The organism is Bradyrhizobium sp. USDA 4011 (assembly GCF_054063415.1).
The window spans coordinates 783175-1013860 of record NZ_JBSSGG010000001.1 but is presented as its reverse complement, the minus strand read 5'-3'; the positions used below and the strand labels follow the sequence as shown (position 1 = coordinate 1013860).

General features: G+C 62.4%; 197 protein-coding genes, 1 tRNA gene and 7 pseudogenes (2 of these 205 running past the window's edge). 123 read left to right on the top strand and 82 right to left on the bottom strand.

Features of this window, described 5'->3' with window-relative positions:
* Positions 1–926, bottom strand: a pseudogene (locus ACVW1C_RS04965) (ERF family protein); it reaches 227 nt to the left of the window's first position.
* On the bottom strand, positions 913–1746 hold the full coding sequence (locus tag ACVW1C_RS04960) for a YqaJ viral recombinase family protein (RefSeq protein WP_456757435.1): 834 nt from the start codon (positions 1744–1746) through the stop codon (positions 913–915). The pseudogene ACVW1C_RS04965 and the gene ACVW1C_RS04960 overlap by 14 nt, the downstream one beginning before the upstream one ends.
* A gap of 74 nt (positions 1747–1820) precedes the next feature.
* On the opposite strand from ACVW1C_RS04960, the gene ACVW1C_RS04955 reads away from it, so the two are divergent.
* From ACVW1C_RS04955 to ACVW1C_RS04945, 3 genes are all read left to right on the top strand, one after another.
* Entirely contained in the window at positions 1821–2075 is a 255-nt protein-coding gene (locus ACVW1C_RS04955) for a helix-turn-helix domain-containing protein (protein ID WP_456757434.1), read from the top strand.
* 349 nt (positions 2076–2424) lie between these two features.
* The gene (locus ACVW1C_RS04950) at positions 2425–3204 is read left to right on the top strand and encodes a hypothetical protein (protein ID WP_456757433.1); all 780 of its coding nucleotides are present in this window, start codon (positions 2425–2427) and stop codon (positions 3202–3204) included.
* A gap of 579 nt (positions 3205–3783) precedes the next feature.
* The gene (locus ACVW1C_RS04945) at positions 3784–3930 is read left to right on the top strand and encodes a hypothetical protein (RefSeq protein ID WP_456757432.1); all 147 of its coding nucleotides are present in this window, start codon (positions 3784–3786) and stop codon (positions 3928–3930) included.
* Between the two features lie 831 nt (positions 3931–4761).
* Here the strand turns inward: ACVW1C_RS04945 and ACVW1C_RS04940 are convergent.
* Both ACVW1C_RS04940 and ACVW1C_RS04935 read right to left on the bottom strand, forming a co-directional pair.
* Positions 4762–5946, bottom strand: a complete 1185-nt coding sequence (locus ACVW1C_RS04940) for a tyrosine-type recombinase/integrase (RefSeq protein ID WP_456757431.1) — start codon at positions 5944–5946, stop codon at positions 4762–4764.
* 152 nt (positions 5947–6098) lie between these two features.
* Positions 6099–6296 carry a hypothetical protein gene (locus ACVW1C_RS04935; protein ID WP_456757430.1) on the bottom strand — a complete coding sequence of 66 codons (198 nt, stop codon included), beginning with the start codon at positions 6294–6296 and terminating at the stop codon, positions 6099–6101.
* 287 nt (positions 6297–6583) lie between these two features.
* Between ACVW1C_RS04935 and ACVW1C_RS04930 the strand changes: the two genes are divergently transcribed.
* Complete coding sequence (locus ACVW1C_RS04930) at positions 6584–6766, top strand: helix-turn-helix domain-containing protein (RefSeq protein WP_210189232.1); 183 nt, start codon at positions 6584–6586, stop codon at positions 6764–6766.
* Positions 6767–7150: 384 nt separating this feature from the next.
* Entirely contained in the window at positions 7151–7513 is a 363-nt protein-coding gene (locus ACVW1C_RS04925) for a hypothetical protein (RefSeq protein WP_456757429.1), read from the top strand.
* Between the two features lie 43 nt (positions 7514–7556).
* Here ACVW1C_RS04925 and ACVW1C_RS04920 read toward each other — a convergent pair whose 3' ends face one another.
* Both ACVW1C_RS04920 and ACVW1C_RS04915 read right to left on the bottom strand, forming a co-directional pair.
* Positions 7557–8723, bottom strand: a complete 1167-nt coding sequence (locus tag ACVW1C_RS04920) for a hypothetical protein (protein WP_456757428.1) — start codon at positions 8721–8723, stop codon at positions 7557–7559.
* Positions 8724–8902: 179 nt separating this feature from the next.
* Positions 8903–9352, bottom strand: a complete 450-nt coding sequence (locus ACVW1C_RS04915; protein WP_456757427.1) for a hypothetical protein — start codon at positions 9350–9352, stop codon at positions 8903–8905.
* Between the two features lie 102 nt (positions 9353–9454).
* Between ACVW1C_RS04915 and dinB the strand changes: the two genes are divergently transcribed.
* Together dinB and ACVW1C_RS04905 are read left to right on the top strand one after the other, a co-directional pair.
* The gene (gene dinB, locus ACVW1C_RS04910; protein ID WP_456757426.1) at positions 9455–10702 is read left to right on the top strand and encodes a DNA polymerase IV; all 1248 of its coding nucleotides are present in this window, start codon (positions 9455–9457) and stop codon (positions 10700–10702) included.
* 215 nt (positions 10703–10917) lie between these two features.
* Positions 10918–11127: a hypothetical protein gene (locus ACVW1C_RS04905; RefSeq protein WP_173642052.1), complete on the top strand. Its 210-nt coding sequence runs from the start codon at positions 10918–10920 to the stop codon at positions 11125–11127.
* 168 nt (positions 11128–11295) lie between these two features.
* Here ACVW1C_RS04905 and ACVW1C_RS04900 read toward each other — a convergent pair whose 3' ends face one another.
* Positions 11296–12057, bottom strand: a complete 762-nt coding sequence (locus tag ACVW1C_RS04900) for a GDSL-type esterase/lipase family protein (protein WP_456757425.1) — start codon at positions 12055–12057, stop codon at positions 11296–11298.
* Between the two features lie 30 nt (positions 12058–12087).
* Here ACVW1C_RS04900 and ACVW1C_RS04895 point away from each other — a divergent pair, with 30 nt between their 5' ends.
* From ACVW1C_RS04895 to ACVW1C_RS04880, 4 genes are all read left to right on the top strand, one after another.
* The gene (locus ACVW1C_RS04895) at positions 12088–13152 is read left to right on the top strand and encodes a hypothetical protein (protein WP_456757424.1); all 1065 of its coding nucleotides are present in this window, start codon (positions 12088–12090) and stop codon (positions 13150–13152) included.
* Positions 13153–13503: 351 nt separating this feature from the next.
* Positions 13504–13719, top strand: coding sequence for a hypothetical protein (locus ACVW1C_RS04890; protein WP_456757423.1), 216 nt, complete (start codon positions 13504–13506; stop codon positions 13717–13719).
* Between the two features lie 506 nt (positions 13720–14225).
* Complete coding sequence (locus ACVW1C_RS04885; RefSeq protein WP_456757422.1) at positions 14226–15011, top strand: hypothetical protein; 786 nt, start codon at positions 14226–14228, stop codon at positions 15009–15011.
* A gap of 596 nt (positions 15012–15607) precedes the next feature.
* Entirely contained in the window at positions 15608–15865 is a 258-nt protein-coding gene (locus tag ACVW1C_RS04880) for a hypothetical protein (protein ID WP_456757421.1), read from the top strand.
* 262 nt (positions 15866–16127) lie between these two features.
* On the opposite strand, the gene ACVW1C_RS04875 is transcribed toward ACVW1C_RS04880, so the two are convergent.
* Positions 16128–16316 (bottom strand): hypothetical protein, encoded by a 189-nt coding sequence (locus tag ACVW1C_RS04875; protein ID WP_456757420.1) that lies wholly within the window; start codon positions 16314–16316, stop codon positions 16128–16130.
* Between the two features lie 1113 nt (positions 16317–17429).
* Here ACVW1C_RS04875 and ACVW1C_RS04870 point away from each other — a divergent pair.
* Positions 17430–20162 (top strand): hypothetical protein, encoded by a 2733-nt coding sequence (locus ACVW1C_RS04870; RefSeq protein WP_456757419.1) that lies wholly within the window; start codon positions 17430–17432, stop codon positions 20160–20162.
* 61 nt (positions 20163–20223) lie between these two features.
* Here the strand turns inward: ACVW1C_RS04870 and ACVW1C_RS04865 are convergent, their stop codons facing one another.
* Positions 20224–21606 (bottom strand): polysaccharide biosynthesis/export family protein, encoded by a 1383-nt coding sequence (locus tag ACVW1C_RS04865; RefSeq protein WP_456757418.1) that lies wholly within the window; start codon positions 21604–21606, stop codon positions 20224–20226.
* A gap of 372 nt (positions 21607–21978) precedes the next feature.
* Between ACVW1C_RS04865 and ACVW1C_RS04860 the strand changes: the two genes are divergently transcribed.
* The 6 genes from ACVW1C_RS04860 to ACVW1C_RS04835 all read left to right on the top strand — a co-directional run bounded on the left by ACVW1C_RS04860 (position 21979) and on the right by ACVW1C_RS04835 (position 29588).
* Entirely contained in the window at positions 21979–22218 is a 240-nt protein-coding gene (locus tag ACVW1C_RS04860) for a hypothetical protein (RefSeq protein ID WP_456757417.1), read from the top strand.
* Positions 22219–22368: 150 nt separating this feature from the next.
* Positions 22369–23445: a Wzz/FepE/Etk N-terminal domain-containing protein gene (locus ACVW1C_RS04855; protein WP_456757416.1), complete on the top strand. Its 1077-nt coding sequence runs from the start codon at positions 22369–22371 to the stop codon at positions 23443–23445.
* A 381-nt stretch (positions 23446–23826) separates the two neighbouring features.
* Positions 23827–25227, top strand: a complete 1401-nt coding sequence (locus ACVW1C_RS04850) for a hypothetical protein (RefSeq protein ID WP_456757415.1) — start codon at positions 23827–23829, stop codon at positions 25225–25227.
* 350 nt (positions 25228–25577) lie between these two features.
* Positions 25578–26342 (top strand): FkbM family methyltransferase, encoded by a 765-nt coding sequence (locus ACVW1C_RS04845; RefSeq protein ID WP_456757414.1) that lies wholly within the window; start codon positions 25578–25580, stop codon positions 26340–26342.
* A 291-nt stretch (positions 26343–26633) separates the two neighbouring features.
* Positions 26634–27857, top strand: coding sequence for a glycosyltransferase family 4 protein (locus tag ACVW1C_RS04840; RefSeq protein ID WP_456757413.1), 1224 nt, complete (start codon positions 26634–26636; stop codon positions 27855–27857).
* A 276-nt stretch (positions 27858–28133) separates the two neighbouring features.
* Positions 28134–29588, top strand: a complete 1455-nt coding sequence (locus tag ACVW1C_RS04835; RefSeq protein ID WP_456757412.1) for an oligosaccharide flippase family protein — start codon at positions 28134–28136, stop codon at positions 29586–29588.
* Between the two features lie 108 nt (positions 29589–29696).
* Here the strand turns inward: ACVW1C_RS04835 and ACVW1C_RS04830 are convergent, their stop codons facing one another.
* On the bottom strand, positions 29697–30956 hold the full coding sequence (locus ACVW1C_RS04830; RefSeq protein ID WP_456757411.1) for a serine hydrolase domain-containing protein: 1260 nt from the start codon (positions 30954–30956) through the stop codon (positions 29697–29699).
* A 380-nt stretch (positions 30957–31336) separates the two neighbouring features.
* Between ACVW1C_RS04830 and ACVW1C_RS04825 the strand changes: the two genes are divergently transcribed.
* From ACVW1C_RS04825 to ACVW1C_RS04815, 3 genes are all read left to right on the top strand, one after another.
* The gene (locus tag ACVW1C_RS04825; RefSeq protein ID WP_456757410.1) at positions 31337–32224 is read left to right on the top strand and encodes a hypothetical protein; all 888 of its coding nucleotides are present in this window, start codon (positions 31337–31339) and stop codon (positions 32222–32224) included.
* Positions 32225–32362: 138 nt separating this feature from the next.
* Entirely contained in the window at positions 32363–33520 is a 1158-nt protein-coding gene (locus ACVW1C_RS04820; protein WP_456757409.1) for a glycosyltransferase family 4 protein, read from the top strand.
* Between the two features lie 400 nt (positions 33521–33920).
* On the top strand, positions 33921–34787 hold the full coding sequence (locus ACVW1C_RS04815; RefSeq protein ID WP_456757408.1) for a heparin lyase I family protein: 867 nt from the start codon (positions 33921–33923) through the stop codon (positions 34785–34787).
* A 294-nt stretch (positions 34788–35081) separates the two neighbouring features.
* On the opposite strand, the gene ACVW1C_RS04810 is transcribed toward ACVW1C_RS04815, so the two are convergent.
* From ACVW1C_RS04810 to ACVW1C_RS04800, 3 genes are all read right to left on the bottom strand, one after another.
* Positions 35082–36341 (bottom strand): glycosyltransferase family 4 protein, encoded by a 1260-nt coding sequence (locus tag ACVW1C_RS04810; protein ID WP_456757407.1) that lies wholly within the window; start codon positions 36339–36341, stop codon positions 35082–35084.
* Entirely contained in the window at positions 36322–37584 is a 1263-nt protein-coding gene (locus ACVW1C_RS04805; RefSeq protein WP_456757406.1) for a nucleotide sugar dehydrogenase, read from the bottom strand. Before ACVW1C_RS04805 ends, ACVW1C_RS04810 begins: the two co-directional genes overlap by 20 nt.
* 441 nt (positions 37585–38025) lie before the next feature.
* On the bottom strand, positions 38026–39768 hold the full coding sequence (locus ACVW1C_RS04800) for a hypothetical protein (protein ID WP_456757405.1): 1743 nt from the start codon (positions 39766–39768) through the stop codon (positions 38026–38028).
* Between the two features lie 701 nt (positions 39769–40469).
* On the opposite strand from ACVW1C_RS04800, the gene ACVW1C_RS04795 reads away from it, so the two are divergent.
* The 7 genes from ACVW1C_RS04795 to ACVW1C_RS04765 all read left to right on the top strand — a co-directional run bounded on the left by ACVW1C_RS04795 (position 40470) and on the right by ACVW1C_RS04765 (position 47548).
* Positions 40470–41630 carry a Gfo/Idh/MocA family protein gene (locus tag ACVW1C_RS04795; RefSeq protein ID WP_456757404.1) on the top strand — a complete coding sequence of 387 codons (1161 nt, stop codon included), beginning with the start codon at positions 40470–40472 and terminating at the stop codon, positions 41628–41630.
* The gene (locus ACVW1C_RS04790) at positions 41554–42276 is read left to right on the top strand and encodes a sugar transferase (protein WP_456757403.1); all 723 of its coding nucleotides are present in this window, start codon (positions 41554–41556) and stop codon (positions 42274–42276) included. Before ACVW1C_RS04795 ends, ACVW1C_RS04790 begins: the two co-directional genes overlap by 77 nt.
* A 42-nt stretch (positions 42277–42318) precedes the next feature.
* On the top strand, positions 42319–43482 hold the full coding sequence (locus ACVW1C_RS04785) for a DegT/DnrJ/EryC1/StrS family aminotransferase (RefSeq protein ID WP_456757402.1): 1164 nt from the start codon (positions 42319–42321) through the stop codon (positions 43480–43482).
* Positions 43483–43508: 26 nt separating this feature from the next.
* Positions 43509–44246 carry an acyltransferase gene (locus ACVW1C_RS04780; RefSeq protein ID WP_456757401.1) on the top strand — a complete coding sequence of 246 codons (738 nt, stop codon included), beginning with the start codon at positions 43509–43511 and terminating at the stop codon, positions 44244–44246.
* 2 nt (positions 44247–44248) lie between these two features.
* Positions 44249–45229, top strand: a complete 981-nt coding sequence (locus tag ACVW1C_RS04775) for a glycosyltransferase (RefSeq protein ID WP_456757400.1) — start codon at positions 44249–44251, stop codon at positions 45227–45229.
* Between the two features lie 88 nt (positions 45230–45317).
* Positions 45318–46334 (top strand): polysaccharide deacetylase family protein, encoded by a 1017-nt coding sequence (locus ACVW1C_RS04770; RefSeq protein ID WP_456757399.1) that lies wholly within the window; start codon positions 45318–45320, stop codon positions 46332–46334.
* A 62-nt stretch (positions 46335–46396) separates the two neighbouring features.
* The gene (locus ACVW1C_RS04765) at positions 46397–47548 is read left to right on the top strand and encodes a glycosyltransferase (protein WP_456757398.1); all 1152 of its coding nucleotides are present in this window, start codon (positions 46397–46399) and stop codon (positions 47546–47548) included.
* 93 nt (positions 47549–47641) lie between these two features.
* Here ACVW1C_RS04765 and asnB (ACVW1C_RS04760) read toward each other — a convergent pair whose 3' ends face one another.
* Together asnB (ACVW1C_RS04760) and ACVW1C_RS04755 are read right to left on the bottom strand one after the other, a co-directional pair.
* Complete coding sequence (gene asnB / locus ACVW1C_RS04760; protein WP_456757397.1) at positions 47642–49597, bottom strand: asparagine synthase (glutamine-hydrolyzing); 1956 nt, start codon at positions 49595–49597, stop codon at positions 47642–47644.
* 190 nt (positions 49598–49787) lie between these two features.
* Complete coding sequence (locus tag ACVW1C_RS04755) at positions 49788–49982, bottom strand: hypothetical protein (RefSeq protein WP_456757396.1); 195 nt, start codon at positions 49980–49982, stop codon at positions 49788–49790.
* Positions 49983–50461: 479 nt separating this feature from the next.
* Here ACVW1C_RS04755 and ACVW1C_RS04750 point away from each other — a divergent pair, with 479 nt between their 5' ends.
* The 5 genes and pseudogenes from ACVW1C_RS04750 (at position 50462) to asnB (ACVW1C_RS04730) (ending at position 59161) form a co-directional block, all read left to right on the top strand.
* Positions 50462–52279, top strand: a complete 1818-nt coding sequence (locus tag ACVW1C_RS04750; RefSeq protein ID WP_456757395.1) for a heparin lyase I family protein — start codon at positions 50462–50464, stop codon at positions 52277–52279.
* A 497-nt stretch (positions 52280–52776) separates the two neighbouring features.
* Positions 52777–53091: pseudogene (locus ACVW1C_RS04745) on the top strand (cysteine peptidase family C39 domain-containing protein); the annotation flags it as partial.
* Positions 53092–53325: 234 nt separating this feature from the next.
* Positions 53326–55527 carry a type I secretion system permease/ATPase gene (locus ACVW1C_RS04740; RefSeq protein WP_456762997.1) on the top strand — a complete coding sequence of 734 codons (2202 nt, stop codon included), beginning with the start codon at positions 53326–53328 and terminating at the stop codon, positions 55525–55527.
* Positions 55514–56938: an HlyD family type I secretion periplasmic adaptor subunit gene (locus tag ACVW1C_RS04735; protein WP_456757394.1), complete on the top strand. Its 1425-nt coding sequence runs from the start codon at positions 55514–55516 to the stop codon at positions 56936–56938. Before ACVW1C_RS04740 ends, ACVW1C_RS04735 begins: the two co-directional genes overlap by 14 nt.
* A 555-nt stretch (positions 56939–57493) precedes the next feature.
* On the top strand, positions 57494–59161 hold the full coding sequence (asnB, locus tag ACVW1C_RS04730) for an asparagine synthase B (protein ID WP_456757393.1): 1668 nt from the start codon (positions 57494–57496) through the stop codon (positions 59159–59161).
* A gap of 77 nt (positions 59162–59238) precedes the next feature.
* Here the strand turns inward: asnB (ACVW1C_RS04730) and ACVW1C_RS04725 are convergent, their stop codons facing one another.
* Together ACVW1C_RS04725 and ACVW1C_RS04720 are read right to left on the bottom strand one after the other, a co-directional pair.
* Positions 59239–60399 carry a GNAT family N-acetyltransferase gene (locus ACVW1C_RS04725; protein ID WP_456757392.1) on the bottom strand — a complete coding sequence of 387 codons (1161 nt, stop codon included), beginning with the start codon at positions 60397–60399 and terminating at the stop codon, positions 59239–59241.
* Between the two features lie 526 nt (positions 60400–60925).
* Positions 60926–61363, bottom strand: a complete 438-nt coding sequence (locus tag ACVW1C_RS04720) for a hypothetical protein (RefSeq protein ID WP_456757391.1) — start codon at positions 61361–61363, stop codon at positions 60926–60928.
* A 1145-nt stretch (positions 61364–62508) separates the two neighbouring features.
* Here ACVW1C_RS04720 and ACVW1C_RS04715 point away from each other — a divergent pair.
* Both ACVW1C_RS04715 and ACVW1C_RS04710 read left to right on the top strand, forming a co-directional pair.
* Entirely contained in the window at positions 62509–62763 is a 255-nt protein-coding gene (locus tag ACVW1C_RS04715) for a PilZ domain-containing protein (protein WP_456757390.1), read from the top strand.
* A gap of 1514 nt (positions 62764–64277) precedes the next feature.
* The gene (locus ACVW1C_RS04710) at positions 64278–65528 is read left to right on the top strand and encodes a heparin lyase I family protein (RefSeq protein ID WP_456757389.1); all 1251 of its coding nucleotides are present in this window, start codon (positions 64278–64280) and stop codon (positions 65526–65528) included.
* Positions 65529–66918: 1390 nt separating this feature from the next.
* Here the strand turns inward: ACVW1C_RS04710 and galE are convergent.
* Together galE and ACVW1C_RS04700 are read right to left on the bottom strand one after the other, a co-directional pair.
* Positions 66919–67929: a UDP-glucose 4-epimerase GalE gene (gene galE, locus ACVW1C_RS04705; protein WP_456757388.1), complete on the bottom strand. Its 1011-nt coding sequence runs from the start codon at positions 67927–67929 to the stop codon at positions 66919–66921.
* A 285-nt stretch (positions 67930–68214) separates the two neighbouring features.
* On the bottom strand, positions 68215–69135 hold the full coding sequence (locus ACVW1C_RS04700) for a LuxR C-terminal-related transcriptional regulator (protein WP_456757387.1): 921 nt from the start codon (positions 69133–69135) through the stop codon (positions 68215–68217).
* On the opposite strand from ACVW1C_RS04700, the gene ACVW1C_RS04695 reads away from it, so the two are divergent.
* From ACVW1C_RS04695 to ACVW1C_RS04670, 6 genes are all read left to right on the top strand, one after another.
* Positions 69134–69403, top strand: coding sequence for a hypothetical protein (locus ACVW1C_RS04695; protein ID WP_456757386.1), 270 nt, complete (start codon positions 69134–69136; stop codon positions 69401–69403). The two genes, ACVW1C_RS04700 and ACVW1C_RS04695, sit on opposite strands and share 2 nt — an antisense overlap.
* A 202-nt stretch (positions 69404–69605) precedes the next feature.
* Positions 69606–70259 carry a LuxR C-terminal-related transcriptional regulator gene (locus ACVW1C_RS04690; protein WP_456757385.1) on the top strand — a complete coding sequence of 218 codons (654 nt, stop codon included), beginning with the start codon at positions 69606–69608 and terminating at the stop codon, positions 70257–70259.
* Positions 70260–70760: 501 nt separating this feature from the next.
* Positions 70761–71600, top strand: a complete 840-nt coding sequence (locus ACVW1C_RS04685; protein ID WP_456757384.1) for a 4'-phosphopantetheinyl transferase family protein — start codon at positions 70761–70763, stop codon at positions 71598–71600.
* 151 nt (positions 71601–71751) lie between these two features.
* Complete coding sequence (locus ACVW1C_RS04680) at positions 71752–72753, top strand: thioesterase domain-containing protein (protein ID WP_456757383.1); 1002 nt, start codon at positions 71752–71754, stop codon at positions 72751–72753.
* 41 nt (positions 72754–72794) lie between these two features.
* The gene (locus ACVW1C_RS04675; RefSeq protein WP_456757382.1) at positions 72795–74771 is read left to right on the top strand and encodes a non-ribosomal peptide synthetase; all 1977 of its coding nucleotides are present in this window, start codon (positions 72795–72797) and stop codon (positions 74769–74771) included.
* 84 nt (positions 74772–74855) lie between these two features.
* Positions 74856–76025, top strand: a complete 1170-nt coding sequence (locus tag ACVW1C_RS04670) for an acyl-CoA dehydrogenase family protein (RefSeq protein ID WP_456757381.1) — start codon at positions 74856–74858, stop codon at positions 76023–76025.
* A 157-nt stretch (positions 76026–76182) separates the two neighbouring features.
* Here the strand turns inward: ACVW1C_RS04670 and ACVW1C_RS04665 are convergent, their stop codons facing one another.
* The gene (locus ACVW1C_RS04665; protein WP_456757380.1) at positions 76183–76416 is read right to left on the bottom strand and encodes a hypothetical protein; all 234 of its coding nucleotides are present in this window, start codon (positions 76414–76416) and stop codon (positions 76183–76185) included.
* An 878-nt stretch (positions 76417–77294) separates the two neighbouring features.
* On the opposite strand from ACVW1C_RS04665, the pseudogene ACVW1C_RS04660 reads away from it, so the two are divergent.
* Both ACVW1C_RS04660 and ACVW1C_RS04655 read left to right on the top strand, forming a co-directional pair.
* Positions 77295–77408 (top strand): annotated as a pseudogene (locus ACVW1C_RS04660) (GMC oxidoreductase); the annotation flags it as partial.
* 691 nt (positions 77409–78099) lie between these two features.
* Positions 78100–78273, top strand: a complete 174-nt coding sequence (locus ACVW1C_RS04655; RefSeq protein ID WP_456757379.1) for a hypothetical protein — start codon at positions 78100–78102, stop codon at positions 78271–78273.
* Between the two features lie 275 nt (positions 78274–78548).
* On the opposite strand, the gene ACVW1C_RS04650 is transcribed toward ACVW1C_RS04655, so the two are convergent.
* The 3 genes from ACVW1C_RS04650 to ACVW1C_RS04640 are packed head-to-tail and all read right to left on the bottom strand — an operon-like array spanning position 78549 to position 84941.
* The gene (locus ACVW1C_RS04650; RefSeq protein WP_456757378.1) at positions 78549–81437 is read right to left on the bottom strand and encodes an NHLP bacteriocin export ABC transporter permease/ATPase subunit; all 2889 of its coding nucleotides are present in this window, start codon (positions 81435–81437) and stop codon (positions 78549–78551) included.
* Positions 81434–83638 (bottom strand): NHLP family bacteriocin export ABC transporter peptidase/permease/ATPase subunit, encoded by a 2205-nt coding sequence (locus ACVW1C_RS04645; RefSeq protein WP_456757377.1) that lies wholly within the window; start codon positions 83636–83638, stop codon positions 81434–81436. Before ACVW1C_RS04645 ends, ACVW1C_RS04650 begins: the two co-directional genes overlap by 4 nt.
* Positions 83631–84941, bottom strand: coding sequence for an NHLP bacteriocin system secretion protein (locus ACVW1C_RS04640; RefSeq protein ID WP_456757376.1), 1311 nt, complete (start codon positions 84939–84941; stop codon positions 83631–83633). Before ACVW1C_RS04640 ends, ACVW1C_RS04645 begins: the two co-directional genes overlap by 8 nt.
* A gap of 107 nt (positions 84942–85048) precedes the next feature.
* Between ACVW1C_RS04640 and ACVW1C_RS04635 the strand changes: the two genes are divergently transcribed.
* Both ACVW1C_RS04635 and ACVW1C_RS04630 read left to right on the top strand, forming a co-directional pair.
* Complete coding sequence (locus ACVW1C_RS04635) at positions 85049–85576, top strand: hypothetical protein (protein WP_456757375.1); 528 nt, start codon at positions 85049–85051, stop codon at positions 85574–85576.
* Between the two features lie 377 nt (positions 85577–85953).
* On the top strand, positions 85954–86184 hold the full coding sequence (locus tag ACVW1C_RS04630) for a hypothetical protein (RefSeq protein WP_456757374.1): 231 nt from the start codon (positions 85954–85956) through the stop codon (positions 86182–86184).
* Here the strand turns inward: ACVW1C_RS04630 and ACVW1C_RS04625 are convergent.
* The gene (locus ACVW1C_RS04625) at positions 86168–86419 is read right to left on the bottom strand and encodes a hypothetical protein (protein WP_456757373.1); all 252 of its coding nucleotides are present in this window, start codon (positions 86417–86419) and stop codon (positions 86168–86170) included. The genes ACVW1C_RS04630 and ACVW1C_RS04625 overlap by 17 nt on opposite strands.
* A gap of 728 nt (positions 86420–87147) precedes the next feature.
* Here ACVW1C_RS04625 and ACVW1C_RS04620 point away from each other — a divergent pair.
* The 3 genes from ACVW1C_RS04620 to ACVW1C_RS04610 all read left to right on the top strand — a co-directional run bounded on the left by ACVW1C_RS04620 (position 87148) and on the right by ACVW1C_RS04610 (position 90240).
* Positions 87148–87627 carry a Crp/Fnr family transcriptional regulator gene (locus ACVW1C_RS04620; protein ID WP_456757372.1) on the top strand — a complete coding sequence of 160 codons (480 nt, stop codon included), beginning with the start codon at positions 87148–87150 and terminating at the stop codon, positions 87625–87627.
* A 564-nt stretch (positions 87628–88191) separates the two neighbouring features.
* Positions 88192–88404 carry a hypothetical protein gene (locus ACVW1C_RS04615; protein WP_456757371.1) on the top strand — a complete coding sequence of 71 codons (213 nt, stop codon included), beginning with the start codon at positions 88192–88194 and terminating at the stop codon, positions 88402–88404.
* A 543-nt stretch (positions 88405–88947) separates the two neighbouring features.
* Positions 88948–90240, top strand: coding sequence for a c-type cytochrome (locus ACVW1C_RS04610; protein WP_456762996.1), 1293 nt, complete (start codon positions 88948–88950; stop codon positions 90238–90240).
* A gap of 25 nt (positions 90241–90265) precedes the next feature.
* On the opposite strand, the gene ACVW1C_RS04605 is transcribed toward ACVW1C_RS04610, so the two are convergent.
* Both ACVW1C_RS04605 and ACVW1C_RS04600 read right to left on the bottom strand, forming a co-directional pair.
* A complete protein-coding gene (locus tag ACVW1C_RS04605; protein ID WP_456757370.1) occupies positions 90266–90589 on the bottom strand; it encodes a hypothetical protein in 324 nt (107 codons plus the stop codon).
* 21 nt (positions 90590–90610) lie between these two features.
* Entirely contained in the window at positions 90611–92329 is a 1719-nt protein-coding gene (locus ACVW1C_RS04600; RefSeq protein WP_456757369.1) for a 4Fe-4S binding protein, read from the bottom strand.
* 49 nt (positions 92330–92378) lie between these two features.
* Between ACVW1C_RS04600 and ACVW1C_RS04595 the strand changes: the two genes are divergently transcribed.
* From ACVW1C_RS04595 to ACVW1C_RS04550, 10 genes are all read left to right on the top strand, one after another.
* Entirely contained in the window at positions 92379–93497 is a 1119-nt protein-coding gene (locus ACVW1C_RS04595; protein WP_456757368.1) for a biotin/lipoate--protein ligase family protein, read from the top strand.
* Positions 93494–94030 carry a DUF6505 family protein gene (locus tag ACVW1C_RS04590; protein WP_207830509.1) on the top strand — a complete coding sequence of 179 codons (537 nt, stop codon included), beginning with the start codon at positions 93494–93496 and terminating at the stop codon, positions 94028–94030. Before ACVW1C_RS04595 ends, ACVW1C_RS04590 begins: the two co-directional genes overlap by 4 nt.
* On the top strand, positions 94027–95034 hold the full coding sequence (locus ACVW1C_RS04585; RefSeq protein ID WP_456757367.1) for a DUF6352 family protein: 1008 nt from the start codon (positions 94027–94029) through the stop codon (positions 95032–95034). The genes ACVW1C_RS04590 and ACVW1C_RS04585 overlap by 4 nt, the downstream gene beginning before the upstream one ends.
* Positions 95031–95546: a DUF3305 domain-containing protein gene (locus tag ACVW1C_RS04580; protein WP_456757366.1), complete on the top strand. Its 516-nt coding sequence runs from the start codon at positions 95031–95033 to the stop codon at positions 95544–95546. Before ACVW1C_RS04585 ends, ACVW1C_RS04580 begins: the two co-directional genes overlap by 4 nt.
* Positions 95543–96202: a DUF3306 domain-containing protein gene (locus ACVW1C_RS04575; RefSeq protein WP_456757365.1), complete on the top strand. Its 660-nt coding sequence runs from the start codon at positions 95543–95545 to the stop codon at positions 96200–96202. The genes ACVW1C_RS04580 and ACVW1C_RS04575 overlap by 4 nt, the downstream gene beginning before the upstream one ends.
* Positions 96203–96321: 119 nt before the next feature.
* The gene (locus ACVW1C_RS04570) at positions 96322–97098 is read left to right on the top strand and encodes a Cro/CI family transcriptional regulator (RefSeq protein ID WP_456757364.1); all 777 of its coding nucleotides are present in this window, start codon (positions 96322–96324) and stop codon (positions 97096–97098) included.
* A 26-nt stretch (positions 97099–97124) separates the two neighbouring features.
* Positions 97125–97334, top strand: a complete 210-nt coding sequence (locus ACVW1C_RS04565) for a twin-arginine translocation signal domain-containing protein (RefSeq protein WP_456757363.1) — start codon at positions 97125–97127, stop codon at positions 97332–97334.
* An 11-nt stretch (positions 97335–97345) separates the two neighbouring features.
* Positions 97346–100291 (top strand): formate dehydrogenase subunit alpha, encoded by a 2946-nt coding sequence (locus ACVW1C_RS04560; RefSeq protein WP_456757362.1) that lies wholly within the window; start codon positions 97346–97348, stop codon positions 100289–100291.
* Positions 100292–100304: 13 nt separating this feature from the next.
* Positions 100305–100901, top strand: coding sequence for a formate dehydrogenase FDH3 subunit beta (fdh3B, locus tag ACVW1C_RS04555; protein ID WP_207830490.1), 597 nt, complete (start codon positions 100305–100307; stop codon positions 100899–100901).
* A 34-nt stretch (positions 100902–100935) separates the two neighbouring features.
* The gene (locus tag ACVW1C_RS04550) at positions 100936–101934 is read left to right on the top strand and encodes a formate dehydrogenase subunit gamma (RefSeq protein WP_456757361.1); all 999 of its coding nucleotides are present in this window, start codon (positions 100936–100938) and stop codon (positions 101932–101934) included.
* Positions 101935–101966: 32 nt separating this feature from the next.
* On the opposite strand, the gene ACVW1C_RS04545 is transcribed toward ACVW1C_RS04550, so the two are convergent.
* On the bottom strand, positions 101967–102089 hold the full coding sequence (locus ACVW1C_RS04545; protein ID WP_456655184.1) for a hypothetical protein: 123 nt from the start codon (positions 102087–102089) through the stop codon (positions 101967–101969).
* Between the two features lie 729 nt (positions 102090–102818).
* Between ACVW1C_RS04545 and dusA the strand changes: the two genes are divergently transcribed.
* Positions 102819–103814: a tRNA dihydrouridine(20/20a) synthase DusA gene (gene dusA, locus ACVW1C_RS04540; RefSeq protein WP_456757360.1), complete on the top strand. Its 996-nt coding sequence runs from the start codon at positions 102819–102821 to the stop codon at positions 103812–103814.
* A gap of 9 nt (positions 103815–103823) precedes the next feature.
* On the opposite strand, the gene ACVW1C_RS04535 is transcribed toward dusA, so the two are convergent.
* The 5 genes from ACVW1C_RS04535 to ACVW1C_RS04515 all read right to left on the bottom strand — a co-directional run bounded on the left by ACVW1C_RS04535 (position 103824) and on the right by ACVW1C_RS04515 (position 108440).
* Complete coding sequence (locus ACVW1C_RS04535; RefSeq protein ID WP_456757359.1) at positions 103824–104741, bottom strand: LysR family transcriptional regulator; 918 nt, start codon at positions 104739–104741, stop codon at positions 103824–103826.
* 164 nt (positions 104742–104905) lie between these two features.
* A complete protein-coding gene (locus tag ACVW1C_RS04530; protein WP_456757358.1) occupies positions 104906–106084 on the bottom strand; it encodes a muconate/chloromuconate family cycloisomerase in 1179 nt (392 codons plus the stop codon).
* A 66-nt stretch (positions 106085–106150) separates the two neighbouring features.
* The gene (locus tag ACVW1C_RS04525; RefSeq protein WP_456762995.1) at positions 106151–107020 is read right to left on the bottom strand and encodes an intradiol ring-cleavage dioxygenase; all 870 of its coding nucleotides are present in this window, start codon (positions 107018–107020) and stop codon (positions 106151–106153) included.
* Positions 107021–107091: 71 nt separating this feature from the next.
* Positions 107092–107616, bottom strand: coding sequence for a flavin reductase family protein (locus tag ACVW1C_RS04520; protein ID WP_456757357.1), 525 nt, complete (start codon positions 107614–107616; stop codon positions 107092–107094).
* Positions 107613–108440, bottom strand: a complete 828-nt coding sequence (locus tag ACVW1C_RS04515; RefSeq protein ID WP_456757356.1) for a hypothetical protein — start codon at positions 108438–108440, stop codon at positions 107613–107615. Before ACVW1C_RS04515 ends, ACVW1C_RS04520 begins: the two co-directional genes overlap by 4 nt.
* A gap of 89 nt (positions 108441–108529) precedes the next feature.
* On the opposite strand from ACVW1C_RS04515, the gene ACVW1C_RS04510 reads away from it, so the two are divergent.
* Both ACVW1C_RS04510 and catC read left to right on the top strand, forming a co-directional pair.
* Entirely contained in the window at positions 108530–110107 is a 1578-nt protein-coding gene (locus tag ACVW1C_RS04510) for a 4-hydroxyphenylacetate 3-hydroxylase N-terminal domain-containing protein (protein ID WP_456757355.1), read from the top strand.
* 111 nt (positions 110108–110218) lie between these two features.
* A complete protein-coding gene (gene catC, locus ACVW1C_RS04505) occupies positions 110219–110509 on the top strand; it encodes a muconolactone Delta-isomerase (protein WP_456757354.1) in 291 nt (96 codons plus the stop codon).
* A gap of 2 nt (positions 110510–110511) precedes the next feature.
* Here catC and ACVW1C_RS04500 read toward each other — a convergent pair whose 3' ends face one another.
* From ACVW1C_RS04500 to ACVW1C_RS04485, 4 genes are all read right to left on the bottom strand, one after another.
* On the bottom strand, positions 110512–111096 hold the full coding sequence (locus ACVW1C_RS04500; RefSeq protein WP_456757353.1) for a TIGR02281 family clan AA aspartic protease: 585 nt from the start codon (positions 111094–111096) through the stop codon (positions 110512–110514).
* Positions 111097–111121: 25 nt separating this feature from the next.
* A complete protein-coding gene (locus ACVW1C_RS04495) occupies positions 111122–111325 on the bottom strand; it encodes a DUF1289 domain-containing protein (protein ID WP_456757352.1) in 204 nt (67 codons plus the stop codon).
* 154 nt (positions 111326–111479) lie between these two features.
* Complete coding sequence (locus ACVW1C_RS04490; RefSeq protein WP_456757351.1) at positions 111480–113084, bottom strand: sensor histidine kinase; 1605 nt, start codon at positions 113082–113084, stop codon at positions 111480–111482.
* 496 nt (positions 113085–113580) lie between these two features.
* On the bottom strand, positions 113581–114453 hold the full coding sequence (locus ACVW1C_RS04485; protein WP_456757350.1) for an NAD(P)-dependent oxidoreductase: 873 nt from the start codon (positions 114451–114453) through the stop codon (positions 113581–113583).
* Between the two features lie 201 nt (positions 114454–114654).
* Between ACVW1C_RS04485 and ACVW1C_RS04480 the strand changes: the two genes are divergently transcribed.
* From ACVW1C_RS04480 to ACVW1C_RS04455, 6 genes and pseudogenes are all read left to right on the top strand, one after another.
* Positions 114655–115092 (top strand): VOC family protein, encoded by a 438-nt coding sequence (locus ACVW1C_RS04480; RefSeq protein ID WP_456757349.1) that lies wholly within the window; start codon positions 114655–114657, stop codon positions 115090–115092.
* Positions 115093–115148: 56 nt separating this feature from the next.
* Positions 115149–116279: an Mrp/NBP35 family ATP-binding protein gene (locus ACVW1C_RS04475; protein WP_456757348.1), complete on the top strand. Its 1131-nt coding sequence runs from the start codon at positions 115149–115151 to the stop codon at positions 116277–116279.
* Between the two features lie 210 nt (positions 116280–116489).
* Positions 116490–116726 carry a hypothetical protein gene (locus tag ACVW1C_RS04470; RefSeq protein WP_456757347.1) on the top strand — a complete coding sequence of 79 codons (237 nt, stop codon included), beginning with the start codon at positions 116490–116492 and terminating at the stop codon, positions 116724–116726.
* Between the two features lie 307 nt (positions 116727–117033).
* Positions 117034–118123, top strand: a pseudogene (locus ACVW1C_RS04465) (TRAP transporter substrate-binding protein).
* A 245-nt stretch (positions 118124–118368) separates the two neighbouring features.
* The gene (locus ACVW1C_RS04460; RefSeq protein ID WP_456757346.1) at positions 118369–119457 is read left to right on the top strand and encodes a TRAP transporter substrate-binding protein; all 1089 of its coding nucleotides are present in this window, start codon (positions 118369–118371) and stop codon (positions 119455–119457) included.
* Between the two features lie 187 nt (positions 119458–119644).
* The gene (locus ACVW1C_RS04455) at positions 119645–119869 is read left to right on the top strand and encodes a hypothetical protein (RefSeq protein ID WP_456757345.1); all 225 of its coding nucleotides are present in this window, start codon (positions 119645–119647) and stop codon (positions 119867–119869) included.
* A 51-nt stretch (positions 119870–119920) separates the two neighbouring features.
* Here ACVW1C_RS04455 and ACVW1C_RS04450 read toward each other — a convergent pair whose 3' ends face one another.
* The 4 genes from ACVW1C_RS04450 to ACVW1C_RS04435 form a co-directional block, all read right to left on the bottom strand.
* Positions 119921–120253, bottom strand: a complete 333-nt coding sequence (locus tag ACVW1C_RS04450; protein WP_456757344.1) for a hypothetical protein — start codon at positions 120251–120253, stop codon at positions 119921–119923.
* 302 nt (positions 120254–120555) lie between these two features.
* Positions 120556–122151, bottom strand: a complete 1596-nt coding sequence (locus ACVW1C_RS04445) for an efflux transporter outer membrane subunit (RefSeq protein ID WP_456757343.1) — start codon at positions 122149–122151, stop codon at positions 120556–120558.
* Positions 122151–125408, bottom strand: a complete 3258-nt coding sequence (locus tag ACVW1C_RS04440; protein ID WP_456757342.1) for an efflux RND transporter permease subunit — start codon at positions 125406–125408, stop codon at positions 122151–122153. Before ACVW1C_RS04440 ends, ACVW1C_RS04445 begins: the two co-directional genes overlap by 1 nt.
* A 46-nt stretch (positions 125409–125454) precedes the next feature.
* Entirely contained in the window at positions 125455–126675 is a 1221-nt protein-coding gene (locus ACVW1C_RS04435) for an efflux RND transporter periplasmic adaptor subunit (RefSeq protein ID WP_456757341.1), read from the bottom strand.
* Positions 126676–127045: 370 nt separating this feature from the next.
* On the opposite strand from ACVW1C_RS04435, the gene ACVW1C_RS04430 reads away from it, so the two are divergent.
* Together ACVW1C_RS04430 and ACVW1C_RS04425 are read left to right on the top strand one after the other, a co-directional pair.
* Positions 127046–127720 (top strand): response regulator, encoded by a 675-nt coding sequence (locus ACVW1C_RS04430; protein WP_456757340.1) that lies wholly within the window; start codon positions 127046–127048, stop codon positions 127718–127720.
* A 2-nt stretch (positions 127721–127722) separates the two neighbouring features.
* Positions 127723–129057 (top strand): sensor histidine kinase, encoded by a 1335-nt coding sequence (locus ACVW1C_RS04425; RefSeq protein ID WP_456757339.1) that lies wholly within the window; start codon positions 127723–127725, stop codon positions 129055–129057.
* Between the two features lie 48 nt (positions 129058–129105).
* Here the strand turns inward: ACVW1C_RS04425 and ACVW1C_RS04420 are convergent, their stop codons facing one another.
* The 6 genes from ACVW1C_RS04420 to ACVW1C_RS04395 all read right to left on the bottom strand — a co-directional run bounded on the left by ACVW1C_RS04420 (position 129106) and on the right by ACVW1C_RS04395 (position 135695).
* Positions 129106–130410 carry a M20/M25/M40 family metallo-hydrolase gene (locus ACVW1C_RS04420; protein ID WP_456757338.1) on the bottom strand — a complete coding sequence of 435 codons (1305 nt, stop codon included), beginning with the start codon at positions 130408–130410 and terminating at the stop codon, positions 129106–129108.
* Between the two features lie 121 nt (positions 130411–130531).
* Positions 130532–132136, bottom strand: coding sequence for a TRAP transporter large permease (locus ACVW1C_RS04415; protein ID WP_456757337.1), 1605 nt, complete (start codon positions 132134–132136; stop codon positions 130532–130534).
* On the bottom strand, positions 132133–132672 hold the full coding sequence (locus ACVW1C_RS04410) for a TRAP transporter small permease subunit (protein WP_456757336.1): 540 nt from the start codon (positions 132670–132672) through the stop codon (positions 132133–132135). The genes ACVW1C_RS04415 and ACVW1C_RS04410 overlap by 4 nt, the downstream gene beginning before the upstream one ends.
* Positions 132673–133020: 348 nt before the next feature.
* On the bottom strand, positions 133021–134055 hold the full coding sequence (gene moaA, locus ACVW1C_RS04405) for a GTP 3',8-cyclase MoaA (protein ID WP_456757335.1): 1035 nt from the start codon (positions 134053–134055) through the stop codon (positions 133021–133023).
* A gap of 313 nt (positions 134056–134368) precedes the next feature.
* Entirely contained in the window at positions 134369–134854 is a 486-nt protein-coding gene (locus ACVW1C_RS04400; protein ID WP_456757334.1) for a hypothetical protein, read from the bottom strand.
* 160 nt (positions 134855–135014) lie between these two features.
* A complete protein-coding gene (locus tag ACVW1C_RS04395; RefSeq protein ID WP_456757333.1) occupies positions 135015–135695 on the bottom strand; it encodes an HAD hydrolase-like protein in 681 nt (226 codons plus the stop codon).
* 76 nt (positions 135696–135771) lie between these two features.
* On the opposite strand from ACVW1C_RS04395, the gene ACVW1C_RS04390 reads away from it, so the two are divergent.
* The 6 genes from ACVW1C_RS04390 to ACVW1C_RS04365 all read left to right on the top strand — a co-directional run bounded on the left by ACVW1C_RS04390 (position 135772) and on the right by ACVW1C_RS04365 (position 140679).
* Positions 135772–136638, top strand: a complete 867-nt coding sequence (locus ACVW1C_RS04390) for an SDR family NAD(P)-dependent oxidoreductase (RefSeq protein WP_456757332.1) — start codon at positions 135772–135774, stop codon at positions 136636–136638.
* Between the two features lie 73 nt (positions 136639–136711).
* Positions 136712–137410: a ribose-5-phosphate isomerase RpiA gene (gene rpiA, locus ACVW1C_RS04385; RefSeq protein WP_456757331.1), complete on the top strand. Its 699-nt coding sequence runs from the start codon at positions 136712–136714 to the stop codon at positions 137408–137410.
* 23 nt (positions 137411–137433) lie between these two features.
* Entirely contained in the window at positions 137434–137967 is a 534-nt protein-coding gene (locus tag ACVW1C_RS04380; protein ID WP_456757330.1) for a DUF2059 domain-containing protein, read from the top strand.
* A 178-nt stretch (positions 137968–138145) separates the two neighbouring features.
* Complete coding sequence (gor, locus tag ACVW1C_RS04375; protein WP_456757329.1) at positions 138146–139531, top strand: glutathione-disulfide reductase; 1386 nt, start codon at positions 138146–138148, stop codon at positions 139529–139531.
* 527 nt (positions 139532–140058) lie between these two features.
* A complete protein-coding gene (locus tag ACVW1C_RS04370; RefSeq protein WP_456723644.1) occupies positions 140059–140268 on the top strand; it encodes a DUF2934 domain-containing protein in 210 nt (69 codons plus the stop codon).
* A gap of 57 nt (positions 140269–140325) precedes the next feature.
* Positions 140326–140679: a cupin domain-containing protein gene (locus ACVW1C_RS04365; protein WP_456757328.1), complete on the top strand. Its 354-nt coding sequence runs from the start codon at positions 140326–140328 to the stop codon at positions 140677–140679.
* 718 nt (positions 140680–141397) lie between these two features.
* On the opposite strand, the gene ACVW1C_RS04360 is transcribed toward ACVW1C_RS04365, so the two are convergent.
* Positions 141398–142324 carry an alpha/beta hydrolase family protein gene (locus tag ACVW1C_RS04360; protein WP_456757327.1) on the bottom strand — a complete coding sequence of 309 codons (927 nt, stop codon included), beginning with the start codon at positions 142322–142324 and terminating at the stop codon, positions 141398–141400.
* Positions 142325–142470: 146 nt separating this feature from the next.
* Here ACVW1C_RS04360 and ACVW1C_RS04355 point away from each other — a divergent pair, with 146 nt between their 5' ends.
* The 3 genes from ACVW1C_RS04355 to ACVW1C_RS04345 all read left to right on the top strand — a co-directional run bounded on the left by ACVW1C_RS04355 (position 142471) and on the right by ACVW1C_RS04345 (position 146141).
* The gene (locus ACVW1C_RS04355; RefSeq protein ID WP_173642176.1) at positions 142471–143859 is read left to right on the top strand and encodes a class II 3-deoxy-7-phosphoheptulonate synthase; all 1389 of its coding nucleotides are present in this window, start codon (positions 142471–142473) and stop codon (positions 143857–143859) included.
* A gap of 29 nt (positions 143860–143888) precedes the next feature.
* Positions 143889–144242 (top strand): diacylglycerol kinase, encoded by a 354-nt coding sequence (locus ACVW1C_RS04350; protein ID WP_092127200.1) that lies wholly within the window; start codon positions 143889–143891, stop codon positions 144240–144242.
* Between the two features lie 147 nt (positions 144243–144389).
* Complete coding sequence (locus tag ACVW1C_RS04345) at positions 144390–146141, top strand: NAD+ synthase (protein ID WP_456757326.1); 1752 nt, start codon at positions 144390–144392, stop codon at positions 146139–146141.
* Positions 146142–146144: 3 nt separating this feature from the next.
* Here the strand turns inward: ACVW1C_RS04345 and ACVW1C_RS04340 are convergent, their stop codons facing one another.
* Together ACVW1C_RS04340 and ACVW1C_RS04335 are read right to left on the bottom strand one after the other, a co-directional pair.
* On the bottom strand, positions 146145–147299 hold the full coding sequence (locus tag ACVW1C_RS04340; RefSeq protein WP_456757325.1) for a DUF2865 domain-containing protein: 1155 nt from the start codon (positions 147297–147299) through the stop codon (positions 146145–146147).
* A gap of 170 nt (positions 147300–147469) precedes the next feature.
* Entirely contained in the window at positions 147470–147793 is a 324-nt protein-coding gene (locus tag ACVW1C_RS04335; protein ID WP_456762994.1) for a hypothetical protein, read from the bottom strand.
* 296 nt (positions 147794–148089) lie between these two features.
* Between ACVW1C_RS04335 and cysS the strand changes: the two genes are divergently transcribed.
* From cysS to ACVW1C_RS04315, 4 genes are all read left to right on the top strand, one after another.
* The gene (cysS, locus tag ACVW1C_RS04330; RefSeq protein WP_456757324.1) at positions 148090–149505 is read left to right on the top strand and encodes a cysteine--tRNA ligase; all 1416 of its coding nucleotides are present in this window, start codon (positions 148090–148092) and stop codon (positions 149503–149505) included.
* Complete coding sequence (locus ACVW1C_RS04325) at positions 149502–150008, top strand: GNAT family N-acetyltransferase (RefSeq protein ID WP_456757323.1); 507 nt, start codon at positions 149502–149504, stop codon at positions 150006–150008. Before cysS ends, ACVW1C_RS04325 begins: the two co-directional genes overlap by 4 nt.
* Positions 150005–151603: a citramalate synthase gene (gene cimA / locus ACVW1C_RS04320; RefSeq protein ID WP_456757322.1), complete on the top strand. Its 1599-nt coding sequence runs from the start codon at positions 150005–150007 to the stop codon at positions 151601–151603. The genes ACVW1C_RS04325 and cimA overlap by 4 nt, the downstream gene beginning before the upstream one ends.
* Positions 151604–151727: 124 nt before the next feature.
* Positions 151728–152105, top strand: a complete 378-nt coding sequence (locus ACVW1C_RS04315; protein WP_456757321.1) for a VOC family protein — start codon at positions 151728–151730, stop codon at positions 152103–152105.
* 208 nt (positions 152106–152313) lie between these two features.
* Here ACVW1C_RS04315 and ACVW1C_RS04310 read toward each other — a convergent pair whose 3' ends face one another.
* Positions 152314–152919 (bottom strand): LOG family protein, encoded by a 606-nt coding sequence (locus ACVW1C_RS04310; RefSeq protein ID WP_456757320.1) that lies wholly within the window; start codon positions 152917–152919, stop codon positions 152314–152316.
* Between the two features lie 213 nt (positions 152920–153132).
* Between ACVW1C_RS04310 and ACVW1C_RS04305 the strand changes: the two genes are divergently transcribed.
* From ACVW1C_RS04305 to ACVW1C_RS04290, 4 genes are all read left to right on the top strand, one after another.
* Positions 153133–155118 (top strand): ABCB family ABC transporter ATP-binding protein/permease, encoded by a 1986-nt coding sequence (locus tag ACVW1C_RS04305; protein WP_456757319.1) that lies wholly within the window; start codon positions 153133–153135, stop codon positions 155116–155118.
* Between the two features lie 53 nt (positions 155119–155171).
* Positions 155172–155870 (top strand): phosphatidylserine decarboxylase, encoded by a 699-nt coding sequence (locus ACVW1C_RS04300; RefSeq protein ID WP_092127222.1) that lies wholly within the window; start codon positions 155172–155174, stop codon positions 155868–155870.
* Positions 155871–156049: 179 nt separating this feature from the next.
* Positions 156050–156925, top strand: a complete 876-nt coding sequence (pssA, locus tag ACVW1C_RS04295) for a CDP-diacylglycerol--serine O-phosphatidyltransferase (protein ID WP_456757318.1) — start codon at positions 156050–156052, stop codon at positions 156923–156925.
* A 262-nt stretch (positions 156926–157187) separates the two neighbouring features.
* A complete protein-coding gene (locus tag ACVW1C_RS04290; RefSeq protein ID WP_456757317.1) occupies positions 157188–157907 on the top strand; it encodes an RraA family protein in 720 nt (239 codons plus the stop codon).
* A gap of 88 nt (positions 157908–157995) precedes the next feature.
* Here ACVW1C_RS04290 and ACVW1C_RS04285 read toward each other — a convergent pair whose 3' ends face one another.
* Complete coding sequence (locus ACVW1C_RS04285; protein WP_456757316.1) at positions 157996–158616, bottom strand: TerC family protein; 621 nt, start codon at positions 158614–158616, stop codon at positions 157996–157998.
* 278 nt (positions 158617–158894) lie between these two features.
* On the bottom strand, positions 158895–159179 hold the full coding sequence (locus tag ACVW1C_RS04280) for a hypothetical protein (RefSeq protein ID WP_456757315.1): 285 nt from the start codon (positions 159177–159179) through the stop codon (positions 158895–158897).
* Positions 159180–159497: 318 nt separating this feature from the next.
* Between ACVW1C_RS04280 and ACVW1C_RS04275 the strand changes: the two genes are divergently transcribed.
* On the top strand, positions 159498–160325 hold the full coding sequence (locus ACVW1C_RS04275) for an SDR family NAD(P)-dependent oxidoreductase (RefSeq protein WP_456757314.1): 828 nt from the start codon (positions 159498–159500) through the stop codon (positions 160323–160325).
* A gap of 61 nt (positions 160326–160386) precedes the next feature.
* Here the strand turns inward: ACVW1C_RS04275 and ACVW1C_RS04270 are convergent, their stop codons facing one another.
* The 5 genes from ACVW1C_RS04270 to ACVW1C_RS04250 form a co-directional block, all read right to left on the bottom strand.
* Positions 160387–161304, bottom strand: coding sequence for a DMT family transporter (locus tag ACVW1C_RS04270; protein WP_456757313.1), 918 nt, complete (start codon positions 161302–161304; stop codon positions 160387–160389).
* Between the two features lie 126 nt (positions 161305–161430).
* Positions 161431–161988, bottom strand: coding sequence for a GrpB family protein (locus ACVW1C_RS04265; protein WP_456757312.1), 558 nt, complete (start codon positions 161986–161988; stop codon positions 161431–161433).
* Between the two features lie 115 nt (positions 161989–162103).
* Positions 162104–162700: a DUF2889 domain-containing protein gene (locus ACVW1C_RS04260; RefSeq protein WP_456757311.1), complete on the bottom strand. Its 597-nt coding sequence runs from the start codon at positions 162698–162700 to the stop codon at positions 162104–162106.
* 236 nt (positions 162701–162936) lie between these two features.
* A complete protein-coding gene (locus ACVW1C_RS04255; RefSeq protein ID WP_456757310.1) occupies positions 162937–164493 on the bottom strand; it encodes an acyl-CoA synthetase in 1557 nt (518 codons plus the stop codon).
* Complete coding sequence (locus ACVW1C_RS04250; RefSeq protein ID WP_456757309.1) at positions 164423–165355, bottom strand: TetR/AcrR family transcriptional regulator; 933 nt, start codon at positions 165353–165355, stop codon at positions 164423–164425. Before ACVW1C_RS04250 ends, ACVW1C_RS04255 begins: the two co-directional genes overlap by 71 nt.
* Between ACVW1C_RS04250 and ACVW1C_RS04245 the strand changes: the two genes are divergently transcribed.
* The 6 genes from ACVW1C_RS04245 (at position 165342) to ACVW1C_RS04220 (ending at position 171386) form a co-directional block, all read left to right on the top strand.
* Complete coding sequence (locus ACVW1C_RS04245) at positions 165342–166526, top strand: lipid-transfer protein (RefSeq protein ID WP_456757308.1); 1185 nt, start codon at positions 165342–165344, stop codon at positions 166524–166526. The two genes, ACVW1C_RS04250 and ACVW1C_RS04245, sit on opposite strands and share 14 nt — an antisense overlap.
* Before the next feature lie 7 nt (positions 166527–166533).
* On the top strand, positions 166534–166965 hold the full coding sequence (locus ACVW1C_RS04240; RefSeq protein WP_456757307.1) for a MaoC family dehydratase N-terminal domain-containing protein: 432 nt from the start codon (positions 166534–166536) through the stop codon (positions 166963–166965).
* The gene (locus ACVW1C_RS04235; RefSeq protein WP_456757306.1) at positions 166962–167369 is read left to right on the top strand and encodes a MaoC family dehydratase; all 408 of its coding nucleotides are present in this window, start codon (positions 166962–166964) and stop codon (positions 167367–167369) included. Before ACVW1C_RS04240 ends, ACVW1C_RS04235 begins: the two co-directional genes overlap by 4 nt.
* Positions 167370–167377: 8 nt before the next feature.
* Positions 167378–168205 (top strand): SDR family NAD(P)-dependent oxidoreductase, encoded by an 828-nt coding sequence (locus ACVW1C_RS04230; protein WP_456757305.1) that lies wholly within the window; start codon positions 167378–167380, stop codon positions 168203–168205.
* A gap of 12 nt (positions 168206–168217) precedes the next feature.
* Entirely contained in the window at positions 168218–169363 is a 1146-nt protein-coding gene (locus tag ACVW1C_RS04225; protein WP_456757304.1) for an acyl-CoA dehydrogenase family protein, read from the top strand.
* 481 nt (positions 169364–169844) lie between these two features.
* Positions 169845–171386, top strand: a complete 1542-nt coding sequence (locus ACVW1C_RS04220) for an ABC transporter substrate-binding protein (protein WP_456757303.1) — start codon at positions 169845–169847, stop codon at positions 171384–171386.
* Between the two features lie 81 nt (positions 171387–171467).
* On the opposite strand, the gene ACVW1C_RS04215 is transcribed toward ACVW1C_RS04220, so the two are convergent.
* Positions 171468–172958 (bottom strand): methyl-accepting chemotaxis protein, encoded by a 1491-nt coding sequence (locus tag ACVW1C_RS04215; RefSeq protein ID WP_456757302.1) that lies wholly within the window; start codon positions 172956–172958, stop codon positions 171468–171470.
* 210 nt (positions 172959–173168) lie between these two features.
* On the opposite strand from ACVW1C_RS04215, the gene ACVW1C_RS04210 reads away from it, so the two are divergent.
* From ACVW1C_RS04210 to ACVW1C_RS04200, 3 genes are all read left to right on the top strand, one after another.
* Entirely contained in the window at positions 173169–173504 is a 336-nt protein-coding gene (locus tag ACVW1C_RS04210) for a hypothetical protein (RefSeq protein ID WP_456757301.1), read from the top strand.
* Between the two features lie 337 nt (positions 173505–173841).
* Positions 173842–175497 carry a thiamine pyrophosphate-binding protein gene (locus tag ACVW1C_RS04205; RefSeq protein ID WP_456757300.1) on the top strand — a complete coding sequence of 552 codons (1656 nt, stop codon included), beginning with the start codon at positions 173842–173844 and terminating at the stop codon, positions 175495–175497.
* Between the two features lie 85 nt (positions 175498–175582).
* Positions 175583–176854, top strand: coding sequence for an NAD(P)/FAD-dependent oxidoreductase (locus ACVW1C_RS04200; protein ID WP_456757299.1), 1272 nt, complete (start codon positions 175583–175585; stop codon positions 176852–176854).
* Positions 176855–176862: 8 nt separating this feature from the next.
* Here the strand turns inward: ACVW1C_RS04200 and ACVW1C_RS04195 are convergent, their stop codons facing one another.
* From ACVW1C_RS04195 to ACVW1C_RS04175, 5 genes are all read right to left on the bottom strand, one after another.
* Positions 176863–177096 (bottom strand): hypothetical protein, encoded by a 234-nt coding sequence (locus tag ACVW1C_RS04195; RefSeq protein WP_456757298.1) that lies wholly within the window; start codon positions 177094–177096, stop codon positions 176863–176865.
* Between the two features lie 315 nt (positions 177097–177411).
* Entirely contained in the window at positions 177412–178266 is an 855-nt protein-coding gene (locus ACVW1C_RS04190; RefSeq protein WP_456757297.1) for an SDR family NAD(P)-dependent oxidoreductase, read from the bottom strand.
* 145 nt (positions 178267–178411) lie between these two features.
* A complete protein-coding gene (locus tag ACVW1C_RS04185; RefSeq protein WP_176531979.1) occupies positions 178412–178837 on the bottom strand; it encodes a GFA family protein in 426 nt (141 codons plus the stop codon).
* 196 nt (positions 178838–179033) lie between these two features.
* Positions 179034–179225, bottom strand: coding sequence for a hypothetical protein (locus ACVW1C_RS04180; RefSeq protein WP_456757296.1), 192 nt, complete (start codon positions 179223–179225; stop codon positions 179034–179036).
* Between the two features lie 832 nt (positions 179226–180057).
* Positions 180058–181038, bottom strand: a complete 981-nt coding sequence (locus ACVW1C_RS04175) for an NADPH:quinone oxidoreductase family protein (protein WP_456757295.1) — start codon at positions 181036–181038, stop codon at positions 180058–180060.
* A gap of 374 nt (positions 181039–181412) precedes the next feature.
* On the opposite strand from ACVW1C_RS04175, the gene ACVW1C_RS04170 reads away from it, so the two are divergent.
* The 7 genes from ACVW1C_RS04170 to ACVW1C_RS04140 all read left to right on the top strand — a co-directional run bounded on the left by ACVW1C_RS04170 (position 181413) and on the right by ACVW1C_RS04140 (position 189926).
* Positions 181413–182186, top strand: coding sequence for a motility protein A (locus tag ACVW1C_RS04170; RefSeq protein ID WP_029078588.1), 774 nt, complete (start codon positions 181413–181415; stop codon positions 182184–182186).
* 32 nt (positions 182187–182218) lie between these two features.
* On the top strand, positions 182219–183049 hold the full coding sequence (locus ACVW1C_RS04165; protein ID WP_097672457.1) for an OmpA/MotB family protein: 831 nt from the start codon (positions 182219–182221) through the stop codon (positions 183047–183049).
* Positions 183050–183218: 169 nt separating this feature from the next.
* The gene (locus tag ACVW1C_RS04160) at positions 183219–185084 is read left to right on the top strand and encodes a potassium transporter Kup (RefSeq protein ID WP_456757294.1); all 1866 of its coding nucleotides are present in this window, start codon (positions 183219–183221) and stop codon (positions 185082–185084) included.
* Between the two features lie 155 nt (positions 185085–185239).
* Positions 185240–187165 (top strand): potassium transporter Kup, encoded by a 1926-nt coding sequence (locus ACVW1C_RS04155; RefSeq protein WP_456757293.1) that lies wholly within the window; start codon positions 185240–185242, stop codon positions 187163–187165.
* Between the two features lie 137 nt (positions 187166–187302).
* Positions 187303–187632 (top strand): rhodanese-like domain-containing protein, encoded by a 330-nt coding sequence (locus ACVW1C_RS04150; protein WP_176531973.1) that lies wholly within the window; start codon positions 187303–187305, stop codon positions 187630–187632.
* Between the two features lie 8 nt (positions 187633–187640).
* Positions 187641–188810: an aminotransferase gene (locus ACVW1C_RS04145; protein WP_456757292.1), complete on the top strand. Its 1170-nt coding sequence runs from the start codon at positions 187641–187643 to the stop codon at positions 188808–188810.
* 6 nt (positions 188811–188816) lie between these two features.
* Positions 188817–189926, top strand: a complete 1110-nt coding sequence (locus tag ACVW1C_RS04140; RefSeq protein ID WP_456757291.1) for a polyamine ABC transporter substrate-binding protein — start codon at positions 188817–188819, stop codon at positions 189924–189926.
* Between the two features lie 115 nt (positions 189927–190041).
* Here ACVW1C_RS04140 and ACVW1C_RS04135 read toward each other — a convergent pair whose 3' ends face one another.
* The 7 genes from ACVW1C_RS04135 to ACVW1C_RS04105 form a co-directional block, all read right to left on the bottom strand.
* Positions 190042–190977: a lipid A biosynthesis lauroyl acyltransferase gene (locus ACVW1C_RS04135; protein ID WP_456757290.1), complete on the bottom strand. Its 936-nt coding sequence runs from the start codon at positions 190975–190977 to the stop codon at positions 190042–190044.
* A 17-nt stretch (positions 190978–190994) separates the two neighbouring features.
* Entirely contained in the window at positions 190995–192272 is a 1278-nt protein-coding gene (locus ACVW1C_RS04130; protein ID WP_456757289.1) for a beta-ketoacyl-ACP synthase, read from the bottom strand.
* 28 nt (positions 192273–192300) lie between these two features.
* The gene (locus ACVW1C_RS04125) at positions 192301–193485 is read right to left on the bottom strand and encodes a beta-ketoacyl-ACP synthase (protein ID WP_456757288.1); all 1185 of its coding nucleotides are present in this window, start codon (positions 193483–193485) and stop codon (positions 192301–192303) included.
* Positions 193478–193954 (bottom strand): 3-hydroxyacyl-ACP dehydratase FabZ family protein, encoded by a 477-nt coding sequence (locus ACVW1C_RS04120; RefSeq protein ID WP_456757287.1) that lies wholly within the window; start codon positions 193952–193954, stop codon positions 193478–193480. Before ACVW1C_RS04120 ends, ACVW1C_RS04125 begins: the two co-directional genes overlap by 8 nt.
* Positions 193955–193963: 9 nt before the next feature.
* Complete coding sequence (locus ACVW1C_RS04115; RefSeq protein WP_021081038.1) at positions 193964–194263, bottom strand: acyl carrier protein; 300 nt, start codon at positions 194261–194263, stop codon at positions 193964–193966.
* A gap of 181 nt (positions 194264–194444) precedes the next feature.
* Complete coding sequence (locus tag ACVW1C_RS04110; protein WP_456762993.1) at positions 194445–194786, bottom strand: hypothetical protein; 342 nt, start codon at positions 194784–194786, stop codon at positions 194445–194447.
* A gap of 87 nt (positions 194787–194873) precedes the next feature.
* A complete protein-coding gene (locus ACVW1C_RS04105) occupies positions 194874–195197 on the bottom strand; it encodes a hypothetical protein (protein WP_456757286.1) in 324 nt (107 codons plus the stop codon).
* Positions 195198–195427: 230 nt separating this feature from the next.
* Between ACVW1C_RS04105 and ACVW1C_RS04100 the strand changes: the two genes are divergently transcribed.
* On the top strand, positions 195428–196054 hold the full coding sequence (locus ACVW1C_RS04100) for a ParB-like protein (protein WP_456757285.1): 627 nt from the start codon (positions 195428–195430) through the stop codon (positions 196052–196054).
* Here ACVW1C_RS04100 and ACVW1C_RS04095 read toward each other — a convergent pair.
* The 3 genes from ACVW1C_RS04095 to ACVW1C_RS04085 all read right to left on the bottom strand — a co-directional run bounded on the left by ACVW1C_RS04095 (position 196015) and on the right by ACVW1C_RS04085 (position 198958).
* The gene (locus ACVW1C_RS04095; protein ID WP_456757284.1) at positions 196015–196527 is read right to left on the bottom strand and encodes an MgtC/SapB family protein; all 513 of its coding nucleotides are present in this window, start codon (positions 196525–196527) and stop codon (positions 196015–196017) included. The two genes, ACVW1C_RS04100 and ACVW1C_RS04095, sit on opposite strands and share 40 nt — an antisense overlap.
* Positions 196528–196535: 8 nt before the next feature.
* Positions 196536–197114 (bottom strand): peroxidase-related enzyme, encoded by a 579-nt coding sequence (locus ACVW1C_RS04090; protein WP_173642221.1) that lies wholly within the window; start codon positions 197112–197114, stop codon positions 196536–196538.
* Between the two features lie 98 nt (positions 197115–197212).
* The gene (locus tag ACVW1C_RS04085) at positions 197213–198958 is read right to left on the bottom strand and encodes an ATP-binding protein (protein WP_456757283.1); all 1746 of its coding nucleotides are present in this window, start codon (positions 198956–198958) and stop codon (positions 197213–197215) included.
* A gap of 514 nt (positions 198959–199472) precedes the next feature.
* On the opposite strand from ACVW1C_RS04085, the pseudogene ACVW1C_RS04080 reads away from it, so the two are divergent.
* From ACVW1C_RS04080 to ACVW1C_RS04050, 7 genes and pseudogenes are all read left to right on the top strand, one after another.
* Positions 199473–201248, top strand: a pseudogene (locus tag ACVW1C_RS04080) (putative bifunctional diguanylate cyclase/phosphodiesterase); the annotation flags it as partial.
* Positions 201249–201492: 244 nt separating this feature from the next.
* A pseudogene (locus ACVW1C_RS04075) lies at positions 201493–201774 on the top strand (VOC family protein); the annotation flags it as partial.
* A gap of 164 nt (positions 201775–201938) precedes the next feature.
* Positions 201939–202409 (top strand): DUF1801 domain-containing protein, encoded by a 471-nt coding sequence (locus tag ACVW1C_RS04070; RefSeq protein ID WP_456757282.1) that lies wholly within the window; start codon positions 201939–201941, stop codon positions 202407–202409.
* A gap of 220 nt (positions 202410–202629) precedes the next feature.
* The gene (gene soxC, locus ACVW1C_RS04065; RefSeq protein ID WP_456757281.1) at positions 202630–203907 is read left to right on the top strand and encodes a sulfite dehydrogenase; all 1278 of its coding nucleotides are present in this window, start codon (positions 202630–202632) and stop codon (positions 203905–203907) included.
* A gap of 34 nt (positions 203908–203941) precedes the next feature.
* A complete protein-coding gene (locus ACVW1C_RS04060; RefSeq protein WP_456762992.1) occupies positions 203942–204439 on the top strand; it encodes a c-type cytochrome in 498 nt (165 codons plus the stop codon).
* A gap of 191 nt (positions 204440–204630) precedes the next feature.
* Positions 204631–204936 (top strand): BA14K family protein, encoded by a 306-nt coding sequence (locus tag ACVW1C_RS04055; protein ID WP_456757280.1) that lies wholly within the window; start codon positions 204631–204633, stop codon positions 204934–204936.
* 159 nt (positions 204937–205095) lie between these two features.
* Positions 205096–206583 carry an amino acid permease gene (locus ACVW1C_RS04050; protein ID WP_456762991.1) on the top strand — a complete coding sequence of 496 codons (1488 nt, stop codon included), beginning with the start codon at positions 205096–205098 and terminating at the stop codon, positions 206581–206583.
* Positions 206584–206782: 199 nt separating this feature from the next.
* Here ACVW1C_RS04050 and ACVW1C_RS04045 read toward each other — a convergent pair whose 3' ends face one another.
* The gene (locus ACVW1C_RS04045; RefSeq protein ID WP_456757279.1) at positions 206783–206995 is read right to left on the bottom strand and encodes a hypothetical protein; all 213 of its coding nucleotides are present in this window, start codon (positions 206993–206995) and stop codon (positions 206783–206785) included.
* A gap of 173 nt (positions 206996–207168) precedes the next feature.
* On the opposite strand from ACVW1C_RS04045, the gene ggt reads away from it, so the two are divergent.
* On the top strand, positions 207169–208875 hold the full coding sequence (gene ggt, locus ACVW1C_RS04040) for a gamma-glutamyltransferase (RefSeq protein WP_456757278.1): 1707 nt from the start codon (positions 207169–207171) through the stop codon (positions 208873–208875).
* Positions 208876–208940: 65 nt separating this feature from the next.
* On the opposite strand, the gene ACVW1C_RS04035 is transcribed toward ggt, so the two are convergent.
* A complete protein-coding gene (locus tag ACVW1C_RS04035) occupies positions 208941–209369 on the bottom strand; it encodes a hypothetical protein (protein WP_456757277.1) in 429 nt (142 codons plus the stop codon).
* A 472-nt stretch (positions 209370–209841) separates the two neighbouring features.
* Here ACVW1C_RS04035 and ACVW1C_RS04030 point away from each other — a divergent pair, with 472 nt between their 5' ends.
* The 3 genes from ACVW1C_RS04030 (at position 209842) to ACVW1C_RS04020 (ending at position 213483) form a co-directional block, all read left to right on the top strand.
* Positions 209842–212337, top strand: a complete 2496-nt coding sequence (locus ACVW1C_RS04030; RefSeq protein ID WP_456757276.1) for a penicillin-binding protein 1A — start codon at positions 209842–209844, stop codon at positions 212335–212337.
* Positions 212338–212819: 482 nt separating this feature from the next.
* Positions 212820–212893: transfer RNA gene (locus ACVW1C_RS04025), tRNA-Gln, on the top strand.
* 182 nt (positions 212894–213075) lie between these two features.
* Positions 213076–213483 carry a GNAT family N-acetyltransferase gene (locus ACVW1C_RS04020; protein WP_456757275.1) on the top strand — a complete coding sequence of 136 codons (408 nt, stop codon included), beginning with the start codon at positions 213076–213078 and terminating at the stop codon, positions 213481–213483.
* A gap of 24 nt (positions 213484–213507) precedes the next feature.
* Here the strand turns inward: ACVW1C_RS04020 and ACVW1C_RS04015 are convergent, their stop codons facing one another.
* On the bottom strand, positions 213508–214152 hold the full coding sequence (locus tag ACVW1C_RS04015) for a TetR/AcrR family transcriptional regulator (protein ID WP_456757274.1): 645 nt from the start codon (positions 214150–214152) through the stop codon (positions 213508–213510).
* A 117-nt stretch (positions 214153–214269) separates the two neighbouring features.
* On the opposite strand from ACVW1C_RS04015, the gene ACVW1C_RS04010 reads away from it, so the two are divergent.
* On the top strand, positions 214270–216555 hold the full coding sequence (locus tag ACVW1C_RS04010) for an arylsulfatase (protein WP_456757273.1): 2286 nt from the start codon (positions 214270–214272) through the stop codon (positions 216553–216555).
* Positions 216556–216682: 127 nt separating this feature from the next.
* Here ACVW1C_RS04010 and ACVW1C_RS04005 read toward each other — a convergent pair whose 3' ends face one another.
* The 3 genes from ACVW1C_RS04005 to ACVW1C_RS03995 are packed head-to-tail and all read right to left on the bottom strand — an operon-like array spanning position 216683 to position 221617.
* Positions 216683–217246 (bottom strand): invasion associated locus B family protein, encoded by a 564-nt coding sequence (locus tag ACVW1C_RS04005; RefSeq protein WP_456757272.1) that lies wholly within the window; start codon positions 217244–217246, stop codon positions 216683–216685.
* Between the two features lie 58 nt (positions 217247–217304).
* The gene (locus ACVW1C_RS04000) at positions 217305–220451 is read right to left on the bottom strand and encodes a multidrug efflux RND transporter permease subunit (RefSeq protein ID WP_456757271.1); all 3147 of its coding nucleotides are present in this window, start codon (positions 220449–220451) and stop codon (positions 217305–217307) included.
* Positions 220448–221617 carry an efflux RND transporter periplasmic adaptor subunit gene (locus ACVW1C_RS03995; RefSeq protein WP_456757270.1) on the bottom strand — a complete coding sequence of 390 codons (1170 nt, stop codon included), beginning with the start codon at positions 221615–221617 and terminating at the stop codon, positions 220448–220450. Before ACVW1C_RS03995 ends, ACVW1C_RS04000 begins: the two co-directional genes overlap by 4 nt.
* Positions 221618–221798: 181 nt before the next feature.
* On the opposite strand from ACVW1C_RS03995, the gene ACVW1C_RS03990 reads away from it, so the two are divergent.
* From ACVW1C_RS03990 to ACVW1C_RS03960, 7 genes and pseudogenes are all read left to right on the top strand, one after another.
* Positions 221799–222260, top strand: a complete 462-nt coding sequence (locus ACVW1C_RS03990) for a MarR family winged helix-turn-helix transcriptional regulator (protein WP_456757269.1) — start codon at positions 221799–221801, stop codon at positions 222258–222260.
* Between the two features lie 122 nt (positions 222261–222382).
* Positions 222383–222622 carry a hypothetical protein gene (locus ACVW1C_RS03985; RefSeq protein ID WP_028344615.1) on the top strand — a complete coding sequence of 80 codons (240 nt, stop codon included), beginning with the start codon at positions 222383–222385 and terminating at the stop codon, positions 222620–222622.
* Between the two features lie 225 nt (positions 222623–222847).
* Positions 222848–225407: pseudogene (locus ACVW1C_RS03980) on the top strand (TonB-dependent receptor).
* 20 nt (positions 225408–225427) lie between these two features.
* Positions 225428–226117, top strand: a complete 690-nt coding sequence (locus ACVW1C_RS03975) for a Fe2+-dependent dioxygenase (protein ID WP_456757268.1) — start codon at positions 225428–225430, stop codon at positions 226115–226117.
* Between the two features lie 3 nt (positions 226118–226120).
* Entirely contained in the window at positions 226121–227158 is a 1038-nt protein-coding gene (gene exbB / locus ACVW1C_RS03970; protein ID WP_456757267.1) for a tonB-system energizer ExbB, read from the top strand.
* Positions 227159–227161: 3 nt separating this feature from the next.
* Positions 227162–227626, top strand: a complete 465-nt coding sequence (gene exbD / locus ACVW1C_RS03965) for a TonB system transport protein ExbD (RefSeq protein WP_456757266.1) — start codon at positions 227162–227164, stop codon at positions 227624–227626.
* A 12-nt stretch (positions 227627–227638) separates the two neighbouring features.
* Complete coding sequence (locus tag ACVW1C_RS03960; RefSeq protein WP_456757265.1) at positions 227639–228433, top strand: energy transducer TonB family protein; 795 nt, start codon at positions 227639–227641, stop codon at positions 228431–228433.
* Positions 228434–228555: 122 nt separating this feature from the next.
* Here ACVW1C_RS03960 and ACVW1C_RS03955 read toward each other — a convergent pair whose 3' ends face one another.
* The 3 genes from ACVW1C_RS03955 to ACVW1C_RS03945 form a co-directional block, all read right to left on the bottom strand.
* The gene (locus ACVW1C_RS03955) at positions 228556–229791 is read right to left on the bottom strand and encodes an ABC transporter substrate-binding protein (protein WP_456757264.1); all 1236 of its coding nucleotides are present in this window, start codon (positions 229789–229791) and stop codon (positions 228556–228558) included.
* Between the two features lie 196 nt (positions 229792–229987).
* Positions 229988–230398, bottom strand: a complete 411-nt coding sequence (locus ACVW1C_RS03950) for a hypothetical protein (RefSeq protein WP_456762990.1) — start codon at positions 230396–230398, stop codon at positions 229988–229990.
* 101 nt (positions 230399–230499) lie between these two features.
* Positions 230500–230686, bottom strand: the 3' portion of a protein-coding gene (locus ACVW1C_RS03945; RefSeq protein WP_456757263.1) for a site-2 protease family protein. It continues 494 nt past the right edge of the window; the window shows 187 of its 681 coding nt (coding positions 495–681); its start codon lies off the right edge, out of view; the stop codon is at positions 230500–230502.

Below are 230686 nucleotides of genomic sequence, written 5' to 3'. Positions count from 1 at the left end.
CGTCGCTGACCTTGCGGCCGAGGGCCTTGGGTTGAGCAAACTTCAAATGGTGAGCATCGCACGGGCTTTGTTGGCACACGAGGCAAGGCTGTTCCCGGACAAACAGCAAGTGGGCCTTGCTCCGCTTGCGCAAGGGCTCTTTGGGAAAAGCAAGCTTGGCCGTCGCATCGATTGGGAGGGCCTCAACGGATACATCCGTTTGTGAGCTGTCGTTTGTGGCTGTAGGGACCTGCGGCGCGCCTGCGAGCTTCTCTAGGTAGGCAGACTCAATTGCACGGGCATCTGCCTCTAGCAGGGTGTTCTTCCTAGGTAGTCCGACTTGGGCCCAGGCGAGAAGATCGTTCTCGCTCGTTAAGCAGTTGAGCTCCGCCAACATTTGCTCCCGCAGTTGGGCTGATTGATCCAGGCTAAGTAGCGGAGGGCGCTGCGCAGCGCCTTTGTTTCCCTTGACGTCAGGCCGATTGCCGGCCCGAAACTCCGGGGGCGGCGGGGCCGCTGTAGCGTCGGGCGCATCCAAGTCGTCCTCGCCCGCGATACCCACAAGAGCAAAGAGAGCGTACCGCCGCGCATAAGTGAGGGCAGCTCCCATCCGGTGTGGAGCATTGATTTCACTGACGGCACACACCGGCCATTCCGAAGACATCCATTCTCCCGGACGAATGCGCAAGGACCGTTGTCAAACGAACAAGGCCTGTTGCTTGGTCAATACCCGTCGTTTGAATTGTCGCGATCTCATGGCTCCCTAGGCACTTGCGGACCAAATCCAATCCACTTGCCAATGAAGCGTACCTGAAGCTGCGAGCCTCCTCGCGCGGAAAGACTGCAGGGATGGTCGCAGTGAGCGCCTTTTCCGGATTGGAAAGTTCGAGCTGGGCCTTGGCCAGTGCTCCGGCGATCGCACCGATCGTTTCGCTAGACTGCTGCATGACCGGCCTCCTGAACTAGAATATGAAAGCTGATCGAACCGGATTTCGAGCGTGTCGCCCTAAGCCCGTGGCCTGTTGCTTCTTTTGCGTCTTCCGGCATCAACTTCTTCAGCTCAGTTTTTGCCGTATCGTGCTCGAGATAAGCCGAGCGCGTCCGATGAAAGACCCCGGCAAACTCCGCCCAGGCATTGGAGGCGCTCATATCGACCGTTCGGACCGCTTCAACCCGGGGGCGTGGGGGTTCTATTCCGAACAGCTGAGGGGGCTCGCCGGTCTCGACGCAGCGCCAGAATTTCTTTTCCGCCGTTAGCAGCAAGTGTTGATACAGGGGATCGGCCGGAATGGTCATTTCCACCCATTTGCCGCCGCCGGTGATGATCGAGAGAACCGCGGTCCTCGATGCCGTGACCCACATGTTGTGCTGCAGTTGGGCCATGTGTTTTTCAGCGGCCGTTTCTTCCGAGAACGACCATGGCAGCATGAACTTGGCCTCGAATACCGCGCCGGTACCCTCCACCATGCCATCCAGGGTTGCCGCCATCCAGCGCTTGACCGGATGAAAGGCCCGCCGTTGTACCTGAGTTACGACTTGGCCGGTGTTCTTCTCGTACCAGTGCCGGTTAAGCTGCTCGGTCGCTGTGCCCAACTGTACGATCAAGTTGCTTGATAAATCCTCGGGCTCGATTTCGCCCCGCTTCTCTCGCCAGAGACGAAGGAGAGCGGCTTCATCATCGCCCATGATAATGCGGGCATCGGATCCGCCTACGAAACGACGACGATCCGTCTTAAAAGCAATGTGAGATTTTTGATTGGGAATCATTGCATTCTCCACCTGTATACAAGTCATCAACATAAAATGTTGATATGCGAATGCGTCAGGATAGTCAACATAAAATGTTGAAATTCATTTCCCCTGCTCAATGCCGCGCGGGAAGGGCGCTGCTCGATATGACCCAGCCTCAGCTGGCGTCGATCGCCGGCCTCGGCCTCTCAACGGTCGTTGATTTTGAACGGCAGCGGCGAATTGTGTCGGACGAAGCGGTTCGGAAAATGCACGAGGCGCTCGAAAAAGCCGGAGTGCAATTCATCCCTGAAAACGGCGGCGGACCGGGCGTGCGCCTTCGAAAGCCAAAGCTCGAGGAACGGTAAGGCTAGAATTTTGGGGGTGCGGCATCGGCGCGGGGGGCCGTGAGGGCCGCAGCTCGGGACTAGTATTCTGACGTCTCGCAGTAGATCGAGAAGCCGGACTCGAGCGCGCCAGGATTGGGTACCTGCACGCAAATCGCGGAGCCTAAATATCCCGGGACGGCAATCTTCGAATGGCAAATTGCTGTGGATAGGCCTCTGCTTGCCGCCAGGCGATCTGATCTGGAGTATCCTACGAATTCGATTGGGGTTCGTCTTCTCGCGTTCTATTGTCGCCCCGCGTCACATCGCTCCCGAGAATTGAATCGCAACGGACACCCGATGTTCTCAAGTCGACCGAGGATACCGAGCGATGCTGCCCGAAAAGAAGAACAATGTGAGAGTGCCGGCGAAGCGACTGCGCAAGCCAAACGCACTCAAGCATGGGGCTTACTCTTCCATTGAACTATTGCCGTGGGAGGATCCCGACGCGTTCGAGGAGCTTCGGCGCGCGATTTGGGAGGAGTGGCGTCCCGAGGGCCCATCCGAACATGACTGCGTGGAAACTATCTTCCTTTGCTTATGGCGCAAGCATCGCGTCCGCGCAAAGCGGAAGCTGGATACGGCAGCGGCTCTCGACAAAGTGGAGAATCGGGTGTTCCAGGAAAGGCCGCCGCAAGCTCTTCCGGACAATGAGCTCGAGCTTATAAAGCATTCTCTCATGCAGAAGCACGACGCTCCGCGCGACGACTATGAGCGTCTTCTGCGCTTCAGCGCGGACCTGCACCGCCAAAACGACGCAAAACATTTGAGATTGGGCATTTCATTCTTACCAAGCGAATTTAGTGACCACCTCAACTCAAAAGTGCGTGAAGACAGCTATGAGACAACAGAACAATGGATCATAGCCTTGAAAAAAGAAATCGACTACGTGCTGTTGCCGCGCCTCCGCGAGCGCCGCCCGGATCCCAACGGATATCTTCCGGCGGCTGCCGAAATCCTCGCCGCCGAGAAGACCATGGAAGACCTTGCGGTCGAGGAGCGCTTGGATGCCGCGCTGGATCGTGCAATGCGTCGACTGTATTTCCTGAAAGCGCAAAAACAGCTTGAGCGCGAAGCGAAGGCGAAGGTCGTCAACGGTAAGGCCAAGTAGGTCGCAAACCGAAGCGCTACCTTAGATAGAATATCTCATTTAAGGGAAATGCGCGTCCCGGTTCGCAATGGCCTTACATCGTGCGGAAACCTCCACTAAGCCGGCAGGGATTGGTAACGACGGCGGTGATGAGGAGGCGTTCGATCTGACTTTTGCCACCCACAATCCAAGCGATGTCCGCACTGACACCATCTGCAGGTTCGCTCGCCAGGCCCTTTCATTACCGTGCCATGCTCGTCTTCGTGATCGCCGCGGCGGAGCGGTCTGGTTTGGGCGTACTTCCAATGGTGGACATCGGAGGGAATTTGCCAAGGACAAACATGAGGCTCGCCTTCGCTGGGCTCGCGTAGCGGTGTTCCTTGAATAGGCGAGCCCGCAGTACACGTGGACCGCCGCCAGCTCTAGCCCCCTGGGGTCGTGCTAAATCCTGAGAGATGGGTACTTATGACGCGCGCGATAGTTTTTAGCCCTGATGGGGTAGCCTGCCTGCGCATGCAGTCCACTGAGGTCTCGTCGGAGTAGACTGGTTCGTCGCCCTTCAGAACCCTGTCGGTCGCTCAAACGTTGGCGAGCAAACCAGTGAAGGCATTGATCGCGGATTCGGAAAATGTCGGCCCGCTTATCATGATCGTTGCTGGTCTCGTGCTGGTGCTTCTTGGCTTGATCGCGAAGAGGCGTCACAGGCGCTTAGTTGAAAGCCACGAGAATGAAAATTTGGCCGAGTAGTTCGGCCTTGCCCCTCTTGGTCTCGGCTCTCCAGCGCTCCATCATGCCCTTGATCTGGATCGACGTTGTCTGAACGAACAGAATCAATCTTCCCCTATATTGGCGGGCGGTACGATTGGATCACTGTGGTCAGATGCGCCTGCGTCGTTTCTCACCTCCCTGGCGCTGCGCTCACGGCGTAAAGGCATCGCGCGGGAGATCCCAGGGTGACGTACCAGTTGGGAATACGAACAGGACGTAATGCACGCCGATGAAAAGCGCGACGCCCGCTGCACTGCAGCGCCAGAGGCCAGACCTCGTAAGTTCAAAGACCTGGAAAGCTGCCGCGAAGGCGCTCTTGCTCTCGTCGGGCTTCAACAGCGCCGCGCGCTAAGCGCTCGGGTTAGTATCAGGTCATGTGGTGCTCTTGAGGCTAGGAGCGTCCTTCCTGCCAAGCGAATTCTGCGACCATCTCGACGCGAACGTGAGTGAAGGCAGCTTCGATAAAACAGAACACTGGGTTCTCGTCTTGGAAACAGGAGATCGATAACGTTCTGCTGCCTCCAACCCGCGATGCCGCCCCGATCCCAATGGATACCTTTTGGCCGCCGCGGAGTTTCTTACCGCCGAGAAGACTATGGAAGATCCTGCGGTCGAGGAACGCTTGGGCGTTTCCATATATCGCAACTTGCGTCGCCTGTTTGGTTGAAGGCGCAGAAACAGCTCGATGGCGATGTGAAGGCGAAGCTCGTTAACGTCAAAGCCAGTCTGACTGGATCTATTCCCAAATGAGCGAGCGCGTAAGCGCGCTACTACCTTCTTGGTACCCCGGCGTTTTTCGTAGCAGTTCTGTTATTTGCCCCCACAAATGTATCGGGCCCAATCGTTCATAAGTAGTCGCCGCTTTTCCAGTTTTTCGCCCCGCTGGTAGGCTGCCGTAGTTTCTCCCTTGTATTGGTGAGCAAGTGCAGCTTCGCGCACACCGTCCGCATAACCGGTGCAATCTTCAGCCCATGTCGCAAACGTTGCCCTAAAGCCATGAACGGTAACGTGACCATAGTTCATTCGTTTCAAGACGGCGAGCATCGCCATACCAGAGAACGGGTTGCCATCATCGTTCAAAAAAATCAGATCGGATTGGCTTCGGTATCGAATGCGATTGAGAACGGTTAAGGCCGAACTTGAAAGCGGCACGCTGTGACCCTCGCCCATTTTCATTCGCCCACCGGGTATTCGCCAAACGGCCTCTGTGACATTGATTTCTGACCAACGAGCTCCGAGCACTTCGTTGGTGCGTCCGGCGGTAAGGATCACAAGTTGGAGCGCCACAGCTGCAGTTCCGGGCGCGCCAATCAGTTCTTGCCAGAACGACGGAGCTTCCGAATAGCTTAAGGAGGGATGGTGCCGCTGAACCCGCCTAGGACGCCTTGGGAGTTTTTCCCGCAGTTGTTTGGTCAATGCTGCGGGATTGCGAAAGTCAGTGTCGTCGAGATCAACGTTCCTTGCGATTACGGTTTCGATTCGACCGCGAACCCTATTTGCGGTTACTGCCTTTTCGACCCAAATAGGTTCGAGCAGTTCAAATATATGGCTAGGCTTGATTTCGCCGATCGTGAGATGGCCTATCTTTGGATACGCGTAATGTTTCAGAGAGGAGGGCCACTGGGCGCGGTAATTTCGGCTCCAATTTGTCCAGTTTTCGTCGATAAAGCGGTCTGCACATTCTTCGAACGTGATCTGCGCCGCTACTGCGGTCGAGGGCGTGACCTCTCCCTGGCGTGACCGTCTCGCATGAACGACGTCGATCCCAGCGCGCACCTGTTGGCGGGCGACGTCGCGCTTGACGCGAGCCTCTCTCAGCGACACGTCGTCGTAGGACCCAAGCCCTTGCCAGCGTTCCTTGCGATGGATCCAGTAACGATAGGACCAGCTCTTCGATTTGGGTCCAGCAATGATGAGATAGAGGCCGTCTCCGTCCGGATATTTTCCCGGTGTAATGAGGCGGGCAAGATCGAGGGATTTGAGCTTTCCAGCCAATCGTCTCTCCTAAAAATTATCCGTCCAACTAAAGATAACTACGAACATCATTGCGGTTTTTGAAGAGCGCCAGTTCACAGATAAATATACCGCCGCGGTGATGCGCTTTACGTGGCGTATGGCGACATAGGGACGCAAGCATGGCGCGTTCGTTAAGACCGTGCGGTCGCAGCCGGAAAGAGGTTTTTGATATGTTTTGTGACGTTAAAGGCCATACCCTCGACCAAATCAAAGTCCGAGAGGTTGCTAACAAGTCGTTTGTGCCGCTCCCGCGTCTGTGGGAACACCAACTGCGAGAGATCGAGGAGCTTGCGCCGCGCTCGTTCCTCTTCGTCCAGCTCTTTGGCCATAGTTCCTCTGTCGGGCAATGTCCTCGATTGTCCATTGCAGCAATTAGTCAACTGTATCTGCTGCGCGCGGGCAGGGAACGACATCGCAAGAGCGATCAGGCAACAGCAGCAAAGCTGAATGCATGGTCATCAAGATCCCACATGCACGACCGTCTGATTGCATCGATCGCGCGGTCACGCATCCGATTGTAACTTAAAAGCGGTAGTCTTAAAAGCGGCAAGTTGTTCGAAGTTCTTGTGTGAAAAGAACTCACAAAGGGCCGCTTCGGGACGTTTTGGCGAGAAACATGCGCCGGCTTCGGGCTGCTCAGGGTCTCAGTCAGGAGACGTTGGCGCACGAGTGCGGCATCAACCGCACCTACCTCAGTGGCGTTGAGCGATCTGAGCGAAACGTCTCGATTGACAATATTGCCCGGATTGCTCGTGGTCTTAAGGTCAAAGCCCATACGCTGCTCGACGATGGCGCTTAGGCGCACCGCCGAAGCAAGGAGGGCCACCGGCCAGGGCGGATTTCGCTCCTGATCGACTGTCGTGCCGCAATCCCATCCCTCGAATAGGATTCATTGCATTGCAGTTTGCTGGGCAGGCCGCGTGGCCGCACGCAAATCCGGGCTCCGCGCGAAGCGGAAGCTGGATACGGCAGTCGCTCTCGACAAGGTGCGGAATCGGGTAATGTGGTGCTCTTGAGGCGAGGAGCATCCTTCCAAGCGAATTCTGCGACCATCTCGACGCGAACGTGAGTGAAAGGCAGTTTCGATAAAACAGAACAGTGGGTTCTCGTCTTGGAAACAGGAGATCGATAACGTTCTGCTGCCTCCAACCCGCGATGCCGCCCCGATCCCAATGGATACCTTTTGGCCGCCGCGGAGTTTCTTGCCGCCGAGAAGACTACGGAAGATCTTGCGGTCGAGGAACGCTTGGACGTTTCCGTATATCGCAACTTGCGTCGCCTATTTTGGCTGAAGGCGCAGAAACAGCGCGAAGCGACCGCGAGAGTCGTTAGCGGCAAGTCAAATGAAGCGATCTGTTTCCAGGTTAGCAAGCGTATAAAACTGCCTACAATCTTAGATAGAACTCGCGTGGATCGCTTGGTGGTATTTTCGTTGTCTACAACAATTGAGGGTATTGTAGCGAAACGAGTTAAGCAAGTAATTGATATGATTTACGATACCAGCCGCCCGGCGGCTCTCGATCCGCTGATCGTGTTCAACCATTAGTTTTGGCAAAATAGGCTCGGCTGAGGCCGCGTGGCGCATTCCGCTAATTCGCCGTCAGCACGGCATCGACGCGGCGGCTGTTTCGCGTGCTGATGATGATGGCGCCGTTGCGGGTCGCAAACCTCGCACCGACGAGACGCGGAACCTTCTCGGTCAGCGATGACGGCAGCGGGATCATTCCGCCGGTGATGGGATCGCCGACATTGATCGACGGCCCGGCCGCGCCGGGCGAAGGCGCGGCCTTGATGAACTCCCTGATCAACTGGATTTCCTCCCGTGACAGGTTGAGCACGGCCTGTGCGTTACTGGCGTCGGAGGCTTTCTTTTCCGCCAGGGCCTTGTCTTGCGCTTCGTCCTGCTGGGCGGCCTCGCGTTTCGCGGCGTCCTGTTCGAGTCGTACGAGGCGTTCCCTCAACGGGATCAGCTCGCGCCGCAGCGTGGCGTTGTCCGACTTCAGCGAGGTGATCTGGCCGAGCGCAATCGCCGCCGCAACGCACGCGACGACCGAGATCAGGCTGAGGCACGCAACGGCCAGCCCGGGCATTCCGACGCCCTTGGCCGTCTTCCGATCCGGCACGTCGCCCTCGGAACGCCGCCGCCGCGCCCGGGCAAATCGCGGCATGCCGGTCCCGAGGAGTTTCACAAAGTGCGAGAGCCGAGAAACGTTTCGGTCCGCCTCGTGAATGGAGCCAAATGCCGGCTCGGGGATGATCGGTGCGCGCGCGGGTGGGGCGGGTGCTGCCATTGCGCGGCTTGCGCCCAAGGTCGTGCGATCGGCAAGGCCTCCTTCCATCACGCGAAGGATTTGCGGATCAATCGCGTCCGGCCGTTCGGCAGCGGCATCGCCGGTCGCATCGCGCGGGTCGGCAGCGACGGTCTCCACGCGCTCCGCCAGTCGTTCGCCGAGCTCCTGCTCGTCGACCTCTTGCTCGCCCGGCTCCTGCGCGATGCGTTCCCGTTCGGCGCGGGAGGCCTCAAGCGAGCGCCAAAGCGCGAGGCCGGAATCCGTGATCTGCAGCCCGGCCTCATTGATCGAAGCCCATCCGGATTGGAAGACATCGGCGTCGCCAAGCTCCGACGATCGCTTCAACTTCGTGGCTGCATCGCCCGCGGCGATCATGCGCTTGACTTCGCGGCTGACCTCTTCAAGCGGAATCCGTTGCTCGGGTCTTGCGGCGAGCACGCTCAAGATCGCCAGATTGAACCTCATGTGGCGCCTCTCGATGCCCGGCAACCGGTCGTGCAGCCGCTCCGCTCCCGCGCGTCAGTCAGTGAGCCAGGCAAGTGTAGCGGCTCCCTCTGAGGCAAACAATGCGGCTTCCGGCGCACGCCACCTGGACTGGTCTGCCCGCGAACGAGACGCGTCAGGATCACGCCCGCTGGAGCGCCTCAGAGAAATTCGCGAAGCCTGGCGAGCTCGATCACGTGCTCGGGCGACAGCACCTCCGGCACAAGGGGCGGCTGCGACGTGGTCCGGATCTCGTAGAGATGCCGGGTCTTCTCGGGCTTGCCCATGAGGTCCCGGATGCATTGGTCGAGCGTTCCGTTGAAGATCATATAGGGCGCGCGATCCTCTCGCCTGGAATTGCCGAGAGAAGGCCATTTGTAAAGGGAGGCCGCAGCCTGGAAGTCCACCTGATGAGAGTGGTCGATCATGCCTTGATCTCTACCCGAAAAGGCCTGTTCGTCAAACAACGCCGGCCCATGAGCGAGCTGGCGCAGCGGGACGCGAGAGCCGCGCGCAATCGCGCTCGTCGACAGCGACCGGCAGCCCGCATCGATGCTTGGCACGACCGCGCGCGCCCAACGTTCACCGGGAGAGCCAGCGCCCGCGACCATTCCTGGTCGACTGGAATTGAGTTTGTTCTTGTTTTGTTCTTGCGTCTGTTATAGCGTCCAGGGACAAGCAGTCTTGGTCAAGTCAGGGATCAACGGGTTGAGATGGCAGCCGCAGCCACCATCCTTCACGCGGACCTGGATGCGTTTTACGCGTCGGTCGAGCAGCTGCTTGAGCCGTCGCTGCGAGGCAAACCGATCGCCGTCGGAGGCGGGGTTGTGCTTGCCGCGTCCTATGAGGCCAAGGCCTTCGGGGTGTATGGCGGCATGTCGGGACAGGAAGCTCGCCGGCTCTGCCCGCAACTGATTTTCGTCGGCGGCCACTTCAGCGATTATCAACGGCTGGGTGACGCGGCCATCGAGGTGATCGGCGACTTCACCCCGCTCGTCGAGCGTATCTCGATCGACGAGGCGTTTGCCGACGTTGCCGGCTGCACGCACCTGTTCGGAGCGCCCGCCGAAATGGCCGCGGCGATCCGGCGGCGCGTGCGCACGGAGCTCGGCCTTGCGATCTCGGTCGGCGTCGCGCGCACCAAGCATCTGGCAAAGATCGCCTCGCAGGTCGCAAAGCCCGACGGGCTTGTCGTCGTTGATCCCGACACCGAGCTCGGATTCCTGCACGAACTGCCGGTCGAGTTGATGTGGGGAGTAGGGCCGGTCACCAAGGCACGGCTGGACGCGATCGGCGTCTCGACGATCGGTCAACTCGCCAGATTGTCGGAGCGGTCGCTGGCGCGGCTGCTTGGTCCGGCGGCGGGCGAGAAACTCGCCGCGCTGGCCTGGAATCGCGATCCGCGACAGCTCACGCCGCATCGGCGCGCGCGATCGGCAGGAGCACAATCGGCGCTTGACCGAAAGCCCGCGATCGAGGAGGTCATTCGGCCGACGCTGTTTCATCTCGCCGACCGCGTCGCCACGCGGCTTCGGGCGAAATCCCGGCCTGGACGAACCGTGACGGTGCGCGTTCGCTTCGCCGACCTGAAATCGGTGACACGCTCGATGACGCTCGATGCACCCGTGTGCACGACAGTGATCCTTGCCCGGCTCGCCGAGAATCTGGTGCGCGCCACTCTTGCGGACCACCCAAGCGAGAAAATCATTTCGCTGCTGGCAATCTCGGTGTCGCATCTCGAGGAGCATTGGGATCTTGCGCTCGAGCTCCCGCTCGGACTGGCCGATCAAGCGCTTCGCCCCGGAAGTCCGGCAGGGGTGGCGCGCTGGGCGGCGGACTGTGCCATCGACAAGGTCCGTGATCGTTTCGGCTGGGATGCGATCGGATACGGTTCGGCGGCGCTGGAGGTCGTTCGTTCGGTGCCCGACGATTTCCGCAAGCTGGCCGATAAGGGCCTCTAAAGCGCGATGAGATCAGGTTGAATCGTCATTGCGCTTTAGCTTCTTGTTTGCGCATGATCTTTTCGGAAAACCCCTTCGCACTTTTCCGGATCATGCTTAAGCTCTTCGCCGATTCACCGGCTTGTCATTGCATTAAGAAAAGGCAATCCGGAATCGCGGGCTTGTGAGTGGTGGCCTGGCGCGCGCGGTCTATCCTGAGCACGCGGAGGATAGCCATGAAATTCAGCTCCGAACTGATCCAGACCATGCGCGATGCGTTGGACACCGTGATGGCAAGCGTGCCGGCCGATCAATCCGTGTTCGGTCTCAAGGCGGCGGTTGCCGAATGCATCTTGCGGGCGGCGGCGCACGGCCAGACGTCGTTCGACGGCCTCGTGGCGTCGGCATCCGATCAGCTGCAATCGATCATCTCGATGCTGACGTAAAGCATGATCCGGAAAAGTGCGAAGCGGTTTTCCCTCGCGACCGACGCAAGGCGTTTGCGCGGAGATCATGCTTTTGCGATGAACTAAACGCGATGACGATCTCAGCCCAATCTCATCGCGCTTTGGCAGGCCAGATCGCGCCCAAGCGTCGCGGCCTTCGTTGGACGCCTACGATGAACCAATGCCTTCCTTGGCGATCCTGGTCAGGGCTTCGTATCCGGATGGCGTCAGGTGCAGGAGATCGCTCTTGTAATTGGCGCACGGCGTCGTTCGTCCGCATGCGATGCCGGAGGCGTCGATCGTCCTGATTCCGAGCTCCCTGCTTCGTCTGCTGAGCTCGGCATTGACAGATGCAATATTCTCGGCTGCACCTTTCATCTGCTCGCCTCGCGGAAGAATCTGGATGGAGAAAATCTTGCCGTTCGGCCAAACCGACCTGATCTCTTCAAACAGCTTTTGGTAGGATTCCATCACTCCGCACGGCTTATCGAGATAGATGTTGTTGGTCCCGACCAGCACGATGATGGACTTTGGCCTGATTTTTCGCAGCCGCTCGCGTTCGTGTTCGATGAACCAGAGCGTGTTCTGAATCCTGTCGCGTCCGACGCCGAGGTTGGCCACCGGGCCGGCGCCGAGCGAGGCAGATAGTTCCCTCGGCCATGCCTCAACCAGCGAGTCGCCAAGCAAGACCGTCGAGACATCGCCGGACAGGCCCGACACATTTCTCTCATATTTGCGCAGGGCATCGGCATTGTCCGGCATGGCGGCTGTTACGGCGAATTGCGCATCGGTTTTATCGCATGCAGCTTTCGAACTTTGCGCGCGTCCCGCCGATGGTAGACAGAGCGCCGCGACAATTGATAACGTTGCCGCGACATAGACGATTGACGCGGTGTTGCGGAGTTCTCCATCGTGCGTTTTCGATGTCATTGCGCGGTTCCATCTGAGGCAGTCAATCTGATGTCGCTGAGCATTTCGATCCTGGGACAGTCAAACAGCATCCTGAAGGCAGGCTTTTTCCAGAAATTTCTGGACGCCGATGACACGATTGAAGTGACATCGGCAGGAAGGATCGGTGCATCTCCGTCCTTGCTCGGTCCGTATTTTGCCCAGGGTGATTTCTTCAAAGGCTCGGAGTTTTGCATTGTCGATACATGCGTGATCGATTTTTCGCTGCTCTCCGCCAATGCGATCGATTACTACGATGTTGTGAGATGGGTCGAGTGGATCGGGCATTCCGCCAAACGCGCCAATTGCGAGCCGGTTTTCGTTTGCATACCGGTGAGCGACATCAACGCATCAAGAACGATCATCTCCGCCTGCATCTCCGTCTGCACGAAGCAGGACTGGTACTATCTTGATGTAAGGGACGTCATTGCCGCGGTCGTCAAGTCCAAGAACGTAGAAGCGAAGGAACTCTATGCAGACGGCAGTCATCCGGCCGAGTTCTTGTCGGGCGTGATAGCGACGCACCTTGGCAATTTCTTGACTAAGATAAGGACGGCCAAGACTGCAAAGTGCAAACGCACGTTTGCATTCACGGCTTACGATCGCGTGCCGCTTAAAGATCAAATTGCGGGCAAACCGGTCGAGTATTCTTCGAGGCTGATCGCGTTTTCGGGCGTCCGGCTGGAACGCGGCGAGACGTACCCGATCCACATCGGGTCGGATTCATCCATCCGCGGCCTCATGGTGAACTCGGCAGCCTGCAAGAGCGTGCTGTCGATCGAGGGAGACAGAACCTTCCACAAGAACCTGCGTCTCAAGCCCTATCACCCGACAAATTTCGAGGCGCGGCTCATTCCGATCTGCAGGCCAATTCGAGACCATCAGGGAATGGTCAGGCTGTCCCTGACAAACCAGAATGTCTCCATGAGCGATGTGACACTTCATAGCTCGAAGGAGGAGAATGACGAAGGCTTCATTGAAGTTGCCGATCTCGTCGTCGAGCGAGGATACGACCTGGTGACCTACGCGACCACGCGGCCCGCCGATCCGGCTTCCATCAAATGGGTGCCTGATTGATGGTGGCAGTTTTATGAGCCGGTCGACCGCGACGCGTCTGTCCAACGAGCAGGGTAGCTTATCCACTAAGACGCAAGTTCCCGCGGTCAGCCCACGACCTGCACTACTCCCGTAATATTCCGCGCTTCAATCGATTGACGATTTGTCGCGCTGTTAGACGTCCGCTCTGAAAGTCGATGGATAAGTCGGTCGGCGCTTTGGCTGACAATGTCTTTCCGCTGTAGAATCAGCCCGATTCGAAGGCGCTCCTCATATGACATTCAAAGGCTTCCACATTGGCCATGACGTTAGGTTGATCGTTTGCATGCTCGAGGCCGCAGGGACCGGTCGTCGGCGCGTCTGGCGGCGGCAATGACGTCAGGCTATTGGGAATTCCGCTCCAAGGGCGGCACGTTTCGCATCGTGCCGCTGAACGGGCGATTCCACTTCTTCTTCGAAGAGGAGGATTTTGGATCCTATCACTCGGCAGTGGCCGCGCTCGATCTCCTCGGAGGTTATTCCCATTATCCGTCGGCCCGCGGCCTGCCGTTTGAAGTCCCCGAATGGACGTTCATTAGGGCCGGCTGACGATGGTTACGGCCATGCGTCTCTCAGCCATTTGCTTGCGCAGTGTGTTTGACGAGCAGCGATCCCGCTAGAGGAAGCGCCCACGACCGTCGCGTGCCAGCGAGGCCTGGCACCGGTGCGCGGAGTCCCTTCGCATAGGACGATCGGCAGACATCGCGTCCGAACTGGTTCGGGAACGATCTCCCGTAGAATAACGGCACCGGGCCCCAAGACGTTCCATTGTGTTGGGCGCGAGCGGTAGTTTGCCGGAGACAGTTCGTGGCCTGACATGGAAACCTTGCCAGGGAGGGTCTCCAGCCGGGGGCACTGACCGAGGCAGCAAGCCGTTCAGCGTCGGACCAATGCCTTTGCAGTCCGAGCGAGCTCAAGTGCGTCGAGCCGCTTCCCTGCTCGCCTAAGCTGCGGTACGCTACCCGCTTTCCCATTTGCCCACTTGATTGGACTGTTCACTCGGCCATTGGTTTTGCTCTCGGTCGGATCGTATTTTGCTTGTTGCGGAGCACCAAATGGACTCCACGCCGGATAACAAGGTTGCGGAAGAGCGGCTCTCGAGCTTGGAGGAGCAGCTTTCGAACTTCGCGCGTGAAGCAGGAGTCAGTCCGTTGAGTCCAACGACCAGCACGAAAGTGCATCGAGCGTTGCGAGCAATGATTCATCGATTGGAAGACTGGCGCTATCCGGCCTCCATCGGTCTTGTTGTGCTGGCATCCATTGTTGGGGGTATTTGGTGGTGGTCCTCCGTTCGTCCGGCGGTCGTATCCCCCCCAAACCCCACAGCTCTGACACAAGCCCGGCCGAAAGACATTGCGTCGATTGCCGTCGCACCGTCCCCGGATATTGCACAACAGCTCCAACCGATGGCGCGTGATCTCGCCTCCCTAAGGCAAGCGGTCGAACAACTGCAACTGAGGCAGGAACAGCTGGCCCGCGACAATGAAAGCGTGGCAAGTCAACTCAAGGCGAGACAGGTGGAAATAGCACGCAACAACGATGTCATCGACCAGATCAAGGCTGTCCAGATTCAGATGGCGCAGGAAAGCAAGACGATGACCGAGCGGCTCAACGCAAGCCAGGAACAGCTGGCCAGTCTGATCGCTAACGCTTCGGCGCCAAAGGCGGAGCCTGAAGAGCCCAAGCAGCCGTCAGAACAACCAAAGGTAACCTCCGAAATACCGATGCCGCGTCCGCGACGGCCAGCCAATGTCACTCAGACGCACAAGCCGGCGCCGAATGCGGCGCGTCCGCAAGCCAACAAGCCGCAACCATCGGCATGGCCGTGGTCAGTGCGCTGATCTGCGAGGCCACCTTCATAAAAAGCAGTAACGGATAGGCCGCTGGCGCCGGGACGGCGGCCTCTTCAACCTGATTTCGAGCAGTGACTTGGAAGCGGCGGCGGTGGGTGAGCGGCACCTCGCCCAGCGCGCGAAGCGATGCGGGACGATGTAGCGGCCTCCAGAACCGCGCTGCGCCAGCCCGCAGCCTTGATTCTCATCACGTCGCGCGCATAGCCGCATCGCGAGCGCTAATTCGTCGGCATCGAGGGTTCCCTTCGCAAAGTCGAAGAGACGGCTCCATACGAGCGAAATGGGCTTCGTCACCCGCGCGACACCTCGGGCTAGCGAGCGACATCCAACGGAACCCGCACAGTAGAAGGCCGAGCTGTGAGAACTGTCTGGCTCTGCGTCATGCAAAGCTCAGCGTCGGAGACCTGCTGCCTCAAGGTCGTTGCCGTACTACACGCCGCCGCATGGTTCCACGGAAACGGGATGAATCGGCATGGGCCTTGCTGTCTAGGCGATGCTGGGAATTTCAGTGTCCCGGTTCAGGAATAAACCGTCCCCGGCTGTGTACTTTTGAGACCGGCCGACTGACCGATTGGGAGGCATCGTTGAACTTCACCGCACATGTACTGGCGAGATTCCTCGTTCGGAAGGGAAGCACCGACTGGATGGTTTATGATCGAGAACTCAAGGGGCCGGCGCAGCTCGAAAAAGGTGGCCGCTTTGCCGAGAAGCTGACGAAGGAGCAGGCCGAACGCATAAAGCAGGCGTTGACCGACGCTCTACCGGCACCTCCGGGCAATGCTCGGTTTGGCCGTGATCGACTGCCTCGCGAAGTGTCGGCGAAACAGACCGCGAACAAATGACGCTTGTGTTACCCAGTAAGGTATATGAACAGAATGAGACCTCGGGGAACAAGGCGGGGCAAAATGGCGACACCTTCGTGGATCAAGTTCGGCCCTTGCGGAATTCGACTGTGGTTGCTGGGCGTTAAGGACCGCCATTGCTTTATGAGCCTTTAGAACAAGCCGGGAACTTCTCGAGAGCCTGTTCTTCATTTTACATGCCGTCCGGCGCTGCGGTCAAAAACCAGCGTGATGCCATGGTCTTGCGGAGGAAATAACCCTTTCACACTATCTCCGACGTGCCATGTACGAGGCCATTCGTCCTGAGCCTCTCGATCGCCAACTGTTCTTCAGTGAGGCGCCTTTCGACGAATTCCCTCTCTTGTTCGGTTAGGTTGCCCTTGAGCAATCGGCGATAGCGCTGGACATTGTTCCCGTAGACTTTCAGGCGCATCAACTGCTCGTCGGTCATCTTCGTCTCCATGCGAGACCGGCAATAGGCGGACAGCCCCCGGCCATTCCCAACAAAATTGCAGAGAGCCGGGAAAAATCTCGCGACTGTCTCTGCGCCGCTTCAATGATTTCGGTTGTGACTTTGCGCAACCTTTCCTGGCAGTGTGGAAGGCGACGATGCGCATCGAATGGCGTCCCTGCACGGCCCCGGAGCAGCGTCTCGCGATGTATGCTCGCATCATCACCGGTATCGCGCGAGGCGCGACCTATCCAGGACCATAAGGCCTCCCGCAATTACAAGATCGAGGCCTTGCTCCGCATCTTGCGAACGATCGAAGGCGCGCAACGCACGATTTGCTCCCGCCGCAATCAAGCGAGTGTAGATTAGTTACCCTTCTTTGCAGAGCGTTGGCCGGAAATTCCGAGGTATTCCGTCAAACTGTCGCGGTGCCATCCGGAGTCACGATCAATTTGGGCAACTACGATGCTACTCGCTAGGGGGGACTATTCGCCGGTCCATCGATGCCTCAAGTCCGGCCGTGTCCGTGATCAAAGACCAGTTGAGCGAAGGCTGCCGCGATCGACGGTGCCGACGACTGCCAAGACACCGGCGCGGCGAATCCGGACCTCGGTAAATATTCCGGTGCGCAATTGATCGGTGTTTCGAATTCCTGCCATCCCGGCGGTCAGGCGGTGTTCCCGGTGCGCGGTGATGCACTGGTCAATCGATTCCTCGTTGCTGCGTCAGGTCAGGTGGCAGAGCGCATAATCCGGAAGGGTTAGGCGGGCTCCTCCAAGGGGAAATAGCGCGCGAGGGCGAACTGCACGAAACTACGATGAAAATTCGGATCGGCGAAGGCAGGGTCCCATGGGAAAATAAATGCAGCAGTGCCACGAACCGCAAACGGCGGATTGCCGTGCTCGTGCTCGCGGTACTGGTGCTCACGAACAATCCGCTCCTTAACAATGACCAACGTCGCACAATGTTACAGCGATCTCGGTGAGAAGGTGAGAATCGAGGTGGTCACATTGGGAGCGGGGCCTCAATCCGGATCATGGGCTTCGCGCCGAGGGTAGGGCGCTTAACGCCGCACCTCGATAGATCGTGTCGCCAAACGAAAGGTGATTGCGGATGGACCGCACGGTTCTCCTCGACAATGAAGTAGGCCGCGCCTCCGACATCGCAGGCGCGCCGCCGCGACGCCTGCTGAGCGTTGCACAGCCTGTACTCCTGTGGTCGACGGCCGCCGCTATCCTCGCAACCGCATGGGCACCCGAAACAACACGGGCGTCGCCCGATCCTGTGCGTCTCGCGGCAGATGCGCAGCAAACGATGGCCCTTCGCATTGTCAATTCGGCTGCCGCGGCGGAGGACGGCAATTCCGAGGCTACGCCGCGGGACGAAGGCGGTACCAAGCGGCCGATGCTGATCGTACAGGGAGGGCGCGACCAGAGCGGACCTGCCTCGGACCAGGAGCCCAATTTGGGTGGCAGCCTGTCCTGCGAACTCTCCACTGCAAGGCTTGACATTAGCTTGCTGCAGCGCATCGAGCACGAGCGTGAGAGGGCAGAGACGTTGGAGCAGGGTCTCGCCGCGGCTCGACGCGACCTCGAAGTCCAGACTGCCCTAGCCAACAAGGCCGTCGAAGACGCTGCCCGGGCGAAACAAGCCGCGCAGGGTGGCGCGGGGGTGCAGGATGCGCTGCAACAAGCGCTGGAGAGGGCAGGAAGGCTGGAACAGGATCTCGTGGCGGCGCGACACGATGTCGAGACCCAGACCGCGCTGGCAGCACAAGCAGGCGAGGAAGTTTTACGGCTGAAGCGGGCGGGGGAGATCGGCACGGCCGAGACAAGGCGACCTGCAAGCGTCGGAGTGTTGGCAGGCGGCTCTTCTTTGACGCGGAGCGCAATCCAGGCCTACGAAGCTCAAGCCCATGCGGTTGGAGGAAAACTGGCCGAACTCGGACAAGATGCTGCGAGCGATACCGGGTCGCTTCGCTACTCGGAAAAGTTCGCACGTCTCGAGCTGGATCTCGCAGTCGCGCGAGGGGAGCTGGAGACACAGACTACAATTGCGACGAAAGCGAGCGAGGAGGCGTTCCGCCTCAGGCGGTCGGGGGAGAGAGACGCAGCCGACTTGCAGCAGGAACGCGAGCAATCTGCGCGGCTGGCGCGGGATCTTGCGGCGGCGCGGCGTGATCTGGAGACTCAGACTGCGCTTGCGGTGAAGGCTGGCGAAGAAGCCTCCCGGCTGAAAGCCGCGGGGGAGAACGGAACGCCGGACCTGAAAAAGGAAGAAGAGCGGTCCGCGCAGCTGGAGCAGGATCTTGCGGCGACACGGCGTGATCTGGCGGCCCAAACTGCACTGGCGGCAAAGGCGGGCGAGGAAGTCTCGCGTCAGAAGCTGTCCGTGGAAGCCGTGGCTGTCGAACTGAGGCAATCGCGCGCGAAGGCCGACGCGCTTGCGCAGGAGCTTTCCCAGGCACGCAGCTCGATCTACGCATATGAGGCGCAGGCCCTCAAGGCGGGAGAAGAAGTGGCGGAGCTCAGGCGGGCGGCTGAACTCGGCGCGGCTTCGGTGCAGAAAGCCTCACCCGCCGAACTCGGGCAATTGGCCCGGCTGGAGCAGGATCTGGCGGCGGCTCGCAGTGAAGTTGAGGCCCAGGCCGCACGGGCGGCGAAAGCAAGCGATGAAGCAGCCCGATTGAAGCGGGAGAGGGAGAACGGCGCGGCAGAGTCGCAGAACCTGCTGCAGGCGGCACGTCAGCGGGCTGACAGGCTGGAGCAGGATCTGGCGGCGGCACGGCGTGATGCCGAGAGCAAGACTGCGCTGGTGACGAAAGCAGGCGACGAAACCGCACGGCTGCAAGGAGTGGTCAAGAGCGCCGCCGCGGACCTGCAAAAGGAGCGCGAGCGATCCGCGAAGCTGGAGCAGGATCTGGCGGCGGCGCGACGTGATATCGAGAGTAGGACCGCGCTGGTGACGCAGGCAGGCGAGCAAACATCGCGATTGCAAGCCGCGGGCAAAGGCGCCGCTGCGGACCTGCAAAAAGAACGCGAGCGGTCTGCGCAGCTGGAGCAGGATCTGACGACGGCGCGGCGCGATGTCGAGTCCAAGACTGCACTGGCAGCCAAAGCGGTCGAGGATTTGTCCCGGCTGACATCGGCGGGGAAGGGCGCTGCGGCAGATCTGCAAAAGGAGCGTGAGCGGTCCGCACGGCTGGAACAGGACCTAGCGGCAGCACGTCGCGAAAATGAGGTCCAGACGGCGAGGGCCGCAAAGGCAAACGAGGACGCCTTGCTGCAGAAGAAGGCAACAGAAGCCGATGCTGCCGAGTTGAGGCAATTGCGTGCCGAAAGCGCAAGCGTGAAGGCGCAGAACGTGTTCCTGTCGCGGAGCGCGATGCATGCCTATGAGGCTCAGGCTCACAAAGGGCTTGCCGCTGTGTCAGACGTCTTGACGATCGGTTCAACCGGCTCTGATAAGTCCGGCTTCATCGGCGTGGCTGCCAATAGAGTGGCTGCCAATCCGATCGTCGAGCAGGCACCCCTGGCACCTGCTCGCGCTGTTGTTCAGCCCGCTTCCGAGCAGGTTGCGGAAGCCGCGGGGTTGGTCGCGCGTGCGAGTTCCCTGCTTCGGCAAGGCGATGTAGGTGCGGCGCGGCTTGTGCTTGAGCGCGCCGTCGAGATGGGCAGTGCCCAGGCGAGCTTTGCGCTGGCAGAAACCTACGATCCGTTGGTTCTGGCGAAATGGGGAACTTACGGCACGCGCAGCGATGCGAGCAAAGCAAGGGCCCTGTATGCCAAGGCCGATGCAGCAGGAATCAAGGAGGCGAAAGCTCGGCTGGACGCGCTGCATCGCTAATGTTTGCGGACACGCGCCGTCCCGAGCCCATCAGCTCGCAACCGTGATCGGGCTGACCTCATCATCTGATGCCGACTGAAGGCGCATCCGCTTCCGTCACCGCAGTTCGGCCCGTCGCCGGTGACGGGCCTAAGCCGCTCAGCTTTCGGGAAGGTACGTCCGGAAGATCCTGGTATCGCAAGGATACCTCGACCGTGTCGCCTGGTTGCAATTCGGTATCTTCGCTTGCGGCAATCTGTTCCGGCCCGTTCTTACCCTTCCTGACGACGGTAATGTCGGGCTTGCTTCCGCTTCCTCGCACGAGCTGTGATCGAACCATAGCGGTGTACTGAATCTTCTCACCCACCGCCTGCAATCTCTCGCGAACCTGGTTGAGCCTCAAGCTCGTGTCCTGCAGCTCACGTAGCAGGTCAAGTCGCCGCTGATCATCGAGCTTTGTCAGCCTTCTGGAGAGTTCATCCTGTTGCTTCTTGACCTGCAGCAGCTGCGCAGAGGTCTGCAGTTTTCTGGTTGACGACAGTAAAACCGCTCGACGCGCATCTGTAACGCGCGGGCTGGTCAGGGTACCCCTGGCGAACATATCTTGCGCCTTTTGCAGCTCTTCTTGGTCCGACTGAAATCCCTCTTCCTCCCGCTTTTGCTGCTCGGACAGCACGCGCACTTCCTCGTCCCCCTGCCGAACACCGCGCTGGAGGAACTCCTTCTCCTGCTGATAGTCACTCTGCTTCGCCTTCAAATACTCCGTTTCAGCATTGAAGATTTCTGAAATTGCCGATCGAGCTATCGGCGCCTCCTTCGCCGCGTTTGGAGCGATCTGGGTCGCCTCTCCGAGCTCCATCTTGATACGCCACAAGCGCGCCTGCTCTTTGGCGAATTCTGTCCAAAGCGATCCGTACTCGGCTCTCAGGTCCGCCAGATCGAGATACGGATTGTTCATTCTCACATGCATGATGTCGTAACCGCTCGCCAGCGCTATGAGTTGACGTGCGGTGATCGACGGAAGGTAGGGATACTGACCCGGCTTCGAGACATCTCCATTGATGTATATTGGCCGGTAGTCTGCCACGGTTGCAGTGATTTCATCTGCATCTATCACGATGACGCTTTCACGCCCTTCCGGACTTCTCTGTCGAAACACCTTATTCGCTAGTGCAGCGCCGACCTTGGCTCGGATCTGCGGCAAGCTCAGGCCCGCTACCTGAAGCACTCCGACGAGCGGCAATGATATGTTCCCGTCCGTCTGGACGGCTGCACGAGATCGCAGCTCCGGCACGCCCGCGGCCGCGATCTCCAGCACGTCTCCGGCATTGACGAGATATTCGGCCTTCGCTTGTGCCACTGAAATCGTTAAGGCGAGGGCGGCCAAGCCCCATTTGACGTAGCCACCGATGTCGTTGCCAAGAATACTGAATTTGAAGCGCTTGCGTGGCGTGAAGTTCGGCATGACGGCAACTTTCTCTGCGACGTGGTCACCAGGATGAAACCCGCGGAATCTGTCGGCGCGCCGACACGTCAACACCGCTGACACTCCGGTAGCCATCGAGACGGACGATCGGCAAGACCGGGGTTCGTTCCCACACCTGTCGGGGGCAGGGACGTGCCGCCCACATTTTCGATCGATCGGCCTTGTTGATCGTCAATTCGAAGTTGCATCAGACCCATAGAGATGTGCGAGCGAGCGGATCGCCACTCGAATTTAGTCCCGCCGTGCCGCGGCTCAATGGACCATCGTAATTACCCATTTATTGCCTTTCCCAACCTGTGACCCGGTATGTACTGATTCAGCTGGAAATGAGCCGTTGGGCCGTAGAGTGCCATGAATGATGCGTTCTTCACCAGCATGCCGGCGTCCGCCAACCTTCCGGCGCATCAGGTCCATGGCAGCGGCGTGAATTCAGCAGGTGCCGTCGGGCCGGTTAATGGCCTCTCTCGCTATGACCGCTGCCGAATTCCTCGCCAGCGTGATTTCGGCTCGTTTCGCGGCCGTCTATCACAGGTTGATGCGGTGACCACTCGCCGGTTTCGGCCAGCTACCCTCGTCTCGAAAGGCGCATGAATGCCTATTGATCTGACTCAGCCGGCAGCACCTTCCGCTAGCCTTGCTTCCTTGAGTGAGCCCACTTGCGCTGTTTGACCTGGCCGCCGCAACGGAGCTCCAATTATCAGCGCTGGTATGAAAATGTTACAGAATACAACGGATAGTTGGATGAATCGGGACGATCCGCCGCCGCCGGAGTTTCATCCTACGTCGGTCATTTCCCCGCGAGCGGTGGTTGCCTTCATAAGGCGACGCCTGTTGACCATATCACTGGCGTGTTGCGCAGCGCTTGGCGTTGCCATGCTCTACCTCATCATGGCGGTTCCAACGTTTGTTTCCAAGGCTCAACTTATCGTGGATTCGAAAGCGACCCCGAGCGACGTTGCGGCAGTCGCAACAATTGTCGAGAGTCAGATCGGCATCATTAAGTCCGAGAGCATTGCTAGTGCCGTGATCGAGAAGCTCGGTCTTGCGCATGATCCGGAATTTGCGGGCGGCCAGGGTAGTAGCGTGCTGTCCATATCGCGTCTGCTCGGCTGGACCAGACCGGAAGGCAAGGGTAGTGCAATGCGCTACGCCGTTGAATCCTTCGGACAAAGGCTTACCGCCAAGCGTGTCGGTCCCACTTACCTTGTCGAACTCACCTTCAGCTCCAAAGATCCTGATCGAGCAGCGCAGATTCTGAACGCCGTCGCGGAAAAGTATATTACGCACCAAATGGACCAGGGCGGCTCGTTGCAAGATGAGACGTGGGTCCGGGAGCGACTGAATGGCTTGAGCGCTCAAGCCTCAGCTGCGCAGAAGGCACTCGAGGACTTCAACAGAAACAAAAAGGATGCCCCGGATTCCGCTGCCGATATGGATAAGTTGTCAGCCGCTGCGGAAGCATCCAAAAGTGCCTATGACAATTTTCGTCACATGCTGCGCAGGCTGGAGGCGACGCGACAACAGTCCTCGCCGGTGTTTGCCGCGAGTCTGATTACTCAGGCGTTGCCTCCCCTGCGGGCCGCTTCACCAAAGCCTAAGAACGTGCTTGCAATAGCGCTCCTTGGCGGGTTGCTTCTTGGCCTCGCCGGCGCCATCCTGCAGGATCTGATGGATGGTAACATGCACTTCGGCATGTGGGACATCTTGCGCGGAGACGATGATAGAGCCGAGTGGCCTGTCCCGGACACAGTTCGACCGGATCATCAATCCGAAACAGCGACAAAGACCAGACCAGTGCGCCTTACGGGTTCGGGGTGAGGGCGGAGCTGCCATCCTTGCCAACGCTCGGAATGCATTTTGATGGACGGCGGGCGGGCAGTCGCCATCGGACGATCAGGACCAGGCACGATGGTGCCTTGGCCCGGCGAGCGCGGCGCAGAGATCGTGGCGTGAGACGCATTCCAGGCGCGACCTTTGGGACGACGGTGGCCCGCGCCATCTGGCTGGACGCTGGAATTCGCGTTCGGAAGAAGTCGCGCTTCTGGCCGGTGATGTAGACAGAGTGGGGCGCGTGGTGGCCATGGCGATAGAATTGCTCGATCTCGCACCAGGTGAGCTTCAATGGCTTGGGAGCCGCTGCGCACCCGGAAGCCGTGCGCTCGGGTTCAGCCGCGCTGGAAGGCAAGGAGCTGGCCCGTCATGACTGTTGCGTTAAGATATGGCGGTGGTACTCCCTATCATAACGCGCATACGTATTCGCTCGGCCAAAGTGCAAAATGGCTTTTTCTGGCGGTCGTTTTCATATTGCCCTTTCAGCGAGTGCCGTTTGTTAATTCGAACCTACTCGGCATACAGGGCTGCAAGCCTTTCAACCTGTTGTCAGCGGGAGTCCTGGTCTATTTGTTATTCCGAGTTTCGCTCTTATCAGCGACCGACAAGATCGAACGGACGTCCATCCGGATTCTCTTGCTGTATTTCGTAACCTTCATCATTGCCTTCGCTAGGTCGATTCCGAATGCTCCTCTGCTTCATGAGCGCCTCCCGGATGTATTTCCAGAGTCCTATCTGGATTACATCATGTCATACGGCATGGTTCCGGCGTTCTACATACTGCCGTTTCTGTTCATTCTGAAGCGATGTCGATCATTTTCGGAGATTGAAACAGTCGTCAACGCAATCTGCGTTTCGATTCTACTTCTGTCGGCCAGCTTCATCTTCGTCGCCCTCATGAACCCATCAGCCGCACTTTCAGGGCGGGCCGCCGTTAACGGTTTGTGTGAAGCCTACTTTGGCATCCATTACAACACGATGGGCACGATATACATCTGCACGGCGCCTTTGTTGCTGTACAAGGCACTTACGCGTAGCTCACTCTGGATCGTGCCTGTCGCCTTGTCGCTTTTGGGGCTCCTTCTACTCTCATCGCGTAGCGCGCTTCTAACCGTTGCGGGCTCCTATGTTCTGATTCTGATTTACAAGCGCAAATTTGCTGTCCTGGCTGTCGGCGCGGCGATGGTAGCCGTCGCATCCGTTCTTTGGATCGCGCCAACCATGGACGCCATCCTTTCCATTGGTTTCGACGGGACTTCGGAAGTGTCGGCTGATGAATTGCTTACCGGCCGTGTGGATTTCATTTGGATCCCGCTGCTCAATGAATGGACGAGTGATCTCGGCCTGTTTCTGTTCGGCGCGGGTCGGTCCGGAATCATAACCAGCGAAGCATGGTACACGGGAACGCTGATACAAGCTACTCACGCACACAACGCAATTATCGATTTCTTTCTCGACTGTGGAGCGATCGCGACCTGCGTTCTCCTCGTTCTCATGTGCGTCGGGGTATCAACCGCGTGGCGTGTCGGCCGGCGGTTGCATAGCGACCTCTATTGGGCCTTGTTTGCGTGCATCGTCGGCTATGGAATAAGCATGTTTACAGAGCGAGAGGTGTTTCCATCGTTCGAGAACATGTACCTGTTCCTTCTCATCGCGATGATGGTCAATCTGGCCCGCCTGTCGCGCGCGCCAAACCTGGGCATGAGCCGTGCACCGCTCGATGTGGGTGACACGGGCGCCGCAACCGCAACGGCAAGCCAGTGGAGGTAACTCCGGTTCTCCGTCGCCGAACAAGGTGACCTTCTTGCAACGGAGCAATCGAGCCCGCTTAATGGCGACATGTCACTTCGCACCGTTCCAATTGTGGTACATTCAGGCATGGCGCCGTTCGGGCAGGAGATAGCGGTTCACAACAGCCCGATCGAAATCCGGGGCCGGCGTATCATCGGCGATGAGCTCATGCAGAGCCGCTTCTTCGCCCATTCTAGATTCATGCCAAATGCGATCCACTGTGCGACGGCCGGAGACCCAGTGCAGCCTACATATATGATCCAGCGGCACGAAGTATTCTCCAAGCCAGCCGGAACGATTTGTCGGTGTGCTCCGCAGAGACCGGTCCAATGATAGGCCCGCTCAAGCGTCTCACGCAGCGCCTGCTGATCGGCGCGCTCGGATTTGACAACTATCTCTTCTTCGTCGCTCAAGCGCGCATCGCTACGATAAAGACGTTCCGTTATGAAGCCGACTTTCTGTACTTTCTTAGCATGGTGCCGAACGACGGCGTGATCCTTGACATCGGCGCCAATATCGGAGTGACGGCCTATTTCCTGGCGGCCACGAAGCCCGCCTCCCGAGTCCATGCATTCGAGCCGGGACCCGAGAACTTCAGGAGCCTGACGCGCGTGGTCGCCCAGCACACGCTCACAAACGTGACGGTTCACGAATGCGGCCTGGGCCGTCAGGCCGCAGCGCTTCCGATGATCATGCCCGTGATCGGCGGCATCAAACGACATGCACTGTGCCAGGTCGACGACGGGCACTGCGAATACAAGGAAGGCATCCGCTTCCAAATCAAGATAGAGACGCTCGACGATGTTCCCGAGCTGAAGACACGCTCAGACGTGCACGCGATCAAGATCGATGTCGAGGAGTTCGAGGCCGAGGTGCTGAAAGGAGGTATGGAACTGATAAGGCGCTGCCGTCCGCTGATCTTCTGCGAGATATGGAGGCCGGAGAACCGCAACGAGATTCGTGCAATGTTCGAACGCGAGCGCTACCGGATGTACGGTTATGAGCATGGCATGCTCAAGCCCGCCGGATCTGGCCTCAAGAACTTCACGGGAAATTTCTTCATTATTCCGGACGAATGTCCGCTGCCCCGATAGAGGCCGCACCGGTGTACCGACTCCGCCGCGCGCACGACACAGTGTGCGCGAGGGGGCGCCAGGCCCCCATCGTAGCTCTTCGGTGCCAAAGTACTACTCACGAAGAGCAACGCGGCGACACGCGGCGCTCCATTGGGAACGCCACCTCCCGTTGCGCGGGGGAGCCAAATGAGCTCAAATCGGTTCGGAAAGCTCGACGCACTGGAAAGACGAAGGAGCCGAGCCAAGGGTCTATTCTCATCACGCTGTGCATGAATCCGCTCCACCGTAGTCGAAGATCAATGAATTGCCGTGACGCGCATCCTAATTGTAACGCATAAGCCGCTCGCAAGCCTGACCAACGGGCATGACCTCCGCGTGTGGCACTTGTGCCGCGAATTGGCCAAGCGGCATGAACTGTACCTTTTGACGGTCAACCTCGGTTCGACAGATCAATCCAGCGACGGCTTGGTTGGCTTGTCTGATGTCTTCAAAAAGATTGCGGAAACGCCCAAGTTTCCGGCTCATAGGCCCTCATTGAAGAGGCACTTCCGTCGAAATGATTCGGACTACTACTCGCTTTCTTATCCGCATCACGTTTCTACGGTTACCAAGGCGATAGCTGGCTTCTGCGAAGAGAACAGTATCGATCACATGATCGTCTTCTGCCTCGTGCTTGCAGAATTCGTCCGACCGTTTTCGAGCGATAAGAAGATACTCTTTGATCTCATCGACAGTGAAGTTCTAACGCTGACCAGACAAATGCAGTTCTTTCCGCCGTGGCCCGCGCAGCTGAGAACGCGTCTCGACGCCCGCCTGATGCTCGCGCGCCGCGCAAGGGCGGAGGCGTGTTTGCCCGTTTGGTTCAATCACGTCACTACCGTCAATGATGCTGATTCTGATACTGTTTGCAGGCTGTCCGGCAGAACTGCGAACGTTAGCACGGTACCGAACGGAGTCTCGCCCGACCTGATGGACGCATTTGACGCAAATGCGCGTGTCGCCAAGCGGAGGGGAGTGGCATTTTGGGGCAACCTTGCCTTCAGGCCAAACAGCGATGCGGTTCGTTTTTTTTACGAGTACGTTTATCGACCGTACTTGGCTCCGGCCGGAATCGAGTGGTGCGTGGTGGGCAAGGATGCGGAAAGTTGGCTTCTGGAGGAAGCAAAGCGAGACGACGGCATTCGCCTCACTGGATTCGTCGACGACATCCGCTCGGTGCTCGCCGAGTATCCGATAATGGTAAACCCGATGCGGATTGGCAGCGGATTAAAGAATAAGGTGCTTGAGGCGTTTGCCATGGGGTTGGCCGTGGTTTCGACGGGAATAGGCATCGAAGCGCTTGGCATGGCGCGAGAAGGCGTCGATTACATGCGAGCTGATGAGCCCGAGGAAGTCTCGGCTGCGATCAAGCTGCTCATCGAAGACGAAAGCCTTCGGCACTCCATGATCCGGAGCGCGAGAAAAGTCGTGCTGGAGCACTACACCTGGAATAAGGTTGCACGTGACCTCGATGCACTCTTGGGCTCCGTGTGAGTGCCGCTAGAGGTTCGGTCATGGCGGGTTTCGGTTTAATGCCCGCGGTCCGACAGGATGATGCATCGATTGGTCGTACAAGATTGACCAGGAGTGGCTCGAGAGAGGTGAGGCGAGAGTGATCCAGTTGCCATGAAATGGTTGTTCGCCTCGTACGATTACCGTCCTGTCCTGAGTTTCTGGAGTCCATCAGTGATTTCTGATCGTGTTCTTGGAAGGTACGCAGACTGCAATTTTGGCTTTCGGTCGTCGACGCCGTCGGTAGGTCGCTAACCCATGGCATCCATATTGCGTCAAGGAATAGCACTCTCGGCCGCACAGTACACCGAGCAGGTCATCATGCTATTGACGCCGATCGTTCTGGTGCGAACGATTGGCCCCACGGCGTTTGGTGAATATCGGCTGTTCTGGCTGCTCGTAACCACGGTGGCCCTGTTGTTCTCCTTCAACATGCCCCGGAGCTTGCTTTTCTTCTTCGTCCGGCTGGATGCAGAGGGGCGGCGCGTCTACGTCGGGCAGACGGTCCTCTTCCTGCTCGCCGCAACGACGGTTGCGGTGCTTCTGGTTTTTGCCTTTCGTCCTGTCCTGCCATCGGGCATGAAAGATCTGCTGCACGCCCACGGGTTGTTGCTGGCGATGTTCCTGTTTGTCTGGAATCTGGGCCTATTGCTGGACGTGTTGCCCAACGCCGTGGGGCAGATCCGTTGGCAAGCGCAAGCGATCTTGGCTTCTTCCGTGCTGAGGGCCGCGCTGATAATTTCTGCGGCAGTCGTATTCCATCGATTTGAAGAGGTGCTGATCGCAGCTTTGATCGCCGCTAGCGTGCGCGTGGTGCTTCTGGCCGTCTTCATTGCGCGCTATTGCGGCATTCGACTGTTCCCAATCGAGCAGGAGCAGTTTCGCGCGCAGCTTCGGTACGCCCTTCCGTTCGGTGTGGCTGGCCTGCTGTGGAGTGTACGGAAACAGGCGGAACTTTGGATTGTCGCGACGATGTTTTCGTCGGGCATGTTCGGCATTTTTTCAATCGCAACCATGCTCCTTATGCCGTTCGAAGTCTTGAGGGGCGGCCTGGGGAATTTGCTCCTGCCGAAGATGAGTCGTTTCCATTCAGTGGGGCGCCACGAAGAGCTGTTGCGGCTGAACAATCAGGGCAACGTTATCATCAGTGCGGTCATGTTCCCCGCTATCGCGGCTTTGTTCGTCTTTGCGGAGGAAGTCATTCAGCTGCTGTTTACGAAGGAGTACGTGAGTGGTGCTCCGGTGCTGCGCATTTATCTGGTTCAAACATTGATCTCGACCGAGATTACCACGCTGCTCAATGTGTTTGGACAGGGCTCGGCTAACATGCGTTATGAGGCCGCGATCCTTCCGTTCGCCGTGTTAACGAGCCTGGCCGGCGTCTGGTATTACGGTTTGCCGGGGGCGGCGATCGGGTCGGTATTCACAACCTTCGTTGTGTATATCTTGTTCCTCAGAAGACTTTCGAAGGTGATGAGCATTCCGATCGCAAGGTTGCAGGATTGGAAGAACCTTGGACTAATTCTGGTCGCATCGGTGTTGGCGGCAGTGCTGGTACGGTTATCGTTTGATCTGCTGCAGGCGCCGGCTCCAGTTGTCGCGCTGGTTGGTCCGGCTGCGGTTCTTGTGTGTTACGTGGCGATGTTGTTTGTGACCGGATACTATCGAACGCTGGCTGAGGTTCGGAGGGAATGGGGAGTTCTCGGGGCGTGATGGAAGGTGATCCGCATAGCGCGGGCGCCTCGATATCAGCGCGAGGACGCGACGGCCATCGAAAGAGGCTCGTGATGAGGTGAGGAGCCACGGCGGGCCGTTCACGCGTCAGTGGGCCTTCGGCTGGCCATCTGGCCAATCGTATTCGGTTGCGATACCGCGCATGATTTCGTTGGCCAACTCTCCGCCTTGATCTCCGTTCGTCATGATGACAGCGCCATCTCCATTTTCGAACATCGTCATCACGCTGACGAACCCATCGTTGACGCCGGCATGCAGAATTCGTCGATGCGGCGCGACCCCTAGTACAATCGGACCAAGTCCGTAGTTACCAAGGCCGGGTGTGAGCATTTGGAGAGCCGTAGCCTGCGATAGCACGGAAGCATCCCGACCAGTCCAGGCGCGGACCACACCTAGCGCAAAATGCGCAACGTCAGTAGGTGTGGTCCACAATCCAGCGGCAGCCAGCTCGGGATAGATATGCGGACCGCCGGGCACCGGCTCTCCGTTCGCCCGGTAGGGTGTTGCGGCCATTGGAGTGTCATTTTCGGGTAGCGGCTGCAGGAAACTGCTGTGGGTCATTCCGAACGGCTTGAGGACAACTTCTTCAAGCAATTCTGGAAACGGTTTGCGGGTCACGTCGATGAGCAGTTGCTGCACAATGGTATAGCCGCCGCTGGAGTACTCGAACCGTGTTCCGGGCTCATGATCGACAACGACAGGCGCGGTATTTGCGGAACCGCACAGTGCAAACCAATCGTGCGCCGACGGCTCGAACCGGTTTAGGTAACGACATAGCGGCGACGCGCCATTGAGAACATCGCCGAGTGACGGAATGGGTGCGCCTGCGGGATACCCCGGAAAATAAGGAACGGTTATGCCAGCCGAATGGTTCAGCAGTCTTCGAAGTGTCACCTTCGATCGATCGGTGAACGAATTGACAGGGAGCTTCCAGGTCTTAAGGGATAGATTGACGTCGCCATCGAGATCGAGCTTTGCGGCCTGAACCAATGCGAGCGCCGCTACAGCCGTAACCGGTTTGCTGATCGACGCTGCCTGGAATAGAGTGTCAGGCGTTACAGGCGGACCACCAACGGTGGCAACCCCGAAGCCACGGGCCTCGACTACGCCGCCATGAACCACCGCGATGCTGACGCCAGGAACGTGCAGTTCGTTCATTCGATCAGCAAGTTTCATCGGAGGTGCGGCTGCGGTGTCAGCCCGCAATCCATTCACGATACGCTGCATGCGCAGTTCGAAGTCGCCAGTGCTGCCTTGGGGCGCGCCGTCCTGTGCAAGCGAAGCCTGGACGGCTGCGATGCTTCCTGTGATGACGAGCAAGGCGATACGGCCGACGTTGAAGATCATCGACGTGGAGCTCCGCGGGCGGCCAGTGGATTGGACCATGGGAGGATTTCTAGCAAGACAGCGGCACGTCCGGTAGGGAAGTCGTCAACCATTGAAACCGCCGCCTCTGCCGGTGCGATCCGCCGCCGCACGCGCCCTGCAATTTGCAGGGGGACAAACCCCTTCCAAACGGCTGCAGAGCTGTCTTGGTCGGCGCACATTCGGAGCCGGCGGCCCTGCTTTTGCTGTGATCGAGAATGGGTAATCCGAAAGGGTCGAGCCGCGTATCGACCCAAAAGATTATGCTTGTGATCGTGAGAAACGGGGCGCACCAGCAGCGTACCTTAAATCGATAGAGTTCGAGCGATGCCGAGAGACGAGCCTGGCAGAGGGTGCAGTATATGACGGTCCTGATGCGCTTCTCGGGAGGTTTTGCGGGCGGCGTGGTTTTGAATGCAAAGAAGTTTTTGACGGAAGGTGATGCGTTTACGCAAACACAGGAAGCGGCGTTCTTTGCCTCAATCCGCCTGCGGAACGGCACGTACAAGACCACCGATCATCATCGCCTCGATGATCTCAATACGCTGGTTATCGGTGAGTGGAAGAGGCTTGGCAGCAAGCCGAGCCAGATCATGGACGTCGGCGTATCATCAGGGATCTCCTCAGTCGAATGGGCGGATGCCATGACGCGCGCTGGCATCGAGGCGAAGATTCTGGCGACAGATCTGTGCATGCGCGGGAGCCTCGTGCGCCTATTGCCAGGGTATGAGGTCCTTCTCGATCGCGATGGCAAGGTGCTTCAGCACATCGTTGCCAACCGTCCGGTGCGCTGGTACCTGAATGGTCCCCGAGATTTTCTCAAGGGCACCGGATTCGTGGTCGCCGGGCTGAACACACTCGCAGGCGTGCTGCTGCCCCTGACGAACAAGCGGGAAGGGGGAAAGGAAGTCCTGCTGGTGAACCCGCACGCCCGCGACGACGCTCGGCTGAGCTTTGCCGAGGATGACATTCTGGCGCCTAACCCTGCTCAACTGCGCGGCCGGTTCAACGCAATCCGCGTGTCGAATCTGCTCAATCTTGGCTATTTCAACGAAGCGCAGTTGCGCGGTGCGGTCGGCAACCTGAGGGATCGCCTGGTCGGTGCCGGTTCGTTCCTCATTGTGAATCGAACGCTTGCGAACGGCACCAATCACGGCACGCTCTTCCGGCTTAACGACGCAAACAGATTTGAGACGGTAGCCAAGATACGAGAGGGAAGTGAGATTGAGAGTATCGTATTGTCGGCCTGACGCGGGACGATCTTGCTCCCTGAAGGCAAGGCGCGCTCTTTCGCGACACGAGCTGAGAAGCCGTCCACCCCGAGTTCGCGGGCAAAGCGTCGCAGAACGTCTTTTGATGGTGCGGTCCCATTAGGCACGAGGTGTCGGGTGCGTATTCTCTCGATGGACTTTTCCATCCCATATCTGATGAAGGATGAGAACTACCCGATTGGCGGGTGGGCGATTGAGCTCGCAGTGTGGCTTCGTGCGCTCGAGAACGCCGGTCACGAAACCGCTGTTCTCACCTGGAAGGGGGCGCTGGAGCACGTAGGTTCGGGACAGCAAATCAAACTCATAGAGACCTACGATCCCGCTCGTGGTATTCGGGTCGCGAAGTATTTCTATTCGTATATTCCGAAAGTATTGGCGGCCGCCCGCAGCTATCGCCCGGATATTCTGATCCAGGGAGTATGTGGAATACATACCGCCATCATGGCGTTCGTCGCCGATCAGCTGAAGGTTCCATTCGTCTATCGCGTTGTGAGTGACATAGATGTCGATGAGCGATGCAAAGCGCTTCTGCCATCCTATGAATGGATATCCTATTCGTGGGCCCGGCATCGCACCGCCGGGTTTCTCTGTCAGAATGAGTATCAGCGCGGAAAGTTGGCAGCGCTGTTTCCGGGCAAGCCAGTCCACGTCCTGCATAATCCGTTTGCCATAGCAGAGGATGCGGCCGCTCCTTTGCCGCGCGCAAAACGCGGATACGTTGCCTGGCTCGGTGTCTTCCGCTATCCGAAGAATCTGCCCTTGCTGTTTCGGATTGCGCAGGCATTGCCGGCCGTCAAGTTTCGCGTGGCAGGGATGACGTCGCCCAATACCGATCAATCGACGCTGCACGCCTTGAATGGCTTGCGTCAGTTGCCAAACGTGGAACTGGTCGGCTATGTGCGGCGGGCGGACGTTCAGAAATTCCTATCGGAAGCGACAATGCTTCTCTGTACGTCGGATTTCGAAGGCTTCTCGAACGCATTTCTGGAGGCGCTCGCCGTCGGCGCACCGATCGTGACGCGCCGGCATGTTGATCCGGATGCGATTGTCGAACGCCATGTTCTCGGCGCTTCGGTTGAAGACGAGTTGGCGCTCTCAAGATCTGTGAGTGAGATTTGGAACATGGACGCGGGTGAATACAACGCACTCAGTCGGCGATGCCAAATCTATGTCAAGGCAAATCATTCCCCGATGGTGAAGACTCACGAACTGATGGCGGCCTTGACCCCGCTTGTGGCCAGGTCGAGGCACTCGGGTGCGGCTGTTATGCACTGAGCTGCTCGCTCGTGGTCCATCGAGACCGGCGACGAGCAACGCGGGGCGCGCGTGGTGAGGCGCTTAATCGGATCCGCCCGTTGATTTTGCGTCCGGTGTCAACGAGCGAGACGAGGATCCCATCGGCGCCACCGCCATCGACGCTCTGGTAGCGTGAACCGCCGGCGAGGCAGACACGCTGACCGCAAGGCTCCGAGCCGCGATGCAATTGATCACGCATTCCTTCGGGAGCCGATGCCTGGCGGTAGTCCTTATTTTCCATCGATTGAGCCCCCGATAAATTGCATTGAGATTTGAATGGGTTACCTTGGTGCGACTGTGCATTTTGCGACGGTCGCGGGACCGAACAGGAATGGCAATGAGAATAGTTTTACCCATCATTTTCGCGCTGGCTGGGAGTGTGGCGGAAATCTACAATGGATCGACATCGAGCATTGCCAATGCAGGTGGTCAGAGAACGCTGTTGGCCGAGGGCCCATCCGCCGAGACCTACAATGCTGCTGGCACCGATGGGAATGCAGCAACTGGCAGAACGGCTGCTTCGTCGGTCACGGCATTCTCCGGCAAGCCGCGAACCCGTTTTCGGATCGGCGACGTTAGCTACGGCGTTCACGTTGCGGACCAGGGCTATAGTCTAACCAATCCCGACCCTCAAACCCTGCGCTTCGAGGTCCGCAAGGGCGACCATGCGTGGTACGACAGCTCGTCCGTGGATCGTTCCGAGATCAATTCCACGGTGACCTATCCCGCCGCCACGCCCATCACGCTCAGCTACCAGTTCATGGTGGAGGCGAACGGCAGCAACGGGGCGCTCGTCAACAGTGCGACCGGCTGGTTCATCGTCGGGCAGTGGCACAACGACGATGACGCCTCGGGCGTCGGAACCTCTCCTCCGGTCGCTCTGAACCTGCAGGGCGATCACCTGCAGGTGCTTGTGCGCTACTGCCCGCCGGGCAAGAACCCGAGCAACGGCGCAGGCTTCGTCGTCACCAGGACACTCTGGACCGACCCCAACCGGATCGTGACCGGAAAGTATCACGACGTGAAAATGCAGGCCCAATTCTCGAACGACACGACCGGCTACCTGAAGGTTTGGATCGATGGGGCACCGGTCGTGAACCACAGCGGGCCGCTGGGCTTTGGGGTCGGCACCAATTGGGAATTCGGAATCTATCGGTCGTCGGCGCCGGAGACCGTTGCCGTCAACTACCGAAGCTTGATGATCACGACCGGATCGTTAACGCCTGTATCATCAGAGCGACCGTGACCCACGGTGTGCAACGTCACCGACAGCACCGCTTCCCTGGTCCGATGGATGCGGCCGCGGTGAAGCAAAACGATCTGCCGTTGGGCTTTTGTTCGGTGCGCGATTATCCGCCTGGCGCTCTCGATTGGCGGATTGGTCGTGCAAGGTTGAGCCGCTCGAGATCTGCCATGAACTGACAGCGCATGGCATACGGTCAATTGCCGGATCTGCCGCAGTCTGGTGCTCTTGCGTTGATGGGCGTTCTGCAACGGGAACCAAGCGTCTACTGACATGCAAAAGAAGAGGTTCCCGTCCTCATTTATCCCTTAGCCTGAATACTTTTTCATAGGCTGCCAAAAGCTTCGTCGATGCATGATGCCAGGCGAGTTCGCCATTGATTCTCTTCTGACCGAATGCGCCCATAGCTTCGCGCCTCGCCGGATCTTCCAAAAGCTCCAGTATTTTATCGCCGAACTCGGCGGTGTCCGCATTCGGCACATACAACGATGCATCTCCCGCCGAAAAGCGGCCTTCCGTGAGGTCAAATTGGACGATGGGCTTACCCAGTGTCATGTACTCCATGATCTTGTGCATCGTCGATTTGTCGTTCATCGAACTGGGGCGGTCCGGATTTACACAGACGTCCGCCGTCGACAGAATGGTGAACAGGGTGTCGTCGTCGACGCGGCCGGTGAATGTGACCACGTCATCCAGTTCGAGCGCCATCGCAAGCTTCTTAAGGTCCTCCAATTCGCGTCCGCCTCCGACGATCACGAACTGGATATCATCGCGATTCCGTGTGCTGCGGATGTGCTTGATTGAATCCAGCAACAGGTCCAGCCCCTCTTGTCTCGCGATAACACCGACATATCCGACAAGATATTGTCGTCCCTTCTTCCAGGAGGGGTCTGGTGGAAGTGAGCGAACGCGGGACACATTCGGAGCGGAGCGCACAACGAACACACGATCCGGGCGCATTCGGCCCCGTTCAATCGCAATGGCGCGATACGACTGGTTGGTCGCAATCGATACGTCCGACAACGCGAACGTGACGCGTTCGAGCAGAACCATGACGCGCCAAAGAAGGCCACGACGTCCGAATTTCGCCTCGTAGAGCTCCGGATTGACGTCATGCTGATCGAAGACAAACGACTTCCCGAACAAGAATTTATGAAATGCGCCGACCATGAAAATCAGATCGGGCGGATTACACGCATGGACTACGTCAAATCCGCGCGTCGCCAGAACTTTCACGCTCAACACGAATTCCCAGAACAACGCCACGCTGTATTCTATGACATAACCCAGCACCCCGCGACCTTCCGCGGGCATCCAATGGCGATAGACTGCTATTCCCTCGAGCATCTCAAATGAGGCCGTTGCGCCTGGTCCCTTGGGACAAATCACAGACACCTCGTAGCCATGTCGCGCCAGCGTCGTCGCTTCCGACCACACCCGGCCGTCGAACGGGACTGGAAGATTTTCGACGATAATCAGGATCCGGCCACGAACCGAGCCAACGCCCGCCTGCTCGGATTTGCGCGCAACGGTGTCGTCATGAGAGAGTGTTGACATCAATTACCCGTTTTGCATTTAGCGCCATTTGCTTCGCCCAACCTCGGGTATCGATGACAAGGTCGAACAGCTCCGATTCGGCGGCGGACTTTGCGATCAGCAACTTGCGAAGGGCGGGCAAATTGGCGAACGCATAGCCGAGGTTCTGCCCCAGCAGTTTCGACGGCTCGACGTGTGGATCGTAGATCGACAGGCCGATGTGCAAGCGGAGGAATTTGCGAGCCAGATCGATGTTGGGACTTTCGCGAAGATCGTCGCTGTTCTCCTTGAAGGCAAGTCCCAACATAAGTACCCGTCCGCCGGGCGGGACTGCTTTCAGGCAATTCTCAAACAGGAAATTCTTGTGCTCGTCGTTCGATCTGAGCACCGAATCCACGAGCCAGGTATGCGCCCCGACATCGCTTGCGATGTATTGGAGCGCGCGAACGTCCTTGGGCAGGCAGGAACCGCCGAATGCGCCGCCCGGCCTCAAATAGTAGGGTGAAATGTTGAGCTTGGTGTCGGAAACAAAGATCTTGTGTACGGTGGTCGCGCTGATGCCGAGCTTGTCGCAAACGCGACCGACTTCGTTGGCAAAGGCAATCTTTACCGCGTGGAACGAGTTGTCGACAAATTTGGTCATCTCCGCCGTACGATAGGTGGTGTAGAAGACGGGCGCCGCGATGCTCGCGTTCAATTCGTCAAGGCCCGGGCATCGTTCCCCGTCCTTTGTTCCGACCACGATCTTCGGCGGATTGAAGAAGTCTTCGATCGCTACCGACTCGCGCAAGAACTCGGGATTATAGACGACGTCGACGAGCTCCATCCTGCCGTTCAATGCGCTTTCGAAAATCGGGAGAACCAGATCCTCGATGGTGCCGGGCCGCATCGTGGAACGAAACACGACAGTTAGTGCCGTCGTGCGAGTGGGGCCGATGAGGTCTGCGATCTGATGGGAAACTTCAGCGACGAAGCTCATGTTGTGAGATCCGTCCGGGGCGCTGGGCGTTCCCACGCACACGATTGCCAACGTGCAGCCGTCGAGATGCCCGCTCGCGTCCTTCGTCGCGCTCAGCAAACGCTTTCGGACAGCGGATTCTACAAGCTGATCAAGGCCGGGTTCCGTAATAGGAGACTTCCCAGCATTGACGATCGCGACTTTTTCATCGCTGATGTCGACGCCGATGACCTCGTGTCCTTGCCTTGCGAGGCATGCCGCTGCCGTCATGCCTACGTAACCCAGTCCGAACACCGCTATTTTCATGTTGATCCATCACGCGCATCAGGTTGCGCCGGCAACACTGGCGGCTGTTTAGGGGTTGTCTGCAAGGTCGACGGCTTCATTCAGAGATAGTCTTCGGGCAGGTATTCTGAGAGCGCGTTACGCGTCCGCGACGCTTTCCAAAGTGCCGCCCGATTGTATTCGTTCAGGCTTGCGGAGCCTGAACTTTTTCGGGCTACCTATTCCGGTTTCGGCAGCAGTAGGCGGACTTTAACGGCGCTAGCCGATCGGCATCCCAATCAGGGGCGGAGGTTAATCGAACTTGAGAGCCGCTGAGCCATGCGATGATGGATCGGCCCCGAAACTCTTGGTTCAGCCGCGCACCGGAGCGGCGGGGGCCGCCGCCCATGCTCGAAGCTTCATGATGGAGGCAATGTGTCTGGGCCGAAGCGGCTTGATCACGTCGCTTTGGTTCGTCTCCGGCTACGCGCGAGAACGAAGTCGGTGACCGTAATTGTCACGAAGTTCAGATAGATATCGCCGAACGGCCACCCCGAACCGGTATCGGATCGATTCCGAGGCGGGCAAACCATGCGGCTGTTCGCGATAAATGCACCGTATATCGGCCGCGCCGTCCGGCGGGACGTCGACCATCACTCGAATATTTCCGTCGATGTATTCGTACGCAATGAGGCCTTGGTTGACTTCAACACCCTTTAAGGCAGCGACCTGCGGTTCGCGCTTCATGACGCAAATCCGTCGCGTCGCGGCCCCGCCGTTCTCGAAGAGAAGCCGCTCGGCAAACATCTTTACTCGGATTGTTTCGCCATCGGATCGAATGCCGTAGCTGCGGCGAACGGCGTCTTCGAGAGGTCGCCAGCAGAGTTTCCACCGCAAGGATGCGAGAAGCCGGAGAAATGTCGCCAGTTCGCTACCGCGGCCGCGGAGAAGATCGTGATGCCCGGCAATGAAGCACGGCTTGCCCAGGAGGCCGTCAAACGCAAAGTTTTCGATGCCGTGGTCGATGTATCGTCGGGTAAAGATTGGGAAGCTCCCATACCGGACGATAGCGACGCTCCAGAGATCAGCGAGTGTGGTTTCGTTCAAGGCATCATTGGCTGGTGCGACCTCGGTGTTCACGGCCGCGGTGAAGCCGTTTCGCTTGAGCGCCGAGGCAGCCTCAGGCGAGAATGCCCCTTGCGGGAAAACCATCACGTTTTCGTGGTCAAGCGCGGTAGTTTTGCGAAGGGCCTGCATCCGAAGCCTGGCAGTCTTCAGCTTCCTGTCGAGCAGCTCAAGCGAGCGGGCTGCAAACTCACCACGTGTGTGATCGCAGCCATGTACGCAGACGGACAATTTCCCATTGCTTTCCCGAAACGCGGCAACAGTGTCGCGGTTCGTTCGTTTCCAGTTCCATGGAATGAAAGCAATGGTCGTTGCGAATGCCAGCTTGTCAGCCAGCTGCAGCAGTTCATCAAAATCGAGCAGACCGTACCGGGGCCACAAAGGCGGATCGTCGATGATCAGGCAAGCGCTTGTTTCAACGCTCGTCAGGCAAACGTCGCGGAACGCCCACTTCAGATACATCACGATTGGCACAGCGCCGGCGAAACACTTCTTCACATCAAAGTAGCTTGCTGCGCGCTCGCGGATGTCCACGATCGTCAGTGACGAATCAGCAAAGAAGCGGACACCGGAATAAGTGAACTCGGCGAACAGATGTCCCTCGCGCACTTCGACGATGCTCCGAAGGTCGCTATTGCGGACCACGAGCGTGGTATCGGCGCCCCGCTCCAGTTGGATTTGCAGCCCCGACATCGGGCCGCACATTTCCGGAAAAGAATCGGTGACTGATACGGGCATTGGGCGCTGACCGGAGCCGTGGATTTCCGCCTCGGGATCTCCCGTGATCTGGCGCAACAGAGACCTGCAGGGATCCGCGGCTCGAAATCCATAGACGAAAATTGAAGTGGCTGCCGCCAACCACGTCGGAAGCACCTCAGCCTTGTTGGACTGTAGGACTTCGCCGAGACAGGCCGCGGAGGTCAGGACGGAGAATTGCTGATGACCTGCTGTTAGCGCGGCTACATTGTCCCCGCGCGCTTCGTCGGCCGTCAACGCAGTCCAGGGAATTTCAAAGAGATCAAGAAGTTCGGTCAGGTTGCGATCATTGGTCGATGGAGCGTTACCGCGGAGCAGGAGTGCGATCGAAGTGCCTTTGGCCATAGCGTCGGCGTTTCATCCATGGGTTGTGCCTCATCTGTTGGTAAGGCCACCAGGCCTCCTGCAGATTGTTCGTGACCTCGCGCTTGTGCGCCTTTTTTGAGGAACCCTATACGAAAGATGGCGATGTTTCCACCATAGGTCGGATGCGCAATGGTGGTCCTGGCCTAACCAATCTGCGGTATGCGATACGGCAGGCTTATCGAAATCAGATTGGGCCTCACGCAGTCAGGGATTTGTAAATCCCGCGGCCGGCGTAAGCCTGGATTGGCGGCACTAACATTCTGCGAGGGCGCTGCGTCGGGCGACGCGGCGCGTCGGGTTGCCGCAAACGAATTGCCGACGCGAGGCATTCGCGGGGGCGTGATGCGAAGACGACCGCGTGCTGTTGTCCGCCCGAGCGTGCCAACCAATATTGCAACTAAAAAAGTGATTGATTCCAACATGATGCCAAGCTCTTGGACGCGCCAGGTCCGGCTATTGCGCTGCGTGCGAAGCTTGTGGGCTGCCCACGCAAGGGCGGGGGTACCCCCGATGGGCGTGAGTCATAATCCGTGTTCTACAGCGGCGCGCGCGCCCAACCGGCTATCCTAATTCGACGCACGCTAAGGCCTTCGATTAGGGAGCCAACATGGCGAGATAACCGTGCTCGTGAGGATACTGATATTTCACCATTGCTTTCCTCTGGCGTGATTGTGGCAAACATGTCGAAACAACTATATTCCAAATTCGTTCCCGGCATAATTGATACTCAGAACAAGACCGGCGGCGCGGAAATTGAGAACGCAAAGGCCGGTCCATCGCTCGCTGTCATCGGTTGCGGCTACTGGGGCGCAAAACACATACGTGTTGGCCACGATATCGGCGCAAGGGTGTCGATGGCCGCCGACATGCGGTCTGACAGACTGGAGTATGTCAAATCACAGTATCCCTCTGTCGCTGTTTCGCGTGATTTCGATGCGATCCTGAATAGCTCGTCCGTCGACGGGGTGATTATCGCCACCCCCGCCGTGACCCACTTTGAGCTGGCGCGGGCAGCGCTCCAGGCCGGAAAGCACACGCTCGTCGAGAAGCCGTTGGCCATGACGAGCGCGCATTGCCGCGAGCTGATTGCAATAGCCGAAGAACGGAAGCGCGTGCTGATGGTCGGGCACACGTTCGAGTACCATCCGGCGGTGGGTGTCATGCGCCAGATGATCCGAAGCGGCTCTCTCGGCGAGCTCTACTACATCGATTCGCGGCGCCTGAATCTTGGTCTCTACCGGCCCGATGCCAATGTCCTGTGGGACTTGGCGCCGCATGACCTCTCGATCATCTTCTTCCTGCTAGAGGAGGTTGCGCACAACATCGGCGCTTGGGGTTGCGCGCACGTTCTGCCGGATGTCGAGGATGTCGTTTACGCCAAGTTGGGCTTCAAGAGCGGGCCGACCGCCCATGTGCATGTTTCCTGGTTGGACCCCGTCAAGGTGCGCCAGATCACGGTCGTCGGAAGCGATGCGATGCTGGTGTTCGACGACGTGGAGCCGTCCGAGAAGGTTCGCGTTTACCAGAAGCGCTTCAGGCCGCGGATCAACGGCGATTCATACGCCGACTTCCAGTCGGCCTATCATCATGGCGACGTTCATATCCCCGCAATATCCAGCAGCGAGCCGCTGAAGCTCGAGTTGCTCGACTTCGTCAACGCAATCAAGACCGGGACGCAGCCCGTTGCGAACGGGGCGCATGGCCTGCGCGTCGTCGAAGCGCTCGAAGCTGCATCGGAGTGTCTACGGCTCAACCAGGAGCACCGTGGCAACGGAACACATCAACCGGCGTTTCTGCGGCGGAACGCGTCGGCCGGGGCTGCCGAAATTGTCGTTAGATGAAGCCTTGCGATGGAAGGCGAGCCCGCGGGAATTCGTTAAGCGGGTGCTTGACATCGCTGTGAGCGTCACCGCGATCCTCTTGCTGGCCCCGTTCCTCGTCGCGGTGTGGGTCGCGATCCGCCTCGACAGTCCCGGGCCGGCGATCTTTTGCCAGCGCCGGGTCGGACGAGATGAGAAGCCATTCAATTGCTTCAAGTTCCGGACGCTTCGTCACCAGGCTGACGAAAACGTGCATCGCGACGCTATTCGCAGGGTTTGGGCGAAGGAGGTTCTCTCGAACGACCCTGATGCCCCATACAAGCTGACAGATGATCCTCGCGTGACGCGCGTGGGGCGGGTGCTGCGGAGAACAAGTGTCGACGAGCTGCCGCAACTCTTCAACGTATTGCGCGGCGAAATGAGCATCGTCGGTCCGCGGCCCGCGATACCTTATGAACTCGAGTACTTTCGCGACTGGCATCATCAACGTCATATCGTGAAGCCCGGCATTACCGGACTTTGTCAGGTTCGCGGACGGGGTCGCCTGGGCCCGGACGCGATGCTCGAGATGGACGTCGAGTATGCAATGAACTGGACCTTGTGGACCGACCTGAAGCTGATTGCCCTAACGGTTCCCGCGGTGCTGCGGGGTCACGGTGCTCGATGAGGTTGTCGGGCAATGGATATGGAATCTGGTGAGGTTTGAAAAATGAAAATTCCGTTCGTAGATCTCAAGGCACAATATGCGACGCTGAAGGATGAGGTGACCGAGGCGATTCGAGGCGTTCTCGAATCCACGCAGTTCATCGGCGGCGAGGCGGTTGCTTCGTTCGAAAGAGATTTTGCCGCCTATTGCCAGGTGCCCTATGCGCGCGGTGTGGCGAGCGGCACGGACGCGATTCATCTGGCGCTGCGGGCGTTGGGTGTTGGTCCTGGTGACGAGGTGATTACAACCGCCCATACTTTCATCGCCACCGCTGCGGCGATCGTGGCGGCAGGAGCGCAGCCGGTATTCGTCGATATCGATCCCGATACCCACACGATCGATCCGAGGATGATCGAACGGGCCCTGACAAGCCGCACCAAGGCGATCGTTGCGGTCCACCTCTTTGGCCAGCCGGCTGACATGGGCCCAATCAAGGACATCGCACGACGGCGCGGCCTCTTCGTGATTGAAGACGCGGCCCAGGCGCATGGAGCGGAGTATCAGGGGATCCGAACCGGGGCGCTCGGCGATGTCGCCTGCTTTTCGTTTTATCCGGGGAAGAACCTGGGTGCATATGGCGATGGAGGAGCGGTCACCACCAACAGTGCAGCGATCGTCGAGCGGATCGAACGGTTGCGCGACCACGGACGAACCACCCATTACAACCACGCCGAGGTCGGGTTCAACAGCCGGCTCGATGCTCTCCAGGCCGCAATCCTCCAGGTCAAGCTCCGACGCCTGGATGAGTGGAACGACCATCGGCGGCGTGCCGCGGAGTGGTACACCGCGGAGTTGAGACACTCAGGCATCAAGACGCCTTTCGTCCGAACGGGATCCACGCACGTCTACCATTTGTACGTGATCTCCACGAACGAGCGGGACGCAATGCGCAAGAGGCTCGACGAGGTCGGCGTGGCGAGCGGAATCCACTATCCGTTGCCGTTGCATCTCCAGCCTGCGTTTGCCTATCTCGGCTACAAGCAGGGCGATTTGCCGTTCTGCGAAGCGATGGCCGCTCGATCATTGTCACTACCCATGTTCCCGGAGCTCACGCGCGAACAGGTGCGCGGTATCGCCGCGATTGTCCGTGCTGTTGCGGAGCGCGAAAGCCACCAGGAACTGCAGCGGAAGCCCGTCGCGATGCACGCCGACGGCGGGAAGGTGTGACGATGAACCGAATTAGTGCACGGGCGGTGGTCGAGACCGAGGCGATCGGTGCGAGCGTGACGATCGCTGAGTTCGCCGTGGTGCGGCCCGATGTTGCGATCGGGAACAGGGTAGTCATTCATCCGCATGTCGTGATCGAGAGTGGCGTGAGAATAGGGGACAATGTCGAGATCTTCCCAGGAGCCTATATCGGAAAGGTACCCAAGGGCGCCGGCGCGTTGTCGCGGGCTCCGCAATTTGAGGCATGGATCGATATCGGTGCCGATTGTTCAATTGGACCGCATGCGGTCATTTTCTACGACGTCTCGCTCGGCGCGGGTACCTTGATCGGTGATGGCGCCTCGATCCGTGAACAATCGCGGATCGGCTCGAAGACGGTTGTCGGACGTTACGTTACGGTCAATTACAATACGCGTATTGGCGATCGCGTCCGTGTCCAGGATCATACCTGGCTGGCCGGCAATATGACGATCGAAGACGACGTGTTCATATCGGGCTGCGTCGGCACTTCGAACGACAACGCGATCGGCCGGAACGGCTACGATGGCTCGCCGATGCTCGGGCCCACCATCGCGCGCGGCGCGGCGATCGGCGTGGGAGCCAACCTGCTGCCGGGTGTCAGAATCGGTATTGGCGCGATCGTCGGCGCCGGCGCGGTGGTGACGAAGGACGTGCCTGACAACACGCTCGTGACGGGCGTCCCTGCGGAAATTCGACAAAAGCTCAACGGCGCCGGCGGCACTGCCGAAGCCTCAAGGGAGTAATCGTGAGGATTCTCTGTGTCACCAATATGTATCCGAGCCCGGAGCGACCAGGGTCCGGGGCCTTCGTGTACCAGCAGGTAGAGCAGCTGCGCCGGTTCGGCCATACGGTCGACGTGATCAATATTGTCGGGTCCCAGTCGAAGCTGAACTATCTGAAGGGCACCTTTGATGTCATGCGAATGACTGGCGTGACGACATACGACATCGTCCATGCGCACTACGGATATTCGGCCTATCCCGCAATGTTTCGGTTGCGGGCGCCGCTCGTCATCACGTTGCACGGGACCGACGTACTTGGGAATATCCTTGAGAGGCTGTCTACGCGATTAGTGTCGCATTTCGCCGATGCGATTATCGTCGTGTCAGAGGAGATGCGGAAGTGGATTCCCGGAACCGTGATTCCCTGTGGGGTCAACCTCGACATATTCAAGCCGTACGACCGCAACGAAGCGCGAGCACGGCTGCAATGGCCCAACGATAAATTCGTCGTCCTGTTTCCGTTTGATCCGACACGCCCTGAGAAGCGATATGATCTGGCGAGAGCGTCAGTCGACCGACTGGTGCAGGAGGGCGTCGACGCGCAGTTGATGACGGTCATCAATGTGCCGAACGAGGAGATGCCCTGGTATTACAGCGCGGCAAACGCCCTGCTTCTGAGCTCGGATTATGAGGGGTCGCCGACCTCCATCAAAGAAGCTCTCGCGTGCAATCTTCCGGCGGTGTCGACCAATGTCGGCGACGTCCGTGAACAGTTGAACGGCATCGCGGGGACGTGGATATGTCCGCCGGACGCCGGCACGCTTGCGCGCAGCCTTCAAGAGGCCTTTGATTGGTCGCTGAACGGCGAATTTCAGGGGCGGGCGGCAGTGGCGAGATACGACCAGGCGCTCACCGTGGAACGAATCGTCGGAGTATATGCTGACGTCCTGTCGAACTTCAGGGCAAGTACGGTAGGCAGGCGTTTGCTACGGAGCGGACGATAGCAATGCGCTTCGCGGAGAAAACGTCGTCGCCGGGATCATCGCTTCGGCCGGCGGAGGCATGCGGTCATGGTTCTTACGGTGAGCTAAGGTGAAGCAGCTCCTCACGAACAGCGTCATCGAAATTGCCCGTTGGTCTGGCCTGATGCCGGCCCTCCGCAAGATCCTTGCTGGCCGCGCGGCTATCCTGATGTTCCATGAGATCCAGCAGGATGGCCGCTCGGAATTGATGACCGGGACTTCAGTCGGCCTCTTTGAATATTCGCTCAATTGGCTGCGGCAAGAAGGCTGGCAGATTGTGAGTCTGGCGGCATCTCTCGAGCGATTGGCGTCGAATTCCGGGACGGGCGGCCGCTATGCGGCGCTTACCTTTGACGACGGCTACCGGGACAATGTCGCGACCGCGCTTCCAATCCTCGAGCGGTACAACGCTCCGTTCACGATCTACGTTCCCACCGGCGCTCCCAAGCGGACATTGCAGGCGTGGTGGCTGGGTTTGCGCGAAATGTTTCGCGCTGGCGACACGGTAACGATCGATGCGATGGACAGGCGATTTCAATGCCGCCGGCTGCGCGAAAAGATCGCCGGCTTGAACGAGGTAACTGAGTGGATTCATCAGGATTATCACCGGATCGCAACGCTTGCTCCAACGTTCAGGAAGGCAGACGTGTCATTGTCGGCCTTGAATGAGGCATACTTTCTGGATGAGCGCGAGCTTCAAGATCTGGCGCGGCATCCTCTCGTGTCAATCGGCGGGCACACCGAATCGCATGCCGCCTTATCGTGCCTTGATAGTGAGGCCGCACGGGCCGAAATGGCAGATAACCGGCGCTATCTGGAGCAGTTGCTGCAGCTTCCGGTTCAGCACTTTGCTTACCCTTACGGTGACTCCAAGGCATGCGGCCCCAGGGAAGCCGGCCTTGCAAAGGACATCGGCTTTTCAACCGCGGTGACAACCCGGCATGGGCAACTGTCTGATCTCAAACCAGATCATTTTGCGCTTCCTCGTATCGGCGTTGGGGGGCCATTCGATACGACAGCCAGATTCGAGGCGCGCATTAGCGGCATTCAATCGGCAGCTCACATGCTGTTGGGGTCCCAACGTTGAATGTAACGCCGAACCATTCACTGCGAGCTGGGCTGCATCAGTTCACTCGGGAGGGCGTTGAGATGCGCATATTGCACGTTATCGAACGTCTTGGCCCGGGAGGAAAAGAACGACAAATCGTCGAATTGCTGAAAGGACTTGCCGCTCACCGTGACGTAAGGTCATTCGTCGCTGTTATGGACAAGGACGAGGTTCGCCTCGAAATTGACCGGGAACACGCGCAAGTCATTCAGCTCAATCGGAGAGGCAAAAGGGATCTGCGCATCTTCAGGAGCTTATACGAACTGGTTACGAACCTGAAAATAGATGTCATCCACTCGTGGGGCTCGATGTGCTCTGTCTATGCAGCGCCGGTTGCGAAAGTATGCGGTACGGCGTTCGTAAATGGGTTTGTGCGGGATGCGCCCTCGCAGATGACACTGTGGAATGATGCGTACCGGAGAGGCAAGCTGACGATCCCATTTTCGGACGTCGTTGTTGCGAATTCGCGGGCGGGGTTGGCTGCCTATGGTATTCCCGAGCGCAAAGGTCTCTGCATCTACAACGGGTTCAGTCCTGAAAGGGTCTCGAACTTAAAGAATGAGACAGAACTTCGCACCGTTCTGGGGATTGCGACGCCTCACATTGTCGGGATGGTCGCTAACTTCACGCCGAGAAAGGACTATGCGACGTTCGTGGAGATGGCATGCCGCATTTGTCGTCTTAGGGAGGATGTAACGTTTCTGGCTATCGGTAGCGGTGAAACGCTGGAGCAGGTGCGCGATAGCATCCCGACTGAACTTTTGCCGCGCATAAAGCTTCTGGGGCGGCGGAATGACATAGAGAGCATTGCCAATCTCTTCACTGTCGGCGTTCTCACCACCAATAGCGATTTGCACGGGGAGGGGATATCCAACGCGATAACCGAGTACATGGCGTTGGGTAAGCCAGTGGTGGCAACAGACGATGGCGGTACTTCCGAATTGGTTTTGGAGGGCCAGACCGGATTTCTTGTGCCGAGCCATGACGCCGGCGCTTTGACCGATCGCGTGCTCAAGCTCCTCGACAATGCTGAACTCGCCGATCGTTTTGGTGCCGCAGGACGTCGGCGCGTCGAAACAGCATTCTCACTGGATGCGATGTGCGATGCATATCTCTGCCTTTATCGGAAGGTGGCGCGCAGGGGCGCGCGGCCGACATGGCAAGGCGCGACCACGAGCGATATGGTCGATTGATCGTTCGATCTCATTCCTGGCAACATGACGTACGATTGGAGTTTGCTGAAAGGGAAGAGTGTTGGTTGCGGCAGGCGGTCGAGCCGTGGGCGTTCAAATCGGTTCCGGAACAGAATACCTCGATAGAGTTTCCAGGCTTGACGGCTTGAAGGCTCGCAAGAACAACTCCAGGTTGGCCAGTGACCAAAGCACCTTTTCGTGGTTTTGACGGCGGGCGAGATGCTCGTTGACCAACTGCCTCAAGACATCCCTGTCGCAGAAGGATGCCACACGCGCACCGTCGCAAACTAACAAATCGGAGATGAATTCGCGATGGGGACCGCGAAACCACTCCTCGATTGGCACGCGAAATCCGATTTTCTTGCGCGTCAGCGTCCCCGGTGGAAGAGTGTGCTGCATCGCTGCTCGCAATACTGACTTGCCGCCGCTCCGACCGACCAGGAAATTGTCCGGAAACCGCGCCACAAGCTTGGCGAGACTGGTGTCCATGAATGGCATCCTGCCCTCAATTGAACCTGCCATCATCATTCGGTCAGCACGTTCAAGAAGGTTGTCGGGTAGCCACGACGTCTGATCGAAGAACAGCGTGCGCCGGACGTTCGACCCGACGGCCATCGAGAACGGATGGGAATCTGGCGGCGTTACAGGCAGGGGGCGTCCGATGATGCGATCCCGTTCGTTGAGGGAGACTCCGCCAAACCAGAGTTGCATCCGGCTCGGCCAATCCCGCTCGCCCGCTGCAGTAGACAGGATCTTGGCGCGACGCATATCGTATGGGAGTGCACGCATTGCGGGTGATATGATGCGATCATGAATGGTCTGCGGAACCAGTCGTTGGTAAAGCTCGATCCACAACTCGGCTCGATGCTTGGGATAGCCGCCCAAAAGTTCGTCTGCTCCTTCTCCGGTAAGGACCATCTTCACCTTGCTCGCCGCCATATGCGACAGCATCATAACTGGAATATCGGCCGGTTCGGCCGCAGGGGCGCCGCGACGCAGCACAGCGGTCGGCCAACTTTTCAGGAAGTCGTGCGGCTCCAGCACGATCTCCTCGTGATTGGTGTCGAATTGACGAGCTATGGTGCGGGCGTGATCGAGCTCGGAGTAGCCGGCTTCACGAAAGCCAACTGAAAAGGTGCGCACGCGCTCAGGGCTATGGCGGACCATAGCGGCTACAACCGCGGACGAATCGATGCCGCCAGACAAGTAGGCGCCAAACGCGACGTCACTCCGCATGCGAATTCGTACGGCATCATCGAATGTCGCCTCGAACATCCGGACTGCTTCGTCAAAGTCCGTAATATCAGGCTCTGCCGATGCCAACGGTGGTATGAAATACCGGGTGATGTTTGTGCGTCCTTCGCGCCACACCAGGTGGCAGCCCGGGGGAAGCTTACGCACGGTTTGAAAGAATGTCCTGGGGCCGGGGACATATCGATTGAGGAGATAGTGCCCGACGGCGTGGGGGTCGATCCGGGTATCCATGCCTGGGAACTTGAGCAGGGGCTCGATTTCCGACGCGAACAAAAGACCTGCGTGCTCGGCTATGAACAGCGGCTTCTTGCCGAACGGGTCGCGCGCGAGAACAAGCTGTTGGGCCCTCGCATCCCATAGTCCGAACGCGAACATGCCACGGAACCGCCTGATCGAGTCCAGTCCCCAAGCCCGGTAGGCTTCGATCAGCACTTCCGTATCGGAGGACGTGCGAAAAGCATGTCCCAGGGAGACGAGTTCCTCGCGCAGCTCAATGTAGTTATAGATCTCTCCGTTGAAAACGAGCCCGATCGAGCCATCAGCGCTCCACATCGGCTGGGCTCCGCCCTCGAGATCGATGATCGAGAGACGCCTATGCCCCAAGCTGACCTGATGGCACCCGCCGGCAGTATCGCCTTGCCAGTAGCCCGCGCCGTCGGGGCCCCTGTGCTTCATGAGGTTGGTGAGGCGGACAAGAGTCTCGTAATCTTGCCGGTGCGTTCCCCGAAGTGCCCAGCCAAAAATCCCGCACATGGCTCCTGCCAGCTTCTTGTTTCCGAACAATGCTGTGGCCACGGATGTCCCTCAATGGGGCAAGCGGGTTAATCCTTGGAGATTGCGTCATCATGTCCTCTCGACTTGCTCGCGAGTACGGCGCGCGCATCACGCGCCGTCGCGACTGCGGCGTTCAACCAGCAGGGGGAGTCGAGTTGCTGAAGTTCAGCACTCGGGCCAGTAAGCGGCCCCGGCGGCATGCGTGCCAGGACTACTTGGTCGTTCCCTTCATGCCTGTCTTTCCTGTGACGATGCGGAGCGTTGCCGATGCAAGAGGCGGTTGACTGCGGCGGGCTGCTGGAGCGCCCGACCATTCGGATCTGGTCACCATCCTGGTCGTCAATTGCTTGATGTGAGCGACCTGTGTCTCGGCCTTCACCAGCTTCGGAATTGACAGCTTACTCATCCGAAGAGAATCCAAAGCTGCGCAGGACGCTGACACTTTGCATCGGCAAGCTCGGTCACCTGCGGCCATGTGCAAGAAGGGCTGCATTCAGCCAGATCTGGGAGCGCTCACGATGGGGAGCGCCTCATTGGCAATATCAGTGGAGAACTTCTTTGCTCCTCGTGCGGCGACCAGGTTGAATTCAAGCGCAACGGCAAGCACATGCCGCGGGCGCCGCCGGTTGGCCGCTTCAAACTATCGCCATGCTGAGTAACTCTTTTTTGCCATACTCCCTGATTAACCACCGACCCAGCAGTTGGGGATGGGCGATTCGCACTGCATCGGAATGTGCTCGCAGTTGATCCTGCGATGCATCGGAATCCGCTCGTGGCGCAAGGCGTTGCGAGCGCGTGGTATGTCGCGCGCCTTCGCGATGCGCGGCCGTAAATTCCCTTGTAAGCGTCAAAGAGAAGCATCTCTGCGACCCACGGAGGCCTGAATTGGATACAACCGGGACAATCACATCATTTTCTTCCGCACCGATGACGAGGTTCTCGATCGGTGGCGACAGCTACGGCGTTCAGGATGCGAGCACGAGCTACAGCCTGACCAATCCCGACCCGCAGACTCTGCGCTTCGAAGTCAAGCAGGGTGATTATGCCTGGTACGATAGCTCATCTGTCGATCGCTCGGAGGTTTCAGGCGTTAACAACATTCCCGGCGGCACTCCCATCGCCCTGAACTATCAGTTCATGGTGGAGCCGAATGGCCCAAATGGGTCATTTGTGAATACCGCAGATGGCTGGTTCATCGTCGGACAAATGCACAATGATGACTGGTCGAGCGGAGTGGGCACGTCGCCGCCGTTCGCGATCCAGCTTGTTGGCAATCATCTGCAGATTGTCGCCAGATACGTCCAGCCGGGTCAGAACCCGAGCAACGGGGCTGGCAACGTGCAGATGCTCACGCTCTGGACTGATCCCAATCCGATCCAGACGGGCGTCTACAACAACATTCAAATACAGGCCGACGTTTCGAACACCGGTGGCGGGTATTTGAAGGTCTCGATCAACGGGACACAGGTCGTGAATTACAGCGGCCCCTTGGGTTATGGGCAGGCGACCAATTGGGAATACGGAATCTATCGGTCGTCGGCGCCCGAGACCGTTGCCGTCGATTACCGAAACATGACGCTGTTGACGGGGGCGGCGGCGACGTCGACGCAGCCGACGACACCGACGCAGCCGACCACACCGACCACGCCCACTACCCCGAACGTCGCGCCGACGGTCACGCAGGTCGCCGCTTCGCCGGGGACCGGAACCGAGCATGTCGGCGATGTCGTCACGTTGACCCTCACCTTGAGCGAGGCCGTGACCGTCACGGGTAAGCCGACGCTGTCGCTCAATGATGGTGCCAGCGCCACCTATGTTGGTGGCTCCGGGACAAATACGCTCACCTTCCAGACGACGGTCGCGTCGACTAATACGAACACCTCGGCGCTCGCCATCACCGGGGTCAATCTCGCGAGCGGCGTGAGCATCACGGATTCCGGGGGGCTTGCCGCCAATCTCTCGGGCGCGGTGAAGACATTCTCCGGTCTCCAGATCTCGAACACGCCCATCATGCCGACGCAGCCAACCACACCGACGACGCCAACCACGCCGACAACTCCGTCGACGCCGACAGTGACTACGCCGGTGCTCTCCGTCGCGGACAGCTCGCTATGGGTCGCCGGCAGAGGCGGTCACGTCGACCTGGGGACAACGCTGTCCACGACCGATCCCAACGATAAAGTCAGCCTGAACATCAAAGGCCTGCCGAAATATGAGACGATCACGACCGGCGATGGCACAACGTTCAGGGGAGGCAACATCACGCTGAGCTCTGCGCAGGTCGCCAGCGGATTGACGCTGACATCGTACTACCGGGGCAATGCCCATCCGGTCGCGACCCTTACCCTGACCGCGAGCGCGACTGACCCGGTGACGGGGGCTGTGACGACGGCGACGCCGCAGACCATCACCGTCACGGATCCTCGGCCGTCCGCAACCTCAGGGAGCACGACGAACCAGGACCAAGGGCTGCACCATCACCTTGGGTCGGGCAGCAGCACGCTGGCAGCTACCGTGCCGCAGACCACCTCCTTGGCGAATTACGATACGGCCAAAGGGTCCCATGCGAGCCATAGCTTCGCGCTGCTGAACCAGTATCTGGCGGGTGGCTCTGGTCGGGTCGACGGGGGGCAGATCGCGGCAGCCATTTCGAATGGCGCCGCTTGGGTGCAGAATGCGTTCCTGACGAAGCCGCACCACTAACGTACTGCCGCACCCGGGCACCTTGCGCCCGGGTGCGGCACCGTCAACTTTTTGGACGCCGAGCGGCAAAGTGGTCGGCCAGCAGCCGCGAAGGGGAGGTTGAAAAACCAATCCACAACGGAGGGTTGCCGGCTGCCGCCGATTGACGGACAATCGCCGTAAGAATTCTGATTCGATACTTCGTTGCGAGCGTAAAACGCCTGAGTTTAGGTCAGTTTCCGGGCACAACTTGCATGTGTATAAATCCACAATTCGAAAGTTTTTTCGCCATTTTTGCTCGTTAACCAACCTGCTCAGCCAGTCGGGGGGCAATTTCAATATCCCGTCGCGCTGAAATCTCCTCGCGGTTCGAGGCCCTAACGCTCTGATGACTGCTTGCGCCGTTTTGGCTGTAAGCACGTGTATGTCGCGTATCCTCGGATAGGCGTCATTGGAATTCCATGTGCATGCAAAGGACCACAAACGCAGGCGGTAGCCGCGAAGGGTAGAGTAACGAAATGGCGATCCAGAACGGAAATGCCCACGCAACTCCAGATCTAGGGTTTCGAGCGCTGGCTCTGTTCCTGCGCCTTCATGGCGTGAACACTGAACCCGATCAGCTCCGCGGTCGCTGCGGAGATGGTGCGATAGGCATCCGCGCAATGCTTCGTTGCGCGCGCGAATTCGGGGTCAGAGTCCGTGCGACGACGATGGATTGGCCGCGGCTGGCGGGCATCCAGCTGCCTGGCATCGCGTCGCTGCGTGACGGCGGATTTCTGCTTCTGGGAAAAATTGAGGACCAGGTGGCGCTTGTGCTGCACCCGGCCTCGTCGCATCCGCGGCGGATGACGCGTGCGGAATTCGAAGCGATCTGGGATGGCGGTTTGATCTCGCCCGGCTCACAGAGCCTCGCACATCGCGCACGTCATGCGGTTGCCGATATTCGCACCCGAGGAGTTGATCTGGGTGCCTGCCTGATGCGCCACGCCAGTGGTCTGACGATGCTTATCCGCGACGGCTTGGCAAAGGCCCGCGATGCCTTCTTGACGAAGGCGCCCGACATCCTGATGCGGGCGCGTTTTGCCGCCTCCGGCGATGTTGCGAACGAGTCGGAGGATGTCGGGTCCCCGGCTGCGAGCGCCGCTCCCGATGACGTCGACGAATCCGGGCTCATTGCGCTCGCGATCTTGCTGCGCTGCCATGGAATTGCTGCCGACCCCGCCCAAATCCACCACCGGGTGGGCGCGGCGCGCCTCGGCGTTACTGAAATCTTGCGCTGTGCAAAGGAATTCGGGCTCAAGGCAAGGGTGCAGAGGACCAGCTGGGACAGGCTTGCAGTCACGCCACTGCCGGGAATTGCACTGTTGCGCGACGGCAGCTTCCTGATTCTCGGCAAGCTCATCGACGGCAAGCTTCTCGTTCAGCGCCCACTGTCTCCGCGCCCCGAAACACTTACCCAGGCCCAGCTCGAGGCCATCTGGGATGGTGGCCTCATTCTAATGGCCCGGCGCGCCAGCCTGACCGATCTCGCGCGACGCTTCGATATCGCCTGGTTCGTCGGCGCCATGCAAAAGTATCGCCGCCTGCTGAGCGAGGTGTTGGCGGCATCGTTCTTCCTCCAGATCTTCGCCGTGGTCTCACCGTTGTTCTTCCAGGTGGTCATCGACAAGGTGCTCGTGCATCGAAGCGTGAGCACACTCGACGTTCTGGTCATCGGCCTTGTCGTGCTGACTGTGTTCGAAGCCATTCTCGAGACGCTGCGCGTCTATCTGTTTGCGCATACGACGAACCGTATCGATGTCGAACTCGGTGCCAGGCTGTTTCGCCATCTCATGGCTCTGCCGATCGCCTATTTCCAGACGCGCCGCGTCGGGGATTCGGTGGCACGCGTCCGGGAGCTGGAGAATATCCGCCAGTTCCTGACGAGTTCGGCGCTCACGCTGGTCATCGACCTTCTTTTCACGGTCATCTTCCTTGTGGTGATGTTCTACTACTCGACGACGTTGACCTGGATCGTGCTCGCGTCCTTCCCATTCTACATCGGCATCTCGGCGGGAGCCGCGCCGCTATTCCGCGCGCGCCTCGATGAGAAGTTCAATCGCGGCTCAGAGAACCAAGCCTTCCTGGTCGAGAGCGTCACCGGCGTCGAGACCTTGAAGGCCATGGCGGTCGAGCCGCAGATGCAACGCCGCTGGGAGGAGCAGCTCGCCGGCTATGTCGCCGCCAGCTTCCGCGTGCTCAGCCTGAACAACACGGCGAGCCAGGCAGTTCAGATGATCAACAAGCTGGTCATCGCCGCGACCCTTTACTTCGGCGCGCGGCTGGTAATTGGTGGGGACCTGACCGTCGGCGAACTTGTCGCGTTCAACATGCTGGCCGCGCGCGTCAGCACGCCGGTGCTGCGGCTTGCGCAGGTCTGGCAGGACTTCCACCAGGCTCGCCTGTCGATCGATCGTCTCGGCGACATCCTCAACACCATTCCGGAGCCGAGCTTCACTCCCTCTCGCGCTGCGTTGCCGCCGATCCGCGGCCAGGTGAGGTTCGAGCACGCGACGTTCCGCTATCGCATCGACGGCCCCGAGGTGCTGCATGACGTGTCCTTCAGCATCGAGCCGGGCCAAGTCATCGGCATCGTCGGCTCGTCCGGGTCTGGCAAAAGCACCATCACCAAGCTGATCCAGCGTCTCTATGTTCCGGAAAGCGGACGCGTCCTGGTCGACGGCGTCGATCTCGCAATGGTCGACCTGAGCTGGCTACGGCGCCAGATCGGAGTCGTGCTGCAGGAAAACGTGCTGTTCAACTGCACGATCCGGGACAACATCGCACTGACCGATCCGACCATGTCGATGGAACGCGTCATCGAAGCGGCAATGCTGGCCGGCGCGCACGACTTCATCCTGGAGCTGCCCGAGGGTTACGACACCATCGTGGGCGAGCGCGGTAGCAGCCTGTCTGGCGGGCAACGGCAGCGTATCGCAATCGCGCGCGCGCTGATCACCGATCCGCGCATCCTGATTTTCGACGAGGCGACCAGCGCGCTGGACTACGAAAGTGAGCGCGCGATCCAGCAGAACATGAGGCGGATTTCCGCCGGACGGACCGTGATCGTCATCGCTCACCGGTTGTCGACCGTACGTAATGCCAACCGGATCATCACGCTCGAGCATGGCCGCATCGTCGAGGACGGCAGCCATGATGAGCTGATCCAAACCAACGGCCGTTACGCCAATCTTCATTATCTGCAGGCCGGTATCCATGACGTCCGCTAGCCGCAACATCGTCCCGTTTCCGAGACGCGAACTCCGGCGCCGGGAGCACGAGCTTGCATTTCTGCCGGCGGCGCTCGAAATCGCCGAATCGCCGCCGTCACCGATCGGGCGTGCGATCGGAGCGAGCATCATCGCGATGTTCTGCATCGCGCTGCTGTGGGCGACGCTCGGCAGCGTTGATATCGTCGCTACGGCGACCGGCAAGATCGTGCCCGGCGGCCGTACCAAGCTGATCCAGCCGTTCGAGACGGGGGTCGTCCGTGCCATCCGGGTCCGTGACGGCCAGAGCGTGAAGGCCGGCGACGTTCTGATCGAGCTCGACCCGACGATGACTGAGGCCGACCAGGAGCGCCAGAAAAGCGATCTGCTTGCGGCCGAACTCGACGCAGCGCGATTACGGGCCGCCCTTGCAGCCGATCCGCTCGCCGCGTTCCGTGCTCCGCCGAACGCAAGTGCCGCCGAGATCGAGATGCATCGCCAGTTCCTGATTAGCGAGCGCGCCGAGCAAAATGCCAAGCTTTCCGAAATCGAGCGGCAGCAGGGGCAGAAGGAGGCGGAACGAGAGACGACATCGGCGAGCGTTGCCAAGCTGGAAGCAACCATTCCCGTGCTGCAGGAGAGGGTCGATATCCGCAAGGGCCTCGTCGAAAAGGCACTGGCTTCTAAGGTCGTCTATCTAACCGAGTATCAGGAGCTGGTCGCCATGCAGCAGGATCTTGTGCTGCAGAAGAGCCGGCTGCGCGAAGCCGATGCGGCGATCGCGCTACTGAAGGAAACAAAGGAGAAGGCTACCGCAGAGTATCGCCGCGCGACCTATGACGCACTTGCGAAGGCCGAGCAGAAGGCTGCGAGCGCGGCGCAAGAGGTGATCAAGGCGGATCGGCGCACGAAGCTCCAGCGCCTGACCGCGCCAGTCGACGGGGTCGTGCAGCAGCTTGCAGTCCATACGGTGGGCGGCGTGGTGACCCCGGCTCAGGCGCTCGCAGTGGTGGTTCCGAGCGAGAGCCAACTCGAGATCGAGGCCATGCTCTCCAACCGCGATATCGGATTCGTCCATCCGGGGCAGGCGGCGGAGATCAAGATCGATACCTTCAACTTCACGCGCTACGGACTGCTTCACGGCGACGTGCTCAGCGTGTCGACGGATGCCATTACGCGCGACCGGACGCAGGGGTCGAATGACCACCCGTCGGGCGCCACGTCGAGCAGCAGCGAGCCGAAGGGTCAGGAGCTGGAGTATGCCGCGCGCGTTTCGCTCGACCGGACACACATGCAAGTGGAGGACAAGCTCGTCAAGCTCGGCCCGGGCATGGCGGTGACGGTCGAGATCAAGACCGGTACGCGCAGGATCATCAGCTACCTGCTCTCGCCGCTGGCGAGGTACAAGCAGGAAGCGCTGCGGGAACGGTAAGAAGCCGTCTTGGCTGGGCGAGGCCTTGTGCCGCCGGACCAAGCCGGCGCCACGCGGGCCCAATGCGGAAGTTGTGGAAAGGCCCGGATCGCCGGTGACGCGATCCGGGTCGGCGCATCGCCGCCCAGATGTGGCAAGGCCCTGAGGCAACAGCTTTGCGGTCGTGGTTGAACGGCCTAGCGACCAGGCATTCTCGTCGGCGGGCAATCGAGGCGGGGCCTCATCCACCATCCCGTCAATCACTGGATCTGTTCGGACACCCCTGACACGCGGACACGGCGTGAGGTATCCGCCGCTGTCCATCTCTACGCCAGGCCGGGGCCACCGCGCTCCACCGGGACGTCCGTCGGCATCGTCCACCGTCTACCGATCTCGCTGCCGCTCTGAGGGCGCAACACGGCGCTTACCTTCAGGCAGCCTCTCAACGCATTCTGGTTACTTCGGATGGTGCGCTGTTCAGCTAGCGAATTCAATGCCACTGTTGGGCATTTCAGTTCAATGCAGGCGCTGATCGCGGCGGGATAGATCGGCCAGCATGCGGAAGGGTCAATCACCTTGTGCGGCTTCGTTGGCATATTCGAATTCACGGAATCGTTTGAATCGGCGCGCAGCCGGGCACTGGAGATGGCAAAGACGGTCAGGCACCGTGGCCCGGATTGGAGTGGCATTTATTCCAGCGAACGCGCGATGCTCGCGCACGAACGCCTTTCCATTGTCGACGTGGAGCACGGCGCCCAGCCCCTTCTCGACGTCACCGCGGGCCGGGCGCTGGCTGTGAACGGAGAGATCTACAATCATGTCGCCTTGCGCGACGCACTGAAGCGGCCGCACGCCTGGAAGACGAAATCGGACTGCGAGATTATCCTGTATCTCTACGACGAGTACGGACCAGATTTGTGCAAAATGCTGAGTGGCATTTTTGCGTTTGCCCTCTTCGACGAACGTACCGGTGATTTCTTCGTCGCGCGGGACCACATCGGCATCGTGCCGCTTTATATTGGATGGAGCGGCGACGGCGTCACTTATGTCGCCAGCGAAATGAAAGCTCTCGATGGGGTATGCGAGACGATCCAGGAGTTTCCGGCGGGACATTACTATAACGGCAAGGCCCGCGAATTCGTCAGGTGGTATGATCCAGACTGGGCGCATGCATTTCCAACCAAGAAGGTGTCGCTGCACGAACTCCGGACTTCACTCGAGACCGCAGTCAAACAGCAAATGATGTGCGATGTGCCTTACGGGGTACTTATTTCTGGTGGGCTCGATTCCTCGCTCATCGCGGCGCTCGCAGCACGACACCGCTTCAAGCGGATCGAGTCTGGAGAGACTGAGGAGGCCTGGTGGCCAAGACTACACTCGTTCTCCGTCGGTTTGGAAAATTCACCCGACATGAAGTATGCGCGAAAGGTGGCGGCTCACATCGGCACGGTCCATCATGAAGTTGTTTTCACGGTGCAGGAGGGGTTGGACGCGTTGCCCGATGTCATCCGGCACCTCGAAACCTTCGATGTCACCACCATTCGTGCTGGCACGCCGATGTACCTCATGGCGCGCAAGATCAAGGCAATGGGCATCAAGATGGTGCTGTCTGGAGAAGGCGCTGACGAGGTCTTCGGTGGCTATCTCTACTTCCACATGGCCCCTTCAGCGGAAGAATTCCATGAGGAGACTGTTCGAAAGCTCTTTGCGCTGAGCAGATACGATTGCTGTCGCGCGAACAAGGCGACAGCTGCCTGGGGCGTCGAAGCCCGCGTGCCGTTCCTGGACAAGGAATTCCTGGACTACGCGATGTCGATAGACCCGGCCGAAAAAATGTGCCCCGGTGCGAAGATCGAGAAGGGCATATTGCGGGAAGCTTTTACCGACCTGTTGCCGCGGGAGATTTTGTGGCGTCAGAAGGAGCAGTTTTCGGACGGAGTGGGGTACAGCTGGATTGAGTGCTTGAGGAATCATGCCGATGGTAAAGTCTCGGATCAGATGTTCGCAGAAGCGGGTAAGCGCTTTCCGAAGCAAACGCCGACTTCGAAAGAAGGCTACTTCTATAGAACCATCTTTGACGGGATTTTCAAGAATCCGACCTCTTGCCTGACTGTCCCCGTCGGTCCCTCGATCGCGTGTTCGACCCCGACCGCGTTTCTCTGGTCCCAGCAATTTGCGAGTATGGATGATCCATCCGGAAGGGCAGTGAAGGGCGTACACATCCAGGCCATTGATAACATGTGAGCGGGACGCCTGAACCGGGAGCAGACTGCGATCTTCCCATGTGCCTGGCAGTTCGGAAGCCGGCCGCGGCCAATATCTCAATTTGCATTCGCTGCACCGAAGAGCCGCAGCTTCTTTTTTGGAAAGTTCGTAGCGATCGTTCGCAGCGTCCGTTTCGCATCACGGAGCTTGGCCTCGATGTGGCGTTCTGGACCATCTCTGCCAATTGCGATCCACTTCATGGCATACTCGCTATTTGCAAGATGGGCCTTGTGCCCAGCGCCACCGGCCAGAAAGTCGTAGCCGCTTTCCCCGCGCGAAATGCTGTCCTCAATAGCCAGCACGTGGCTTACGAGCCCGGGCTTAATGCGGCTATCGCTCTCGTAAAGAAAGCCGCTTTGGTAGTTCAGGACACGGCCGTCATGCACGAAATTGTACACGACCCCAACCGTCTGGTCGCCAACCAGCGTCCGTGAGATGCGGACCGCTCCTGTCGGAACTCCGCGCGCGATCAACTCCTCGTGGAACGGACGGAAGCCCGGATTGGCGAAAGCGCCTTTGCGCCCCCATCGCGACCGATGAAAGTCGCTCAGCAAATCGAACGCAGCCAGGGCCTCTGCCGTCGTTTCCATGATCCGGAATTCAAGGGGGCCGCGTTCGGCGTACAACCTCATGGCACGGCTCACGGCCTGGCGGGTGCTGCGGCCCAATGTGGCGCGATAATCCTTCTTTTGCTGACGTACTTTCGCGAAATCAACCCATAAGGCCGTATCAGCCTGTTTTACCTCGCTAACGAGCCCAGCCCTGCCCGCAGCGCGGCAGGCGGCCAACTCGAGGTCCGCATCAATTCCGGAGAGCACCAGCTGATCCGCGCGGCGCAAGCGGGACGTCAAAGCGTCGAGGCCTGCCGGAATAATGGTCTCCGGTTGCTCTGCAAGAATGCTATTGCACTCGATGAACAATCGGTCGAAACGGCTATCTCCGGATTCATTGAGCAGCCAACGTGCCCGCGCATACGGCCCAAGTCTCCAGGCTCTCCGCCGGCAAATGATAGCCAACCCGACGATCTTGCCTGACGACCGAGCTACGAGGACGTGCGGTTGCGTGCCATCCGGAATATGCCGTAGCCACGTGCCGATCCAGAGCCAGGACAAGAAGAACGAGTGAGGGGCCCGAGCTTCGAGCTCCTTCCACGCGGTTTCAAGCCAGGCAATGCTCTCCAAGGCTTCCAGGCTGACATCGGTGACGGCATCGGGCATGCTCATTCTTGTTCAACGCCAGAGGGCCGCAAGCGCGCTTTGATGAGAGAACAAGGATCCTGCCGCAATGATCGCGCATAATCCCATGATCGGGCGGGCCTGCTCACACACGAATCCTTCTGGCGGCCACGCCATTGGGCGTCTGTGACCATCGCCTCGGCCGGGCGGATGGCGGTACTATATCTGGAATTCGACCGATGTGCGGACCCTTTCTGGTTACCCACTCCTGCGACTTGTGCCTTCGGCGCGACTGTGCCGAGGGGGGCTGTGACCGGCCAGCTTTCGGCTGGCGCCGGCGCTCCGGCCGCGCGTCCGACGGCTTCGACTGTGCCCTCTCATCGTGACCTGCCATGGCGCCGCGCCGGTTTGGCCGTGCCGCGTTTGAGCTACGGAGCGCGAACTTTCGGCTTGAACAGCAGCCTTGTCTGCCCGTTACGTGCTGCCAGCGGCGGCGCGGCTGGCGCGATACGCTCTGGCAGCTATCGCGCTTCGATCGCGCTATTTCCGCAATTGTGAGATAGAACGACTACGATGGTCGGGATAGAGCCTGGACCGAGGCCAGGAACGCTCCGAGCTGTTCGACCAAATCTGCGGCGATCGACTTGTCGACCATCAGAATTGTGGTGCCCGGTGTTTTGTCGGATGACCAGGCGCCCTGAGCGGAGATCGCAGCATGATCGGAGCGGACCTTTACAAGCACGCGAACTCTCTCCACGTTGAGACGCTCGCCGACGAGATTAGTCCCTTCCACAGAGCCGGCGGCGGTTTGTCTGCCGACTGCGACGGGCGATATCTCTAGTATCGCTTGGGCCAACCAGATCGCATGCTTGTAGGGAATCGTCCAAATTGCCGAGCCATGATCGGCGTCAACATCAACTCTAAATGCCAGTCCATCGTCGGAAGTCTCAATCCCGTGAAAACCCGTGATGGTTTGTCGGTCAAGCGTGCCGTCTCGATTGGTCAACGCGGGCCTCGATTTTGTTTTCGCGATAGTGAGCGTTGCTATTCCGAATTCAACCTGTTTTCGAGTGAGCTGATCGCTCCGCAATTGGGCGGGACCGTCGCTCCCTAGGCTGGAGCGGCGATCCCTTATCGCACGATATGTTTGGCCGGGGTGTCGTTGTCCGCCAATCCGCACGACTGAGGACACGGTAAATCGGCAAATGCCTGCGGCAAATTGCCATTCTGAACTAGTCCGAACTAAGAGGTTCAACAGCACGTCGCCTCTTGGGGCAAAGGTATTAGCGCGCTGCAAAAATTGCGAAATCCTGGTGACGAAATTCAAAGGAGAGACGTAAGGTCATTGGTCGAGGTTGACCGCTACAACCTCCGAATCCCCATAGCCCCAGCTCCCCCTGAGCTAGGGCTCGCCGCGCCACGGACGTCGCTGCCTTCTCCACCAAGGGCGCTTTTGACCTTGGCGACGCCCGCGGGGATCCGGCCGTGGCCTGGCCGCGACAATGAAGAGGCCGCCAAGTGAGGCGACCTTACATTCCCGCGCAAATGCAGTTTTCAACCACTCTAGCACGGCGGCTCAAATACGGACGGCGCCCCGGTCGGTGCTGTCCAAGTTAGGCCACTCGCAGGAGCGGATTAGGCCATTGGCGCACCATCATTGGAACAACAATACCCGGTGTAATTCCGACGGGGTGAGTTCAGGCCCCAAGCCTTGCACCCCGATAACGGCCCCGGTCTATCGCCCAGATCGGGGCTGTTTCTTTTCGGCGGAGCAGCGGCTGGTGGCCCGCCCATCAGGCGCGCAACGGTTTTCTGGCCCTGAAGGGCTAGGTGTTCAGTCTCGAGGTCAAGTGGTGGGGATCGATCTTGAATCGGGCCAGTTCTAAAAGTGCGCCACCGGGCGACGGTTGGTTCGAATTCGCGGCATGCGCACGCCATGGACGTCGAATTCTGTCCATCGCGGGCAGGCGGCGGCATCTGCAGAACGAGAGAGCTCGGGCGGGGGGCTGGTCGGCTGCGGCTCCAATAGCTCACAGCGCAAAGCTGCGTCGCCGGCTTCGAACTGGTCGCGGCGCCTCGATCGTTAGTAGAAGCGCAATCTTTCTCCCGCAGCATCGTTCAAATTTACATTGGTTATTGATGGGCTCGGAAATGATCGCTTTTCCCGACAGGCGAAAGTCTGTGCGTAATCCATCGCTGGATAACGCCTTGATCAGGTTTGGTGACTTGGCGCTGTGCTGTATCGTTGGTGACATCACGGAGAACGGCGCGGCGCTGAAGGCGGATGATCCGCCATCACCTCTTCCCGACCACTTCACGCTTATCGTTCCACCGAGCAAGACTTACTCGTGCAACGTCGTTTGGCGAAGAGGTGCATGGGTTGGCGTCGTGTTCGTTGCTGAATGAAACGAGCCAACCACCGAGCGAAACCAAATGAAGAAGGCCGCCAGAAAAGGCGGCCTTATGTTGCAGTCCTAGGATTGGTTTCCGGCATTCAATTGGGCATTAGTCCCGGCGAGGACAGCCTCCCGCTCAAATGTGCACTTGTCTCTGCGTATCGGGCGAGCTTTATCAGCGCTTCCTTGGCGGCACAGGGGGCGAGAGCCGCGGCCTCGTTCCGCAGTTCTCTAGCTCGCTCTGCGAGCCGTGCTTCGAGAGTATCCCTCTGAACTACGCGGTGGCGTACTTGTCCCATGCGCTTTCCCTCGACAGGTCTCCACCCGGAACTTACGATTCCAAGCTTTAACAGCGCGTAAAAGTTCTCGGGAGGAAGGTGTTCTGAGACGCCAAGACGGCGCCAAGAGGGCGCCAAATGGGACAAATTGCGAATTGCCTGGCAAAGGGCAGATTTTGCAGAAGGGCCCAGGAGGCGTGGGCTGCGTGTCTCCGGACCCTTGACACCAGGTTAGGCAGTGATGTCGGTGCTGGCGCCTTTTCATGCGAGAAGACCGGCCCGGCTCTGCTCTGGCGATGTTCGAGCGACCTTGGCGTGCTGTAAGCCGTCCCAGTGTTCGGCCAGCATGTCCTTGTTCTGATGCAGCATAAGGCGGTTGAGATTCTCTCCCCGACAGGCTCCAGTGCTCGAGCGTGCTCTACGACCCGGCGAGCCATTCCGGGGGCGGGGGCTGTCGTTTTCATGCCGACTTGGGCGTCGTTTGCGCCTGCCTTGGTCTAAGATACCGGGGCGATGGAGTTCGTTACACATGGTGTGTCGATCTCGCAACGTCTCAATAGTTTCGTTGGGTATCGGACGTGCTTGGGCTTCACGTCATTGCCAATTTGTCGTCTAATAATGACGGACCTCCGGCGGCGATTTTATTTCCAAGACGTTCATTTGAAATCGGGTCCAAGAGGTCGCTGTCCAGCGCCAGCGGCCTCTTCGTTTTGCTTCATTGGATTGCAAAGGACCGTCCAATGCCGATACAGGTGTGGGCCGTTGCCGCTTCGATCGGCTGGACAGCCGTTGTGGGCACGATGCTGCTGTATATGATTTTCGGCCCCGGCTAGTTCGTGCCGACTTCGTTGACGTTATCTAGGTAACTTCCGCGACATGGCGGTGTGTGGATTCCGCTCTTTGAGCTTGCTTCAGCGCTGGCACCGGCCATCGCGGGAAATGCTCGGGCCTCTCGGTTATCCGCGGAATTTTAGCCTAACGGCAGGCATGAGCCGCGCTTCTCATTGTCGCCATGCTAGCTCATTTTTTTTGCCATACTCCCTAATTAACCAATCAAGCCTAGCAGTCGGGGGGCAATCCCACTGCAACGATATGTGTTGGCGGTCACCGCGATACATTGGAAGTCTGCTCGCGGCACAAGGTGTTGTGAGCACGTGGTATGTCGCGCGCCTTCGCGATGCGCGGCAGTGGAATTCCCTTGTAAACGTCAAAAGAGAAGAATCTCTGCGACCCACGGAGGTCTGAATTGGATACGACCGGGACAATCACATCATTTTCGTCCACACCGATGACGAGGTTTTCGATCGGTGGCGACGTCTACGGAGTGCAGGATGCGAGCACGAGCTACAGCCTGACCAATCCTGACTCACAAACTCTGCGCTTCCAGGTCCAGCAGGGTGATCATGCCTGGTACGACAGCTCGTCTGTCGACCGCTCCGAAGTATCAGGCGCGGGTAACATTCCCGGCGGCACGCCGCTCAACTTGAACTATCAGTTCATGGTGGAGGCAAATGGCCCCAACGGGTCATTTACGAATACCGCAGATGGCTGGTTCATCGTCGGACAGATGCACAATGATGATAACGCGAGCGGCGTGGGCACCTCGCCGCCTTTTGCGATCCAGCTTGTCGGCGATCATCTGCAGGTTGTCGCCAGATATGTTCAGCCGGGCCAGGATCCGAGCAACGGGGCCGGCAATGTGCAGATGCTCACGCTCTGGACCGACCCCAATCCAATCCAGACGGGTGTATATAACAACATTCAAATACAGGCCGATGTTTCGAACACCGGTGGCGGGTATTTGAAGGTCTCGATCAACGGGACCCAGGTCGTGAACTACAGCGGCCCCTTGGGTTATGGGCAGGGCACCAATTGGGAATACGGGATCTATCGGTCGACGGCGCCCGAAACCGTTGCCGTCGATTACCGAAACATGACGCTGTTGACGGGATCGTCGGCGACTGTCACGTCGCCGTCAACTCCGACACAGCCAACCACACCGTCCACCACCCCAACTACGGTCACCAGCCCGAGCACCATTGTCGCGTCGACTGGAGCACAGGACACCACTTCGCCGGTGCCCGCGATAGCCGCCCCGGCGCCGGCGATAGCCGCCCCGGCGGCAGCTGCTACAACGGCCGATCCCGGCGTCCTGGCCGCCATGGGACTGGCGCCGACATCCGGTTGGTCGACGCCGGCGGCCGGCGCAACCAGTGCAAGCCTGCCAAGCCCGGATTTTTCGCGTTTCGGATTTGACACCGGTACGCTGGCAACGGGCGCGTCGCAGACTGCCGGTTGGTGGGGAGATCAAGGCACGGCCGCCAGTGGATGGGGAGATCAAGGCGCGGCCGCCGCGTCTCAGGCAAGCAGCAGCTTTGCGCTGCTGAACCAGTATCTGGCGGGTAGCTCGGGTGGGGCCAATGGCGGTATGATCGCTGTAGCCATGAGCGGCACTGCTTGGACACAGAACTCGTTCCTGACCAAGCCTCAGAGCTAAGGGGCTGCCGGCCCGCTCGCGGTTCGTCTGCGCCGGGCCGGTCCTCCTACTGGACCTCAGTCAAATCGGTCGTTTTTGGCCCAACGGGTTCGCAAGTGAGACCGCGCGCTCGCGGTATTCGAGCCGCCCGTGCGGTTTCCGCTCTTCTCCTTGCTTTCGCTCTACGAGCCACCAAGTCGATCGCGGATATTCTGTTCACTCCCAATGCCACAAAGGTGCTGCGCCTGAACCGGTGGTCGTGCCGGCACGAGCGCTTCCTGAAGCGTTCTTCAGTTTTCGCGAGGCGAAACAGCAAGGCCTGAGGCGATACTGACGCCAAACATTTGCCGGCGACCCGCAGCAAGTGAAGCGCGTTTCCCACCCGTCTAGCCTCGTTGTTCGGCGTCCTTCATATTCGATTACCAAAATGAGTACCGCATATTAGGTCAGCAAAACTTCCCGAAAGCAGTCAAACCTCGCTGTTGACCTGGAGCATCCCTGGAGAGGACTGTGGATCGGCTGGCCATAATCTCACTTGCGATCGTAATCGCGGGGCTTCTGAGCGGCGGCGTCTATTCAGTGTCGAGTTCAGGCCTCAGCACTGCAATAGTCATCAATCGCTTCACCGGCGCAGCGTGGTCGTGCAGCGTCACTTGCGAACTCATCGAAACACGCCGAAATCCAAAATGAGGCATTTTGGCCTCGACGCGCGCATGATCTGCTGCGCAAGGCACGCCGGACTGATTTCGCTTATGCGGAGAGCCGTCATCGTAGGTCGAGGCGCGGATCAGGGCTGGCGCCAGCGTCTCGACAGGTCTGGCACAAATCACGAGGCAGGTTATGGCTCAACGTGGGAGCGGCATAGCCGCGCCTGCTGCGGTCACTGGCTCATTCTATCACCGGACAGACAAATTTCTCCCGGAAACGTTGGTTGTGGCCATTGGCTGCCTCCGCAAGGGAGACGATAAGCCGTTCCTCGACAAGACCGACGACAACGTTTCCTCAAGCCACGCCGAACTGTCCTCGGCTTTCAGGAGGGCCCCGGAAGAGGGACGCTCGGCAGGACCAGGCGGCGGCGCCCGCCGAGGGCTGCTCGCCGCGGGCGGCCTGGAGGCGATACGGCCGGCCTGCCAGGCCGCTGTACCGCCCCTGGAGGAGGTTGAGGCAGTCCGACCATCCGGCCCGAGCCGCTGGCTCGGATCATGGCTGGCGGCGGATGGGCGCTTCCTGCAGGGCATACAGCGAGCCATTTGCAGTCGAGCGCCAGCGACCGCACCGCGGCGGTCGGCGTCGAGGGACAGGACGGACGATGGCGGCACGTGGGAGGTTGATCGGCGGTCTCTGAAGCACCCGACGACCCCGCGGAATCCGGCGTGGTGATGACTATTCGGGTCCCAGAGGCTCCCGCCATCTAGCCGCCGCGATATCCATTAGGGTTCTGCATCTGCCAGCGCCAATGATCCGTACACATCTGTGTCAGTGATCGCCTTGAGGTCCAGCCCAGCAGATTTTGAGCGAGCGTCGGATCCGCGTAACAGATGGCGACATCACCGGCCCTGCGTTGGTCAATCACATACGGAACTGGCCGGCCACTCACGGTCTCGAACGTCTTGATCACCTCCAGGACGCTGCTGCCGCTTCCCGTTCCGAGATTGACGGTCTGAATGCCGGGGTGTCTCAGCTCGCTCAAGGCGCTCAGATGCCCGGATGCAAGATCGACGACATGAATGAAGTCGCGGATGCCGGTGCCATCCGGAGTATCGTAGTCATCGCCCCAAACCTGCAGCTTCTCACGTCGCCCGATGGCCACTTGCGCCACGAGCGGCAACAAGTTGTTGGGCACGCCGAGCGGATCTTCTCCGATCAGCCCGCTTTCGTGTGCGCCAACGGGATTGAAGTAGCGCAGGATGGCGATCCGCCAATCGCTGTCGGACCGATAGAGATCCCTCAATATCTCTTCGACAAAATACTTGGTGCGACCATACGGATTTATTGGTCCTACGGGATGTTTCTCGTCCAGCGGCAGGTATGCGGGCGTGCCGTAAACCGTTGCGGACGAACTAAAGACCAACGTTTTCACGCCGGCACGCGCCATCGCCGACACGAGCCGCATCGTCCCCACCACGTTATTTTGGTAGTACGTCATGGGTTGAGTGCTGGACTCGCCGACTGCCTTGAGCCCGGCGAGGTGAATCACCGCGGTCACGCCGTGAGTGCGCAGGATCTCGTAAACCGCCTCCTCATCGCAGATATCGATCTGCCGGAATACGAGCGATCGCCCGCAGATGGCCTGTACCCGCTCGAGCGATGCGCGATTGCTGTTGCAGAGATTGTCGACCGCAACGACATCTAGCCCGGAGTCGAGTAGGGCGACCGCGATATGTGACCCGATATAGCCGGCGCCTCCGGTCAACAGGATCATTCTGATTCCATTTCCATTCCGCGTCTGCCCGCGAAATCTGGGATCGCGACGACGACTCCAGCCCGTGGTGATAGACCGAAATCAAGACGACACGCGCACGATCACCAAGTATTTGTAGTTATCCTGGCAACGCCCGCGTCGAGCGTTTGCGCTGACACCAAAGCGGCCGGCACCAAATGGTGCCGATCGCCACATCGATGGGTGCCGCATCCATCGATGTGGCGCGGACTCCAGCTCGAGATATCCGGCCGAAAGCTTCCCGGTGGGTGGCCGAACCAATTTCGGCTATTTCCGCAGTCGGATCGCCCCGTCGGCCTTCGAACCGATATCCTTGCGGGGGTGGCCGTTTGTAAGAGGCACTTCGAAGTAGTTCACCGCATGGTCAATTGAACCGAGCGGCGCGGGCCGGCCTGTCCTCGCGATCTTGGGAAGTTCTCTTTTCGGTGGGAGGAGGCGCTCGGTTGCGTCAGCGGTCGGGTACGCCGTCCCGCTTGATGGCCGGGCTGTCGGTCGATGGTTCAGCCCCCAGATCGCCGCCTGTGTTCTGTTCTGAACGCGAATCTTGCGGAGGATCGCCTTGATGTGAACCTTCACCGTGGCTTCAGCGATATCGATCTTGCGTGCGATGCACTTGTTGGAATCGCCTTCGATCAGACACTGGAGAATGGAGATTTCTCGCGGCGAAAGCTGCTGTGCGAGCCTATTATCCGCGTTCGCCATGCCATGACCATCATCGAGGCGTGGAGGGACACCGTCCGCGTCACGCTTTTCGATATCAAGCGCGGACGTCAAGAAGTCTGTCGGAAATACCGTTCCGCCCATCATGACGAGCTCGATGGACTTGATGAACGTATCGCAGTTCATCACGTCGATGAAATAGCCGGTGGCGCCGGCTCGGATCGCAGCAGTCAACTCGCTTTGTCGGTAGTGGTCTGCAACGACAGCAATGCGTCCATCCGCGTGACGGCGCTTGAAACACTCGATCTGCTCGAGTGTAGGGCCGAAATCGTCGCCGCTATGAACGATCAGGAAGAGTGCCGGACAAACTGAAGCACCTTCCACATTGGCCTTGCCAGGCAAACCGTCGGCATCGGAAATTGAAGCAAAGACTTGGAAATTTTCGGAGTTTAGAATTCTTGCGAGACCTTCTTTGCGAAGACTGTTTTCACCACCAAGCACAATAGAAAAAGAATACTGTCGTCTCATGGAACTCTCCTGGACGCTACAAAATATGAAACAGGCTCATCGGTTTAACCCGACTCGTTTCTTGGACGGCTTGCCAAGCCCAAAACAGCGACGCATTGAAATTGCTTCTTCAAATCCCGGTCGCTTGGACAGAAATTTGGGGCGAAAAAGCCCTGAGCATGCGTCAAAAGATTTACTAACATTAGATGCTAATCCCCAATATCCCTATATACCGTTGGTTATAGACCTTCCTTGGGATGTCGCCCGTAATATCACGCTCGTGTTTTGACGGAGACTCGTGTTTTGACGGAGACTTGTCGAACAGCGCTCGCTTAGGGTAGGGTCGATACTCTATTTCTATTTGAGATTGTAGAAGATGCGGATTCGGCCTGGCCGCGATGAGAAAATCTGACTTGAATGCCTCAAATTGAAGTAGCTTGGAGCGATATTGGGGTGCCGATTGAACTGGAGGGACTGAGGATTGGCCGAAAATGCATTTCAGTCGTGTGGTCATTGCTAGCAGATATCCCGTTGTTTTACTGGGTCTGAACTGTCTGCTGGAAGCAGAACGTGATTTCAGGGTTGCTGCTCGATGCAGCGATAGTGCAAGTTGCTTGAATGCAATTCGCGCGCTTGTGCCCGATATCGCCATTTTGGACATATCGATGCCTGACATTTTTGGGCAGGCATTGCTCAATATCGCAAATTCCCGGAGTCCTGCTGTTCGGCTCGTGTTCCTCGCAAACTCCGTTGAGGATCGCGACCTCACCATGTTGGCAGAAGTGGGCGCCTTTGGCGTTATCCTGAATGACGAGGAGCCCGAAACTCTTCTCCAGACATTGCGGCAAGTCGCGGACGGCCGCAGGATGCTGCCTGCGCCTTCGAGCGAGGTCGCTATCTCGTCTGGGCAGTCCGCGATTTTGGAGAAGCATCTTGCCGTGCTGACGGACCGGGAGCGTCAGATCATGCGTCTGGTATCGGAGGGATTGTCAAACAAGGAGATCGGCCGTCGTTTGAACGTAACCGACGGTACCATCAAGGTTCATCTCCACCACATCTTCCGCAAGCTCGAGATCGGCAACAGGACAGCTCTTGCTACGCTCGCGGTCTCATACGCAGGGCAAAGCGGCTTGCCTTCCGATTAGCACGCAAGCTTTTCGACTTAGGACGGTATCAGCCGACTTGGCGCTCGGCTGCGCAGGGTATTGGATGAGCGGTGACGGGAAGTACCGTTTCGCCGCATGAGTCCGCGCTTGACTGTCGATGGCGCCGTTCAACGTCCATCACATCGCAACTGCTCCCTCCCTCGCAGGCACGCTTTGTCCCAGGGCATGCCCAAAATGGGCCATGTCGGGATCGATAGGGTCTTTCCGCAGTGACGAGCCCAAGACAGACGTTCGACAAACATTCATCGAGACAGCGCGCGAACTCCGGCAGCGCGACAATTAGGCAGGAAGCCACAGCGTACGAACGTCAGGGGCCTAGGTCTTTTGATGTAGCCCATCCATACATCTAAATATCCATCAGGGCTCCTTGTTTTCGCGCTTATGTGATTGTTCAATCGAAGAAATCCGCGTGAATGGGAACCGCCGCTCCAGAAAGAATGCTCCGGTGCGCACGAGCGCTCCCGCGATTGGAATCCACGTATGACGCTTGACTGGCCTGAGCTCGACCTTACCCGACTTTCCGGCGCGGGCGGGGCCGATGGTCGTGGCGCGTCGGCTTTGGGCCGGATTTTTCATGTTGCCTTGGCCCGCTCGGGGCCTCGATTGTTGCAGCCCGCCGAATCCGACGTCAGTCGGACTCTTGTCGGGCCGGCACCGTCGTTTTCGAGCCTCCTTGATAAGGGAGCTGAGCTGAGGGCCGGGATCATGGTGTCGGTTCTCGAGGGTGATGGCTTGGAGGTTCTCGCATGCATGCTCGATGTGAAGCACGACATCATTCGCGGGCTGGGCGCCTTCCTCAACGAGGCGGAACGTGGGCGCGCTGAAGGGTTGAAGTCGGAGCGGGATCGCCGCCGCTTTATTGCTTGCCGTGGACAGCTGCGCCAGATCCTCGCTTCCAGGTTAGGAGTCTCGCCGTCCGATGTCGAACTGGAATACGGACAGCTGGGTAAACCCCGGCTCTCACACCGCATGCCTTCTCGCGATTTGCGCTTCAGCGTCTCTCGATCCGGAGACGTGGCAGTCGTTGCCCTCTCGACCGGGCAAGAGGTCGGAGTGGACATCGAGGCGGTTCTCCCCGTGCCCGAAGCGGACGAGATCGCCGCGCTGTGCTTTTCCGCCTCCGACTACAAGTCTTATACTGCCCTCGGTCCGGGCGACCAACTGGAAGGCTTCTTCCGGCGTTGGACCCGGCTGGAGGCTATTTCCAAGGGGCTGGGATGCGGCTTGGGATGCCCCGGCTCTTCGGATGAAAAGGATTGGGTTGTCCGAAGTTTCGTACCTAAAACGGGGTATCTCGGGAGCGTGGTTGTTCGGAAATGAATGGTCGTCCGGACTGGAGCTTCCGCGATGTAATCATTCACTGAGGATAGCGGGGAGCCCAGCCCACTTGTTGGAAAGGCACGCAAGTTCATTCCAAGCCGCGCTTGTTCGAGATAGCTCGCGGTCGCAGTCGAGAACACGGGAATAGCCTATGCAAGCGCCGGTGACGCAGTTTTCGGAACTGCTCGCAGACCTCGCGGTCAAGGACATCAAGGTCTGGGTCGAGGGCGATCGGCTCCGGTGCAGCGCACCGGCCGGCGCGATGACGGCGGAGCTTCGCGATCAATTGCAGGGGCGAAAGGGCGAGATCATCGCCTTTCTGAACATGGCCACCGCCGCGGCCACACAGCAGCCTGCAATCATTCCCCTGCAGTCGCGCGGAACGCGCACACCCATTTTCGCTGTACCGGGGCATGTCGGAGCACCGTTCTCATTCTCGGACCTGTCGAAGCACCTCGGTGGCGATCAACCGTTCTACGCGCTTCAACCGCCTGGCTTCGATGGACAGAGCGAGCCGATGGACCGCGTCGAGGATATCGCCGAGTACTTCGCTCGCCAGATCGTTCAGTATCAGCCGGTTGGTCCGTACATCATCGCTGGATACTGCTCCGGCGGTCCAACAGCCCTCGAATTGGCCAAAATCCTCACAAAGCGCGGAGCGGACGTTCCGTGCGTCGCTCTCTTTGGTCCTCTTCATCCCGCCACCCATCGGGAATTGCTGCGTCTGATGTACTTCACGGCCTGGGGGACGATCCGATCGGTCCGGAGATCGATGGCGAAACTGCCGACATTTGGCGCTCGTCTGCGATATTTCGGCAGTCGCCTGCGCGAGCGCGCCTTCATGCCCCTCGTTCGCAAGGAGCCTGTCACGACAGATCCGGTGCTAGCCAGCAGAGCTCTGCTCAAATCCACGGCGATGGCGGCATTTCGGCGGTACACTCCGACTCCGTACTCAGGCCGCGTATGCATATTCCTTCCGAACAAGGCCTGGCTGCGATCGGGCGCAGCACCTCATCGATGGCGGCTCGTGGCGCCCGATGCCGAATTCTATTTCGGCCCCGAGGACTGCGACGAAGTCTCCATGCTGCAGGAGCCTGATGCACCTGCCGTCGCAGCGCTTTATCGCCAGGCAACTCAGAAGCTCAGAGATTGACGTGATCCGATTTTTAAACTTGCCGGATGGGAGCGCATTTCATGAATGAGGTCCTGCCTATCGTGGCGGAGAGCGTGGCGCTTCCTCCGCTGCAAGATGCCGATCATCGGGCGCTGGTCGTCGATTACAACGCCACGTCGGCTCGTTACCCATCGGACAGGACAATCATCGATCTCTTTCATGATCAAGTGACGCTCAGTCCTGATGCTGAAGCGATCCGCTTCGGCGATGCAATGCTGACATACCGGCAGCTCGACGAACGCTCCAACCAGATGGCCGCGCATCTGGGCTCGCAGGGCGTGGGGCCGGGTCGGATCATCGTTGTCTTCATGGAGCACTCCATCGAAGTCGTTGTCGCGATCCTGGGCGTCCTCAAAGCCGGCGCAACCTACGTGCCGCTTGATGCGGCGACGCCGAAAGGGCGCATTGCTACGATCCTGAAAGACATTTCCAACGGGACTGGTGGGCAAACGCCGATGGCGATCACTCAGGCGCGTCTGCAATCCGCCATCGCGCCGGAGCTTGCCGACATTTTCGTGCTCGATGCCGATTTCGGCTCGATTCTGAATCAGCCGGCCTCGGCCCGGCCGTCCGCCGCCAAGTCGGATGGCGTCGCCTACATTATCTTCACTTCAGGCTCGACCGGCACTCCAAAGGGCGTCGAGATCGAGCACCGCAGCCTGGTGAACTACATCTGGTGGGCCGCGCGGGTGTACAGTTCCGGCCAGCCGCTCGCATGGCCACTTTTCTCATCTCTTGCCTTCGACCTGACCGTCACAACGCTTTTCACGCCACTCATCACGGGCGGCCGGATCGTGGTCTATCTTGGCGATCCGGGGGTGAAGAACATGGTCGTGCTCAAGGTGGTCGACGACAATGCCGTCGATATCATCAAGCTGACGCCGGCGCATCTTGCGATGATCCGCGACCGCAATCTTGAGGCCACGAGATTGCGCAAGTTCATTGTGGGCGGGGAGGACTTCAAGACGGAGCTGGCTCGCGACATCACGAAAACCATCCCTCATCCTGTCGAGATCTACAACGAGTACGGACCAACCGAAGCCACGGTGGGCTGCATGATTCATCGGTTCGACGCAGACCAGGATCGCTCCGCATCGGTGCCCATCGGCGTTCCGGCCGCTAATGCGGGAATTTACGTCCTCAACAAGGAATATCAGCCGACTGGCCCCAACGTCATCGGCGAGATGTTCATCGCAGGCGATGGTCTTGCGAGAGGCTATTTTAATCGCCCCGACCTGACCGACGAGCGTTTCCGCACGGCTACGGATCCTCGAGATGGCTTTTCGAGGTTGCGGCTGTACAAGACCGGCGATCTTGCCCGCTGGAACTCGGAAGGGCGTTTGGAATTTCTCGGCCGCGCGGATCATCAGGTGAAGGTTGGTGGCACGCGTATCGAGCTGGGTGAGATCGAGGCGCGGCTTCTCAAGCAGCCCCACGTTCAGGAATGCGCGGTCGTGGCCATTCCCACTCCAGTGGGAAATGCTGAGGAAGGCGCAATCACGCGACTTGTAGCCTACTATGTCTCCTCGAAACCTCTGACCGTGGCGGAGCTACGCGCCCACCTCGCCGAAGAACTCCTGGAGTCCATGATTCCGACGCACTATGTCTGCCTCGAACGGATGCCGCTCACGTCCAACGGCAAGATCGATCGCTCCTCGCTTCCCGAGCCGACGGCGGATAGCATTCAGCCGGCACATGAGTTCGTCGCCCCGTCAACAGAGACCGAGAAGACTTTGGCTGCCCTGTGGTGCAATCTCCTCAAGGTCAAGTCGATCGGCCGGTACGACAACTTCTTCGACCTGGGCGGGGAGTCGCTCCTGGTCGTGAGAGCGGTGGCGCGGATGCGAAAGATCTTCGGCGTCGACGTGCAGCTCCGCAACCTGTTCGAGCGCCCGACCGTGGCCGAGCTAGCGGAAGTGATCGACGGGATGCGCTGGGTGGCCGATTCCAGAGCTGCTTCACTCTCGGGCGGACCGCGAGAGGAAATCGAACTTTAGTCTGTCGGAAGGCCCGCAAGTGGTTGCAAGGGCGCGCCGGTCTGGACCTCGAGCGTTGGACTCATAGCAGAGCGGATAACGAAGATGGACAAAGCTTGGGTACCGGTACAAGGACCGGAGCTGCCTTGGGCGGCGGCGGACTATGAGCTCTTACGGGACCAGGTCCGCCGCTTTGTCGAGGAGGAAATCAAGCCCTGTGCGGATCGCTGGGAAGAGGAGGGAGGCGTTCCGCGTCAGGTCCTGCGTCGCATGGGCGAACTTGGCTTCTTCGGCATCCGCTATCCGGCCGAGTACGGTGGTGCCGAGATGGACGCGATCGCGTCGACGGTCTTCGCAGAGGAGCTTGGGCGCTCGACTTATGGCGGCGCCGCGGATGCAATACTGGTCCATGCCGAGATGGCTTCCAGTTATGTCTTTCACGACGGGACCAAATCTCAACGGGCGCGCTGGATGCCGGGCATTGTGAGCGGCGAGGTGATCACCGCGATCGCCATCACCGAGCCGGATGCGGGCTCGGACGTGAAGGCCATCCGCACGCGTGCACGCCGAGACGGCGACTCCTACGTGCTCGATGGTACGAAACTGTACATCACTAACGGTGTCTGCGCGGATCTCTATTGTGTTGCGGCCAAGACTGATCTCGCGGCAGGGAGCAACGGCATCACGATGTTCCTGGTCGAGAAGGGCACGCCAGGCTTCAGCGTCGCCCGCGAGTTGGACAAGCTCGGCTGGCGCTCCTCTGATACGGCCGAGCTCGTCTTCGACGGTTGCCGGGTTCCTGCCGAGAACGTGCTCGGCGCGGAGGGACAAGGCTTCTACTCCATCATGCGCAACTTGCAGAACGAGCGTCTGGTCCTCGCCGCGATGGCGATAGGAACGGCCGAGGCGGCGATCGATATGACCCTCATATACGTGAAAACTCGCCGCGCATTCGGAGGCGTCCTTTGGGACATGCAGGCGATCCGTCAGCGTCTTGCGATGCTTTCTGCGAAGGTGGAGGCAAGCCGCGCGTTTCTCTATGCCACCGCTTCGCGCATGGCGGCGGACGACGACTGCATGCGCGAGATCTCGATGTTGAAGGCCATCTGTGGCGAACTTGTCAACGAGGTGGTGTATGCCTGCGTCCAGTTCCACGGCGCCATGGGCGTCATGCGGGAGAGCCCGATTGAGCGCATATCGCGCGACGCCCGCGTCCTCTCCATTGCCGGCGGCGCGACGGAGGTGATGCTGGATGTGGTCGCGTCAATGTCGTGAGCCTGATGCGCATGAGTGACATACCTAGACGTTCTTGATGCTGAAGCGATAAATCCTCCGCAACATCTGTGCTGACCGCAATTGGGCTTCAGACCCGACAGGCGTCTGGCCGATCACCCGGCCTGACATCCGAGGCGGCGTCCGCGGCATGGCCGTACTAAGTGTCGCCGAGCCACTGGCCGATTTCTCTGGATCCGACGACGCGTTTTGGCTGGTACGGGTTGATCGTTCCGGCCGAAAGGCTCTTGATACGCCGGTCCTGTGCCAGCGTCCTGGTGAACTGCTTTGCTTCCTGCTCGGATTTGAAGGTCGTAGTCCTTCGCGCATGCCTTTCGGGTGGAGCATCGCGTTCATCAACGAAGGAGACGTACCAGACGTGATTTTGCGTCATGTGGCGACCTCCGAGATTGGTCCAGGTGCGAAAACAAGGCTCTGCCAACCTAAGCGAGCCGGTGGCCGGGTTCACGGATAAGGGAGGAAAATACGGCTTCCGTTCAAAGTGTCCCTAGGGTCTTTCTAAGTAGTTCTTCTGAGCAGCAGGTTTTCGGGCCGCCCGGTGTAAGATGATGTGAGGCATATCTGACCTCGCCCTCCACGCTGATGGCTTTCTTTTCGTACTGCCGCGCGGATGGTCCGAGCGCTGCCTCGGTTCTGGCTGAAGGGCCCGGACCGTTGGCCCGCCAAGGCAATGAATTTCAGCATTCCTTCGTAGCCGGTTAGTCGGAAAACCAGAAGCGGCGTCCCTCCCGGATTTGCGCGTCCAGTTCCATCATTCTCCAAACCGCAAGGTCGATGGCCGTCCAAGACGAGCCACGAGGCGCCGGCACTCAAGGTCGATCGCGATGTTGCGAGGTGTCTTGCCGGCGAGTACTCGGGAGGCGACTTGCGGGCGGAACCGCCGTACGCGCCCACGTCCTAGCGTAGCTGCGCTTGAGTCCAAGACGTACTCGGCCAGGTAGGTCTAACTGACAGCAACGAAAGATCGTCGGGTAGCAGTGTGTCGTCCGGCTCGACGACAACGCGGGCGGCATCGGGGCGAGGCGAACACATGAGATTTGGCGGACGAACCGCCTTGGGCGTGCGACCAATATCGTGTCCCGGCTTGGTCGCGACAGCGACGGCCGAGGAGCGGATGCGAGGCGTCGTCGAGAAGCACGGGCTGCATTCGATCGGGGAGGCCTGCCGGCTGGTTGCCAAGGATGTACCGCTCGGTCGGCCGGCAACATCGGAGGAGGTCGCAAACGTCATCCGCTTCCTCGCGTCGGATGAGGCGTCGACGGTCTTCGAATGGCCGACGCCTCAATCATGCCGCGGCTCGTCTCCGGAAATACCAACGCACCGACGATGATGATCGGGGAGCGGGCAGCTCGCTTCATCCTGTAGAGGCGGACTTGACGAGCGCCTCCTGAGACAATTGGGGTTGGTGTCGCCGAGCGCGCGGACGAATACGCCGCGGTCGAAGCAGATGTCGGTGCATCCGCGCGCGCAGCCTGGAGCTGCCCGGCGCGGCCTCGAACTCGACCGCGCCGAGCAGAGCGCAATCTGCTTCCGGGGCAGCATCAATGGGTACAAGCGTGCGCAAATTCGGCCTAGTTTGAAGCGCACATGCTGATGGGCGACCCTTTGAATCCCAAGGTAAATCGTTGAAATCGCAAGACTATATCTTTTCCGTCGCGCCCATAATGGATTGGGACGAGACTTCAGTTCTTTCAAAGGGATAGAAGGCTGCGTGTGCGACGTGCGCACCGGGACATCAAGAAAAATCCTCATGACAGCCCCATGTGAGCAGGCCATCCAAAGCGGCCGGGGCGGCGTGAGGTGGGCGATGTGCACGGCACAACTTTCAGAGAGCAGGGCGAGCGACGGACGACGGGCAGCCTCGGTTACCGGACATAGGAACTTCACGCCTCTTGCTGGACATTCACGCAGCCCCGTTCGTCGAACTCAGGAACGAAAAACTCTTGCCGCCGCGTAAACCATGCGTGACGCGGATCACAGCGACTGGCCGGATGACCTCGTATGCGTGTGATCACGGGTTGAGGGGATGGCCCCTCCCGAAAACAGGAGAATGGCTATGAACGAGTTCGACCATGAAATGTCGATGGAAGCCCTCGATCGTGTTGTCGGCGGTGCGGACGGTGACGGCAATGGCACCGGCACGGGTAACGGTGGTCACGGCCTGGTTCGCGGAATCAAGCAGGTCATCGGCGCGGTGGAAGGCATCGTCAAATCAATCTGGCCCTTCTGATCTTCGCGGGGACCGGCGTTGTCACGCGATCGGCGATGCACAACGCGGCATAGTGAATCAAAGGCTTGCTGCGCAGCGATTGCGCAGCAAGTTGCCGAGCATCATCTTTTTCGCACAGCCAACGTGGACAGAACCTGTGAGTTGGTCGCCTCCTGCGACCGTGGCACTCGGGTCAGGACGACATGACGACATGTCCGAGATTCTCTGTGCTCGCAGCCTTCAGGGCATAGTACTGAATGGAGGGAGTGCAGTAAGGAGGTCGATCGGCCAACCGGCTAGGCCACAAGCTGTCTCCGCGCGAACTCTGCAAACGGGCCGGTTCCGCTCGTCAGCTCATCATAGCTTCCCGATTGCACGATCTTGCCGCCGACCAGCATCACGATTCTATCAGCATGGCGGATTGTGCTCAGCCGATGTGCAATAACAATCCGCGTGACGTTCAGCCGCTCCAGCGACGCGCCGACGATCGCCTGGGTCTGGTTGTCGAGCGCGCTCGTTGCTTCGTCAAAAAGCAGGATGCGTGGCGAACGTGCCAGCGCACGGGCAATGAGGACCCTCTGGCGCTGTCCACCCGAGAGCGTATTGATGCCTTCCGCAACGAGCGTGTGCATACCCATCGGCATCTGCCGAATATCGGCGTCGAGCGCCGCGAGCCGCGCGGCCTCCCAGGCCTTGTCCAGCGTCAGGTCGACGCCACCGCAAATGTTTTCGTATAGACTGCCCGTTGCCAGCTTGCTGTCTTGCAGCACAACGCCGAGCTGGCGGCGCACGTCATTGGTCTCAATCGTGTTGAGCGCCTTGCCATCATAGAAGATCGTCCCAGCTTCCGGTCGTTCGAAATCCAGCAGCAATCGCAACAGCGATGATTTTCCGCTGCCCGAAGGGCCGACAATTGCCACATACTCTCCCCTCGAAACACGCAACGTGATGTCATCAAGAACCGTAGGTCCACCCTCGATATAGCGGAAGGTGACGCCGGAGAACTCGATCTCGCCTGTCAGCTCGCCCGCCGGCCGTCGATCTTCTGCGATCTCGGCGGCAGCGGAGAGAATCGGCTTCATCCTGGTGAGATGGGGGATAACCACGAGCGATTCGCTCATGCTCGAGGCAAAGTTGCCGATCGCTGCCGTGGTCTGGCCGAACGCGGAGAGGAAACCGAGAAAGGCGCCGAGATTGGCCAAGAGCTGACTGTTGGTGCGCGAGGCGATCGCAAAAATGATCAACGTGGCTAGAAGAGGGAAGGCCGTCTCGACGACTACCAGAACGTTAGCCGCTCGTTGCGAGGCGATGAAGTAGCGCTTCTGAACAGCGAATTGTCCCGACCATCGCGCCAGTGCGCGACTCGCGGCGTTCGCCACGCGAAGCTTGCTGACGCCAGCGACCAGTTGCAGCACAAATCCGCTGACCTTGCCTTGCAGATTGAAGTGCTTGCTTTCGTAGTAGATTCGAACGGCGCTGGTAGCGACGATTGCGGCCGCCCGAAGCGCGATCAGCAGGAGCGCGATGCTGCCGAGCCTGAGATCATAGTAGAGCATAAGCCCAATACTGAAAATCCCGAACAGGGCCGATGTAAAGCCTCGCAAGGTCCGTCCGGTAACGATCTGGCGTGTCGTCTCAATGCCCATCGAACGGTCGACCAAATCTCCGGTCGTGTAGTCGCGAAACAGCGACGCCGGTAACCTGAGCAGGCGATCGATGAGGGCGGCCTGGAGCTTGTAATCGAGGAGGCCTTCGAGCCGGAGCGTGACCAGTCCCTGCATTCCCTGCAGTCCCGCTATCGCGATCGCGGTGACGGAGAGCGCTGCTGCGCAAACGACGAGCTGGTCGATCTCCGTGCGGGGGATCACGGAATTGACCAGCAGATTTGTCACCAGCGGCGGTATCAGCGACAGCAACCCGATGGCAATGATCGCGAGGGCCATCCGGACCATGCTGGCAGAGAGGCCTCCGGTCGCGAATGACAGCAGATCACGATAGCGAAGTGGCTGCGCGGGCAGGGCTTTGTAGAAGCTGATGGCTTCCGGCGCGAGAGCGTTTGCAACCGAGTTACTGACCGGTTGCCGCCATCCCTGCTTCGGATCGATCATCGCGTATCGGCCGCGCCGGTCACGGATCAGAGCGACCGGGGCGCCGTCGGGCCCATGCCACCCCAGCAGGGGGCCGGCATCGGAGCTCCACCAGCGATCGCGCAGCTGGACGCGGCGAATTCGTAACCGCGATGCACGCGCGATCTGCAGAACGTCGCCGAAGCTCTGGCCTGCGGGATGCGTTCGGCTCGCATGAATGATGGAGCTTCCCAATGCGTCCGCAACGAGGCGGCAACTGGCGAGCAGGGGATCGCTGGCATCCAGCTCGACCTGCGCGCGACGGGTTGGCGCGGTGACAACTTCGGACAGACGCTCAAGGGCATCCAGCGTCCGCGCACGGGTCAGTTCGGCGCGCCGGGCGAGTTGCTGCCGTTCGGACGACCTTTCATGTCGAAGCCACCGCTCCAGACTGGCGGCAATCGCGACATGGAAGCGGTCGAGGGCCGGCCAGACCAGACGTAATTCAGGCGCGGTCGGCTCCGCTATGATCCTGGCTCCACTCTCGCCGGCTTCCAGCCAGACCTCCGCTGTGAGCGGAATGAGGGGACCTCCGGCCTCGAGCTTGAGGTCGAGATCCAATACCTTTACGCTTCCCGCTTCAATGCAGGCCCACACGATGCTTCGCTTCGGGCCGCGGCAACGCTCGCCCGGGCGCAGTTCGCTCGTTTCGCCGCCGATCAATTCGGAAGCGTTGTGCGATCGGGCCGAGCCGGCCGCGAGCATGGACAACCGGGCGATCCAGCCGGACACACGATCCGTGGCGATCTCGCTTCGCGAGACCGTGATGATCTCGGCGTCAGGGCCCCCGACTGCGACGATCTGCAGCTGAATCGCTGACCTTTCGCAAGCCGTGTGCAAGTCCAGTATGACTTCACCAATTTCACATCGAAGCAGATGATGTCGGACGCCGTCCGTCTCCACGGCGAAGAGGTCGACATGACCGGCACTCACCTCCAGTACCTGATCGCGCTCGTTGAGGAGAATGGGATGCCGCGGATCGATCGCCACGCGGCGAGGGGCAGAGGCCGCAATTGGCCTCGCGGTCGCAAACTCATCCCTGGTGCCGGGGTTACTCATTCGCTTGTCACGAGCCTTGCGTAGGCGCCCTGGAGCGCGACAAGCTGTTCGTGAGTGCCGCGTTCCGCGATCCGGCCATGCTCCAACACGATGATTTCGTCGCAATCACGCACCGTGCTCAGGCGATGCGCGATAATTATGCAGGTGCGGCCTCGGCGTCGCAGGTTGTCGTCGATGACCTTTTCCGTGATCGGATCGAGGGCGGCCATTGCTTCGTCCAGGACGAGAATCGACGGATTGCAGACCAACGCCCGGGCGATCTCGATACGCTGGCGTTGCCCTCCGCTGAAATTGCCTCCGCCCTCATTGATGTGGCAGTCGTAGTTTCCGGGACGCGTGGCCAGGTCGTGATGGATCAACGCATCCCGCGCTGCGGCGATCAAGTCGCGTTCATCCACCGTCGTATCCCAAAGGGTCAGATTTTCGCGCGCGGTCCCCTCGAATAGAAATATGTCCTGGTCTACATAGGCGACGGAATTTGCGAACTCCTGGGATGGAAGGTCGACCAGTTTCCATTGATCGAACAGAATTTCTCCCGCCCACGGCTCGTACAGTCCACAGATCAATTTGCCGAGCGTCGATTTTCCGCTGCCGGAGACGCCGACAAGCGCCACGCGGGATCCCGCAGGGATCGCCAGCGACAGGTCGGCCAGCAGTGGAGGTTCCAGAACCGAATAGCCGAAGCTGATGTTGCGAAGCTCGACCCTGCCAGCAAGCTTTGGTGGAACGCTATCGATGACGTTGCCGAGTGGTGGCGTAGGCCGGAGCGGGTATTTGCGAATATCCTCGAGCCGTTCGAGCGCTCCCTTGATAGTCTGCAGGCCGCCGAAATAGTTGACGAGATTCTCGAATGGTTCCGAGAAGTTCGCCGCCAGGGATTGAAATGCAACCAGGCTGCCAAGCGTCAGGGAGCCTTCGATAACCCTCAAACCCCCGAGTCCGAGGATCGCGGCGACCATCAACCCGGAGAGCAGCGTCGGCATCATGTCCAAGATGATGGCCGATGCACCGAGCCTCTGTTCGGCGTTCAGATTGTTGGCCTGGTGGCCCGCCCATTTGCCAAACGCATCATCCTCCAGGCCGCTCGCCTTGATGGTTTCGATGGTGCGCACCAGGCCCACCGTGGCGCCCAGGAGCTTGCCCCGTTCAACCGCGAGCCGGTAGCTGAGCTCCTGCCGTCGCGCCCCAACCAGGCGAAGCAGGAGAACGTTCAGCAAGACGATTGCGACGCACAGAACCGTCAGGCTAACGTCATAGATCGCCATCGCGCCGGCAAACAGAAGCACCGACGTCAAGCTGAGCGCGTTCATCGTAATTCCGCCGGACAGGAGGCGTGCGACCTGCTCGTTTGATGCGACGCGGCTGGCAACGTCCCCGGCATGACGCTGGGTAAAGAATTCCAGCGGCAGCGCCATCACACGCCAAAGGAAGCGGCTGGTCATGACAACAGAGAGCTTGGCCTGCAGCCGTAACAGCACCGACTGACGAACCCCGACCATCACCGCGCGACAAACGGCCGTCAACGCCATTCCGATCAGGAGTGGCATGAGCCAGCTATTGTTGTGCTGGATCAGAATGTCGTCGACAAAAATCTTGGAAAAGCCTGCCGCAAGGATATTGGGAACGACGAGCACGATACTCACGATCACCAACAGGGCAACCGCCGCCCTTGAGTGACGCAACTCTTGCAGCAGCAGCTCGATCCCGTTGGGCTTGCTGCCGACCATTTTGAACTGTTCGCCGCGCTCAAAGACCAACACCACTCCGGTGAAGGCAAGATCGAGCTCGGCCATGCTGATGCGTCTGCGGCCGCTCGCGGGATCGTTGATATGGGCATGCCGGCCCTTGATGCCCTCCAGGACCACAAAATGATTGAAGTTCCAGTGGATGATACAGGGCGTCGGAAGCTGGGCCAGCGCGGGCGGCTCGACACTATACCCTCTTGCAACGAGGCCATAGCGCCGCGCCGCCCTGACAATATTGCTGGCCTTGCTTCCATCGCGCGATACGCCGCAGGCAATGCGGAGCTGCTCCAGGGGAACCCAGGCGCCGTGATAGGCGAGAATAATCGCGAGCGCCGCTGCACCGCATTCGACCGCCTCCATCTGCAGGACGACAGGGGTCCGCTTTACCTTCTTGCGCAGCAGTCCCGATAGGCGACTGTGCCGCGCGTTTGCCGACGGAGGAGAGGGCCTATCCATCAATTCCCGTGAGGTGCCTGATCAAGGGGATCACTAGATCGAGCGGTCGTTGCCGTCGAATTGTGATTTCCGCGCGCGCCAGGGTTCCGCTCGTCAAATGAGTGGCAGGCCCGTTGCCCACGGCCCAGCGATAGCCCGTCGCAGTGGAATCATCCTCCTGAAGTGCCACCTCAGCGGCATATGGCGCGCCGTTGTGAGAGAAGCGGGACACCAGGCTTTCATTGTGCAGCGCCGCGCCGATGCCTTGAGGCGTCATCGGGAAGTCCGAAACCCTCAAGACCGTACCCAGCATCATCCCGAACTCTTCGCGCTTGATGGTGCTCGGCTCGAGATGAACCTGCATCCCCGGCCTGATCTGCTTGCCATGTTCAGCCGGGACATAGACGACGGCCTGCAGCTTGCTGCCTTCGCTTTCGATCTGGACCACGGGCATCCCGACCGTAAGTACCGAGCCGGGAGATATCTTCACTTCGAGGACACGGCCTTCCATCGGACTAAGGACCTGTGTATTTTGACTCAACTGCTCCGCGGCTGCAGTCACTTGCCGGCGCGCTTCGTTCAGGGTGAATTCGGATTGCTGAACGTCGCGTTCGCGCTGTGTCTCCAGGTCCGTCTTCTGCGCCATGAGCTTGAGAATCTCGTTCTGCGCGTCCAGGCGGCGTTGCTGCGCATCGGTCAGTTCTTGCCGCCGGTCCTCCAGATTGCGTCGCGTCGTGTAGCCCTTCGCGAGCAAACCCTCGAGGTTCTTGACGTCGACTGTGAGATAGTCGACGCGCTGGCCCGTCGCCTTGATGACCTGTTCGAGTGCGGCTTCGAGTTTCTCGAAATTCTGGCTCTTGGCGGCGAGTTCGGCCGCTACCTTCGACTTGAGGTCGGTATATTCGCGCTGGCGCTCCCGGAATACTTCGACCGCCGCCTTGTGCTTCTGCTCAATGTCAGTCTGAACGATCTGGGCGATCGGCTGACCCAGGTCGACGTGGTCGCCGACCGCGACGGCAACGGACTGCAGCCGGCCGGCAGCGGCCGACACCGCGTCGACCACCCTGCCACCATTGCTGATCAGGATTCCCTCGCCGGAGACGCGGGTGGGCACGCGCCCGAAAATGCTCCACACGACCGCGGCCAACACGGCAACGACAAAGACGACCGTGATAATCCAGTCGGCAGGCCTGGTGATGACGACAAGCTGATCAAGTTGCTCGGGAGAGGCCGCGCGGTCGAGTGCCGTCGCCCGAAATGCCCGTTGCGGCTCGGAGGTCGCACTCCTATTCTCCGGTTCTCCAAGCGTTTCCGAGGTGGACATATCAACACGCAAAGCACTTGATTAATTGAATGAATATGCCGGCATCTTCGCATAGATCAGACGTGGTCACAACAAAGGCCGGCGCGAAAATTGGTGGTAGGGCTTGAATGCGCACGCTGAGCGGCAAGGGAGAGCGGTTGTTTGCAGCGCACGCGCAGCAGGCCATGCTTGTAACGAGTGTAGCGCTGGGCTTGCTGTGGTACTCCGTGTCACGGGCTGGGGTCCTTTCCGAGACCGACCTCAAGCAGGCGGAAAGCCTGAAGCCGTTATTTGCGAATCTGATGTCTGATCTCGTTGAGACCGCCAAGCGCTCGGACGTACCGAACGGGGACATCGTCTGCATCAACTCCACGATCCGTGAGCTTCTGCAGATTTCCGACGAACTCGCCAGTTACGAATATCTGATCACGATGGAGAAGGATCTGACTGACGTCGGTGACGACAATCCATTGCGAGGTGTCGTCAAGTTTGCGGTCGATAAGACCAATGTCATTCTTGCCAGCGAGAGAAAGCGGCTGGTTCAGTTGTCCGAGCAATGCAACAAAAATCCGGTGGGGTTCGGAAAGGCGCAGGAGACCTTGAGGGTCATCGACACGACGACCGGAATCCTGAACTCCATTCGCGAGCGCCTGTAACGTGTCGGACGCTTGTTGACGGCGAAAGCAGGCTCTGCCGGCGGTGCCTGGCCCCACATTGTGCACGCTCCTTCGTGTGTTCTGCCACGTGTTCGGGACGGACCGACCGTTCCTGAACTCCGCGCAGCACAATAGATCTACTATTCAGATTGAGCGTGATCTGCATCACGAGGCGTGATTGTGCCCGATGACGGGTTGGGTTTTGACGCGAGAATGCGCGACAATCGCCTCAACCCTGGAAACCCGCGCGGCTCAGGAGCCGGCTTGACAGCAGTGCGGTGCAGCTGAGTGACGATCCTCACGGAAACCCCTGGGCAGCTGAGACATGCTGCACACCGGTTACGGGATGGTCCCGCACCACAGCAAGGAGGACTGAGATGACGCGTAACATGAACCACAATGCAGCAACCCGCGAGCTTTCCATCGACGAACTTGACGCGGTGGCCGGCGGTAAATGGAGCTGGGGAGATTTCGCCAAGGCGCTGGGAGGTGGAACAGTGACAGGCGGCATGGGCGGTGCAGCGGTTGGCGGCGTCGGCGCCATACCCGGTGCCATTGGCGGCGGTCTTCTCGCCGGGATCGGGTACTGCATCAGCCAGCTCTTTTGAGCATGCCGTCCGACCAAAGCGAGACCCGGGGCGTCCGCATCACGGGTTTCGCTTTGCCGGCGAGCATGATCTCAACTGGCACAAGCCCAACAGATGAGAGGAGCGCACCATGCAGAAAATTCGGGTGTTGACTGATGACGAACTCGATTCCGCGTGCGGTGGAAGCCGCAGTAATGGCGGAACCGGCGGCTCGGCTGTTTCCGATTTCATAAATTGGCTTTTGGGCCAGCTTCACATTCCCACTTCATCGGGAGGACCCATTCGGAGCTAGCTCCGGCTTGGTTCGTGTTCTGAGCTATTGGAAAGCAATCAATAAATGCGAGGTCTCAGAAACGAGAACCTCGCATTATTTTTTAGTGGCTATGTGCGGCAGGTCGATCGTTCGCCGCTGTGCCTCAAATCGGCAACAACATCGACGATACGGCAGAAAGAGTGGATCTGCATCGCTTGTACAAGCTGCGTGATCAAGGTCACAGCGAGCTATTCGTCGATGAGGCAAGCTGCACTTGGATGGCAAGGATCATCCGTTCACCGTAGACAGATGGAGATTATGATGAGTGCATACCAGAATCAGCATCAGACGGTCCGTCCGCTGTCCGATGAGGAATGTGAATCCGTGACCGGCGGTTGCTTCGGAATTCCGGTTTCCGACGGTCATGGAGGGGTCATCTATGTTTCTCCGACGATCGGCCGTGGTCCATGGCTTCCGACGAGCACCAAACCTACCTTTCCGACGGGTGGCCCCTTCGGACCGTTTCCGGTGTAATCAACGGGCATGTGAATATCAGAGCCGGCACTCCCAACGATGCCGGCTCTGAAGTCGCGCATGAACCGGGACCGCGAAGCGGCTCGGCGCGATCGCGCTGGCTACACGAGGGTTTCCGATTCATCCGAACGAGCCGACGCTGTATTCACTCGAACCGTTGGGCTTGCTGCCGCCGGGAGTGGCAGTATAGTAGTACAATGGCTGTCAGTTCTCCCGAATTGAAAGCGTTCCTGCTCGCCACGCCTTTCTTCGGAGGGCTGTCAGATGCAAGCCTCGAGCTGTTGATCTCAATGCTCGTCGAGCGCCGCTTCGATGTCGGCGCGAAGATCGTAGCAGAAGGAGAGCCGGGGCGTTCAATGTTTGTTGTTCGCTCCGGCGAGCTCGTAGTGAGCAAGCTTGGGCATTCGGGGCGCTCAATTCGTATGGCAAGTCTTGAGCCAGGTGATTTTTTTGGCGAGATGACGCTCATCGAAATGCAAAATCGATCGGCCTCCGTCGCCGCGCAAAGCCCAACTGTCTTGTATGAGCTCACCGCTCGAAACCTCTATATGTATTCCAAGGCAGACATCTACGCGTATGTCCTGGTGATGCAGAATATCAGCCGCGAACTTTGTCGGAGGCTCCGCCGCGCCGATGATCGGATTGCCGAGCTGTTGGTGCATCAGGCGGAGCAATAGCTTACAGTCTTGAGGGGCGTTGAAAAGTCGAGCCCAAGAGTCTTAACATTATTCAATTCGTTGGTGAGCCGCGTGTGCACGACCTGCGCATCGGGAGATCAAGAAGAATCTATTGACGACAAACTGAACAGCCGCCGAGGCGTGGACGGGGGGGAGGAGGTTGCTGTTCAACAAATCGGTGAAGAATGCTGAGAAGGGACGAGTTGCCAACCCACGAGCCGGATACCTTGCACGCGCAAGCACCTTGCGAGAATGCTGGCGAGCATCGATTTCGATGCCCGCAGCGGTCCGACCAAGCGTCAACAAAGCAGAGAGGAAAGGCCATCTCGCGAATTGAACTTCAATTGCGTGTAGGGCGCCGGCAATTTGAGCGTCTTTCTTGTCGACCGCGTTCTGGCGTCCGAGGCCGTTTGCCGTCGACTTTAATCGGGCGGAACCCGAAAGGCGCTTCGGGGAAAATTTCCAGGGCATGTGAGGCGGTTCACATCGTGACGCTGCGGTCAGCACTAATCAGATCTCTGCAAAACTTCTTCGGGGACAGCTCCAACCGAACGGAGATTTCGCATGAAGGGTCTGATGGTAGCGGTCATCACCGCTTTTGCGCTTCTTACCGCGGTGTTCGGCATCCCGCGATCACACTCGGTCCCGGCGGTCGGTCGGGCCGATTTGGCAAGCGGTTCGATGCAAGAACTGCAAGGCGCCCGCAGCGCAGCCAAGTTGCCGGCCGAGGACTTTGACGACCGGTCCCTGGTCTTTCCGAGAGAGACGACGCGCTAGACGACCACCTGTCGGGCGAAGCGACCCGCAGCCAGGATTAACGCTGAGGCGCGCTCCAGATGGAAACCTGGTCGGGCGATGAACGCTACGGGCCTAGGAAGGCGGCTGGAGGTGAGTCGTGGTTTCGGAGCAGGCCAAGCGATTCCAACTCACCTCGATGAAGATCAACCTCCAAGATGGCCAAGAGAAGCGTCAGCACGACCGCGACGAAAATGAGCGATGGTGACGTCTCACGGGGCACGTTGCCATCGTGTGGCGAAATCGAATTGCGAAGTGATCGCCACAGCGAAATGAAATGCAGATACGTTTTGGATCGCATTTGCATGCCGTCATCCTTGACGCTTCGGGTTCAGCATAGGAGCCGACGACCCTCGGTTCAAGCCGATCAGACGCCATTGCGGCATTGAGTAGCGGAGGCCGTTCCAATCCCGCGGCGCAGCATGGAAACCCCAACCGCGGCCCTCGTCGTTGACCCGGGTCAAGCGCGTGCATGCTATCCTGCAAGGCAACGGCGACGTGCCGGAGCCGACCCGTGAGCCGCCGATGAATTGGCTCTCAAATCTGTGCGTCATTGCCGCCCTATGGGCATTTGATTCAACGCCGGCGCAAGGTCAACTCGCGGGTCATGGCGGGCCCGTTCGGGCGATCGCGATCTCGAGCGATGGCAACAGTGCTCTGTCAGGCGGCTTCGATACATCAGCAATTCGATGGTCACTCAAGACCGAATCCGCGGAGCAAGTCCTTCGCTTTCACTCCGATGCAGTGAATGCGGTCGCTTTCCTGAAAGATGGACGAATGGCGACAGCCGGAGCCGACGCGCTGATCGCGATCTGGACACCCGGCCGGGAGCAGCCGGATCAGGTCTTCGAGGGCCATCACGGGCCAATCGTTTCGCTCGCCGTCTCGCCGGACGGAACCAAGCTCGCTACGGCATCGTGGGACCATACGGTGGGCGTCTGGTCACTCATCGGCGGCGCGTCGCAGATACTGAAAGGGCATACGCAGAACGTGAATGGAGTTGCCTTTACTGCGGACGGACGATCGCTGGTCAGCGTCGGTTACGACCGCGAGTTGAGGATCTGGCCGATGGTGGCGGCAACGCCGGATGTCGCCCTGCTTCCGTCGCCTCTCAACGCCGTGGCAGTCGCGCCCGACGGCGAGATCATAACGGGCGGAGGCGACGGAAAAGTACGGTTTCTGACGTCGAGCGGGCATGAGACCGGCGAGATTCTAGCCGGGTCGACCCCGATCGTCGCGTTGGCGATGTCCACGGACGGCACGTTGATCGCGGCAGCGGAAATTGGCGGAGGAGTTTCCGTCATCGACCGGAAGGCGCGGAGCATCGTGCAATCGTTCGCCACTCAGGGAGCGCCGGTTTGGGCGGTGGCATTCCTGCCCGCCACTGCAACGTTGCTGACGGGCGGCGCGGACGGCAGGATCCGGCGCTGGAACGCGCAGACGGGCGATCCCGTCGGCTCGTCGCCACAGGCTGCGCAAAGCGATCCCCTGGCAGCCTATGCCGGAGATCGTGGCGCCGACGTGTTTAGGGCGTGTGTTGCGTGTCACACGCTGTCCGCGGAGGAGCCGCAGCGCGCCGGCCCCACGCTCGATGGCTTGTATGGTCGCAGGATTGCGTCGTTGCCGGGATATCGCTTCTCCGACGCGCTGACGAAAATGGATATCGTCTGGACTCCCGAAACGGTGGCAAGGCTCTTCGAGCTCGGTCCGAATACCTATACGCCGGGTACAAAAATGCCGGAGCAGCGGATCGGGTCGGTCGAGGACCGCAAGGCGCTCACGGATTTCCTGGGGCGTGCGACGTTGGGGCGACGATAGCGGGCCGTTGCGCAGATTTATGCGGTTAGAAGCCGGGCCATTTCTCTACCGGGAGGTTCGTTAGGTTTGGATGCTCCTTGATCAAGCGAACAATGTCGACGTTTGGATGTTGCTTCAGGGCCTCGGAGACGCAATTGTTCACGTATTTCCGGCGCGCGAGCCATTTGACCTTCCTGCCCTTCGCCTCCGCCTTGCAGGTAACGATCGCGTGTTTCAGGGCGACCTTGTCGGCGTTCGACAGGCGCGCGGCTTCGACGGGCGCCGGGATCATCGCTGCGCCAAGGGCAACTCCAACGGCAATGAACGCAAAATGAGCTTTGGTGAGATGAGACATGGTGCGCCTTCCCAAGTGTGCTGGTCCCAATTGGTTCTAGTTCTTGGTTTTCCGTTCGCGCAGATAATCGTCTGTCGTGCGAGGCGCCGCGCGTTGTGGCACGCCGGCAAACGGGTCGAACTGCTGCTCGCTCATGGTGATCACGCGGCAATCCGCGCACATTCGTACCGTATCGAGCCGCTTGTCGCCGGCGGGATACATCCAGTGCCGGCCCTCGAGTTTCGCTGCGATCTTCTCAATCGTGCTCTTCACGCCAAACGGCTTGTTGCAGCGGATGCAAAGCGCCGGCTCTTCCTCCTTGATGATCGTCGCGGGAGCCCTGGCGGCACGGAAGTCGATCTGCGGTCTGAGCGTGATCACCTTTTCCGGGCAGGTGCTCTGGCACAATCCGCATTGCACGCAGGCATCTTCGACGAATTTGAGCACAGGACGTTCGGGATCGTCGCGCAGCGCACCGGTCGGGCAGACCGATACGCACGACAGACATAAGGTGCATCCCTCCACATTGACACTGATCGCGCCGAGTGGTGCGCCTTCAGGCAGCGCGATGACGTCGACCGGCGAAGGCGCCAGGCGGTGCAACTCGTGAAGCGCGAGGCGAAGCAACTCGCGCTGTTTGCCGACGGACCGGAAGCTCGCGGGATGCTCGACGGTCGGCGCCGGCTCGATTGACCAGAGCGCCTTGCCGAGTGCGTCGGGATCGTCGGTTTCGATTGCTTCGACCCTACGTCCTTTCAACCCAAGTCCGGAGATAATCGCATCGGCCATCGCGATCGTCTTGAAGAGGCCGGCGACGTCATGCCGCGGCTTTGCGCGAAGCAGAAAGCGTATCCCGGCCGCAGCATAGGTGAAGGAAGCGACGACGGCCTCGAGTCCAACCTGCGTCACCTCGTTCACCGCGAGCGGCAGCACGCTGGCCGGAAGCCCGTCGCCATGACGGGCGAGCGCATCGATCAGCGCAGTGTCGTGCTGGCTATCGTGAAACAGGACGACGGCATTGGCGCCGCCGGCTGCGTGATAGGACAAAAGCATCGCGCGCAATTTGTGCAACAGCGTGTCGGCCGGCGGCAGGGTATAGGTTGCCGCGCCGGTCGGACAGGCGGCGGCGCATTGGCCGCATCCGGCGCAGACCTCCGCATTGATCCTGACGTGATCGCCATCCGGCGTGATCGCCCCGGATGGGCAAAGATCGAGGCAGCGATGACAACCGGTCAGCTTCGACCGCGAATGCACGCAGAGCTCTGCGGTGAAGTTGACGTATTGCGGCTTGTCGAAGCTGCCGACGAGATCGCGGGCCTTGAGTACCGCGCGCAGCATCGCGGGCGGATCGCCCGGGTCGGCGCGGAGATAACCCTCGCGCAGGTCATGCGCGGGAAAAAGCGGCGTCCCGCCGGAAAGATCCAGGACGAGGTCGCAGCGCGACGTCAGGCCGTTGCGCGGCCCCTCGAACAGCAGCGTGTCGCGCGAGGAGGGGCGAGGCGCGGCATAGTCGTCGATCACAAGCTCGAAGGCGCCCAAATGTCCCTTGGCGTTGCGAATCGTTCCCCTGACGATCGGGAACGACGTCGTCGCCGGCGGTGCAATCTGCGCTGGCCTCGTGATCATGACCGTTACGTCGAGGTGATCTGCCAGCAGTTGGCCCGCTTCAACCGCGACGTCGTCGCGGCCATAGATCAGGATCACGCCCTCGCTCGACAAGGTGACAAACGGGTAGGGCGGCGCGGGCTCGGACGCTGCAGCGAGCAGCCCTGCCATTTTCGGCCCCGCCTGTCGCCCTGCCAGGGACCATCCTGCGGTCTCCCGGATGTTGACGAACTCCGTTCTTTCCGAGCGGCCCTCCATCGCATCGGCAAACAGCGGCGCCTCCTGGGTGCAGCAAATGATCATTGGCGCCGCGACCTTCGCTGCATCGCGAAACCGATCCAGCTCGGCTCGACACAGCTGTCGGAATTCGGCGATCTCGCTGTTGCGACATCCGCGCTTGATCGTTGTGGTGTCGAGACGCATCGTGTCTTCGCACGAGCAGATCAGGATCGTCTTCGGCGAATCCGGCATACGCGGCTATTCACCTCCCAAAGCGGTCGGAGAACGAGGGGCGGACTCGCGCCGTCCCCTTTGCTCGGATAAGCTATTATCACACGGGAAGAAATGGAAGCTGGAGGTCCGTCTGTCGCCGACCGTCCGCACGTGCTCATCGATCTTGGAGCCCGTTGACCTGCCTCCGCCGTTCACGCTGGTGAGGCTGCGCGAGACGCGCGATGCCTTCGCCCATGCCATCGGCATCGCGGAGGAAAGCGGGGCAGGTACACTGACCTATGTGGGGCGCTTCGATCTTGCTGAGTTCGCCGTCGTGCTCGAACCCGGCGAGCCCTTGTGCACCGCGCGCCGCGCCTTCTATGCCGCCATGGTGGCATTGACCGACGCCTTGCGCGCCTACGCACCGCCGAACAAGCAGGTCGCCATCGACTGGCCGGATGCGGTCCGTGTCGACGGCGGGCTCGTCGGTGGTGGCCGGCTTGGCTGGCCATCGTCTGCGAAAGAGGATGAGCCGCCGCGTTGGTTGGTGTTCGGTGCCATGATCCGGACGGTTGCGATGACCGAGGCGGACGCGGCCGTCCACCCACTCGCTTCGGCGCTCGACCAGGAGGGCTTTGGCGAGGCCGGCGCGGTTCAGATCACTGAAAGCTTTGCGCGGCACCTGATGCTCGCGACCGAAACCTGGCAAATCGACGGTTTTGACGCAGTCGCCCGTGAATTCCTGAACCGGCTGACGGACGAACCGCAGACCTCTCGCGCGATCGCTGACAACGGCGATCTTCTGGTGCGCCGGGTCGGAGCAGATCGAACCGAGCGGCGCGATTTGAGGAAATCCCTCCTATCGTCCTCGTGGCTCGATCCGAAGCTCGGAGGGCCGCGCCTGTGAAGCTCTTGCGCACCATTGCGCTCGATCCGTCCGACACGTTCGTATTCGACGTGCCGGCGGAGCCCGGCGAATGGGCGGTGCCGGGCGCGTTCCGCTTCCTTGATCGAGATTTGGCGCAGCTGGACGGTAAGGACCGTTCCGCGTTCCGCGGCGGTTTTCTCGGAGTGCAATCCTGGGGTTGGTCGACGCTGACGCAGATCGTTCCAGCGACCGCGGACGATCGCCGCGCGCTGGTGGAACTCCTTGCGAAGCGGCTGGTCGAACGGTTCGGTGCGCCGGATCTTGCAACCGCGCGCGGGGCGGCAGAAGAGGAGGTTGCCTTTGCGCAATCGCTCTGTGCCCATCCGGTTAGCACGCTGATTGCGGTCCACCGCTCGGTGCGCGATGGCGAGGTTCGCGAGTCCTTCCGAAGCTTGCGGCTGCGCGAGGGGCAGAGGCACGGCAAGGCGTTCTCGTTCATGGAAGTGGAGGATGACGTCGAACGAGGCGGCGATCTTAATCTTGCCGAGATGACCAAGGAGCCAGAGAGATGAAGGATTTCTGGATCGCCTGCGGCCACCATCTGCTCGACCGCAACGCGAGCGGCGCGCTCGTTGTCACCGATGAATACCTGAAGGCGTATTTCGCGCGCCCCGAGCTGATGCCGCCGGACAACGCGTGCGCGGTCGAGCGTCGCTTGCACCGGCAATTGCTGGCCGATCCGCGCCTCCCGGTCGGAGACGCGGAGGTAGCCGCGATCGGCGATGCCGACGCGCAGGAAAACTGGCAGTTCGTGCTGGCATTTCGTGACCTCCTGCTGCGCCATCCGACGCTGGAGGCGGCCTATCTCGCGACGGTTCGTTCAGGCTCGGTCAATCTGCCGCCGCTGTTCATGAACCAACTGGTGCATGTGATCCTGCGCAATGCGCTTGATCGCTGCGAGGATCCGTTTCAACTCCGCGCGGCCGAGTTGTTCTTCCGGCCGCAGCGGGTCCTGCCGCACGAGCATTTGCTGCTCGTGGGCGACGATGAAATCCTTGGCGGGCGTAGCCCGACGCCGGTGCTGTCGCTGATGTCCATGCTGGGCGCGACGAACGATACCCAACTCGACGTTCTCAGCGAGGAGAACGCCAACGGCTATTGGCAACGCAGTGACCAGTTCGATATGGCGCTTGATCTGACCGGCCGAGGGCGCGGGCAGGTCGCGCTGGCCGGCGCAATGCGGCGCTGGATCTTGCATCTGCTCGGGATCGCTGTGACGATCGAGCCGCTGGCCGAATTGCGCAACGCGGAACTCACCTGGTATGTGGGCCTGGATTCCGAGGCGACCCGCATCGGTGACCGGCTTTGGCAGGGTGAATCCCTCGACGACCGCACCGCGGGGCGCGTGCTGGCGCTGTTTCGGCTGAGCTTTGCGGATCCCGGCCTGATTGTCGACGCCGCGGGGCGCATGCCGGCCTATCTGATCCTCGCGATGACGTCCGATCAGGTCGTCCGGATGAAACCCCAGAACTTGCTAACGGGGTTGCCAATCAAGCATCTGGAGGCCGTGACGTGAGCCCCGTCGTCGAGCCGCTGGTCCGTATCTCCGTCGGCGTCGTAGTCGAGCGCCGCAGAGCGGATTCTCCGTGGATCGACGTCGTCTGGCGCGGCGTCGCGGTGCTGCCGGATGAGCCGGAGATGACGCCGTGGACGGTGATCCGCGAGCAGGATGGAGTGACGCTGTTTTACGCCGGCAGTGCGACAGTCGATCTCTACCGCTCGGAAACCGATCGCTACCGCGACAATCTCACCTCCGGCGCGCCAAGCATCTGGATCGTGTTGAGCCCTGCCGAGAGAGCCTCGCCCTACCTCCTTTCCGCGGTCACGGCCGATCCCGCCGAAGGGGAAGCGTTCACGGGGGCCGGTGCCAATCTCGTCGAAGCGGTGCCGATGCCTGAGGTGCTGCGCCAGGCGATTGAAGATTTCATCGCCGAGCACCACGTCGAGAAGGAGTTCTTCAAGCGCGAGCGGAGCCGCGCCGATCCGGAAGCGCTGGCGCAACGGCGCCACGAAGGTGAGCACGAATGAGCGAAGACCACTTTCTGGCGCGCTGGTCGCGACGCAAGCAGGCCGCGAGGGACGGCCACGACGAACCGAGGCCCGAACAACCCGCCGAGGCGAATGCGCCGGCGGCGGCCGGCCCTGACGTGGCGGAGCCCTGTCCGACCGAGTTGGACTTGTCGAGCCTGCCGTCCATTGAATCGATTGATGCCGCGACCGACGTCTCGGCCTTCCTTCGCAAGGGCATTCCTCAGGAATTGAGCCGTGCCGCGCTTCGCCGCGCCTGGAGCGCCGATCCTGCCATTCGCGATTTCACGGGGCTGGCGGAAAACGCCTGGGACTTCAACGACCCGGCTGCCATGCCAGGCTTCGGTCCGCTGGACTATTCGGCCGAGCAGGTTGACGCACTCGTCCGCCGCGTTGTCGGGGACCTCGTGCAGGCCGCCGAGAACGCGACCAACCCGATCGAAGGGGCTGTCGAAGGCGCCACGAGACCGGCCGTCGCTTCGGTCGACGATTTGGTGCAAGCATCAAATCCGGTAAAGGCGCGCCCGGATCTCCCACTGTCCGATGAGCCCGCAACCGCGGAATTGCTCCCAAGCTCTGCTGCACCGCAACTGCTAGGCCCGGGCGACGAGACCGCCATTCAGCGGCGCACACATGGTGGCGCGCTACCTCGATAGGCTGCGACCAAATGCTATAGCCGTAGGCTATGCGCATCGATTGACCGCTTCCCAGCTCCCGAATAGTCTTTGTTAAACAAACGCAATCAAGCGCTTGGCCCCGAGGATGGGAGGGCGGCGTGCGCGATGCGGGCCTTGAAAGTGCCATCGATGCTGCGGGCGGTGTAGCCCAGCTAGCCCGGAAAATCGGTATTGCCCAGCCCTCGGTGTCGAACTGGAACCGGGTGCCGGCGCAACGCGTGATTGCAGTCGAAATCGCGACGGGCATCTCGCGAAAAATTCTTCGTCCCGATCTCTATAGCGAGCTTGCGATATCGGACATGCTCGATCCGATCGAAGCCGGACGCGCGCAGGAATACGCACTGCTTGCGACCCTGCTCTCGTCGGCGCCGTCGCAAGACTTCCTTGAGAAGATCGCGCAACTGAACGGCGATGTGACGCCGCTGGGTCGCGCCCACTCCGCTCTTGCGGAGGCCGCTTCGATCGCGGTCGCAACCGAGGTCGAGCGCGAATATTTTGACCTGTTCGTTGGCGTTGGGCGCGGCGAACTGCTGCCCTACGCGTCCTACTATCTGACCGGCTTCCTCAATGAGCGCCCGCTGTCGCGACTTCGTCACGATCTGGCCGCGCTTGGCATCGAGCGGGTGGAGAGCAATCCAGAACCCGAGGACCATGCGGCGACGCTATGCGAGATCATGGCCGGCCTTGTGGCTGGTCGTTTCCCGGCGTCGCTCGCAGCACAGCGCGCCTTCTTCGAGAAGCATGTTTCGCGCTGGATCGGACGTTTGTTCGCTGACATGGCGAAGGCCGAACGCGCCAAGTTCTATCGAGCGGTCGGGACGCTGGGATGCGTGTTTTTGGAGATTGAAACAGAGGCCTTCAAGTTCGCCAATTGACTGGGTGCCCGTCCAGGAGAGGTGCAATGAGCGATGAGAAGAAAATGACGGAAGGCCGCCGCGACTTCCTTCGCAAGGTCGGAATCGGCACGGTTGGTGCAGGCGCCGCGTTGGCCACCCCCTTGATCGCGCCGGCGCAAGCCGACAGCGAGACCGAAGCTGAGAAGCGCAAGGCCCGCTACAAGGAAACCGACCATGTGAAGGCGTACTATCGCGTCAATCGCTATCCACGGTAAGGGAGGCGGCCATGCTGATCAGGAGAACACAGCGTTCCGATTCCGACCGACATGGATCCGTCGCGGCCCTCCTGTCCGGGCAGACCGGCGGCCTCGACCGCCGCACATTCCTGCGTCGGTCCGGTCTGGCCGGCGGTGCGCTCGCTGCGCTCAACACGCTGCCCCTCTGTGGCGTTCGCGAGGCAGAGGCTGCCGCCGCCGGGCCGCTGACCGCGGGTGCGACGGCGCGCAAGAGCATCTGTACGCATTGCTCGGTTGGATGCACCGTGACTGCGGAAGTGCTGAACGGTGTATGGATCGGCCAGGAGCCAACCTGGGATTCCCCGATCAATCGCGGATCGCATTGTGCTAAGGGCGCCTCCGTGCGCGAACTCGTGCACAGCGAGCGGCGGCTGCGCTATCCGATGAAGCTGGTGGGCGGGCAGTGGACCCGGGTCTCCTGGGAGGCCGCGATCAACGAGATCGGCGACAAGCTCCTGGACGTGCGCGAGAAGTCGGGTCCCGATTCCGTCTATTGGCTCGGATCGGCCAAGATGACCAACGAGGGTTCCTACCTATTCCGCAAGCTTGGCGCGTTCTGGGGCACCAACAACACCGACCATCAGGCGCGCATCTGCCATTCGACGACCGTCACCGGCGTGGCCAACACCTGGGGCTACGGCGCGATGACCAACAGCTTCAACGACATCCGCAATGCCAAGACCCAGATGATCATGGGCGGCAATCCGGCCGAGGCGCATCCGGTGTCGTTGCAGCACCTGCTCGAGGGCAAGGAACTGCAAAAGGCCAACTTTATCGTCATCGACCCGCGCCTGACGCGAACCGCGGCGCACGCGACCGAGTATGTCCGCATGCGGCCAGGCACCGACATTCCGGTGCTCTACGGTATGATGTGGCACATCCTGCAGAACGGCTGGGAGGACAAGGAATTCATCCGGCAGCGCGTCTATGGTTTCGACGATCTTCGCAAGGAGGTCGAAAAATGGAATCCGGAGGAGGTCGAGCGCGTTACCGGCGTTCCCGGTGAACAGCTCAAGCGTGTCGCGAAGATGTTCGCAACGGAAAAGCCGTCGACGCTGATCTGGGCCATGGGGCAGACTCAGAAGACGGTCGGCACCGCCAATGTGCGGGCGAGTTGCATCCTGCTCCTGATGACCGGAAATGTTGGCGGACCGGGCATGGGCGCCAACATCTTCCGCGGCCATGACAACGTTCAGGGAGCAACCGACGTCGGACTCGATATCGTCACGCTGCCGTTCTACTACGGGCTCGCCGAGGGCGCGTGGAAGCACTGGTCGCGCGTTTGGGAGGTCGACTATGACTTCCTGAAGTCGCGCTTCGACTCCAAGCAGATGATGGAAGCGCCCGGCATCCCGCTAACCCGCTGGTTCGAGGCGGTGACGCTGCCGAAAGACCAGGTCGCCCAGAAAGACAATGTGCGGGCGGTGTTCGTGCAGGGACACGCGTCTAACAGCATCACCCGCATTCCGGAATCCCTGAAGGGACTGAAGGCGCTCGACCTGCTTGTCATCGCCGACCCGCATCCGACCACCTGGACCTCGCTCGCGGTGGAGGCCGGGCGCAAGGACGGTCTCTACATTCTCCCGGTCGCCACCCAATTCGAGTGCAAGGGGTCCCGGGTCGCCTCGAACCGCTCGCTGCAGTGGGGCGAGCAGATCGTGAAGCCGATCTTCGAATCCAAGGACGACCTCGAGATCACCTATCTGCTGGCAAAGAAGTTCGGCTTTGCCGACAAGATGTTCAAGAACATCAAGGTCGAGAACAATCTGCCCGAGGCTGAGGATATCCTGCGCGAAATGAATCGCGGCAGCTGGTCGACCGGTTATTGCGGGCAATCGCCCGAGCGTCTCAAGGCCCATATGAAGAACCAGGCGAAGTTCGACATGCTGACGATGCGGGCTCCGAAGGACGACCCGGAAGTCGGCGGCGACTATTACGGCCTGCCCTGGCCGTGCTGGGGCTCGCCGGAGGTCAGGCATCCGGGCACGCCGCTTCTCTACAACACAAATCTCGGCGTGATGGATGGCGGCGGAACGTTCCGGCCGCGCTTTGGCATCGAACGCGAGGAGAAGCTGGCCGACGGCACGACACGGAAGGTCAGCCTGCTCGCCGACGGGTCCTATTCGAAGGATTCGGAAATCAAGGACGGCTATCCGGAATTCACGCTGGCGAGCCTGAAGAAGCTCGGCTGGGACAAGGATTTGACGGAGGCGGAGATGGCCACGATCAACAGGATCAATCCGGCCACTCCGGACGCGGTGTCGTGGTCGCTCGACCTTTCGGGCGGCATTCAGCGCGTCGCGCTGATGCACGGCTGCGTGCCTTATGGCAACGGCAAGGCGCGCATGAACGCGTTCGGCTTGCCGGATCCGATTCCGGTTCACCGCGAGCCGATCTACACGCCGCGCGTCGATCTGGTCGCCAAATATCCGACGCTTCCCGATGCCAAGCAGTTCCGCATGCCCAACATCGGGTTCTCCGTGCAGAAGGCCGCGGTGGAGAAGGGGATTGCCAAGCAATTCCCGCTCATCCTCTCCTCGGGCCGCCTGGTCGAATACGAGGGCGGCGGCGAAGAGACGCGAACCAATCCGTGGCTCGCCGAACTCCAGCAGGACATGTTCATCGAGATCAGCCCCGCCGATGCCGCCGATCGCGGCATCAAGGATGGCGGCTGGGTCTGGGTGAGCGGTGCTGAAAACAACTCGCGTGCCAGAATGAAGGCGCTGGTGACCGAACGGGTCGGGAAGGGCGTTGCCTGGATGCCCTTCCACTTCGGTGGTTGGCTCGCGGGCAAGGACCTTCGCGGCAATTACCCGAAGGGGACCGATCCGATCGTGCTTGGCGAAAGCGCCAATACGATCACGACCTACGGCTATGATCCTGCGACCAATATGCAGGAGACCAAGGTCACCCTTTGCCAGATCGTCGCAGCCTAGAGGAGCAACGCACATGGCTCGGATGAAATTCCTCTGCGACGCCGACCGCTGTATCGAGTGCAATGCCTGCGTCACCGCCTGCAAGAATGAGCATGAGGTGCCCTGGGGCATCAACCGGCGCCGCGTCGTCACAATCAACGACGGCAAGCCCGGAGAGCGATCGATCTCCATGGCTTGCATGCACTGCACCGATGCGCCCTGCGCGGCCGTCTGCCCGGTAAACTGCTTCTACACCACCGCCGATGGCGTCGTACTTCATTCCAAGGATCTGTGCATCGGCTGCGGCTATTGCTTCTACGCGTGTCCGTTCGGCGCGCCGCAATACCCGAAGATCGGCAATTTCGGCTCCCGCGGCAAGATGGACAAGTGCACGTTCTGCGCCGGCGGCCCCGAGGCCGACGGCAGCAAGGAGGAGTACGAGAAGTATGGGGCCAATCGCCTCGCCGAGGGGAAATTGCCGCTCTGTGCCGAGATGTGCTCCACGAAATCGTTGCTCGCCGGTGATGGCGAGATCATCGCCCAGATCTACAGGGAACGTGTGGTGAAGCGTGGCTACGGCTCGGGCGCCTGGGGCTGGAAAACCGCCTATCGCGAGACGATCGAATCCTGAAAGCGGGGTCGCGCTCATATACCGGGAGGAGCTCATGGCGTCTCTTGCAAAATACATCCGTCTCGCACTGGGCGCAGGGGCGCTTGCGTTGATGATCACGGTGTCGGTGCCGTCCATCGCCCAGCAGGTCAACCCGACCGCTAGCGCGGTGAAGGAGCAACAGCTTCTGCAGGAGTTCAACCGGATCCAGGGACGCGTCAGCATTCCCGATCAGCGGTCAGGCGTGCTGGAGCAGCCGGCGGGGCGCGAGTGGCGGGAATTTCGCAACGTCACCCTGCGCTGGATCGGCGGAGTTGCCATCCTTGGCATGCTCGTAGCGCTCGTCGCCTTCTATCTCATCCGCGGCACGGTCCGGCTTCAGGACGGAAGGTCTGGGCGTACGATCGTGCGCTTCGCCGCCTTTGAGCGCTTCGTGCACTGGATGACTGCGACCTGCTTCATCATTCTGGCAATCTCCGGACTGAACGTCACCTTCGGCCGTCCGCTGTTGTTGCCGCTGATCGGCCACGAAGCATTCTCCGAATGGTCGCAATGGGCGAAATACGCGCATAACTATCTGAGTTTCCCGTTCACCATCGGGGTGGTGCTGATCTTCCTGATGTGGCTTGGCGGCAATATCCCGAACAAGGTCGATGTCGAGTGGATCAAGCGTGGTGGCGGCATCGTGGGGCACGATCATCCGCCGGCCTATCGCTTTAACGCCGGGCAGAAGGCGGTCTACTGGATCGTCGTGATCGGCGGCGCTGCCGTTGCGATCACCGGATATGAGCTGATGTTCCCGTTCTACCTGTCCGGCATCGAAGGAATGCAAATGGCCGCGGTGGTCCACGCGATTGTGGCGGTGTTGTTCGTCGCGGTGATGCTGGCCCACATCTACATCGGCACCATCGGTATGCAGGGCGCCTTCGAGGCGATGGGCAGTGGCATCGTGGATGTCAATTGGGCAAAAGAGCACCACAGCCTGTGGCTGGAGGAGGAGACGCGCGCCGCAGCCAATGCGCGCTCGAAGCCGGCCGCCACGGCGGCAGAGTAGGAGCAACGCCGCATGCCCCGGGGGCGAAATCGCTAAAGCCGCACGGCCGTCGTTGCAAAGGCCTCTGCGACCGGCTCTTGCACGCGGTCAAGGACCGCGGCGCCGAATCCCGCCACGACGACAGCGGCCACGCAGGCGAGCAGGAAGGCTCTCATGGCAATCCTCCCAAAGAGGTCGAATGCAGCGAGATTACACAAAGTGGATCGTCACGGACAGCCGCGCCGCCGTCGAAACCCGGCATTCCCTTCGGTAAGAAACAGGCTCGTCGGATTTCGATTGCTTGAGCTAGCTCAAACTTGCCTATGATGGACAGGACAAACGAGCGCGTTTCCTGAATCATGTCAGCGTGTTGCGTAGGGACACGGTTCTTCATGTACCAGAACTGTACCAAGCGCTGTGGTGCGACGGCGCGACCAATCTCTCTGGCAACAATGCGGAAGGGAATCCCGCGATCAGCCTATCTCGAGGATCCCCAAGCACACGCCTTCTCGGGGCTGGTGCCACGACAATGAGGTAAAGCACGCCACGCCAAAGGCCTTGGTTGAATAAGCCCCGCGTTCGATGCCGTCGATCATCGACGCACATGGCCTCCATCTGGGGGTGGAATCGGGAAACATGCCGCCTCTGCTTCATATTGAAAGTTAGCATCCTAACGCAATATTTGATGCCCGCTCCAAGTCGGCATCAGTTGCGTCTTCGATCTTCAGCGAGTCCCGATTTTGATACATGCATTCATTGATACGTCCTGCCCGAGCGCATGTCCCAAATTTGTACCAACTCACCGGCCTAAGAGGCGCACCACTTGCTTCTTTTGCGGATTTCCCCTGTTTTTTCGCAGAATTCTGTGTATGTCCTATCCAGGACTGGACCGCTGAGATACATAAGTGACTGAAAATAAATGGAAATTTAGTTGTGCGCCTATGATGGATTGGACGGACCGGCATTGCCGGGTCTTCCATCGCCTGATGTCGCGGCGGGCGCGGCTTTATACGGAGATGCTGACCACGGGAGCCATCATCCACGGTGACCGGGCGCGGTTGCTCGGCTTCGATGCCAGCGAGCACCCGGTGGCGCTGCAACTCGGCGGTTCCGATCCGCGCGATCTCGCGGCCGCCGCGCAGATCGGCGAGGACTTCGGCTATGACGAGATCAATCTCAATGTCGGCTGCCCGTCCGATCGGGTGAAGGACGGCCGTTTCGGCGCCTGCCTGATGGCGGAGCCCGCGCTGGTCGCCGAGGGCGTTGCGGCGATAAAGCGCGCAGTGAAGGTTCCTGTCACGGTGAAGTGCCGGATCGGAATCGACGACCAGGATCCGGAAGTTGCGCTCGATACGCTGGCGCGCGGCGTGATTGCCGCGGGCGCGGATGCGCTCGTCGTGCATGCGCGCAAGGCCTGGCTCAACGGATTGTCGCCGAAGGAGAACCGCGACATTCCGCCGCTCGACTACGATCGCGTCTATCGCCTCAAGACAGCGCTGCCGGACGTGCCCATCATCATCAACGGCGGGATCACGAGTATCGCTGAAGCGAAGCAGCATCTGGCGCATGTCGATGGCGTGATGCTGGGACGGGCGGCGTATCAGGAGCCGTGGCGGCTGCTGACAGTCGATTCCGAGCTGTTCGGTGAAACGCCGCCGCACGCCACGATGAAGGACGTGTTCGCGGCGATGCTGCCCTATATCGAGCGGCAACTCGCCGAGGGCACGCGGCTGCATTCGATCACGCGCCACTTCGTCGGTGCTTTCCACGGCGTGCCCGGCGCGCGCGCCTTCCGCAGGCATCTCGCGGAGAACGGCGTTCAGCCGGGTGCCGGGACCGACGTGCTGCGCGAGGCGATCGCACGCGTCGACGATCGCGCCCTGGCGCCGGTCGCGGCCTGACGGCGCAGGCTATTGTCTGCGCTGACGCCGCGTGACGTCGTGTGCGACCTTCAGGAAGTTGAAGAGGTGCGGCATCCGGTTGTCGCGCCGGTAGTTCAGCGACAGCGCGGTGCCGGGATTATGTCCCTCATAGGCGCGATAGGCGACGCCGGGCCGGTCCGCCTGCGAGACGGATTGCGGCACCAGCGCGATGCCGACGCCAACCGACACCAGGCTGATCGCGGTCTGATAATCCTGCGCCAGCACCTGCGACTTCGGAATGAAGCCCTCTTCGAGGCAGATATTGAGGATGTGGTCGGCGAAGCTCGGGCGCGGCTTGCGCGGATAGAGGATGAAGGTCTCGGCCTTGAGCGCCGACAGACGCGTGACCTGCTGCTCGAGCAGCGGCGAGGTGTCGGACAGTGCGAGGATCAGCGGTTCCTGCAGCAGCGGCTCCGACTTCAATTCCTCGTCGTCGAGCGAGGGGCGGGCGACGGCGATATCGATCTCGCGCTGGATCACCGCGCGCTTCTGCTCGGCGTTGTTCATCGCCGACAGTGCCAACTCGACGTCGGGATAGGCCGAGCGAAACGCCTTGATCACGTTGGGCAGCACGCCATAGGTCGCCGATCCGACGAAGGCGACGCGCAGGTGACCCGAAAAGCCTTCTCCGATCCGCTTGATTTCGCGGTGTGTCCGGTCGAGCCGCTCCAGCACATCGCGTGCACGCTCCAGCAGAACGCTGCCGGCCTGGGTCAGCCGGATCTGGCTTCGGCTCCGGTCAATGAGCATGACGCCGAGATCGCTCTCCAGCTGCGCAATCTGCCGGCTGAGCGGCGGCTGGGCGATCGCGAGCCGTGATGCGGCGCGTCCGAAATGCAATTCCTCGGCGACGGCGACGAAGTAGACCAGTCGCCTCAGATCCATGACGTCGTCGCGATCGGTCACGGTCAGTCGAATATTTGTCCGCGCGCTTCGGCGGAAGCTGCGGGAAAGGCCTGCCGGGTTTGATATCGCGTGGTCATCGGCGCATGATCGAGACGGTGGTTCCGGCGGGAAGACTGGGCGGGCATCCATGGATTGTCAATTGTCCGCGGGGACGACGCATCTGGCTAGTCCTTCCGGGCGAAGGCGCGGATCTTGTCCTCGTCGACCTCGACACCGAGGCCCGGGCCATCGGGCACGCAGATCTCGAACGCGTCGAATCTGATCGGGTTGACCACGAGATCCTCCACGAGGATCCGCGGACCGAAATGCTCGCTGCCCCATTCGAGCCTGGGCAGGGTGGCGAATGCGGCGAGATGCGCAGCCGCGCCGATGCTGCTCTCCAGCAGGCAGCCGCCATAGAGCTCGAGGCCATGCGCGGCCGCGACCGCGGCGGCACGCTTCATCTCGAACAGGCCGCCGCTCTTCACCAGCTTCAGCGAATAGACGCTGCCGCAACCCATCGTGGCGACGCGGGCGATCTCCTCCTTGGTGAAGGCCGCTTCGTCGACCAGCAACGGAATGGAGGTGCGCGCCGCGACACGCGCCATGGCTTCCAGCTGCAGCGCTGACACCGGCTGTTCGACCAGAGCGACGTCCAGTTCCTCAAGCGCCGGCATGAAGCGGATGCATTCGGCCTCGGTCCAGCCCTGGTTGACATCGACGATCAGGCGCGCCTCGTCGCCGAGGCCGGCACGCAGCGTCTGCAAGCGCTTCAGATCCGCCGGTGGGCGGTTGAAGCCAAACTTGACCTTGAACTGGCGGTGTTCGCGGCGCCGCAGCTTCTCCTTCGCTTCCTCCAGCTCCTGGCCACTGTCGCCCGAGGCCAGCGCCCAGATCACTTCCATGCGCTGGCGAACCGCACCCCCGAGCAGCGCGCTGGCGGGGAGGCCGAGCGTCTTGCCGGCGGCGTCGAGCAGGGCGGATTCGATCGCGCCCTTGGCTGCGAAATTGCGGGTGGCGGCCTTGCCCATGCGCAAGGCATTGGCTTCGAAGGCGAGGGCAGGCTGTCCGAGCAGCGCCGGCGCCAGGTAATTCGTGACCGCAGCCTTGATCGATTCCACGCTCTCTTCAGCCCAGCGCGGCCCGCCGAGTGTCGAGGCTTCGCCGATACCCGTCACGCCGTTGTCGAGCAGCACGCGCACCAGAACGAAGCCCTGATGCGTGACCTCCGTGTTCGAAAGCTTGTGCCGCCGGCGGGTCGGCGCTTCCACGATGGTGGCGCGGATACTGCGGATCGCAGTGTCTCTTGCGAAGTTCCGCACTTGCTCCACGGGCTCGGCGATTTCGATCACGGCACGGCTCATTTGTCCTCGCAGGTCAGTTCAAGGTGAACCCTGCCAGGCCTCGGGCCTGGCAGGGTGTAACGCGTATCACTCGGCCGCGACGAGCCGCTCGACCGCCGCCTTCTTGAGCTTGAAGTCGAAATCGAGAACGAGATCGGTGTCGGCGCCGGCCGGCGCCTTGGCGAACTTGCCGATCAGGCTCTGCTTCACGGCGAACACCGAGTCGTTGTCGAGATACTTGGTCTCGGAATCGTAGATCTGCGAGATCAGCGATTGATAGCCGTCCTTGGAGAGCATGAAGTGGATGTGGCCCGGACGCCAGGGATGGTGACCCATGTACTTCAGGAGCTCGCCGCCGGCGCCGTCATAGGGAATCGGATACGGCTCGGGACGGAGCGCGACGAAAGCGTATTCGCCGTTGGCATCGGTCGTGAACCGACCGCGCAGATTATAGGCGGGTTGCTCGGGGTCTTGCAGGTCATAGAGCCCGTTTGGCGCGTCCTCCCAGACGTCGATTGTGACGCCCTCGATCGGCCGGCCCGCGGTGTCGCTGATGCGCCCGCTGACCTTCACGGTCTGCGCGTTGTCGAACGTCTTCTTGATGATGGAAGCGCCCTTGGGCAGCACCGGCGGGTTCTCCCGGTAGAACGGCCCGAGCACGGTGGACTCGCTCTCGCCGTCGGTCACCCGGTGGTCGAGCATGTCGACCAGCACCTCGACGCCGAGAATATCCGCGATCAGGATGAACTCGTTGCGCTTCTCGTCCGAGATGTCGCCGGCGCGCCGCAGGAATTCGCACGCGGCGAACCACTCGGCGAAGGTCAGGTCGACCTCCTTGCAGAAGGCGTGCATGTGGCGGATCAGGCTCGTCATGATCTGACGGTTGCGATCCGGAATGTCCTTCGAGAGCGCGGCGATCACATGGTCGGTGATGGTGTCCTTGTTGACGTTCAGCATGGTCATTTCCTCCTTTTCTTGCAGTTTGCTCAAACTTGCATCCCCGTTTTCGGGAATATCGGCTGGCGGTCTCACCAGACAAATTCGTAAGCAGCATTCTCCAGCGTCGCGGGCGCCGGATGCGGGTCGGCCAGGCCGCCGAAGCGGCCGCGGCAGAACAGCAGCGGCTTTTTGCCGGGCTCCAGCGACATCTCGCGGACATGGCCGAGGAAGATGGTGTGGTCGCCTGCGACGATCTCATCCGCAAGATCGGTCACGAAATACGCCGCCGCGTTGGCGATGACCGGCAGCTCGTTGCGACGTTCGAAGATGTGGCAGAGGTCGAGCCTGGGCTTGCCTGCGAAATGCCAGGCAAGATCTTCCATGCCTTCGGCGAGCACGCTGATCGCGAACCGGCCGGTGTTCTGGATGTTGCAAAGCATCTTCGCGCTTTTCGCGATCGAGATCGCGACCAGCGGTGGATCGAGCGAGACCGACATGAAGGCGTTGGCCGTCATGCCGTGGTCGCGGCCCTCGCAATGCGTGGTGATAATGGTGACGCCGGTGCCGAACTGGCCGCAGGCGTTGCGCAGCTCGCGCGGATCGATGGCGGTCATTGGTTGGCGACCTCCAGTTTGGCCAAGCCGGAGCGATTGGCTGGTGGCGCGGTCACGATATCCCGCCAGTTTTCCAGCGCCGCTGCGGCGGCCGCAAGGCCGGATCGCCGAAGCGTGCGGATCCGGCTGCTGGAGACGATCTCGCCGTTGCCGCAGCGCACCGGCGGCAGGATGCGCGTGTCGAAATGTTGCCGCAGCAGCTGAGCGGTGCCACCCTTGCAGGACCCAAAACGGAAATCCTCGCCGACGATCACTTCACGCGGTTGCAGACGCTGCAACTCGGCGAGGAAATCGGCCGCGGAGCGCCGGACGTAGATCTGGTTGAAATCGGCGACGACGACATGGTCCGGTGCGAATGTTGCGATGCGCTCGAGCTTTTCGCGCAGCGAGATCAGCGCCTCGGCCTGGCCGAAATACACCTTCGGCGGAGGATCGAAGGTGTAGACCACAGCCGGAACGCCGCGGCGCTGCGCTGCCGCAATCGTCTGCCGGAGCAGTTCCTGATGGCCGCGGTGAACGCCGTCGAACGCGCCGATGGTCACGACACTGGCCGTGAGGGCCAATTCGCCATCGCGATGGAAAGCGACAGCAGCGCTGTCAAAACCTCTGCCCAGACCTTTGCCCAGATCCTTGTCCATGGCTCGCTCCGGTTTTCGCTCCCTTGCCGTGCTGCGCGATTGCTCCGTCAGCTGCGGCGTTGCGTCGGCCGGTCGATCATGCGTCGTCCGGTCCGTACCACCTGAGTCATAGCCCGAGCCGCGACGGTTCGCGCGGTATGGTGTGATACCTTTCGCCCGCTCCGGCTGAGCGCGTAGCTTTTCCACCGATGTCACGCCGACCAAGAGCGTGACGGCATGGTCCGGGCCGGTATGGCAACGCCGCCGGTCCAACGACACAAGCGGAGGAGAAACTCATGACTACAGCAGCTGCCCTGCGGGCCGACGCGCCTGCGTCAACCACCAGCGTCTATACCGGCGCGGAATTCCTGGACAGCATTCAGGATAGCCGGGAGATCTACATCTACGGCGAGCGCGTCAAGAACGTCACCCAGCACCCCGCCTTCCGCAACTCGGCGCGGATGGTGGCACGTTGGTACGACCGCTTCCACGAGAAGAAGGATCAGATCGGCGTTCTGACCGACACCGGCTCCGGACAGCTGACCCATCCGTTCTTCCTGGGCTCGCGTACGGCCGATGACCTGATCAAGGGCCGCGACGCGATCGCCGAATTGCAGAAGGTCGCGTATGGCTGGATGGGCCGCTCGCCGGACTACAAGGCGGCGTTCCTCGGAACCCTGGGCGCGAATTCGGGCTTCTATGGCGAATACGCCGGCAACGCGAAGAAATGGTATGCCCGGACCCAGGAGCGGCTCGACTTCTGGAATCACGCCATCGTCAACCCGCCGATCGATCGCGATCGCGCCATCGAGGACGTGCGCGACGTCTTCATGCATGTCGAGAAGGAGACCGACGCCGGCCTGATCGTCTCGGGCGCGAAGGTGGTTGCGACGGGCTCGGCGCTGACGCACTACAATTTCATCGCCCACTACGGCATCCCGATCAAGGACAAGTCGTTCGCGCTGATCTTCACGGCGCCGATGGACGCCGAGGGCGTCAAGCTGATCGCCCGCTCGTCCTATGAATTCACGGCGGCCGCGACCGGCTCGCCGTTCGACTACCCGCTGTCGAGCCGCTTCGACGAGAACGACTCGATCCTCGTTTTCGACAAGGTGCTGGTGCCCTGGGAGAACGTCTTCGTCTATGGCGACGTCGACAAGATCAACCAGTTCTTCCCGGCGTCGGGGTTCATCCCGCGCTTCACGCTGCATGGCGTGACGCGGCTGGCCGTCAAGCTCGACTTCATTGCCGGCCTGTTCTCGATGGCGGTGGAGGCGACCGGATCGAAGGATTTTCGCGGCGTGCAGACGGCGGTGGGCGAGGTGATTGCCTGGCGCAATCTGTTCCACGGCATTTCGGATGCGATGGTGAAATCGCCGATCGCCTGGCAGGGGACCGAGGGTTACAATCTGCCCAACCTGAACTACGGGCTGGCCTATCGTGTGTTTGCGCCGATGGCCTATCCGCGGATCAAGGAGCTGATCGAGCGCCACGTCGCAAGCGGCCTGATCTATCTTCCGTCAAGCTCGGCCGACCTCGAGAGCGAGGCGATCAGGCCTTATCTCGACCGCTTCGTGCGCGGCTCCAACGGCTACGCCGCGATCGACCGGATCAAGCTGCTCAAGCTGCTTTGGGACGCCGTCGGATCTGAATTCGGTGGCCGCCACGAGCTGTACGAGCGCAACTACGCGGGCAATTACGAGAACCTGCGTGTCGAGACGCTGATGGCCGCGAGCGCCACCGGCGACCTCGGCGCCATGCAGGATTTCGTGCGCAACTGCATGAGCGACTACGACGTCTCCGGGTGGACGGCGAAGGATCTCGTCAATCCCGACGATATCAATCTGGTCAGCCGCGGTCTGGTGCAAGGCTGACGACAGGGCTGACGATCTGGTAGACAGAGCGATGGAGCCGCCGCGGTCGCGCGGCGGCTCCATTCCGTTTTCGTACTACCGCTTCATCGCTTGCAGAGAGAGTTGATCATCATGCTGTTTCACGTCGAAATGGACGTGCGGATTCCGCACGATCTCCCGGCCGAAAAGGTCGATGCGCTGAAGCAGGCGGAACGCGTCCGCGCCATGGAGCTGCAGCGCAAGGGGGCCTGGCGCCATCTGTGGCGGGTGGCTGGACGCTACGCCAATGTCAGCATCTTCGATGTGTCGGGCGCGCAGGAATTGCACGACATCCTGTCCAGCCTGCCGCTGTTTCCGTTCATGGAGATCCGCGTCACGCCGCTATGCCGGCATCCGTCGTCGATTCACGACGACGACCGCTAGGGCTAGTCGACAACCGTGCGCGGGCGCCGGTGACGGGCCGTGGTGTTGATGCTGCCGGTGACGTCGGGATATCCGGTGAGGCTCAGCGTATCGGAACGGACCCCCCAGCTTTCGAGCCGGTCGAGGAAGCTCATGCCGAGCAGGTTGGTCTTCATCTGGCCGCGTTGCACCACCAGCGCAGGCACCGATTTCTCGACCAGCTTGCCGACCGCGAGACGATCGAGCGTCAGCCGTGCCGCCTTGGTGTGACCGCCGGCGGTCTCCAGGTCGACATTGTATTCGAGCATGTCGGTCGGCAACCCGATCGCCTTGGCGGTTTCCCAGGTCAGCACGACCGAGGTCGCGCCGGTGTCGATCACCATCGGTGCGCTGACGCCGTTGATCTTGGCGCGGAACGCGAATTCGCCGCCCTGGCTGCGCACAATCTGCACCGCGGGGGCAGGGGGGGAGGCCGGCGCGGCGATGCTGCGGCCGAAGATCTGGGTCAGATTCTGCCTGGCGCGCGCGATCTGGTCGGGATCGCCGTAGGCGACAACGGCGCCGGCGGTTGCCATCAGCAGCAGGATGACAAGGAGGATGCGGGTCACGGTGCGGCTCCGGTCGCGGCGATGGTCACGCGCGCTTCGGATGCGGCTCCATGCGCGCGAGCCCGGCCTCGGCCATCCGCGCCGGCAATGTCGTCATGACAGACAGCCGCTCCGCGCGGTCCATCTTGTGCCAGCGTGCGATCTCCGGGAGCGTGCGACCACAGCCGAAGCAGAGCTTCGTCCTGGGGTCCATCATGCAGACTGCGATACACGGCGTTTCTGAGCTCATTCTTCAACTGTTGAACCGTTTCACCCGCCAGCGCAAGCCGGTCGGATCGGGATGCGCCATCACGCCCCGGCTTTTTGTCGCGAGCATGGTCCTGGCGCAAACGCCTTGCGTCTATGGGCAGCGAAAACCGCGTCACGATCTTCCGCGACATGCTCTACAACCCGGTGCCGGCACTCATGATCGACTTGCGGCGCACACGTTTCCGGTCGGCGCCCATCGAGGGTTCGGCGGGCTCCGGCTGCATCGGCGGCGCTTCTTCCGTCATCGGCGCCAGCGCGCTCATCACCCGCTCCGGCGGCAAGGTCACGATCACCTCGGTGCCGATGCGCAGCTTCGATTTCAGCGTGAAGGTGCCGCCATGCATGTCGATCAGGCTCTTGGCGATCGGCAGTCCAAGGCCCGCGCCCTGTTCCGCCGACTTGATCGAGTTGGAGCCCTGGCCGAACGAGGCCAGCACGACCGGGATCTCGTCCTCGGCGATGCCGCTTCCGGTGTCCTTGACGCTCAGATATTGCCCGCCCGACGCGGTCCAGCCGACCTTCAGCCAGATCTCGCCGCCCTGCGGGGTGAACTTGATCGAGTTGGAGAGCAGGTTGAGCACGACCTGGCGGATGGCGCGCTCGTCGCCCCAGATCCGGGGCATGCCATGCTCGAACACTTCGTGGATGGTGATGCCGCGGCTGGAGGCGCGCAGCTTCAGCAGATGGTGGCAGTCGGCGACGACATGCACCAGCGCCACGGCCTCTTCGTTCAGCTCGTAACGGCCGGCCTCGATGCGCGACAGATCGAGGATCTCGTTGATGAGATTGAGCAGGTGCACGCCGGAATTATGGATGTCGGCGGAATATTCCTTGTAGACCGGCACCGCGTGCGCACCAAAGATCTCGCTCTTCATCACCTCGGAGAAGCCGAGGATGGCGTTGAGCGGCGTGCGCAGTTCGTGGCTCATCTGGGCCAGGAAGCGCGACTTGGCGACGTTGGCGGATTCGGCGCGGTGCCGCGCTTCGTCGGAGATCGCCTTGGCCTGTTCCAGTTCGCCGATCAGCGCGTCCTTTTCGGCGCGGGCTTCCAGTGTCGCCAGCGTGGTCGAATGCAGCCGATGCGCCAGCAGCGCGAAATAACCCTCGGCGGCAAGCGCAAGCAGCGCCAGCACGTAATTGTCGAACGCGCCGTTGAGCACGAGGTCGAGCGCAATCCCGACCGTCACCGGAACGGTCGCCGCGAGGGCTGCGATCGGCAGGCTCGCCGCCAGCATGCTGGAGACCGCGATCACCAGCAGCATCAGGAACATCATCAGCGTGTTGGAGGAGAGATCGCGCCCGGCGGGGTGGATCAGGATCGCGGTCCAGCACAGGCCGTAGAGCAGATCGAGCAGCACGAAGCGGGTCCGCCATTTGCGGGTCACCGCGACCGAGGTCGGCTCGGCGAGGAAGCGGGCGCAGCTGCGGATGATGGCGAGATGGACGCCGAGGATGCCCACCGTCCAGGCGGCGGCCACGATCGGCTTCATCCAGAGGCCAAACAGGACGCCGGTTGCCACCACGAGCAGCATCACGACGTAGGATGCCGACATCCGGGTCTGGGCATATTGCCGGAGCAGTTCGGCGTCGAACGCCGGGCGGGTTCCACTGGTTGACGTTAACCGATCGCGCGCCTCGCGCACCCGCTGCGCGGCAACGCGCCGGCTGTTGACCGGCGCTGCCACCTGAGGTCCTGCCGGGAGCTGCACAACTTCAGGCTTTTCTGCGGGTTTACTCATCAACAACACAAATCCTGCGCGCGAACCGCGCGCGCCTTTTGCATTGTCTATCTCTGACGCCAATTCATTAAGCGTTACCTTAAAGAGCTAAAGAAATGCGTTAACCGGAGGTTAAATTAACTTTTGCCCGGGCGCCGCGCCGTTGCGCAATGTCTGGGCGCAATCGCGTCAGGAGCAGCGCCGACCAAAGTCGAGCGGCCACGCCGCTGGGGCAGGATTACGGTGACAGTGCACTAAACCGCCAACTAGAAGTTGAGTGCACTGTCGCCGTAATTGAGGGCGCCCGCACAATTTCGGAATAATGGAAGTGTGTCCCTGATTTGCCCGACGTGTCAAGTTGCCATATCGAATGCCGGCGGCCGGCCAGCTACTTTGCATGGGGTTGTTTTCGATATTTTGGCACCGCGACCTACAAAGGGGAATTCTCCTTCGCGAGACGGCGCCGCATCGCAGGTGACCCGCCCGCGCGGGTCACCTGGCCGTATGCGAAGAGGCGCTAGCGCTGCAACCGCGCCAGCAGGCTCGACGTATCCCAGCGCTTGCCGCCCATCTTCTCGACCTCGGCATAGAACTGGTCGACCAGGGCGGTCGCCGGCAGCGTGGCGCCGTTGCGGCGGGCTTCCGCCAGCGCAATCGAGAGGTCCTTGCGCATCCACTCGACCGCGAAGCCGAAATCGTACTTGCCCTCGTTCATGGTCTTGTAGCGATTTTCCATCTGCCAGGACTGCGCCGCGCCCTTGGAGATGGTTTCGATCACGGCGGCGACGTCGAGGCCACTCTTCTTGGCGAAGTGGATGCCCTCGGACAGGCCCTGCACGAGGCCTGCGATGCAGATCTGGTTGACCATCTTGGTCAGCTGGCCGGCGCCCGCCGGCCCGAGCAACTTGCACATCCGCGCATAGGCGCCGGTGATGATCGGCTCGGCGCCCGCATAGGCGTCTTCGCTGCCGCCGCACATCACCGTCAGCACGCCGTTCTCGGCGCCGGCCTGGCCGCCCGACACCGGCGCGTCGACGAACTTGAAGCCGGCCTTGGTGGCGGCAGCATCGAGCTCGCGGGCGACCTCGGCGGAGGCGGTGGTGTGATCGACGAAGGTCGCGGCCTTCTTCATGCCGGCGAAGGCGCCGTCGGGGCCGATCGTGACCGCGCGCAGGTCGTTGTCATTGCCGACGCAGCACATCACGAAATCCTTGCCTTCGGCGGCGGCCTTCGGGGTCGGCGCCGTCTTGCCGCCGAACGTGTCGGCCCATTGCTTCGCCTTCGCCGCGGTCCGGTTGTAAACGGTGACCTCATGGCCGCCCTTTTTCACGAGGTGTCCCGCCATCGGGAAACCCATTACGCCGAGACCGAGGAAAGCGACTTTAGCCATGTCTGTTACCTTGTGATTTGCCGTGGTGATCGCCCTTGGGACCGCCGGAAAACGTCGCGGCGGGGAGGGCATTCCGTCCATGGAAGGAGCCGCACCATACCCCCTGCGCAGCGGAGGGCAACGGCTTCGTTGGATGGCAGACCCCGGTTTTGTGCTAGGATCGGCTCACCAAAGAACCTCACAAAAAAGGGAGTGTCTCGCATGGGCGTGAGCGTCGGTGTGCTCGATCATTTCAATATCCGGACCCGGAATCTCGCCGCCACGGTGCGGTTCTATGAGGACATTCTGGGCCTGGAAAAGGGGGCGCGGCCGAACTTCGCGTTCCCGGGTGCGTGGATGTACAGCGAGGGCAAGGCGGTCGTGCATCTGGTCGATATTTCCGCGACCGACGAGGCGCAAAAGCCTGACTCGGGCGTGGTCCATCACGTCGCCTTTGCCAGTCAGGGCTTTGACGGGATGCGGAAGCGGCTGCAGTCCAAGGGCATGGAATTCGACTCGCGCCAGGTTCCCGGCGGGGACCTCTGGCAGATCTTCGTGAACGACCCCAACGGGGTCATGATCGAGCTGAACTACGAGGCCGCCAAGGAAGGCGGCTCCGCAGCGCCGGCCGAGCGGCGCGACGACGTCGGAGCGAGGTAGCCTTTTGCGCTGCAACGCTCTATGGGAGGTCTCTTGAACTTTCCGGGAGATGCGCGGTGAGCGTGACGCAGCAACAGGTTCTCGATTGTCTTGCCAAGGTGATGTCGCCGCGCGGCACGGCCTTGACCAACGCCAATGTGCTGTCGGCGATCACGGTCACCGACGGCAAGGTGTTCTTCTCGATCAACGTCGATGCCGCGGAAGCCCGCGCCTGGGAGAGCGTGCGTGCGCAGGCTGAGAACGCGGTGCGCGCCATTCCCGGCGTCAGCGTCGCGATGATCGCATTGACCGCGGAGCGCAAGGCGGGTGGTGCGGGGCCTGCGCCGCGGCCGGCCGGCGGTGTCCAGCCTGCGTCCGCGCACCGTCATCCGCACCCGCCCGGTGCGCAATCGCCGATGGCGCGCCAGGCCGAGATCCCCGGCATCTCCGCCGTCATCGCGGTTGCCTCCGGCAAGGGCGGGGTCGGCAAGTCGACCACGGCGCTCAACCTTGCGCTCGGTCTGCGCGACATCGGCCTGCGCGTCGGGCTGCTCGACGCCGACATCTACGGCCCATCGGTGCCGCGACTGACCGGCATCCGCGAGAAGCCGCGGCTCAACGACGACAAGAAGATGGTCCCGCTGCAGCGCTTCGGCCTGTCGATCATGTCGATCGGCTTCCTGGTCGAGGAGGACACCGCGATGATCTGGCGCGGGCCGATGGTGATGTCGGCGATCACCCAGATGCTGCGCGACGTCGCCTGGGGCACGCTCGATGTGCTGGTCGTCGACATGCCGCCCGGCACCGGCGACGCCCAGCTCACGCTGGCGCAGAACGTCCCGCTCAAGGGCGCCGTCATTATCTCGACGCCGCAGGACCTCTCGCTGATCGACGCGCGGCGGGGACTGGCGATGTTCAAGAAGGTCAATGTGCCGGTGCTCGGCATTGTCGAGAACATGAGCTATTTCCAGTGCCCGCATTGCGGCACGCGCTCGGACATCTTTGGCCATGGCGGCGCCCGCCACGAGGCCGAGAAGCTCGGGGTGCCGTTCCTCGGCGAGATCCCGCTGCATATCGCCATCCGCGCCGCCTCCGATTCCGGCAACCCGGTGGTCGAGAGCGAACCGGACGGCCCGCACGCGGCGATCTACCGCGCGATCGGCAGCAAGGTCCGTGAGCAGCTGCAGGGCGTCATCGCCGCCGCCTGAGCCCGCGCTGGTGTCCCGGTCAGCAGGTGGGTCCCAAAGGCTGGTATCCCGGCGGCCTTTCTTCACAGGCCCGTCGCCTCTGGACGATTGCTGAATCGCGTCCGGCCTGTATGTTTGTCCGGCACTGGCCGAATCGTACCACCGTTCCGTCAATTGAAGGCAGGCACGGGCAGCCGACATACGTGGAGGGGCCGTGAGGCGACCAGCGACATGGCAGCATCACGCGAAGCAAACAAGCAACGCCGTAAGCACCTGACGCGGGAGAAGCGCGAAGAGGCTTCCCGCATGGCGTTCAACCTTGCGAAGAGATCCGACTCGATCGGCGAGGCCGCCATGGCGATCGCCAAGACCTATGGCGTCAGCAAGACGACGGCGCAAAGCTGGATCCGGCGTGGGCGGTATTTGGCCGATAAAGCCAAGAAGGCGCGAGAAGCGACACGGCGCTGATTGCCACGGGAGCCCGGTGGCTGAGCGCCGGCCGGGCGGCCCGCACGCGGCGATTTACCGCGTGGCGGCGGCAAGGTCCGCGAGCAGCTGCAAGGCGTCATCGCCGTCTCCAGCCGGCATTTTCCGGCAGATTTCCCGCATCATCAGACTTTCGTTTAATTGGTGCGGTCATGCCATTGTCGCGTTTCCGTGAGGCCGCCTTCCGTGGTAAAGGGCCGACCCAGAGCGTCCCGGCTGACCTTCAAGCGTCCTGCCGGAGAACTGCTTGCGGACACCGGGAAACGCCCCCTCAAGGAGAAGCCTTACGATGAAGCGTCGTGATTTTTTGAAAGTTTCTGCGGCCGGTGCTGCCGCGACGGCGGTTGCCGCGCCGGCGATTGCGCAGTCCTCGCCTGAAATCAAGTGGCGCCTGACCTCGAGCTTCCCGAAGTCGCTGGACACCATCTATGGCGGCGCCGACCAGGTGGCGAAGTACGTCGCCGAAATGACCGACAACAAGTTCCAGATCCAGGTGTTCGCGGCGGGTGAGATCGTCCCCGGCCTGCAGGCGCTGGACGCGACCTCCAACGGCACGGTCGAGATGTGCCACACCGTGTCCTACTACTATGTCGGCAAGGACCCGACCTTTGCGATCTACGCGTCGGTGCCGTTCGGCCTCAACGCCCGCATGCAGAACTCCTGGTGGTACCAGGGCGGCGGCGAGGCGCTCGGCAACGAGTTCTTCAAGAAGTTCGGCGTGATCGGCTTCCCCTGCGGCAACACCGGCACCCAGATGGGCGGCTGGTTCCGCAAGGAGATCAAGACGGTCGCCGATCTCTCCGGCCTCAAATTCCGCATCGGCGGCATTGCCGGCCAGGTGCTGCAAAAGGTCGGCGTGGTGCCGCAGCAGCTCGCCGGCGGCGACATCTATCCGGCGCTTGAAAAGGGGCACCATCGACGCTGCCGAGTGGGTCGGCCCCTATGATGACGAGAAGCTCGGCTTCCAGAAGGTCGCCAAGTACTACTACTATCCGGGTTTCTGGGAAGGTGGCCCGACCGTGCACGCCTACTGCAACCTCGAAAAGTGGAATGCGCTGCCGAAGAACTACCAGGCGATCCTGACCAACGCGACCGCCAACGCCAACACCTGGATGGCTGCGCGCTACGACATGCAGAACCCCTCGGCGCTGAAGCGGCTGGTTGCCGGCGGCACGCAGCTCCGTCCGTTCACCAACGAAGTGCTCGAGGCCTGCCTCAAGGCGACCAACGAGCTGTGGGGTGAAATCTCGGCCAAGAATGCCGACTTCAAGAAGTCGATCGACGCCATGCAGGCGTACCGTTCCGACCAGTATCTGTGGTGGCAGGTCGCCGAATACACCTTCGACAGCTTCATGATCCGCTCCCGCACCCGCGGCTGATCGCGCTCCGAGCGTTCGCGGGAAGAGAACGCGCCCAAAGCTTCGACTTAAGTAGCCCGGCCCCCGCAAGGAGGCCGGGTTTTTTGCGTCTGGCGTTCGCCGAGGGGATGTTCCATGCTCGCGTCCGAAGCCTCGGCACGAAGGCGGCGTCTGATCGGTCACCGGTCATGACGGCAAAGAAACGCAGCGCGACGATCGCAAGCAGTCGACGCTCGGACAACACAATCATACAGGGCAGGATTCAAATGAAGCGCAGAGATTTCATCAAGGTTACGGGTTTGGGCGTCGCAGGCGCGGCAACGGTCGCAGCTCCCGCGATCGCGCAGTCGATGCCGGAGCTCAAATGGCGCCTGACGACGAGCTGGCCGAAGTCGCTCGACACGCTGCACGGCGGCGCCGAGCTGATGGCCAAGGCGGTCGGGGAAGCCACCGACAACAAGTTCCAGATCCAGACCTTTGCCGCCGGCGAGATCGTGCCGGGCCTGCAGGTGCTCGACGCCGTGCAGAACGGCACGGTCGAGATGGGACACACCGCGTCGTATTACTATTTCGGCAAGGACCCGACCTTCACCTTCGGCTCCTCGGTGCCGTTCGGGCCCAACATGCGGCTCAACCAGGCCTGGTTCATGCTGGGCGGCGGCAAGGAGCTGCTCAACGAGTTCTACAAGAGCTACAACGTCACCTCGCTGCTCGCCGGCAACACCGGCTGCCAGATGGGTGGTTGGTTCCGCAAGGAGATCAAGACGGTCGACGATCTCAAGGGCCTCAAATTCCGCATCGGCGGCTTTGCCGGAAGGGTGATGCAGAAGCTCGGCGCGGTGCCGCAGCAACTCGCCGGCGGCGACATCTATCCGGCGCTGGAGAAAGGCACCATCGATGCGGCCGAGTGGGTCGGTCCCTACGACGACGAGAAGCTCGGCTTCTACAAGGTCGCGCCGAACTATTACTTCCCCGGCTGGTGGGAAGGCGGCCCGATGCTGGTGGCGATGATCAACCTCGACAAGTGGAACGCGCTGCCGAAGCACTACCAGTTCGTGCTCGAGCAGGCCGGCCATCTCGCCAACAACTGGATGATGGCGCGCTACGACCAGGCCAACCCGCTCGCACTGAAGAAGCTGCTCGCGGCCGGCACCAAGCTGCGCCCGTTCCCGTCTGCGGTGATGGAAGCGTCCTTCAAGGCCGCCAAGGAGCTGCATGCCGAGGTTTCGGCGACCAATGCCAATTTCAAGAAGGTCTATGACTCGCTGACATCGTTCTCCAACAACGGCTATCAGTGGTTCCAGGTTGCCGAAGTCGGCTACGACAATTTCATGGCACGCCACTCTCAGGCCTGACGCCACTGACCTTCACCGCAAGCAGGACCCCGGGCAAAACTCCGGGGTTTTTTGCCTGGAGCCGGCGGGGGCCAGCCAATGCATGCTTTTCGGCGAGACTCGTGCTAACATTGCTTAGGTGCGTGAATCAGGGCGCCATATGCGTTTCCTTGGTCTTATCCTGCGGTCGCTGTTTTTGACCCTTGTGGTGGTCATCACTGCTCGCGTCGCAAGTCCGCAAAACGAAACCATCTGGTCGGCCTACGAGACGCCATCGGATTTGTTTCGCGTCATCCTCGGCGCCGCGGTCTGCCTCTTCGTCGCCGTCCAGATCTTCAGGTATTCCAGGGATCCCGCTGATATGCGCAGGTGGGTCGTCATCGGCGGCGCCGCGGTGCCGTTGGCGCTGGTATGCGCGGTCGTCATCTGGTAGGCGCGGTCGCTGATCGCGTCGGCCCGGCAATCATCGTGCAAGCCCCGTCGATCAAAATGGAAACGGCAATGATCGTACGGGAAGGCGGCTTTCGAAGCTCAATCCGGTGGCCGGTCCGGTGCGGTAATGGCCGTTATAATGCCCTCCATTCGGGCAGTAATTCGGATCCTGACGCTCCTGATCGTCGATCTTCCGACGATAGCTTCGCTGCTGATAGCGCGTCTGCCAGCATCGGCGTTTCTGGTCACAAGCGAGCCGGACCCGAACGACGCTTGCGGGGTCTTGCGGCGACAGCCGCGTGACCCGAACAGGCGCCGCGCAGGCAACCGACGCCATCATGGCACCGGCCACAGCGATGAGAAGCAGACGCGTTGTATTTTTCATATGGGTCTCATCGAGCCGATCAGCGTGAATCCCGGAAGCCAACTCAATTGCGGGAGCGTGCCGCTATTTCCTTGGCGATCGCTTTGGCGGCGATGCTGGAGGCGTCGATACGGCACCTTGCGTCGTGCGAACCACCGGGTTCTTCTGCTCGGTGGGACCGCCGAGATTGCTCGGCTTTTTGGGACCGCCGACCGCGCTTTGTGCGGCCGCGGATCCCGCAGAGACCGCCAGGAGAATTGCCGCCAAGGTGAGTATGTTTTTCATCGTCGGTTCTTCCAGTCAGTAGCCTTGTGCGGCGCTTGTCAGCGGGCAGGCGGCCGGTTTTCGCTGACCTGCTGCGGGGCGGTGGCGGGCAGATCGTCCAGGGCACATTTGCGCCAGTCATCGGATGCGCAGTTTGTCGGCCAGCCGCCACCAAGCGCCATGAAGAGAGCGGCGCTGTCCGAGAGGCGCGTCGCCTGCGCCTGCACGCTGACCACTGCCGCGGTCAGGTAGACCTGCTGGGCATTGAGCACGACCACCTGATTGACCTGCCCGAGAGCAAGCTGCTTCTGAATGATGTCGAGGCTGGCCTTGGCGGCGAGCTCGGCCTTGACCGCAGCCTGCAGGGCGCGCGCGTCGGCCTGCAGGCTGCGCAAGGCGTCGGCGACGTTCTGCATCGCCGTGACGACGGCCTGGCGATAGAGCGCATCCGCCTGGTCCACCGCGGCCTCCGCGGCCTTCTGCTTGTGGTAGAGCGTCAGGCCGTCGAACAGCGGCTGGGTCGCACTCGCCGCGATGACGTAGAAGCTGGTTCCCGGCGTAAACAATTCGGCCAGACTGAAGCCGGCGGCGCCGGCATTGCCGGTGATTGTGATGTTGGGCAGCCGCGCCGCGATCGACACGCCGACCTGGGCGTTCGCCGAGTGCAGCAGCGCTTCCGCGGCCCTGACATCCGGACGCTGGGCAATCATCTTGCTCGGCAGGCTCACCGGCAGGTGTGCGGGAAGCGCCAGGCGGTCGAGCGTGAACTTCTGCAGGATTTCGTCCGCCGAGAATTGCCCGGCCAGCGACGTCAGCAGGTCGCGCTGAACCGCGAGCTGCTTTTCGAGCGGCGGCAGCAGTTGCTCGGACTGGGCCAGCGCGGCCTCCTGCGCCAGCACGTCGACCTGGGCGGCGCCGCCGGCGTTGAACTGGTTCTTCACGATCTCCAGAATGCCGCGTTCGATCTTCACGACGCGCTGGATCGCGGCAATCTGGCCGCGAAGCGATGCTTCCTGGATCGCCGCGGTGACGACGTTGGCCGTCAGCGTGAGGTAGGCCGCTTCCAGCTGGAACAGTTGCTGCTCGGAGATCGCGTCGAGACTCTCGACGGCGCGAACATTCTGGCCCCAGATGTCCGGCACGAAGCTGACGTTCAATTGCGCGGTATGAAGCGAAAATACCGAAGGCGACTGGCCGCCCGGGCCCGAACCCGATGCGCCGGAAATCTGCTGCTGGGAAGGTGTGTAGTTTGCGCCGAGCTGCGGGAAGAACAGCCCGCGCTGCGCCAGTGCGTTGTATTGCGCAATTCTGATCGATGCTTCGGCCGCTTGCAGGAACGGGTTGTGCTCGACCGACATCTTGATCAACTCGTCGAGCGGCTTCGACCGAAACGCCGTCCACCACCGCAGCGACACGTCCTCTCCGCTGACGAAATGCTGCCTGGGCACGCTGGGCCCCCCGGCACTCGTGCTGGGGGAGGAAAGCTTCTCCGGCGTGTAGCGATCGACATCCGGAGCGGCCGGCGGAACGAAATTCGGGCCGACGGCGCAGCTTGCCAGCAACAGCCCGGCGGTCCCGGCGCCAAGCGTCGGACGCAGGGCGCGCCTTCGGCACAGTGCGAGTGCGGCAACAATTCTTGCGACGGTCTCGGACATCAGGCGCCCCCTTCATGCGCCGCTTCGGGCGGCGCCGTGGCAGCCGTCTGGTCGGGAGAGGCCACAGGCTCGCGCGACAGGAATATCTTGCGCAGCGCAGGCGCCACGATCAGCAGCAGCAGCGGGCCGATGAACATGCCGCCGACCACCACGGTCGCGAGCGGCCGCTGCACCTGGCTGCCGATGCCATGCGACAGCGCCGCCGGGAACAGGCCAACGCCCGCGGACAGCGCGGTCATCAGCATCGGCCGCATGCGCTGCTCGGCGCCGTTGAACACCGCCTCCGCAATGCTCATGCCCGAGGCTCGCAATTCGCGGAAATAGGTGATGTTGAGGATGCTGTCCATGACGGCGACGCCGAACAGCGAGATGAAGCCGATCGCGGCCGAGATCGAGAAATCGAGCCCGGCGAGGTACAGCGCGATCAGGCCGCCGCCGACCGCGAAGGGTATGCCGGCCAACGCCAGCAGGCTGTCGCGCAACGAGTTGAACAGGCTGTAGAGCAACACGAAGATCAGCAGCAGCGTCACCGGCACCACGATCATCAGGCGCGCCTTGGCGGCTTCGAGATTGTCGAATTCGCCGGACCAGATCATCCGGTAACCGGTCGGAAGCTGCACGGCCTCGGCGACGCGCGTTTGTGCCTCCGCCACCGTGCTGCCAAGATCGCGGCCGCGCACGCTGAACTTGATCGGGATATAGCGCTGGCTGCGCTCGCGGTAGATGAACGACGCGCCGGTATCGAGCGAGATGTCGGCAAGCTCGCTCAAGGGGATGTAGGCGTTGGTGCCGGATGGCGTCTGGTAGGCCACCTTGATCTCGCGCACTTCGTCGATGCTCTGGCGGAACTTCGGATCGAGCCGCACCACCACGCCGAACTGCCGGTCGCCCTCCAGCACCGTCGTCGCACTGGCGCCGCCGAGCGCGGCCTGGACGACGGTTGTCACGTCGCCGGTGTTGAGACCGTAGCGCGCAGTCTTCTCGCGGTTCACCTTGATATTGAGGTTGGGCTGTCCGACCAGGTGGAAGATGCCGAGATCGGCGACGCCGCGGATCTTGGCCATCTCCTGCGCGACCTTGGTCGCGAGCTGTTCGAGCACGGCGAGGTTGGGACCGATGATCTTGACCGAGTTCGCGCCTTTGACGCCTGACAGTGCCTCCTCGACGTTGTCCTGGATGTATTGCGAGAAGTTGAAGGTGACGCCGGGCAGTTCCTCGTCGAACTCCCGCTGCAGTTCCTCGGTGAGCTTCTCCTTGGTCAGGCCGGGCGGCCACTGGTCGAACGGCTTGATCGGCGCGAACAGCTCGATATTCGAGAATGGAGAGGCGTCGCTGCCATTGTCGGGACGCCCGTGCTGTGACACCACCGTGACGATTTCAGGGTGACGCAACAGGATCTCGCGCATCTTGCGGGTCGGCTCGGTGCCTGCGTCGAGCGACATGGTCGGCGGCATCGAGGCGCGGATCCAGAAATTGCCTTCCTCGAGCGCGGGCAGGAATTCGCTGCCGAGCCGGCTCGCAGCAAGGCCGCTCAGTCCGAGGAAGATGATGCCGGCTGCGACCGCGACCCTCAGATTCGTCAGCGACCAGCGCAGCACCGGCGTGTAGGCCTTGCGCAGCGAGCGCACGATGATGGTTTCGGTTTCCTCGATATGCTTCGGCAGCAGCAGCGACGCCAGCACCGGCGTCACGGTGAATGTCGCCAGCAGCGCGCCGGCGAGCGCGTAGCCGTAGGTCCGCGCCATCGGTCCGAAGATCTGACCTTCGACGCCCTGCATGGTGAACAGCGGCACGAACGCGGTGACCGTGATGGCCGCGGTGAAGAACACCGCCTTGTCGACCTGCAATGCGCTGACGAAGATCATGCGCAGCCGCTCGCTCCAGCCCGGCGCGGGCTGGCCGTTTCGCGTCGTGGGATCGCCACCCCAGTATCCCTCGGCGAGGTTGTGCAGCACCCGCAGCCGGTTCTCGGGGCTGGACTGGAAATTGCGGAAGATGTTCTCCATCATGATGACGGCGGAATCGACGATGATCCCGAAGTCGACGGCGCCGAGCGACAGCAGATTGGCGTCCTCGCCCTGCAGCACCAGGATGATGATCGCGAAGAACAGCGCGAACGGGATGTTGGCGCTGACGATCAGCGCGCTGCGCAGGTCGCCCAGGAAAACCCACTGGATCACGAACACCAGCAGACAGCCGAACATCAAATTGTGCAGCACGGTGTGGGTCGTCACATTGACCAGCGAGGTGCGGTCGTAATAGGGGACCACCTTGACGCCGGCCGGCAGGGTGCCGTCGCTGTTGGTCTTGGCGACTTCCTCCTCGACCTTCGGCACGATGTCGTTGGTGTGCTGGGTGCGTCCCATCACGACGATCGCCGCAGCGACGTCGTCGTTCTTGTCCTTTCCGGCGATACCGAGCCGCGGCACATAGCCGACCGAAACCTTGGCGACGTCCTTGATCTGGATCGGCAGCCCGTTGGATTGGGTCAGGACGACGTTCTCGATGTCCCGGACCCGGTAGCCCTTGGTGATATCGTCATCGCCGCCTGAATTGATCAGGCCGATGCCGCGGATGTTGACGGATTGCTGGCCGATCGCGATTTCGCGGCCACCGACATTGATGTTCGCGTTGCCGAGCGCGCTGATCAGCTGCGGCACGGTGATGTTGTAGGCTTCGAGCTTGGCAAGATCGGCGTCGACATTGAACTGCTTGGTGGTGCCGCCCCAGGAGTTGATCTGCACGACGCCCGGTATCGTCATCAGCCGGCGGGCGACGAAGTAATCCTGCAACGTCCTGAGGTTGGTCAGGCCGAAATTCGGCGGACCGACGAGCTGGTAGCGGTAGATCTCGCCAACCAGGCTGGACTGCTGGATCTGCGGGATCTGGTTGCCGGGAAGCTGGACGTTCTGCGTGAGGTTGTTGGTGGCCTGCGAGAGCGCGAAGTAATAGTCGACACCGTATTTGAAGGTGACCCGCACGAACGACAGGCCGTAGAACGAGGTCGAGCGGATGTTGACCACGCCCGGCGTCGAGTACAGCCCGACCTCCATCGGGATCGTGTAGTACTTCTCCATCTCCTCGGCGGAGAGGCCGGCGGCCTGGGCCGTGATCTCGAGGATGACGGGCGCCGGGTTCGGATAAGCCTCGATGTTCAGCTTGGTGAAAGCGGCGAATCCGGCGGCGCAGAACACGGCGAGGCCGAGCACGATGACGGCGCTTCGGGTCAGACCGAATTGAAGGAGGCTCTTGATCAAGGTGCTGCACTTACTCTTGAGCGGACGAAGGCGCGGTTGGCACGGGCTAGCCGGTGGCCGCGTTGGCGAACTTGTTGCTGAGGAAGATCGCGCCGGTGGAAGCGACCTTCTCGCCGGCTGCGAGGCCGCTGAGGATCTGCCGCCAGCCGTCCTGCTCCATTCCGATTGTCACCGTGCGCCGGTCGAACCTGCGGCCATCGCTCGTGACCCACACCGTCATCGTGCCGTCGCCCTCGCGCATGATGGCGTCCAGCGGAACGCTCACCGACAGCTTTGGCGGTTCGGTTTCGATGGTGAAGCTCGCCAGCATGCCGGCGCGCAGCTTGTGCTGGGGATCGTCGATCACCGAACGCACCAGCTGGCGGTGCGAGTTCGGATCGATGTTGAGGCCAAGCGTGGTCACTCGGCCGCGAAACACCTCGTTCGGATAGGCCGGCACCCGCACCTCGACCGGTTGGCCGATCCGGTAGGCGGGGGCGTCGGTCTCGATCACATTGGCGACCATCCACATCGTCGAGATGTCGGCCAGCGAATAGGGCGCCGGTGCATTGCCGGGCTGCACAAAGAGTCCCGGCGCGGCATTGCGCGCAATGATCCGGCCGGAGATCGGGCTCGGCACCACCAGAATGGAATCGACCTTGCGGTCGGCGACGATGCGGTCGATCTCGGCGTCGGTCTTGCCGAAGATGCGCACCGCGTCGCGCCCGGCCTTGTAGTTGCCCTCGGCGGTCTGCTGATCCGACGTCGCCTGGTCGACGTCCTTTTGCGCGCCGCCGCCGGTCTTCAGCAGCTGCCTGACCCGGGCCAGCGTCCTGGTCTGCAGTTCGAGCACGCCTGCCGCGGCGAGCAGCGACGACTCGGCCTGCAGCAGATCGGGGCTGTCGATCGTGAACAGCCTGTCGCCCTTCGCAACCTCGTCACCGACATTGAGCGGCGTGTCGACGATCCTGCCGGGATTTGAGGTAAACGCCTGCACCAGCATGTTCTGATTGAAGTCGATCGAGCCGACTGCGTTCTTCAGGGTCCGGAACGAACGCTGCTCCGCGGCCATCACCTTCATGGAGGCCGCCTGCTTGTCGCTCAGCGCGACGTATTGCTGCTCGACATTGACGTCCTGCGGCGCGGTCTCCTGCGCGGCCTTGGCGTTCACGACACCATCGGCGCGCGTCGTGAGCCACGCGCCGGCGAGAAGGGCCGCCAGCACCGGCATCGCCGCAAAGCCCACATACTTCATTCCAAATGACATCGCCCGCCGCCAATACTGCATGAAAGTCTCGCGCGAGAGACGAGGTCTTCCCGCATGGCGGGCCGTCGTCCGATCTCCCGGTGAGAGCAGATGAACGATTATCAGGGCTAGCTGACGCCAGCCTTACATTTGCCCTTTTCAAAGGCGCGCCCGGCGCGTGAATTTGATTGCGGCGGGGGCCGGTTTATCTATTTTGCGTGGGGACAGGAGCGGCCGCGCATAGCCAAAACATAGCGCAGTTAGCGGCATCCGGGCGTTGTGCTTAAATGCGGATCGTTTGCATATCGGGATTGCTCAACGCGCGATCTGTTGCGGAATTGTCGCTTGGCTGGCGCATCGCGACGAGATGTCGCAAACAGAAGACCGTTCGAATGAAGTCAGGACTGCCGCAATGCGCCTTCTGATCGTCGAGGACAACGTCGAGCTCTCGAGACTTCTCGCCAGCGGGCTGATGGCGGCGGGATACGAATCCGATATCGTCAACAGCGTTGCCGAGGCGCGCGATGCGCTGCGCAGCGTCAGCTATGCTGCCATGATTCTCGATCTCGGACTGCCCGATGGCGACGGCCTGACGGTGCTGTCGGAGCTGCGCCGCAAGACCGACCCGCTGCCGGTCCTGGTGCTGACCGCGCGCAACGGCCTGCAGGATCGGGTCAACGGCCTGCGCAGCGGTGCAGACGATTATCTGGCGAAGCCGTTCGCGCTGGAAGAGCTGGTGGCACGGCTCGAAGCCATCCTGCGCCGGCCCGGCCAGCTGCTCGGCTCGTCGCTGAAGCTCGCCAATCTGGTCTATGACACCGAGAGCAAGCAGGTGTTCGTCGACGGTGCTCCGTACGTCTTCTCCGCGCGTGAAACGTCGGTGCTCGAGATCCTGTTGCGGCGGCAGGGGCGGGTGGTGCCGAAGAAGAATGTCGAGGACCACATCTTCGGTCTGTCGGGCGAGGTCGCCTCGAATGCGGTCGAGGTCTACGTGTCGCGGCTGCGCAAGCTGCTCACCGAGCACCGCGCCAAGGTCATCATCCACACCATTCGCGGCGTCGGCTATCTGATGGCGGAGGAGAAATAGGGGTGTTCCGCTTCACGTCGCTGACCTCGCGGATTGTGTTCCTGCACATCGTGGCGGTCGCAGTCGCCGCGATCTTCTTGCCGCTGCTGCTGCTGTGGTTGCTGAATTCGGAGATCAACCAGCTGCATGGCGAAGCGATGCGCGATCAGGCCGCCGATCTCGGCCAGAACCTGGTGGTCGATTCCGCCGGCAAGGTACAGCTCAACCTGCCGGACAGCCTGAGGGGGCTCTATTCCGACGCCTACGGGCGCTATCGCTACGACATCTACGATGCGGACGACCATCTGCTGTTTTCGTCGCATCGCGGAGCGCCGCGACTGCCGGCCCTGGCCGACCGGATTTCCGGCTCCAGCGCCACCAAGCTCGTCGGCGGCCAGACGCTGCGCATCCAGGTCGCCGAGGACCTGTCGCATCGCGACGTGATCATCGATGACATCGTTTCCAACTTCTTCCGGCGGGTCGGCTGGATCACCATCCCGATCCTGTTGATCCTGCTGGCGACCGACATCCTGATCTTTCGCCGCGCCGTGATTCCGCTGCTACGGGCTTCGGAGGAGGCCAGGGCCATCGGACCGGCCAGGACCGACATTCGTCTGCCGACGGAGGGGATTCCGAGCGAGATCCTGCCGCTGGTGACCGCCGTCAACCAGGCCTTCGACCGTCTGGAGGACGGGTTTCACGTGCAGCGCCAGTTCACCGCCGATGCCGCGCATCAGCTGCGCACCCCGCTTGCGATCCTGAGGACCCGGATCGAGACGCTGGATGTAGCCAGGGGGACCAAGGAGCTGCATGCCGACATCGAGAGCATGAGCCGTATCGTCAGCCAGCTGCTCGAGATTGCCGAGCTCGATACGCTGGTGCTGGACCCCGGCGAAACCGCCGATCTCCGCGCCGTATGCGCCGAGGTGGTCGGCTCGATCGCGCCCTATGCGCTGGCGCAGCAAAAAGACATCGCGCTGCGCGGCACCGACGGTCCGGTGCGGGTCAAGGGCAATGCCGAGATGCTGCAGCGCGCGATCTTCAATCTGGCGGAAAACGCCATCAAGTACACGGCAGACGCGACCTCGGTCGATGTCGAGGTGCACGAGGACGGTTCGGTGCAGGTGCGCGACTGCGGGCCAGGGATCGCGCCGGCCGAGCAGGGCCTGGTGTTCCAGCGTTTCTGGCGCGGCGATCGCCAGCGCCAGCGCACGGACGGGGCGGGGCTCGGGCTCTCGATCGTCCGCGGCGTCGTCGACGATCACGACGCGACAATCAGGGTCGAAAACCTGCCGTCCGGCGGTACCCAGTTCACGCTGAACTTCCGCCTCGCCGAGGCGGAGCCGGCGACCGTCTGAGGGGCCCGGCCTGCGGCACCTGCCGCGCCGCGGGCCTGCCTGTCCTGTCTATTTCACCTTGCCGTCGGACAGGTCCATGATCATGCGCGTGGTCAAATACAGGCGCGGCACGATGCTGTTGATCTGCACATACTCGGCGTCGTTGGAGTGTGCGCCGAAACCCGAGAGGCCCATGCCTTCAACCACAGCTCCCTTGGTCTTGAGGGAGGCAAACGCAGCGTCGGTGCCGCCGCCCGTGGCCCGCTCGGCCACGTTCAGCGGCATGCCGAGTTCCTGATAGATCGACTTGCTCTGGCCGGCCACGCGGCGCGAGGCGTCGCTGGCTTCGAGCGGCGGGCGGCGCACCTCGAACTTCACGTCCACCTTGGAGTCGGGCAGCAGGCGGTTCTTGATCTTGTCCTGTAGCGCCTTCTCGAGCTCGTCGAAATCGGACACCTTCAGCGCGCGCGCATCAGCCTGGGCGGTGGCTTCGGCGGGGATCACGTTGCGGTTGGTGCCGGACTTCGAAACCGTCCAGTTCAGCTTCAGGCCCTGCTCGGGCTTCGACAGGTCCTTCATCTGCAGCACCTGGTGCGACAGCTCATAGAGCGCATTCACGCCGCCTTCAGGCCTGGCGCCCGCATGCGACGACTTGCCATGCACCGTGAGGTAGGCCGAGCCGATGCCGCTGGTGGCGAGGCGGAGCGTGCCGCTGGCGTCGCTGCCTTCGAACGAGAACACGGCATCCTGCTCAGCGGCGACGCGGGTGATGGTGCTGCGCCAGCCTGGCGACGAGATCTCCTCGTCGCCATTGATGAGCACCGTGAGCGTGCCGTAATCCTTGAAGTTCAGCTTCTGCAGCAGCGCCACGCTGTGGATGATGGTGGCGATGCCCTGCTTGTCGTCGGCGATGCCGAGGCCGTAAGCCTTGTCGCCATCGACGCGAAAGGGTTGGTCCTTCAGCATGCCCTTGAGATACACCGTGTCCATATGCGCGATCAGCATGATCTTCGCGCTGCCCGTGCCCTTGAAGACGGCCTGCACGGCGGGGCCTATCTTCTCCGGCGTATCGTCCAGCCGATAGATGTCGGTGGTCTGCAGGATGTCCACCGTGCCACCGAGTTCTTTGAGCTGGCCGGCGATGCGCGTGGCGATCTGGTTGAGGCCTTCGATGTCCTTGCTGCCGGACTCGATCTGCACGAGGTCGCGCAGGGTGTCGAGCAGCGGCTGCTGCTCCTGTTGCGCCAGTGCGCGAATGTCGGCCGCCGGCGCCGCATGCGCTGTGGCAGCGGCAAACGCCAGGCTGAGGGATGCCAGGCTGAGGGATGCGATGAGCGGGCGAACGAACGAGCGGGCGGGATGCGATTGGGGCATGGCGGCGGTCTGTGAGTTGGAGGGCGATCCGTATCCCGCGTCTTCACAGGACTCGACGCCGCCGTCAACGGTTCCAGCGTGCCCGGCTTCCGCCGGGGCACGCTGAAGAAGCTGACGCCGGCTACTGCTTCGGTTGCCCGAAATCGAGCGGCGGCAGCTCGATCTGCGGCACCTCGATCTTGACCTTGTTGAGGTCGACATCGAGCGGCTTGTCGAGCAGTCCGGTGACGACAACCGGGAACGCGATCACCAGCGCCACCATGATCGCCTGCAACCCGATCCAGGGCATTGCGCCCCAATAGATGTCGGAACTCTTCACTTCCTTCGGCGCCACGCCGCGCAGATAGAACAGCGCGAAGCCGAACGGCGGATGCAGGAACGAGGTCTGCATGTTGACGCAGAGCATGACGCCGAACCAGATCAGCGCGGCGTCGGGGCCGACCACCGGCGCCAGCACCTTCTGCGCGATCGGCGCGATCATCGGCAGGATGATGAAGGCGATCTCGAAGAAGTCGAGGAAGAACGCCAAGAAGAAGATGAACAGGTTGATGAAGATCAGGAAGCCCCAGACGCCGCCGGGCAGCGAGGTCAGATGGTGCTCGAGCCAGGTGCCGCCGGACACGCCGAGGAACACCACCGAGAAGCAGGTCGAACCGATCAGGATGAAGGTGACCATGCAGGTGATGCGCATGGTGGTCTCGTAGCCCTGCTTGATCAGGTCGCGCAGGTCCGGGATCTTGACGGCCTCGAGGCAGATCCAGACCACCGCGAGATAGGTGATGGCGAACGCGAGCTTGAAGAGCAGGTTCTCGGTGTAGAGCATCGCGATGATGGTGCCGATGCCGCCGGCGATCACACCGACGATGAGCATCTTGCGGCCGGTCGCGCTGAAATCCTTGTGGTGGATCGCGGCGAGCACGATGGCGCCGACCGCGCCCATCGCGCCGGCTTCCGTCGGGGTCGCAAGGCCCATCATCATGGTGCCGAGCACGACGAAGATCAGCACCGCGGAGGGGATGATGCCGAGCAGGCACTTCTTCCACAGCGCCCAGCCGGTCAGCGTGCGCGCTGTGATCGGCACCGCCGGCACATGGCTCGGCTTGAAGATGCCGAGCAGGAAGGTGTAGCCGGCGAACAGCAGGATCTGGAACACCGACGGACCCCAGGCGCCGAGATACATGTCGCCGACCGACTTGCCGAGCTGGTCGGCGAGCACGATCAGGACGAGAGAGGGAGGGACAAGTTGCGTGATGGTGCCGGAGGCCGCGAGCACGCCCGTGATGTAGCGGATGTTGTAGCCGTAGCGGATCATCACCGGCATCGAGATCAGCGCCATGGCGATCACCTGCGCCGCCACCGTGCCGGTGATGGCACCGAGGATGAAGCCGACGATGATCACAGAATAGCCGAGGCCGCCGCGGATCGGGCCGAACAGCTGGCCCATCGAATCCAGCATGTCCTCGGCGAGCCCGCATCTCTCCAATATCGCGCCCATGAAGGTGAAGAACGGGATCGCGAGCAAAAGCTCGTTGGACAGCACGCTGCCGAAGATGCGGCCCGGGATCGCCTGCAGGAAGTTGAGGTCGAAGAAGCCGAGATAGATCGAGAGAAACCCGAACGACAGGCCGACCGCGGCGAGCGTGAACGCCACCGGATAGCCGATCAGCATTGCAATGATCAGGCCGCCGAACATCAGTGGCGGCATCATCTCCAGCGTAATGGTCATTGCGTCGGCCTCTCGTACTTCGCGTCGATCGTTACATAGCCTTGCAGCGCGGCGATCCGCTTGATCACCTCGGAGACGCCCTGTAACGCAAGCATCACGAAGCCGGACGGGATAACGAACTTGATCGGCCAGCGCAGCAGGCCGCCGGCATTGCCGCTCATCTCGCCGACCGCATAGGCCTGGTGGAAGAACGGCCAGGACAGATAGGCGAGCAGCAGGCAGGCCGGGATCAGGAAGAACAATGTGCCGATCATGTCGAGCCAGAGCTGGCCGCGTTCGGACAGCATCAGATAGAGGATCTCGACGCGCACATGCTCGTTGCGCTTGAAGGTGTAGGAGGCGCCGAACATCACGAGGATCGCAAACATGTACCACTGCGCCTCGAGCCAGCCGTTCGAGGAGTAGCTGAACGCGTAGCGGATCATGGCATTGCCGGCGCTGACCAGGCAGGCGAGCAGGACGAGGAGGTTGCAGACGTATCCGATCTTCTCGTTGAGTCGGTCGATGGCCTGACTCAGTGCCAACAATGGGCGCATCACGATCTCCGCGGTCGCGCGATCTGCGCGCCGAATATATTCTCAAGCATCATCTGGCCGCCGCGCGCAGACGCACGGAGCCACGGCTCACCTTCAGGAGCAGTTGCAAGCGATCGTCCTCCCCCGAAATCCGCTTCCGCCGTTGTTGGCTGCTCTTGGCTGCCGGATCGCCGGCAGCAGCCGACTGGGGGCAGCGGCCTATCTGGCCGGGCTAGCGTGAAAGCCGGGGCACCAAATCAGCGCAGCGGAACGCCGTCAATCGGAAAATGGGCAAATTGACGGCACGACAAATCGTTGTCCCGCCTTGGTAATCGGGGGACGGCGCAGGCGTCGGCAGCGGGCTTTGAACTAGCCGCCGGTGACGCTCATGTGGCGGCTGACGCTCGGGCGGTTGTGGCGGCGGTCGATGATGAAATCGTGCCCCTTCGGCTTCAGCCCGATCGCCCGGTCGATGGCCGCCGACAGCAGATCGTTGTCGTCGGAGGCGCGCAGCGGCCGGCGCAGGTCCGAGGCGTCCTCGTGGCCGAGGCAGGTGTGCAGCGTGCCGGTGCAGGTGATCCGCACCCGGTTGCAGGATTCGCAGAAATTGTGGGTCATCGGCGTGATGAAGCCGAGCTTGCCGCCGGTCTCGGCGACCCGGACATAGCGGGCAGGGCCGCCGGTGTCGTCGGCAAGATCGGTCAGCGTGTAATGCTTCTCGAGCCGCGCGCGCAGCAGCGACAGCGGAACATACTGATCGATGCGGCCCTCGCCGATGTCGCCCATCGGCATCACCTCGATCAAGGTCAGGCCCATTCCCTTGCCATGCGCCCATTCCATCAGCGCGGGAATCTCGTCCTCGTTCATGTTCTTCAGCGCGACCGCGTTGATCTTGACCGCAAGCCCGGCCGATCGCGCCGCCTCGATGCCCCCCAGCACCTTCTCGATGTCGCCCCAGCGGGTGATGGCCCGGAATTTTACGGGGTCGAGCGTGTCGAGCGAGACGTTTACGCGGCGCACGCCGCAATCGGCCAACTCCTGCGCGAAGCGTGCCAGCTGCGAACCGTTGGTGGTCAGCGTCAATTCGTCGAGCGCGCCGGTCGAAAGATGGCGCGACAGCGAACGCACCAGGCCCATCACATTGCGGCGGACCAGCGGCTCGCCGCCGGTGAGGCGGATCTTGCGCACGCCCTTGGCAACGAAGGCCGAGCACAGGCGGTCGAGCTCTTCCAGGGTCAGCAGGTCGGCCTTGGGCAGGAAGGTCATGTCTTCCGACATGCAATACAAGCAGCGCAGGTCGCAGCGATCGGTGACGGACACCCGCAGGTAACGGATCGTCCGGCCGAACGGATCGGTCATCGGACGAAATAGCGAGTCGGAATGCGCCTGCGTGGATCCGTTCATTCAACCCGAGCCTTTAAGCCAAGCCTGCAAGGCGAGACCTTAACTCAAGACCTCAACTCAAGTCTTGAAATGTGTTCCCTACGTGCGGAGCCGAACTCGGCTCCAGGCCACAATCTATGCATGTTGGCGCGCCGTCACAATGCGTCCGTAGGGGTGATCCGCAACATGCAAAGCGGATCGCGCGCGATAGGTGAGACAGATCGCGCGATGCATGATCGCAATCGCCGATGTGTCTCCACGAAATACAAAAGCCCGGCTTTGGGCCGGGCTCTTGTGCAGTGCAATCTCGATCAGGCGCGCGCAGCGTTGCGGGTCAGCGCGTGGGCGCGGCGGCCGGCGGCGGTGCCGCGCTCGGAGCAGGGAACGCCGCGTCCGGAGCTGCGCCAGGAGCCGCAGCGGCAGCCGGTTTCGGCTTCTTCTTTTTCGGCCGCATCGCCTTATGCCCGCGCGGCGGCGGGCCGGCGGGTTGCAGCTCGGCGAACACCGGGCTCGGATCGAGCGTGGTCGTGGCCGGGCTCGTGATGTCGCCCGGTGTGCGGGTCACCGTCACCGGTACGGTCGCCGGTTGGAACTTCGGCATGTTGAAGGTGACGGTGAAGTTGGCCTCCGGCGCCGGGATCGACACCGAGCAGGGCGTCTTGCAACCCGGTCCGATCGAGGTCACGGCGTCGGCGCCTTGCGGGGCCGAATCCAGCTGCACTTGCATCGGCGGCGGTGCCGACTTGAACGAATCCAATGAGAACGACGAGCAGCCGGCCAGGCTCAGCCCGGCGGCCGCAATCACGATGATACGACGCATGATCCACACTCTACTGCGGCAATCAGCCACAATCCCCGGGCCGACCATAGGAGCGTCGGAACAGAGGTGCAACAGGTGGAGGTCTGTTCGTTAAAGGATGGTTAATGGAAAATTCGCATGGCAAAATATTGCCAAGTAATATCAATGTGTTGCGGAAATCTTATGCTGCGCCAAGGCTGGCGACGGCGTCCGGCAGATCGCGCATATGGCTGATCAGCCGGTCCGGCTTCAGCTTGGTCATTGGGACGTCGGTGTAGCCGAAATCGACGCCGATCACCGGGACGCTGGCGCGCCGGGCGACCCCGACATCGGGACCGGCATCGCCGACCATGATGGCGCCGGGCAGCCTTCCTCCGGCGCGGGCAACCGTCTCGCGCAGGAACGCCGGATCGGGCTTGGCGACGCCGAATGTGTCCTGGCCGCAGATCGCGGCAAAGCGCGCCGTCAAATCGAGCCGGTCGAGCAGCAGCTTCGACAGCCATTCCAGCTTGTTGGTGCAGACCGCAAAGCGATGGCCCTTGGCCTCCAGCCGATCGAGTGCGGCTTCGAGCCCGTCAAACGGGCGCGAGCCGTCGGTGATATGCTCGGCGTAATAGTCGATAAAATCCTTGGTCAGGCGATCGAGGTCCGCGAGGCTGACCATGCGTCCGTCTACCTCGAGCCCGCGCTCCAGCAGCTTGCGCGCGCCGGCGCCGATCATGTTGCGGGCGGCCGACAGCGGCACCGGCCGCAGACCTTCCCGGTCGAGCACATAATTCAGCGCGCTGATCAGGTCAGGCGCGGTGTCGACCAGCGTGCCGTCGAGATCGAACACGATGATGGAGGGAGAGGAGGCGGACATCACGCTTTTGGCTATCGGGCCGCGCGCCGCGATGCAAGAGTAGATGTCGGCGCGTCATGAAATTGGGGAGGCCGGGATGCGGGAACTCGCCGGAAAAGCAGCTTTTGTCACCGGTGCGGCCAGCGGAATTGGCCTCGCCATGGCAACCGCATTCGCCCGCGAGGGTATGAAGGTGATGCTCGCCGACATCGAAACCGGCGCGCTCGACAAGGCCGTCGATGCGCTGCGGGTCGGCGGCGCGGATGTCCATGGCGTGGTCTGCGACGTCGCCGATCCCTCAAGCGTCGATCGCGCGGCAGAGGCATCGTTCCGCGCCTTCGGCAACGTCCATGTCATCTGCAACAATGCCGGCGTCGCGGGTGGCGGCGGCATCGACCAGATCTCGGTCGATGATTGGCGCTGGGTGATCGACGTCAACCTGATGGGCGTCGTGCACGGCATCAGGAGCTTCCTGCCGCACATCCGCGCGCACGGCGAGGGCGGCCATATCGTCAACACGGCCTCGATGGCCGGGATGAATGCCGGGCTCGGCGTGAGCCCCTATTCGGCGACCAAATTCGCCGTCGTCAGCCTCTCCGAAGGGCTTTCGGCGCAACTCGCGCCGTTCGGGATCGGCGTCAGCGTGCTCTGTCCGAGCTATGTGCGGACCCGGATTGGCGAGAGCGGGCGCAACCGCCCCGAGCATTACGGACCGCCCCGCCAGCTAGCCCTGACAGCCCGGCAGCTGCGATCGTCGCCGAGATCGCGCGTCGCCTCGAGGCGGGTCTCGATCCGGCCGTGGTTGCGGCCCGCGTGGTGCGCGCGATTCACGACGACCAGCTCTATGTTTTCACCCATCCCGGGATGCGGGCCGAGGTCGAGGACCGCTTTGCGGCGATTTTGGCCGCGATGGATGCCGTTTCGGCCTAAAGACGTGCCCGGATGGCGCTATTCCTGCCCGTGAATCGAGGCTAGATATGCGCCCGCCGGGCCGCCCGATGGCGTGCCCGTAACGGACAACCGAGGGGCTATCGGCCGTGGACATGGACGCATTGAAACGCCAGGCGGCGGCGCGCGCGCTCGAAGAGGTGCGCGACGGCATGAAGCTCGGGCTCGGCACCGGGTCGACCGCCAAGCATTTCGTCGAGCTGCTCGGCGTGAAGGTCCGCGCCGGCATGAAGGTGATCGGCGTGCCGACCTCGGAGGCGACCCGCGCGGACGCGATCCGCTGCGGCGTCCCGCTGACCACGCTGGACGAGGTCGATCATCTCGACCTCACCGTCGACGGCGCCGACGAGATCGACCACGCGCTCAATCTGATCAAGGGCGGCGGCGGCGCGCTGCTGCGCGAGAAGATCGTGGCGGCTGCCAGTGATCGCATGATCGTGATCGCCGACGACAGCAAATGGGTCGAGGTGCTCGGCCGCTTTCCGCTGCCGGTCGAGGTGATCCCGTTCGGGCTCGCCGCGACCCAGGCCGCGATGGCGCGGGCGTTCGCAGAAGCCGGGGTGTCCGGCCAGATGATCGTCCGTAAGGGCAAGGACGGTCACGTTTTTGTCACCGATGGCGGCCACTGGATCGTCGATGCCCATCTCGGCCGGATCGGCGACCCGCCGCGTCTTGCCGGTTTGCTCAGCGTGATCCCGGGCGTGGTTGAACATGGTCTGTTCATCGGGCTTGGCAGCGTCGCCGTCCTGGCCGGCGCACAGGGAATTCGGGTTGTTGAACGGCGCTAACGCCGCAAGCAAGGAGACTTGGAATGAAGCGTTTTTCGGGACTTTTGTCGGCAGTGGCCCTGGCGGCTGGACTGGCGCTCGCGGCTGCGCCGGCCGTGGCGCAGCAGCAGCTGCCCCCCATGCCCAAGGTCAAGCAGTCGACCCCCGCGGCGATCGGGTACGCCAAGGAAATCCTGGCGATGAAGAACGTGGCGGTGATGTATTCCGGCGCCGTTCCCGGCATCATCGAGAAGACCAAGACCGGTCTGCTGCAGCAGTACCTGAACTACCAGAAGGATCTCGACGAGGTGGCGCTGGTCGTCGCCAAGCAGTTCGCGGGCAGCGAGAAGGAGATCGGCGACGGCATGGCTCAGATCTACGCCGCAGAGTTCACCGAGCAGGAGCTGAAGGACCTCGTGACGTTCTACAAGACCCCGCTCGGCCAGAAGCTTTTGACCGCTGAGCCCACGGCAATCAACGGATCGCTGCAATATATGCAGCAGTGGGCGCAGCAGTTTGGCGTGATCGTCAACGGCCAGTTCAAGGCCGAGATGAAGAAGCGCGGCAAGGACATCTAGACGGGCTGATCACCTCGCCCCGCTTGCGGGGAGAGGTCGGCACGGAGTGCCGGGTGAGGGGGACTCTCCGCGAGGCGGATTCGTGGAGGCGGCCCCTCACCCCAACCCTCCAAGAGCGAGCTTTGCTCGTCTTGACCCCGCAAGAGCGGGGCGAGGGAGAAAGAAGTGAGAGGTTGCCATGGCCGAGTTCGACGTCGACCTGTTTGTCATCGGTGGTGGTTCGGGCGGCGTTCGGGCCGCCCGCATCGCCGCCAACTATGGCGCGAAGGTCATGGTCGCCGAAGAGTACCGGATGGGCGGCACCTGCGTGATCCGCGGCTGCGTGCCCAAGAAGCTGTTCGTGATCGGCAGCCACGTCCACCAGGAGATCGAGGACGCGGCCGGCTTCGGCTGGAGCATCGGCCAGGTCTCGTTCGACTGGGCCACGCTCGTCGCCAACAAGGACAAGGAGATCGCCCGGCTCGAGGGCGCCTACACCAGCAATGTCGAGAAGTCGGGCGCCAGGATCGTCAAGACCCGTGCGGTGCTGGAGGATGCCCACACCGTTCGCCTGGCCACCGGCGAGAAGGTGACGGCGAAATACATCCTGATCGCCACCGGCGGCGCGCCCAATCACGGGCCGGCCGTTCCCGGCATCGAGCACGTGATCTCCTCCAACGAGGCGTTTCACCTGAAGGAGCTGCCGAAGCGGATCGTGATCCAGGGCGGCGGCTACATCGCGCTGGAATTCGCCGGCATCTTCGCCGGCTTCGGCTCCGACGTCACGGTGGTCTATCGCGGCGACAACGTCCTGCGCGGCTTCGACGAGGACGTCCGCAAGCATGTGCGCGCCGAGATGGAGAAGTGCGGCATCACCATCATCACCGGCTGCACCGTGACGAAGGTCGACAAGCACGGTCATGACTACACCACGCACCTGTCGAGCGGCTCGAGCATCGCCTCCGACCAGGTGATGTTCGCGATCGGCCGGCATCCCAACGTCGCCAATCTCGGGCTGGAGACCGCGGGCGTCGCCATCAATCCCGCCAATGGCGGCATCCAGGTCGACGGCTGGTCGAAGACCTCGGTCGACAACATCTACGCGGTCGGCGACGTTACCCACCGCACCAACCTGACCCCGGTCGCGATCCGCGAGGGCCACGCCTTCGCCGACACCGTGTTCGGCAAGCGCCCGGTGCAGGTCGACCACGCGACGATCCCGACCGCGGTGTTCTCGCAGCCGGAGGTCGGCACCGTCGGCCTCACCGAAGAAGAGGCGCGGGCGCAGTACAGCCACGTCGACATCTACAAGACCGATTTCCGCCCGATCAAGGCGACGATGTCCGGCCGAGACACCCGCGTGCTGATGAAGCTCGTGGTCGACGGCTCGAGCGACCGCGTGCTCGGCTGTCACATCGTCGGCGATGCCGCCGCCGAGATCACCCAAGCCGTTGCGATCGCCGTCAAGATGAAGGCGACCAAGGCCGACTTCGACGCCACGGTCGCGCTGCATCCGACCGCCTCCGAAGAGCTGGTGACGATGCGCACCCCGACCGCGCGCCACGTGCGCCAGGCGGCCGAGTAGGGCGGACGCGGCGCGCCGGGATGATGCGGCGCATCGCGGCTAAACATCCGGACATGCCCGGTCGGTCCGCGGGTCCGCGCAGCGACGCCGTCGCGTTCCCGCACGGGGGCAAGCCCTCCCTGACAGCCCAACGCCGCCCGCTTAAAATACATGCGAGCGGCGTTGTCTCTAGCCCCAGGAAGGTCACGGCAAAATCCTGATAATCTTACGTCTGCAGAAGCGCGCAAAGGTTTCATACCCCAGAAGGGGTAGGTTGCCTCCGCAAGACCGGCGGGCTGCCGGCCGCCGCGCTTGATGCTGGGGAATTGGGCACCCTTGTTGACATGCATATGCATCGGGTCTTTTCCCCTGGGGTCGCTCTTCGCGCGCTCAAATCAAATGCAGTTTCCGGCAAATGGCCTGCGCAACGGCGCCTGTGCACAGATGGTGCGATGGGCAGCGCGGCGATCTCGCGCGCCTTGGAACCTTGCGCTATGCTGGCAGTTCCACTCCAAACGGTTTGATGTCTCAAATTGAGGGAGCCGCCCATGACAGGCCCAACCGAGCAGGAGATTCGGACCCGCGCCTACGAATTGTGGAAGGATGCCGGCGAACCGCCGGGCCAGATGGATCAGCTCTGGTACAAGGCCGAACGGGAACTGCTGGCGCGCAAGGCCGCCAACGGCGAAACGCCGTGCGGAATGAACGGGCACAACGGGCCGACGACGTATCCGGAGAAGTTGAGGGGCGTGCATTGAGAGTATCGCGCGGCTGAGCTAACGAGCCCGGCAAGCTGGCCCGGACCCGGAGGCATCATGAGCGACGCGATCGACCTTTCGCAGAAACTATCGACGTTCTCCGATCACTGGTCGCCGCGCACCGTCGCGCAATTCAACGCCTGCGACGTGATGGTGGTGAAGGTGCAGGGCGAGTTCGTCTGGCACAAGCATGACGACACCGACGACTTCTTTCTCGTGCTGAAAGGCGTGCTCGACATCGAGCTGCGCGATCGCACGGTGACGTTGAAGGAGGGCCAGATGTTCATCGTGCCGAAAGGCGTCGAGCATCGTCCCGTCGCGCGGGAAGAGGTGCATCTGTTGCTGATCGAGCCGACGGGGACGCCGAACACGGGCGATGGGGCGACGGCTGCGGCGCGTAAGGTGGTATGAGGTCGGCGCACGCCGCTAGACTAGCGGGTTTCCTGTGCGCGTAAGCGCAAAATTCCCTAGCCCAATCAACGCGATCACCCCCGTCCAGTCCTCATGCGGAAAATATTCCGCTTGGCGTTTGACCCAACTCAGATGTTCAATTGGCCCGTCTCACCCGATCGAGGGGCGCTGCGCATCGTCAGGAGTGTTGCGGTGAGATGCGGTGGACGCTGCGCATGCGCGAGACGACATGCATGCGAGGCGGACGGCGAAATCGTGTGGTCCTGACGCCCTAGCGGCAGGTGTCTCGTCGCAGGATGCGCAAGCGTCTTGCGAAGGCGGTGACAAGAAAGCCCAGTCTCACCGGGGAGAGCACGTATAAGCCGTAACCCATCGCGCAGGGAAAGCCGGGATGTTTCCGGTTACACCTGTGGTCCGACCTCCGGTGCTTTTTGTTGCACCGGACCCATGGGTGCGATCGGCGCCCGGCTTTCCCTGCGCCCTCCGTTTGGAGAGAGCGCGAAACGAAGAGGAGAGCTCGGACAATTCAAGTCGCGAGAATGCGAAGCTGTGTCCACCGGCCACGCAACATACTCGGTGTCGTCCCTGCGAAAGCAGGGGACCCATAACCACCAACGCTGATTGGCGCGCGATGCTGGAACGACGAGCCCCTTTCACAACATCCGCCGCGGCGTATGGGTCCCTGCTTTCGCAGGGACGACAGCGGAGAATCTGGCCCTTACCCCTCCGCCTCGAGCCACTCCGCGGCGCCGCGCCACAGCGTGTCGCGGTGGTCGCTGCGGAAGAAGCCGAAATGGCCGATCGCTTTCGCGCCGGCGTCGGTGGGACTGATCGAGATGATCTCTGGCGTGATCGACGTGAACGCGGAGCACAACAGTTCGACCGCCGGCCGCGTCGCCCAGGTGTCGTCGGTGATGACAAGCGCGCGGAGCTTGCCCTTGAACTTCGGAAAATTTTCGCGCGCCGCGAGCGTGGCATCATCGAGCAGATAGCGCTCGCGCATCACCCAGCCTCGCCATTGCTCGAACACGCCCCGCGGCAGGTCCATGCCGAGACCGGCCCAGCCAGGCACATAGCCGAGCGTGCGCGCCAGCGGCAGGCCGATGCCGTTCATGAAGGCGACGACGCGGTAGCGCTCGGGCGAGGCCATCAGCTTCCAGGTGGCGGCCTGCGAGGCGACCAGCAGCGCGCGGGCAATTTCAGCGTTGTTGGCAAGGAGCCCGAGCGCCTGGCCGCCGAAGGAGTGGCCGACATAGGCGAAGGGGAGGTCGCGGTAGCGATAGCGCATCCAGCTCACGGCCGCGGTGGTGTCGAGCGCGGCCCAGTCGGCCATCGTGGCCTTGAAGCCGGCCAGCGACTTCGGCTTGTTGAGGCCGGTCGCCGCCATCGGCCTGCTCTCGCCGGTGCCGCGGTAGTCGTAGGTCAGCACCGCCGCGCCGCGGCGAGCGAGGTAGCCGGCAAAGCCGCGATAGACCTTGCGGGGCACGGCGGTCGCCGAGTTGATCAGGACGGCGTGGCGCTTCCTGCCGCGCGGCAGGAACAGCGTCGCGGCAAGCGGATAGCCGTCCGCGGCCGGCACGACGATGTCGTCGCTAAAAACGTCGTCCAGCGCCGCGGAGGCTGCGGCAATTTCCCGGGCATTCATGGTATGGTCCACCAAATGCGAATTCGTATTTTCCTGCAAGAGTTTGACGGGATTGCAGGAATCCTTCTAGCGGGGGATCGGGCGGCTGTGTATAAGCCCTCCTTTCCCGTCGATTAAGTCGCGGTTTTTGCTCAGGAGTTGACCTCATGTCCGAGCGGTGGACACCCGATAGCTGGCGCGCCAAGAAGGTGCTGCAGGTGCCCGATTATCCCGATGCCAAGGCATTGGCCGATGTCGAGGCGCAGCTTGCGACCTTTCCGCCGCTGGTGTTCGCGGGCGAGGCGCGCAACCTGAAGAAGGCGCTGGGGCGGGTCTGCGCCGGCGAAGCCTTCCTGCTGCAGGGCGGCGACTGCGCCGAGAGCTTTGCCGAGCACGGCGCCAACAATATCCGCGACTTCTTCCGCGTGCTGCTGCAGATGGCCGTGGTCATGACCTATGCCGGCGCGCTGCCGGTGGTGAAGGTCGGCCGCATTGCCGGGCAGTTCGCCAAACCGCGCTCGTCGCCGACCGAGAAGCAGGGCGATGTCGAGCTGCCGAGCTATCGCGGCGACATCGTCAACGACATCGCCTTCACGCCAGAGGCGCGGATTCCCGATCCGCAGCGCCAGCTGATGGCGTATCGCCAATCCGCGGCGACGCTGAACCTGCTGCGCGCGTTCGCGACCGGCGGCTTCGCCAATCTCGGCAGCGTGCATCAATGGATGCTCGGCTTCCTGAAGGATTCGCCGCAGTCCCGCCGCTACAAGGAGCTGGCCGACCGCATCTCGGACGCGCTGAACTTCATGCGTGCCTGCGGCCTCGATCTCGAGAGCCATCCGGAGCTCCGCGCCACCGATTTCTACACCAGCCACGAGGCGCTCTTGCTCGGCTACGAGCAGGCGATGACGCGGGTCGATTCCACCACCGGCGACTGGTACGCGACCTCCGGCCACATGATCTGGATCGGCGACCGCACCCGGCAGCTCGATCACGGCCATGTCGAATATTTCCGCGGCATCAAGAACCCGATCGGCCTGAAATGCGGTCCGTCCTTGAAGCCGGACGAACTGCTGAAGCTGATCGACGTGCTCAGCCCCGACAACGAGCCGGGTCGGCTGACACTGATCAACCGCTTCGGCGCCGACAAGGTCGGCGACCATCTGCCGGGCCTGATCCGCGCCGTGCAGCGGGAAGGCCGCAAGGTGGTGTGGTCGTGCGATCCGATGCACGGCAACACCATCACCTCGACCTCGGGCTACAAGACGCGGCCATTCGACCGCGTGCTGTCCGAGGTGAAGGCGTTCTTCCAGATCCATGCCGCCGAGGGCACCCATGCCGGCGGTGTCCATCTGGAGATGACCGGGCAGGACGTCACCGAGTGCATCGGCGGCGCCCGCGCCATCACCGATGAGGATCTCAACGACCGCTACCACACGGTCTGCGATCCCCGCCTCAACGCCGAACAGTCGATCGACATGGCCTTCCTGATCGCCGAGCTGCTGAAGCAGGAGCGCGCCGGCAAGGTCAAGCCGATGCCGGCCGCCGCCGGGTTGTGATTTGGGGGCCGTGACTTGAGGGCAGTGACTTGCTGAGGTTCTGGCGAGCCACCATCAACTCGCGCAACGGGCTGGCCTTCGCCATTCGCTCGGAGCAGGCGATTCGCGAGGAGGTGGTGGCACTGGTGCTGTCGGTGCCGCTGGCCTGGCTGGTCGGCGCCACCGTGATGCGCCGGGTCGAGCTGGTCGCAACCGTGGTGCTGGTGCTCGTGATCGAGCTGCTCAACACCGCGATCGAGAAGCTCGCCGACCGCCTGACCATGGATCACGATCCGCAGATCGGGCGGGTCAAGGACATGGGCTCGGCCGCCGTCGGCGTCGCGCTTGTCATGGCCGGGCTGTTCTGGCTGTTCGCCCTCGCTGAGCGCATGGGGGCGTTCTGATCCGAGCAAGATCCGGAAAAGTGGAGACCGGTTTTCCAATCAGATCATGCTCAAAACAAGAGAACGACGGTCATGGTGCGATTTCTGCAATCGCACCATGACCGGAGGACCATTGAAGTTTGCTCTTGTGCGGGACAACATAAAGCTATGAGCGAACAACAGATCAAGATCACCCTGGCGCAACTCAATCCGACGGTCGGTGACGTCACCGGCAACGCCGCGAAAGCGCGCGCCGCGCGCGACAAGGCGAAGGCCGACGGCGCCGACCTCGTGGTGCTGTCGGAGCTGTTCATCGCCGGCTATCCGCCGGAGGATCTGGTGCTCAAGCCGGCATTCCAGGCGGCCTGCCGCGCCGCGATCGAGGAACTGGCGCGCGAGACCAAAGATGGCGGCCCGGCGATGCTGATCGGCACGCCCTGGGTCGAGGACGGCAAGCTCTACAATGCCTGCGCGCTGCTCGACGGCGGACGCATCGCAGCGCTCCGCTTCAAGGCCAATCTGCCGAATTACGGCGTGTTCGACGAGAAGCGGCTGTTCGCGCGCGGCCCGGCATCGGGCCCGGTGACGGTGCGCGGCGTGCGCATCGGCGTGCCGATCTGCGAGGACATCTGGCTCGAGGAATCCGAGGACTACGAAAACGTCGTCGAGTGCCTGGCCGAGACCGGCGCGGAAATCCTGATCGTGCCGAACGGCTCGCCCTATGCCCGCGACAAGACCGATCTCCGGCTGTCGATCGTGGTCGCGCGCGTCACCGAGAGCGGGCTGCCGCTGATCTATCTCAACGAGATGGGCGGCCAGGACGAGCTGATCTTCGACGGCGCCTCGTTTGCGCTCAATGCCGATCTCTCCGTCGCAGCACAGCTTCCGGCGTTCGAGGAGAACATCACGACGCTGACCTGGCGCAAGACCGCGGATGGCTGGCGCTGCAACGGGCCGATCACGGCCCAGCTCGAAGGCGACAAGGCCGATTACGCGGCCTGCGTGCTCGGCCTGCGCGACTACGTTCGCAAGAACGGTTTTCCCGGCGTGCTGCTCGGCGTCTCCGGCGGCATCGATTCGGCGCTGTGCGCGGCGATCGCGGTCGACGCGCTCGGCGCCGACAAGGTGCGCGGCGTGATGCTGCCGTTCCGCTACACCGCGCAGGTCTCGCTCGACGATGCCGCCAAGCTCGCCGCCGCGCTCGGCATCCGCTACGAGATCCTTCCGATCGCCGACGCCGTCAACGGGTTCGAGACAATTCTCGCGCCGGTGTTCAAAGGGCTGGAGCGCGACATCACCGAGGAAAACTTGCAGGCGCGCGCCCGCGGCACGCTCCTGATGGCGATCTCCAACAAGACCGGCGCCATGGTGGTGACGACGGGCAACAAGTCGGAAATGTCGGTCGGCTACGCTACGCTGTATGGCGACATGAACGGCGGCTTCAACCCGATCAAGGACATCTACAAGACCGAGGTGTTCCGCCTGTCAAACCTGCGCAATGAATGGAAGCCGGACGGCGCTCTTGGGCCGTCGGGCGAGGTGATCCCGGTCAATATCATCATCCGGCCGCCGACCGCTGAGTTGCGCGAGAACCAGACCGACCAGGATTCGCTGCCGCCCTATGAGGTGCTGGATGCGATCCTCGAGCGGCTGGTGGAGCGCGAGGAGCCGCTTGCGACCATCATCGCAGCCGGCTTCGACCGCGATGTGGTGGCCCGCGTCGATCGCCTGCTCAATATCGCCGAATACAAGCGGCGGCAGGCCGCACCGGGGGTGAAGGTGACGCGGAAGAATTTCGGCCGCGACCGCCGCTATCCCATCACCAACCGCTTCCGCGATTTCGGCAAGGCACTGCCGGAGCCCGACGAGAAGCTGGTGACGCGCACCTCGCGGGCATCGGCGGAAGCGTTCGAGCGGTGAGCGTTACTGCTTTTTCGGGATGAAGGTCGGGCCGACCGTGCGGATCTGGCCGTCGCTCGCGGGCGCGGCCGGCGCCGTGGCGTCAGCGGCGGCAGGCTGCTGCGGTTGAGCCGCCGCTGCGGGCGCGCCCTTCTTGCCGGCGGCAGCCTTGGTCTGCGCGCGCTGCTGCATCTTCCGCGCGCTCTCCTCGGTGACGATGATGTCGCCCTGCTGCGCGGCGGACGCCTGGTCGTCGACCGCCTTCAGCGCCTCCGCCCAGCTCTGGCCGGCCGGCTTGCAGGAGCAGGACGGATTGAACTCGGTGCGGTACTTGAAGGCGTTCGGCAGCGACGAGTAGGGCTGGCCGCTGATCGAGACCGCTTGGTTGATGTCCTCGCCGGGATTGCGGTAGGCGAACAGGCTGGCCTCCGCGGCCGGGCACTGCGCCTTGCAGATTTGTTCGTCGGCGGCAAAGCGCGCCTGCGAGGTCGCGAACGAGATCGGGAAGTAGGCGCCGTCGCAGGTGCGGACGCAGACGGTGCGGAAGGTGCCGGACTGCCCGCCATATTGCGGGTCAGGCGGGGGAAGCGGTTCGTTGGGATTGCCGCCACCACCGCCGCCGCCGAACAGGTTCTCGAGGAAGTTGCCGGGGCCGCGCGCGGCCGCCGCGTATTGCGGGCCGCAATTGTTCTGCGCCAGCGCGGTCAGCACCGAGCGGCGCTGGTTCTCGCGGTCGGCGCCGCCGAGCCCGCCGGTGCGCAGCCGCTCGAGATTTGCGGTTATCTGGTCGAGATTGGCGCGCATCTGCTGGATCTGGTTGTTGACCGGTCCGCACTGCGCCGAGTTGTTGTTGAAGAGCGAAAGGAATCCGGAACTGTCGCAGCCCATGCGCCGGGCCTGCGCGGTCACGCGATCCAGCTCGCCCTGTTGCCGGGTGGCCGCGTCCTGATAGCGACGGATCTGCTCGTCCTTGGCCGGATCGCCGCCGCCGCGATCGATCGCGGCCAGCTGGCCCTCCAGCCGCGCGCACATCGGATTGGCCTGCGCGCCCTGGGGCGCCGGGCCGGCCGGGCCCGGAGGCACCTGCGCGAGGGCATGCGTGGCGGGTAGGGCGATGCCGGCCAGCACGGCGCAAGCCAAGAACCAACGGGAGAAGCGAGAACGGGAGCTATGGGGCATATCCGGCCATTAAAACGACGCCGCGCGGCGATCAACGCCAAAGCGCGCGGCCAAGACTACGTGCCAAGACCACCTGCAAAGGCCGCCTGCAATAGCCGTTTCTCGCGGCAGCGTCACGTCGTTTCCGGGGCGCCGGTGTGGCAATAACCCCGGTTGTCCAGCGGCTTGGCTCAGCGCTGGCAGGTGATGGCGACGTATTCGCCGCAGCCATTGCCGGTGCAGGTCTCGCCCGCGGCGTGCGGAACCGCGCCGGTGATCTCGTCGGGATCGACGCGGCGGTAACTGGTGGCCTGCGCAAAATCGCGTGACCGGCAGTAGGCGCGGGCGGCGGACGCACCGCAGCGATCGCCGTGGGCGAGGCACTGATCGATGCCGTATCCGTCGGCCTGGTTCGCGACGATGAAAACGCGGCTGTCGGCCAAGGCGACCGAGGAGGCAAGGACGGAAGGGACAACGAGGAACGTGCAGGCAATCAATGCTGAAATGGGCCGCATGGTGCACCGGTGAAAATGGCGGGGAATCCGCTGGCCCTCCCGTACGCCCAAATCCTTAATAATGATTAACCATGAGGACATTGGCGTGATTTTGGCGCGAGGCGGGGTACAAAGCGCCTGAACGCAAGCCCCTTGACGCGATAATGGGGCCGTGAGACATGGTGGAACCATGAACGGCCACCTCGCCATCTGCAGCATTTGCCGCGAGATTATGAGCTAGCGATTCGCTGGCTGAGGCCGTCTTTTCTCAATCCCCTGAGAATCACTGGACGCCCGGCCGCAAGGGACGGTGATCCATGGAATTGCGCCTTTACGACACGTTGACCCGGGAGAAGCGGCCCTTCGTGCCGCTCGATGCCGACAATGTCCGCATGTATGCCTGCGGACCGACGGTCTATGACTTCGCCCATATTGGCAACGGCCGTGCGGCCATTGTCTTCGACGTGTTGTTCCGCGTGCTGCGCCATCGCTATGGCGCGGATCACGTCACCTATGTCCGCAACATCACCGACGTCGACGACAAGATCAACGTGCGCGCCGCGCGCGACTATCCCGGCGTGCCGCTGAACGAGGCGATCCGCAAGGTCACGGAGCAGACCTATCAGCAGTATCAGGACGACGTCACGGCGCTGGGCTGCTTAGCCCCGACCGTGCAGCCGCGCGCGACAGAGCACATCCCGGAGATGCGCGCCATCATCGAGAAGCTGGTCGACGGCGGTTTTGCCTATGTCGCCGAGGATCACGTGCTGTTCTCGCCGCAGGCGATGAACGCGGCCAACTCCACGCTGCCGCGTTACGGCGCGCTGTCGAAGCGTTCGCTCGACGAGATGATCGCGGGCGCCCGCGTCGATGTCGCGCCTTACAAGCGCGACAACACCGACTTTGTGCTGTGGAAGCCGTCGAAGCCGGGCGAGCCGTCCTGGCCGTCGCCGGCAGGCATCGTGGTGGAGGGGCGGCCCGGCTGGCACATCGAGTGCTCGGCGATGGCCTGGAAGCATCTCGGTGAGAAGTTCGACATCCATGGCGGCGGCATCGACCTGGTGTTCCCGCACCATGAGAACGAGCTCGCGCAGACCTGTTGCGCGTTCCACTCCGACCGCATGGCCAATGTTTGGATGCACAACGGCTTCCTGCAGATCGAAAGCGAGAAGATGTCGAAGTCGTTAGGCAACTTCTTCACGATCCGCGATCTGCTGGCCGATTGGCCCGGCGAGGTACTGCGCCTCAGCATGTTGAGAACGCATTACCGGTCGCCGCTCGACTGGACCGAGAAGGCCACCGAAGAGGCCGCGAAGACGCTTGACGACTGGTATGCCGTCGCGGCCGACGCCGAGCCCGGCGCGCCCTCGCCGGCGATGGTCGAGGCGCTCTACGACGACCTCAACACGGCACAGGCGATGGCGGTGCTGCACGGCCTGCGCAGTGCGGCATCGAGCAGCGAAGCGAGCCGCAAGGAGCTTGCCGGTTCGCTGCGGCTGCTCGGCTTCCTCGCCGAGAGCGCGGCGTCGTGGAAGGGCCGCAAGGAGCAGGCCAGCGGCGTCGATGCTGCCGCAGTCGAGGCACTGATCGCCGAGCGCACCTCGGCGCGTGCGAGGAAGGACTTCAAGGAGTCCGACCGGATCCGCGATCAGCTCGCCGCGATGGGTGTCGCGATCAAGGACGGCAAGGATGCCGAAGGAAAGCCGATCACGGCCTGGGAGGTTGCGCGATGAGCCGATCCGCACCCGCATTGCGTCCCTATCTGCCCGACGATGCGCCGCTGCTGGCGGCGATCTTCGCGGCGTCGATCACGGATCTGACTGGCGACGATTACAGCGAGGCGCAGCAGGAAGCCTGGGCGATGGCCGCCGACGATGAGGAAGCGTTCGGCAAGCGGCTCGCCGGGCAGCTCACGCTGATCGCGACATTACAGGGCGCGCCGGTCGGCTTCGCCTCGCTGAAGGGGGCCGATCACATCGACATGCTCTATGTGCATCCGAGCGCGGTCGGGCAGGGTGCAGGCAGCGCGCTGTGCGATGCGCTGGAGAGGATTGCGAGCGCCCGCGGCACCAAGGCCCTGAAGGTCGATGCCAGCGACACCGCGCTCGAATTCTTCCGCAAGCGTGGCTACGTAGCGCAGCAGCGCAATACGGTCACCATCAACGACGAATGGCTCGCCAACACCACGATGCAGAAGGCGCTCGACGGCGTTGCCGTGCCCGGAGGCCACGCATGAGCCGCGAGCGCCTCTATCTGTTCGACACCACGCTGCGCGACGGTGCGCAGACCAACGGCGTCGACTTCACGCTGCAGGACAAGCGGTCGATCGCCGGCATGCTCGACGCGCTCGGCATCGACTATGTCGAGGGCGGCTATCCCGGCGCCAATCCGACCGACACCGAGTTCTTCAGCAAGAAGCCTGCGTTCGACCACGCGCGCTTCACCGCGTTCGGCATGACGCGGCGGCCGGGCCGTTCGGCGTCGAACGATCCCGGGCTCGCCGGTATCCTCGAGGCCAAGGCGGACGCGATCTGCTTCGTGGCAAAATCCTCGGCCTACCAGGTCCGGGTCGCGCTCGAGACCACCAACGAGGAGAACCTCGCCTCGATCCGCGACAGCGTCGCGGCCGCCAAGGCGCTCGGCCGCGAGGTGATGGTCGACTGCGAGCATTTCTTCGAAGGCTACAACGAGAACCGCGACTACGCACTCGCCTGCGCCACGGCCGCCTATGATGCCGGCGCGCGCTGGGTGGTGCTGTGCGACACCAATGGCGGCACCATGCCGCACGAGATCGAGACCATCGTCGGCGATGTCGTCAAGCAGGTGCCCGGCGCCCATCTCGGCATCCATGCCCATAACGACACCGAGCAGGCGGTGGCCAATTCGCTCGCCGCGGTGCGCGCCGGCGCACGGCAGATCCAGGGCACGCTCAACGGCCTTGGCGAGCGCTGCGGCAACGCCAATCTCTGCTCGCTGATCCCGACCTTGAAGCTGAAGCAGGAGTTTGCCGACAAGTTCGAGATCGGCGTCACCGCGGAGAAGATGGCGACGCTGACGAAGGTGTCGCGCACGCTCGACGACATGCTCAACCGCGCGCCCAACCGCCATGCCGCTTATGTCGGCGAGAGCGCCTTCGTCACCAAGACCGGCATCCATGCCTCCGCTGTCATGAAGGATCCGCAGACCTATGAGCACGTGCTGCCGGAATCCGTCGGCAACCACCGGAAGGTGCTGGTCTCGGATCAGGCCGGCCGCTCCAATGTGATGGCCGAGCTCGACCGCGCCGGCATCGTCTATGACAAGGGCGATCCGCGGCTGACGCGCCTGGTCGAGGAGCTGAAGGAGCGCGAGGCCGCGGGATTTGCCTATGAATCGGCGAACGCCTCGTTCGACCTGTTGGCGCGCCGCACGCTCGGCAAGGTGCCGGAATATTTCAAGGTCGAGCAGTTCGACGTCAATGTCGAGCAGCGCTATAACGCCAACGGCCAGCGCGTCACGGTGGCGCTCGCGGTGGTGAAGGTCGACGTCGACGGCGAGCGGCTGATCTCGGCCGCCGAAGGCAACGGTCCGGTCAACGCGCTCGACGTGGCGCTGCGCAAGGATCTCGGCAAGTACCAGAAATACATCGATGGCCTGAAGCTGATCGACTACCGCGTGCGTATCCTCAATGGCGGCACCGAGGCGGTCACGCGCGTGCTGATCGAAAGCGAGGACGAGACCGGCGAGAGCTGGACCACGGTCGGCGTCTCGCCCAACATCATCGACGCCTCGTTCCAGGCGCTGATGGATTCGGTGTTCTACAAGCTGGTGAAGTCGGGCGCGCAGGCGTGAGGTTTGCGCGCAAGTGGTACCGCAATCGTCATTGCGAGGAGCGATAGCGACGAAGCAATCCATGTCTCAGCTTGCGGCGCGATGGATTGCTTCGCTTCGCTCGCAATGACGGGAAGGAGGGCACATGATCGACCACGTCTCCGTCGGCGTCCGCGATCTCGAGCGCGCCGCGCGGTTCTATGAGCCGACGCTGGCCGCGCTCGGCCTGAACCGTCTCGTCACGCGACCGGCGACGATCGGCTTCGGCAAGGCCTATCCGGAATTCTGGATCAATCTGCGCGCCACGATGGCGCAGGTCGCGCATGAGAGCGGCACGCATATCTGCCTGCGGGCGAAAACCACCGCCGAGGTCGATGCCTTCCATGCCGCCGCGCTGGCGTCAGGCGGCCTCTCCGATGGTCCCCCGGGCCTGCGCCCGCACGATCGCGTGCGTTACTACGCCGCCTTCGTCCTCGATCCCGACGGCAACCGCATCGAGGCCGTGACGTTTCCGAGCGAGTGATTTGGGCTAGGAAGAGCATTCATCTCAAACCGCCATCCCCGCGCAAAGGCTCCGCCTTTGTCGCTAGAGGTGCGAGCCTTGCGGCGCAATTGCGCCGCTGGGCGAGCCTCGAAGGATGGACGGCCACCAGCCGGGCCGTGCATACTTCGAGACGCGCGTTCCGCGCTCCTCAGCATGACGGTGATGGAGCTGAAGGCGTGGTGAACGCTTACAGCCGCCGCGCCACTTCGGGCGCGAGCTCCTTCGCGGCCGCCGGCTTGCCCGCCACGGCGGAACGCAGCCGCGGCAGAATCTCGTCGACGCGGTCGGCCATCAGCACGTTGATCGGAAGCGTCGCGCGGATGAACTCGGTCGTGCGCATGTGGCTCAGCAGCGAGAGCAGGGGTTCCCAGAAGTTGTCGATGTTGGCGAGCAGGATCGGCTTGGAGTGACGGCCGAGCTGCTGCCAGGTCAATTGCTCGACCAACTCCTCCAGCGTGCCGATGCCGCCGGGCAGCGCGACGAACGCATCCGAACGCTCGAACATCAGCCGCTTGCGTTCATGCATGTCGGGGGTGACGATCATCTCCTGAACCGAGGTCAGCGCATTCTCGCGCGCCCGGAGGAATTCCGGAATGATGCCGGTAACGGAGCCGCCATGATCGAGGGTGGATTTCGCGACCGCGCCCATCAGGCCGATCGAGCCGCCGCCGTAGACCAGGCGCACGTTGTTTTCGGCAAAGGCCTTGCCGAGCGCGACGGCAGCTTCAACGAAACGGGGATTGTTACCGGGGCCGGAGCCGCAATAAACACAGACAGTCTTGATTTGGTTCATACGATCCTTGTGGCACTGCAGCGTAAACAGGGTCAAGACTCGCATATGGGCATTGAGAGCCAAAATATCCCGTAAATTGCCGCGAATCGCGAACAATTTTCGTCATAAGCCTGTACGCCACGTTGAAACGATCTATATGACGGGCACAATGGCAAATCGTGGAAAAGATGTGGCCGCGGACCACCGCGCCATGACGGCAAGAGCGGGCTCCTGATGGTGCCGCCGCAACAGACTGTGACCGCGGCCGATCAGCCCACGGCCACCCCGGCCGCCGAGAAGGGGACGCTGCTCGGCACCCTCGTTCATCTCTGGCCCTACATCTGGCCCGGCGATCGCGCCGATTTGAAGATGCGCGTGATCTGGTCGGTGGTGCTGCTGCTGTTCGCCAAGCTCGCGACGCTGTCGGTTCCGTTCACCTTCAAATGGGCGATCGATGCGCTGAACGGCACGGGTTCGGCGCCGGTCGCGACCTCGAACTGGGTGGTCTGGCTGATCGCCTCGCCGGTGCTGATGACGATCAGCTACGGCGCGGTGCGGATCATCATGGCGGTGCTGACGCAGTGGCGCGACGGCATCTTCGCCCGCGTCGCGATGCACGCGGTGCGGAGGCTCGCCTACATCACCTTCGTGCACATGCACGAGCTGTCGCTGCGCTTCCATCTCGAGCGCAAGACCGGCGGCCTGACCCGCGTGCTGGAGCGCGGCCGCTCCGGCATCGAGACCATCGTGCGGATGGTGATCCTGCAGCTGATCCCGACCATCGTCGAGGTCACGCTGCTGGCGGGAGTGCTGCTCTGGCAGTTCGACTGGCGCTACGTGCTCGCGGTGCTGATCACGGTCGTCGTGTTCATGTACTACACCTACATCGCGACCGAGTGGCGGATCGAGATCCGCCGCAAGATGAACGATTCCGATACCGAGGCGAACACCAAGGCGATCGACTCGCTGCTCAACTACGAGACGGTGAAGTATTTCGGCGCCGAGGAGCGCGAGGCCAGGCGCTACGACCGCTCGATGGAGCGCTACGAGCAAGCGAGCGTGAAGACCTACACCTCGCTCGCCGTGCTCAACACCGGGCAGGCGATCATCTTCACCGCGGGGCTGACCGCGACCATGCTGATGTGCGCGTTCGGCATCCGCAACGGCACCCACACCGTCGGCGATTTCGTGCTGATCAACTCGATGATGATCCAACTGTACCAGCCGCTGAATTTCATGGGCATGGTGTATCGCGAGATCAAGCAGGCGATCATCGACATCGAGAGGATGTTCGACGTGCTGGCACGCGATCCCGAGGTGAAGGACGTGCCGGGCGCCAAGCCGCTCGTGGTGTCCACAGGCAGCGTGCGCTTCGAGGATGTCCGCTTCGCCTACGAGCCCGACCGCCAGATCCTGAAAGGCCTGAGCTTCGAGGTGCCGGCCGGCAAGACGGTCGCGATCGTCGGTCCCTCCGGCGCCGGCAAGTCGACGATCTCGCGGCTCTTGTTCCGGCTTTACGATGTCTCGGGCGGCCGCATCCTGATCGACGGCCAGGACATCAAGCAAGTGACGCAGACCTCGCTGCGGTCGGCGATCGGCATGGTGCCGCAGGACACCGTGCTGTTCAACGACACCATCCGCTACAACATCCGCTATGGCCGCTGGGATGCCGTCGACGACGAGGTGGAGGAGGCGGCGCGGCTGGCGCAGATCGACGGCTTCATCCGGATGTCGCCGCAGGGCTACGAGACCCAGGTCGGCGAGCGCGGCTTGAAGCTCTCTGGCGGCGAGAAGCAACGCGTCGCGATTGCGCGCACCGTCTTGAAGGCGCCGCCGATCCTGGTGCTCGACGAGGCGACCTCGGCGCTCGACAGCCACACCGAGCACGAGATCCAGGGCGCGCTGGAGCGGGTCTCGCGCAACCGCACCTCGCTGGTGATCGCGCACCGGCTGTCGACCATCGTCGGCGCCGACGAGATCATCGTGCTGGACCAGGGCCGGATCGCCGAGCGCGGCACCCATGCGCGGCTTTTGGCCTCGGGCGGCCTCTACGCCAGCATGTGGAACCGGCAGCGCGAGGCCGAGGAGGCCCGCGAACGGCTCGCCCAGGTCGATGACGACGGCACCGCGCCGAATCGCCTCCCGCCCGTGGTCACCGATTCGTCGGATGATTCCACCCCTGACGCGGGTGAGAAACCCTTGCCGACCGCCGCGGAATAGTCGATTTAGGGCCTCTCCCGCCAAACGGGGCGGGGAAACGCAAGCGAGCTCTGATGTCGATCGCCAATTCCATCCGCGCACAGATCCCGCCGATCCACCCCGAGGGCTATCCGTTCATCGGTGGCTTCGCTTTGGCGAGCCTGATCCTGTTCTGGATCTGGACCCCGCTGGGCTGGATCGGGACGCTGCTCACGGTCTGGTGCGCGCTGTTCTTCCGCGATCCCGTGCGCGTGACGCCGCTGCGCGACGGCATCGTGGTATCGCCGGCCGATGGCCGCGTCTCGATGGTCGTGCAGGCGCTGCCGCCGGCCGAGCTCGGCCTCGGCGACAAGCCGCTGCCGCGGGTCTCGGTGTTCATGAGCGTATTCAACTGCCACGTGAACCGCAGCCCGGTGGCCGGGCGCATCGACCGCATCGCCTACCGGCCCGGCGCCTTCATCAATGCCGAACTCGACAAGGCGAGCGAGGACAATGAGCGCAACTCGCTGGTGATCTCGGGCGCCAATGGACGCATCGGCGTGGTCCAGATCGCCGGCCTCGTGGCGCGCCGGATCGTCTGCTTCGTCAAGGAAGGCCAGTCGATCGGCGCCGGCGAGCGTTTTGGCCTGATCCGCTTCGGCTCGCGGCTCGATGTCTACCTGCCCGAGGGCACCAAGGCGCTGGTCTCCGAGGGGCAGACCGCGGTGGCCGGCGAGACCATTCTGGCGGATTTCCGCAACGCCGACCCGGGCCGCACCTACCGCGCCGATTAACTCTGTTTCGCCAGTCTGGAGCTCCCCTTTCGCCCGGAATCGGAACCGGAGCTGTTGTTTTCTATCTTGACGCGTTTTCTTAACGCGAACCGCTATCCACTTCGGTGGAAAACGCTTTACCAGCCGGTTCCCGCCACGATGGCGGAGCCGGGCCATGCTTGCTATATTGCAAGACTATGATGCCCTTTGATCCCAACTCCACCGAGTCTCGCCGCCGCCGGTTCCGCCCGATCCCGGTGCGGATGCTGGTGCCCAACATGATCACGCTGCTGGCGATCTGCGCCGGCCTGACCGCGATCCGGCTGTCGACGGAAGGGCGGATGGAGCTTGCGGTCGCCGCCATCGTGTTCGCCGCGATCCTCGACGGCATCGACGGCCGCGTCGCCCGCATGATCAAGGGCCAGTCGAAGTTCGGCGCCGAGCTCGACAGCCTCGCCGACTTCGTCAATTTCGGCGTCGCGCCAGGTCTGATCCTTTATTTCTGGCAGCTGCACGAACTGAACAATGGCGGCTGGATCGCCGCGATGGTGTTTGCGATCTCCGGCGGCCTGCGGCTGGCGCGCTTCAATGCCTCGATCGACGACCCGAACAAGCCGGCCTTCGCCGCCAATTACTTCACGGGTGTGCCGGCGCCGGCCGGTGCGATCACCGTGCTGCTGCCGATCTATCTCGCCTTCCTCGGCGTGCCGATGCCGCCGGCAACGCTGACGGCGTTCTACACGCTCTTGATCGCCTTCCTGATGGTGTCGCGGCTGCCGGTGTTCTCCGGCAAGACCGTGAAGATGCGTGTCCCGCCGGAAATGGTGCTGCCGGTGTTCGTGTCGGTGGTGTTCTTCGTCGCGCTGCTGATCGGCTATCCCTGGCACATCCTGTCGGCGGGTTCGGTCGCCTATTTGATCAGCCTGCCCTGGGGCTGGAAATCCTACCGCGACCAGGAGCGCCAGCTTGCGGCGCAGACGCAAGGCGCAAGCGCGCCGGCGCCGGCATCACCGTCGCCTTACACGCCACAGGTCACCGATCCGGACCACGACGATCGTCCCGCGCATCTACATTGAGAGGCGCACGGATCCTCTCCGCGTCATTGCGAGCGAAGCGAAGCAATCCATGCCGCGGCATATGCGGAGAGATGGATTGCTTCGTCGCTTCAGCGCAAAATTGCTCTGCAATTTTGTCGCGAGCTCCTCGCAATGACAAAGAGGGGTGGGCAGTCCATCTTCCCAAATATCAGCCATGAGCGTGCCTCGGTTGGGTTCGCCTGCGATCTCGGCTATAGGCTGGGACGGCCCAGCGAACGCCAAAAATCAGGAGAGAAACGCCGTGACGACATCCGCTTCCGCCCCGCTGCCTGCTTCCGTCCTCGAGGCGTTGGCGCGCTATGACACGCCGACGATCTGCAACGCGATGGAGATCGTCGCGCCGGAGCGTCGTCTGATCGGCTACACCGTGAAGCCGCTGGTCTGCCCGTTCCCGACCTTGCCGCCGATCGTCGGCTATGCGCGCACGGTCGCGATCCGCTCGGTGCTGAAATCCGGCCTCTCGGCCGAAGAGCAGTCGAAGCGCCGCATCGAATACTATGAATATGTCGGCACCGGCTTCGGTCCGCGCATCTCTGTGATCCAGGACATCGACGGTCCCGACGTCGGCTATGGCGCGTTCTGGGGTGAGGTGCAGAGCGCCGTGCACAAGGCGCTCGGCTGCCTCGGCGTCATCACCGACGGCTCGATCCGCGACATTCCGCAATGGGCGCCGGGCTTCCAGGCGCTGGCCGGATCGATCGGCCCGTCGCACGCCTGGGTGCATGCCGAAAGTTTTGGCGGCGAGGTCCGTGTCGCCGGCATGACGGTGCGCTCCGACGACCTGATCCACGCCGACAGCCACGGCGCGATCGTGATCCCCTATGACATCGCGGCGAAGCTGCCCGAGGCCGCCGAACTCTGCGGCCGTCGCGAGACCCCGATCCTGGACATCGCGCGCAGCAAGGACTTTACCCTCGAGAAGCTGAAGGACGCGCTGAAGCGTTCGGCGGAAATCCACTAAGCGTTCTTGAGTTTAAACCCGTCCGACGAGCTCTCGGTTCACCTCTCCCCGATGGGGAGAGGTGAAGATCCGCCGACATTCATGGCGATCAGGCCGGCGCGACCTTCGCGACCTCGGATGCGCCGCGGATGGTCATGTCGACCGCGACGTAGAGGATCACGGCGAGGCCGACATAGGCGATCCAGCGGTGGTTCTGCAGCAGTTTTGCGATGAAGGTGGCGGCCGCGCCCATCATCGCGATCGAGAGCGCGAGGCCGAACACCAGCACGATCGGCTGCTCGCGCGCCGCGCCCGCAACAGCCAGCACATTGTCGAGCGACATCGAGACGTCGGCGATGATGATCTGGGTCGTGGCCTGCCACAGCGTCTTGCGCTGGCCTTCCGCGCCATCGGCTGCATGCTCGGCCGTCGTCTCCTGTGCGGTGGCGCGCAACTCGCGCCACATCTTCCAGCACACCCATAGCAGCAGGATGCCGCCGGCCAGCAGCAGGCCGACGATCTGCATCAATTGCGTGGTGAGCAGGGCGAACAGGATGCGCAGCAGCGTCGCAGCAGCGATGCCGATCAGGATCGCCTTGCCGCGTTGCTTCGCCGGCAGACCGGCCGCGGCGAGGCCGATCACGACGGCGTTGTCGCCGGCCAGCACGAGGTCGATGACGACGACTTGCAGCAAGGCGCTGAGGGCGTCGAGTGAGAACAGTTCGGACATGAGCAATGCTCCCCTTGTGGTCGGGGAGTGGACCGTTCGACGCAGGATGTCGCCGTCATGTAGACGGCTAATCTGCCGCGGCGCGTGTGCGCGTCCCGGGTCGAGGCAGGGCCACTCCAACTGAGTTCCAGTCCGACATCGCAGCTTGTGGCTGCCAGAGGGGCCCGGCCTGGGATCTACGGTCAAAGCGCGATGAAATCAGATTGGATTGTCATCGTGCCTTGTTATTTGAGCATGATCTTTTCGGAAAACCGCTTCGCACTTTTCCGGATCATGCTCTACACCGGACGCAGCGCGGCCTGTTCCTCGAAGAACAGCGCTGCCTGATCCGGCTCGCCGAGGATCGCCGCCGCGCACCCCATGAAGGTGAATGCGCCGGCAAAATCCCACAGCGTGAGGTTCGCCACGCTCGCACGCATGTGGATCACGCGCGCCGCAAACGCGGCAATGGCTGCCTCCGCGAACAACACCAGGCTGAGCGCGGGCAGCACGAGTGCGGGCTCAACCAGACGAACAGTCAGGATGATCGGCAGCGCGGTCAGCACCGCGAATAGCAGGAGCATGCCGAACGGCTCCAGCGAGGGAGCCTTCCGCGAGAACCTGTCTGGAATGGACATTCCGATTCTTGCCGACTCTTGGCGATCCTGGCCTTGTTGTTCATCCCGACGATATCAGAACGTATTCACGTTAAGGCGCGGCGCGGCGCCGCGCGACCGCAGGCCGCGCGACAGAGTGTACACTTGGGACCACGGACGAGGGCCGTGGGCGGGCGATTTCGGCGCCGTTTTTGGGTGATCGCGCCGCGGCCTGCCATGGCAAAGTCCAAGCGGCGCATTTATCTTTGCTGGCAGCGCTGGGAGAACGACCGAAGGGCGATTTCCATGAATATGTCCGGCAAGACGGTGCTGATCACCGGTTCCACCGATGGCGTCGGCCGCTACGTTGCGATGAAGCTGGCATCTGCCGGCGCCCGGGTCCTGATCCATGGCCGCGATACCAAGCGGGCGCAGACCCTCGCCGACGAGATCAAGCGAGTCTGCGGCCGCGAGCCGATGTTCTATCAGGCCGATCTGTCCTCGCTCGCCGAGGTCCGCGAGTTCGCCCAGCTGGTGCTCGACGACCAGGAGCGCCTCGATGTTCTGGTCAGCAATGCCGGCATCGGGTCGCAGAACGACGGGCCGGCGCGGCAGACCAGCAAGGACGGCCACGAGCTGCGCTTCGCGGTGAACTATCTCGCCGGCTTCCTGCTCGCATATCTGCTGCTGCCGCGCTTGAAGGAGAGTGCGCCGGCGCGCATCGTCAATGTCGCGTCGCTCGGCCAGCACCCGATCGACTTCGCCGACGTGATGATCACGAAGAACTACAGCGGCGCGCGCGCCTATGCGCAGAGCAAGCTGTCGCAGATCATGTTCACCATCGATCTCGCCGCCGAGCTCGAAGGTACCGGCGTGACCGTCAATTCGCTGCACCCGGCGACCTACATGAACACCACGATGGTGCGCGCCAGCGGCGCGACGCCGATCTCGACCGTCGAGCAAGGCGGTGACGCCATCCTGCGTCTGGTCCAGGACGACGACGTCGCCGGCAAGAGCGGGCTGTTCTTCGACGGCAAGCGCGAGGCCCGTGCCCATGCGCAAGCCTATGACGCCGAGGCGCGTAAGCGGCTGAAGGCGTTGAGCCTTGCGCTCACCGGGCTGCGGATTTCCTGACGCGGAGCGCGGCCGGCGCCCGCTGGGCGAAGGCCGTCGGCGGGTCCGGAAACCGTCTAGACTAGCTCTGGCGTTGCGCGAGATAGAATCCGGCCAATACCGTGACCAATCCGGCTGCCTGCAGCGTGGTCGGCGGCTCGCCGATCAGCAGCCATCCCAGCAGCAAGGTGAGCACCGGCACGGTCGCAGGAAATACGGCGGCGCGGGCTACGCCAAGCCGTTGGATCGACAGCGCGAACAAATACATGGCTGCGGGCCCGGCGAGGATGCCCTGGGCGACGGCTTGCAGCGCATTCTCGTGCAGGCCGATGGCCGCATCGCGCGCCAGCCCGCCCGAGGCGGTATACAGCGGAAACAACGAGAGCGACAGCACGCTGATGACGGTCGCCACCGAGAACGCGGACACGCGCCAATAGCGTACCAGCGTGGCGAAGCCTGCGAACATCAAGCCGGTCGTGACGAAGATCAAATCGCCCATCACGGCGCTCAATCCCATATGGCCGATCGACTCGCTGCCGATCACGGCAAGCCCGATCACGATGACGAGCGCGCCGGCGACCCGAGAGGGTGAGATCTGTTCCTTCAGCAGGACGACGGCGAGAAACAGTCCGCCCAGCGTCGCGCAGGAAGGCTGGATCACGCTGCCATGCCCGAGGGGCACGAACACGAAGCCGGCATAGCTGATCAGCGACATCACCGGGCCGCCCAGCATCATCAGCGCCATGCCGCGGCCCCATCCGATGCCGCAGAGGTCTTTCAGGCCGGCGCGCACAACGAGCGGGGTGAACACGATGCCCGACCACAGGAAGCGATGCATCAAGAGGTCCACAGGCGTGAACCCGACTTTCAGGCCATGCCGGGTCGCCACAAAGCCAAGAGCCCAGCAAAGCGCCGCGCCGAGACCGCATGCGACCCCGAGCAGAATGGCTTTCTTGTCAGGAAGGGCTGCCGTCTTGGGGCCGGCCGCATGTTTGTTCATGCCGGACGACTACGTTAGCGCGCAGGACGGATCAACCCATAGCGACGCAGGGCTGATTGGCGCAGCAACCAATTGCGCAGTTCCTCTTCGGTGAGAAACGTGCAGGCTTGCCGCGGTCCGCTGCTGCTATTGGTCTCGTGCCGCCGCGCGCCATGCACGCGCCTTGGCTGTGGTCTCCTCGACGAAAGCATCCTTGCCGGTTCGATAGGCTTCGATGTCGTCTTGTGAGGAGGCGGCGAGGGCTCGCTTGATCTCGGCGTAGGCGCGGGCCGCCTCGCCATGCGCGCGCAGATAATCGCGAAAAACCAGCCGTGCTTCCCACCGCGGATGCGACGGCTCCATCATATGCAGATGGTGGGTCCATGGACCCGGCGGCCCCTTGCGGAAGAACAGCTCGCCGGGGATCCAGGACGCATATTCCGGCATGTAGACATAGCCGAGCGCTTCAAGAGGCTTGATGCATCGTTGCGCGGCCTCTTCCAGGCTGGGTACGCCGACCAGCAGGTCGATGATGGGCTTCGATGGGAGACCTGGAACGACTGTGCTGCCGACATGCTCGATGGTCAACGCGAACGCGCCGAGAGCCTGCTCGATCCGCATGCGCTCCTGCGCGAACAATGCGGGCCAGTTGGGGTCATAGTCGGAGACGACAATCGACCCGGCGCCGTATTTCTCCACGTTCACCCCCTGATCGTCGTTTACAGAGTATCACGCGGGCGGCACTCGTAGGGTGGCATAGCCGAAGGCGTAACCCGCCGTCTTTTGGCTTAGTTGGTGGGTTACGCTTCGCTAACCCGCCCTACGAACTCTGCTTCACCTCGACAGGCTGCTTCGCGAACTGCGGAAAAGTCTCGGCCACGACGGAACCATCCAGCCGCCAGGAATAACAGCCGCCGACGAAGAACGGCGGCTCGGTGGCGCCCTGCTGGTGATCGAGCGCGCCGCGGCCCTGCGGATCCTTGCCGGAGGTCGCGGTCTGGAACAGGGTCGTCACCGCCGGGCCCAGCAGCTCGGCGAGATGGGTGCAGGTCTCCAGCCTGCCGATCTTGCGGCGGACCAGCTCGCGCCAGCCCTTGCCGATGCGTTCGCCGACCAGGCGCTGCAGAATGCCTTCGACGTCGAGGCAGGACGGGTAGGGCGTCGAGGTCATCGTGGTCCCGGTCTCGCGGATCGTGAAACTGTCGTCGACCGCGAGCCGCAGCCTGATGTCGTGCACGGGATCGTCGGGCTGCTGCAGGCCGCGATGCCTGTCCTGCCGCGCATAAGGCTTGGTGTCGACCAGCCGCGCCTCGACTTCCCACAGCCCGTCGTCACGGAGATAACCGAGACATTCGACGGAGCGGCGGTGCATCAGGCGGCGGGGCTTGCCGTCGGCGTTGGTATCAGGTGCGGACATCGGAACTCGCTGGATTGAATCTAAGCCGATCCAATCGGCCGCATGCCGCGGTGTCAACGGTCGCGGCTGAATGGCGTCATGAGCCTCCGTCATTCCGGGGCGATGCGTCAGCATCGAACTATGGTGCGCAATTGCGCACCTGAGAATCTCGAGATTCCCCGATGCGCCATTGCGCATCTGAGGTTCATGCTTCGCATGCCCCGGAATGACTGGATCGAGAGATCGCGCCTCGCGCCTTAGCTCACGCGCCGCTCCCGGTTCTCCCAATACGGCTTGCGCAGCTCGCGCTTCAGGATCTTGCCGGCGCCGGAGAGCGGCAACGGAGTTGCCGTGATGTCGACGCTGCGCGGGCATTTGTAGCCGGCGATCAGCGCCTTGCAGTGCTCCATCAGCTCTTCCGGCGTGGCGCTGGCGCCGCTCTTCATCACCACGACGGCGTGGACCTGCTCGCCCCAGCGCTCGCTCGGAATGCCGATCACGGCGCATTGCGCCACCGCCGGGTGCTGGGCCAGCGCGTTCTCGACCTCGGCCGAATAGACGTTCTCGCCGCCGGAGATGATCATGTCCTTGACGCGGTCGACGACGTAGACGAAGCCGTCCTCGTCCATGTAACCGCCGTCGCCGGTATGCATCCAGCCGTCGATCACGGCGCGCGCGGTCTCCTCCGGACGCTCCCAATAGCCCATCATCACCATATCGCCGCGCACCGCGATCTCGCCGACGGTGCCCGTCGGCACCACCTTGTCGTCCGCATCGACGATCTTCACTTCGGCACCGAGCGTCGCCCGGCCGGCGCCGCGATGCCGGCCCTTGGCGCGGCCATCGCCGATATGCTCCTTCCAGTGCAGCAGGGTGGCGATCGGCGACAGCTCGGTCATGCCATAGGCCTGGGTGAACTCGACATGCGGCAGCGCCTTCATGGCGCGCATCATCACGGCGTCGCTGATGACCGAGGCGCCGTAGGCGATTCGCTTCAAGGACGACAGGTCGTAGGTGCCGAGCGTCGGGTGATCGACGAACATCTGGATCATGGTCGGCACCAGCAGCACGTCGGTGATGCGCTCCTTCTGCACGGCGGCCGCGACACCGTCGGGCGTAAAGCCCTGGATCACGACGTTGGAGCCGCCGGACAGCAGCACCGAATACATCGCCGCGCCATTGGCGAGGTGGAACATCGGCGCCGCGTGCAGGTAGATCGTGCTGCTCGGCCACAGGCCTTCGCCGAGCGCGTTCAGCGCATTGGCCATCAGATTGCCGTGGCTCAGCATCACGCCCTTGGAGCGGCCGGTGGTGCCGCCGGTGTAGAAGATGCCGGCGAGGTCGTCGCGCATGCGCATCGCGTCCGGAACGGGTTCGCTGCGCGCGATCAGCGTCTCGTAATTCTCCATGCCCGCCGGCGTCTCGCCTTCGTCGGCATAGATCAGCTTGAGGCCGGGGATGGCGTTCGCCAGCGTCGTGCCGACCGGCGCAAACGCCTTATCGACGAACAGGATCGTTGCGCGGCAGTCACGCAGCGCATCTTCGTTCTCAATCGGAGACCAGCGGATGTTGAGCGGCACGATCACGGTGCCGGCCCAGCCGACCGCCAGATACAGCTCGAGATAGCGGTCGGAGTTCAGCGACAGGATCGCGACGCGATCGCCGTTGCCGGCGCCAAGCGAGCGGATCGCGGAGGCGAGGCGGGCGACGCGGGTGCCGACCTCGCGCCAGTTGCGCCGCCGTTCACCGCAGACGACTGCGAGCCCGTTTGGATTGACCTGCAGCGCCCGCCGCAGCCCGTGCGTGATGTTCACTCCTGTCCTCCCTTGATGCGTTTCCCACGTTTCCCTTGCGAGGCGGTTTGTTCGCCTTCGCTGCAGCCGGAACGGCTGCCTTGCGCGTTGTTGTCTCGCGCGTTGATGTCATTTGCGTTGTTGTTTTGGCGATGCCTTCGGTGAGGCGGATCGCGAATTCCTCGGCGACGGCGTGTCCGGTCAGCTCGCCGCCGGGCTGGAACCAGTGTCCGATCCAGTTCAGCGAGCCGGCGATGGCGAACGCCGCGAGCTTCGGGTCGCAGGGTTTCACCGAACCGTCCGCGATGCCGGCAGCGATATAGTCGCGGAAGGCGCGGTCGATCCGCCGCTTCGCGGTCTGCACGATCTTGCGGTTATGCTCGCTGAGATCGCGGAGATCGAACCGGACCAGGCTCTTGCCGTAGTCCGTCGTCATCAGCTCGGCGTAGCGGGTGGTGAGCTTGCGTAGCTTGTCGAGGCCGCTGCCGCTGCCGGCCGAGGTCTCGGCAATGCAGTCGTCGACCAGTTCATGGCCGATCGACCAGCACTCGAACAGGATCTCGTCCTTGCCGTGGAAGTAATTATACAGTGCCGGCTTGGTGATGTTGAGCCGCTTGGCGACGTCGTTCAGCGTGGCGCGGTGATAGCCCTGTTCGAGGAACAGCTGCACGGCGGCGCGCAGCACGGCTTCGCGCTTCTCGTCGCGGGCGCGGCGCCGGCTCTCAAACGGCAGCCAGGGCGACTCGGTGTTGGAAGGAGGGAAGCGGGCGTCCATCGCGTGGCTGTTGTCGCATTGACTCCGGAAGGTGGTCCGTATATTACCCATGGGTAATAAATAGTCCAGTGGGTAATTTCCGGGAGGACACGCGATGACGTCACGCACCTATGTTGCCGGGGTCGGCATGATCCCGTTCGTCAAGCCCGGCGCCAATGCGCCGTATCACGTGATGGGCGCCGAGGCTGCGAAGCTCGCGCTCACTGATGCCGGGCTCGATTACGGCCGTGTGCAGCAGGCCTATGTCGGCTATGTCTATGGCGACTCCACTTGCGGCCAGCGCGCGCTCTATCCGGTTGGCATGACCGGCATCCCGATCGTCAACGTCAACAACAACTGCTCGACCGGTTCGACCGCGCTGTTCCTGGCGCGGCAGGCGATCGAGTCAGGCGCAGCCGATTGCGTGATGGCGCTCGGCTTCGAGCAGATGAAGCCCGGCGCGCTCGGGGCCGTGTTCACCGATCGCCCCAGCGCGTTCGACGATTTCGACGCCGCCGCCGACAAGCTGGTCGATGCACCCGGCGTGCCGCTGGCGCTGCGCTATTTCGGCGGCGCCGGCCTCAGCCACATGAGGAAATACGGCACGCCGCTGTCGGCGTTCGCCAAAGTGCGGGCCAAGGCGAGCCGCCACGCCAAGAACAATCCGCTGGCGCTGTTCCGCAAGGAAGTCACCGCCGACGACGTGATGAACGACCAGGTGATCTGGCCCGGTGTGATGACGCGGCTGATGGCGTGCCCGCCGACCTGCGGTGGCGCTGCCGCGATCCTGGTCTCGGAGAAGTTCGCCGACCAGCACGGTCTCAACAAGAGCGTTCGCATTGCGGCGCAGGCGATGACGACCGACACGCCCTCGACCTTCGGTGCATCGGACATGATGCAGGTGGTCGGCTACGACATGGCGCGCGACGCCGCGAGCAAGGTCTATGAAGCCGCCGGCATCGGGCCCAACGATCTCGACGTCGTCGAACTGCATGACTGCTTCGCCCATAACGAGCTGATCACCTATGAGGGGCTCGGCCTGTGCGGAGAGGGCGAGGCCGCGAAATTCATCGACGACGGCGACAACACCTATGGCGGCAAGATCGTCACCAATCCGTCCGGCGGGTTGCTGTCGAAGGGCCATCCGCTCGGCGCCACTGGCCTTGCGCAGTGCTACGAGCTGACGCGGCAGCTGCGCGGCACGGCCGCTGCGACGCAAGTGGAGGGCGCGCGGCTCGGGCTGCAGCACAATCTCGGCCTCGGCGGCGCTTGCGTCGTGACGCTCTACGAACGCGCCTGAGGCCGCCATGGTCGATCAATCCGCCGTCGGGCGTACGTTTACGCCCGTGACCGCGCGCGTCGAGCCGGGACGCTTGCGCTTCTTCCTCGATACCCTCGGCGAAACCAATCCGGTCTATCGTGACGGGGCAGCGGCGCCGGTGCCGCCGACCTATCTGTTTTGTCTGGAGATGATGGACGCGGCCGAGCCGTTCGAGTTCCTGACCGCTCTCGGCATCGATCTCGCCCGCGTGCTGCATGGCGAGCAGCGCTTCGACTATCACGCACCCGTGGTGGTCGGCGACACCCTGACGTTCCGGCCGCGCGTCACCAGCGTGACCGAGAAGAAGGGCGGGGCGATGACGCTGATCGTGGTCGAGACCGCGGTCACCAACCAGGCCGGCATCCACGTCGCCGATACCTCGCGCACCATTGTGGTGCGCAATGCGAGGCCGTCATGAGCAGCAGCGTTCCCGCGGTCGGCGACCTCATCGTCCACAAGGAATTCCCGCCGATCACCCGCCATCGCCTCGCGCTGTACTGCGGCGCCTCAGGCGACCATAACCCGATCCATGTGGATATCGACTTTGCGACAGCGGCCGGTTTTCCCGACGTGTTCGCGCACGGCATGCTGGTCATGGGCTATCTCGGCCAGGCGCTGACGGACGCAGTCAACCCCTCGCGCATCCGCTCGTTCTCGACCCGCTTTGCCGCGATCACCCAGCTCGGCGCCGCGTTGACCTGCGAAGGCACGGTGACCGAACTGATCGAGCAGGGCGGTGAGAGGCGAGCAAGACTCGCGCTCACGACGAAGGATCAGAACGGCGAGGTCAAGCTCGCGGGCGAAGCCGTTATCGCGCTTTAGGAGAGATCATGTCGAAACTGCAAGGCAAAGTCGCGCTCGTCTCCGGTTCGGGCCGCGGCATCGGGCGCGCGATTGCGCTGAAGCTCGCGAGCGAGGGCGCGAAGGTCGTGGTCAACGATCTCGATGCCGAGCCGGGCAATGCGGTCGTCGCCGAGATCAAGGCCATGGGCGGTGAGGCGATCGCGGTCAATGGCAGCGTGACCGAATCCGGCTTTGCCGATCGTTTCGTCGGCAGCGCCATCGAAACATTCGGCGGCCTCGACATCATCGTCAACAATGCCGGCTACACCTGGGACTCAACGATCCAGAGGATGTCGGACGAGCAGTTCCAGGCCATGCTCGACGTCCATCTCGTCGCCCCGTTCCGGATTCTGCGTGCGGCATCCGAGCCGATCCGGGTGATGGCGAAGAAGGAGGCTGAGGCAGGCCGCGAGGTGTTCCGCAAGGTCGTCAACATCTCCTCGATCGCGGGCCTCTATGGCAACGCCGGGCAGGCGAGCTATTCCTCGGCCAAGGCCGCGCTGATCGGATTGACGCGCACGATGTGCAAGGAGTGGGGCCGCTACAAGGTCAACGTCAATTGCGTGGCGTTCGGCCTGATCAACACCCGCCTGACCGAGCCGATCGAGAGCCAGCAGAAGACCATCGACGTCGCCGGCCGCGACATCAAGGTCGGCGTGCAGCCGCAGATGCTGGAGGCGATGGGCCGCATGATCCCGCTCGGTCGCGGCGGCACGCCGGAAGAGGCGGCGGATGCGGTCTATCTGTTCTGCGCGCCGGAATCGAACTACATCAGTGGTCAGGTGATCGTCGCCGGCGGCGGTCTGTTGATCTGACACGGGGATATCATGCATTACCGATCGTCCTGGATGACCGAGGAGCTGGACACCTTCCGTGACCAGTTCCGCAAATTCCTCGCCAAAGACCTGGCGCCGCACGCCGAGAAATGGCGCGAGCAGAAGCTGGTCGACCGCTTCGCCTGGCGCGCGCTCGGCGAGATGGGCGCGCTGCTGCCGAGCGTGCCGGAGGCCTATGGCGGCTTAGGGGCCAGCTTCGCCTACGACGCCGCTGTGCTCGATGACCTCGAGAGCACGGTGCCGGAGCTGACCACCGGCGTCTCCGTGCACAGCGCGATCGTCGCGCATTACATCGTCAACTACGGCTCGGAGGAGCAGAAGCAACGCTGGCTGCCGAAGATGGCGTCGGGCGAGATGGTCGGCGCCATCGCGATGACCGAGCCCGGCACCGGCTCCGACCTGCAGGCCGTCAAGACCACCGCGAAGAAGCAGGGCAATTCCTATGTTATCAACGGCCAGAAGACATTCATTACCAACGGCCAGGCCGCAGATCTCGTCATCGTGGTGGCGCGCACCGGAGCGCCGGGCGCCAAGGGAATTTCGTTGATCGTCGTTGAAACCGCCGGGGCCGAGGGCTACCGGCGCGGCCGCAACCTCGACAAGATCGGCCTGCACGCCTCAGACACCTCGGAGCTGTTCTTCGACAATGTCACGGTGCCGCCGGAAAACCTGCTCGGCAATGAGGAGGGCAACGGCTTTGTGCAGCTGATGCAGCAATTGCCGCAGGAGCGGCTGTCGCTCGCGATCGGCGCGGTCGCCTCGATGGAGCGCGCGGTCGAGATCACCGCCGAATACACCAAGGCGCGCACCGCGTTCGGCAAGCCGCTGATCGAATTCCAGAACACCGCGTTCACGCTTGCCGAGCGCAAGACCGAGGCGATGATCGCCCGCGTGTTCGTCGACTGGTGCGTCGAACGTCTGGTCGCCGGCGACCTCGACACCGTGACGGCCTCGATGGCGAAATGGTGGTGCTCGCAGAAGCAGGTCGAGACCGCCGACGAATGCCTGCAGCTGCATGGCGGCTATGGCTACATGCAGGAATACCCGATCTCGCGCATGTTCATCGATTCCCGCATCCAGAAGATCTATGGCGGCACCAACGAGATCATGAAGGTTTTGATCGCGCGCTCGCTGTAGGCAGGTCCTTCTCGGTCATTCCGGGGCGATGCGCCTGCATCGAACCTCAGATGCGCAATGGCGCATCGGGGAATCTCGGGATTCTCAGGCGCGCAAATGCGCGCCATAGTTCACGCTTCGCGTGCCCCTGAATGACGGGATGGTGAGTGCGCCGGTCTCTCCCGGCATCGGAGATCGTGCCTCGACACCCTCGCCGCCAAAATCAGCACTCGCGCTCCGCCGCATTAGAAAATCCGCTCCAGGATTGAGGTAACCCTTTTTTGCCCTTGTCGCCGCGAGGTGGCGACAATAGATCGAGATTTCCCTTGTGGCTGCGAAGCATCGCGGGGACAACAGATCGAGGCGCCGTCAGGTGACCTGATTTTCCGTTCATATCGTCCTTCGGACCCCTCCCTTTTTGGAGTCCTCTTGCACTCAGGCAGGCGCTTGCCGAGGAGCAGAGGCAGCGCGCTGAGGCATCGCTGCTCCGGGAGGATTTTCCGTGAAGAAACCATCATGTTTGACTTCAATTGTGCTGACCGCGATTGCCGCCGGAGCGAGCTTGCTCAGTGCGGCAGGACCGGCCGGCGCGCAAAAGCAGGGCGGCACCATCACTGTAGGCCAGGAACTGGACATTCCCGGCTTCGATCCGCTGAAGGTCGGCGTGTACGACACGTCGGCGCAATCCGCGGCGGCATTGATCTTCGATACGCTGACCTCCTTGGATGATAAGGGCGAGCCGCAGCCGAAGCTTGCGCTGTCCTGGACCCATTCAGACGACTACAAGACCTGGACTTTCAAGCTGCGGCCGGGCGTCACGTTCCATGACGGCACGCCATTCAATGCGCAGGCGGTCAAGGAGAGCTTCGATCACTGGAAGGATCCCGCCAACAAATGCCGCTGTGCGTTCTATATTTCCGGTGTCCATGACGTGCAGGCGCCCGACGAGTTGACCCTGATATTCAATCTCAGCGATCCCACGGTCACGTTGCCGGCAAATCTGAGCTTTCCAAGCCCCACCAACGTTGTCCATTCGCCGACGGCCTGGAAGACCAAGGGCGACGACTACAACCACAATCCAGTCGGCACCGGGCCATATATTCCGAAAGCATGGACTGCGGGCGATCGTATAACGCTGGAGAAAAACCCCAACTACTGGAACAAGGGCCATCCCTACCTCGATCGCATCATTCTGAAACCCTTGCCCGACGCGCAGTCGCGCTTTGCCAGCGTCCAATCCGGCGAAGCCGACATCATCTGGGATGACGAATACGACGGTGACAATATCCTGAGGGCGCAGAAGGACCCGAAGCTGACGGTGCACAGCTATTCCGGATCGGGTGCGCAGGTCGCGGCGTTCAACACCAAGGTCGAACCCTTCCAGGACGTGCGGGTGCGGCAGGCGCTCGTGATGGCCCTCGACCGAAAGACATGGTCGCAGGCGGTCACCAGCGGCCTGTCGCGTCCGGCGTCCAACCCGTATGGCGACGGCTCCTGGGTCAAGTGCAAGGACGACGGGGCGTTACCTTACGATGTCGAGAAGGCGAAGGCGCTGATCAAGGACTACGGCAAGCCGGTCGAATTCAAGATGCTGGTCACGGCGACCCCTCGGGGCCGCACCAACGGTCAGGTGTTGCAGCAGTTCTGGAAGCAGGTTGGCGCCAATATGGAGATCGAGCAGGTCGATCAGGCCACGATTCCTCCGCGGGCCTTCATGCGTCAATTCCAGCTGACGCCGTGGCGCATCGTCGACTTCCCCGATCCCAGTCCTCAGATGTATGCCAATTTCCACACCGGCAGCCCGGTTGCGCTCGCCAACTATTCGGATCCCGAGCTCGACCGGCTGCTTGAACACGCGCGGTCCACAGCCGATGTCGGTCAGCGCACCGAGGACTATTGCGCGATCAGCCGGCTCATCAACAAGGAGGCGATCTGGTTCTGGACTTTCCAGAACACGTATTACGCCATCTCGAGCAGCAGGCTGAAAGGTCTTCCGAAGCTCTATAGCGGGGTGATCGACGTCTCCAACGCCTGGCTCGACTGAAATATCTCGACCGTCGTTCCGGAGCACGCCAACGGGGTCTGCGCCAAGCGCGCCCCGATGACGGGCTCCGGTTCCTCGCGATCACATCGCCCGCACGTTCTTGAGGAACTTGTCGACCTGGACTTCCAGTTCGGACGCGTTGCTGGCGAGCTCTCCGGAGGCCGCCAGAACGTTCTCGGCGGCCTTGCTGGCATCGTCGATCGCCTTGGTGGTTCCGTTGATGTTGGCGGTGACCTCCTTGGTGGCCGCGGCCTGCTCCTCGACGGCGCTGGCGATCACGGTCGAGATCTCGCTGATCTGGACGATGACCTGCGAGATCGACTTCAGCGCCGTGGCGGTGTTGCCGGTCGCGGCCTGCATCTCGTTGATCTGCGCCGAGATGTCTTCCGTGGCCTTGGCGGTCTGGTTGGCCAGCGCCTTCACCTCGGATGCGACGACCGCAAAGCCCCGGCCGGCTTCGCCGGCCCGCGCGGACTCGATCGTGGCGTTGAGCGCGAGCAGGTTGGTCTGGCCGGCGATCTGGCTGATCAGCGCGACGACATCGCCGATCTTCTGCGCCATGGTCACGAGGCCCGCGACCAGCTTGTCGGACTTCTCGGCCTCCTCGACCGCCATCCGGGCGATGCGGCTCGCTTCGGACACCTGGCGGCTGATCTCGTTGACCGAGGACGACAGCTCTTCGGAGGCGGACGCCGCACTCGCCGAGCGCTGATTGACGAATTCGGCGGTCGTCGTCAGTGATCGCGCGGTACCCTGCATTTGCGTCGAGGCCGATGCCAGCATCCCGGCAAGGCCCTTCACGTCCTTCTCGAAATCGTCGGCGAGCTTCACATTGCCCGTGACGACCGCCCAGCTCAGCATCGCGCCGGTATAGTTGCCGCGCTTGTCGGTCAGCCCGGAGACCCTGAGGTCGAGCGTTTCCGGGCCGAGCTTGATCTTGGCCGCGTGCGGCAGGTTCTTGGGATCGCCGACGATGCGGCGCTGATGCGCCGGGTTCTTGTGGAAGATGTCGAACGAGTTGCCGAGGATCTTGTCCGGCGCCACCGGGAGCAAATGCTTCACGGTGTCGAGCGTCTTGAGGCTGGTCTGGTTGATGTAGGTGATGTTGAAATCGGTATCGCACATCATGATGTTGATCGGCATGTTGTCGAGCATCTGCAACAGCCGCTCGGTCTGGGTTTCAAGCCGCGCCTTCTCGGTCGCGAGCTCCCAGGTCAGCATCGGCCCCGAGTAGCGGCCGCGCGAATTGGTCATCGCCGTCACGGTGAGATCGAGCGTCTCGCCGCCGATGGTGATGCGCGCCTTGTGCGGCAGGTTCTTCGGATCGGACAAGAGCCGGCGTTGATGCTGCGGGTTCTTGTGAAAGATGTCGATCGATTGTCCGATCAGCGCGTCGACTTTCACCGGCAGAACATGCTCGATCTTTTTCAGATTCTGCCGCGTCGACTCGTTGATGTAGGTGATCCTGAAATTGTCCAGCTCGCAGAGCATGACGCTGATCGGCATATCGTCGAACAGCCGGTATGAACTATCCGAGCCGACCACGCTTGCGACACTCTTAATTCCCAGCATGCATTGCCTCCAGCATTGATAATAACTGGTGAATTGAAAAGGATGCACCTGCTCGGCAGCAGATCACTTTCCGCCGCGGGACGGCGGGCAGGTGCGATACACGATTTACAATTTGTGACTGCACGAAACCGTAGGCGATTCGAGTTCCATCAAGAAGTGCGTGCAGTGTGCCGCGCGCGATCGCGCCGGACCGAACGGGCGATGCATGCGATGAGTGCAGCCGAAATCGACGCGCTGGACTACGATTTTCCGCGAAATCCGCGCGATCCTGCATCGAACGGTGCGACGCGACCGATCGCTGACCGTAGTCTTACGGAAGCACACGCGCGCGCTTCTAATGATTGTTATCGTGCATATGACGCGATGGTGCATGCAGTTTGTGCCACGCCGTTGTCACGCGCGCGCCGCAACGCGCTGGCTTTCACGCGTCCCGTGCGGCGGCGCGCCGTCGGTCTTTGCGATGACCCGCGGATCATCTCTCCCGCATGCGCGCTGGTGCCGCGTGATGACCACGAGGCTGGCGCATCGCCGATGGGGTGCTGTTGAAAGAAGCACGCACAGGTTGATCCAGGCGCCGCGCCCGGATCGAACGTGCCGACCGGCGATGGAACGTGTCGTCCGCAAGCGGACGGCGAGGGCGCTCTGAGATCGGCGGAAGTTACCTACCTGCTCTCCGGCCGGGCCGCGACGATCCCGCCGGCGATCGTCCGCTCTGCGGAAATCGATGACGAAAGGGCGATGCCCATTGCCTATCGCATGGCTTGCCCGGGCTTCGCCCACGAGAAGCGGCTTCGGCCTTGCACCATATTCCCGTCTATCATACCCCCGTCGGACCACGTTCCGCGCGAGCCGCAAGCGCGCGCCAATGCCGCAGGGAGCTCTCATGACCAAAAGCAACGCCCGCACCGGAGGCCAGATCCTGATCGACCAGCTTGTCGCGCAAGGGGTGGAGCGCGTCACCTGCGTGCCGGGCGAGAGCTACCTGGCGGCGCTTGATGCCCTGCATGACAGCCCGATCGACGTCGTGATCTGCCGCGCCGAGGGCGGTGCGGCGATGATGGCGGAGGCCTATGGCAAGCTCACCGGGCGCCCCGGCATCTGCTTCGTCACCCGCGGTCCCGGATCGACCAACGCCGCGCACGGCGTGCACATCGCGATGCAGGATTCCACCCCGATGATCCTGTTCGTCGGCCAGGTCGACACCGGCATGCGGGAGCGCGAGGCGTTCCAGGAACTCGACTACAAGGCGGTGTTCGGCACCATGGCGAAATGGGCGGTCGAGATCGATCGTCCGGACCGCATTCCGGAGCTGGTCGCGCGCGCCTTCCGCGTCGCGTTGCAGGGCCGCCCCGGTCCGGTGGTGATTTCGCTGCCGGAGAACATGCTGACCGAAACCGCAGCGGTCGCCGACGCGCCGAAGGTCGAGCCGGCCGCGACCTGGCCGGCGCCGTCGGATCTCGAGCGCCTCGGCACCATGCTCTCCGGCGCCAAGACGCCGATCGTGGTGCTCGGCGGCTCGGCCTGGACACAAGAGGCCGCCAAGGGCATCGCGCGCTTTGCCGAGCGCTTCGACCTGCCGGTCGCGACCTCGTTCCGCCGCGCCTCGCTGTTCGACGCCGACCATTCGCACTATGCCGGCGATCTCGGCATCGGCCCGAGCCCGAAGCTCAGGGATCGCTTCACCGGCGCCGACGTCATTCTTCTGATCGGCGGCCGCATGTCGGAGATGCCGTCCTCGTCCTACACGCTGCTCGATATTCCGGTGCCGAGCCAGAAGCTGATTCATGTGCATCCGGGCTCCGAAGAGCTCGGCCGCGTCTACCAGCCGGCGCTGGCGATCCAGGCGACGCCTGCGGCCTTCGCCGCCGCGGTCGAGAGCATGAAGCCCGCAGCTGCGCCCGCCTGGAAGGGCGAGGCGGCCAAGGCGCACGCGGACTATCTTGCCTGGACCGACAAGCCGCGCGAGCTGCCGGGTCATTTCCAGTACGGCGAGGTCGTGACCTGGCTGCGCGATCGCCTGCCGAAGGATGCGATCGTCTGCAACGGCGCCGGCAATTACGCCGGCTGGATTCATCGCCACCATCGCTTCCACACTTTCGCGGCACAGCTCGCGCCGACCTCGGGTTCGATGGGCTACGGCGTGCCGGCGGCCGTGATGGCCAAGCGACAGCATCCGGATCGCGTCGTCGTCGCGTTCGCCGGCGACGGCTGCTTCCTGATGAACGGGCAGGAGTTCGCCACCGCCGTGCAGTATGACGCGCCGCTGATCGTCGTCGTCATCGACAATGCGCAATACGGCACCATCCGCATGCATCAGGAGCGCGACTATCCCGGCCGTGTCGTCGGCACCCAGCTCAAGAACCCGGACTTCGCGCTCTATGCCAAGGCGTTCGGCGGCCATGGCGAGCGGGTCGAGCGCACCGAGGATTTTGCGCCGGCGTTCGAGCGGGCGCTGGCGTCCGGCAAGCCGGCGATCCTGCACTGCCTGGTCGATCAGCGCGCGCTGTCGGTCGGCAAGGATTTTGTGCCGCAAGCATGATCCGGAAAGTGCGAAGCGGTTTTCCCTCGCGACAAACGCGTAGCGTTTGGGCGGAGATCATGCTTAAGCAGGAGGCCATACGCTGATGCCCGAGATTGCCCGCCGTCACGTTGCGATCATCGGCGCCGGTGCGGTCGGCGTGATCAGTGCCATCGAGGCGCTGCGCGCGGGCCATCGTGTCACGCTGATCGACACGGGCGAGCCCGGCGGCACCCAGGCGGCGAGCTATGGCAATGCCGGCTGGCTGTCGTCACATTCGGTGATCCCGCCGGCCGAGCCTGGCACCTGGAAGAAGGTCCCGGGCTATCTGATGGACCCGCTCGGGCCGCTTGCGATCCGCTGGGCGTATCTGCCGAAAGCCTTGCCATGGCTGATCAAGTATCTGCTGTCGAGCCGGACCGAGGCGCAGGTCGAGGCCACCGCGCGGGCGATGCGCGATCTGCTCAAGGACGCGCCGCTACTGCACCGGCAGCTCGCCGAGGAAGCCGGCGTGCCCGAACTGATCGAGCGGCGCGGGGTGATGCATGTATTTCCCTCGCGTGCGCCGTTCGACCGCGACCTCGGCTGGCGTATCCGCAAGCGCGTCGGCATTGAATGGCTGGAGCTCGATGAAAACGAGATGCGCCAGCGCGAGCCCGATCTGCATCCGCGCTACAAATTCGGCGTCGTGGTGGAGGAGGCCGGCCGCTGCCGCGATCCCGGCGCCTACGTCGCAGCGCTCGCCGCGCACGCGATCGCGAACGGCGCCGAGCGCGTCGCCGCCAAGGCAACAGGCCTCAAGCTTGCGGGCGACCGGCTCGTCGCCGTGGTCACCGAGACCGGCGAGATCGCCTGCGATGCGGCGGTCGTCGCCGCCGGTGCACGCTCGAAGCAACTGACCGCATCGATCGGCGACCCGCTGCCGCTCGAGACCGAGCGCGGCTATCACGTCATGATCGAGAATCCGGAATCCGGACCGCGCAATTCGATGATGGCCTCGGATGCCAAGATGGTGGTCAACTGGACCGACAAGGGCCTGCGCGCCGCCGGCACGGTGGAGATCGCGGGGCTCGACGCCGAGCCGAACTGGAAGCGCGCCGAGATACTGCGCGAGCATCTGCTCAGCATGTTCCCGAAGCTGCCGAGGGACATTCCACCCTCGCGGATCAAGACCTGGTTCGGCCATCGCCCGAGCATGCCCGACGGGCGGCCCTGCATCGGCCATAGCCGCGCCTCGCCCGACGTGGTCTATGCGTTCGGCCACGGCCATGTCGGCCTGGTCGGCTCGGCCCGCACCGGCCGGCTGGTCGCGCAATTGCTCAGCGGCAAGGCGCCGGAGATCCCGCTGCAGCCGTTCGCGCCGTCACGCTTTTTGTAAGGTATACCTCAGCTCTCGCCGGCCCAGGCCGCGATCGCGGCCGGCGCGATCACCCGCCTTGGCGTGTGCGGATTGATCGTTCCGGCGCTGACGTCTTCAGTCTGCTCGAGCAGGGTGCGCGCAAACGCCTTGGCATCCTGCTCGGTCGTGAAGGTGCGGGTCTGGCGCGCGAAGCGATGATGTCCGGCGTCAGGGGTTCTGACGGCGAACGAGACGTACCAGATGGCTTTGTCCATCTTCATCGCGCGTCTCTGGCGGCGGTGCTCCGCCTGCGCGATCGGGACGTCGTGCTCGACGCTCGATATGCAAAAAGTGCCAAGGTGAATGATCCTGAAATTCAACAGATGACGGTTAAATTCCTCCCGGTGGACGGGCAATGTGCCGGTATCGGCGCCTATGCCGATACTGGCGGGATATTACTGTTCAACTAAGGGGTGCAACAATAATAAGCTGCCGCGGCGTTGGTTCCTTCGGATCCGAATGCAGCATCACCGGCTTGCGTCTCGGCGGCATGGCCCCCATAAGCGCACAATCCGGCCCGTGGAATGGCTGCGCGCTCATCGTTTCGGGTTGCGCCCGCGAATGTGGTCAAAGCCTTGCTTGATCGCGGCGAAGCGCGCTTCGACCATTGGCTCGAATTCGAGGTCGGTGAAGATATAGGGCCAGTCGTTTTCGATGCCCTCGCGGACGAGTTCACCGACATACATGGGATCGATGCCCTGAGAGAGGCGTTCCCGGATCAGATTGATCTGCTCGGCAAGTGGGCCCGAAGTCGGCAAGGCGCGAAGCTCCCCGTCGAAGCGCTTGGGGAGGTTGCGCCTCGAGTTCAGGATTTGAGTGCGGATGAACCCGGGACACAGCACCGATACGCCGATCCCGCGGGGCGCGAGTTCACCCCGCAGTCCCTCGGACAGCGCGACAACGCCATACTTTGAAACGTTGTATGCATTGCTCGCCCCTGAAATAAGGCCGGCGATCGAGGCTGTGGAGACGATGTGTCCACCCTCGCCATGCTGCTCTATCAACGGCCCGAAAATCTCGATCCCCCAAACGGTCGCCATCAGGTTGACGCCCATGGCCCAATTCCAGGACGCCTCGGTCCAGGTGCCATAGGACCCACCACCGCCGACGCCCGCGTTGTTGACGAGGATATGCACCTTGCCGTAGCGAGCAGTCGTGGCTTCGGCGGCCACCACGAGTTCGTCTTTGAGTGAGACATCCGCTTGCACGCCGTCGACATCGACGTTGGTGAGCCTCAGTTGCTCGAGCGCCGCGGACAGGGCCGCTTCTTCGATATCGCAAAGCATGACTTTCGCCCCCGCCTGGGCGAGAGCGGTCGCGATCCCCAATCCAATGCCTGACGCCGCACCGGTGACGAACGCGGTCTTTCCAGCGAGTTCCTTCACGCGCATTCTCCCCCGTGCAAGCGGACACCCGCGCACCAAAACGCCAAGTGTCACCGGACACCATTTGACCGTACTTGCAAGCGATTGGGAAGTGTGCGGGATGTCCGCTCCTGGGCCCTTTTCGGACCTCAAGCGGTGCTGGCTGATCGCGCTAGTCAGCCGGGATGAAGCGGAGGGTGCCTGCTCGACGCGTTGGCCTGCCGGTGTCGTTGGTATGGTTGACGCCATCCATGACGGGCACCTCGGAGAAATCGAACGGGCTTACGCCGTCCAGGCAAGCCACGTTCACGGCATACAGGTTCTGGTCGGATCGTCGTTGATGATGCGTGTATATTCCGCAGCGAGAACAGAAGAAGTGCTGCGCCGATCCGGTATGGAAGCGGTAGCTTGTCAGCGTATCCTCGCCTTGCAGCAGCTTGATCCCACCCATCTCCGCCATGACAACGACGGCGCCTCGCATCCGGCAGTAGGAGCAGGTGCAGCGGCGGATCGAATTGAAGCCGTCGCTGAGCGTTGCCTCGAAACGCACCGCGCCACAATGGCATCGGCCAGCCCGGACGTTCGTGTCGCTCGCCATGTCTGTCCCTCCTGTCAAGATCATCTCTGAAAAAGATGAGCCGGACAATTCAGAAAAATTCGTAGATGACGTGAGAAAATCTCGAGCGAACCGGATGCAAGATTCAACGGCGCTGTGTGAACCAGGTGGCGTCACCCGTCTCTGTCGCACGAATTGAGACTCGCTCCCCATGGGATCGGAGGCAAGCTGGTTGGGCCTACACCCTGGTTGGCTTCGCCCTTCCGGCTGCGGCAATGGCCTTCTCGACTTCCCCAGCGAGGGCCGCGAGATGCTCGGCAAGCTTAGCGAAAAGTTCGCGCTTATGGATGTCCGTCGCCAGGTCGCGGATCAGGGCACACTCCGCCGCGTCAGTGCGAAGCTTCTCCAGATGCGTCAGCATGTCCTGCATTTTTTCACCCCGCAGCCGTTTTCGGCAAACGGTAGGAGGCGCGGAACCCAGCGACAATAACGTGTGATAATTTGTCGCCGAGCCTCGGGCCGGACAGGGCGCCCGCATGCTGGCCGCACCGTCAGTTCGTTCGGGTTTACAGAATTAAACTTGACGCCGGACCCAACTCAGATGTTCAATACGCCCGTCTCGCCCGACACGAGGGGCGCTTCGCGGTCGTCACGAACGCGGGTCGAGATGCGGTGGACGCTGATTGCGCAACTGACGAGTGCGCGTGACGCGGACGGTGAAGTCGTGTGGTCCTGACGCCCTAGCGGCCGGTGTCCTCTCGCAAAACGCGCAAGCGTTTTGCGAAGGCGGTGACAAACAAGCCCAGTCTCGCCGGGGAGAGCACGAAATAAGCCGTAAAGCCATCGCGCAGGGAAAGCCGGGTTGTTTCCGGTTACACCTGTGGTCCTACCTCCCGCGTTTTTTACTACGCGGGACCCATGGGTGCGGTCGGCACCCGGCTTTCCCTGCGCCCTCTGTCCAAGAGAGGGCGGAACGAACTGCAAAGCTCGGACAAATCATGCCGCGAGAACGCGAACGTATGGCTCACCGGCGGGCCACACCCTCGGCGTCGTCCCGGCGAAGGCCGACCCATTGCCCCAAATGGTCGCGCTATTGCAGCGCGCTGGGGCCACAGCAGCCTTCTTCAACAACTCGCCCCGTGGTTGATGGTGCTGTGTGTGGCAGGACATCATTTCCGACTCCATGCGCAATTGCGCGCGATGGTGGAACGGCAGCGAGCGGCCGACGCGACAGCGACGATGAGGCGATAGCGGTGGCTCTCTCACGATCCGATCCGCACCACCATCTTGCCCAGCGCCGCGCGGGTTTGCATCGTCGTGAACGCCGCGCGGAAATCCTCAAGCTCGAACACCTTGCCGACAACGGGCGTCAGTCGACCGTCGTTCAGCCATGCCGACAATTGCGTCATCACGCGCGCCTGCGCCTCGGGCTCGCGGCGCGCGATCTGGGCGGCGTCGACGCCGATCAGGAGGCCGCCCTTCAACAGCGGCAGATTGAACGGCAGAGCGGGGATCTGGCCTGCCGCAAAGCCGACCACGACATGGCGACCGTTCCAGGCGATCGAGCGGAACGCCTGCAACGAGACCTCGCCGCCGACCGGATCGAAGATCACGTCGGGACCATTGCCGCCGGTTGCGTCCTTCAGCGCATCGCGCCAATCGGGCTTCGTGTAGTCGACGACAGCATCGGCGCCGAAGCTTGCGGCGAAGCTGCGCTTCTCGTCGCTCGAGGCGGCGGCAACGACGCGCGCGCCGAGCAGCTTGCCGACCTGGACCGCGGCGATGCCGGTGCCGCCGGCGGCACCGAGCACCAGCAACTGCTCGCCGGCCTTGAGCGAGCCGCGCTCGGCGAGCGCATACAGCGCGGTGAGGTAATTGGTGCGAAAGGCGGCGGCGGCCTCCATCGACAGGCCGTCGGGCATGACCTCGACGGCGGCAGGCGGCACCACGATGTACTCGGCCAGCGCGCCCGAGCGCGCCGCGCCCATCACCCGCATGCCCGGCGTGATGCCGGCGACGTCGCCCGCGACCTCGTCGACCACGCCGGCGAATTCCGCACCCGGCGTAAAGGGCAGGGCATCCTTGGTCTGGTAGCGGCCCTCGACCTTCAGCCCATCGACGAAGCCGATGCTCGCGGCGTGAACCCGGACGCGGATCTGTCCCGGGCCGGGTTCGGGCGTGGTGATGTGCTTCAGCTCGATCTGATCGATGGGCGCGTATTGCTCGACGACGACTGCCTTCATCCTGTCCCGCTCGTTGGTTCGTTTCCGCTGAAGCCTTTTCCGTTCCGATTGAATCGGAACGAGGCTCCAGATTCTTGTGTTGACGCGTTTTCTTCGCGCGAACCGGTACCCACTTCGCTCGAAAACGCTCTCGGCAAACCTATCTCATGTCCGTTGTTCTACGGGGAGGCCTTTTGCGCATGCAGCGACAGCGTCGCATGCGGAAAGCCAACATCTTCAACGACATCGCGAAAAGGCCGGCGTTTACCCGTTGTTATCCCTACCAAATTCGGTAACGCGTCCTTAATGGCGCTAACGTTAGGGTTTTCCACGCGGCCCGCCTTGGGCTGCGCGCCGTCCAGGACGGGCAGGTTGCGTACGCGTTGGAGTCTCCTATGGATATCATGACTGGCGCCGGGCTGTTGGCTGGCATCATCGTCATCGCGGTGATGATGTTCATGGGCGGTGACCTGCACATGTTCATCTCCGAACACGCCATGATCATCATCTTCGGCGGCTCGATCGCGGCGACGATGATCCGCTTTCCGCTCGGCGTGATGCTGCACGGGCTGCCGCTCGGCGCCAAGTTTGCCTTCACGATGAGCCGGCTGTCGGCCCGCGACCTCGTCGACGAGCTCGCCCGGATCGCCGAGATCGCCCGCAAGCAGGGCCCGGTCGGCCTGGAGAAGGTCGAGACCGACGAGCCGTTCCTTGCCAAGGGCATCCGCTACGTCGCCGACGGCTACGACCTCGAATTCATCCGCGACAACATGGAGCGCGACCGCGACAATTTCCTGATGCACCTCGACGAGGGCAGCAAGATCTACCGCGCGATCGGCGACTGCGCGCCGGCCTTCGGCATGATCGGCACGCTGATCGGCATGGTGCAGATGTTCGCCAACATGACCGACCCTTCCAAGCTCGGCCCGTTCATGGCGACCGCGCTGCTCGCCACGCTGTACGGCGCGCTGGTGGCCAACCTGTTCTGCCTGCCGATCGCCGACAAGCTGCACGGCAAGCTGCTCGACGAGGAAACCAACCGCACGCTGATCATCGACGGCATCCTGATGATCCGCGATTCCAAGAGCCCGGCGCTGGTGCGTGAGATGCTGCTGGCCTATCTGCCGGAAAAGCATCGCAACGAGGAAGGCGAGCCGGTTCCGGCCTGACGGCCCCGACTGGCGCTCCCGGGACAACAGCGATGGCCAAGAAAAAGCGCGGCGACGCCCATACCGGAGGTCACGGCTGGTTCGTGACCTTCGCCGACCTGATGGGCCTGATGATGAGCTTCTTCGTGATGCTCGTCGCGTTCTCCACCATGGACAACAACAAGCTGAAGATCGTCGCGGGCTCGATGCGCGACGCCTTCGGCGTGCAGACCAATGTGCGCTATTCCGGCATCGTCGAGTCCGATGGCCTGCCGACCCGGCCGAAGCTCAAGAATGTCGAGCACATCTCGCCGGAGGAATCGTCGGCCAATCCGACGCCGGACGAAAAGGAGCGCAGCCAGATCAACGGCGCACGGCTGAAGATCGACCGCGAATTCGCGCTCGCCTCCGCCTCGCTGCGGCAGGCGCTGCAGGACATGCCGGAGCTGACCGAGATTTCCAAGAACATCATGTTCGAGGAGACCAAGGAGGGGCTCAATCTCGAGATCGTCGATCAGGACGGCCGCTCGATGTTCGCCGACGGCTCCAGGGAGCCGTATGAGCGCACCCGCCGGTTGATCCAGAAGCTCGCCGCGCCGCTGAAGGCGACGCCGCTGCGGATCGCGATCGTGGGGCATACAGCCGCAGGCTTCGTGCCGGCGCGCAGCGATTACGATGCCTTCGACTTGTCCGCGGACCGCGCTAACGCAGTGCGCCAGATCCTGGAGCGGGAAGGGCTGCCGCCGTCCCACATCTTCGCGGTTTCCGGCAAGGCGGACGGCCAGCCGCTGTTTCCCGACGATCCGACGCTGCCGGCGAACCGTCGCGTGACCATCACGTTGATGCGGGAAAATCCGCCATTGCCGCCGGATCTGAAGCCGTAGCTCCGGGTTACCCTGCTACCGCCGTTGGCCGTGCTGCTTGGTTGACAGGCGAGGCGGAAGCGTCGATAGCCGCGCGGATCAAAATCAACCGATCGAGCGTTCCAACCTCGCCATGGCTGTCAGCGTCTCATCCACCGAAGCCCAGGAGACCCAAGGCACGGGGCAAGGAATGGGCCAAGGCACCTCCGGCTTCTGGGCCCTGACACTGGGCAGCATCGGAGTGGTGTTCGGCGATATCGGAACTTCGCCGCTTTACGCATTCCGCGAGGCGGTTGGTGGCGCAGCGCACGGCCAGCCGGTGACCCGCATCATGGTGCTCGGCGTGCTCAGCCTGATCCTGTGGGCGCTGTTCACCGTCGTCACCGCCAAATACGTCCTGCTGCTGCTGCGCGCCGACAACAACGGCGAGGGTGGCACGCTGTCGCTGATGGCGCTCGGCCAGCGCGCGATCGGACGGCGCAGCCGGCCGCTGCTCGCGCTCGGCGTGGTCGGCGCCTCGATGTTCATCGGCGATTCCATGATCACGCCGGCGATCTCGGTGCTGTCGGCGGTCGAAGGCCTCAAGCTCGCCACGCCGCATCTCGAGCACTATGTGGTGCCGCTGACGATCCTGATCCTCGTGCTGCTGTTCTCGGTGCAGCGCACCGGCACCGCGCGCGTCGCCTCCGCCTTCGGGCCGGTGATGGTGGTGTGGTTCGCCTCGCTCGCGGTGATGGGGCTGGTCCACATCATGGACGATCCGTCGGTGCTGGCGGCGATCAATCCCTATTACGCAATCCAGTTCCTGCTGACCCACGGCACCATCGGCTTAGTGACCTTGGGCGCGGTGTTCCTCGCGGTGACCGGCGGCGAGGCGCTGTATGCCGATCTCGGGCATTTCGGCCGCAAGCCGATCCAGTCCGGCTGGCTGTTCTTCGTGCTGCCGTCGCTGCTGCTGAATTATTTCGGACAGGGCGCGTTGCTGCTGTCCGATCCCGCCGCGATCGAGAACTCGTTCTACCGCATGGTGCCCGACGTGCTGCTGCCGCCGCTGATCGGGCTTGCCACCGCCGCCACCGTGATCGCGAGCCAGGCCGTCATTACCGGCGCCTATTCGCTGATCAGCCAGGCGGTGCAGCTCGGGCTCTTGCCGCGCTTCGAGGTCCGCTACACCTCGGAGACCCATGCCGGGCAGATCTACCTGCCGCGCGTCAACCGGCTGCTGCTGATCGGCGTGCTGCTGCTGGTGCTGCTGTTCCGCACCTCGAGCGGGCTCGCCTCGGCCTACGGCATCGCCGTCTCCACCACCATGGTCGCCGACGGCATCATGGGCTTCATCGTGATCTGGAAGCTGTGGAACTGGCGCGTGGCGTCGGCCGCCGCATTGATCCTGCCGTTCGTGATCGTCGACATGACCTTCTTCAGCGCCAATCTCTTGAAGCTGTTCGAGGGCGCATGGGTGCCGCTGCTGTTCGGCGTCGTGATGGCGACGATGATCTGGACCTGGCGTCGCGGCGCTGCGATCCTGATCGCCAAGACCCGCCGCATCGAGGTGCCACTGCGCGACCTGATCCACAGCCTGGAGAAACGGCCGCCGCATATCGTCAAGGGCACCGCGGTGTTCCTGACCAGCGATCCGAGCTTCGTGCCGACCGCGCTCTTACACAATCTCAAGCACAACAAGGTGCTGCACGAGCACAATGTGATCCTGACCATCGAGACCGCACCGACACCGCGCGTCGACGTGTCGGAGCGCGTGACCATGGAGAAGGTCAGCGACAAGTTCACCGCGGTGCGGCTGCGCTTCGGCTACATGGAATCGCCGAACGTGCCGAAGGCGCTCGCAGTCGCGCGCAAGCTCGGCTGGCAGTTCGACATCATGTCGACCTCGTTCTTCGTGTCGCGCCGGTCACTGAAGCCGTCCGCCCAGTCCGGGATGCCGCAGTGGCAGGACCACCTGTTCATCGCGATGAGCCGGTCCGCCAACGATGCCACCGACTATTTCCAGATCCCGACCGGCCGGGTGGTTGAAGTGGGTACCCAGGTAACTATTTGATGCGGCAATGGATTCTACAGTTGAAAAGCCGTGATCTATGCGTGATATGCATGGCGGAGGCCTGAATCCGGGCTAACCTATGCATTCCTGCCGGGAGTATAGGCCTGCGACCCGGCATTGTGCAGTGCGGCAGAAGACAGAGGCGCAGCTTCCCCATGTCATCCGAGAGTGCGATCACCGCGGCGGAAACGCCCGCGGTAAACGGCCATGGCGAGGCGCATTCAACCGCCACCTTCAAGGCGCTGATGCTCGGCAGCATCGGTGTCGTCTATGGCGACATCGGCACCAGCCCGCTGTACGCGCTGCGCGAAGCCGTCGTCGCGGCTGCCAGCGGCGAGGGCGCCGTGACGGCGCATGCGGTGCTCGGCGTGCTCTCGCTGATCCTGTGGGCGTTGATCGTCGTCGTGACGCTGAAATATGTCGTGATCCTGCTGCGTGCCGACAACAATGGCGAGGGCGGGACGCTGGCGCTGATGGCGCTGGCGCAGCGCGCGGTCACCAAGGGCGGAGCCGCGATCGTGCTGCTCGGCATCATCAGCGGCGCGCTGTTCTACGGCGATGCCGTCATCACCCCGGCGCTCTCGGTGCTGTCCGCGATCGAAGGCATCAAGCTCGTCACCGCCACCTTCGACCCCTACGTCGTCCCGCTCACGGTGGTGATCCTGGTCGTCTTGTTCTCGGTGCAGTCGCGCGGCACCGCGCGCGTCGCCGCGTTCTTCGGCCCCGTGATGTGCGTGTGGTTCGCCGTGATCGCGATCGCGGCGCTGCCGCAGATCGTGCAGCACCCCGAGGTACTGTACGCGTTCAACCCGATCCTTGCGGTGTCGTTCATGCTGCATCACGGCGTGATCGGCTTCATCACGCTCGGTGCGGTCTTCCTCGCCGTGACCGGCGCGGAGGCGCTCTATGCCGACCTCGGTCACTTCGGCAAACGCCCGATCCAGACCGCGTGGCTGTTCATCGTGCTGCCGTCGCTGGCGCTGAACTATCTCGGGCAGGGCGCGCTTCTGATCGGCGATCCCAAAGGTATCGAGAACCCGTTCTTCCTGATGTTCCCGGACTGGGCGCTGATCCCGATGGTCACGCTTGCGACCATGGCGACGGTGATCGCGAGCCAGGCTGTCATCACCGGCGCCTATTCGCTAACTCGGCAGGCGATCCAGCTCGGCCTGTTGCCGCGGTTCGAGATCCGCCACACCTCGGAAGCGCATTCCGGGCAGATCTACATGCCGCGTATCAACCGGTTCCTGTTTATCGCGGTCATCGTGCTGGTGCTGATGTTCCGCTCGTCGAGCGCGCTGGCGTCGGCCTACGGCATCTCCGTGACCGGCACCATGGTGGTGACGGCGATGATGGGTTTTGTGGTGATCTGGAAGGTCTGGCGCTGGTCGCCGATCGCCGCCGCGGCGTTGGTCGCGCCGTTCCTGTTCCTGGACATCACGTTCCTGGCCGCCAACCTGCTCAAGGTGTTCGAGGGCGGCTGGGTGCCGCTTGCCCTCGGCGGGGCGATGATCGTGGTGATGTATACTTGGCGGCGCGGCAGCCGGCTGTTGTTCGAGAAGTCGCGCAAGCTGGAATTTCCGCTCGCCGATCTCGTCGCGATGCTGGAGAAGCGGCCGCCGCAGCGCGTCTCCGGGACCGCTGTGTTCCTGACCAGCGATCCCGTCAGCGCGCCGACCGCGCTGATGCACAGCCTCAAGCACTACAAGGTGCTGCACGAGAAGAATGTCATCCTGACCATCGAGACCGCGCCGACGCCGCGCATCGATCCGTCCGAGCGGGTGCGGATGGAGCAGCTGACCGAGACCTTCTCCAAGGTGACACTGAAGTTCGGCTTCATGGAGCAGCCGAACGTGCCGAAGACGCTGGCGATCGCCCGCAAGCTCGGCTGGCAGTTCGACATCATGTCGACCTCCTTCTTCCTGTCCCGCCGTGCGCTGAAGCCGGCGGCCCATTCGGGCATGCCGAGTTGGCAGGACCATCTGTTCATCGCGCTGAGCCGCTCCTCGAACGATGCCACCGACTATTTCCAGATCCCGACCGGGCGGGTGGTCGAGGTCGGTACGCAAGTCACGATCTAGGGTCCACGATTCAGCGTTTCGGCGCGGCATCTAACCCGTTTCGGGTGCTTGATTTTCTCCGCGCGAGAGGCGACTTTGCGGCCCGGACCGGCGAGCCGCGCGACGCTCGCCCAAGCTGATATCGGGAGGATATTTCCGTGGCGGACCACAAGGTGGAAGATTTGTTTCCGGACGAGGTGTCGAAGGGCATAGCGGAAGGCCGCTATCTCCTGGTCGACGTCCGCGAGCCCAATGAGGTCGCCGTTGAGGCCTATCCCGATGGCGTCGTGGTGCCGTTGTCGACGTTCGATCCATCAGCGATTCCCGATCCGCAGGGCAAGCAGGTGGTGTTCGCCTGCCGCTCCGGCAAGCGCTCGGTGACGGCCTCGCTGGCCGCCCAGGCCGCGGGCCTGCCCTACGACAAGCATTTGGCGGGCGGCATCATCGGCTGGAAGGCGGCAGGACTGCCCACCAAGACCGGCGGCTGATCCCTGATATGACCTCCATGAACAAGGTCTTCGCGGACCTTCCCGTCACCATCTTCGAGGCGATGTCGCAGGCGGCGCGCGACAACAACGCCATCAATCTCGGCCAAGGCTTTCCCGACGATCCCGGACCGGAGGACATCCGCCGCGCCGCCGCGGACGCGTCCATCAACGGCTACAACCAGTATCCGTCGATGATGGGCATTCCGGAACTCCGTCAGGCGATCGCATCGCATTACGGCCACTGGCACGGGCTCAAGCTCGATCCGATGACCGAGGTGATGGTCACCTCCGGCGGCACCGAGGCGCTGACCTCCTCGATCCTCGCCGTGGTCGAGCCGGGCGACGAGGTGGTCTGCTTTCAGCCGGTGTATGATTCCTATCTGCCGATCATCCGCCAGGCCGGCGGCATTCCGCGGCTGTTGCGGCTCGAGCCGCCGGAGTGGCGGCTGAACGAGGAGATGCTGCGCAGCGTCTTCAACCACAAGACCAAGGCGGTGCTGTTCAACAATCCGCTCAATCCGGCGGCGGTGGTCTATCCGCGCGAGGACCTCGAACTGCTGGCGCGGTACTGCCAGGAGTTCGACGTGGTCGCGATCTGCGACGAGGTCTGGGAGCACGTCGTGTTCGACGGCCGCGTGCACATCCCGCTGATCACGATTCCCGGTATGCGCGACCGCACGATCAAGGTGGGCAGCGCGGGCAAGATCTTCTCGCTGACCGGATGGAAGATCGGCTTCGTCTGCGCCGCGCCCCCGCTGCTGCGCGTCGCTGCGAAGGTGCACCAGTTCCTCACCTTCACGACGGCGCCCAATCTGCAGGCGGCCGTCGCGTACGGCCTCAGCAAGCCGGACGATTATTTCTTCGACATGCGCAAGGACATGGCGCGCAGCCGCGACCGCCTCACAAAGGGGCTCGAGAGCATTGGCTTTCCGGTGCTGAAGTCGCAGGGGACCTACTTCCTCACCGTCGATCTGTCGCCGCTTGGTCTGAACGAGACCGATGCGGAGTTCTGCTGGCGAATTGTGCAGGATTACAAGGTGGCGGCTATTCCAGTGTCGGCGTTTTACGAGCAGGATGCGGTGACGTCGGTGGTGCGTTTCTGTTTCGCCAAGAAGGACTCGACGCTCGACACCGCGCTGGAGCGGCTGTCCGACGCAGTCCATCGTCGCAAGAGGTAAGCCAGAATGCAGAAGCAGAGCCGTCGTTTCGTCAGCCTCGTCGGCGCGATCGCCACGGTTCTGTTGTTCGCTGCCTCCGCACGTGCGGAGGAGCGCACGGTCAATTTCTACAACTGGTCGAACTACATGGCGCCGGGAGTCCTCGAGGACTTCACCAAGGAAACCGGTATCAAGGTCGTCTACGATACGTTTGACGCCAACGAGACGCTGGAGACGCGGCTGCTTGCCGGCAAGTCGGGCTACGACGTCGTGGTCCCGACCGGCTATTTCCTGCAGCGGCAGATCACCGCGAAGGTATTCCTCAAGCTCGACAAATCGAAGCTGCCGAACCTCGCCAATGCGTGGCCGGTGGTGACCGGTCAGCTCGCGACCTACGATCCCGGCAATAATTACGGCGCCAACTACATGTGGGGCACCACCGGCATCGGCTACAACGTCAAGATGGCGGAGAAGATTCTCAGGCCCGATGCCAGGATCGACAGCTGGGACATGGTGTTCAAGCCGGAGAATCTCGCCAAGTTCAAGGATTGCGGAATTCACATGCTGGATTCCGCCGACGACATCCTGCCGGCGGCGCTAAGCTATCTCGGCCTGGACCCGAACTCGACCAAGCAGGCCGACCTAGAGAAGGCCGCCGACCTCGTCATCAAGATCCGGCCCTATGTGCGCAAATTCCACTCGTCCGAATATCTCAGCGCGCTGGCCTCGGGTGAGATCTGCTTTGTGGTCGGATGGTCGGGCGACATCATGCAGGCGCGCAGCCGGGCGGCGGAAGCCAAGGCCGGCGTCGAGATCGGCTACACGATCCCGAAGGAAGGCGCGCAGATGTTCTTCGACAATCTCGCGATTCCGGCGGACGCGAAGAACGTCGCCGAGGCCTACGAGCTGATCAACTACCTCTACCGTCCCGACGTCGCGGCCAAGAATTCGAACTTCCTGTCCTACGCCAACGGCAATCTGGCGAGCCAGAAGCTGATCGATCCGAAGATATTCAACGACAAGAACATCTATCCCGACGAGGCGATGCAGAAGAAGCTGTTCGTGATCACGGCGCGCGATCCGGCGACGCAGCGGATCATCAATCGGCTGTGGACTCGCGTGAAGACCGGGAAGTGACATTCTCGTCGCAGTCGCGTGCCGTCATTGCGAGGAGCGTCAGCGACGAAGCAATCCATGGTTCCGCAAGTGGCGATGCTTCGCTTCGCTCGCAATGACGAATGACAGTCTCCGCCTACCGCCAGCGCCGGTGCAGCCAGAGCCACTGATCCGGATATTCGCGGACCCAGCCCTCGACGATGTCGGTGATCGCCTGCATCGTGCCCTGGATGTCGATCTGGCCGGATGCGTCGAACACCGGCTTCACTTCCTCGGTGACCTCGCCGCGGAAACGGCCGTCGGGCAGGCGGATGATCCGGGTGCCGTGGATCGGGCAATCGATCTGCCGGCGCAAGCGCGCCAGCAGCGGATTCGCGGTGGTCTTGCGGCCGAAGAAGGTCACGGGAACGCCGTTGGTCAAATACTGGTCGACCAGCATCGCGACGTGCTGGCCCCGCTGAAGCGCCTGCGCCAGCTTGAGCGGCGCGTCGCGGCCGGCCGGGACCAGCGTGCCGAGGTTGACTGCGCGGATCCGTTCGATGGCACGGTCGGCTGCTTCGATGTTCGGCCGCCGGAACAGGATCGTAGCGTCGAGCCCATGTGCCGCCGCGGCAATCGGAGAGAGCTCCCAGTTGCCGAGATGTGCGGCAAAGAACAAGGCCGGCTTGCCGTCGTCACGCAACTGGTCGAACAGCTGCTTGCTGCGCGCCGAGAACTCGACGCGACCCGGCTTGTCGGGATTCTGGGGATCGTGGTCCCAGATGCGGTCGATGTGCGCGAATTCGGCCCCGATGCGTCCGAGGTTGTGCCAGACGCCGGTCAGGATCTCTTCGATCTCCTGCGGTGACTTCTCCGGGAAGGCGGCCGTGAGATTCTCGCGGCCGATGCGATCCTCGCGCAGCCGGCGGCCGATGAAATGCGCGGCGCGGCCGAAGAACCGTGCGGTCTTCTCCGGATCGAAATAGCGCGTGGTGCGCAGCAGGCCGATCGTCAGCCCGCCGATCGCCGCATCGGTCACAGGTTTTGCGGCATCACGCAGATGCGCGCGGGCGCGAAGGAGCAGGCGTTTCATCTGATAAGGCGAGGGCGCTAGGCCGGCTCGCGCGTCAGGATCAGCGAAGCGTTCTGCCCGCCGAACCCGAACGAGTTCGACATCACGGCGGTCACCTTGGCGTCGCGCGCCTTGTTGCCGACCACATCGAACGGGATCGCGGGATCGGGCACCTCGTAGTTGATCGTCGGCGGAATCCGCTGATGCTCGAGCGTGAGCAGCGAGAAGATCGCCTCGACCGCACCGGCGGCCGAGATGGTGTGGCCGACCATCGATTTGTTCGACGACACCGGAATGTTTTTGGTGTGTTCGCCGAACACCGCCGCGGTCGCAAGATATTCCATCTTGTCGTTTTCCGGCGTCGAGGTGCCGTGCGCGTTGATGTGATCGATTTGCTCGGGCTCCATGCCCGCGTCAGCAAGTGTCTTGCGCACGCAGCCGATCGCCGGCTTGCCGTCCGGGGAAGAGCGGGTGCGGTGGAAGGAGTCGGTGAGCTCGCCGCAGCCGGCGACGACGCCGAGGATGCGCGCGCCGCGCGCCATCGCCGCGTCGTAGCTCTCCAGCACCAATGCGCCAGCGCCTTCGGCCATCACGAAGCCGTCGCGGTTCTTCGAAAACGGCTTTGAGGCGCCCTGGGGCGGATCGTTCTGGGTGGAGAGCGCCGAGAGCAGCGAGAAGCGCACCATGGCTTCCGGATTGACCGAGCCGTCGGTCGCGACGCACAGCGTTGCATCGGTCTCGCCGCGGCGGATCGCCTCGACGCCGAGCTGGATCGCAGTCGCACCGGACGCACAAGCCGTCGAGAGCGAGATCGGCGACCCCTTGGTGCCGAAGGTCTCGGCGAGGTTGAGCGCGACCGAACCGAAAGTGAAGCGCCGGTGGAAGTGGGCGAACTTGCCGCCGCTGCAGGTCGCCAGATAGTCGATGATGCCAAAGTCCTTGGTCGGAACCTCGCGCGCGACCTCGAGCCGCTGCGGCCACTCGGTCTCGATCGGCGCGACCGCGAGAAACAGCGGGCCGGGGAAGTCGCCCTTGCTGCCGATGCCGGACTGCTCCAGCGCTTCTTCGGTCGCGATCTCGGCCAGGCGCTGCGACAGGCTGGTCGAGGAGAACGGGTCGACGGTGACGAAATCGACGGCGCCGGCCATCGTCGTCTTCAGACTGTCGAGCGGGAAGCGCGTCACGGTCTTGATGCCGGACTCGCCCGCGCTGAGGCGCCTCCAATTGTCGGTCTTGCCGCCGCCGAGCGACGTCACAATTCCCATGCCGGTCACGACGACGATCGGTCGGCCGAATTTATCGCGTGGTGCTGTCATGGTGTCCCCGTCGGTGCTTGCGCCGAATTTACTTGACGGCCTCGACCAGTGCCATGCCTTCGCCCTGCCAGTGGCCGACCCCCAACACGACAATCTGGGTTGGCGCTTCGGTCTTTTCAACCTCCAGCCCGGTCGGGTCGTTGGCCGGATAGAGCGCGCCGCGCGAGATCGACAACGCGGCCAGCGCCAGCCCGAGCGGGAACTGCGCCTCCATGGTGTGCCCAAAGGTCGTTCCGGTGGCGCGTACGGCAAGGCCGGGATGCTGAGCGAGGAATTCACGCTCCTCGGCGGTCGCAGGCTCGGCGCCGGTCGCGCCCGTGATCAGCATGGCGTTGTCGTTGCTGACCCCGAGCTGTGGCCACATCGCCTGCAGCGACTTCGTCACGGCGCCGGGCTGCTTGCGCTTGGCAAGATCGGCGACCACCTTGGTGAGCTTGGCGTACGGCTTGGCGCCGCGCGCCTCGGCATGCTCGCGCGACTCCATCACCAGGAAGGCGCCGGCGGAGCCGATGGCGAAGCCCGGGTTGTTTCGGCGGGCCCAGACCGACGCGTATTGATCCTTGAGGGCGAAGTCGCCGAACGAATAGAGCATCAAGAGGTCGCCGCGATCGCCGTTGTGGGCCGCGCCGACCAGCGCGATGTCGCTCTGTCCGGCCCCGATGCGCGCGACGGCGATCCGCGCTGCGTCGATGCTCGCGGCTTCCTCGCCCATGAAGGTGCGCGACGTCCCGCACACGCCGTGAACGATCGCGATGTTGCCGGCGAGCAGGTTGGAGAGCTGCGCCAGGAACAGCGTCGGGCGCAACTCGTTCATCAGCTTCTCGTTGAGGACGGCAGGCGGCAGCTTGCCCTGCGCATCGGCGTTCATGATCGCCAGGTCGACATTGAGGTCACGCTCGCCGCCACCGGCTGCGATGATCATGTCCATCCGCGACAGGATTTCCTGATTGCTTTTGACGCCGGCGGAATCAAGCGCCAGCCCGGCGGCGTAGGTGCCGATCCGCTGCCATGTCTCCATCTGACGCTGATCGCCCTTCTTTGGGATCTGGACGTCGAAGCTGACGGGAGCAATCGGATGGATCACATACGGCGCGAGGTGTTTCTCGTCCGCATTGATGCGCTTGGCGCCGAGCGCCTCCCAATGCGCATCCAGCCCCTCGCCGAGCGAGGAGAGCAAGCCTACGCCAGTGATCCAGACTTCCTTTTCAGCCATTACTCATTGCCTGCTGCGGAAACCCGATCTTGTTGGCCATCGCGTCCATGTGCACACGCAAGTCCGGATTGGGGAAGGGGATATGGCGGAAGGTCAGCTCGGCATTGCACTTGAGCTCCTTGCCGACGCGGACTTTCGCCGAGGTCACGGTGAAGCCTGAACCTTCGTGTTCGATCTTGGCTTCGATCGTCAGTGTCGAGCCGGGGCTGACGAAGCCACGCATCTTGGCTTCCTTGACCATGGCCAGGAAGGGCATGCGCTCGAACTTGGTCAGACCGAGGATCAGCCAGCCCGAGCTTTGAGCCATTGCTTCGGTGAGCAGCACACCGGGCATGATCGGGTAGCCCGGGAAGTGCCCTGCAAACACAGAGTGGCTGTCCGGCGGGACATCCGCCTCGACGACAATGGTCTTTGCGTCGAGGTTGAGGTCGACGATCCGATCGATCAGCTGAAAAGTTTCAAGCTGCATGATGGGCGATTACGAGGCCGAGCCCGTACCCGCATTCTTGGCCGCAACCAGCTCGTCGATGCGGTCGGCGAGATTCTGCAGCACGAAGTACTGCTCAGTCGTGGCCTTGCCGTCGTTGACCTCCTGGGTCCACTTCTCAAGCGGCATCTTGATCCCGAAGGCCTTGTCGATGGCAAAGGCGATGTCGAGGAAGTCGAGGCTGTCGATCCCCAGATCGTCGATCGCGTGGCTCTCCGGCTTGATCGTATCGCGCGGGATGTCGCAGGTCTCCGCGATAATGTTGGCGATCTGCTCGAATGTGGATGACATCATTAAGCCTTTGATATATTGAAGGTAAATCCGGGTCGGCTCGGAGGAGGCGGGCGCGGTGCCCCGGATTGCCTGATTGCTGCTGCCGGAGTCGTGTGCCCGTATATCGGAGCAGGGCCGTTAGTTCAATGGAGCTTGGCCGGCCGGGCGAGGACGGTTTTTGGGTACGGTTCCGGCCTGCCTAGCTGCGTGGCATCACCGTAATCTTCGCGCAATCCCGGCGGCCCATCAGCACGCAATCCTGGGTCTTGCGCAAATCGGCGATGCTCATGGCGAGCCAGATGCCGATCGCGGTGAGCGCCACGGTAAAGGCGAAGGCGGCGATGTTGGCGAGCATGCGCTGGCGGAAATCATCCGGCTCCTCGCGCGGCTTCTCATAGCGGGAGAGGTCGTTGGCGACGGAAACAGGGCGGGTCGATCGGACCGCCTCCTCGCGCTTGCCGGGCGGCTGCGCCGAGGTACGCGGCCGGAATTTGAGCACCACGTGCTCGTCATCCGAGGAAATTGGCCGCTGCGTCTTCACTGTTGTCAGTCCGGTCGCGTCGCCGCTTATGTTTAGCATGTTCGCTGCGCTTCACACCTAAAATCTTGATGCGCGCAGAGGTGGTATTTATCCTTCGATGGTCTCGTGGAACCGACCGTAGTCGATGCGCAGACGGCCGTCGTCGGTCGTCTGCAGCATCTTGGCATAGCGATGGCCGAAACGTACGTCAGAGTTTTCGTACGATTTTCGCGCGTGCACAGTTTGCGCTGCACCGTCGTCATAGCCCGACACGAAGAGGCCGAGCCCGGCATTGGCGGTGATGTTGTGCCGCTCGTTGGCCAGGCGGATCATCAACGTGAGCTGGCCCTCATGGTCCGAGATCACGGGGTTGTCGGCGAACAGCAGGCGTGCGCTCGGCCGCGAGAAGCGGGCGAAGATCAGCCCGGTCATCAGCGACATCGAGAACAGGATGCGGTCATGCAGCGATGGCTGATGTCTGCCCAGAAACTCAGCTCCAACCCCTCGGTCACGACCTCGCGGTTGCCGAAACGGATCATGCGCGCCTTCACGCGATCGCTTGTTCTCAAAGCCATTCCGCCGAACCGGCTCTTCCGCCTGCTTGCGACATCATGTCATAATGGAACCCATTCCGGAGTGCCGGTCAAACGGGAGTGCAAATCATGGCCCATACGCGCGAGCCTTACGTCAAACCGGTCCCGATCCTGTCGCTGCGACCGACCCAGATGACGGTCGGCATGCAGGAGGTGAAGGAGAAGCGGAAGCGCTGGCGCGAGCACAGTTCGGACAAGAAGCGCGCCGAACTCTTGGGCAAGCACATGATCCCCGTGGTCCATGGTCCGGACGATCGCTACTACGTGGTCGACCATCATCACATGGCGCGGGCGCTGCACGAGGAGGGCGTCAAGGACATCCTGGTCACGGTGATCGGCGATCTCACGATGGTCGAGCGTGACGTGTTCTGGGGCGTGATGGACAACAAACGCTGGGTCTATCCCTACGACTCCAAGGGCGAGCGCCGGCACTTCAGGGACATTCCGAAATCGATCAAGGACCTCAAGGACGATCCGTTCCGCAGCCTCGCCGGCGAGATGCGCCGGGCCGGCGGCTTTGCCAAGGACACGACGCCGTTCAGCGAATTCCTGTGGGCCGACTTCCTGCGCCGCCACATCCCGCGCAAGACCGTGGAGAACAATTTCGCCAAGGCGCTGGAAAAGGGGTTGGAGCTGGGCCGGGGCAAGGAGGCGGTCTATTTGCCCGGATGGTGTGGGCCGGCATCTGACGACTGACCGGGCGCGACCTCCGGTCCGTCTTGGTCCTCCCTGCCGCCGAGCGCGCGGTGCAGCCACCGCTCGGTCCGCTTGCCGAAGGTCAGCAGCAGGAATGCCAGCACGAGCACGGTGATGACGATCGGCCAGTGTCCGGCGCCGCAGACGATCCCGACGCAGGCGGCGAAGAACGCGCATGCGGCGCTGGTCAGGCCGTGGACGTGATAGCGGTCGCCCCGTCGGACGATCACGCCGGCGCCAAGAAAGCCGATGCCGGTCAGCACACCCTGGATTACGCGGCTGACCGCATCGGTGAATTTCCCCGGATCGACCGCCTGCAAGGCCAGCAGCACGACCGTGGCCGTCGAGAGGCTGACGAGACCCAGTGTCTTCAGCCCGATCGGCTTGCCGCGCAGGTCGCGGTCGAGCCCGATCGCGCTGCCGGCAAGAGTGGCCGCGCCGAGACGCAGGATGATCTCGCTCCAGTCTACCAAGGCGTCCTCTATTTCGGCTGCCGGCCGAGCATGTAGAACTCGGCGTTCGGCCGCATACCGGTGACGTTCGCAAGCCGGTTCGAAAGCGCGAAGAAGGCCGCGACCGCGGCGATGTCCCAGACGTCGTCGTCGCTGAAGCCGTGGGCAGCGAGCGCGGCAAAGTCCGCCTCCGAGACCTCCTCGGCCGCGCGGCTGACCTTCATCGCGAAATCGAGCATCGCGCGCTGTCGCGGCGTGATGTCGGCCTTGCGGTAGTTGATTGCGATCTGGTCGGCGATCTCAGGGTTCTTGGCGCGGATGCGCAGGATCGCGCCATGGGCGATTACGCAATACTGGCACTGGTTGGCAGCGCTGGTCGCCACCACGATCATCTCGCGTTCGGCCTTGGAGAGGCCGGAGTCCTTTTCCATCAGCGCGTCGTGATAGGCAAAGAACGCGCGAAACTCGTCGGGGCGGTAGGCCAGAGTGAGGAAGACGTTCGGCACGAATCCGGACTTCTCCTGCACCGCCAGGATGCGGGTGCGGATATCCTCGGGGAGCTTGTCGAGAGCGGGCGTCGGGAAGCGTTTTGCGGTCGGCTGCGTCATGAGATGGTTCCGGCGTGCCGCGGGGACGCGGCGTCACGCGAAACCATAGTGGATGACGGCTTGGGCGCAAGGCGCATCGGCGCCCTGCCATAATGACGTCAGCGCAGTGGCTTCTTCAGGAGCGAGAAGCGGTCCGGATCGAGGCCCAGTGACGGCTGCAGCATCGGCGCCTCGGCGGGCGCCACGGAGCGCGGCGGTGCGGGAGCGTTGAAGTTGGCGTCGCTCTGCGTGTCGCGATGCGAGGTGGCGCCGCGCCAGCGCTCCAGCACGGCGCTGACGAAATGCATGTCATGGCCGGCAGTGACCGACGGCACCGTTGCGATGGTGGCTTCGCCGCGCGGCAGCTGGTGCGGCGGCACCTCCTTGAAGCGCAGCCGGGTCGGTAGCGCTACGCCTTCGCCGAACGCCAGCACTTCGCGGGTGCCGAGCGAAGGCACGAACGACAGCAAATTGGCGGCGGCATCCGACACCGCGGAGCGCAGCAGCGCCTGGTCGCGGTCGTTGGCGAGGCGCATCGTGAACAGCGTGTTGCACTGGGAGATGATGGTCGCGTCGAGCTCGGCCGGACGCTGCGTGATCAGGCCGAGATAGACGCCGTATTTGCGGCCTTCCTTGGCGATGCGCGACACCGCCTTGCGGGTCGGCCCGAAGCCGATGTTGCGGTCCGCGGAGGCGTAGCGGTGCGCTTCCTCGCAGACGAACAGCATCGGCGAGACGCCGTCGCTCCACAGCCCGAAATCGAACGCCATCCGACACAGCACCGACACCACGGAATCGACGACTTCGGCCGGGAAGCCCGCGAGCTGCATGATGGTCATCGGCTTGCCGTTGGCGGGCAGGCGGAACAGATGGCTGATCACCTCGGCCATGGTGTCGCCGCCGACATTGGCATTGTCGAACATGAAGGCGTAGCGCGGATCGTTGCGCACCGCGTCGATACGCGAGATCAGCTTGTGATAGATGATGCGCGAGGAGCGGTTCTCGAGCTTGCCCATGCGCTCGTCGATCAGCGAGATCAGGTCGACGAGGCGATAGGGCACCGGCGTATCCACGGTGTAGCCGACCTGCTTGGGGTCGACCCGCTTGAGCCCGAGACCGACCCGGTCGGAGTTCTGGTACTGGGTGTAGATGCCCTTCGCCATCGGTATCACTTCGGCGAGGATGTCGAGCTCTTCGGGCACGCCGGGCCGGCCGCCGAACAGCACGTCGACGATCTCTTCGAAGTTGAACAGCCAGAACGGCAGCTTCAGGTTTCGCGGGTTGAGCACCTGCGCGCGCTCGCCGAAGCAGCGGCCGTATTCGTTGTGCACGTCGAGCAGGAAGATGCGCAGGTTCGGCCGCGACTTCAGGATCTCGTTGAGCAGCAGCGACACGCCGGTGGATTTGCCGACGCCGGTCGAGCCGAGCACCGCGAAGTGCTTGGAGAGCATTTCCTCGACATCGACATAGGCGATGACCGAACGGTCCTGCTGCAGCGTGCCGACATTGATCTGGTCCGAGCCGCTCGGTGCATAGACCGTGCGCAGCTCCTGGTTGGTGATCAAATCGGTGCTGTCGCCGATGGTCGGATAGTGGGTGACGCCGCGTTGGAACTTCGGGCGATCGCCGCCGAGGATTTCGCCGAGCAGGTCGACCGAGGCGGTCGCCATGTATTCGTCGGACGCCGGCAGGTTCTCGCACGACACTTCGGTGATCATGGCGACGATGACCGAACTCGCGCAGCGGATGCTGACGAAACGTCCGACGGTCGCGCGCATTTCCGAAAACTGCATCTGGCCGCCGGCCGATAGCCCAACCCGGGCCTGCGAGCCGCGAACAGAGATCACACGTCCAAAGGATGTCACAGTTCCAGCCTGGCTCGTTCGCAAAATCTAAATGTCCGGACCAATATGCGCGCCCGGGTTTAGAGAAACCGTTAAATCGCCGAGGTTGCGCATCGGCTAAATCTACACCTTCCCGGTGACGATTTGTTTCTATCGTGCAGCGAGATTGCGCTCGGTCGCGCCCATCGGCGGCGAAATCGTCGCTTTCCGGCACAGCCGGGTTTGTTTCGCGGTTTGTCCGTTAACGCGGGATTCACCATCTTCGAGGAGTGCATCGGCAGCTCCGTAGGTTTACGGAGATTTCGGCGCGGTATGTTGCGCTCTATCTCCAGGTATCGTGTAACCGATTGCTAACTGCGAGTTGTAACGACCTTTCCATCAGTGCCGCGTAACGATGCCGCGGCCGGGAGAGATCAGCGTGCGCATCGAACACCGCAATTCATCGTCAGGAAATGCCGACGCCGGCTCGACCAAGGGGCTGGCGTTCTGTGCCGGCCTGCTGGTCGGCAGCCTGTTCGGAAGCGTGACCGCGCAATGGAGCGAGCGCGAAGGCCTCTTGATGGCGGCCTTTGCGATCATGGCCGTGATCGTCTTCCTGCTGCTGAAGCGCCATGAAATCTCCGACGCGCGGCTCGCCACCGAACGCCGCAATCTCATGACCGCCGTGGACAACATTCCGCAGGGGCTCGTGCTCTACGATGCGTCGGCGCGCATCATCATCTGCAATCGTCCCTACATCGAGATGTTCGGGCTCTCGCCTGACGTGGCGAAGCCCGGCTGCACTATGCAGCGGCTGATCGCGCACCGGCAGGAGACCGGCTCGTTCGATGGCGACGTCGACGAATTCTGCGATGCCATCATCCGCAATGTGAAGCTCGGCAAGGCGACGCGTCAGCTGACCGAGGCGCCGGGCGGGCGCGCGATCGAGATCGTCAACAAGCCGCTGCCGGAGGGCGGATGGGTGGCGACCATCGAGGACATCACCGAGCGGACCCGCACCGAGAACAAGATCGCGCATATGGCGCACTATGACGCGCTTACCGATCTGCCCAACCGCCTGCTGTTCCGTCAGCGCCTCGAGCAGGCGCTGACGGCGATCGGACCCGGCGAACAGATCGCGGTCATGTATATCGACATCGACGAGTTCAAGAGCGTCAACGACGCGCTCGGCCATCAGATCGGCGACGAGCTGCTGAGGGCCATCGCCGAACGCCTGCGCTCCTGCGTCGGGGGGACCGATGTGGCGGCGCGGCTCGGCGGCGACGAGTTCGCGGTGATCCAGGCTGCGGTCCGCGATCAGACCGAGACCATGCAGCTGCTGGCCGCGATCTATCAAACCATCCGCCAGCCGATCGATTGCAGCGGGCACCTGATCACGACCGACGCCAGCATTGGCATCGCGGTCGCGCCCGCCGACGGCCTCGACCTCGATCAATTGCTGCGCAACGCCGACCTCGCGCTCTATGGCGCGAAGAGCGATGGACGCCGCACCTACCGGTTCTTCGAAGCCGGCATGGATGCGCGCGCCAAGGCGCGGCGCAGCCTCGAACTGGAATTGCGCCAGGCCATTGCCGACGGCAGCTTCGAGCTGCACTATCAGCCGCTGCTCCATCTCGAGGACGGCAAGGTCAGCTGCTGCGAGGCACTGGTGCGCTGGCGGCATCCCGAACGCGGCACCGTCTCGCCGGCAGATTTCATCCCGGTCGCCGAGGATACCGGCCTGATCAACGATCTCGGGCACTGGGTGCTCAACACCGCGTGCCGGGAAGCCGTGAACTGGCCGGATCACATCAACGTCGCGGTCAACGTGTCTCCGATCCAGTTCAAGAGTCAGACGCTGGCGCTGAACGTCGCCGCCGCGCTCGCGGCGTCGGGGCTCCCGCCCTCGCGGCTCGAGCTCGAGATCACCGAAGCCGTGCTGATCCGTGACGACGAGGCCGCGCTCGATACCCTGCATCAGCTGCGCGAGCTCGGCGTCCGGATCGCGCTCGACGATTTCGGCACCGGCTATTCGTCGCTGAGCTATCTGCAGCGCTTCCCCTTCGACAAGATCAAGATCGATCGCGCCTTCATCAAGGATCTCGCCGGGACCGGCGCGTCGTCCACGATCGTCCAGGCCGTCGTGAACATCGCCGCCGCGAGCGACATGACCACGACCGCGGAGGGCGTCGAGACAGAGCAGCAGCGCAACCTGCTTCGCGTCCTTGGTTGCACCGAGATGCAGGGCTATCTGTTCAGCCGTCCGGTGCCGGATGTCGAAATCCGCAAGCTGCTGTCGTCGCATCGCGAGAGGGCCGTCTCGGTCGCCTGATCGCCGGCCCCGGTCGCTTTCAATATGTGATTCCCGCCACGGAATGCGGCGCGAGCGCCGGCCATCTTGTTGTTACGCAACAAGAGGCCTCCGCCATGTACATTCTCGTGAATGCGCTCCTCGTTCTGGCAATCGCGTTCTTCTTCTTCCTGCCGATGACCGATCGCCGCACCGCGCGGATGAAGCTCTGCATGGTGTGCGCGCTCGCCATTGCGCTGACGGTGTCGGCGACCCTATCCCGGCCGCACGGTCCGGCCGCGAGGAGATCTTGCGGGCGGCGGATATTTTTCTTGAGAACGGCGTGCATATCGAAACCGGACCGCACAAGCATGCGATCCAGCAGACGTTCTTTCTTTACGTCTACGAGCCCGGCGGCAATCGCGTCGAGGTCGCCAATGCCGGAGTCCGCCTGATCCTCGCGCCGGACTGGAAGCCGATCGTGTGGACCGAGGAGGAGCGCAGGAAGGGGCAGGCCTGGGGGTTGAAGACGATCGAATCGTTCCACACCCACGGCACGCCGCCGGTGATCGGCCAGGTGCTCGACCGCCGCAAGCAAACTGACCCTCCGCGTCGATACGTCGCCTCGAACACGCGCGGTCGGGCGACAAATTGATGCGTAGCCGATATAATCCGCTTTGAGAGGGCGGGGGCTGCGTCGCGCGCGGCGCGTGAACGGTGAGAACAGGCACAATGGCTGGCAGGACGCTCAAGACGTCGGCAAAGAGCGCAACGAAGGGAGCTGCGAAGCGTGGGGCTGCAAAGCCGCGTCTGCTCGCAGGCGGCAATCCGCAGATCGCAAAGGGGTATGGTGATGCTCCGGTGCAAGCCTATATCGCGGCGATGCCGGGGTGGAAGCGCGACGTCGGACGCAAGCTTGACGCGCTCATCGTGCGGACCATCCCCGGCGTGCACAAGGCGGTGAAATGGAACTCGCCGCTCTACGGCGTCGAAGGCGATGGCTGGTTCCTCGGCATCCATGTCTTCACGCGCTATGTCAAAGTGGCATTCTTTCGCGGCGCATCGCTGCATCCGGTGCCGCCGGGCGAGTCCAAGCAGCAACACACGCGTTATCTCGATATTCATGAGAACGACGAGCTCGACGAAGCCCAGTTCACCGCCTGGGTGAAGCAAGCCAGTGAATTGCCCGGCGAACGGATGTGAGTGGCCACGCAGGTCAGGACCGGCGGGCAATGGCCACGCCGCGCCGTCGATGCAGCTCTGCGCGCGCGAGCGTTGCCTCGCCTCGGGTGTTTGGTGTTAGGCTGCGCTGAAGCACGATGAATCGTCATCGTGCTTCAGGTTGTTGTCCTAGCATGATCCTTTCGGAAAACCGCTTCGCACCTTTCCGGATCATGTTTGGTAACGTCGGAGGAAAACGTCGATGAGCGAACACACGACGGACAGGCGCGTGCGAGAGGCGTCTCGCAGGCGATTTCTTCAGGCGGGCGCAGCACTAGCCGGCGGTTCCGCGATCGCGGGAGTTGCCGGTTCTACCGCGCTTGCCGAACAGGGGAGTAATCTTCCGCCCAACGTGCCGGAATGGATGAAAGCGCCCGGCGATCCGATGGGAAGCCAGCCCTATGGCACGCCATCGGTGCACGAGAAGGGCGTCGTCAAGAACATCTCGAAGGCGCTGCCGCAATACATCTCCGCGTCGGGCCGCACGCCGTTGCAGGAGCTCGACGGCATCATCACGCCGAACGGGCTGTTCTACGAACGCCACCACGGCGGCGTGCCGACGATCGATCCGGCCGAGCACCGGCTGATGTTGCACGGCATGGTCGATCGCCCGCTGCTGTTCACGATGGAGGACATCCGCCGCTTTCCGTCGCAGTCGCGCATCCACTTCCTCGAGTGCTCCGGCAATCCGGTCTACACCAAGCCCTACGGCAAGACGGCCTCCGACCTCGTCGGCCTGCTGAGCTGCGCGGAATGGACCGGCGTGCCGCTGAAGACGGTGCTGGACGAAGCAGGCTTGCAGGCGGGCGCCAAATGGATCGTCGCCGAAGGCGCCGACGCAGCCGCATTGACGCGCTCGATCCCGATCGAGAAATGCCTCGACGACGCCATGCTGGTCTACAGCCAGAACGGCGAGCGGCTGCGTCCGCAGCAGGGCTATCCGCTGCGCCTGTTGCTGCCGGGCTTCGAGGGCAACATGAACGTGAAATGGCTGCGCCGGCTCAAGGTGGTCGCCGAGCCGGCCTATTCGCGCGAGGAGACCTCGAAATACACCGACCCGATGCCTGACGGAACGTCGCGCGAATTCACCTTCTACATGGAGGCCAAGTCGATCATCACGCGGCCGTCCGGCGGTCAGAAGCTGACCACGCACGGCTTTCACGAGATCACCGGGATAGCCTGGAGCGGCCACGGCAAGATCAAGAGCGTCGAGATCTCGCTCGACGAAGGCAAGAGCTGGCAACAGGCCGAGCTGCAGGCGCCGGTGCTGACGCGCGCGCTCACGCGCTTCCGCTTGCCCTGGCACTGGGACGGCACCCCCGCAGTGATCCAGAGCCGCGCCATTGACGAGACCGGCTACGTGCAGCCGACGCTGGCGGAATTGGTGGCGGTGCGCGGTCTCAACTCGTTCTACCATAACAACGCGATCTGGCCCTGGCGCATCGATGCGAATGGCGAGGTGACCAATGGCCAGGCGTAATCTGAAGACCGCCGCGCTGGTGAGCGCGATCGCGATGCTCGGCGTCGCCGTTCATGCCGAGGAGCGCTACGGCATCGGCCGCGAGGCGACGCCGGCGGAGATCGCCGGCTGGAACATCGACATCGGCCGTGACGGCGCGGCGTTGCCGCCGGGCAGCGGCAGCGTCGAGCGCGGCCGCGTCGTGTTCAGCGAGCAATGCGCGGCGTGCCATGGCGACAGCGGGCAGGGCGGCGTCGGTGATCGCCTGGTCGGCGGACAGGGCACGCTGGCGAGCCCAAAGCCGATCCGCACCGTCGGCAGCTACTGGCCCTATGCCTCGACCTTGTTCGACTATATCCGCCGCGCGATGCCGCAGAACGCGCCGCAATCGCTGAGCAATGAGGACGTCTACGCGGTGTCCGCCTACATCCTCAACCTCAACGGCATCGTCCCCGCCAATGTGGTGCTCGATGCGAAGTCGCTCGCCGCCGTCAAAATGCCGAACCGCGACGGGTTCGTCTCCGACCCGCGGCCCGACGTGCATAATCGGTGAAGCGCGGACCGGGTGGCCGTCGCGCGCCGCGGTCGTCGTGCCGCGGCGACGGCTGCCTCGCGGCATTGTGACCTGGTGGTCCCTGCATTGGGAGTTTGGCCGTCACCACATCAATTCTGGGCACAGGGACGGCGCTGCCGCCCTTGCGTACTTTCTTTGTTGAATTTCAATTGATGCATCGGAGAGGCCCTATGGCCGGACTCAAGGCCGTTGCAGCCGCTGTGCTGCTCGTGGGAATGACGTTCACGCCAGTCTCGGCCCAGATCTCGGAGCCGGCGCTTTTCGACGCGCAGAATCCGGGGCGTAGCGCGATCAACGGCGGCGCCCTGACGCCGTGGGGTGAGGCCCAGCAGGCGGCGCAACGTAGCGGCAACCCGGCGAATGCCTATGGGGCCATGCCGGCGGCGCCGTCCTCGTCTTGCGCACGCTACCATTCGTTCGTTCCTGCGTCCGGCACCTTCCTTGGCCGCGACGGTCGCCGCCATCCCTGCCAATAAGGCCCTGCGCCACGCTTTGCTATCGCTCTTGGCGGTGGATAAGCGCGTCGGCCGTCGCGCCGCGCCCGAACGCCCGGACGTCGGGCGCGTTATAGTCCGCAGATCGTGTCGGGCCGCGCCGGGCCCGAGCGGCGGAGGGCAGCTGGCGTGACAGACACCCTGGCCGGTTTCTGGGACCGAAAGTCGACCGCGGATCTGCTGCAGGAAGCGGCGCGTGCCGATGGCGACGCGGAGACGCCGGTCTTCAAGCGCTCGCTCTCGGCGTTGCAACTGGTGACGCTCGGTATCGGCGGCATCATCGGCGCCGGCATCTTCGTGCTGACGGGCCATGCGGCGGCCGCCAATGCCGGACCCGCCGTCACGCTTTCCTTCATGCTTGGTGCCGTCGCCTGCGCCTTCGCCGGCCTGTGCTACGCCGAGATGGCGTCGACCGTGCCGATCTGCGGCAGCGCGTATACTTACGCTTATGCCACGCTCGGCGAACTGATCGCCTGGATCATCGGCTGGGACCTGATCCTCGAATATGCGGTCGGCGCGATCGCGGTCTCGGTCGGATGGTCCGGCTATTTCGTCAGCTTGATGCGCGATTTCGGCATCAACCTGCCGCAGCAATTCACCTCGGCGCCGCTCGCCTACAACGCCAATACCGGTGCGTGGTCGTCGACCGGTGCGGTCATCAATGTCCCGGCGATGGGGATCATCGCTTTCGTCACCGCACTGCTCGTGGTCGGCATCCGCGAGTCCGCGCGCTTCACCAGCTTCGTCGTCGTGGTGAAGCTCGTCGTCATCGCATTGTTTCTCGCCACCGCAGCCTCCTCGGTATCGCTGGCGAACTGGGTGACGGCGGGCAATCCGGAAGGCGCGCTGATCCCGCCGAACGCCGGTCCCGGCGTATTCGGCTGGTCCGGCGTGGTCCGCGGCGCGGCGGTGGTGTTCTTCGCCTATATCGGCTTCGACGCGATCTCGACCGCGGCGCAGGAGGCGAAGACGCCGGAGCGCGACATGCCGATCGGCATTCTCGGCTCGCTCGTGATCTGCGCCGCGCTCTACGTCGCGGTCGGCTTCGTGCTGACCGGCATCGTACCGTACGACAAGCTCAGCGTGCCCGATCCGATCGCCGTCGGCATCGATGCCCTTGGCATCGGCTGGCTTGGTCCCTTCATCAAGCTCGGCATCCTGTTCGGGCTGACATCGGTGATCCTCATCATGCTGCTGGCGCAGCCGCGGATCTTCCGCGCCATGGCGCATGACGGGCTGCTGCCGGGTATCGCCGCAAGGATCCATCCGCGCTTCCAGACCCCTTATGTGTCGACCATCTTCGCCGGCAGCGTTGCTGCAATTCTCGGCGGGCTGTTGCCGATCGGGCTCGTCGGCGAACTGGTCTCGATCGGCACGCTGTTCGCATTCACCGTGGTCTCGATCGGAACGCTCGTGCTGCGTCTGCGCGATCCGGACTTGCCGCGTCCGTTCAAGGCACCGGCGATCTGGCTGGTGGCACCGGCTGCCGCGGGAACCTCGCTGTTCCTGATGGCCGGCCTGCCGCTCGACACCTGGATCAGGCTCGCGGTGTGGCTCGTGATCGGGCTTGTGATCTATGCCGCCTACGGCAGACGCCACAGCCGGCTGCGGGCGAGGGGTGGGGTGTAGTAAATCAAGCGCGGCGGCTCCGCGAAGAAGCTGTCGTCCCTGCGAAAGCAGGGACCCGTACGCCGCGGCGGGCGTTATGGATGGGATTCGTCATTCCAACGCGGAAAACCAATCAACATTCGTGGTTGGGTCCCTGCTTTCGCAGGGACGACAACGAATTTGTTGCGGCATTGAAAGTCAAACGTCCGCAGCCAAAGGTTCACTCGATCGCGTGCAACGCGCGGCGGATCGCTGCGAAGTTCGCCTCGATCTGGTCCTCGGTGATGACCAGGGGCGGTGAGATCATCAATGTATCGGCGGCGGCGCGGATCAGGATGCTATCGTCGTGGTAGCATCGCCGGGCGCATTCGGGACCGCGCATGCCGATCGCGCCGTTGTGCGGCTTCAGATCGATCGCGGCCGGGCAAGCCACGGCGCGCGTCGGGCTAACGGAAAGTCAAGGCCGATGCGGCGCGCGACGAGCCTATAGTGCGCGGGCGCGCGGCCTGCTACACTTGCTCGCTCCGATAGAAGGAACATACGCCGCACCCAAACGGCGCAATCGGGGGAACTCCAATGCGAAATCCACAAGCGGGCGCGCGATGGATGGTCGCGGCCATTGTCGCGATCGGCGTCACGACGTCAGCTCCTGGCCACGCGGCGTCGGTTGCGCCGGTCGCCGCCGAGAACGGCATGGTGGTATCCGCGCAGCATCTCGCGACGCAGGTCGGCATCGAGGTGCTGAAGCGGGGCGGCAACGCGGTCGACGCCGCCGTCGCGGTCGGTTACGCGCTGGCGGTGGCCTATCCCGCCGCCGGCAATCTCGGTGGCGGCGGCTTCATGACCATCCAGCTCGCCGACGGCCGCAAGACCTTCCTGGATTTCCGCGAGACGGCGCCGAGGGGCGCCACCGCCAACATGTATCTCGACAAGGACGGCAACGTGATTCCCGGCCTGTCGACCAAGGGGCATCTCGCCGTCGGCGTGCCCGGCTCGGTGGCCGGCATGGAATATGCGCGCGAGAAATACGGCACGATGAAGCGCGCGGACGTCATCGCGCCGGCGCTGCAACTCGCCGAGGACGGCTTCGTGCTGGACCAGGGCGACGTCAGCATGCTGCAGACCTCGACCAAGGATTTTGAGGGCGATCCGGCCTCGGCCGCGATCTTCCTCAACAACGGCAAGCCGTTCCAGGTCGGCGAGCGGCTGACGCAGCACGAGCTCGCCGAGACGCTGCGCGAGATCAGCAAGCGCGGCACCGACGGCTTCTACAAGGGCTGGGTGGGGGCGGCGATCGTCGCCTCGAGCCAGGCCGGCAAGGGCCTGCTCACGCAGGAGGATCTCGACAACTACAAGGTTCGCGAGCTCGCGCCGGTCGAATGCGACTATCGCGGCTACCACGTGGTCTCGGCGCCGCCGCCAAGCTCGGGTGGCGTGGTGATCTGCGAGATCCTGAACATCCTCGAGGGCTATCCGCTGAAGGAGCTCGGCTACCATTCCGCGCAGGCGGTGCACTACCAGATCGAGGCGATGCGCCACGCCTACGTTGATCGCAACAGCTATCTCGGCGACCCCGACTTCGTGAAGAATCCGCTCGAGCGTTTGCTCGACAAGAATTACGCCGCGAAGATCCGCGCCGTGATCGACCCGGCCAAGGCCGGCGTGTCCAAGGACATCAAGCCAGGCGTTCCGCCGCACGAGGGCAGCAACACCACGCACTATTCGATCGCCGACAAGGACGGCAACGCGGTGTCGGTGACCTACACGCTGAACGACTGGTTCGGCGCCAAGGTGACCGCGGCCAAGACCGGCGTGCTCCTGAACGACGAGATGGACGACTTCACCGCCAAGGTCGGCGTGCCGAACCTCTACGGCCTGGTGCAGGGGGAGGCCAATTCCATCGTCCCCGGCAAGCGTCCGCTGTCCTCGATGAGCCCGGCCATCGTCACCAGGGACGGCAAGCCGGTCATGGTGGTCGGGACTCCGGGCGGCAGCCGTATCATCACCGCCGTGCTGCTGACGATGATCAACGCCATCGACTACGGCATGGACGCGCAGGAAGCCGTGGACATGCCGCGCTTCCACCAGCAATGGCTCCCGGAGGCGACCAACCTCGAGGACTTCACGCTATCGCCGGACACCCGGAAGATTTTGGAAGGCATGGGCCACAAGTTCGGGCCGCCACAGCCTGCCAATCACCTGGCGGTCATCATCATCGGGGCGCCGTCGCTGGACGGCAAGCCGGTCGGCAACAACCGCTTCTATGGTGCAAACGATCCGCGCCGCAATTCGGGGCTTGCCGCCGGCTACTGACTGCCGTCGCGCGCTCGCGTGGGGACGGCCGGGCAGGGAGCAACGCGTGCAATACCGGTGGTGCGTCAGGCGACGGCCGTCGACCTGCCGTCGTCGTGTCCACTCGTGAGCAGCAGGCGCCGGCGGATCGCATCCTCGACCAGGGCCAGCGATTGCTTGGCTTCACGCGCCTCGGCTTCGGCGGCCTGGGCCCGGAACTCGGCGGCGTCGAGCTGCTCCTGCTGGGACTCGATACGCCGCCTGGCCTCCTCGAGTGCCCGGGACGCCTCCCTCAGCTTGCGCTCGGTGGCGGCGATGATTTCGAGCTGCGCCTGTTCGGCGGCCTCGGCGCGCGCCTCGCCGGCGCGGGCTCGGTCCTCGATGCTGCGGAACAGATCCGCTGCCTGATAGACGAGGTCCAGCGCTTCAGTGCCCATCGCCGATGCGGGAGGTCTCGGAAATCCGAGGACGTTCGGGTCGGCCGTAAAGGGCCGCCTAAATCCGCGCAGTGCCATGCGAACCAGCCCCCGCGAGTCGCGTGTATGGCAACAACTTGCGGTAGTCATGGTTAACAAACCATCAATCCTGTCGGCCGGCCGGCTTTGTCCACCGGTTTCTGACGACACAGCGCCTCGAACGGCAGCCGGGTAGTGCAAGCGCCCGGCGCGGCCTGCGGTTTTCTTTCGCAACCGGCTCGCCGCGCAAGCGCGGCGGTTGGTTGCTGGAATGCCGTCCGCCGAGTGCCCGGCGAATCGAGGGATGGAAGGCTGGGGGGCGATGCAGTCCAGCGGAGCGGCCGAACAGCGTGGAGGGGCTGATTTGGCTGCGCGCGCGAGCCGGGCTCTATGGCATAAGTTTGACGCCCGGCGCGCTTTAATTCTCCTGTGTTGAATTGCAGGTCCATGGTGCGACCGATATACCGGGCGGCCTAAGTGGCACGCAGCGCACTCAGAACGAGCGACGTATTCGCCACGGAAAATCTGGTCGATGAAATTTCTGTTGCGGTTCTTCGGGTTCCTGTTCACCGCAGGAACTATCCTGTTCCTGGCTGGTCTCGCCGCGGTCGCAGGGCTGTTCTGGCATTTTTCCAAGGACCTGCCCGACTATTCGCAGCTCCAGAACTACGAGCCGCCGGTGATGACCCGCGTGCACGCGGCTGATGGATCGCTGCTGGGCGAATTCGCCAAGGAACGCAGGCTCTATCTGCCGATCCAAGCCGTGCCGAAGCTCGTGATCAACGCCTTCCTCGCGGCCGAGGACAAGAATTTCTACGAGCACGGCGGCATCGACTATACCGGCATGGCGCGCGCGGGCGTCTCCTACATCCAGAACTTCGGTTCCAACCGCCGTCCGCAGGGTGCTTCCACGATCACCCAGCAGGTCGCCAAGAACTTCCTGTTGACCAACGAGGTGTCGTTCACCCGCAAGATCAAGGAAGCCCTGCTGGCGATGCGAATCGAGCGGGCCTATTCCAAGGACAAGATCCTCGAGCTCTATCTCAACGAAATCTACCTCGGCCTCGGTGCCTACGGCATCGCGGCGGCCTCGCTGGTCTATTTCGACAAGTCCGTCAACGAACTGACGATCTCGGAAGCGGCCTATCTGGCGGCGTTGCCGAAAATGCCGGCCAGCCTGCATCCGGTGCGCAACCGTGCGCGCGCCATCGAGCGGCGCAACTACGTGATCGACCGCTTGCAGGAGAACGGCTGGATCACCGCTGCGGATGCCGACAAGGCGCGCAAGGATCCGCTGACCGTCACCAACCGCAGCAACGGCGCGCACACCTTCGCCGGCGAATATTTCTCCGAAGAAGTCCGCCGCGACATCTTCGAGCGCTATGGCGAGAAGAAGCTCTATGAAGGCGGCCTTTCTGTCCGCACCACGCTCGATCCCAAGATCCAGGTGATGGCGCGCAAGGCCATGGTGGCGGGGCTCGTGAACTATGACGAGCAGCAGGGCTATCGCGGTGCGATCCAGAAGCTCGACCTGACCGGCGACTGGGGCGTGCCGCTCGCCGAGGTCAAGTCGCTCTCGGACATCTCGCCGTGGCGGATGGCGGTGGTGCTGGAGAGCAACGACCAGTCGGCGCGCATCGGCTTCCAGCCCGGCCGCGAGCTCGGCGGCGCCATCAGCAAGCAGCGCGAGACCGGCATCGTCACGCTGGAAGGTGTGCGATGGGCGAGGGCGTTGTCCGGCCCCTACAAAGGCAAGACGCCGACATCGGTGGCGCAGGTGTTGCAGCCCGGCGACGTCATCTACGCCGATCCGCTGTTCAAGGACGGCAAGGCCGTCGAGGGCCAGTACCGGCTGCGCCAGATCCCCGAATTGTCGGGCGCGATGGTGGCGATGGATCCGCACACCGGCCGCGTGCTCGCGATGGTCGGCGGCTTCTCGTTCGACCAGAGCCAGTTCAACCGGGCGACGCAGGCCTACCGGCAGCCCGGCTCGACCTTCAAGCCGATCGTCTATTCGACGGCGCTCGACAATGGCTACACCGGGTCGACGGTGATGATCGACGGGCCGATCGAAATCGACCAGGGGCAGGGCAACATTTGGCGGCCGGAAAACTTCTCCACCGGCAAGTATCAGGGCCAGGTCACGCTGCGCAACGCGCTCCGCCTGTCGCTCAACACCGTGACCGTGCGGCTGGCGCAGGAAATCGGCATGCCTGTGATCGGCGAGTATGCCAAGCGCTTCGGCGTCTATGACGAGTTGCCGAACTATCTCGCCTATGCGCTCGGCGCCGGCGAGACCACGGTGATGCGGATGGCCACGGCCTATTCGATGATCGCCAATGGCGGCGTCCGCGTGAAGCCGACCCTGATCGACCGCATCCAGGACCGCTACGGCCACACCATCTTCCGGCACGACCAGCGCGAATGTCGCGGCTGCGACGCGCCGGAAGGCTGGAAGAACCAGCCCGAGCCGCAACTCGTCGACCGCCGCGAAAGGGTGCTCGACGCGATGACCGCCTACCAGATCACCTCGCTGATGGAGGGCGTGATTCAGGCCGGTACCGGCACCGCGCTGAAAGACGTCGGCAAGCCGCTCGCCGGCAAGACCGGCACCTCGAACGAGGCCAAGGACCTCTGGTTCGTCGGCTTCTCGCCGGACCTCGTGGTCGGTCTCTATGTCGGCTACGACAAGCCGCGCTCGCTCGGCCGCAACGCGCAGGCCGGCCACACCGCGGCGCCGATCGCGCGCGACTTCCTGAAACTCGCGCTGGCCGACAAGCCCGCCACCCCGTTCAAGCAGCCGGTCGGCATCCGACTAGTCCTCGTCGATGCCAAGACCGGCCTGCGCGCCACGCCTGGTCAGAACCGCGGCGTGGTGCTCGAAGCCTTCAAGCCGGGCCAGGCGCCGCCGTTCTATGATCCGACATTGGTCGCCGGCACCGACGTGATCGACGGCACCCAGCAGCCGGGAATCTCACCGGACGCGGATCGCGCCGTGATGCGGTCGGGGACAGGCGGGCTGTATTGAGGCCCAACGGCAGGGCAATTCGCGGTTAGGATGATGCGGCGCTTTGTCAGAGCGCATCATGCCGCCGTGGTTGAACGTGCTGCGCGCGGCGCCGACCCAAATTAGAGTCCTCGACCGGAGAACCCCTGAAACGCGGCGTTTCCATTCGCGTCCGCGCGTGTGGGCGCGGTCCTTGGATGGGGGTGGCACGGCTGGATTGGTGCCATTGCGCTCGGCACCGTAGGATTTGGCCTTGGAGCGCTGCTTGCAGCCTGCCCCGAAGCGCTGCTTGAACTGCTCGCTGAAATGTAACGCCTCTGGCCGATGCTGATCGCTCCCTATCGGCCGCGATTTTCACGCCCATTCCACGCCATCAATGCTTGCCAAGCGTGGGACCAAGCGGGTAGAAGGTCGCACTCGCGCGGGCGCTGATTTGGCAGTCGAACCCGCTGTACCGAGATGTCCAGTCATCCAGCTAAGCTGTTGATACCACGGACAATTCTTGGGGAATGGTGTAACGGTAGCACAACAGACTCTGACTCTGTTTGTCTTGGTTCGAATCCAGGTTCCCCAGCCAATCTGCCTCGGTAGCGTGATCACCCTCCAAATCCTGACGACTTGCCGGGCGGACCTGCGCCTGAAGCGGGACCGCTCGTAGCGCGATGTGTGCCGTTACGTCATCGAGGGTGGATTAGCCCGGCGTGATCCACCATGGTCTCACGCCTGTGGTGCGGTCCTTTGCGAAAGAGGTTTAAGGTGATGGACGAAATTCTTTATGCCCGCGAGCCGTCGATCGGCGTCGACGAGTTCATCGAGGTGCTGCGCCAGTCGGGCCTCGGCGAGCGGCGGCCGCTGGCGGACACCGACCGCATGGCGCGTATGATCGCCAATGCGAACCTGATCGTGACGGCGCGGAAGGCGACCAGGCTCGTCGGCGTCTCGCGCGCGCTGACCGATTTCGCCTATTGCTGCTATTTGTCGGACCTTGCGGTCGATCGAGAATTTCAGGGGCACGGCATCGGCAAGCGCCTGATCGCGGAAACCCGGCGTCACGCCGGACCTGAATCGATGTGCCTGTTGCTGTCGGCGCCCGACTCGATCGGGTTCTACAAGACCATCGGCATGCCGCAGTCGGACAACGCGTTTCTTTACAAGCGCGAGCGATAGCGGCCGGCCCAAGCCTGCGGCGTGCTAAATCATCTCCGCCTTCAACAGCAGCGCGAGGCAATCGGCCAGCCGTTGCTCGATCTCCCTGTCGCGGAGCGAGAGCGGGCCGGGATCGTTGAGGATCGCGTTGACGAGCGTGCCCAGCACGACCTGGAAGCCAAAGGCGATGGCGCGGGTCTTCGCCGCCTTGCGACCTTTGCCCATCGCAGGCAGCAGGAGCGGGGTAGCGTGTTCGGTGGTCGCGCGCGCGAGGCCTTTGAATGCAGTCCACTTGTCCGGCCTGGTGTCGTCGTGCTGGAGCGCGGCGCGCAGCACGCCTTCATGGGCGCGGATCCAGCCGATGACGCCCGACACGAGGCGGCGGCAGAGTTCGTCGAGCGCGAGATTGCCGGCGGGACTGTCCATCCGGGCGAGGTGCCGCGCGCCGTCCTGAGCCGCCAGCGCGATCAGCGCGTTGAAGTAGGCTTCCTTGCTCTCGAAGCGGCTGTAGAAGGCGCCGACCGTGGCGCCGACCTTGCCGCACAAGGCCTCGATCGACAACTCCGCAAGGCTCCGCGTCCGCAACAGCTCGGCGCCTGCATCGAGCAGCGCCAGCGTCGTGTCGCGGCTGCGTTTCTGGCGCGACGGGGTGACGCCGGGAAGATCGAACTGGTCCGAAAGCCGCGGCATTTGCGCTTGCGTCTCCTGATTTTCATAATCATAATTCGGATTATCATTTGAAGCAATCCGGCCGCATCGTGCCGGAACGGGCGGCGGGGCAGCCGCGGCGAGGACAGGGAGAGCGCCATGAGCGAGCATCGGAAGCCGCCGTTCGGCGGCAGCATCGGCAAGACGGTTGCGACCTCGAAGCCGTGGTGGCCCGAGGCGCGTCAGCCGCCGGCCGGCGCGCCGAACATTCTGGTCGTCCTGTTCGACGATGTCGGCTTCTCCGATTTCGGCTGCTACGGCTCACCGATCCGGACGCCGACCATCGACCGGCTCGCCGCCGAGGGCCTGCGCTATAGCGGCTTCCACACCACCGCGATGTGCTCGACCACGCGTGCGGCGCTGCTCACCGGGCGCAACCATCATTCGGTCGGCGTCGGCTGCCTCGCCAATTTCGATTCCGGCTATCCCGGCTATCGCGGCAAGATCGCGCGCGAGGCGGGGACGCTTGCCGAGATGCTGCGGCAGCACGGCTATCGCAACTACATGGTCGGCAAGTGGCACGTCACGCCGCTCACCGAGAGCGGCGCCACCGGTCCGTTCGACGGCTGGCCGCTCGGCCGCGGCTTCGATCGCTTCTACGGCTTCCTCGACGCCGAGACCGATCAATATGCGCCGGAGCTCGTGTCGGACAACACCCAGATCGACCCGCCCGGGACTTATGAGAGCGGCTATCATCTGACGTCCGATCTGGTCGACCAGTCGATCCGCTTCATCGCCGATCACGTGGCCGATCGTCCCGATCCGCCGTGGCTGACCTGGCTTGCACTCGGCGCCTGCCACGCGCCGCATCAGGCGCCCGCCGATATCATCAAGAGCTATGACGCAACCTTTGCCCATGGCTGGGACGTCGAGCGCGCGCAGCGGATGGCGCGGCAGAAGGCGATGGGGTTGGTGCCGGAAGCCACCCAGATGCCGGCGCGAAACGACGGCGTGAAGGCGTGGGACGCGCATTCGGCCGACGAGCAGCGCGTCTTCACGCGGTTGCAGGCGGCCTATGCCGGCATGCTCGACCACGCCGACCGGCATCTGGCGCGGCTGATCGCTTTCCTCGACAAGGCCGGCATTCGCGACAACACGCTGGTCATCGTGATGTCCGACAATGGCGCGAGCCAGGAGGGCGGCCCGCTCGGCTTCGTCAACGCGATGGGACCGTACAACTTCCGGCCCGAGCCGCTGCCGGCGAAGTTGCAGCGGATCGACGACATCGGCGGGCCGGACACGCACTCCAATTTTCCGCACGGCTGGGCGATGGCCTCGAACACGCCACTGCGGCGCTACAAGCAGAACACCCATGGCGGCGGTATCCGCGATCCCTTCGTGATGAGCTGGCCGAAGCGCATCAGAGCCAAGGGCGAACTGCGTCATCAATTCGTTCACGCCTGCGACCTGACGCCGACGCTGCTCGATCTGATCGGAGTCGCAGCGCCGGCGGAGATCGCCGGCTGTCCGCAGATGCCGCTCGAAGGCGAGAGCTTCGCGCGGTCGATCGACGATGCCTCGGCGCCGCCGAAGTCATCGGCGCAGTATTTCGAGATGTTCGGCCATCGCGGTCTCTGGAAGGACGGCTGGAAGGCGGTGTCATTTCATCCCTCCGGCACGCCGTTCGAGAACGACACATGGGAGCTGTATCATCTCGATCAGGATTTCTCCGAGGTCGATGACCTCGCAGCGAAGGAACCCGAGCGTCTGGAGCAGATGACGAAACTGTGGTGGCGCGAGGCCGAGGCGCACAACGTGCTGCCGCTCGACGACCGTTTCGGGCCGCGCTTTGCCGAGAACGCGGCGCGCTTTCACGGCGCGCGGACGAAGTTCACCTTTCATGCCGGCATGGGGCACGTGCCGACCGATGTCGCACCTGATGTCCGCAGCCGCAGCTACACCATCGAGGCGCATGTCGAGATTGCCGGAGGCGCGAGCGGCGTGCTGATCGCGCATGGCGACGCCACCTCGGGCTACAGCCTCTACATCAAAGATGGCTTTCTGGTGCACGATCTGAATGTCGGCGGCGGCCATGAGCTCGTCACCTCCAGCCGCAAGGTGCCAGCGGGCGCGCAGCGGCTCGGTGTGCATGTCGAGCGGCTGCTGCGCAAGGAGCCGCCGGCCAAGGGCGCGCGGACCGGCGTCACCGAATACACGCTGACGATCGACGGTGAGCCGGTGGGATCGATGCAGACCCAGCTCGGCTTCCACAATTTCATCTCATGGTCCGGGCTCGACATCGGCCGCGATCGCGGCAGTCCGGTCTCGCACTACGCGGCGCCGTTCGAATTCACCGGCAAGCTGTTGCAGGTGACGGTCGTCATGCATGACGACCAGAAGCTCGATGGCGACGGCGTGGGAAATGCGCAGATGGCGCGGCAGTAGTCGATAGGTCACCGATGATGGCGCACGTCATTGCGAGGAGCGAAGCGACGAAGCAATCCATGTCTCTGTTATGCGGCGCGATGGATTGCTTCGCTCCGCTCGCAATGACGGGGAGCGTTCCGCGCTGCTACTTGATCTTGTCGTACACCGTCGCGAAGTCTGCGAGCGGCATCGGGATGCTGATGGTTTCCTTGCCGAGATTCTGGAACGACACTTTGAGCTGCTTGCCCGACTTCAGCTGGGCCAGGACGTCGGCCGCGATCGGCGCATTGACGTAGCAGCCGCGCGCCTCGCAGGTCTGGATCGGCACATCGACGGCCTTGCCGTCGTCGACCTGCAGCTTGGCGCCGACGGGCAGGTTCAGCCCGAGCGGAAGCTGGATCAGCGCAACCGGCGCGCGGGTGTCGCCGGGAACGCGGATATTGACCAGCACGATGAGCTGGCCGGTCTTGGTGAGCACCGCGCTCTGCTCCATCGCGCATTCGAGCGGTGCGTCGCGGCTCGCGCTGGTGCAGCGCGCGACCCAGCCGGTGTTGTTGGGAGCAGCGGCGTCGCCCTGCTGCGAAGCTGCGGGCGCCGCTGCCGGAACCGGCGCGGGCGCATTCTTGCCCTTGGGGGCCTCGGCGTAGCCAAGATCAGCCAGGCCGAACACGACGAACAGGACGAAGAGCGACTTTGCGACAATCTTCACGATACCGGCTCCGAAATGAACATCTTTCGGGTGTGCCGGTATGCGGGCAAAAGTCAAGTCACTCGGCGGCCTGCTTGACCGATCCATCCTCGCCATCGTCGGCGTCGTGGTCGGCGCGCGGCGAGCGGCCCCAGTTCGCAAACGCGTTGGAGAGCCGGTCGAGATAGAGATAAACCACGGGCGTCGTGAACAATGTCAGCGCCTGGCTGACGATCAGGCCGCCGACCATCGCGTAGCCGAGCGGCTGGCGGATTTCGGAGCCGGTGCCGGTTCCGAGCATCAGCGGCACGCCGCCGAGCATCGCGGCCATCGTCGTCATCATGATCGGACGGAAGCGGAGCAGGGCGGCCTGGCGGATCGCCGCCACCGGCTCCATGTGCTGATCGCGCTCGGCGGCGATCGCGAAGTCGACCATCATGATGCCGTTCTTCTTCACGATGCCGATCAGCAGGATGATGCCGATCAGCGCGATCAGCGAGAAGTCGAAGCCGGCCGCCATCAGGATTGCCAGTGCGCCGACGCCGGCCGAGGGCAGCGTCGACAGAATGGTGATCGGATGGATGTAGCTCTCGTAGAGAATGCCGAGGATCAGGTAGACGACCACGAGCGCCGCCAGGATCAGCAGCGGCACGGTGGATAGCGACTGCTGGAACGCCTGCGCGGTGCCCTGGAAGCTCGAGCTCAGGGTCGGCGGCGCGCCGAGCTCGACCATCGCCTTCTGCACCGCGTCCGTCGCCTGACCGAGCGCGACACCCTGCGCCAGGTTGAACGAGATGGTGATCGCCGGGAACTGGCCCTGGTGGCTGATCGACAGCGGCCGCACCGGAACGGTGGTCCATTTCGCAAAGGTCGACAGCGGCACCTGTTCGCCGGTCAGCGGCGACTTGATGTAGATGTTGTTCAGCGTGTCGACCGAGCCCTGCAGCTCCGGCAGCACCTCGAGGATGACATGGTAGCTGTTGAGCTGGGTGAAGTACTGCGTCACCTGGCGCTGGCCGAACGCGTCATAGAGCGTGTCGTCGATCAGCTGCGGCTGAATGCCGTACCGCGAGGCGGTGTCGCGGTTGATCTTCAGCTCGACCGTGGTGCCGTTGGTCTGCTGGTCGGTGGCGACGTCGCGCAGTTGCGGCAGCGTCTGCATCTTCGAGAGGATTTTCGGCGCCCACTGATTCAGTTCGGAGAGGTCGGCATCCTGCAGCGTGAACTCGAACTGGGTGCGGGTCGGGCGGCCGCCGAGGCGGACGTCCTGCGCGGCCTGCATGAACAGCCGGGCACCGAGCACCTTCTCCAGCTTCGGCCGCAGGCGGGCGATGATCTGCTGTGCGTTGGCATCGCGCTCGTTCAGCGGCTTGAGCGTGATGAACATGTTGCCGTTGTTACCGGCCCGGCCGCTGCCGCCGATCGCCATCGCCACCGTCGCCACGCCGGGATCCTGCATGACGATCTTGCTGAGCTCCTCCTGCTTCCCCTTCATCTCAGCGAACGAGATGTCCTGGCTGGCCTCCGAGGTCGCAGTGATCAGGCCGACGTCCTGCTGAGGGAAGAAGCCCTTCGGGATGATGACGAACATGTAGATCGACAGCGCCAGTGTCGCGAAGAAGATCATCAGGGTGGTGAACTTCCAGCGCAGCGCGAGGTCGAGCCCGCTCTGATAGCCGCGCAGCATTGCATCGAAGCCGCGCTCGCTGAGCTTGTAGAGACGACCGTGCCGTTCCTCATTGTGGGCGCGCAGGAAGCGCGAGGCCATCATCGGCGTCAGCGTCAGCGACACGAACATCGAGACGAAGATGGTCATCGCCAGCACGACCGCGAATTCGCGGAACAGGCGGCCGATGATGCCGCCCATCAGCAGCAGCGGAATCAGCACCGCTACCAGCGAGATGCTGATCGAGACGATGGTGAAGCCGATTTCCCTGGAACCCTTGAAGGCGGCGGCCATCGGCCTCTCGCCTTCCTCGATGTAGCGGCTGATGTTCTCCAGCATCACGATGGCGTCGTCGACCACGAAGCCGACCGCGATCGTCAGCGCCATCAGCGACAGGTTGTCAAGCGTATAGCCGAAGATCCACATCAGCGCGCAGGCACCCAGCAAAGCCAGTGGCACGGTCACGGCCGGGATGACGGTGGCCCAGAAGCTGCGCAGGAAGGCAAAGATCACCATCACGACCAGGAAGATGGTCAGCAGCAGGGTAAACTGGACGTCCTCCACCGCGGCGCGGATCGTGGTGGTGCGGTCGCTGATGACCTCGATCTTGACCGCCGGCGGAATGGCCGCGACCAGCCGGGGCAGCGCCGCCTTGATCTTGTCGACGGTGTCGATGACGTTGGCGCCGGGCTGCTTGAAGATGACGAGGAATACGCCGCGCTTTCCGTTGGCCCAGGCCGCCTGCTTGGCATCCTCGGGTCCGGTCACCGCCTGGCCGATGTCGCGGATGCGCAGCGGCCCGCCATTGCGGTAGGCGATGATGACGTCGTTCCACGGGTCTGCCGTGAGCAGCTGGTCGTTGGCATAGATGGTGTAGGCGCGAGTGGCCCCGTCGATATTGCCCTTCGGGCTGTCGACGGTTGCGATGTTGATCGCGGCGCGGACGTCCTCCAGCGACAGGCCCTTCGCGACCAGCTTGGCCGGGTCGATCTGGACACGAACCGATGGCTTCTGCTGGCCGCCGATGATGACCTGCGCGACGCCGGAAATCTGGCTGATCTGCTGGGCAAGCTGGGCGTCTACGGAATCGCTGACCGTGGTCAGCGGCAGCGTGTCCGATGTCGCCGACAGCAGCATGATCGGGGCGTCCGCCGGATTGACCTTCCGATAGGTCGGCGGCGAGGGAAGGTTCTTCGGCAACTGGCCGCTGGCGGCGTTGATGGCGGCCTGTACGTCGTTGGCGGCGCCGTCGATTGAGCGGTTGAGGTCGAACTGGATCGTGACCGACGCCGTGCCCAGATAGCTCGTCGAAGTCATTTGCGCGATGCCAGGAATCTGCGCGAACTGACGCTCCAGCGGCTGGGCGACCGAACTCGCCATGGTCTCCGGGCTGCCGCCCGGCAGCGTCGCGGTGATCTGGATGGTCGGGAAGTCGACTTGCGGCAGCGGCGCGACGGGCAGCAGTGGATAGGCGACGAGGCCGACGAACAGGATGCCGGCCATCAGCAGCGAGGTGCCGATGGGGAAGCGAATGAACGGTGCGGAAATTCCGTCGCTCATTCCTGCGTAACCTTCGACTGGGACTGGTCCGTGCTCGCCACCGCCGTCGTCACCAGGGTTCCCGGCGAGACCTTGTACTGGCCCGCCGTGATCACCTGCTGTCCCGGCGACAGGCCATCCTCGATCACCGACCTGCCGTCGATCGACTGGCTGACCTTGAGCTTGCGAAGCTCGGCCTTGTTGTACTGATTGACTGAATACGCGTACAGGCCTTCGGTGCCATGCTGCACTGCGTCATCCGGGACGACGGTGGCATCCTTCAAGGTTTTGACCAGAAGCCGGGTCGAAACCGACTGGCCCGGCCACAGGGCATGGTCCTTGTTATCAAACACCGCCTTCAGCCGCACAGTCCCGCTTGACGTGTCGACCTGATTGTTGATCAGCGCCAGGGTTCCGGTGGACAGCACCCGTTTGCCATCGGTGGTCAGGGCGATGGTCTTGGGCGGCGCAACGGCCAGTGCCGCCTTGATATCGGGCAGCTGGTCTTCCGGCGCGGTGAAGATCACCGTGATCGGCTCGATCTGGGTGATCGTCACGATGCCGGTCGCCGCCGAGGCATTGACGATGTTGCCGATATCGACCAGTCGCAGGCCGACGATGCCGTCGATCGGCGACTTCACGGTGGCGTAGTCGACCTGGGTCTGGGCATTGAAGATGGCAGCGTCGTCGGCCGCAAGCTGGGCCGTGAGCTGGGCCACGGTGGAGCGCTGGGTGTCGAGTTGCTGGCGCGTCGCGAACTCGCCAAGCTTGGTATAGCGCTGCAGGTCGAGATTGGCGTTGGCGATATTGGCCTCGTCCTGGGCCTTTTTGGCCTTGGCCTGGTCGAGGGTCGCCTGATAGGGCCGCGGATCGATCTCGACCAGCGTGTCGCCCGCCTTGACGAACTGGCCTTCCTTGAAGGCGATCCTGGTGATCTGGCCATCGACCCGGGTGCGGACCTGGACGGTGTTGAATGCCTGCACCGTCCCGAGGCCGGTCAAGTACACCGGGAAGTCGGCCTTCTCGACTGGCGCGATCTTGACCGGCACGGCCGGACGCTGGGCGGAACGCTTTTGCGCGGCTTCTGCCGCCAGCTGACTGTCCATGTGCTTCTGCCAGCCGAAATAACCGGCCCCACCGACCGCAGCGATCACTAAAACCCAACCGATGGTGCGTGACTTTGACATGCGGACTCTTGGGTTCGATGTAACAATAAAGGGTGATCGAAACGGTTCACAGAGCTTGCGGATATAATATGCGTGCACTTAATGTGTAAACACACCAAGGCTTGAGAATCCTAAACATTCGGAAAGGTTTAGGTTGGAAACGAGCAGAAATATTCCGTCTGGGAAACCCACCGAGGACCCTATGTCGCTCGATCTCAAACGCCAGTTCATTGCGCAACTCGTCGAGAGTTCGAGGCTGCTGCGCAACTATATCGATCATCGCGCCAAGGCGCGAGGCACCACGCGGGCCCGATGGATCGTGCTGTTCCGCCTGCGCGAGCAGGAAGGACTGTCCCAGGTCGACCTTGCCGACGTGCTCGAGTTGCAGCCGATCTCGCTGGTGCGGCTGCTTGACCGCCTCGTCGAACATGGCCTGCTCGAACGCCGTCCCGATCCCCGGGATCGCCGCGCCAATCGGCTGTTCCTGACGAAGAGCGGGCGCCGCCTCGTCGACGATCTCGACAGTCTGCGCGATGCGATCGCCGGCGACGTGCTCCGTGACGTATCGGACAAACATGTCGAGAGCGGCCTCGCCACACTGCGCGAGGTCAAGGATCGCATCAAGGCGCTCGGCGAGGATGCCGCGCACATCGCCTCGAAATAGCGCGAGCCGCGACGCGACCTGCTCTCCATCCATTCACCTGATGCAATTTGCGCGACGCGGTTGAAACGTCGCGGGATGTCGTTCATATCGCGCAGCGACGATGCGACAGGATGAGGGTAGCGATGGATGAATTGAACGGACGCATGATGGCATGCCAGATCCTGGTCACGGGGTTAATCGCGCGCGTCGCCAACGAGCAGCGTGACCCGCTGCGCTTTCTCACCGACTTCCGCGACGAGATCAAAGCGGTCGTCAACGGCGTCAACATCGCCGGCCTCGAGAACAGCGACCGCGTGCGGCAAGTCGCGCAGCGGACCATCGACGAGCTGTTCTCGCTGATGAAGCCACCAAGCGCCGAATGATCGGCGAGGCATCTCGGCACCGATTTAGAACCATTATTAGAACGCTTAAAAACTCAAGTTTAGAACGGTTTCAAACCACAGATTAGAATCGCTTTGAATTGGGGCGATTCAAGCAGACTGTGGCGCTGATCGCATTGATAAACAAAGGCGCGCTCGATAACCGAAAGAGACAGTTCGTCGCACGGTGATTTCGCGAACGGACTCGCTTTTTGGGGCGTGCATGAAATGAGCAATGTGAAGGCGCCGAGATCGCTGCGCTTCGATGCGGCGATCGGTTCGGCTGATGATACCGGTTATTCCGCCACGAAGGTCTCCGCTGTCGCCAGCCTGATCGCGGTGGCGTCGTTTTCGGGAGCTGAGGCGCAGCAATCCAGCCTGCCGCCGGTGAATGTCGATGCTCCGGTCGCGCGCCCGCGGCATGTCACGTCAAAGCCCACGTCGGACCAGGTCCGCGCCCGCAACGCTCTGCGCCGCGCCGCGCGCCGCAGCAATCAGCAGGCCCAGCAGGCGCCGGTGCCGTTTCCCAAACGCCGGCGGTCTTCCCGCTGACCGCGACCGCTACGCGGATCCGGCCGCGCCGTACAAGGGCGACCGTTTGCAGGCATCGGGAAAGTATCCCGAGCCGATCCTGAACACGCCGAAGTCGGTCACGGTGCTGACCAAGGACGTGCTCGAAGACAAGAACGCCACCTCGCTGAAATCGGCGATTCTGTCGACGGCCGGCGTCACGCTCGGCACCGGCGAGGGCGGCAATGCCTTCGGCGACCGCTTCTTCATTCGCGGTTTCGACGCGCGCAACGATATCTTCATCGACGGCGTGCGCGATGCCGGCGTCAGCGTCCGCGAGAACTTCTTCACCGAGCAGGTCGAGATCCTGCGCGGACCGGGTTCGTCCTTTGCCGGCCGCGGCACCACCGGCGGCGCGATCAATATCGTCACCAAGCAGGCGACGACGGAGAACAGCTTCTACAACATGGACACCTCGTTCGGCACCGATCGCACCAAGCGGGTGACGCTCGATGTCAACCAGGTGATCAGCCCGACGCTGGCGATCCGCGCCGGCGGCCTGTTCCAGGATGCCGGCGTCGCCGGCCGCAGCTATGTCACCGACAATCGCGATGGTGCGTTCGTCGCCGGCACGTGGAAGCCGGTCGATGCAGTCAAGATCACCGGCAACTACATCCATACCGAGCTCACCGGGATCCCGGACTTTGGCGTCCCTTACTACCGGCCGAGCACCGCGAGCACAGCCGGCGGCCCGTTCCCGGACTTCGGCGTCAACCGCAATAATTTCTACGGCTTCGTCAACCGCGACTTCTTCAGGACCGGGCAGGACATCGGCACGATCAATGCCGAGGTGCAGATCACGCCGGACCTGACGATCAGCAACAAGATCCGGGAATCGCGTTCGACCCAGAACTACATCGGCACGCTGCCGGAATCGCCGACGCTGGCCGCCGGCGCTCCGTTCACGAGCTATACGCTCACGACCAACCCGCAAAGCCGCTATCAGGTCACCGACGTGTTCGCCAACCAGACCGAGGCGACCTACAAGTCGGTCGACGGTCTTGGGTTCAAGCACACCACGACGGCCGGCGTCGAATACGACAACGAGCGGTCTTCGATCGACAGCTACACTGGCCTGGCCTCGGAGATCACGACCGGCACATCGGCCTTCACGGGGGGCGGCTCGCTCTCCGGAGTCAGCGTCTTCAACCCGGTCAATACAAATCAGCCGTTCGGAATCCCGTCGCTCATGGGACGACCGACCAAGATCGGTATCGACACCGTGAGCGGATACGTGATGGATTCCGCCAATTACAACGACTTCGTCATCCTCAATGGCGGCGTCCGTTACGACGACTACAAGATCAACACGTCCGCGTTCGCGACGAATGGCACGCTCGGTCAGCAGTCGGCCGAATTCGGGATGCCAAACTTCAACGTAGGTCTCACGTTGAAGCCGCTGCCGAATGGCAGCGTCTATGCGGCGTATGCGACCTCGTCCAACCCTGTCGGCGCCGAGTTCGACGGCACCAGCACCGCCTATGGCGGCATCAATCCGGTTCTCAGCGGCGGCAACAACCAGATCTTCGGGCCGGAGAACAACAAGGCCATCGAAGTCGGCACTAAATGGGAGCTGTTCGACCGCCATTTGCTGGTGACGGCAGCGTTGTTCCAGACCGAGAAGGAAAACGCCCGCGAGGCGCAGAACGTCAACAGCACCACCGCAGCCGCGGCGATCCCGGGCTGCGTTTATCCGGCCGGAACAACCGGCAACGTGTCCTGCATCACCGCAGGTGCTGCTTATCGCATTCGCGGTATCGATCTCGGCGTCGGCGGCAAGATCACCGACAAGTGGAGCGTGTTCGGCGGCCTCGTGCTGATGCAGTCGGAAGTGACGAAGTCGTTGGCACCGCCGGCCAACACGATCCTGTATTCGAGCAATGTCGGACTGCCGCTCGCCAACGTCGCGCATCAGTCGTTCAGCATGTTGACGAAATATCAGCTCACCGACATGTGGGAGCTGGGCGGGCAGGCGGTGTATCGCTCGAAGGTCTATGGCGGCACGCTGCTCGCGGCGAACCAGGGCACGTCGATCCCGAGCTACTGGCGCTTCGACGCCTTTGCCGAGGCCAAGATCGACAAGCACTGGACCATGAAGCTGTTCGTCAACAACATCTTCAACAAACGCTACTACGACGCATTGTACCAGAGCGCAGCCCCGTTCGTGCTCGAAGCGCCGGGACGCGCTGCGTATCTGGTTGTGTCTGCGCGTTACTGACGGAGGCTTCGCGACACAAGATGCTGGTCTGTATTCCCAACGTATTGAGCAAGGCTGATGTGGCGGACTTCCGCCGCATCATGGACGCCAGCGAATGGGAAGACGGCCGCTCGACCGCGGGGGCTGCTTCAGCGATGGTCAAGCGCAACGAGCAGCTGCCGCCCGACAGCGAGGTCGCGCGGCAGCTCGGCAACCGGATCCTGTCGGCGTTGTCGGCAAGCCCGCGCTTCATCTCGGCGGCGATCCCGCTCAGAATCTTTCCACCCTTGTTCAACCGCTACGCCGCAAGCGACGGGCACCATTTCGGCCTGCATGTCGATAATGCGGTGCGGGGCGACAAACTGACGGGTTTGCGGATCCGCACCGACCTCTCGGTCACGTTGTTTTTATCGGAGCCGGAGGAGTACGATGGCGGCGAACTCGTCATCGAAGACCTCTATGGATCGCATGAAATCAAGCTGCCGGCAGGCGATCTCGTACTTTATCCTGCATCCAGCTTGCATCTGGTCACGCCGGTCACGCGGGGGACCCGGGTAGCGTCTTTTTTCTGGCTGCAGAGCATGGTACGGGATGCCCACGCGCGCAGCCTGATCTTTGATCTCGATACTGCGATCCAGGCTCTGGTGGAGCGGCTGGGCCGCGATGACCCTGAAACGGTCAAATTGACCGGGATTTATCACAACCTGATCCGCCACTGGGCTGAAGTGTAACTGATGATGACATTCAAGTTCCCCGCTGCGTCCGCCCTGATCGCCTCGCTGGCGATGCTGATGCTGGCTGCGCCGTCTTCGGCGCAGCAGCAAACGGCGCCTGCCGCGCAGCCCGCGCCCGTAACCCGGGCCCAGTCCGCACCCGTGGCCCAGCCGCCGGCTGCCGCTCCTGCTGCGACTGCCCAGACCGCGCCGGTGGCCCAGCCGTCGCCAGCAGCGGCGCAGGCCCAGACCGCGCCGGCACCTGTCGCTCCGGCACTGACGGCGCTCGATGCGTCGCCGGCCGCGCCCGCGAACGGCGACGGCAAGGTGCTGAAGTCGACCAGCACCGGCCTGCACGAATTGTCGCCGTGGAACATGTTCCTGAACGCCGACATCATCGTGAAGGCGGTGATGCTCGGTCTCGCCTTCGCCTCGCTGGTGACCTGGACCGTGTTCATCGCCAAGATGGTCGAGCTGACCGTGGCGCAGAGCAAGCTGCGCGGCGCGCTCGCCAGGATCGCTGAATCGCGGTCGCTGGCGGAAGCGCAGTTCGCACTCGGCGCCAAGGGCAGCGTGCTGTCCTCCTTCATTGCGGCCGCGATGCGCGAGGGACGACTGTCGGCGGGCATCTCCAGCGATGCCGGCATCAAGGAGCGCGCCGCGTCCAGCTTTGCCGAGATCGTGCGCGCCGAAGCCCGCAAGATCCGCGTCGGCATGGGCCTGCTCGCGAGCATCGGCGCGACGTCGCCCTTCGTCGGCCTGTTTGGCACCGTCTGGGGCATCATGAACAGCTTCATCGGCATTTCGAAGTCGCAGACGACGAACCTTGCCGTGGTGGCGCCGGGCATCGCGGAAGCGCTGCTCGCAACCGCGATCGGCCTCGTCGCGGCGATCCCCGCGGTCATCATCTACAACCATTTCTCGCGCGTCACGAAGGTCTATCTCGAACTGGTCAACCGGGCCTCGGGCGCTGCGGGACGGCTCCTGTCGCGCGATCTCGATCGGACCCATGGCGACGTTCCGCACACCGCGCATCCGCGGGCCACGGCGGCGGAGTAGGCGATGGCAGTCTCGATCTCCGAGAACGATGGCGACGAGGATTTCGCGGAATCCCACGAGATCAACGTCACGCCGTTCATCGACGTGATGCTGGTGCTGCTGATCATCTTCATGGTGGCGGCGCCGCTCTCGACCGTCGATTTGCCGATCGATCTGCCGACCTCCAGCGCGACGCCGCAGAAGAAGCCGGACAAGCCGACCTATGTCAGCATCAAGCCCGACCTGACGCTGGCAATCGGCGAGAACGCGGTGAAGCGGGCCGACCTGGTCAACTCGCTCGATGCTGTGCCTGACATGAGCCGGGACAAATACGTGTTCCTGCGGGCCGATCGCATGGTGCCCTATGGCGAACTGATGGGCGTGATGGAACTCTTGCGCGCCGGCGGCTACACGCATGTCAAGCTGGTTGCGCTCGAGGGCCTGCCTGGAGCGCCCGCGGCGGCGCAGGCCGATCCGGCCAAACCCTGACGGCGAACAGCGATGTCCACCAACCCTGACCTTGACCTGCGGACGTCGAAGCGGCTCTGGATGATCGCCGCGGTGACGGCGGTCGGGCTGCATCTGGGCGGCGCGGCGCTGGCGCTGACGAATTTGCGCGGCGACGACGGTGACGAGGGGCTCGGTGCCGCCGGTGCAGAATACGCTGTCGAGCTCGCCTCTCCTGACGTGCCCGATGATGCTGCACCGCCCGGCGCGCCGGCCGACGAACAGCAGGCCGTGCAGGAGATGGCGCAGCAGAAGGCGGAGGTGAAGGACACCGACCTGCCACAGGCCAAGCCGATGGAGGCCGACGACCCCGATCGCATCGTGACGGAGGACACCGCCAAGAAGCAGAAGGAGGACGAGGCCAAGGTCGCCAAGGTCGAGACCAACGCGCAGGAAGCGCAGCAGGCTTCAGAAGCGGCGGCGCCAACCAAGCTGGAGGACGCGCGTCAGTCGGAGACCACGAAAGCGCCCAATCCCGGGATCGGCAAGGACAAGCTCGCGCTGACGGCCAAATGGGGCAAGAAGATCAGCGCCTATCTCGACCTGCACAAGAAATTCCCGCAGAACGGCAAAGCCAAGGAGGGCAAGGTGAAGCTTGCCCTGGTGCTCAATCGTCTCGGCAAGGTCTTGTCCGTTGCCGTGATGGAAACGTCGGGAGACGCCGCGTTCGACGACGCCGCGATCTCGATGGTCCATCGTTCCGATCCGGTGCCGGCGCCGCCGGCCGGACTGACCGAGGACCAGTTCTCCTTCACTCTGCCCGTCACATTCAACAAGCCGAAGTCGTAGCGAGCCGAGCCGGCGTCATCCCGGCGCGCGACGAAGTCGCGAGCCCGGAATCAATTTTGCTGTCGAATGTGCTGCCAGCCGATTCCGGGCGCTCGTGTCGCGAGGCCCGGAATGACGGCGGCTCAGCTCTTCTTCACCAGCGGGCAGGCGCTCTTCTCGAGCGGCAGGAAGGCTTCATCCGCGGGGATGGTCGCCACCAGCTTGTAGTAGTCCCACGGATACTTTGACTCCGACGGCTTCTTCACCTCGAACAGATAGGCGGGGTGGATCTTGCGGCCATCGATCCGGATGGCCCCTTTGCCGAACAGCGGATCGTCGGTCGGCAGCTCCTTCATCTTGGCGACGACGGCGCGGCCGTCATGCGGATTGCCGCCGAGCGCTTCCAATGCCTTGAAGTAATGGATCAGCGAGGAATAGACGCCGGCCTGTACCATGGTCGGTGGGTTCTTCTTGAAGCGCTCCATGAAGCGCTTGGTGAAGGCGCGGGTTTGATCGTTCATGTCCCAGTAGAATGTCTCGGTGAAGTTCAGGCCCTGCGCGACGTTGAGGCCGAGCGCGTTGATGTCGGTAATGAACAGCAGCATGCCCGCAAGCCTCTGGCCGCCCGAGACGATACCGAATTCGGCGGCCTGCTTGATTGCGTTGGTGGTGTCGCCGCCGGCATTGGCAAGACCGACGATCTTGGCTTTCGAGCTTTGCGCCTGCAGCAGGAAGGACGAGAAGTCCGCATTGTTGAGCGGGTGCTTGACGCTGCCGAGCACCTTGCCGCCATTCGCGGTGACGACCGCTGAGGTGTCTCGCTCGAGCGCCTGACCGAACGCATAGTCCGCGGTGAGGAAGAACCAGCTGTCGCCGCCGGATTTCACCAGCGCCTTGCCGGTGCCATTGGCGAGCATGTAGGTGTCGTAGACCCAGTGCACCGTGTTCGGTGAGCACTGCGCGCCCGTGAGGTCGGACGAGGCGGAGCCCGAGTTGAGGTTGACGACGTTCTTCTCCTTGGCGAGGTTGGCGATCGCGAGCCCGACATTGGAGGCCGCCAGATCGACGAACACGTCGACCTTCTCGACATCGATCCACTGCTTGCCGATGTTGACCGCGACGTCGGGCTTGTTCTGGTGATCGGCCGAGATCAGGTCGATCTTCCAGCCCTTCGCCAGCAGCCCGGAATCCTGGATCGCCATCTGCGCCGCCACCGTCGAGCCGGGACCGCCGATGTCCTGATAGAGACCGGACTGATCGCCGAGGGCGCCGACCTTGGCGACCTTGTCCATCGTCTGCGCCGACGCGCTGCCGGCGAACACGAGGCTCGTGGTCATCACCAGGGCTGTCTTGACCGAGGCTGCAATGGAACGCTTCATCTTCCCTCCAGTATGATTTTTGTTCTTGAGTTCCTCATTATGCCCGGCATCGGGCGCATCGCCTAGGGCACAGGTCCGATCGATCCCGCGCGATATTCCATGCTGCGGCGATTGAGCGGCCATTGACGCGCGACGGGACGCCGCAGCGTCCGCGTGTCGATGATGAGAGCGGGAATCGCTTGCAGCGCGGACCGCGCTATCTCCAATAGTAGCGGATCGCGACGTAGACCACGACGAGGCAGGCGAAGATCAGCGCCACCGGCATCGGACGCTTGGCGTTGGGGGCAGAGGTGGCCGTCTTCTTGGTGGCGGGCAGGCGGCGGAATGCGGTGACGTTGCCGGTGTCGGCGGCCGGTTCGCGCGAGCGTGCCGGAACCTCGGGTGCTTTGCCGGCGCCGCCCATCTCCGCGTAGTAGGTGCGATACATCTCCTGGATCGTCGCCTCGCTGGCCTCGACCTCGCTCATCTGGTCCAGCAGCTTCTTGTAGATGGCCAGGAAATTCTGCGCCTCGGGCGGCAAAGCGGAGGCGCCGTTCAGCTTGGCCATCATCTTCCAGGTCGCAAAGTCAGCCCGCGCGCGGGTGTCGGCGCGTCGTGCAATCAGCATATCGGCAGCTTTGATCACCATGGCCTCGAAGCGCTCCCATCCCTGAGCATGATCCGGAAAGTGGCATCGATTTCCGGTCAGATTATGCGCCAGATCAAAGGCTATGTGTTTCCGGTAATGAGGAGAAGGGCGTTGATTACATAGCCGGTCAGAGTTCGCAGTATCGTTGAAATAACATCAAGATTTAGGCCGATCTGCCTGCCGAACACGGGCAGCAGGATCAACAGCCCGATCAGGATCAGCATGCCGTAGGGCTCCAGCCGGGCGAGCGGGACCGCCAGCGGCCGA

Bases quoted from the DNA above. Each gene is read 5' to 3' on its own strand.
- ACVW1C_RS04360 (WP_456757327.1), bottom strand. From the start codon at position 142,324: ATGAATGCCCGGGAAATTGCCGCAGCCTCCGCGGCGCTGGACGACGTT.
- ACVW1C_RS04845 (WP_456757414.1), top strand. From the start codon at position 25,578: ATGATAGGCCCGCTCAAGCGTCTCACGCAGCGCCTGCTGATCGGCGCG.
- ACVW1C_RS04525 (WP_456762995.1), bottom strand. From the start codon at position 107,020: ATGCTGAACGTCAACAAGGACACCATCACCGACCATGTGATCGCCGCG.
- ACVW1C_RS04875 (WP_456757420.1), bottom strand. From the start codon at position 16,316: ATGACCGACGAGCAGTTGATGCGCCTGAAAGTCTACGGGAACAATGTC.
- ACVW1C_RS04855 (WP_456757416.1), top strand. From the start codon at position 22,369: ATGAATCGGGACGATCCGCCGCCGCCGGAGTTTCATCCTACGTCGGTC.
- ACVW1C_RS04495 (WP_456757352.1), bottom strand. From the start codon at position 111,325: ATGAGCTCAGAAACGCCGTGTATCGCAGTCTGCATGATGGACCCCAGG.
- ACVW1C_RS04640 (WP_456757376.1), bottom strand. From the start codon at position 84,941: ATGTCCACCTCGGAAACGCTTGGAGAACCGGAGAATAGGAGTGCGACC.
- ACVW1C_RS04210 (WP_456757301.1), top strand. From the start codon at position 173,169: ATGAGTGCAGCCGAAATCGACGCGCTGGACTACGATTTTCCGCGAAAT.
- ACVW1C_RS04070 (WP_456757282.1), top strand. From the start codon at position 201,939: ATGGCTGGCAGGACGCTCAAGACGTCGGCAAAGAGCGCAACGAAGGGA.
- ACVW1C_RS04145 (WP_456757292.1), top strand. From the start codon at position 187,641: ATGACCTCCATGAACAAGGTCTTCGCGGACCTTCCCGTCACCATCTTC.
- ACVW1C_RS04190 (WP_456757297.1), bottom strand. From the start codon at position 178,266: ATGCGCGTGAAGGAACTCGCTGGAAAGACCGCGTTCGTCACCGGTGCG.
- ACVW1C_RS04155 (WP_456757293.1), top strand. From the start codon at position 185,240: ATGTCATCCGAGAGTGCGATCACCGCGGCGGAAACGCCCGCGGTAAAC.
- ACVW1C_RS04130 (WP_456757289.1), bottom strand. From the start codon at position 192,272: ATGACAGCACCACGCGATAAATTCGGCCGACCGATCGTCGTCGTGACC.
- ACVW1C_RS04390 (WP_456757332.1), top strand. From the start codon at position 135,772: ATGCGGGAACTCGCCGGAAAAGCAGCTTTTGTCACCGGTGCGGCCAGC.
- moaA (WP_456757335.1), bottom strand. From the start codon at position 134,055: ATGAACGGATCCACGCAGGCGCATTCCGACTCGCTATTTCGTCCGATG.
- ACVW1C_RS04090 (WP_173642221.1), bottom strand. From the start codon at position 197,114: ATGACGCAGCCGACCGCAAAACGCTTCCCGACGCCCGCTCTCGACAAG.
- ACVW1C_RS04310 (WP_456757320.1), bottom strand. From the start codon at position 152,919: ATGAACCAAATCAAGACTGTCTGTGTTTATTGCGGCTCCGGCCCCGGT.
- dinB (WP_456757426.1), top strand. From the start codon at position 9,455: ATGGCAGCCGCAGCCACCATCCTTCACGCGGACCTGGATGCGTTTTAC.
- ACVW1C_RS04010 (WP_456757273.1), top strand. From the start codon at position 214,270: ATGAGCGAGCATCGGAAGCCGCCGTTCGGCGGCAGCATCGGCAAGACG.
- fdh3B (WP_207830490.1), top strand. From the start codon at position 100,305: ATGGCTCGGATGAAATTCCTCTGCGACGCCGACCGCTGTATCGAGTGC.
- ACVW1C_RS04735 (WP_456757394.1), top strand. From the start codon at position 55,514: ATGACGTCCGCTAGCCGCAACATCGTCCCGTTTCCGAGACGCGAACTC.
- ACVW1C_RS04600 (WP_456757369.1), bottom strand. From the start codon at position 92,329: ATGGCAGGGCTGCTCGCTGCAGCGTCCGAGCCCGCGCCGCCCTACCCG.
- ACVW1C_RS04100 (WP_456757285.1), top strand. From the start codon at position 195,428: ATGGCCCATACGCGCGAGCCTTACGTCAAACCGGTCCCGATCCTGTCG.
- exbB (WP_456757267.1), top strand. From the start codon at position 226,121: ATGATGACATTCAAGTTCCCCGCTGCGTCCGCCCTGATCGCCTCGCTG.
- ACVW1C_RS04245 (WP_456757308.1), top strand. From the start codon at position 165,342: ATGACGTCACGCACCTATGTTGCCGGGGTCGGCATGATCCCGTTCGTC.
- ACVW1C_RS04585 (WP_456757367.1), top strand. From the start codon at position 94,027: ATGAAGGATTTCTGGATCGCCTGCGGCCACCATCTGCTCGACCGCAAC.
- ACVW1C_RS04960 (WP_456757435.1), bottom strand. From the start codon at position 1,746: ATGATTCCCAATCAAAAATCTCACATTGCTTTTAAGACGGATCGTCGT.
- ACVW1C_RS04020 (WP_456757275.1), top strand. From the start codon at position 213,076: ATGGACGAAATTCTTTATGCCCGCGAGCCGTCGATCGGCGTCGACGAG.
- ACVW1C_RS04105 (WP_456757286.1), bottom strand. From the start codon at position 195,197: ATGACCGGGCTGATCTTCGCCCGCTTCTCGCGGCCGAGCGCACGCCTG.
- ACVW1C_RS04550 (WP_456757361.1), top strand. From the start codon at position 100,936: ATGGCGTCTCTTGCAAAATACATCCGTCTCGCACTGGGCGCAGGGGCG.
- ACVW1C_RS04650 (WP_456757378.1), bottom strand. From the start codon at position 81,437: ATGAGTAACCCCGGCACCAGGGATGAGTTTGCGACCGCGAGGCCAATT.
- ACVW1C_RS04285 (WP_456757316.1), bottom strand. From the start codon at position 158,616: ATGTCCGAACTGTTCTCACTCGACGCCCTCAGCGCCTTGCTGCAAGTC.
- ACVW1C_RS04380 (WP_456757330.1), top strand. From the start codon at position 137,434: ATGAAGCGTTTTTCGGGACTTTTGTCGGCAGTGGCCCTGGCGGCTGGA.
- ACVW1C_RS04270 (WP_456757313.1), bottom strand. From the start codon at position 161,304: ATGAACAAACATGCGGCCGGCCCCAAGACGGCAGCCCTTCCTGACAAG.
- ACVW1C_RS04115 (WP_021081038.1), bottom strand. From the start codon at position 194,263: ATGTCATCCACATTCGAGCAGATCGCCAACATTATCGCGGAGACCTGC.
- ACVW1C_RS04140 (WP_456757291.1), top strand. From the start codon at position 188,817: ATGCAGAAGCAGAGCCGTCGTTTCGTCAGCCTCGTCGGCGCGATCGCC.
- ACVW1C_RS04400 (WP_456757334.1), bottom strand. From the start codon at position 134,854: ATGCGTCGTATCATCGTGATTGCGGCCGCCGGGCTGAGCCTGGCCGGC.
- ACVW1C_RS04805 (WP_456757406.1), bottom strand. From the start codon at position 37,584: ATGAAAATAGCGGTGTTCGGACTGGGTTACGTAGGCATGACGGCAGCG.
- ACVW1C_RS04120 (WP_456757287.1), bottom strand. From the start codon at position 193,954: ATGCAGCTTGAAACTTTTCAGCTGATCGATCGGATCGTCGACCTCAAC.
- ACVW1C_RS04300 (WP_092127222.1), top strand. From the start codon at position 155,172: ATGTCGATCGCCAATTCCATCCGCGCACAGATCCCGCCGATCCACCCC.
- ACVW1C_RS03985 (WP_028344615.1), top strand. From the start codon at position 222,383: ATGGATGAATTGAACGGACGCATGATGGCATGCCAGATCCTGGTCACG.
- ACVW1C_RS04345 (WP_456757326.1), top strand. From the start codon at position 144,390: ATGAGCGAACAACAGATCAAGATCACCCTGGCGCAACTCAATCCGACG.
- ACVW1C_RS04420 (WP_456757338.1), bottom strand. From the start codon at position 130,410: ATGCCCCAATCGCATCCCGCCCGCTCGTTCGTTCGCCCGCTCATCGCA.
- ACVW1C_RS04035 (WP_456757277.1), bottom strand. From the start codon at position 209,369: ATGGCACTGCGCGGATTTAGGCGGCCCTTTACGGCCGACCCGAACGTC.
- ACVW1C_RS04795 (WP_456757404.1), top strand. From the start codon at position 40,470: ATGTCGAAACAACTATATTCCAAATTCGTTCCCGGCATAATTGATACT.
- ACVW1C_RS04060 (WP_456762992.1), top strand. From the start codon at position 203,942: ATGCTCGGCGTCGCCGTTCATGCCGAGGAGCGCTACGGCATCGGCCGC.
- ACVW1C_RS04620 (WP_456757372.1), top strand. From the start codon at position 87,148: ATGGCTGTCAGTTCTCCCGAATTGAAAGCGTTCCTGCTCGCCACGCCT.
- ACVW1C_RS04530 (WP_456757358.1), bottom strand. From the start codon at position 106,084: ATGAGCCGTGCCGTGATCGAAATCGCCGAGCCCGTGGAGCAAGTGCGG.
- ACVW1C_RS04055 (WP_456757280.1), top strand. From the start codon at position 204,631: ATGGCCGGACTCAAGGCCGTTGCAGCCGCTGTGCTGCTCGTGGGAATG.
- ACVW1C_RS04610 (WP_456762996.1), top strand. From the start codon at position 88,948: ATGAATTGGCTCTCAAATCTGTGCGTCATTGCCGCCCTATGGGCATTT.
- ACVW1C_RS04890 (WP_456757423.1), top strand. From the start codon at position 13,504: ATGACGTCAGGCTATTGGGAATTCCGCTCCAAGGGCGGCACGTTTCGC.
- ACVW1C_RS04700 (WP_456757387.1), bottom strand. From the start codon at position 69,135: ATGAGACGACAGTATTCTTTTTCTATTGTGCTTGGTGGTGAAAACAGT.
- ACVW1C_RS04030 (WP_456757276.1), top strand. From the start codon at position 209,842: ATGAAATTTCTGTTGCGGTTCTTCGGGTTCCTGTTCACCGCAGGAACT.
- ACVW1C_RS04885 (WP_456757422.1), top strand. From the start codon at position 14,226: ATGGACTCCACGCCGGATAACAAGGTTGCGGAAGAGCGGCTCTCGAGC.
- ACVW1C_RS04645 (WP_456757377.1), bottom strand. From the start codon at position 83,638: ATGGATAGGCCCTCTCCTCCGTCGGCAAACGCGCGGCACAGTCGCCTA.
- ACVW1C_RS04485 (WP_456757350.1), bottom strand. From the start codon at position 114,453: ATGGCTAAAGTCGCTTTCCTCGGTCTCGGCGTAATGGGTTTCCCGATG.
- ACVW1C_RS04195 (WP_456757298.1), bottom strand. From the start codon at position 177,096: ATGAAGATGGACAAAGCCATCTGGTACGTCTCGTTCGCCGTCAGAACC.
- ACVW1C_RS04175 (WP_456757295.1), bottom strand. From the start codon at position 181,038: ATGAAGGCAGTCGTCGTCGAGCAATACGCGCCCATCGATCAGATCGAG.
- ACVW1C_RS04165 (WP_097672457.1), top strand. From the start codon at position 182,219: ATGGCCAAGAAAAAGCGCGGCGACGCCCATACCGGAGGTCACGGCTGG.
- ACVW1C_RS04675 (WP_456757382.1), top strand. From the start codon at position 72,795: ATGAATGAGGTCCTGCCTATCGTGGCGGAGAGCGTGGCGCTTCCTCCG.
- ACVW1C_RS04180 (WP_456757296.1), bottom strand. From the start codon at position 179,225: ATGCAGGACATGCTGACGCATCTGGAGAAGCTTCGCACTGACGCGGCG.
- ACVW1C_RS04895 (WP_456757424.1), top strand. From the start codon at position 12,088: ATGTCGCTGAGCATTTCGATCCTGGGACAGTCAAACAGCATCCTGAAG.
- ACVW1C_RS04830 (WP_456757411.1), bottom strand. From the start codon at position 30,956: ATGATCTTCAACGTCGGCCGTATCGCCTTGCTCGTCATCACAGGAAGC.
- ACVW1C_RS04370 (WP_456723644.1), top strand. From the start codon at position 140,059: ATGACAGGCCCAACCGAGCAGGAGATTCGGACCCGCGCCTACGAATTG.
- ACVW1C_RS04930 (WP_210189232.1), top strand. From the start codon at position 6,584: ATGCGCCGGCTTCGGGCTGCTCAGGGTCTCAGTCAGGAGACGTTGGCG.
- ACVW1C_RS04215 (WP_456757302.1), bottom strand. From the start codon at position 172,958: ATGCTGGGAATTAAGAGTGTCGCAAGCGTGGTCGGCTCGGATAGTTCA.
- ACVW1C_RS04415 (WP_456757337.1), bottom strand. From the start codon at position 132,136: ATGACCATTACGCTGGAGATGATGCCGCCACTGATGTTCGGCGGCCTG.
- ACVW1C_RS04450 (WP_456757344.1), bottom strand. From the start codon at position 120,253: ATGAAAAATACAACGCGTCTGCTTCTCATCGCTGTGGCCGGTGCCATG.
- ACVW1C_RS04740 (WP_456762997.1), top strand. From the start codon at position 53,326: ATGCGGGCGCGTTTTGCCGCCTCCGGCGATGTTGCGAACGAGTCGGAG.
- ACVW1C_RS04800 (WP_456757405.1), bottom strand. From the start codon at position 39,768: ATGGCCAAAGGCACTTCGATCGCACTCCTGCTCCGCGGTAACGCTCCA.
- ACVW1C_RS04395 (WP_456757333.1), bottom strand. From the start codon at position 135,695: ATGTCCGCCTCCTCTCCCTCCATCATCGTGTTCGATCTCGACGGCACG.
- soxC (WP_456757281.1), top strand. From the start codon at position 202,630: ATGAGCGAACACACGACGGACAGGCGCGTGCGAGAGGCGTCTCGCAGG.
- ACVW1C_RS04230 (WP_456757305.1), top strand. From the start codon at position 167,378: ATGTCGAAACTGCAAGGCAAAGTCGCGCTCGTCTCCGGTTCGGGCCGC.
- ACVW1C_RS04125 (WP_456757288.1), bottom strand. From the start codon at position 193,485: ATGGCTGAAAAGGAAGTCTGGATCACTGGCGTAGGCTTGCTCTCCTCG.
- ACVW1C_RS04260 (WP_456757311.1), bottom strand. From the start codon at position 162,700: ATGTCCGCACCTGATACCAACGCCGACGGCAAGCCCCGCCGCCTGATG.
- ACVW1C_RS04595 (WP_456757368.1), top strand. From the start codon at position 92,379: ATGTTGACGAACTCCGTTCTTTCCGAGCGGCCCTCCATCGCATCGGCA.
- ACVW1C_RS04695 (WP_456757386.1), top strand. From the start codon at position 69,134: ATGGAACTCTCCTGGACGCTACAAAATATGAAACAGGCTCATCGGTTT.
- ACVW1C_RS04520 (WP_456757357.1), bottom strand. From the start codon at position 107,616: ATGACCGCCATCGATCCGCGCGAGCTGCGCAACGCCTGCGGCCAGTTC.
- ACVW1C_RS04480 (WP_456757349.1), top strand. From the start codon at position 114,655: ATGGGCGTGAGCGTCGGTGTGCTCGATCATTTCAATATCCGGACCCGG.
- ACVW1C_RS04810 (WP_456757407.1), bottom strand. From the start codon at position 36,341: ATGTCAACACTCTCTCATGACGACACCGTTGCGCGCAAATCCGAGCAG.
- ACVW1C_RS04575 (WP_456757365.1), top strand. From the start codon at position 95,543: ATGAGCGAAGACCACTTTCTGGCGCGCTGGTCGCGACGCAAGCAGGCC.
- ACVW1C_RS04460 (WP_456757346.1), top strand. From the start codon at position 118,369: ATGAAGCGCAGAGATTTCATCAAGGTTACGGGTTTGGGCGTCGCAGGC.
- ACVW1C_RS04680 (WP_456757383.1), top strand. From the start codon at position 71,752: ATGCAAGCGCCGGTGACGCAGTTTTCGGAACTGCTCGCAGACCTCGCG.
- ACVW1C_RS04685 (WP_456757384.1), top strand. From the start codon at position 70,761: ATGACGCTTGACTGGCCTGAGCTCGACCTTACCCGACTTTCCGGCGCG.
- catC (WP_456757354.1), top strand. From the start codon at position 110,219: ATGCTGTTTCACGTCGAAATGGACGTGCGGATTCCGCACGATCTCCCG.
- ACVW1C_RS04615 (WP_456757371.1), top strand. From the start codon at position 88,192: ATGAAGGGTCTGATGGTAGCGGTCATCACCGCTTTTGCGCTTCTTACC.
- ACVW1C_RS04920 (WP_456757428.1), bottom strand. From the start codon at position 8,723: ATGAGGTTCAATCTGGCGATCTTGAGCGTGCTCGCCGCAAGACCCGAG.
- ACVW1C_RS04825 (WP_456757410.1), top strand. From the start codon at position 31,337: ATGACGGTCCTGATGCGCTTCTCGGGAGGTTTTGCGGGCGGCGTGGTT.
- ACVW1C_RS03990 (WP_456757269.1), top strand. From the start codon at position 221,799: ATGTCGCTCGATCTCAAACGCCAGTTCATTGCGCAACTCGTCGAGAGT.
- ACVW1C_RS04275 (WP_456757314.1), top strand. From the start codon at position 159,498: ATGAATATGTCCGGCAAGACGGTGCTGATCACCGGTTCCACCGATGGC.
- ACVW1C_RS04335 (WP_456762994.1), bottom strand. From the start codon at position 147,793: ATGCGGCCCATTTCAGCATTGATTGCCTGCACGTTCCTCGTTGTCCCT.
- ACVW1C_RS04160 (WP_456757294.1), top strand. From the start codon at position 183,219: ATGGGCCAAGGCACCTCCGGCTTCTGGGCCCTGACACTGGGCAGCATC.
- ACVW1C_RS04510 (WP_456757355.1), top strand. From the start codon at position 108,530: ATGACTACAGCAGCTGCCCTGCGGGCCGACGCGCCTGCGTCAACCACC.
- ACVW1C_RS04225 (WP_456757304.1), top strand. From the start codon at position 168,218: ATGCATTACCGATCGTCCTGGATGACCGAGGAGCTGGACACCTTCCGT.
- ACVW1C_RS04410 (WP_456757336.1), bottom strand. From the start codon at position 132,672: ATGCGCCCATTGTTGGCACTGAGTCAGGCCATCGACCGACTCAACGAG.
- ACVW1C_RS04545 (WP_456655184.1), bottom strand. From the start codon at position 102,089: ATGAGAGCCTTCCTGCTCGCCTGCGTGGCCGCTGTCGTCGTGGCGGGA.
- ACVW1C_RS04170 (WP_029078588.1), top strand. From the start codon at position 181,413: ATGGATATCATGACTGGCGCCGGGCTGTTGGCTGGCATCATCGTCATC.
- ACVW1C_RS04755 (WP_456757396.1), bottom strand. From the start codon at position 49,982: ATGAGTAAGCTGTCAATTCCGAAGCTGGTGAAGGCCGAGACACAGGTC.
- ACVW1C_RS04445 (WP_456757343.1), bottom strand. From the start codon at position 122,151: ATGTCCGAGACCGTCGCAAGAATTGTTGCCGCACTCGCACTGTGCCGA.
- ACVW1C_RS03950 (WP_456762990.1), bottom strand. From the start codon at position 230,398: ATGCTGATTGCACGACGCGCCGACACCCGCGCGCGGGCTGACTTTGCG.
- ACVW1C_RS04865 (WP_456757418.1), bottom strand. From the start codon at position 21,606: ATGCCGAACTTCACGCCACGCAAGCGCTTCAAATTCAGTATTCTTGGC.
- ACVW1C_RS04490 (WP_456757351.1), bottom strand. From the start codon at position 113,084: ATGAGTAAACCCGCAGAAAAGCCTGAAGTTGTGCAGCTCCCGGCAGGA.
- ACVW1C_RS04430 (WP_456757340.1), top strand. From the start codon at position 127,046: ATGCGCCTTCTGATCGTCGAGGACAACGTCGAGCTCTCGAGACTTCTC.
- ACVW1C_RS04860 (WP_456757417.1), top strand. From the start codon at position 21,979: ATGAATGATGCGTTCTTCACCAGCATGCCGGCGTCCGCCAACCTTCCG.
- ACVW1C_RS04315 (WP_456757321.1), top strand. From the start codon at position 151,728: ATGATCGACCACGTCTCCGTCGGCGTCCGCGATCTCGAGCGCGCCGCG.
- ACVW1C_RS04785 (WP_456757402.1), top strand. From the start codon at position 42,319: ATGAAAATTCCGTTCGTAGATCTCAAGGCACAATATGCGACGCTGAAG.
- ACVW1C_RS04955 (WP_456757434.1), top strand. From the start codon at position 1,821: ATGTTGAAATTCATTTCCCCTGCTCAATGCCGCGCGGGAAGGGCGCTG.
- ACVW1C_RS04935 (WP_456757430.1), bottom strand. From the start codon at position 6,296: ATGGCCAAAGAGCTGGACGAAGAGGAACGAGCGCGGCGCAAGCTCCTC.
- ACVW1C_RS04240 (WP_456757307.1), top strand. From the start codon at position 166,534: ATGGTCGATCAATCCGCCGTCGGGCGTACGTTTACGCCCGTGACCGCG.
- ACVW1C_RS04630 (WP_456757374.1), top strand. From the start codon at position 85,954: ATGACGCGTAACATGAACCACAATGCAGCAACCCGCGAGCTTTCCATC.
- galE (WP_456757388.1), bottom strand. From the start codon at position 67,929: ATGATCCTGTTGACCGGAGGCGCCGGCTATATCGGGTCACATATCGCG.
- ACVW1C_RS04655 (WP_456757379.1), top strand. From the start codon at position 78,100: ATGAACGAGTTCGACCATGAAATGTCGATGGAAGCCCTCGATCGTGTT.
- ACVW1C_RS04850 (WP_456757415.1), top strand. From the start codon at position 23,827: ATGACTGTTGCGTTAAGATATGGCGGTGGTACTCCCTATCATAACGCG.
- ACVW1C_RS04435 (WP_456757341.1), bottom strand. From the start codon at position 126,675: ATGCAGTATTGGCGGCGGGCGATGTCATTTGGAATGAAGTATGTGGGC.
- ACVW1C_RS04690 (WP_456757385.1), top strand. From the start codon at position 69,606: ATGCATTTCAGTCGTGTGGTCATTGCTAGCAGATATCCCGTTGTTTTA.
- ACVW1C_RS03995 (WP_456757270.1), bottom strand. From the start codon at position 221,617: ATGTCAAAGTCACGCACCATCGGTTGGGTTTTAGTGATCGCTGCGGTC.
- ACVW1C_RS04235 (WP_456757306.1), top strand. From the start codon at position 166,962: ATGAGCAGCAGCGTTCCCGCGGTCGGCGACCTCATCGTCCACAAGGAA.
- ACVW1C_RS04900 (WP_456757425.1), bottom strand. From the start codon at position 12,057: ATGACATCGAAAACGCACGATGGAGAACTCCGCAACACCGCGTCAATC.
- ACVW1C_RS04280 (WP_456757315.1), bottom strand. From the start codon at position 159,179: ATGCTCCTGCTATTCGCGGTGCTGACCGCGCTGCCGATCATCCTGACT.
- ACVW1C_RS04670 (WP_456757381.1), top strand. From the start codon at position 74,856: ATGGACAAAGCTTGGGTACCGGTACAAGGACCGGAGCTGCCTTGGGCG.
- ACVW1C_RS03975 (WP_456757268.1), top strand. From the start codon at position 225,428: ATGCTGGTCTGTATTCCCAACGTATTGAGCAAGGCTGATGTGGCGGAC.
- ACVW1C_RS04665 (WP_456757380.1), bottom strand. From the start codon at position 76,416: ATGACGCAAAATCACGTCTGGTACGTCTCCTTCGTTGATGAACGCGAT.
- ACVW1C_RS04870 (WP_456757419.1), top strand. From the start codon at position 17,430: ATGGACCGCACGGTTCTCCTCGACAATGAAGTAGGCCGCGCCTCCGAC.
- ACVW1C_RS04765 (WP_456757398.1), top strand. From the start codon at position 46,397: ATGCGCATATTGCACGTTATCGAACGTCTTGGCCCGGGAGGAAAAGAA.
- ACVW1C_RS04000 (WP_456757271.1), bottom strand. From the start codon at position 220,451: ATGAGCGACGGAATTTCCGCACCGTTCATTCGCTTCCCCATCGGCACC.
- ACVW1C_RS04365 (WP_456757328.1), top strand. From the start codon at position 140,326: ATGAGCGACGCGATCGACCTTTCGCAGAAACTATCGACGTTCTCCGAT.
- pssA (WP_456757318.1), top strand. From the start codon at position 156,050: ATGCCCTTTGATCCCAACTCCACCGAGTCTCGCCGCCGCCGGTTCCGC.
- ACVW1C_RS04950 (WP_456757433.1), top strand. From the start codon at position 2,425: ATGCTGCCCGAAAAGAAGAACAATGTGAGAGTGCCGGCGAAGCGACTG.
- ACVW1C_RS04560 (WP_456757362.1), top strand. From the start codon at position 97,346: ATGCTGATCAGGAGAACACAGCGTTCCGATTCCGACCGACATGGATCC.
- ACVW1C_RS04340 (WP_456757325.1), bottom strand. From the start codon at position 147,299: ATGCCCCATAGCTCCCGTTCTCGCTTCTCCCGTTGGTTCTTGGCTTGC.
- ACVW1C_RS04915 (WP_456757427.1), bottom strand. From the start codon at position 9,352: ATGGTCGCGGGCGCTGGCTCTCCCGGTGAACGTTGGGCGCGCGCGGTC.
- gor (WP_456757329.1), top strand. From the start codon at position 138,146: ATGGCCGAGTTCGACGTCGACCTGTTTGTCATCGGTGGTGGTTCGGGC.
- cimA (WP_456757322.1), top strand. From the start codon at position 150,005: ATGAGCCGCGAGCGCCTCTATCTGTTCGACACCACGCTGCGCGACGGT.
- ggt (WP_456757278.1), top strand. From the start codon at position 207,169: ATGGTCGCGGCCATTGTCGCGATCGGCGTCACGACGTCAGCTCCTGGC.
- ACVW1C_RS04135 (WP_456757290.1), bottom strand. From the start codon at position 190,977: ATGAAACGCCTGCTCCTTCGCGCCCGCGCGCATCTGCGTGATGCCGCA.
- ACVW1C_RS04565 (WP_456757363.1), top strand. From the start codon at position 97,125: ATGAGCGATGAGAAGAAAATGACGGAAGGCCGCCGCGACTTCCTTCGC.
- ACVW1C_RS03955 (WP_456757264.1), bottom strand. From the start codon at position 229,791: ATGAAGCGTTCCATTGCAGCCTCGGTCAAGACAGCCCTGGTGATGACC.
- ACVW1C_RS04205 (WP_456757300.1), top strand. From the start codon at position 173,842: ATGACCAAAAGCAACGCCCGCACCGGAGGCCAGATCCTGATCGACCAG.
- ACVW1C_RS04355 (WP_173642176.1), top strand. From the start codon at position 142,471: ATGTCCGAGCGGTGGACACCCGATAGCTGGCGCGCCAAGAAGGTGCTG.
- ACVW1C_RS04835 (WP_456757412.1), top strand. From the start codon at position 28,134: ATGGCATCCATATTGCGTCAAGGAATAGCACTCTCGGCCGCACAGTAC.
- ACVW1C_RS04470 (WP_456757347.1), top strand. From the start codon at position 116,490: ATGGCAGCATCACGCGAAGCAAACAAGCAACGCCGTAAGCACCTGACG.
- ACVW1C_RS04905 (WP_173642052.1), top strand. From the start codon at position 10,918: ATGAAATTCAGCTCCGAACTGATCCAGACCATGCGCGATGCGTTGGAC.
- cysS (WP_456757324.1), top strand. From the start codon at position 148,090: ATGGAATTGCGCCTTTACGACACGTTGACCCGGGAGAAGCGGCCCTTC.
- ACVW1C_RS04325 (WP_456757323.1), top strand. From the start codon at position 149,502: ATGAGCCGATCCGCACCCGCATTGCGTCCCTATCTGCCCGACGATGCG.
- ACVW1C_RS04305 (WP_456757319.1), top strand. From the start codon at position 153,133: ATGGTGCCGCCGCAACAGACTGTGACCGCGGCCGATCAGCCCACGGCC.
- ACVW1C_RS04185 (WP_176531979.1), bottom strand. From the start codon at position 178,837: ATGGCGAGCGACACGAACGTCCGGGCTGGCCGATGCCATTGTGGCGCG.
- ACVW1C_RS04715 (WP_456757390.1), top strand. From the start codon at position 62,509: ATGATCGCTTTTCCCGACAGGCGAAAGTCTGTGCGTAATCCATCGCTG.
- ACVW1C_RS04635 (WP_456757375.1), top strand. From the start codon at position 85,049: ATGCGCACGCTGAGCGGCAAGGGAGAGCGGTTGTTTGCAGCGCACGCG.
- ACVW1C_RS04725 (WP_456757392.1), bottom strand. From the start codon at position 60,399: ATGCCCGATGCCGTCACCGATGTCAGCCTGGAAGCCTTGGAGAGCATT.
- ACVW1C_RS04200 (WP_456757299.1), top strand. From the start codon at position 175,583: ATGCCCGAGATTGCCCGCCGTCACGTTGCGATCATCGGCGCCGGTGCG.
- exbD (WP_456757266.1), top strand. From the start codon at position 227,162: ATGGCAGTCTCGATCTCCGAGAACGATGGCGACGAGGATTTCGCGGAA.
- ACVW1C_RS04015 (WP_456757274.1), bottom strand. From the start codon at position 214,152: ATGCCGCGGCTTTCGGACCAGTTCGATCTTCCCGGCGTCACCCCGTCG.
- ACVW1C_RS03960 (WP_456757265.1), top strand. From the start codon at position 227,639: ATGTCCACCAACCCTGACCTTGACCTGCGGACGTCGAAGCGGCTCTGG.